Origin of the sequence: Mesorhizobium sp. WSM4887, from assembly GCF_029625865.1 — a bacterium.
GTDB lineage: Bacteria > Pseudomonadota > Alphaproteobacteria > Rhizobiales > Rhizobiaceae > Mesorhizobium.
In genome coordinates this window covers 1-221,296 of the sequence record NZ_JARTVP010000008.1, presented here as the reverse complement: position 1 = coordinate 221,296, position 221,296 = coordinate 1, and the positions used below count along the sequence as shown (strand labels likewise).

226 protein-coding genes, 2 tRNA genes and 4 pseudogenes are annotated in these 221,296 nt (G+C 64.6%); 115 read left to right on the top strand and 117 right to left on the bottom strand.

Features of this window, described 5'->3' with window-relative positions:
* Positions 1-134: 134 nt before the first annotated feature.
* A complete protein-coding gene (locus P9230_RS24805; protein WP_278120960.1) occupies positions 135-740 on the bottom strand; it encodes a DUF1236 domain-containing protein in 606 nt (201 codons plus the stop codon).
* Positions 741-804: 64 nt separating this feature from the next.
* Positions 805-1,899 carry a putative zinc-binding metallopeptidase gene (locus tag P9230_RS24800; RefSeq protein ID WP_278085938.1) on the bottom strand — a complete coding sequence of 365 codons (1,095 nt, stop codon included), beginning with the start codon at positions 1,897-1,899 and terminating at the stop codon, positions 805-807.
* Here P9230_RS24800 and P9230_RS24795 point away from each other — a divergent pair.
* Positions 1,876-2,304, top strand: a complete 429-nt coding sequence (locus tag P9230_RS24795) for a hypothetical protein (protein WP_278085939.1) — start codon at positions 1,876-1,878, stop codon at positions 2,302-2,304. The genes P9230_RS24800 and P9230_RS24795 overlap by 24 nt on opposite strands.
* 63 nt (positions 2,305-2,367) lie before the next feature.
* Positions 2,368-3,165, top strand: a complete 798-nt coding sequence (locus P9230_RS24790; RefSeq protein WP_066991813.1) for a lytic transglycosylase domain-containing protein — start codon at positions 2,368-2,370, stop codon at positions 3,163-3,165.
* Between the two features lie 558 nt (positions 3,166-3,723).
* Here the strand turns inward: P9230_RS24790 and P9230_RS24785 are convergent.
* Positions 3,724-4,947 (bottom strand): argininosuccinate synthase, encoded by a 1,224-nt coding sequence (locus P9230_RS24785; RefSeq protein WP_278120959.1) that lies wholly within the window; start codon positions 4,945-4,947, stop codon positions 3,724-3,726.
* A gap of 192 nt (positions 4,948-5,139) precedes the next feature.
* Between P9230_RS24785 and P9230_RS24780 the strand changes: the two genes are divergently transcribed.
* Positions 5,140-5,781 (top strand): LysE family translocator, encoded by a 642-nt coding sequence (locus P9230_RS24780; protein WP_095799628.1) that lies wholly within the window; start codon positions 5,140-5,142, stop codon positions 5,779-5,781.
* 14 nt (positions 5,782-5,795) lie between these two features.
* On the opposite strand, the gene P9230_RS24775 is transcribed toward P9230_RS24780, so the two are convergent.
* On the bottom strand, positions 5,796-6,263 hold the full coding sequence (locus tag P9230_RS24775) for a hypothetical protein (protein WP_278120958.1): 468 nt from the start codon (positions 6,261-6,263) through the stop codon (positions 5,796-5,798).
* Complete coding sequence (gene rlmN / locus P9230_RS24770; RefSeq protein ID WP_278120957.1) at positions 6,260-7,495, bottom strand: 23S rRNA (adenine(2503)-C(2))-methyltransferase RlmN; 1,236 nt, start codon at positions 7,493-7,495, stop codon at positions 6,260-6,262. The genes P9230_RS24775 and rlmN overlap by 4 nt, the downstream gene beginning before the upstream one ends.
* 225 nt (positions 7,496-7,720) lie before the next feature.
* On the opposite strand from rlmN, the gene P9230_RS24765 reads away from it, so the two are divergent.
* On the top strand, positions 7,721-8,020 hold the full coding sequence (locus P9230_RS24765; protein ID WP_066991794.1) for a hypothetical protein: 300 nt from the start codon (positions 7,721-7,723) through the stop codon (positions 8,018-8,020).
* Between the two features lie 181 nt (positions 8,021-8,201).
* Positions 8,202-9,548 (top strand): chloride channel protein, encoded by a 1,347-nt coding sequence (locus P9230_RS24760; protein WP_067323698.1) that lies wholly within the window; start codon positions 8,202-8,204, stop codon positions 9,546-9,548.
* A 98-nt stretch (positions 9,549-9,646) separates the two neighbouring features.
* Here the strand turns inward: P9230_RS24760 and P9230_RS24755 are convergent, their stop codons facing one another.
* The 4 genes from P9230_RS24755 to P9230_RS24740 all read right to left on the bottom strand — a co-directional run bounded on the left by P9230_RS24755 (position 9,647) and on the right by P9230_RS24740 (position 11,204).
* Positions 9,647-10,153 (bottom strand): invasion associated locus B family protein, encoded by a 507-nt coding sequence (locus P9230_RS24755; RefSeq protein ID WP_066991787.1) that lies wholly within the window; start codon positions 10,151-10,153, stop codon positions 9,647-9,649.
* 59 nt (positions 10,154-10,212) lie between these two features.
* A complete protein-coding gene (locus P9230_RS24750; RefSeq protein ID WP_278120956.1) occupies positions 10,213-10,422 on the bottom strand; it encodes a hypothetical protein in 210 nt (69 codons plus the stop codon).
* Complete coding sequence (locus tag P9230_RS24745) at positions 10,419-10,781, bottom strand: YkvA family protein (RefSeq protein ID WP_278120955.1); 363 nt, start codon at positions 10,779-10,781, stop codon at positions 10,419-10,421. Before P9230_RS24745 ends, P9230_RS24750 begins: the two co-directional genes overlap by 4 nt.
* 129 nt (positions 10,782-10,910) lie before the next feature.
* On the bottom strand, positions 10,911-11,204 hold the full coding sequence (locus P9230_RS24740; RefSeq protein WP_066991930.1) for a 4a-hydroxytetrahydrobiopterin dehydratase: 294 nt from the start codon (positions 11,202-11,204) through the stop codon (positions 10,911-10,913).
* A 49-nt stretch (positions 11,205-11,253) separates the two neighbouring features.
* Between P9230_RS24740 and P9230_RS24735 the strand changes: the two genes are divergently transcribed.
* Positions 11,254-11,772: a low molecular weight protein-tyrosine-phosphatase gene (locus P9230_RS24735; RefSeq protein WP_082980364.1), complete on the top strand. Its 519-nt coding sequence runs from the start codon at positions 11,254-11,256 to the stop codon at positions 11,770-11,772.
* On the opposite strand, the gene thpR is transcribed toward P9230_RS24735, so the two are convergent.
* Together thpR and P9230_RS24725 are read right to left on the bottom strand one after the other, a co-directional pair.
* A complete protein-coding gene (gene thpR, locus P9230_RS24730) occupies positions 11,676-12,272 on the bottom strand; it encodes an RNA 2',3'-cyclic phosphodiesterase (RefSeq protein WP_128373111.1) in 597 nt (198 codons plus the stop codon). The two genes, P9230_RS24735 and thpR, sit on opposite strands and share 97 nt — an antisense overlap.
* Before the next feature lie 121 nt (positions 12,273-12,393).
* Positions 12,394-13,035 (bottom strand): arylesterase, encoded by a 642-nt coding sequence (locus P9230_RS24725; RefSeq protein WP_095799624.1) that lies wholly within the window; start codon positions 13,033-13,035, stop codon positions 12,394-12,396.
* Between the two features lie 84 nt (positions 13,036-13,119).
* Here P9230_RS24725 and P9230_RS24720 point away from each other — a divergent pair, with 84 nt between their 5' ends.
* The 4 genes from P9230_RS24720 (at position 13,120) to P9230_RS24705 (ending at position 18,032) form a co-directional block, all read left to right on the top strand.
* Complete coding sequence (locus tag P9230_RS24720; RefSeq protein WP_278120954.1) at positions 13,120-13,818, top strand: ABC transporter ATP-binding protein; 699 nt, start codon at positions 13,120-13,122, stop codon at positions 13,816-13,818.
* On the top strand, positions 13,818-16,358 hold the full coding sequence (locus P9230_RS24715) for an ABC transporter permease (protein ID WP_278120953.1): 2,541 nt from the start codon (positions 13,818-13,820) through the stop codon (positions 16,356-16,358). Before P9230_RS24720 ends, P9230_RS24715 begins: the two co-directional genes overlap by 1 nt.
* Positions 16,359-16,602: 244 nt before the next feature.
* Positions 16,603-17,343 carry a Bax inhibitor-1/YccA family protein gene (locus P9230_RS24710; protein ID WP_095782725.1) on the top strand — a complete coding sequence of 247 codons (741 nt, stop codon included), beginning with the start codon at positions 16,603-16,605 and terminating at the stop codon, positions 17,341-17,343.
* Positions 17,344-17,456: 113 nt separating this feature from the next.
* On the top strand, positions 17,457-18,032 hold the full coding sequence (locus P9230_RS24705) for a GNAT family N-acetyltransferase (protein ID WP_278120952.1): 576 nt from the start codon (positions 17,457-17,459) through the stop codon (positions 18,030-18,032).
* Here the strand turns inward: P9230_RS24705 and P9230_RS24700 are convergent.
* The 4 genes from P9230_RS24700 to acnA all read right to left on the bottom strand — a co-directional run bounded on the left by P9230_RS24700 (position 18,029) and on the right by acnA (position 23,332).
* On the bottom strand, positions 18,029-18,415 hold the full coding sequence (locus P9230_RS24700; RefSeq protein WP_095779977.1) for a DUF2794 domain-containing protein: 387 nt from the start codon (positions 18,413-18,415) through the stop codon (positions 18,029-18,031). The two genes, P9230_RS24705 and P9230_RS24700, sit on opposite strands and share 4 nt — an antisense overlap.
* Before the next feature lie 427 nt (positions 18,416-18,842).
* Positions 18,843-19,313, bottom strand: a complete 471-nt coding sequence (locus P9230_RS24695) for a GNAT family protein (RefSeq protein ID WP_278120951.1) — start codon at positions 19,311-19,313, stop codon at positions 18,843-18,845.
* A 186-nt stretch (positions 19,314-19,499) separates the two neighbouring features.
* Positions 19,500-20,288: a thioredoxin family protein gene (locus P9230_RS24690; RefSeq protein WP_066991763.1), complete on the bottom strand. Its 789-nt coding sequence runs from the start codon at positions 20,286-20,288 to the stop codon at positions 19,500-19,502.
* A 353-nt stretch (positions 20,289-20,641) separates the two neighbouring features.
* A complete protein-coding gene (acnA, locus tag P9230_RS24685) occupies positions 20,642-23,332 on the bottom strand; it encodes an aconitate hydratase AcnA (protein ID WP_067323680.1) in 2,691 nt (896 codons plus the stop codon).
* A gap of 283 nt (positions 23,333-23,615) precedes the next feature.
* Between acnA and ccmA the strand changes: the two genes are divergently transcribed.
* From ccmA to P9230_RS24665, 4 genes are all read left to right on the top strand, one after another.
* Positions 23,616-24,218: a heme ABC exporter ATP-binding protein CcmA gene (ccmA, locus tag P9230_RS24680; protein ID WP_278085949.1), complete on the top strand. Its 603-nt coding sequence runs from the start codon at positions 23,616-23,618 to the stop codon at positions 24,216-24,218.
* Positions 24,219-24,258: 40 nt separating this feature from the next.
* Positions 24,259-24,924, top strand: coding sequence for a heme exporter protein CcmB (ccmB, locus tag P9230_RS24675; protein ID WP_095779955.1), 666 nt, complete (start codon positions 24,259-24,261; stop codon positions 24,922-24,924).
* Between the two features lie 128 nt (positions 24,925-25,052).
* Positions 25,053-25,226, top strand: coding sequence for a heme exporter protein CcmD (gene ccmD, locus P9230_RS24670; protein WP_278051806.1), 174 nt, complete (start codon positions 25,053-25,055; stop codon positions 25,224-25,226).
* On the top strand, positions 25,223-25,804 hold the full coding sequence (locus P9230_RS24665) for a DsbE family thiol:disulfide interchange protein (RefSeq protein ID WP_067323672.1): 582 nt from the start codon (positions 25,223-25,225) through the stop codon (positions 25,802-25,804). Before ccmD ends, P9230_RS24665 begins: the two co-directional genes overlap by 4 nt.
* Before the next feature lie 80 nt (positions 25,805-25,884).
* Here P9230_RS24665 and P9230_RS24660 read toward each other — a convergent pair whose 3' ends face one another.
* Positions 25,885-26,052, bottom strand: a complete 168-nt coding sequence (locus P9230_RS24660) for a hypothetical protein (RefSeq protein ID WP_082953829.1) — start codon at positions 26,050-26,052, stop codon at positions 25,885-25,887.
* 229 nt (positions 26,053-26,281) lie between these two features.
* Here P9230_RS24660 and P9230_RS24655 point away from each other — a divergent pair, with 229 nt between their 5' ends.
* A complete protein-coding gene (locus P9230_RS24655; protein WP_278120950.1) occupies positions 26,282-27,199 on the top strand; it encodes an SMP-30/gluconolactonase/LRE family protein in 918 nt (305 codons plus the stop codon).
* A 12-nt stretch (positions 27,200-27,211) separates the two neighbouring features.
* On the opposite strand, the gene P9230_RS24650 is transcribed toward P9230_RS24655, so the two are convergent.
* The 8 genes from P9230_RS24650 to P9230_RS24615 form a co-directional block, all read right to left on the bottom strand.
* Entirely contained in the window at positions 27,212-27,745 is a 534-nt protein-coding gene (locus P9230_RS24650) for an NADPH-dependent FMN reductase (RefSeq protein WP_278120949.1), read from the bottom strand.
* A 38-nt stretch (positions 27,746-27,783) separates the two neighbouring features.
* The gene (locus P9230_RS24645; RefSeq protein ID WP_278120948.1) at positions 27,784-28,404 is read right to left on the bottom strand and encodes a pyridoxamine 5'-phosphate oxidase family protein; all 621 of its coding nucleotides are present in this window, start codon (positions 28,402-28,404) and stop codon (positions 27,784-27,786) included.
* Positions 28,405-28,427: 23 nt separating this feature from the next.
* Positions 28,428-29,093 (bottom strand): septation protein A, encoded by a 666-nt coding sequence (locus P9230_RS24640; RefSeq protein WP_066991739.1) that lies wholly within the window; start codon positions 29,091-29,093, stop codon positions 28,428-28,430.
* A 42-nt stretch (positions 29,094-29,135) separates the two neighbouring features.
* Positions 29,136-31,046: a signal recognition particle-docking protein FtsY gene (gene ftsY / locus P9230_RS24635; RefSeq protein ID WP_278120947.1), complete on the bottom strand. Its 1,911-nt coding sequence runs from the start codon at positions 31,044-31,046 to the stop codon at positions 29,136-29,138.
* A gap of 13 nt (positions 31,047-31,059) precedes the next feature.
* Entirely contained in the window at positions 31,060-32,388 is a 1,329-nt protein-coding gene (gene mtaB / locus P9230_RS24630; protein ID WP_278120946.1) for a tRNA (N(6)-L-threonylcarbamoyladenosine(37)-C(2))-methylthiotransferase MtaB, read from the bottom strand.
* The gene (gene dapF, locus P9230_RS24625; RefSeq protein WP_278120945.1) at positions 32,388-33,272 is read right to left on the bottom strand and encodes a diaminopimelate epimerase; all 885 of its coding nucleotides are present in this window, start codon (positions 33,270-33,272) and stop codon (positions 32,388-32,390) included. Before dapF ends, mtaB begins: the two co-directional genes overlap by 1 nt.
* Before the next feature lie 116 nt (positions 33,273-33,388).
* A complete protein-coding gene (locus P9230_RS24620; protein ID WP_278120944.1) occupies positions 33,389-33,550 on the bottom strand; it encodes a DUF1328 family protein in 162 nt (53 codons plus the stop codon).
* Positions 33,547-34,623: an MBL fold metallo-hydrolase gene (locus tag P9230_RS24615; protein ID WP_278120943.1), complete on the bottom strand. Its 1,077-nt coding sequence runs from the start codon at positions 34,621-34,623 to the stop codon at positions 33,547-33,549. Before P9230_RS24615 ends, P9230_RS24620 begins: the two co-directional genes overlap by 4 nt.
* A 132-nt stretch (positions 34,624-34,755) precedes the next feature.
* Here P9230_RS24615 and P9230_RS24610 point away from each other — a divergent pair, with 132 nt between their 5' ends.
* The 13 genes from P9230_RS24610 to lpdA (P9230_RS24550) all read left to right on the top strand — a co-directional run bounded on the left by P9230_RS24610 (position 34,756) and on the right by lpdA (P9230_RS24550) (position 48,700).
* A complete protein-coding gene (locus tag P9230_RS24610; RefSeq protein ID WP_245322415.1) occupies positions 34,756-35,199 on the top strand; it encodes a VOC family protein in 444 nt (147 codons plus the stop codon).
* 190 nt (positions 35,200-35,389) lie between these two features.
* Positions 35,390-35,929: a protease inhibitor Inh/omp19 family protein gene (locus P9230_RS24605; protein WP_095779966.1), complete on the top strand. Its 540-nt coding sequence runs from the start codon at positions 35,390-35,392 to the stop codon at positions 35,927-35,929.
* Between the two features lie 77 nt (positions 35,930-36,006).
* On the top strand, positions 36,007-37,203 hold the full coding sequence (gene zapE / locus P9230_RS24600) for a cell division protein ZapE (protein WP_278120942.1): 1,197 nt from the start codon (positions 36,007-36,009) through the stop codon (positions 37,201-37,203).
* Positions 37,204-37,590: 387 nt separating this feature from the next.
* On the top strand, positions 37,591-38,559 hold the full coding sequence (mdh, locus tag P9230_RS24595; RefSeq protein WP_067323649.1) for a malate dehydrogenase: 969 nt from the start codon (positions 37,591-37,593) through the stop codon (positions 38,557-38,559).
* A gap of 25 nt (positions 38,560-38,584) precedes the next feature.
* Positions 38,585-39,778: an ADP-forming succinate--CoA ligase subunit beta gene (gene sucC / locus P9230_RS24590; RefSeq protein WP_127217124.1), complete on the top strand. Its 1,194-nt coding sequence runs from the start codon at positions 38,585-38,587 to the stop codon at positions 39,776-39,778.
* Positions 39,779-39,783: 5 nt separating this feature from the next.
* Positions 39,784-40,107 (top strand): cupin domain-containing protein, encoded by a 324-nt coding sequence (locus P9230_RS24585; protein ID WP_278120941.1) that lies wholly within the window; start codon positions 39,784-39,786, stop codon positions 40,105-40,107.
* 3 nt (positions 40,108-40,110) lie between these two features.
* Positions 40,111-40,608, top strand: coding sequence for a DUF1579 family protein (locus tag P9230_RS24580; RefSeq protein WP_278120940.1), 498 nt, complete (start codon positions 40,111-40,113; stop codon positions 40,606-40,608).
* 12 nt (positions 40,609-40,620) lie between these two features.
* Positions 40,621-41,523, top strand: coding sequence for a succinate--CoA ligase subunit alpha (sucD, locus tag P9230_RS24575; RefSeq protein ID WP_067323640.1), 903 nt, complete (start codon positions 40,621-40,623; stop codon positions 41,521-41,523).
* Positions 41,524-41,638: 115 nt separating this feature from the next.
* Positions 41,639-44,626, top strand: coding sequence for a 2-oxoglutarate dehydrogenase E1 component (locus tag P9230_RS24570; RefSeq protein WP_278120939.1), 2,988 nt, complete (start codon positions 41,639-41,641; stop codon positions 44,624-44,626).
* Between the two features lie 51 nt (positions 44,627-44,677).
* The gene (gene odhB / locus P9230_RS24565; RefSeq protein ID WP_067323636.1) at positions 44,678-45,970 is read left to right on the top strand and encodes a 2-oxoglutarate dehydrogenase complex dihydrolipoyllysine-residue succinyltransferase; all 1,293 of its coding nucleotides are present in this window, start codon (positions 44,678-44,680) and stop codon (positions 45,968-45,970) included.
* 124 nt (positions 45,971-46,094) lie between these two features.
* Positions 46,095-46,517, top strand: a complete 423-nt coding sequence (locus tag P9230_RS24560; RefSeq protein ID WP_245307513.1) for a hypothetical protein — start codon at positions 46,095-46,097, stop codon at positions 46,515-46,517.
* Positions 46,514-47,269, top strand: coding sequence for an SDR family oxidoreductase (locus tag P9230_RS24555; RefSeq protein WP_127247363.1), 756 nt, complete (start codon positions 46,514-46,516; stop codon positions 47,267-47,269). The genes P9230_RS24560 and P9230_RS24555 overlap by 4 nt, the downstream gene beginning before the upstream one ends.
* Before the next feature lie 24 nt (positions 47,270-47,293).
* Complete coding sequence (lpdA, locus tag P9230_RS24550; RefSeq protein ID WP_278120938.1) at positions 47,294-48,700, top strand: dihydrolipoyl dehydrogenase; 1,407 nt, start codon at positions 47,294-47,296, stop codon at positions 48,698-48,700.
* A gap of 534 nt (positions 48,701-49,234) precedes the next feature.
* On the opposite strand, the gene P9230_RS24545 is transcribed toward lpdA (P9230_RS24550), so the two are convergent.
* Positions 49,235-50,299, bottom strand: coding sequence for a TraB/GumN family protein (locus P9230_RS24545; RefSeq protein ID WP_278120937.1), 1,065 nt, complete (start codon positions 50,297-50,299; stop codon positions 49,235-49,237).
* 258 nt (positions 50,300-50,557) lie between these two features.
* Here P9230_RS24545 and P9230_RS24540 point away from each other — a divergent pair, with 258 nt between their 5' ends.
* From P9230_RS24540 to rpsP, 5 genes are all read left to right on the top strand, one after another.
* Positions 50,558-51,499, top strand: a complete 942-nt coding sequence (locus P9230_RS24540) for a CPBP family intramembrane glutamic endopeptidase (protein ID WP_095799601.1) — start codon at positions 50,558-50,560, stop codon at positions 51,497-51,499.
* Positions 51,500-51,566: 67 nt separating this feature from the next.
* Positions 51,567-52,508, top strand: coding sequence for a glycosyltransferase (locus P9230_RS24535; RefSeq protein WP_127247365.1), 942 nt, complete (start codon positions 51,567-51,569; stop codon positions 52,506-52,508).
* Positions 52,509-52,893: 385 nt separating this feature from the next.
* Positions 52,894-54,483: a signal recognition particle protein gene (ffh, locus tag P9230_RS24530; protein WP_127216091.1), complete on the top strand. Its 1,590-nt coding sequence runs from the start codon at positions 52,894-52,896 to the stop codon at positions 54,481-54,483.
* Between the two features lie 7 nt (positions 54,484-54,490).
* Positions 54,491-54,817, top strand: coding sequence for a chorismate mutase (locus P9230_RS24525; protein ID WP_066991680.1), 327 nt, complete (start codon positions 54,491-54,493; stop codon positions 54,815-54,817).
* A 107-nt stretch (positions 54,818-54,924) separates the two neighbouring features.
* Positions 54,925-55,326 carry a 30S ribosomal protein S16 gene (gene rpsP / locus P9230_RS24520; RefSeq protein ID WP_066991677.1) on the top strand — a complete coding sequence of 134 codons (402 nt, stop codon included), beginning with the start codon at positions 54,925-54,927 and terminating at the stop codon, positions 55,324-55,326.
* Positions 55,327-55,402: 76 nt separating this feature from the next.
* Here the strand turns inward: rpsP and P9230_RS24515 are convergent, their stop codons facing one another.
* Both P9230_RS24515 and P9230_RS24510 read right to left on the bottom strand, forming a co-directional pair.
* The gene (locus P9230_RS24515) at positions 55,403-55,666 is read right to left on the bottom strand and encodes a YMGG-like glycine zipper-containing protein (protein WP_066991674.1); all 264 of its coding nucleotides are present in this window, start codon (positions 55,664-55,666) and stop codon (positions 55,403-55,405) included.
* A 235-nt stretch (positions 55,667-55,901) separates the two neighbouring features.
* Positions 55,902-56,312, bottom strand: a complete 411-nt coding sequence (locus P9230_RS24510) for a DoxX family protein (RefSeq protein ID WP_067323620.1) — start codon at positions 56,310-56,312, stop codon at positions 55,902-55,904.
* Between the two features lie 141 nt (positions 56,313-56,453).
* Between P9230_RS24510 and P9230_RS24505 the strand changes: the two genes are divergently transcribed.
* Entirely contained in the window at positions 56,454-56,861 is a 408-nt protein-coding gene (locus P9230_RS24505; protein WP_278120936.1) for an ACT domain-containing protein, read from the top strand.
* 246 nt (positions 56,862-57,107) lie between these two features.
* Here the strand turns inward: P9230_RS24505 and P9230_RS24500 are convergent, their stop codons facing one another.
* Both P9230_RS24500 and P9230_RS24495 read right to left on the bottom strand, forming a co-directional pair.
* On the bottom strand, positions 57,108-58,142 hold the full coding sequence (locus tag P9230_RS24500; RefSeq protein WP_067323616.1) for an aspartate-semialdehyde dehydrogenase: 1,035 nt from the start codon (positions 58,140-58,142) through the stop codon (positions 57,108-57,110).
* Positions 58,143-58,427: 285 nt separating this feature from the next.
* Positions 58,428-59,837, bottom strand: a complete 1,410-nt coding sequence (locus P9230_RS24495) for a glycosyltransferase (protein ID WP_278120935.1) — start codon at positions 59,835-59,837, stop codon at positions 58,428-58,430.
* 147 nt (positions 59,838-59,984) lie between these two features.
* Here P9230_RS24495 and P9230_RS24490 point away from each other — a divergent pair, with 147 nt between their 5' ends.
* Positions 59,985-60,692, top strand: coding sequence for a DUF805 domain-containing protein (locus P9230_RS24490; RefSeq protein WP_127215305.1), 708 nt, complete (start codon positions 59,985-59,987; stop codon positions 60,690-60,692).
* Here the strand turns inward: P9230_RS24490 and P9230_RS24485 are convergent.
* The 6 genes from P9230_RS24485 to leuD form a co-directional block, all read right to left on the bottom strand.
* Positions 60,682-61,179, bottom strand: coding sequence for a GNAT family N-acetyltransferase (locus tag P9230_RS24485; protein WP_095782753.1), 498 nt, complete (start codon positions 61,177-61,179; stop codon positions 60,682-60,684). The genes P9230_RS24490 and P9230_RS24485 overlap by 11 nt on opposite strands.
* 5 nt (positions 61,180-61,184) lie before the next feature.
* Positions 61,185-62,288 (bottom strand): 3-isopropylmalate dehydrogenase, encoded by a 1,104-nt coding sequence (gene leuB / locus P9230_RS24480; RefSeq protein ID WP_278114022.1) that lies wholly within the window; start codon positions 62,286-62,288, stop codon positions 61,185-61,187.
* A gap of 138 nt (positions 62,289-62,426) precedes the next feature.
* Positions 62,427-62,780: a VOC family protein gene (locus P9230_RS24475; RefSeq protein WP_066991913.1), complete on the bottom strand. Its 354-nt coding sequence runs from the start codon at positions 62,778-62,780 to the stop codon at positions 62,427-62,429.
* Positions 62,781-62,841: 61 nt separating this feature from the next.
* On the bottom strand, positions 62,842-63,225 hold the full coding sequence (locus P9230_RS24470; RefSeq protein WP_067323608.1) for a RidA family protein: 384 nt from the start codon (positions 63,223-63,225) through the stop codon (positions 62,842-62,844).
* A 128-nt stretch (positions 63,226-63,353) separates the two neighbouring features.
* Complete coding sequence (locus tag P9230_RS24465; protein WP_278120934.1) at positions 63,354-64,298, bottom strand: hypothetical protein; 945 nt, start codon at positions 64,296-64,298, stop codon at positions 63,354-63,356.
* A 73-nt stretch (positions 64,299-64,371) separates the two neighbouring features.
* A complete protein-coding gene (leuD, locus tag P9230_RS24460) occupies positions 64,372-64,977 on the bottom strand; it encodes a 3-isopropylmalate dehydratase small subunit (protein WP_066991643.1) in 606 nt (201 codons plus the stop codon).
* A gap of 181 nt (positions 64,978-65,158) precedes the next feature.
* Between leuD and P9230_RS24455 the strand changes: the two genes are divergently transcribed.
* Positions 65,159-65,584: a GNAT family N-acetyltransferase gene (locus P9230_RS24455; RefSeq protein ID WP_278051879.1), complete on the top strand. Its 426-nt coding sequence runs from the start codon at positions 65,159-65,161 to the stop codon at positions 65,582-65,584.
* Positions 65,585-65,601: 17 nt separating this feature from the next.
* Here the strand turns inward: P9230_RS24455 and P9230_RS24450 are convergent, their stop codons facing one another.
* Positions 65,602-66,216 (bottom strand): hypothetical protein, encoded by a 615-nt coding sequence (locus tag P9230_RS24450; protein ID WP_278051881.1) that lies wholly within the window; start codon positions 66,214-66,216, stop codon positions 65,602-65,604.
* A 62-nt stretch (positions 66,217-66,278) separates the two neighbouring features.
* Between P9230_RS24450 and P9230_RS24445 the strand changes: the two genes are divergently transcribed.
* The 4 genes from P9230_RS24445 to P9230_RS24430 are packed head-to-tail and all read left to right on the top strand — an operon-like array spanning position 66,279 to position 68,414.
* Positions 66,279-66,593, top strand: a complete 315-nt coding sequence (locus P9230_RS24445; RefSeq protein WP_278120962.1) for a metalloregulator ArsR/SmtB family transcription factor — start codon at positions 66,279-66,281, stop codon at positions 66,591-66,593.
* Complete coding sequence (locus tag P9230_RS24440; RefSeq protein WP_095776712.1) at positions 66,590-67,039, top strand: SRPBCC family protein; 450 nt, start codon at positions 66,590-66,592, stop codon at positions 67,037-67,039. The genes P9230_RS24445 and P9230_RS24440 overlap by 4 nt, the downstream gene beginning before the upstream one ends.
* Before the next feature lie 34 nt (positions 67,040-67,073).
* Positions 67,074-67,562, top strand: coding sequence for an SRPBCC domain-containing protein (locus P9230_RS24435; RefSeq protein ID WP_278120933.1), 489 nt, complete (start codon positions 67,074-67,076; stop codon positions 67,560-67,562).
* A gap of 42 nt (positions 67,563-67,604) precedes the next feature.
* Positions 67,605-68,414, top strand: a complete 810-nt coding sequence (locus P9230_RS24430) for a DUF72 domain-containing protein (protein ID WP_278120932.1) — start codon at positions 67,605-67,607, stop codon at positions 68,412-68,414.
* Here P9230_RS24430 and P9230_RS24425 read toward each other — a convergent pair.
* From P9230_RS24425 to P9230_RS24415, 3 genes and pseudogenes are all read right to left on the bottom strand, one after another.
* Entirely contained in the window at positions 68,333-69,499 is a 1,167-nt protein-coding gene (locus P9230_RS24425) for an FAD-binding oxidoreductase (protein WP_278120931.1), read from the bottom strand. The genes P9230_RS24430 and P9230_RS24425 overlap by 82 nt on opposite strands.
* A gap of 23 nt (positions 69,500-69,522) precedes the next feature.
* Positions 69,523-71,090 (bottom strand): annotated as a pseudogene (locus P9230_RS24420) (HAMP domain-containing sensor histidine kinase).
* A complete protein-coding gene (locus P9230_RS24415) occupies positions 71,078-71,776 on the bottom strand; it encodes a response regulator transcription factor (protein ID WP_067323595.1) in 699 nt (232 codons plus the stop codon). The pseudogene P9230_RS24420 and the gene P9230_RS24415 overlap by 13 nt, the downstream one beginning before the upstream one ends.
* Before the next feature lie 637 nt (positions 71,777-72,413).
* Here P9230_RS24415 and P9230_RS24410 point away from each other — a divergent pair.
* Both P9230_RS24410 and P9230_RS24405 read left to right on the top strand, forming a co-directional pair.
* Positions 72,414-73,295 carry a CoA ester lyase gene (locus P9230_RS24410; RefSeq protein WP_176477570.1) on the top strand — a complete coding sequence of 294 codons (882 nt, stop codon included), beginning with the start codon at positions 72,414-72,416 and terminating at the stop codon, positions 73,293-73,295.
* Positions 73,296-73,351: 56 nt separating this feature from the next.
* Entirely contained in the window at positions 73,352-73,558 is a 207-nt protein-coding gene (locus tag P9230_RS24405; protein ID WP_066991619.1) for a DUF1737 domain-containing protein, read from the top strand.
* 25 nt (positions 73,559-73,583) lie between these two features.
* On the opposite strand, the gene P9230_RS24400 is transcribed toward P9230_RS24405, so the two are convergent.
* The gene (locus P9230_RS24400; protein ID WP_066991616.1) at positions 73,584-74,021 is read right to left on the bottom strand and encodes a metallopeptidase family protein; all 438 of its coding nucleotides are present in this window, start codon (positions 74,019-74,021) and stop codon (positions 73,584-73,586) included.
* Between the two features lie 277 nt (positions 74,022-74,298).
* On the opposite strand from P9230_RS24400, the gene P9230_RS24395 reads away from it, so the two are divergent.
* The gene (locus P9230_RS24395) at positions 74,299-75,102 is read left to right on the top strand and encodes a hypothetical protein (RefSeq protein WP_278120930.1); all 804 of its coding nucleotides are present in this window, start codon (positions 74,299-74,301) and stop codon (positions 75,100-75,102) included.
* Positions 75,103-75,198: 96 nt separating this feature from the next.
* On the opposite strand, the gene P9230_RS24390 is transcribed toward P9230_RS24395, so the two are convergent.
* A complete protein-coding gene (locus P9230_RS24390) occupies positions 75,199-76,143 on the bottom strand; it encodes an IS1595 family transposase (protein ID WP_278120929.1) in 945 nt (314 codons plus the stop codon).
* Between the two features lie 156 nt (positions 76,144-76,299).
* Here P9230_RS24390 and P9230_RS24385 point away from each other — a divergent pair, with 156 nt between their 5' ends.
* The 3 genes from P9230_RS24385 to P9230_RS24375 are packed head-to-tail and all read left to right on the top strand — an operon-like array spanning position 76,300 to position 82,149.
* Positions 76,300-77,400, top strand: a complete 1,101-nt coding sequence (locus P9230_RS24385) for a hypothetical protein (protein WP_067324624.1) — start codon at positions 76,300-76,302, stop codon at positions 77,398-77,400.
* The gene (locus P9230_RS24380) at positions 77,342-78,817 is read left to right on the top strand and encodes a DUF6504 family protein (RefSeq protein WP_095825139.1); all 1,476 of its coding nucleotides are present in this window, start codon (positions 77,342-77,344) and stop codon (positions 78,815-78,817) included. The genes P9230_RS24385 and P9230_RS24380 overlap by 59 nt, the downstream gene beginning before the upstream one ends.
* Positions 78,814-82,149, top strand: a complete 3,336-nt coding sequence (locus P9230_RS24375; RefSeq protein ID WP_278120928.1) for an error-prone DNA polymerase — start codon at positions 78,814-78,816, stop codon at positions 82,147-82,149. The genes P9230_RS24380 and P9230_RS24375 overlap by 4 nt, the downstream gene beginning before the upstream one ends.
* 24 nt (positions 82,150-82,173) lie before the next feature.
* Here the strand turns inward: P9230_RS24375 and P9230_RS24370 are convergent, their stop codons facing one another.
* From P9230_RS24370 to P9230_RS24355, 4 genes are all read right to left on the bottom strand, one after another.
* A complete protein-coding gene (locus P9230_RS24370) occupies positions 82,174-82,416 on the bottom strand; it encodes a Trm112 family protein (RefSeq protein WP_067323589.1) in 243 nt (80 codons plus the stop codon).
* A gap of 79 nt (positions 82,417-82,495) precedes the next feature.
* Positions 82,496-83,167, bottom strand: a complete 672-nt coding sequence (locus tag P9230_RS24365) for an LON peptidase substrate-binding domain-containing protein (protein ID WP_095777066.1) — start codon at positions 83,165-83,167, stop codon at positions 82,496-82,498.
* 196 nt (positions 83,168-83,363) lie between these two features.
* The gene (gene trxA, locus P9230_RS24360) at positions 83,364-84,356 is read right to left on the bottom strand and encodes a thioredoxin (RefSeq protein ID WP_278120927.1); all 993 of its coding nucleotides are present in this window, start codon (positions 84,354-84,356) and stop codon (positions 83,364-83,366) included.
* Positions 84,357-84,441: 85 nt separating this feature from the next.
* Positions 84,442-84,939 carry a prolyl-tRNA synthetase associated domain-containing protein gene (locus P9230_RS24355; RefSeq protein WP_067323583.1) on the bottom strand — a complete coding sequence of 166 codons (498 nt, stop codon included), beginning with the start codon at positions 84,937-84,939 and terminating at the stop codon, positions 84,442-84,444.
* 208 nt (positions 84,940-85,147) lie between these two features.
* Here P9230_RS24355 and P9230_RS24350 point away from each other — a divergent pair.
* A tRNA-Gly gene (locus tag P9230_RS24350) sits at positions 85,148-85,222 on the top strand.
* Between the two features lie 67 nt (positions 85,223-85,289).
* On the opposite strand, the gene P9230_RS24345 is transcribed toward P9230_RS24350, so the two are convergent.
* The gene (locus tag P9230_RS24345) at positions 85,290-85,583 is read right to left on the bottom strand and encodes a hypothetical protein (protein WP_278120926.1); all 294 of its coding nucleotides are present in this window, start codon (positions 85,581-85,583) and stop codon (positions 85,290-85,292) included.
* A gap of 227 nt (positions 85,584-85,810) precedes the next feature.
* The gene (locus tag P9230_RS24340) at positions 85,811-86,251 is read right to left on the bottom strand and encodes an Lrp/AsnC family transcriptional regulator (RefSeq protein ID WP_127325180.1); all 441 of its coding nucleotides are present in this window, start codon (positions 86,249-86,251) and stop codon (positions 85,811-85,813) included.
* Between the two features lie 132 nt (positions 86,252-86,383).
* Here P9230_RS24340 and rocF point away from each other — a divergent pair, with 132 nt between their 5' ends.
* A complete protein-coding gene (gene rocF / locus P9230_RS24335; protein ID WP_278085977.1) occupies positions 86,384-87,316 on the top strand; it encodes an arginase in 933 nt (310 codons plus the stop codon).
* 2 nt (positions 87,317-87,318) lie between these two features.
* Positions 87,319-88,377, top strand: a complete 1,059-nt coding sequence (locus P9230_RS24330) for an ornithine cyclodeaminase (RefSeq protein WP_067323575.1) — start codon at positions 87,319-87,321, stop codon at positions 88,375-88,377.
* A 170-nt stretch (positions 88,378-88,547) separates the two neighbouring features.
* On the opposite strand, the gene P9230_RS24325 is transcribed toward P9230_RS24330, so the two are convergent.
* The 5 genes from P9230_RS24325 to P9230_RS24305 all read right to left on the bottom strand — a co-directional run bounded on the left by P9230_RS24325 (position 88,548) and on the right by P9230_RS24305 (position 94,394).
* Complete coding sequence (locus P9230_RS24325; protein ID WP_278120925.1) at positions 88,548-89,549, bottom strand: substrate-binding domain-containing protein; 1,002 nt, start codon at positions 89,547-89,549, stop codon at positions 88,548-88,550.
* A 16-nt stretch (positions 89,550-89,565) separates the two neighbouring features.
* The gene (locus P9230_RS24320) at positions 89,566-90,582 is read right to left on the bottom strand and encodes an ABC transporter permease (RefSeq protein ID WP_067323574.1); all 1,017 of its coding nucleotides are present in this window, start codon (positions 90,580-90,582) and stop codon (positions 89,566-89,568) included.
* On the bottom strand, positions 90,579-92,081 hold the full coding sequence (locus P9230_RS24315) for a sugar ABC transporter ATP-binding protein (protein WP_278120961.1): 1,503 nt from the start codon (positions 92,079-92,081) through the stop codon (positions 90,579-90,581). Before P9230_RS24315 ends, P9230_RS24320 begins: the two co-directional genes overlap by 4 nt.
* A gap of 105 nt (positions 92,082-92,186) precedes the next feature.
* A complete protein-coding gene (locus tag P9230_RS24310; protein WP_095776731.1) occupies positions 92,187-93,158 on the bottom strand; it encodes a sugar ABC transporter substrate-binding protein in 972 nt (323 codons plus the stop codon).
* A 144-nt stretch (positions 93,159-93,302) separates the two neighbouring features.
* Entirely contained in the window at positions 93,303-94,394 is a 1,092-nt protein-coding gene (locus P9230_RS24305; RefSeq protein ID WP_066991583.1) for a helix-turn-helix domain-containing protein, read from the bottom strand.
* A gap of 192 nt (positions 94,395-94,586) precedes the next feature.
* On the opposite strand from P9230_RS24305, the gene P9230_RS24300 reads away from it, so the two are divergent.
* From P9230_RS24300 to P9230_RS24290, 3 genes are all read left to right on the top strand, one after another.
* On the top strand, positions 94,587-95,663 hold the full coding sequence (locus P9230_RS24300) for a class I SAM-dependent methyltransferase (RefSeq protein ID WP_095825130.1): 1,077 nt from the start codon (positions 94,587-94,589) through the stop codon (positions 95,661-95,663).
* Positions 95,664-95,775: 112 nt separating this feature from the next.
* Positions 95,776-96,219, top strand: a complete 444-nt coding sequence (locus tag P9230_RS24295) for a carboxymuconolactone decarboxylase family protein (protein WP_095776734.1) — start codon at positions 95,776-95,778, stop codon at positions 96,217-96,219.
* A gap of 70 nt (positions 96,220-96,289) precedes the next feature.
* On the top strand, positions 96,290-96,523 hold the full coding sequence (locus tag P9230_RS24290) for a hypothetical protein (protein ID WP_164746687.1): 234 nt from the start codon (positions 96,290-96,292) through the stop codon (positions 96,521-96,523).
* 100 nt (positions 96,524-96,623) lie between these two features.
* Here P9230_RS24290 and P9230_RS24285 read toward each other — a convergent pair whose 3' ends face one another.
* Together P9230_RS24285 and P9230_RS24280 are read right to left on the bottom strand one after the other, a co-directional pair.
* Entirely contained in the window at positions 96,624-97,643 is a 1,020-nt protein-coding gene (locus tag P9230_RS24285; RefSeq protein ID WP_095825128.1) for an LLM class flavin-dependent oxidoreductase, read from the bottom strand.
* 167 nt (positions 97,644-97,810) lie between these two features.
* The gene (locus tag P9230_RS24280; protein WP_127324328.1) at positions 97,811-99,304 is read right to left on the bottom strand and encodes an aldehyde dehydrogenase family protein; all 1,494 of its coding nucleotides are present in this window, start codon (positions 99,302-99,304) and stop codon (positions 97,811-97,813) included.
* 204 nt (positions 99,305-99,508) lie between these two features.
* Here P9230_RS24280 and P9230_RS24275 point away from each other — a divergent pair, with 204 nt between their 5' ends.
* Together P9230_RS24275 and P9230_RS24270 are read left to right on the top strand one after the other, a co-directional pair.
* Positions 99,509-100,270, top strand: a complete 762-nt coding sequence (locus tag P9230_RS24275) for a COG4280 domain-containing protein (protein ID WP_095799571.1) — start codon at positions 99,509-99,511, stop codon at positions 100,268-100,270.
* Positions 100,271-100,359: 89 nt separating this feature from the next.
* A complete protein-coding gene (locus P9230_RS24270; RefSeq protein ID WP_066991559.1) occupies positions 100,360-100,578 on the top strand; it encodes a hypothetical protein in 219 nt (72 codons plus the stop codon).
* Positions 100,579-100,621: 43 nt separating this feature from the next.
* Here the strand turns inward: P9230_RS24270 and P9230_RS24265 are convergent, their stop codons facing one another.
* Both P9230_RS24265 and P9230_RS24260 read right to left on the bottom strand, forming a co-directional pair.
* Entirely contained in the window at positions 100,622-100,807 is a 186-nt protein-coding gene (locus P9230_RS24265) for a hypothetical protein (RefSeq protein ID WP_095799570.1), read from the bottom strand.
* Positions 100,808-100,938: 131 nt separating this feature from the next.
* The gene (locus P9230_RS24260; protein WP_095825125.1) at positions 100,939-101,571 is read right to left on the bottom strand and encodes an isoprenylcysteine carboxylmethyltransferase family protein; all 633 of its coding nucleotides are present in this window, start codon (positions 101,569-101,571) and stop codon (positions 100,939-100,941) included.
* Between the two features lie 196 nt (positions 101,572-101,767).
* Here P9230_RS24260 and P9230_RS24255 point away from each other — a divergent pair, with 196 nt between their 5' ends.
* From P9230_RS24255 to P9230_RS24245, 3 genes are read left to right on the top strand one after another with little or no spacing between them, the layout of a single operon-like run.
* On the top strand, positions 101,768-102,445 hold the full coding sequence (locus tag P9230_RS24255; protein WP_066991553.1) for a winged helix-turn-helix domain-containing protein: 678 nt from the start codon (positions 101,768-101,770) through the stop codon (positions 102,443-102,445).
* 56 nt (positions 102,446-102,501) lie between these two features.
* Positions 102,502-102,882: a YkvA family protein gene (locus P9230_RS24250; RefSeq protein WP_095799568.1), complete on the top strand. Its 381-nt coding sequence runs from the start codon at positions 102,502-102,504 to the stop codon at positions 102,880-102,882.
* A gap of 4 nt (positions 102,883-102,886) precedes the next feature.
* A complete protein-coding gene (locus tag P9230_RS24245; protein WP_278051922.1) occupies positions 102,887-104,266 on the top strand; it encodes a HAMP domain-containing sensor histidine kinase in 1,380 nt (459 codons plus the stop codon).
* A 10-nt stretch (positions 104,267-104,276) separates the two neighbouring features.
* On the opposite strand, the gene P9230_RS24240 is transcribed toward P9230_RS24245, so the two are convergent.
* Positions 104,277-105,143: a helix-turn-helix domain-containing protein gene (locus tag P9230_RS24240; protein ID WP_278120924.1), complete on the bottom strand. Its 867-nt coding sequence runs from the start codon at positions 105,141-105,143 to the stop codon at positions 104,277-104,279.
* Positions 105,144-105,249: 106 nt separating this feature from the next.
* Here P9230_RS24240 and P9230_RS24235 point away from each other — a divergent pair, with 106 nt between their 5' ends.
* The 5 genes from P9230_RS24235 to P9230_RS24215 all read left to right on the top strand — a co-directional run bounded on the left by P9230_RS24235 (position 105,250) and on the right by P9230_RS24215 (position 111,660).
* Positions 105,250-106,518, top strand: a complete 1,269-nt coding sequence (locus tag P9230_RS24235; RefSeq protein WP_127214477.1) for an ABC transporter substrate-binding protein — start codon at positions 105,250-105,252, stop codon at positions 106,516-106,518.
* A 267-nt stretch (positions 106,519-106,785) separates the two neighbouring features.
* On the top strand, positions 106,786-107,646 hold the full coding sequence (locus P9230_RS24230; protein WP_127324334.1) for a sugar ABC transporter permease: 861 nt from the start codon (positions 106,786-106,788) through the stop codon (positions 107,644-107,646).
* Complete coding sequence (locus P9230_RS24225) at positions 107,643-108,479, top strand: carbohydrate ABC transporter permease (protein WP_095776742.1); 837 nt, start codon at positions 107,643-107,645, stop codon at positions 108,477-108,479. Before P9230_RS24230 ends, P9230_RS24225 begins: the two co-directional genes overlap by 4 nt.
* Positions 108,480-108,491: 12 nt before the next feature.
* A complete protein-coding gene (ugpC, locus tag P9230_RS24220) occupies positions 108,492-109,577 on the top strand; it encodes a sn-glycerol-3-phosphate ABC transporter ATP-binding protein UgpC (RefSeq protein WP_127324335.1) in 1,086 nt (361 codons plus the stop codon).
* 55 nt (positions 109,578-109,632) lie between these two features.
* Positions 109,633-111,660 carry an aldo/keto reductase gene (locus tag P9230_RS24215; protein ID WP_278120923.1) on the top strand — a complete coding sequence of 676 codons (2,028 nt, stop codon included), beginning with the start codon at positions 109,633-109,635 and terminating at the stop codon, positions 111,658-111,660.
* A 170-nt stretch (positions 111,661-111,830) separates the two neighbouring features.
* On the opposite strand, the gene P9230_RS24210 is transcribed toward P9230_RS24215, so the two are convergent.
* On the bottom strand, positions 111,831-112,259 hold the full coding sequence (locus tag P9230_RS24210; protein WP_066991894.1) for an Lrp/AsnC family transcriptional regulator: 429 nt from the start codon (positions 112,257-112,259) through the stop codon (positions 111,831-111,833).
* A 120-nt stretch (positions 112,260-112,379) separates the two neighbouring features.
* Between P9230_RS24210 and P9230_RS24205 the strand changes: the two genes are divergently transcribed.
* Positions 112,380-113,483 carry a saccharopine dehydrogenase family protein gene (locus tag P9230_RS24205; protein WP_127247386.1) on the top strand — a complete coding sequence of 368 codons (1,104 nt, stop codon included), beginning with the start codon at positions 112,380-112,382 and terminating at the stop codon, positions 113,481-113,483.
* 173 nt (positions 113,484-113,656) lie between these two features.
* Here P9230_RS24205 and lpdA (P9230_RS24200) read toward each other — a convergent pair whose 3' ends face one another.
* The 4 genes from lpdA (P9230_RS24200) to P9230_RS24185 all read right to left on the bottom strand — a co-directional run bounded on the left by lpdA (P9230_RS24200) (position 113,657) and on the right by P9230_RS24185 (position 118,907).
* On the bottom strand, positions 113,657-115,054 hold the full coding sequence (gene lpdA, locus P9230_RS24200) for a dihydrolipoyl dehydrogenase (protein ID WP_278120922.1): 1,398 nt from the start codon (positions 115,052-115,054) through the stop codon (positions 113,657-113,659).
* A 276-nt stretch (positions 115,055-115,330) separates the two neighbouring features.
* Positions 115,331-116,644, bottom strand: coding sequence for a dihydrolipoamide acetyltransferase family protein (locus P9230_RS24195; RefSeq protein WP_095827374.1), 1,314 nt, complete (start codon positions 116,642-116,644; stop codon positions 115,331-115,333).
* A 13-nt stretch (positions 116,645-116,657) separates the two neighbouring features.
* A complete protein-coding gene (locus P9230_RS24190; RefSeq protein ID WP_095809658.1) occupies positions 116,658-117,671 on the bottom strand; it encodes an alpha-ketoacid dehydrogenase subunit beta in 1,014 nt (337 codons plus the stop codon).
* A gap of 3 nt (positions 117,672-117,674) precedes the next feature.
* Positions 117,675-118,907, bottom strand: coding sequence for a 3-methyl-2-oxobutanoate dehydrogenase (2-methylpropanoyl-transferring) subunit alpha (locus tag P9230_RS24185; RefSeq protein ID WP_127324449.1), 1,233 nt, complete (start codon positions 118,905-118,907; stop codon positions 117,675-117,677).
* A 531-nt stretch (positions 118,908-119,438) separates the two neighbouring features.
* Between P9230_RS24185 and holA the strand changes: the two genes are divergently transcribed.
* Positions 119,439-120,482 (top strand): DNA polymerase III subunit delta, encoded by a 1,044-nt coding sequence (holA, locus tag P9230_RS24180; RefSeq protein ID WP_127324450.1) that lies wholly within the window; start codon positions 119,439-119,441, stop codon positions 120,480-120,482.
* A 185-nt stretch (positions 120,483-120,667) separates the two neighbouring features.
* Here the strand turns inward: holA and P9230_RS24175 are convergent, their stop codons facing one another.
* From P9230_RS24175 to mnmE, 5 genes are all read right to left on the bottom strand, one after another.
* On the bottom strand, positions 120,668-121,558 hold the full coding sequence (locus P9230_RS24175; protein WP_278120921.1) for a ParB/RepB/Spo0J family partition protein: 891 nt from the start codon (positions 121,556-121,558) through the stop codon (positions 120,668-120,670).
* 64 nt (positions 121,559-121,622) lie between these two features.
* Positions 121,623-122,420, bottom strand: coding sequence for a ParA family protein (locus P9230_RS24170; protein WP_066991504.1), 798 nt, complete (start codon positions 122,418-122,420; stop codon positions 121,623-121,625).
* Positions 122,421-122,437: 17 nt separating this feature from the next.
* Positions 122,438-123,079 carry a 16S rRNA (guanine(527)-N(7))-methyltransferase RsmG gene (gene rsmG, locus P9230_RS24165; protein WP_127240872.1) on the bottom strand — a complete coding sequence of 214 codons (642 nt, stop codon included), beginning with the start codon at positions 123,077-123,079 and terminating at the stop codon, positions 122,438-122,440.
* A complete protein-coding gene (gene mnmG / locus P9230_RS24160) occupies positions 123,076-124,950 on the bottom strand; it encodes a tRNA uridine-5-carboxymethylaminomethyl(34) synthesis enzyme MnmG (RefSeq protein WP_278120920.1) in 1,875 nt (624 codons plus the stop codon). Before mnmG ends, rsmG begins: the two co-directional genes overlap by 4 nt.
* Before the next feature lie 387 nt (positions 124,951-125,337).
* A complete protein-coding gene (gene mnmE / locus P9230_RS24155; RefSeq protein WP_278120919.1) occupies positions 125,338-126,651 on the bottom strand; it encodes a tRNA uridine-5-carboxymethylaminomethyl(34) synthesis GTPase MnmE in 1,314 nt (437 codons plus the stop codon).
* A gap of 110 nt (positions 126,652-126,761) precedes the next feature.
* On the opposite strand from mnmE, the gene P9230_RS24150 reads away from it, so the two are divergent.
* Positions 126,762-128,783: a thioredoxin domain-containing protein gene (locus tag P9230_RS24150; protein ID WP_278120918.1), complete on the top strand. Its 2,022-nt coding sequence runs from the start codon at positions 126,762-126,764 to the stop codon at positions 128,781-128,783.
* A gap of 188 nt (positions 128,784-128,971) precedes the next feature.
* Here P9230_RS24150 and rho read toward each other — a convergent pair whose 3' ends face one another.
* The 3 genes from rho to hemE all read right to left on the bottom strand — a co-directional run bounded on the left by rho (position 128,972) and on the right by hemE (position 131,966).
* Positions 128,972-130,237: a transcription termination factor Rho gene (gene rho, locus P9230_RS24145; protein ID WP_082953824.1), complete on the bottom strand. Its 1,266-nt coding sequence runs from the start codon at positions 130,235-130,237 to the stop codon at positions 128,972-128,974.
* A 167-nt stretch (positions 130,238-130,404) separates the two neighbouring features.
* On the bottom strand, positions 130,405-130,941 hold the full coding sequence (hemJ, locus tag P9230_RS24140; RefSeq protein WP_095825109.1) for a protoporphyrinogen oxidase HemJ: 537 nt from the start codon (positions 130,939-130,941) through the stop codon (positions 130,405-130,407).
* Positions 130,938-131,966, bottom strand: coding sequence for a uroporphyrinogen decarboxylase (gene hemE / locus P9230_RS24135; RefSeq protein ID WP_278120917.1), 1,029 nt, complete (start codon positions 131,964-131,966; stop codon positions 130,938-130,940). The genes hemJ and hemE overlap by 4 nt, the downstream gene beginning before the upstream one ends.
* A 402-nt stretch (positions 131,967-132,368) precedes the next feature.
* On the opposite strand from hemE, the gene P9230_RS24130 reads away from it, so the two are divergent.
* The 5 genes from P9230_RS24130 (at position 132,369) to dnaQ (ending at position 136,045) form a co-directional block, all read left to right on the top strand.
* Positions 132,369-133,190, top strand: a complete 822-nt coding sequence (locus tag P9230_RS24130) for a pyruvate, water dikinase regulatory protein (protein WP_067323508.1) — start codon at positions 132,369-132,371, stop codon at positions 133,188-133,190.
* 40 nt (positions 133,191-133,230) lie between these two features.
* Complete coding sequence (locus P9230_RS24125; RefSeq protein WP_278120916.1) at positions 133,231-133,830, top strand: Maf-like protein; 600 nt, start codon at positions 133,231-133,233, stop codon at positions 133,828-133,830.
* Positions 133,823-134,656, top strand: a complete 834-nt coding sequence (locus tag P9230_RS24120; protein ID WP_278085999.1) for a shikimate dehydrogenase — start codon at positions 133,823-133,825, stop codon at positions 134,654-134,656. The genes P9230_RS24125 and P9230_RS24120 overlap by 8 nt, the downstream gene beginning before the upstream one ends.
* Position 134,657: 1 nt before the next feature.
* Entirely contained in the window at positions 134,658-135,263 is a 606-nt protein-coding gene (gene coaE, locus P9230_RS24115; RefSeq protein ID WP_127217282.1) for a dephospho-CoA kinase, read from the top strand.
* Between the two features lie 74 nt (positions 135,264-135,337).
* Positions 135,338-136,045 (top strand): DNA polymerase III subunit epsilon, encoded by a 708-nt coding sequence (gene dnaQ / locus P9230_RS24110; protein ID WP_095825105.1) that lies wholly within the window; start codon positions 135,338-135,340, stop codon positions 136,043-136,045.
* 285 nt (positions 136,046-136,330) lie between these two features.
* Here dnaQ and secB read toward each other — a convergent pair whose 3' ends face one another.
* Complete coding sequence (gene secB, locus P9230_RS24105; protein WP_067323500.1) at positions 136,331-136,831, bottom strand: protein-export chaperone SecB; 501 nt, start codon at positions 136,829-136,831, stop codon at positions 136,331-136,333.
* Positions 136,832-136,998: 167 nt separating this feature from the next.
* The gene (locus P9230_RS24100; protein ID WP_067323499.1) at positions 136,999-137,496 is read right to left on the bottom strand and encodes an FxsA family protein; all 498 of its coding nucleotides are present in this window, start codon (positions 137,494-137,496) and stop codon (positions 136,999-137,001) included.
* A gap of 203 nt (positions 137,497-137,699) precedes the next feature.
* Between P9230_RS24100 and P9230_RS24095 the strand changes: the two genes are divergently transcribed.
* The 4 genes from P9230_RS24095 (at position 137,700) to P9230_RS24080 (ending at position 140,553) form a co-directional block, all read left to right on the top strand.
* A complete protein-coding gene (locus P9230_RS24095) occupies positions 137,700-138,407 on the top strand; it encodes a Tim44/TimA family putative adaptor protein (protein ID WP_066991466.1) in 708 nt (235 codons plus the stop codon).
* Positions 138,408-138,537: 130 nt separating this feature from the next.
* Positions 138,538-139,644 carry a murein transglycosylase A gene (locus P9230_RS24090; protein WP_278120915.1) on the top strand — a complete coding sequence of 369 codons (1,107 nt, stop codon included), beginning with the start codon at positions 138,538-138,540 and terminating at the stop codon, positions 139,642-139,644.
* Entirely contained in the window at positions 139,641-140,165 is a 525-nt protein-coding gene (locus P9230_RS24085; protein ID WP_278113938.1) for a Smr/MutS family protein, read from the top strand. Before P9230_RS24090 ends, P9230_RS24085 begins: the two co-directional genes overlap by 4 nt.
* A gap of 25 nt (positions 140,166-140,190) precedes the next feature.
* A complete protein-coding gene (locus P9230_RS24080) occupies positions 140,191-140,553 on the top strand; it encodes a helix-turn-helix transcriptional regulator (protein ID WP_278120914.1) in 363 nt (120 codons plus the stop codon).
* 10 nt (positions 140,554-140,563) lie between these two features.
* On the opposite strand, the gene P9230_RS24075 is transcribed toward P9230_RS24080, so the two are convergent.
* The 3 genes from P9230_RS24075 to P9230_RS24065 all read right to left on the bottom strand — a co-directional run bounded on the left by P9230_RS24075 (position 140,564) and on the right by P9230_RS24065 (position 143,276).
* Positions 140,564-141,181 (bottom strand): transglutaminase-like cysteine peptidase, encoded by a 618-nt coding sequence (locus tag P9230_RS24075; RefSeq protein WP_127241237.1) that lies wholly within the window; start codon positions 141,179-141,181, stop codon positions 140,564-140,566.
* Positions 141,182-141,401: 220 nt separating this feature from the next.
* A complete protein-coding gene (locus P9230_RS24070) occupies positions 141,402-142,679 on the bottom strand; it encodes a polyhydroxyalkanoate depolymerase (RefSeq protein WP_278120913.1) in 1,278 nt (425 codons plus the stop codon).
* A gap of 234 nt (positions 142,680-142,913) precedes the next feature.
* A complete protein-coding gene (locus P9230_RS24065) occupies positions 142,914-143,276 on the bottom strand; it encodes a septal ring lytic transglycosylase RlpA family protein (protein ID WP_095825103.1) in 363 nt (120 codons plus the stop codon).
* A gap of 945 nt (positions 143,277-144,221) precedes the next feature.
* Here P9230_RS24065 and P9230_RS24060 point away from each other — a divergent pair.
* From P9230_RS24060 to P9230_RS24040, 5 genes are all read left to right on the top strand, one after another.
* Positions 144,222-145,658, top strand: a complete 1,437-nt coding sequence (locus P9230_RS24060) for a pyridoxal-phosphate dependent enzyme (RefSeq protein ID WP_278120912.1) — start codon at positions 144,222-144,224, stop codon at positions 145,656-145,658.
* Positions 145,655-146,824 carry a cystathionine gamma-synthase gene (locus P9230_RS24055; RefSeq protein WP_278120911.1) on the top strand — a complete coding sequence of 390 codons (1,170 nt, stop codon included), beginning with the start codon at positions 145,655-145,657 and terminating at the stop codon, positions 146,822-146,824. Before P9230_RS24060 ends, P9230_RS24055 begins: the two co-directional genes overlap by 4 nt.
* A gap of 279 nt (positions 146,825-147,103) precedes the next feature.
* Positions 147,104-148,345 carry a D-amino acid dehydrogenase gene (locus tag P9230_RS24050; RefSeq protein WP_278086005.1) on the top strand — a complete coding sequence of 414 codons (1,242 nt, stop codon included), beginning with the start codon at positions 147,104-147,106 and terminating at the stop codon, positions 148,343-148,345.
* Positions 148,346-148,384: 39 nt separating this feature from the next.
* The gene (locus P9230_RS24045; protein WP_278120910.1) at positions 148,385-149,206 is read left to right on the top strand and encodes an aspartate/glutamate racemase family protein; all 822 of its coding nucleotides are present in this window, start codon (positions 148,385-148,387) and stop codon (positions 149,204-149,206) included.
* 102 nt (positions 149,207-149,308) lie between these two features.
* Positions 149,309-149,491, top strand: a complete 183-nt coding sequence (locus P9230_RS24040) for a hypothetical protein (RefSeq protein ID WP_164746949.1) — start codon at positions 149,309-149,311, stop codon at positions 149,489-149,491.
* Positions 149,492-149,527: 36 nt separating this feature from the next.
* On the opposite strand, the gene P9230_RS24035 is transcribed toward P9230_RS24040, so the two are convergent.
* From P9230_RS24035 to P9230_RS23980, 12 genes and pseudogenes are all read right to left on the bottom strand, one after another.
* Positions 149,528-149,833, bottom strand: coding sequence for a UBP-type zinc finger domain-containing protein (locus tag P9230_RS24035; RefSeq protein ID WP_067003235.1), 306 nt, complete (start codon positions 149,831-149,833; stop codon positions 149,528-149,530).
* Positions 149,833-151,519: pseudogene (locus tag P9230_RS24030) on the bottom strand (FAD-dependent oxidoreductase). Before P9230_RS24030 ends, P9230_RS24035 begins: the two are co-directional and overlap by 1 nt.
* A 75-nt stretch (positions 151,520-151,594) precedes the next feature.
* The gene (locus P9230_RS24025) at positions 151,595-152,326 is read right to left on the bottom strand and encodes a hypothetical protein (RefSeq protein ID WP_278120909.1); all 732 of its coding nucleotides are present in this window, start codon (positions 152,324-152,326) and stop codon (positions 151,595-151,597) included.
* 124 nt (positions 152,327-152,450) lie between these two features.
* Positions 152,451-152,535: transfer RNA gene (locus P9230_RS24020), tRNA-Leu, on the bottom strand.
* A gap of 346 nt (positions 152,536-152,881) precedes the next feature.
* Positions 152,882-153,502, bottom strand: a complete 621-nt coding sequence (locus tag P9230_RS24015) for a 2,3-bisphosphoglycerate-dependent phosphoglycerate mutase (RefSeq protein ID WP_067003230.1) — start codon at positions 153,500-153,502, stop codon at positions 152,882-152,884.
* A 98-nt stretch (positions 153,503-153,600) separates the two neighbouring features.
* The gene (dapB, locus tag P9230_RS24010) at positions 153,601-154,422 is read right to left on the bottom strand and encodes a 4-hydroxy-tetrahydrodipicolinate reductase (RefSeq protein WP_278120908.1); all 822 of its coding nucleotides are present in this window, start codon (positions 154,420-154,422) and stop codon (positions 153,601-153,603) included.
* Positions 154,419-156,284: an ABC transporter ATP-binding protein gene (locus P9230_RS24005; RefSeq protein WP_278120907.1), complete on the bottom strand. Its 1,866-nt coding sequence runs from the start codon at positions 156,282-156,284 to the stop codon at positions 154,419-154,421. Before P9230_RS24005 ends, dapB begins: the two co-directional genes overlap by 4 nt.
* A gap of 131 nt (positions 156,285-156,415) precedes the next feature.
* Positions 156,416-157,435, bottom strand: coding sequence for a glucokinase (locus P9230_RS24000; RefSeq protein WP_127247411.1), 1,020 nt, complete (start codon positions 157,433-157,435; stop codon positions 156,416-156,418).
* Positions 157,436-157,698: 263 nt separating this feature from the next.
* A complete protein-coding gene (gene mepA, locus P9230_RS23995; protein WP_067323472.1) occupies positions 157,699-158,781 on the bottom strand; it encodes a penicillin-insensitive murein endopeptidase in 1,083 nt (360 codons plus the stop codon).
* Positions 158,782-158,971: 190 nt separating this feature from the next.
* Complete coding sequence (locus P9230_RS23990) at positions 158,972-159,877, bottom strand: SDR family oxidoreductase (protein ID WP_278120906.1); 906 nt, start codon at positions 159,875-159,877, stop codon at positions 158,972-158,974.
* Between the two features lie 17 nt (positions 159,878-159,894).
* Positions 159,895-161,052: a tRNA epoxyqueuosine(34) reductase QueG gene (gene queG, locus P9230_RS23985; protein ID WP_095799535.1), complete on the bottom strand. Its 1,158-nt coding sequence runs from the start codon at positions 161,050-161,052 to the stop codon at positions 159,895-159,897.
* The gene (locus P9230_RS23980; protein WP_067003220.1) at positions 161,033-161,725 is read right to left on the bottom strand and encodes a glutathione S-transferase family protein; all 693 of its coding nucleotides are present in this window, start codon (positions 161,723-161,725) and stop codon (positions 161,033-161,035) included. The genes queG and P9230_RS23980 overlap by 20 nt, the downstream gene beginning before the upstream one ends.
* Positions 161,726-161,885: 160 nt before the next feature.
* Here P9230_RS23980 and P9230_RS23975 point away from each other — a divergent pair, with 160 nt between their 5' ends.
* Positions 161,886-162,692 (top strand): undecaprenyl-diphosphate phosphatase, encoded by an 807-nt coding sequence (locus tag P9230_RS23975; protein ID WP_095825085.1) that lies wholly within the window; start codon positions 161,886-161,888, stop codon positions 162,690-162,692.
* Between the two features lie 25 nt (positions 162,693-162,717).
* Here the strand turns inward: P9230_RS23975 and P9230_RS23970 are convergent, their stop codons facing one another.
* Together P9230_RS23970 and rsmI are read right to left on the bottom strand one after the other, a co-directional pair.
* Positions 162,718-163,095 carry a YraN family protein gene (locus tag P9230_RS23970; RefSeq protein ID WP_127241505.1) on the bottom strand — a complete coding sequence of 126 codons (378 nt, stop codon included), beginning with the start codon at positions 163,093-163,095 and terminating at the stop codon, positions 162,718-162,720.
* The gene (rsmI, locus tag P9230_RS23965; protein WP_127247415.1) at positions 163,088-163,984 is read right to left on the bottom strand and encodes a 16S rRNA (cytidine(1402)-2'-O)-methyltransferase; all 897 of its coding nucleotides are present in this window, start codon (positions 163,982-163,984) and stop codon (positions 163,088-163,090) included. Before rsmI ends, P9230_RS23970 begins: the two co-directional genes overlap by 8 nt.
* A gap of 153 nt (positions 163,985-164,137) precedes the next feature.
* On the opposite strand from rsmI, the gene P9230_RS23960 reads away from it, so the two are divergent.
* Both P9230_RS23960 and P9230_RS23955 read left to right on the top strand, forming a co-directional pair.
* Entirely contained in the window at positions 164,138-164,335 is a 198-nt protein-coding gene (locus P9230_RS23960) for a hypothetical protein (protein WP_067003211.1), read from the top strand.
* A gap of 7 nt (positions 164,336-164,342) precedes the next feature.
* The gene (locus tag P9230_RS23955; RefSeq protein ID WP_067003209.1) at positions 164,343-164,531 is read left to right on the top strand and encodes a hypothetical protein; all 189 of its coding nucleotides are present in this window, start codon (positions 164,343-164,345) and stop codon (positions 164,529-164,531) included.
* Between the two features lie 89 nt (positions 164,532-164,620).
* On the opposite strand, the gene P9230_RS23950 is transcribed toward P9230_RS23955, so the two are convergent.
* The 5 genes from P9230_RS23950 to rph all read right to left on the bottom strand — a co-directional run bounded on the left by P9230_RS23950 (position 164,621) and on the right by rph (position 168,098).
* Entirely contained in the window at positions 164,621-164,884 is a 264-nt protein-coding gene (locus P9230_RS23950) for a protein tyrosine phosphatase (RefSeq protein WP_278086013.1), read from the bottom strand.
* 56 nt (positions 164,885-164,940) lie between these two features.
* On the bottom strand, positions 164,941-166,119 hold the full coding sequence (gene hemW, locus P9230_RS23945; RefSeq protein WP_127323762.1) for a radical SAM family heme chaperone HemW: 1,179 nt from the start codon (positions 166,117-166,119) through the stop codon (positions 164,941-164,943).
* A complete protein-coding gene (gene rdgB / locus P9230_RS23940; protein ID WP_127215921.1) occupies positions 166,116-166,793 on the bottom strand; it encodes an RdgB/HAM1 family non-canonical purine NTP pyrophosphatase in 678 nt (225 codons plus the stop codon). The genes hemW and rdgB overlap by 4 nt, the downstream gene beginning before the upstream one ends.
* On the bottom strand, positions 166,793-167,203 hold the full coding sequence (locus P9230_RS23935) for a VOC family protein (RefSeq protein WP_095827352.1): 411 nt from the start codon (positions 167,201-167,203) through the stop codon (positions 166,793-166,795). Before P9230_RS23935 ends, rdgB begins: the two co-directional genes overlap by 1 nt.
* A gap of 178 nt (positions 167,204-167,381) precedes the next feature.
* Positions 167,382-168,098: a ribonuclease PH gene (gene rph / locus P9230_RS23930; RefSeq protein ID WP_067003199.1), complete on the bottom strand. Its 717-nt coding sequence runs from the start codon at positions 168,096-168,098 to the stop codon at positions 167,382-167,384.
* 182 nt (positions 168,099-168,280) lie between these two features.
* On the opposite strand from rph, the gene hrcA reads away from it, so the two are divergent.
* The 6 genes from hrcA to P9230_RS23900 all read left to right on the top strand — a co-directional run bounded on the left by hrcA (position 168,281) and on the right by P9230_RS23900 (position 174,020).
* Positions 168,281-169,363 carry a heat-inducible transcriptional repressor HrcA gene (hrcA, locus tag P9230_RS23925; protein WP_127215919.1) on the top strand — a complete coding sequence of 361 codons (1,083 nt, stop codon included), beginning with the start codon at positions 168,281-168,283 and terminating at the stop codon, positions 169,361-169,363.
* A 31-nt stretch (positions 169,364-169,394) separates the two neighbouring features.
* The gene (locus P9230_RS23920; protein ID WP_067003314.1) at positions 169,395-169,592 is read left to right on the top strand and encodes a hypothetical protein; all 198 of its coding nucleotides are present in this window, start codon (positions 169,395-169,397) and stop codon (positions 169,590-169,592) included.
* 110 nt (positions 169,593-169,702) lie between these two features.
* Entirely contained in the window at positions 169,703-171,052 is a 1,350-nt protein-coding gene (locus P9230_RS23915; protein WP_278120905.1) for a sorbosone dehydrogenase family protein, read from the top strand.
* 112 nt (positions 171,053-171,164) lie between these two features.
* On the top strand, positions 171,165-171,782 hold the full coding sequence (locus P9230_RS23910; RefSeq protein ID WP_095825076.1) for a LysE family translocator: 618 nt from the start codon (positions 171,165-171,167) through the stop codon (positions 171,780-171,782).
* Positions 171,783-171,970: 188 nt separating this feature from the next.
* Positions 171,971-172,951 (top strand): cysteine synthase A, encoded by a 981-nt coding sequence (gene cysK / locus P9230_RS23905; protein WP_095825075.1) that lies wholly within the window; start codon positions 171,971-171,973, stop codon positions 172,949-172,951.
* Between the two features lie 439 nt (positions 172,952-173,390).
* Positions 173,391-174,020: a glutathione S-transferase family protein gene (locus P9230_RS23900; protein ID WP_067323451.1), complete on the top strand. Its 630-nt coding sequence runs from the start codon at positions 173,391-173,393 to the stop codon at positions 174,018-174,020.
* 22 nt (positions 174,021-174,042) lie between these two features.
* Here the strand turns inward: P9230_RS23900 and P9230_RS23895 are convergent, their stop codons facing one another.
* Both P9230_RS23895 and P9230_RS23890 read right to left on the bottom strand, forming a co-directional pair.
* Positions 174,043-175,290, bottom strand: a complete 1,248-nt coding sequence (locus tag P9230_RS23895) for a DUF6596 domain-containing protein (protein ID WP_067323449.1) — start codon at positions 175,288-175,290, stop codon at positions 174,043-174,045.
* Positions 175,291-175,294: 4 nt separating this feature from the next.
* Entirely contained in the window at positions 175,295-175,657 is a 363-nt protein-coding gene (locus P9230_RS23890) for a YciI family protein (protein ID WP_067003312.1), read from the bottom strand.
* Between the two features lie 252 nt (positions 175,658-175,909).
* Between P9230_RS23890 and P9230_RS23885 the strand changes: the two genes are divergently transcribed.
* From P9230_RS23885 to P9230_RS23875, 3 genes are read left to right on the top strand one after another with little or no spacing between them, the layout of a single operon-like run.
* The gene (locus tag P9230_RS23885; protein ID WP_067003186.1) at positions 175,910-176,869 is read left to right on the top strand and encodes a TAXI family TRAP transporter solute-binding subunit; all 960 of its coding nucleotides are present in this window, start codon (positions 175,910-175,912) and stop codon (positions 176,867-176,869) included.
* Between the two features lie 38 nt (positions 176,870-176,907).
* The gene (locus P9230_RS23880) at positions 176,908-179,034 is read left to right on the top strand and encodes a TRAP transporter permease (protein ID WP_278120904.1); all 2,127 of its coding nucleotides are present in this window, start codon (positions 176,908-176,910) and stop codon (positions 179,032-179,034) included.
* Positions 179,031-179,408, top strand: a complete 378-nt coding sequence (locus P9230_RS23875) for a DUF1850 domain-containing protein (protein WP_278120903.1) — start codon at positions 179,031-179,033, stop codon at positions 179,406-179,408. The genes P9230_RS23880 and P9230_RS23875 overlap by 4 nt, the downstream gene beginning before the upstream one ends.
* 201 nt (positions 179,409-179,609) lie before the next feature.
* On the opposite strand, the gene P9230_RS23870 is transcribed toward P9230_RS23875, so the two are convergent.
* Both P9230_RS23870 and P9230_RS23865 read right to left on the bottom strand, forming a co-directional pair.
* Complete coding sequence (locus tag P9230_RS23870) at positions 179,610-180,062, bottom strand: DCC1-like thiol-disulfide oxidoreductase family protein (protein ID WP_278120902.1); 453 nt, start codon at positions 180,060-180,062, stop codon at positions 179,610-179,612.
* 195 nt (positions 180,063-180,257) lie between these two features.
* Complete coding sequence (locus tag P9230_RS23865; protein WP_082953820.1) at positions 180,258-180,404, bottom strand: hypothetical protein; 147 nt, start codon at positions 180,402-180,404, stop codon at positions 180,258-180,260.
* Between the two features lie 397 nt (positions 180,405-180,801).
* Here P9230_RS23865 and P9230_RS23860 point away from each other — a divergent pair, with 397 nt between their 5' ends.
* Positions 180,802-181,308 carry a ferritin-like domain-containing protein gene (locus tag P9230_RS23860; protein ID WP_067003177.1) on the top strand — a complete coding sequence of 169 codons (507 nt, stop codon included), beginning with the start codon at positions 180,802-180,804 and terminating at the stop codon, positions 181,306-181,308.
* A gap of 153 nt (positions 181,309-181,461) precedes the next feature.
* On the top strand, positions 181,462-183,975 hold the full coding sequence (gene ligD / locus P9230_RS23855) for a DNA ligase D (RefSeq protein WP_278120901.1): 2,514 nt from the start codon (positions 181,462-181,464) through the stop codon (positions 183,973-183,975).
* Positions 183,976-183,999: 24 nt separating this feature from the next.
* Here the strand turns inward: ligD and P9230_RS23850 are convergent, their stop codons facing one another.
* On the bottom strand, positions 184,000-184,674 hold the full coding sequence (locus P9230_RS23850; RefSeq protein WP_278120900.1) for a winged helix-turn-helix domain-containing protein: 675 nt from the start codon (positions 184,672-184,674) through the stop codon (positions 184,000-184,002).
* 186 nt (positions 184,675-184,860) lie between these two features.
* Here P9230_RS23850 and P9230_RS23845 point away from each other — a divergent pair, with 186 nt between their 5' ends.
* Together P9230_RS23845 and P9230_RS23840 are read left to right on the top strand one after the other, a co-directional pair.
* Positions 184,861-185,229, top strand: coding sequence for an NIPSNAP family protein (locus tag P9230_RS23845; RefSeq protein ID WP_127216013.1), 369 nt, complete (start codon positions 184,861-184,863; stop codon positions 185,227-185,229).
* The gene (locus P9230_RS23840) at positions 185,226-185,570 is read left to right on the top strand and encodes an antibiotic biosynthesis monooxygenase (protein WP_278120899.1); all 345 of its coding nucleotides are present in this window, start codon (positions 185,226-185,228) and stop codon (positions 185,568-185,570) included. The genes P9230_RS23845 and P9230_RS23840 overlap by 4 nt, the downstream gene beginning before the upstream one ends.
* A 73-nt stretch (positions 185,571-185,643) precedes the next feature.
* On the opposite strand, the gene mbfA is transcribed toward P9230_RS23840, so the two are convergent.
* Positions 185,644-186,627, bottom strand: coding sequence for an iron exporter MbfA (gene mbfA, locus P9230_RS23835; protein ID WP_067003167.1), 984 nt, complete (start codon positions 186,625-186,627; stop codon positions 185,644-185,646).
* 176 nt (positions 186,628-186,803) lie between these two features.
* Between mbfA and P9230_RS23830 the strand changes: the two genes are divergently transcribed.
* Both P9230_RS23830 and P9230_RS23825 read left to right on the top strand, forming a co-directional pair.
* Positions 186,804-187,127 (top strand): hypothetical protein, encoded by a 324-nt coding sequence (locus P9230_RS23830; RefSeq protein ID WP_067324609.1) that lies wholly within the window; start codon positions 186,804-186,806, stop codon positions 187,125-187,127.
* A 313-nt stretch (positions 187,128-187,440) separates the two neighbouring features.
* Positions 187,441-188,421: a threonine/serine dehydratase gene (locus tag P9230_RS23825; protein ID WP_278120898.1), complete on the top strand. Its 981-nt coding sequence runs from the start codon at positions 187,441-187,443 to the stop codon at positions 188,419-188,421.
* 15 nt (positions 188,422-188,436) lie between these two features.
* On the opposite strand, the gene P9230_RS23820 is transcribed toward P9230_RS23825, so the two are convergent.
* From P9230_RS23820 to P9230_RS23805, 4 genes are read right to left on the bottom strand one after another with little or no spacing between them, the layout of a single operon-like run.
* A complete protein-coding gene (locus P9230_RS23820; RefSeq protein ID WP_067003310.1) occupies positions 188,437-189,573 on the bottom strand; it encodes an ABC transporter permease in 1,137 nt (378 codons plus the stop codon).
* An 8-nt stretch (positions 189,574-189,581) separates the two neighbouring features.
* Complete coding sequence (locus P9230_RS23815) at positions 189,582-190,502, bottom strand: ABC transporter ATP-binding protein (protein WP_095825068.1); 921 nt, start codon at positions 190,500-190,502, stop codon at positions 189,582-189,584.
* Positions 190,499-191,452, bottom strand: coding sequence for an HlyD family efflux transporter periplasmic adaptor subunit (locus tag P9230_RS23810; RefSeq protein WP_095799517.1), 954 nt, complete (start codon positions 191,450-191,452; stop codon positions 190,499-190,501). Before P9230_RS23810 ends, P9230_RS23815 begins: the two co-directional genes overlap by 4 nt.
* Positions 191,449-192,153, bottom strand: coding sequence for a DUF1956 domain-containing protein (locus P9230_RS23805; protein ID WP_067323437.1), 705 nt, complete (start codon positions 192,151-192,153; stop codon positions 191,449-191,451). The genes P9230_RS23810 and P9230_RS23805 overlap by 4 nt, the downstream gene beginning before the upstream one ends.
* Before the next feature lie 90 nt (positions 192,154-192,243).
* On the opposite strand from P9230_RS23805, the gene P9230_RS23800 reads away from it, so the two are divergent.
* Both P9230_RS23800 and P9230_RS23795 read left to right on the top strand, forming a co-directional pair.
* A complete protein-coding gene (locus tag P9230_RS23800) occupies positions 192,244-192,717 on the top strand; it encodes a CYTH domain-containing protein (RefSeq protein WP_278055119.1) in 474 nt (157 codons plus the stop codon).
* Positions 192,714-193,652 (top strand): CHAD domain-containing protein, encoded by a 939-nt coding sequence (locus P9230_RS23795; protein ID WP_127324877.1) that lies wholly within the window; start codon positions 192,714-192,716, stop codon positions 193,650-193,652. Before P9230_RS23800 ends, P9230_RS23795 begins: the two co-directional genes overlap by 4 nt.
* A 3-nt stretch (positions 193,653-193,655) precedes the next feature.
* On the opposite strand, the gene P9230_RS23790 is transcribed toward P9230_RS23795, so the two are convergent.
* The gene (locus P9230_RS23790; RefSeq protein ID WP_278120897.1) at positions 193,656-194,450 is read right to left on the bottom strand and encodes a helix-turn-helix transcriptional regulator; all 795 of its coding nucleotides are present in this window, start codon (positions 194,448-194,450) and stop codon (positions 193,656-193,658) included.
* Positions 194,451-194,562: 112 nt separating this feature from the next.
* On the opposite strand from P9230_RS23790, the gene P9230_RS23785 reads away from it, so the two are divergent.
* Complete coding sequence (locus tag P9230_RS23785) at positions 194,563-195,546, top strand: ATP/GTP-binding protein (RefSeq protein ID WP_278120896.1); 984 nt, start codon at positions 194,563-194,565, stop codon at positions 195,544-195,546.
* A complete protein-coding gene (locus P9230_RS23780) occupies positions 195,531-196,460 on the top strand; it encodes a DMT family transporter (protein WP_127213834.1) in 930 nt (309 codons plus the stop codon). Before P9230_RS23785 ends, P9230_RS23780 begins: the two co-directional genes overlap by 16 nt.
* 14 nt (positions 196,461-196,474) lie before the next feature.
* On the opposite strand, the pseudogene P9230_RS23775 reads toward P9230_RS23780, so the two are convergent.
* The 4 genes and pseudogenes from P9230_RS23775 to P9230_RS23760 form a co-directional block, all read right to left on the bottom strand.
* Positions 196,475-197,045: pseudogene (locus P9230_RS23775) on the bottom strand (STAS domain-containing protein); the annotation flags it as partial.
* A gap of 16 nt (positions 197,046-197,061) precedes the next feature.
* A complete protein-coding gene (locus P9230_RS23770) occupies positions 197,062-197,331 on the bottom strand; it encodes a helix-turn-helix transcriptional regulator (RefSeq protein WP_067003144.1) in 270 nt (89 codons plus the stop codon).
* Between the two features lie 94 nt (positions 197,332-197,425).
* Positions 197,426-198,127 (bottom strand): phosphatase PAP2 family protein, encoded by a 702-nt coding sequence (locus P9230_RS23765; protein ID WP_067323413.1) that lies wholly within the window; start codon positions 198,125-198,127, stop codon positions 197,426-197,428.
* A gap of 16 nt (positions 198,128-198,143) precedes the next feature.
* A complete protein-coding gene (locus P9230_RS23760) occupies positions 198,144-198,482 on the bottom strand; it encodes a hypothetical protein (RefSeq protein WP_067003308.1) in 339 nt (112 codons plus the stop codon).
* A gap of 349 nt (positions 198,483-198,831) precedes the next feature.
* Between P9230_RS23760 and P9230_RS23755 the strand changes: the two genes are divergently transcribed.
* Positions 198,832-200,826 (top strand): PhoX family phosphatase, encoded by a 1,995-nt coding sequence (locus P9230_RS23755; protein ID WP_095825064.1) that lies wholly within the window; start codon positions 198,832-198,834, stop codon positions 200,824-200,826.
* Between the two features lie 61 nt (positions 200,827-200,887).
* Here the strand turns inward: P9230_RS23755 and P9230_RS23750 are convergent, their stop codons facing one another.
* Together P9230_RS23750 and P9230_RS23745 are read right to left on the bottom strand one after the other, a co-directional pair.
* Positions 200,888-201,568: a GNAT family N-acetyltransferase gene (locus P9230_RS23750; protein WP_095825063.1), complete on the bottom strand. Its 681-nt coding sequence runs from the start codon at positions 201,566-201,568 to the stop codon at positions 200,888-200,890.
* Positions 201,565-202,071 (bottom strand): MarR family transcriptional regulator, encoded by a 507-nt coding sequence (locus P9230_RS23745; RefSeq protein ID WP_095825062.1) that lies wholly within the window; start codon positions 202,069-202,071, stop codon positions 201,565-201,567. The genes P9230_RS23750 and P9230_RS23745 overlap by 4 nt, the downstream gene beginning before the upstream one ends.
* Before the next feature lie 235 nt (positions 202,072-202,306).
* On the opposite strand from P9230_RS23745, the gene P9230_RS23740 reads away from it, so the two are divergent.
* The gene (locus P9230_RS23740) at positions 202,307-203,344 is read left to right on the top strand and encodes a phosphatidylglycerol lysyltransferase domain-containing protein (RefSeq protein ID WP_095825061.1); all 1,038 of its coding nucleotides are present in this window, start codon (positions 202,307-202,309) and stop codon (positions 203,342-203,344) included.
* Between the two features lie 15 nt (positions 203,345-203,359).
* On the opposite strand, the gene P9230_RS23735 is transcribed toward P9230_RS23740, so the two are convergent.
* Positions 203,360-204,121 (bottom strand): ABC transporter permease, encoded by a 762-nt coding sequence (locus P9230_RS23735; protein WP_067003307.1) that lies wholly within the window; start codon positions 204,119-204,121, stop codon positions 203,360-203,362.
* 14 nt (positions 204,122-204,135) lie between these two features.
* On the bottom strand, positions 204,136-205,062 hold the full coding sequence (locus tag P9230_RS23730; RefSeq protein ID WP_127240348.1) for an ABC transporter ATP-binding protein: 927 nt from the start codon (positions 205,060-205,062) through the stop codon (positions 204,136-204,138).
* Between the two features lie 262 nt (positions 205,063-205,324).
* Between P9230_RS23730 and P9230_RS23725 the strand changes: the two genes are divergently transcribed.
* Together P9230_RS23725 and P9230_RS23720 are read left to right on the top strand one after the other, a co-directional pair.
* Positions 205,325-206,686, top strand: coding sequence for a cytochrome ubiquinol oxidase subunit I (locus P9230_RS23725; RefSeq protein ID WP_067323393.1), 1,362 nt, complete (start codon positions 205,325-205,327; stop codon positions 206,684-206,686).
* Positions 206,687-206,873: 187 nt separating this feature from the next.
* A complete protein-coding gene (locus P9230_RS23720; RefSeq protein ID WP_067323390.1) occupies positions 206,874-207,878 on the top strand; it encodes a cytochrome d ubiquinol oxidase subunit II in 1,005 nt (334 codons plus the stop codon).
* 194 nt (positions 207,879-208,072) lie between these two features.
* On the opposite strand, the gene msrA is transcribed toward P9230_RS23720, so the two are convergent.
* From msrA to P9230_RS23700, 4 genes are all read right to left on the bottom strand, one after another.
* Positions 208,073-208,801: a peptide-methionine (S)-S-oxide reductase MsrA gene (gene msrA / locus P9230_RS23715; protein WP_278120895.1), complete on the bottom strand. Its 729-nt coding sequence runs from the start codon at positions 208,799-208,801 to the stop codon at positions 208,073-208,075.
* 119 nt (positions 208,802-208,920) lie between these two features.
* Positions 208,921-209,208, bottom strand: a complete 288-nt coding sequence (locus P9230_RS23710; protein ID WP_278052087.1) for a hypothetical protein — start codon at positions 209,206-209,208, stop codon at positions 208,921-208,923.
* An 84-nt stretch (positions 209,209-209,292) separates the two neighbouring features.
* Positions 209,293-209,994: a DUF1223 domain-containing protein gene (locus P9230_RS23705; RefSeq protein ID WP_128294532.1), complete on the bottom strand. Its 702-nt coding sequence runs from the start codon at positions 209,992-209,994 to the stop codon at positions 209,293-209,295.
* 286 nt (positions 209,995-210,280) lie between these two features.
* Positions 210,281-211,345 (bottom strand): pilus assembly protein TadG-related protein, encoded by a 1,065-nt coding sequence (locus tag P9230_RS23700; protein WP_278120894.1) that lies wholly within the window; start codon positions 211,343-211,345, stop codon positions 210,281-210,283.
* 424 nt (positions 211,346-211,769) lie between these two features.
* On the opposite strand from P9230_RS23700, the gene lepA reads away from it, so the two are divergent.
* The 10 genes and pseudogenes from lepA to P9230_RS23650 form a co-directional block, all read left to right on the top strand.
* The gene (gene lepA / locus P9230_RS23695) at positions 211,770-213,575 is read left to right on the top strand and encodes a translation elongation factor 4 (RefSeq protein ID WP_127213843.1); all 1,806 of its coding nucleotides are present in this window, start codon (positions 211,770-211,772) and stop codon (positions 213,573-213,575) included.
* Between the two features lie 335 nt (positions 213,576-213,910).
* A complete protein-coding gene (locus P9230_RS23690) occupies positions 213,911-214,747 on the top strand; it encodes an RNA-directed DNA polymerase (RefSeq protein WP_278120893.1) in 837 nt (278 codons plus the stop codon).
* A 31-nt stretch (positions 214,748-214,778) separates the two neighbouring features.
* Positions 214,779-215,480, top strand: a complete 702-nt coding sequence (locus P9230_RS23685; RefSeq protein ID WP_278120892.1) for a hypothetical protein — start codon at positions 214,779-214,781, stop codon at positions 215,478-215,480.
* Positions 215,441-216,181 (top strand): hypothetical protein, encoded by a 741-nt coding sequence (locus tag P9230_RS23680; protein ID WP_278120891.1) that lies wholly within the window; start codon positions 215,441-215,443, stop codon positions 216,179-216,181. Before P9230_RS23685 ends, P9230_RS23680 begins: the two co-directional genes overlap by 40 nt.
* Before the next feature lie 161 nt (positions 216,182-216,342).
* A complete protein-coding gene (locus P9230_RS23675; RefSeq protein ID WP_278120890.1) occupies positions 216,343-216,855 on the top strand; it encodes a hypothetical protein in 513 nt (170 codons plus the stop codon).
* An 11-nt stretch (positions 216,856-216,866) separates the two neighbouring features.
* Positions 216,867-217,376 carry a hypothetical protein gene (locus P9230_RS23670; protein WP_127240368.1) on the top strand — a complete coding sequence of 170 codons (510 nt, stop codon included), beginning with the start codon at positions 216,867-216,869 and terminating at the stop codon, positions 217,374-217,376.
* Positions 217,377-217,573: 197 nt separating this feature from the next.
* On the top strand, positions 217,574-217,921 hold the full coding sequence (locus P9230_RS23665) for a hypothetical protein (protein WP_095782067.1): 348 nt from the start codon (positions 217,574-217,576) through the stop codon (positions 217,919-217,921).
* 121 nt (positions 217,922-218,042) lie between these two features.
* Positions 218,043-218,414: a DUF559 domain-containing protein gene (locus P9230_RS23660; protein WP_127247448.1), complete on the top strand. Its 372-nt coding sequence runs from the start codon at positions 218,043-218,045 to the stop codon at positions 218,412-218,414.
* Positions 218,415-218,604: 190 nt separating this feature from the next.
* Positions 218,605-220,641: a hydantoinase/oxoprolinase family protein gene (locus tag P9230_RS23655; protein WP_278120889.1), complete on the top strand. Its 2,037-nt coding sequence runs from the start codon at positions 218,605-218,607 to the stop codon at positions 220,639-220,641.
* Positions 220,642-220,891: 250 nt separating this feature from the next.
* Positions 220,892-221,296: pseudogene (locus P9230_RS23650) on the top strand (malate synthase G); the annotation flags it as partial.

Here is a 221,296-nt window from a genome sequence, read left to right as displayed (position 1 = left end):
TCAACCACCAAATCCCGCCGGCGCTGCAAATCCGGCGCGCGGCCCCCCCCCCCCCCCCCCCCGCCCCCACCCCCTAAAAAAACCCCCCCCCCCCCCCCCCGGCCCCCCGCCCCCCCCCTTTCGAATACCCTGGATCAGCGCATCACATAGACGATGCGCCGCGTGCCCGGATCAACCAGCGCCGGCTGGTTGTTCACATAGACATAGCGGTAGTTGTAATCCGGGATCTCGCGCAGCTCGACCGTGTCGGGCAGCACCGCGCCGGTCACCACTTCGCCCTCGAGATAGAGCGGTTCGACCCGGTGCGTGGTGACATAGGTGCCGACCTCGGCCGGCGGCCTGGCGATCGGCTCGATGGCATCGTCGCCGGAAACGATGGCGCCGGTGTAGGTGTCAGTGGTGTAGATATCATCGGTCGGCGGAGCCACGACGGCAATGCCGGCATCGGCCGGCCGGCGCGTCACCACAACACGGCTGCCGCCGAATTCGGCTGTCACATAGTCGGAATAAACCCAACCTTTGCCGCCGGCTTCGGCGATGGTGCACCATTTACTGCCTTCGATGCAGCCTCTGAGCGTCGCCGACTGGCCGGCAGCCAGCACGCCGATAACGGGATATTGCGGGCCAGGGCCGGCGCGGACATTCAGATCCGTCACTGCCGAGACGGGCGTGTCGGCAAGCGCCGCGCCCGACATGGCAAGCAGCGCACCGGCAAGTGCCGGAAACAATAGACTTTTCATGATTTCTCTCCGTTCTCAACGCTCCCTCGGGCTCGAAAACGAACCAGAACCTTATGCGTTCCGGCTAAAGTGCCGTCGCCTGCTCACGAATTGTTCCATTTGTTGTGGGCAAGTCGGTCAAAAGCTGGTGAACGAAGGCCAGTTTTTGCGCCGTCATCTCCGAAATGACGAAGGGATAAAGGTCGGGCAGACCCATGCAGCGGTTGATCGAATTGGAGGCCTCCGACAGCACCAGCCAGCGGGCGAGGATCCTTTCGAACGGTTCCGGCGCCGGATCGGGTTCGGCGGGCTCCCGCAGCGGATCTCCCCCTGTATCGCCAGGCGGCAGGTCGTTGGCTTCCACTGTCTCCAGCCGGCCGAGCGGAAAATTCAGCGCATGCACCATCTCCAGCGTGTCCGTGATGTGCAGGTGGTGCGCCCAGGTCTCGGCCCAGTCTTCCCAGGGGTGGGATGCCGCATAGGCCGAGATGTGGCGCTGCTCCCAGTCCGGCGGCGCGCCCTTGGCGTAGTGGGCCTTCAGCGCTTGCTCGTAGTCAACCCGCTCGTCGCCGAACAGAGCGCGAAAGCTCGAAAGTCGCTCGGGATCGTCGCGGATCAGCCGGTCCCAGTAATAATGGCCGAGCTCGTGGCGGAAGTGACCGAGCAAGGTGCGGTAGTTCTCGCCCATTTCGACGCGCCGCCGCTCGCGCTCGGCGGAATCGGCCTCGGCGACGTTGAGGGTGATCCTGCCGTTGTCGTGGCCGGTCAGGATGCGCTCGCCGCCTGGTCCGCCGCCGATCGGATCGGCGAGGAAGTCGAAAGCGAGCCCGGCCTCGTCCTGCGGTCCGGCCTTGGGCGCCACCGGGAAGCCGAAGGCAAGCAGCGAATAGACGGCGCGTTTCTTGGCCGCCTCGACGCGGATCCAGCGCCGGCGGTTGCCCTCCACCGAAAGGTCGGGGATCAATTGGTTGAGCGCGCAAGCGCGGCAGAAAATCCTGCCCGGCTCGGCCCGCCAGTTGCAGGCGCACTCGTCGGCATTTCCGCATGGAACGGCGTCGCCGCCGCAAAGCACGAAACACGCCCGCTCCGGATCGTAAAGCACCAGGCTTGAACAGTTCAGGCATTGCGCGTTCTCGAAATAGAGACGGTGGCCGCAATGAGGGCAGTCGAACAGCTTCATCGGTCATCGAACCGCGAGAAAAAGGTCAACGAAGTTGGGCAACGCCCAAACGCCCGTCGCCGGCCGTCGTTCCGTTTCTATTTCGTCGCGAGCAGGGCGACGCCCCGCCTGGCCACGCTTTCGCCTGACAATGTCGCGCCGCAACAAAGCCTGGGTGAGCGGTCCGGCGACATGCTCGCCGGCGAAGAAGATCTTCTCCGCCACCGCCTGCATCAGTGTGGCGCGCGCTTCGGAACAGCCGGGATGGGCAGCCGCATAGCCGAGCCTGCGCCAATGATCACAATATCGACGTCTTCCCTCAAGACACGCCACAATAAATCCTTGCGCCATAATTTATGCTTGATCGTGGGCAAATTCCCCGGCATTCGCCAGCTTCAAGCGCCGCGCAGCCCGCGCGGGCGGTGACAACCGGGCGCTTCACTGGCAGATTTGCAGCCGGGACGTGATTCAGGCAACCAGGAGAACGATATGGCATTTTTTGCCAAGGGAAGGATTTTCATGGCCGCCGTTGTGGCGGCTTTCGGGCTGGCAACAGGCGCGCAGGCCGCGGCCAGCTGCGGCAAGAACGGCGCCGGCTTCGACGCATGGAAACAGCAATTTGCCGCGGAAGCACAAGCCGAGGGCGTGGGCCAGAGGGGTCTGTCCGCGTTGGCCGGCGCGACTTACGCGACAAGGACGATCGCTGCCGACCGCGCGATCCACAAGGCTTTCAGCGGCTCGGTGGAAGCGTTCATGCAGCGTCGTGGCGGGGCCGCGATTATTTCCAAGGGCCGTGCGTTGAAGAAGCAGAACGCGGCGATGTTCGACAGGATCGAACAGACTTACGGCGTGCCGCCGGGCGTCCTGCTTGCGATCTGGGGCATGGAGACTGGCTTCGGCGCGTCGATGGGCAACCAGAACACGGTCTCCGCCATTCTGACGCTGGCCTATGATTGCCGCCGCCCGGACTATTTCACCCCCCATGCCATCGCCGCCCTGAAGCTGGTCGATCGCGGCGCGCTGACCGCCTCCTCGGTCGGCGCCATGCATGGCGAGATCGGCCATACGCAGTTCCTGCCCGGAAATGTTCTGAAGTATGGCGTCGGCAACGGAAATCTGCGCGACAGGAACACCGCGCTGGCTTCCACCGCCAACTTCCTCAAAGCCCATGGCTGGCAGGCCGGCGCGGGATATGAGGCGAATATGGGCGCCATCGCCGGCTGGAATTCGGCAAGCGTCTACCAGCAGGCCATCGCCCGCATCGCCGAGGCGATCGACGCCAACTGATGCAATATCTCCATTCCAACGAGAAGCCCGGCCTGCGCCGGGCTTTTTGTTACGGAGCAAGGATCAAAACCCAACCACCCGGAACGACCAGGTTCGATCTCATCACCTAACTCTCAATCGTTCGCGTAGCCGCTCAATGGACATTTCCGGGAAACGGGAATCTGGAAGGTACCGGTAGTGCCGTTGCAGGTACGGAATTTGGGGTTCCGCGGCGCTGAAGGAGCCGCCTTCGGCCTGTCCTCGATCACCGTCGGGACTCCGGCAGCTTGCGAGTAGCTGCCGCCTACGGGGCATTTCTCGGAAGCGGCAACCTCGAAGGAGCCGGTGATAACATTTGAGCAGGTACGGAATTTAGAGTTCCGCGGCGCCGTTGTGGCCGCAGCAACCGCCACTGTTGAAACCCCCCGCATCCCGCTAGCGAACTTGATTGGAGCGGCGGAAAGGTCAAACGATAATTTCTCTGAAGTGGTCTGAACTTTTCTTAGATTAGATACGCGAAATAAAACCCGGCGTCTCCGCCGGGTTTTCCCGCTTATCTCAACTTTCGACGTTCGGATATCAGCCTTCGCGGTTCCTTGCCGCCAGCGTCCGCAACCGCAGCGCGTTGAGACGGATGAAGCCGGCGGCGTCCTTCTGGTCGTAAGCGCCGCGGTCGTCCTCGAAGGTGACCAGCGCATCGGAATAGAGCGTCTTCTTCGACCTGCGGCCGGTGACGATGACATTGCCCTTGTAGAGCTTCAGCCGCACCGCGCCTTCGACGTCTTCCTGGCTCTTGTCGATCATTGCCTGCAGCATCACGCGCTCGGGCGAGAACCAGAAGCCGTTGTAGATCAGCTCGGCATAGCGCGGCATGAACTCGTCCTTGAGGTGCGCGGCACCGCGGTCGAGCGTGATCGATTCGATCGCCCGGTGGGCGGCGATCAGGATGGTGCCGCCGGGGGTCTCGTAGACGCCGCGCGACTTCATGCCGACGAAGCGGTTTTCGACAAGGTCCAGGCGGCCGATGCCGTTGTCGCGGCCGAGGTCGTTGAGCGCCGCCAGCATGGCAGCCGGCGACAGCTTCTTGCCATTGAGCGCGACCGGATCGCCCTTCAGGAACTCGATCTCGATCTCGGTGACGACGTCCGGCGCGTCCATCGGCGAGACGGTGCGCTGGTGGACGAATTCCGGCGGCTCGCTCCACGGATCCTCGAGCACCTTGCCTTCCGAGGAGGAATGCAAAAGGTTGGCGTCGACCGAGAACGGCGCATCGCCGCGCTTGTCCTTCGGCACCGGGATCTGATGCTGCTCGGCGAAGTTGATGAGATCGGTGCGCGACTTGAACGACCAGTCGCGCCACGGCGCGATGACCTTGATGTCGGGGTTCAGCGCGTAAGCCGACAATTCGAAGCGGACCTGGTCGTTGCCCTTGCCGGTGGCGCCATGGGCGATGGCGTCGGCACCTGTTTCTTTGGCGATCTCGACCAGGTGCTTGGAGATCAGCGGCCGGGCGATCGAAGTGCCGAGCAGATATGTACCCTCATAGACGGCGTTGGCGCGGAACATCGGGAAGACGAAGTCCGAAACGAATTCCTCGCGCACGTCGACGATGCGGATGTCCTTGATGCCCATCATCTCGGCCTTGCGGCGCGCCGGCTCCAGCTCGCCGCCCTGGCCGAGATCGGCGGTGAAGGTGACGACTTCGGCGCCGAGCTCGGTCTGCAGCCATTTCAAGATGATGGAGGTGTCGAGGCCGCCGGAATAGGCGAGCACGACTTTCTTGACGTCTTTGATCTTGGACATTTTGGCGGTTCCGCGGGAAAATGGCTTCGCGGGCGAGGTATCACGGCCGTTCCGGGCGGCGCAAGAGACGAAGCTGCGCCTCGCCATGGCACAGGCTGGGCCAGATGTTTGCTTCCGGCAGGGGCTGGCGAGGGAAAAAACGCCGCGCTATAGGCAGTGCGATCCAGTCCGAGGCGACCCCCAAGGCGACCCATGTCCTTCATTCCCGACACTTCGACGCTCATCCAGTTCGCCATCGCCACGGTCATCCTGGCGATCACGCCGGGACCCGACATGACGCTGTTCGTGTCGCGCACGCTGAGCCAGGGCCGCGCCACCGGCTTCGCCTCGATGGCAGGCGCGCTATGCGGCACGTTGGTCCACACCACGCTGGTGGTGGTCGGCGTCTCGGCGCTGATCGTGGCCTCTCCCATGGCTTTCTTTGCGCTGAAGATTTTCGGCGCCGGCTATCTGGTGTTTTTAGCCTGGCAGGCGGTGGCCAAAGGCTCGGCCTTTTCGCCGGAGAAGAAGACGGGACCGCAAATCTCGCTGTTCCGCAGCTGGGCGGCCGGGCTCGGGGTCAATCTCCTCAACCCGAAGATCATCCTGTTCTTCATGACGTTCCTGCCGCAATTCGTCTCCGCGCATGACCCGAACGCACCCGGCAAGCTGTTCTTCCTCGGCATCACATTCATCGTGCTGTCGATCCCGGTGACGGCGCCGATGGTGCTCGCGGCGGAGAAATTCGCGGCGGCGATGAAGGCGAGCCCGCGCGTCACGCGCGTGGTCGACTATCTGTTCGGCGGCGTGTTCTCGGCTTTCGCGCTCAAGATCCTGACGGCACAGGCGAAGTAAAGCCCGCGCCGAGCTCAGGGCTCCAGATCGGGCAGCGCCTCGCGGCGCCAGCTTCCGGCCCAGCGGCCGGCAGAGAGCCAATAGAAGATGCCGCCGACCATGCCGCTGCCGATCAGCGCGAGCCTGACATTGTTGTCGGCGACATCGAAATCGCCGTCGCCGATGTTATGCGCGAAGCCGAGGAAGACGACGGCGATGACGGCGCCGCCCAGCGCATAGAACAGCCAGTCGCGGCGGCCGAGCACTTCCGCGATCAGGATGACGATCGCTGCCGGCATGAAGCCGAAATAGGCGACGAACAGTGCCAGGAAAGGCACCGAAAAATAGAGCGCGGGCGCGATCGTCGGATTTCCGGGCTCCGGCGCATAGCCGAAATAGCCGAGGAACAGCACGTTGAGGAAAGCGCTCGCCGCCAGCGAGGCGATCACATAGCCGATCAGGATGGCGGCGAAGCGGACGAGATAGGCGATGATACGCCTCACGCCTCGCCGTGTCCCGCGATCATCATCGCTTCAAGCGCCAGCCGGTCCACCTTGCGCATGCGTTCCGATTCCGACTTGAGCTGGCCGCATGCGGCGAGAATGTCGCGGCCACGCGGCGTGCGGATCGGTGAGGCATAGCCGGCACTGTTGATGTAGTCGGCGAACTTCTCGATCGTCTCCCAGTCCGAGCACTGGTAGTTGGTGCCGGGCCAGGGGTTGAACGGGATCAGGTTGATCTTGGCCGGAATGCCCTTGAGCAGCTTGACCAGCGCCTTGGCGTCCTCGAGGGAATCGTTGACGTCCTTCAGCATCACATATTCGAAGGTGATGCGGCGGGCGTTGGAGAGACCCGGATAGGCGCGGCAGGCAGCGATCAGCTCCTTCAGCGGATACTTCTTGTTGATCGGCACCAGCAGGTCGCGCAGGTCGTCATTGGTGGCATGCAGCGAGATCGCCAGCATAACGCCGATCTCCTCGCCGGTGCGGGCAATCTCCGGCACGACCCCCGAGGTCGACAGCGTGATGCGTCTTTTCGATAGGGAAAGTCCGTCGCCGTCGGAAGCGATCAGCAGCGCCTTCTTCACCGCCTCGAAATTGTAGAGCGGCTCGCCCATGCCCATCATGACGATGTTGGATACCTTGCGGCCCTCGGCCGGCACGATGGCGCCGTCCGGCGTGTCGCGGTCGGGGAAGTCACCGAGGCGGTCGCGCGCGGTGAGCAGCTGCGCCAGGATTTCTTCCGTCGTCAGGTTGCGCACCAGCTTCTGCGTGCCGGTGTGGCAGAAGGAGCAGGTCAGCGTGCAGCCGACCTGCGAGGAGATGCAGAGCGTGCCGCGGCCTTCCTCCGGAATATAGACGGTCTCGATCTCGACCGGACGGCCGGCGCCGCGCGGCGGAAAGCGAAACAGCCATTTGCGCGTGCCGTCGGAAGAGATCTGCTCCTCGACGATGTCGGGCCGCGCAACGGTGAAGTGCTTATCGAGTTCGGCGCGCAGATCCTTGGAGATGTTGAACATATGGGCGAAGTCGGAGACCCCGCGCACATACATCCAGTGCCAGAGCTGCTGGGCGCGCATCTTCGCCTGGCGCTCCGGCACGATGCCGGCCTCAACCAGAGCGGCGCCAAGCTCGGCACGCGTCAGGCCGATCAGCGACGGCTTTTCGGCCGGCGTGGCGCGGGCGCGCAAGGCGTCGCGGGCGCCTTCGGCGGTCAGATCGAATGAAAGGGTCATGGTTGCGCCAATATAAGCGGTTTGCGGCCGATTTCAGCATCGTGCCTGAAATGAAGCGCGGCGCATAGCACAGCTTGCGGCCGGAGTCATGTCGGCGGCAGAGGCGGCCGGTGTCGCTATTCCCGCCTCGGGTGAGATCACATATTCGTGTTGGCGTAACAGCTCGAAGCGCACCCGCGAACCTGAAAGGGGCGACTATGCCCTTGCAGAAATGGAGTACGCGGAATGCATTCGATCAAGCTTGTTGCCGTCGCCGGTCTCGCAAGCCTTTTTGCCTCGCAGGCGTTCGCCGAGGATACGATGGGCACGATGACCATGATGAAGGGTGGGCAAGTGACGGCGATCATGCCCGACGGCCATATGGGCACCATGATGCCTGACGCCAAGATGAGCGCCGAAATGATGAAGATGGCGAAGCCGATCAAGCATTGCATGATGATAATCACCGACGCCAAAGGCAAAGCCTACATGATCGATACGTCGACCAAGAAGGCCCAGGCCGAATGTGAAAAGATGGCGATGTGAGAGTGGTCGGACTCGCCAACCCTGCTGCCCGCCGGCGCAGGCCGGCGGGATATCCAAACCGCGGTCCTACCCTGGCTCCTCGATCTCCGATTTTCGTCGCTCGCCTCGACCTGACCTGACCTCGCAGGCTTGATCCTCCCTCTCAGTGTGCTAGGGGCGGGTCATCACCCAGAGGACAGGCATGGCCGGCATATCGCGTAGATACCCGATGCTGCGGCGCTCGCAGGCTATGTGGGCGTCGCGCCGCGTCTGGCAGCCGCGCCTTGTGTTCTGGGCCGGCGCCATCTCGATCGGCTTGATCAGCGTGCTGTTCGCCCTGCTGGCCGACCGGGCGCAGGCGCTGTTCCACGTCGTCACCGGCGGCGATAGCGGCAGCTGGCGCTTTTATCTGCCGCTGGTCATGACGCCCGCGGGCTTCGTGATTTGCGCCTGGCTTGCCCATTCCTTCTTTCCGGGATCGCAAGGCAGCGGCATTCCGCAGGCGATCGCCGCCCGTCACCTGCGCGATGACGAGGATCGCGGCCACCTTCTTTCGCTGCGCCTGGCAGCGGGCAAGGTTGCGCTTACCGTCATCGGTCTCGCCTGCGGCGGATCGATCGGCCGCGAGGGCCCGACGGTGCAGGTCGGCGCCTCACTCATGCTTCAGGCGGCGCGCTGGGGCGGCATGGCGCAGGCGCGCGGCCTGATCCTGGCCGGCTCGGCTGCCGGCGTCGCCGCCGCCTTCAACACGCCGCTCGCCGGCATCGTCTTCGCCATCGAGGAGATGGGTCGCGCCTATGAGTCACGGACCAACGGGCTGGTGCTGACGGCGGTGATCCTCGCCGGCCTCGCCTCGCTCGGCCTGCTCGGCAACTACACCTATTTCGGCGTCGCCAGGGACACGGTGGCCTTCGCCACCGACTGGCCGCTGGTGATTGCCTGCGGCGTCATCGGCGGCGGCTTCGGCGCGCTGTTTTCGCTGTTGGCGCTGAGGATCACGCGGCGCGTCCGACGCTGGAATGGCCTGCAGCCATTGTGGCGCGCGCTGCTCGTGGCTGGCATCTGCGGCTTGGCGGTTGCCGCGATCGGTCTCGTCTCGGGCGGCCTTACCTTCGGAACCGGCTACGCTCAGGCCCGCGGCGCCGTCGAAGGCGCGCCGCTACCCGCGTTCTTCTTCCTGGAAAAATTCGCGGCCGGCGTGCTGTCGATGGTGTCGGGCATTCCGGGCGGCATCTTCGCGCCGTCGTTGGCGGTGGGCGCCGGTCTCGGCAGCACGCTTGGCCTGGCGTTCGGCGCCGGAACAGGCCTCGCCGCGCTGCTCGGCATGGCCGGTTATTTCGCCGGCGTCGTGCAGGCGCCGATGACGGCCTTCGTCATCATCCTCGAAATGACCGGCAACCACGACAACGTCATCGCGCTGATGTGCGCGGCGATGCTGGGCTACGGCACGGCGCGGCTGATCTCCAACGAGCCGCTCTATCACGCGCTGTCACGCGTGTTCATCGCCGAGGCGATCAGGCGGCGCAGGGCCGTCGAGCAGCAAGGCTGAATGGCGAGCTTGGCGCTGTCGCCTTAGTCGCTTGTCCCTGGCCGCATTTGCGGAACACGGACTTCGATATTGCTATCCTCCGCCAAGGGAGCCTCAGCCTATTTGCACTTGGCGATCGAGGCCAGCGCGGCCGAGATGCCCTTCAGCGAAAAGACGTAGGAAGTCGGGTTGCCGCGGCCGGACTTCGCCTGCACCTTCATGTCGGTGCCCGTCTTCATGGCGGCGATCAGCACCGGCTCTTCAGCGGCGTTCTCGACCCAGGCCGACTTGCCGCGGGTGAACATCGAGAAGGACTTCTTGTCGATGGTGACGGTGGCCTTGGAGCCTTCCTGGAAGTTGTAGCCGGCGATGAACTGCGGCTCATAGGACACCTGCTGCCCGGGCCGCTGGCTGACGAAGAAGAACATGTCGCCATGGTCGAGCTTCGGCGGCTGCTTGTCGGTCGGCACCGTGAGCACATAGCAGACCTTGCCGCCTGCCGACTGATAGCTGTAGGTGCCCCAGGCGTTGTGCTGGCCGATCTTGGTCGCCTGCTGCGCCAGCGCCGGCGCCGCGAAGGCGGCCGCCAGGACCAGGCTGGAAACTGTAGCAATCAATCCGCGCATCGTTCTTCCCGTATTCCGAAATGGTGCGGAGGCGGGTCGCATGGCGTCCTGCCGTCGCTTCATTTTGATTTAATCAGGGTTACCAAACGGTGAATTTTTCCCAACAAAAGGAACTCACCCCAGGAAACCGCCGCCATTCGCGCCGCCGCTTCCACGCGGCGGTCGCGATGTCCCGCCGCGAACTTGGAGGGCACGAAAGCGGCAAGAGTTTGTCTTTTCGCGCGGGCGGTTTCGCGGTTTCGTTGTGGCGAAAAGTCAGCCAGGATCAACCTTTGTCGGCGAGGGCGTCCCTGGCGGCCTGCCGGTGCGCCGGGGTGATATGGGCGCTGACGGCGGTGATTGCCGCGGTGAGCACGGCAAGGTCATCGGTGAACCCGAGACCGAGCACGAAGTCGGGGATGAAATCCACCGGCAGCACGAAATAGCCGAGCGCGGCAAGCAGGATACCCTTGGTGCGCAGCGGCGTGTCCTTGTCCATGGCACAATAGTAGGCGGCGACCACCTCTTCCATGAACGGGATCTGCCGGGCAGCCTTCTTGGCCGTGCGCCAGAACTTCTCGCGCACCTCGCCTTCGCCGGCGAGCCTGTCGCCGAAGCCAAAGAAATCGAAACGGGATTCCTGCGCCATCAATCTCTCCTCGGCCACGCGCCAGCTTGCGTTGCGGCCACCGCGGAAGATGTGGTGAAAGCGGCACCCCCCTGCAAGGTCTCCACCGTTGCCAGCCCGGCAAATCGGAATCGGACTTATCGGCAGTCGTCAGCCGAAATAGCGGTTCATCCGCTTCGCCAGTTCGATGTCGAGCGCCGTGACGCCGCCGGCGTCATGCGTGTTCAGCGTGACGTCGACGGTCTTGTAGACGTTCGACCAATCGGGGTGGTGGTCCATCTTCTCGGCGGCCAGCGCCACGCGGGTCATGAAGGCGAAGGCCTCGGAGAAGTTCTTGAAGCCGAAGCTGCGCTTGATGGAGGCGCCGTCGGCCGCCAGCGACCAGCCTTCGAGTTCCGCCAGCGCTGCGGTGATCGCTTCCTTGTTGAGTTTTTCCCTGGTCATGTCGGGTTCCCGTGCTATTCGGAGGTATTCCAACCATAGCGCCGGATCGATGAGCGCAAAGCCCATAAAATCCATTCTGTTCGTCTGCCTCGGCAACATCTGCCGCTCGCCCTTGGCCGAAGGCGTCTTCCGCGCCGTGTGGGCCGAGCGCGGGGAAGGTCGGGACATCCTGCTCGATTCGGCCGCGACCAGCGGCTGGGAGGTCGGCTCCGCGCCCGATCCGCGTTCGATCGCGGTTGCCACAAGGCACGGCATCGACATTTCCGCGCAAAAGGCGCGCAGGATAGCGCTGGACGATTTCTCGCGCTTCGACCTGATTCTCGGCATGGACCGGACAAATGTGCGCGATCTGAAGGCGTTAGCGCCGCAGGCCGCGCGCGACCGCATCCATCTCTTCCTGGAGTTTGCCAGCGGAAATGCGCGCGATGTGCCGGACCCTTACTACGAAGACCAGCAGGCCTTCGTTTCGGTCTACCGCATGATCCGCGAGGCGTCGGAGGCGCTGGCGAAGCGGCTGGAAGCGAGCGGATCGGCGCCAACCAGCGGCCAGGCTTCCTCGACGATGTAGGGGCCGCCGCCGACCGAATCGCGCGACGACATCAAGACGAAGCGGCCGACCCGGAAGGGCAGCGTGGAAAAGTTGCCGCGCGCCGACAGATATTGCGCGACGTCCGCCGGGCTCGAATTGCGCAGGCGCGCGAGCGTCACATGCGGCGAGAATTTGCGCGGATCGGCCGGCAGGCCGAGCCGCTGGCAGATGCGGTCGATCTCGCCCTGCAGCGCCACCAGGTCCGGCGAGGCGGACACGCCGGCCCATACGGCGTGCGGCTTCTTGCCGCCGAAAGCGCCCACGCCGGAGAGCGCCAGGGAGAAGGAGGGACGGTTGACGCGATCGAGCGCATTGGCGATGTCGTCGGCGATATGGCCCTCCACATCGCCGATGAAGCGCAGCGTCAGATGATAGTTTTCGACGTCGATCCAGCGGGCTCCGGGCAGGCCGCCCCGGAGCAGCGAGAGTGAAAGCGCGGCATCACGCGGAATTTCGAGGGCGGTGAAAAGACGTGGCATGGGAAGCCTCCTGTCCTCGAATCGAAACTCTCGCCCCTAGCGAATCATCGATAGCCATGCGGGGCAAGCGGTTTGTTGTCCACAAGCTTTCCCCTGGGGAAACCGTGGCGTTTTGGTCCCATCACGCGCCGCCCTTGGCGGCGATGGCTTTTTCCACAACCGGTAGAATGCCTTTGACCATGACGTCTATTCCCTTCGGGTTGGGATGAAGACCGTCCTCCAGCTGCATGGCCGGGTGGCCGGCGACCCCGTCAAGAAAAAACGGATAGAGCGGAACGGCGTATTTCGCGGCAAGCTTCGGGTAGATGGCGTCGAAGGCCTTCTGGTACTCGGCGCCCAGATTGGGCGCTGCAAGCATGCCTGCCAGGAGCACCGGGATGTTCCGCTGCTTCAACTTGGCCAACATAGCGTCGAGATTTTTCTCGGCGATCTCGGGCGACACGCCGCGCAGCATGTCGTTGGCGCCGAGCTCGAGGATGACGAGCCCGGTGCCGTCGGGCACCGACCAGTCGAGCCGCGCGAGGCCGCCGCTTGTGGTGTCGCCGGAAACGCCGGCATTGCCGACGGCGACGTCGAGGCCTTTTGCCTTCAAGGCCGCCTGCAATTTATCGGTGAAGCCCTCATCGGGACCAAGGCTGAACCCCGCCATCAGGCTGTCGCCGAAGCCGACGATCTTGAACGTATCGGCGCGCGCCGGCGAAATAGCGCCGCAAACCGCCAGGAGAAGAGTGAGGGCTGCGGCAGCTGAGTGTTTGAAAGCCATGCGGCGAGCCCCATATGACCGACACGATTCATGCAAAGGAGACATTTTTTGCCTCCTTCTTCCACCATATAGGGCGCATTCATTGTGACAGAAGCCGTCATCGCATTGAGGGATGTCTCGCTGACGCTCGGCGAGGGCGCCTCCTCCGTCCATGTGCTGAAGGGCGTCAGCCTCGATGTGGCCGCCGGCGAAGCCACCGGGATCGTCGGCCCGTCGGGCTCCGGCAAGTCCACCTTGCTGATGGTTCTGGCCGGGCTGGAAAGGGTCGATTCGGGCACGGTTCGGATCGCCGGAGAATTGCTCAACGGCAGAAGCGAGGACCAGATTGCTTCATTTCGGGGGCGAAACATCGGCATTGTCTTCCAGTCCTTCCACCTTATCCCCAACATGACGGCGCTCGAGAATGTCGCGGTGCCGCTGGAGCTCGCCGGGCACAACGACCCGTTCGGGGTGGCCGCGCAGGAGCTCGCGGCGGTCGGCTTGAGCGACCGCGTGACGCACTATCCGGGAGAGCTTTCGGGCGGCGAGCAGCAGCGCGTGGCGATCGCCAGGGCCCTGGCGCCTTCGCCGCGCATCCTCATTGCCGACGAGCCGACCGGCAACCTCGACCAGGCAACGGGAAAGCAGATCGCCGACCTCCTCTTCGCCAAGGCGGCCGAGCGCGGCATGACGCTGGTGCTGGTCACGCATGATCCGGCGCTTGCGGGCCGCTGCTCGCGCCAGGTGTCGATGCGCTCGGGACGCATCGAGGACGCGCCAAGACAGGCTAAGGTGCCGGCCTGATGCGGACTTTGAGGCTGGCCCTCCGCTTTTCGCTGCGCGAAATGCGCGGCGGCCTGTCCGGCTTCATGATCTTCCTCGCCTGCATCGCGCTTGGCGTCGCGGCGATCGGCGGCGTCAATTCGGTGGCGCAGGCGATTACCGCCGGCGTCGCCAACCAGGGCCAGACGCTGCTCGGCGGCGACTTGCGCTTCCAGATCAACCAGCGCAGCGCTTCGGACGCCGAGCTCGGCTTCATCAAGAGCCTCGGCACGGTCTCGCTGAATTCCGGCATGCGCTCGATGGCGCGGCTCGAGGACGGCTCCGACCAGGCGCTGGTCGAAGCCAAGGCGGTCGACGACGCCTATCCGCTTTACGGCACGCTGGAGACCGATCCGCCTCTGCCCAGGAATGAATTGTTCGGCGAAAGATCCGGCATCTTCGGCGCCGCCGCGCCCGCTCTCTTGTTCGATCGCCTCAATCTGCATATCGGCGACCGCTTGAAGCTTGGCGGCACAACGTTCGAGCTGAGGGCCCGATTGGTCAGCGAACCCGACGCGATTTCCGACGGTTTCGGCTTCGCGCCGCGACTGATGATTTCGCACGACGGGCTGGTCGCGTCAGGACTGGTCCAGCCCGGCAGCCTGGTCGAGAACGCCTATAAGATCCGACTGCCCGATGGCGCGAGCGAGGCGCGGATCAAAGGCATTCAAGCCGAAGCGGCGAAGGATTTTCCGCAGGCCGGCTGGTCGATCCGCACGCGCAGCAACGCAGCCCCGGCGCTTTCCGCCAACATCCAGCGCTTCTCGCAGTTCCTGACGCTGGTCGGGCTGACGGCGCTTGTGGTCGGCGGCGTCGGCGTGGCGAATGCGGTCCGCGCCTATCTCGACGGCAAGCGCGGCGTCATCGCCACCTTCAAGAGCCTCGGCGCCTCCGGGGGCTTCGTCTTCGCCATCTATCTCGTGCAGATCCTTTTGATTGCCGGCCTCGGCATCGTGCTCGGCCTGATCCTGGGTGCGGCAATGCCGTTCGTGGCGAGCGCGCTCCTGCAGTCGGTCATTCCGGTGCCGGCGCAAGGCGGCTTTTATCCCGGCGCGCTTGCGATGGCGGCACTGTTCGGCCTTTTGGTGACGCTGGCCTTCGCGCTGCTGCCGCTCGGCCGCGCCCGCGACGTGCCGGCAACGGCGCTGTTTCGCGAAATGGGGTTCGAAAGCCGCGGCCTGCCGCGCCTGCCCTATGTCGGCGCCGCGCTGACGATCGTGCTCGCGCTGGCGGCGCTCGCCATCCTTTCCGCCGACGATCGGCGCATCGCCTCGATCTTCGTCGGCGCCACCGTCTTTGCCTTCCTGGTGCTGCGGCTGGTGGCGGCGCTGGTCCAATGGCTGGCCCGGCGAAGCCCGCGGCTGCGCTCGGTCTCTCTCAGGCTGGCGCTCGGCAATATCCATCGGCCCGGCGCGCTGACGCCATCGGTGGTGCTGTCGCTCGGGCTCGGCCTGACGCTGCTGGTGACGCTGGCGCTAATCGACGGGAATCTCAGACGCCAGATCTCCGGCAGCCTGCCGGAGCGGGCGCCGAACTTCTTCTTCGTCGACATCCAGAGCAGCGATGTCGATGCCTTTGCCGGCCTGGTCGAAAAGGAAGCGCCACAAGGGATGCTGCTCAAGGTGCCGATGCTGCGCGGCCGGATCATGGCGCTCAACGGCATCGACGTCGACAAGGTGAAGGTCCCCACCGACGGCGCCTGGGTGCTGCGCGGCGACCGCGGGCTGACCTATGACGCAAAGCAGCCGGAAAACGCTACGCTGACCGAAGGCAAATGGTGGCCGCAGGACTATTCCGGCGAGCCGCTGGTGTCGTTCTCGGCCGAGGAAGGCAAAGCGATCGGGCTGAAGCTCGGCGACACCGTCACGGTCAACGTGCTCGGCCGCAACGTGACGGCAAGAATAGCCAGCTTCCGCCAGGTCGAGTGGGAAACCATGGGTATCAATTTCGTCATGATCTTCTCGCCCAATACGTTCGCCGGCGCGCCGCATGGCTGGCTGGCGACGCTGACCGACAGAAAGGCCACCACGGCCGACGACGCGCGGCTGCTCAACGCTGTCACCCGCGCCTTTCCGGCAGTGACGACGGTGAGGGTCAAGGACGCGCTCGACATCGTCAACCGGCTGGTCGCGCAGCTGGGCACTGCGATCCGCGCCGCAGCCGGCGTGGCGCTGATCGCCTCCGTGCTGGTGCTCTCCGGGGCTTTGGCCGCCGGCAACCGGGCGCGCATCCACGACGCGGTGGTGCTGAAGACGCTCGGCGCGACAAGGAGGACGCTGATTGCGGCCTTCTCGCTGGAATATGTGCTGATCGGTCTTGCGACCGCGCTGTTCGCGCTTGCCGCGGGCGGCGTCGCGGCATGGTTCGTGGTGGCCCGCATCATGACGCTGCCGTCGCACTTCATGCCGGAAGTTGCGGTGGCGACGATCCTCGTCTCGCTCGCCGTCACCGTCGGCATCGGCCTTGCCGGCACCTGGCGGGTGCTTGGCCACAAGGCGGCGCCGGTGCTGCGCGAGCTTTGATCCGGCAGCGCCCTTCGATGGCCTGTCTGCGTTAAATCTTGGTAAGAATGCCGGCGGGAAAAGGCTGAAAATCGGGCTTTTGCCTTCTCACGAAGCGTTACCGCTCGTTACCGTCTTGTTCTTGAGGTCGAGAACGCTCATATTTCGCGCTAGGCATGCTGGAGTCCCGCCAGCGGCGCCTGGTCCAAGGAGGTCGCTCCAAGGACCTGTCACCGGACGGGGCAGAAGCAATAGAGGATTTCCAATGGCTGATCCCATTCGCAACTACCAGACGTCCGCCGCCTCCGGCGCGCGCGTCGATATCGATCAGGGCCTGCGGGCCTATATGATCAAAGTCTATAATCTGATGGGGCTTGGCCTGCTCATCACAGGCCTTGCCGCCTGGGGCGCATTCCAGCTTGCCGTCACCGGCGACGGCCAGCTCACCGCCTTCGGCCAGCTCATCTATGCTAGCGCGTTCCGCTGGGTCGTTATCCTGGCGCCTCTCGCTGCCGTGATGTTCCTGTCCTTCAGGATCCAATCGATGAGCGTGGCTGCGGCGCAGACCACATTCTGGGTTTATGCCGGCCTTGTCGGCCTGTCGCTGTCGACGATCTTCCTCGTCTACACCGGCACCAGCATCACCCAGACCTTCTTCGCCACGGCCGCGGCCTTCGGCGGGCTGTCGCTCTACGGCTACACGACCAGGCGCGACCTGAGCGCGTTCGGCTCGTTCCTGATCATGGGCGTGATCGGGCTGCTGATCGCGATGGTCATCAACATCTTCCTGGCGTCGTCGGCGCTGGCCTTCGCCATCTCGGCGATCGGCGTGCTGGTGTTCGCGGGTCTGACCGCCTACGACACGCAGCGCATCAAGGAGATGTATTTCGAGGGTGACGTCGCGGATGTCGCCGGCCGCAAGGCGATCATGGGCGCGCTGCAGCTCTATCTCGACTTCATCAACCTGTTCATGTTCCTGCTGCAGTTCATGGGCGACCGCCGCTAAACGGTAGCCGTCCGGCTGGACCATAGACTTCGGAAAGGGCGACCCAACGGCCGCCCTTTCCTTTTGTGCGCTCCTCTGCTGATATTGAGGCAACAGGAAGAACTGCACAAATTATGAGCAACCTGGCGATCAGAGCCGCTACTGCGGCCGACCTCGACCGAATAACCGAAATCTATGCGGACGCGGTCACGCACGGTACCGCAAGCTACGAACTGGAGCCGCCCAGCCGCGCCGAAATGGGCGATCGATTCGACAGTTTGGCACGAGGCGGCTTTCCCTATCTTGTGGCTGAAAGGGACGGCGTCGTGCTCGACTACGCCTATGCCGGACCGTTCCGGCCCCGGCCCGCCTATCGCTTCACCGTCGAGGACTCGGTCTATGTGGCGCCCGAGGCCAAGGGCCAGGGCATCGGTCGCCTGCTGATGCTGGCGCTCATCGAGGCGGCGCGCCTGGCCGGCTTTCGCCAGATCGTCGCGGTGATCGGCGACGGCCATGCCGACAGCGCCTCGGTGCGCCTGCATGAGAAGCTCGGCTTTCGTCACTCCGGGCGCCTGGAAGGCTCGGGCTACAAGCATGGGCGCTGGCTGGACACCGTGTTCATGCAGCTGCCGCTCAATGGCGGCGCGGAAGTGCCGCCGGATCCGGAGTCACTGCCGGAGCGGAGATTTCGCGGCAAATTGGACAGTTAAGCTTCGACCAGCTTCAGCTTGGGATCGAAGACGCCGAGCACGCGGCCGAGTTCCTGGCCGCGCTTGAGGATGCGCCCGCCGGCGGCGATGACGGCGAAGGCGCCCTGTCGGCGCGCCAGTTTCGGGTCCTTGACGATCTGGAACAGCGGCACTTCGCTGGCGCGGCGGAAGACCGAAAAGACAGCGCGATCGGAAAGATGGTCGATCGCATAGTCGCGCCATTCATTGGCCGCCACCATGCGTCCGTAAAGCCTTAGGATCTGGTCGAGCTCGCGCCGGTCGAAGCGCACCGGCTGGTCGAGGCGTGCGCTGCGCGCCTCATGCAGCGGGATCAGTATTCCGGATGCTTCCCCATCCTCCGTCCCGCTGCTGTGATCAGTCATGCCGCGATCCTTCGATTGAATCTTGCGCCGGCCAAGGTTCGCGCTTTCGCGGCGGAATTGCAAGGGCCGGCGAAGCAGGCTTGCGGTCCGCCGTTTCCGAAAGGTCCAGTCACGTTTGCAAAACGCGTGTTGGAATTGGTGATGCTCTGCCACATTGTCGCCACAAATTATCCGCGCTCATGCCCCAATGTCCGACGAGTTTACCCGCGTTGCCTGAGACGGTTCGGTCCGGCACCGGCTCGTAAACCCCAAGCCCCCCGCCCACGGGTCAGCGTCGGATCGAACCAACCTCGGTTTTTCCTTGGAAAAATCAGGTGCGACGATCCCAAAACCTGAATAACCGGCGTCAGAAGCAAGCTGACGCCGGTTTTTTCATGCCTGTCCGCTCTGGCCCGCCGGCCCCTGTCTCGCGGCCCGGCGGGCGTCATCACAATGCACGATCAGGGAAGAGAGCTGGAACCGCTGCGCTGGATGAGCGACCAGTCCTAAGGAGCGCATACAGGATCTCATCGCGCCAGATGCCGCCGACACGCAGATGATCACGCAGTAGGCCTTCGCGCCCGAATCCGAGTTTCTCGACCAATTTGCGCGACGGGGTGTTGTTGGGATCGATGAACGCCTGCAGACGGTGCAGGCCGAGATGGTCGAAACAGAAGTCGAGCATCGCCGAGACAGCCTCGGTGGCCATGCCCCGGCTCTGATATGCGGGGTTGATGAAATAGCCGATGGCCGCACGCTTGTTGCGGATGTGGCCATCGTGATAGCTGACGAGGCCGAGGCAGCGGTCAGTCTCAATGTCGGCGACCGCCAGTGCCGATGGTAGGACGGGGTGCAGGCGACATATCTGAGCAGGGTGCGCTCGGTCTCGGTCCGCTTGGTGTGGACTGGTGCGTTCCAAAACCGCATCGCCTCCGGGTCGGCAAAGCATTCGTGCATCGCATCCGTGTCCTCAGCCCTGAACTGACGCAGGCGTAGCCGCGTCGTCAGGAGAATCGGGTGCGGCTCGGGTCGCTTTGCCTTGGATGCTCTGCTTCGTGGGCCCCGGCCGGCTTTCGTCGGCGATCAGGTTTTGTCAGCGGAGCCGTCAGAGCCGGTCAGGCTTGCGGATGAGCGCGGCGCCGAGAATCGGTCCCGGGACGCCGTCTTTGCCGACGGACTGCAGCAGCACGGCACAGCCGCCCTTCTTCGCAATCTCCGTCATCGGCAGCTCGTAACGCTGCGCCTTGCCGTTCCACATGCCGGCGATCTGGATGTCGGAAACGGCGTTCCAATAGGTCATGTTGCGGCCGCTGTTTTCGCCCTGGCCGATCTTCACCATCTGCGGCGGATCGAAATAGACGATCACCACATGGGCGTCGGTCGGCCCATTGCCGGCATCGCCGGCGTCAATCATGACCCGATCGCTGGTGCGGCTCACCTTGATGCCGACCCGCATGCCCTCGCCGGTCCTGTCCATGCGGGCCAGCGCGCCGTCTATCTCCTTGCGATTGGCGCCGTTGACATGGCTGCGGCCGTTGATGACGGCTTGCGGGGTATAGACCGAACGGCTGCCAAAGGCGCGCATATAGTCATACTGCCGCTCGGTGTTCTCTTTGTTGCTCAGCGTGTCCTGCCAGCCCAGATAGTCCCAGTAATTGACGTGATATGCGAGCGCGACGACATTTTCCTTCGCCGCCAGCTCGGCGAAGAATTCATCGGCCGGCGGACAGGAGCTGCAGCCCTGGCTGGTGAACAACTCGACGACGCCCAAAGGCTTTTCAGTCTGCGGCTTGCCGGTCGCGACTTTCTCAAGCTCGGCTGCTGAGGCCACGCGGCTCAACGCCGTGAGGACCAGCGCAACTGCCGTAAGCCGCAATGGTCCTCGCAATGCCATGACCGTTCCAATTCCCGCCGGTCACGCCGGCCTTGTTCTGGTTGCTAAAATATGTGGCAGAACGGACAGTCAACGGGAAGTCACGTTGCGGTGAAATTTTGTCGCCGCGACCGTAGGTAAGGCGGCGACAGGAGGGGCCACTGCATTCTTCGAACCGGTTCGATTTTCGGGACCGCATCGCCGCGAAGGGGTAAGTTTGCTGCTGCCGGAGGATTTCTATTGCGCGCCAATCGGACTTGGACTTTGAGCCGGGCGGAGAATGCTTGGCCTGCCGCAGTTTAACTAGGACGTCAGTAGGCACCAGGCAGTGGGAAAATCTCCCCCTGCCTATGCCTACCGCCTATTCCCTGTCGCTACGCAGCCAAATCGCGCAGCACGTATTGCAGGATGCCGCCGTTCTTGAAGTAGTCGAGTTCGTCCAGCGTATCGATGCGACAGATGATCGGCACGTTCTTCAGCGTACCGTCGCCATAGGTGACCTTGGCCGTCATCTTCTGGCGCGGCTTGATGGCATCCAGGCCGTCGATCTCGACCAGCTCGTCGCCCTTGAGGTTGAGGGAAGCCCATGAGGTGCCGTCCTCGAAGACGAAGGGGATGACCCCCATGCCGACCAGGTTCGAGCGGTGGATGCGCTCGAAGGACTGGGCGATGACGGCGCGGACACCAAGGAGGTTGGTTCCCTTGGCTGCCCAGTCGCGCGAGGAGCCGTTGCCATATTCGACGCCGGCGAAGATGACTAGCGGCACGCCTTCCTTCTTGTATTCCATGGCCGCGTCGTAGATCGACATCTCCTCCTTCGAAGGATAGTGGATCGTGTAGCCGCCTTCGCGGCCGTTCTCGCCCAGCATGTGGTTGCGGATGCGGATGTTGGCGAAGGTGCCGCGCATCATCACCTCATGGTTGCCGCGCCGCGTGCCGTACTGGTTGAAGTCGGCGACGCCGACGCCGTGCTCGGTGAGGTACTTGCCTGCCGGCGAAGCCGCCTTGATCGAGCCGGCCGGCGAGATGTGGTCGGTGGTGATCTTGTCGCCGAAGAGACCAAGCACGCGCGCGCCCTTGATGTCGCCGACCTTGCCGAAGGCGCGGCCCATGCCGGCGAAATAAGGCGGGTTCTGCACATAGGTCGAATGATCGTCCCAGGCATAGGTCTGGCCTTCCGGCGCCTTCACCTTCTGCCAATATTCGTCGCCCTTGAAGACGTCGGCATATTTGCGGGCGAAAAGCTCGCGCGTGACGTTCTTCTCGATGAACTCCTGGATCTCGGCCGAGGTCGGCCAGATGTCCTTGAGATAGACCGGCTTGCCGTCGCTGCCCTCGCCGAGCGGCTCGGTGGTGAGGTCCTTGGTGACGGTGCCGGCCAGCGCATGCGCCACCACCAGCGGCGGCGAGGCGAGATAGTTCGCCTGGACGTCCGGAGAAACCCGGCCTTCGAAGTTGCGGTTGCCGGACAACACCGCGGCAGCAATCAGGCCTTTGTCGTTGATGGTCTTGGAGATCGGCGCCGGCAGCGGGCCGGAATTGCCGATGCATGTGGTGCAGCCGAAGCCGACCAGGTTGAAGCCGATCTGGTCGAGTTCCTTCTGCAGGCCGGATTTCTCGAGATATTCGGCGACCACCTGGCTTCCGGGCGCCAGCGAGGTCTTCACCCACGGCTTCTGCTTCAGGCCGCGCCGGTTGGCATTGCGAGCCAACAGGCCGGCGCCGATCAAGACGCTTGGGTTAGAGGTGTTGGTGCACGAAGTGATGGCGGCGATCACGACGTCGCCATGGCCGAGATCGTGAGCGGTGCCTTCGACGGCGTAACGCTTCGAGATCTCGACGGCCTTTTTGTACTCGGTCTCCATCGCCTTGGCGAAGCCGGCGGGAATATCCTGCAGCGCGACGCGGCCTTCCGGGCGCTTCGGGCCGGCCATCGACGGCACGACGTCGCCGAGATCGAGCTCGAGCAGATCGGTAAAGACCGGATCGGCCGAGCCGGCGTCGCGCCACATGCCCTGCGCCTTAGAATAGGCCTCGACCAGCGCGATGCGGCTTTCCTCGCGGCCGGACATTGTCAGATAGCGGATGGTCTCGCTATCGACCGGGAAAAAGCCGCAGGTGGCGCCATATTCCGGCGCCATGTTGCCGATGGTGGCGCGGTCGGCCAGCGTCATGTTGGACAGGCCTGGGCCGAAGAACTCGACGAACTTGCCGACGACGCCCTTCTTGCGCAGCATCTGGGTGACGGTGAGCACGAGGTCGGTGGCGGTGACGCCTTCCTTGAGCCTGCCGGTGAGGCGGAAGCCGATCACCTCCGGCAGAAGCATGGAGACCGGCTGGCCAAGCATCGCGGCCTCGGCCTCGATGCCGCCGACGCCCCAGCCGAGCACGCCCAGGCCGTTGATCATGGTGGTGTGCGAATCGGTGCCGACACAGGTGTCGGGATAGGCTGTGGTCTCGCCCTCTTCCGCGTTGGTCCACACCACCTGTCCCAGATATTCGAGATTGACCTGGTGGCAGATGCCGGTGCCCGGCGGCACGACGCGGAAGTTGCGGAAGGCCTGCTGGCCCCACTTCAGGAACTTGTAGCGCTCCTCGTTGCGCTCATATTCGAGCTCGACATTGCGGGCGAAGGCCATCGGCGTGCCGAATTCGTCGACGATGACGGAGTGGTCGATGACGAGATCCACAGGCACCAACGGGTTGATCTTTTCCGGATCGCCGCCGAGCGCCCTGATGCCGTCGCGCATGGCCGCGAGATCGACAACGGCCGGAACGCCGGTGAAATCCTGCATCAGCACGCGCGCCGGGCGGTAGGCGATCTCGACGCCGGCAGTGCCCTTGTCGGTGAGCCATGCCGCGACCGCCTGGATGCTTTCCTTGGTGACCGAGCGGCCGTCTTCGTTGCGCAGCAGGTTCTCCAGCAGCACCTTCATCGAATAGGGCAGCTGGGCAATGCCGCCAAGGCCGTTTTTCTCCGCCTCTGCGAGGTCGAAATAGACATAGTCCGCGCCACCCACGGTCAGGGTGCGGCGGCAGTTGAAACTATCGAGGGATTTCGTCACGGCGATCCGTCCTTGTCTGTTCAGCCTGAAAGGGAACGGACGCCGTTGGCATGCAATCACGCGCAAAGGTGCGGGTACGGCCATTTCCGCTGTCCGCTCCCGAGCAACCCGAGCCGTTGAAGGCGGCGCGTGCGCTGGTTCGGCGCTAATTCTGTTCCCGCGCCGACCGCTGGCACGGATGAACCGCATATAGAGAATTTTCTGGAATAGTTCTAGACAGTCGAAAAGCAAATTTGTGCGATGCGGCGGCGGCCGCGAAACGGTGCTTTCGGGACGGGCAAGGATGCGGCTGATCGCCGAAAATCTGGGCGGCGAGCGCGGCGGCGAGACGGTTTTTTCCGGCATCGAATTCGCCCTCGAAAGGGGCGAGGCGCTCGTCGTCACCGGGCCGAACGGCGCCGGCAAATCGACGCTTTTGCGGGTCATCGCCGGCTTGCTGCCGCCGGCCGAAGGCAAGGTGAAGGTCGAGGGCGGCGGCGACGAGTTTCCATCGGTCGCTTCGGCCTCGCACTATCTCGGCCATCTCAATGCGATGAAGACGGCATTGAGCGTCGAAGAAGACCTGGGCTTCTGGCGCGCCTTCCAGGGCGAGGCTGGTTTGAGCGTGGGGCAGGCGCTGGAGACGGTCGGATTGGATGGGCTCGGGCACCTGCCGTTCGGCTACCTTTCGACCGGGCAAAAGCGGCGCGCGTCGATCGCGAAGCTCCTGGTCAGCCGCCGGCCGGTCTGGCTGCTCGACGAACCGACCGCTGGGCTGGACAAGGCTTCGGAGGAACGATTCGCGGGATTGATGAGAGGGCATTGCCGAGAGGGAGGCATCATCGTGGCGGCCACGCATTTGCCGCTCGGGCTCGAGGGAGCAAAGACGTTGAGGATGGGTGACTGATGTCGGCGCGAGGCACCCCTGGGCGAAGGCATATCAAGTCATGCTAGCCCTTTTCCTCCGCGATATCCGCCTCTCCATCCGCGCCGGCGGCGGCGCGCTGATCGGCGTCATCTTCTTCCTGGCGGTGATTGCCACGATCCCGTTCGGCGTCGGGCCCGACCTCAACCTGTTGTCGCGCATCGGTCCGGCGATCCTGTGGATCGCCGCCCTGCTCGCCTGCCTGCTTGGGCTCGATCGCCTCTTCCAGGCCGATCGGGAGGACGGCTCGCTCGATCTTCTGGTGCTCAACAGCGACCGTCACATGCTGGCGTTGACGGTGCTGACCAAGTGTCTGGCGCATTGGGCGGGCAGCGTGCTGCCGCTGGTGATCGCGGCACCTTTGCTCGGCCTGTTCATGAACATGGAGCCGCTCGGTATCGGCGCGACGGCATTTACGCTTCTTGTCGGCACGCCGGCCATAACCTTCATCGGCGCCGCCGGAGCGGCTGTGGCTGTGGCGCTGCCGCGCGGCGGGCTCTTGATCTCCGTGCTGGTGCTGCCGCTCACCATTCCGGTGCTGATCTTCGGCGTCTCGGCGAGCTATGGCGCGGTGGCCGATCCCGCGCCGTTCCTGCAGCCCTTCCTCATTCTTGCCGCGCTGACGCTGTTTCTTGCCGTGGTCGGACCGCTGGCCGCGGCGCTGGCGTTGAGGCACGGGACGGATTGAGGCGCTGGGGCGTTTCTCAACTGCGGCGCCGCGCCTGATTGCGCGGCATGTGCCGCAGAGTTAAGGGAAGGCATGGTCGAACGGATTGGCATGGCAGGCGCGGAAGGTGCGCAGATGGAGCGGCTGATATGAGCGCGCATGCTCTCTATGTCGCCGCCGCCTATGCCATCAGCGCGATCGTGCTCGTCGGGCTGATCGCCTGGATCCTGCTCGACCAGCGGGCGCGCAAGCGTGAGCTCGCGGCGCTCGACGCGGCCGGCGTGCGGCGGCGCTCCGACAAGGCCGGGACGGCGAAGCCGTGAGCGCGGAAACCGGAGCCCCGGCATCGCCCCGTCGCCGCCTGTTCGTGCTGCTTCCGCTGCTGGTATTCCTGGGCTTGGCGGGGTTGTTCCTGTCGCAGCTTTTGTCCGGCCGCGACGAGTCTGAAATTCCCTCGGCTCTGATCGGCCTGCCGGCGCCGCAGACGAACCTGCCGCCGCTCGGAGGCTCGAACCTGCCGGGGCTGGACTCAAGATCCTTCGCCGGCAAAGTGACGCTGGTCAACGTCTTCGCATCTTGGTGCGCGCCGTGTCGGGAAGAGCATCCGGTGCTTCTGGCGTTGTCGCAGGACAAGCGGTTCACGCTTGCCGCGCTGAACTACAAGGACGAGCCGGCAAACGCCCGTCGCTTCCTTGGCGATCTCGGCAATCCCTACCAGGCGATCGGCGTCGATCCGGCCGGGCGCGCGGCGATCGACTGGGGCGTCTACGGCGTGCCGGAGACCTTCGTCATCGGCAAGGACGGCAAGATTGCCTACAAGCATGTCGGGCCGCTGACGCCGGAATCGGCGAAGGATTTGCTGTTGCCGCAGATCGAGAAGGCCCTGGCGGTTTCGGGTTAGGCGCCCCTTGCGTCGTCATTCCAGTGCGAGGCAAGGAGCGAAGCGACGCGGCGCAAAGGCCGGCTCGACAGGCCTCGGACTCAACCGTAAATCTGCTTGTGGATCTGGTAGAGCATCTCGGAGCGGTCGGCACGCAGATCGGCGAGATCGCGGCTCGACAGGTTCTCGATTTCTGCGACGAGACGATTGTAGTGGCGGCGCTTGGCGAGGTTGGTGCGAGCGCGGGTGACGAGGTTATCGAAGATCATGACGAGGTTCCTTCTGAGTTATTCCTCCCTGATCGATTGCGAGAATGACATAGGAATGGTGCATTGCAAAAGAAAGATGTTGCAATGCACCATTGCAAGCAGCGCATAGCCGGTTAATGGCGTCTTAGCCCCTCCACGCGTCAACATGCCGTGAGAGGCATCCGCGATCTTGCCTTCTCCGCTCTGTGCTGGCTTGATCGCGCGTCTTTTGATTGCCGGGAGGGAAAGCATGACGGCCGCTGACTATGAACTTCTCGATCCGCGTTTCTCGCGGCTGTTCAACGCCAATGAGCGGGTTGAGAAGCTGTTCACCGGGTGCCGGTGGGCGGAAGGCCCGGCCTGGTTCGCCGCCGGCCGCTACCTCGTCTGGTCCGACATCCCCAACAACCGCATGCTGCGCTACGACGAGACCGATGGCAGCGTCAGCGTCTTCCGCCAGCCGTCCGGCAATTCCAACGGCAATACCGTCGACCGGCAGGGCCGGCTGATCACCTGCGAGCATTCGGGCCGCCGCGTCAGCCGCACCGAGCATGACGGTTCGGTCACCACCATCGCCGACAAATGGCGCGGCAAGCGGCTCAACTCGCCCAACGACGTCGTCGTCCGTTCCGACGGCTCGATCTGGTTCACCGATCCCGCCTACGGCATCGACAGCGATTATGAAGGCGACCACGCCGAGAGCGAGGTCGGCGCCTGCAATGTCTACTGCGTCGACCCCGGCACGGGCGAGATCGATGCCGTCATCACCGACATGGTCAGGCCCAATGGGCTCGCCTTCTCGCTCGATGAAAGCCTGCTCTATGTCGCCGACACGGGCCGCACCCATGGCGCCAAGAACCCCGCGCATATCCGCGTCTTCAATGTCGGCAAGGCCGGCAAGAAGGTCTCGGGCGGCAAGGTCTTCGCCGACTGCACGGCCGGCCTGTTCGACGGCTTCCGGCTGGACGAAAGCGGGCGCATCTGGACGAGCGCCGCCGACGGCATCCATTGCTACGATCCGGACGGCACGCTGATCGGCAAGATCAAAGTGCCGGAAGTCGTCGCCAATTGCGTCTTCGGCGGCGCCAAGCGCAACCGCCTCTACATCTGCGGCACCACCTCGCTCTATGTGGTCTGGCTGATGGTGAATGGGGCCAAGACCTATTGACCGGCAACGGCGTCAGCGGCCGCGGATAAAGCCGGCGAAAGCCCGAACCGCGTCGCGCATCGCCTGCCGACTGGTCGGCTCAGCCAGGATTTCTTCCACCTCCGGCGGCTTCTTGCCGAGCAGCGCGATCTCCAGCGCGCTCTCTTCGTAAAGCGCGAAGGACATCGTGCGCATGATCTCGGCAAGGGCGGCGCGGGCAAAGAGCGACCGCGGCGAGGCGTGCACCAGCAACGCCGGCTTGCCGACGGCGGCGTCGCGCGACACCAGCCAGTCGAGCCCGTTCTTCATGCCGCCCGGCACGCCATGGGCGTATTCGGGACAGGAGACGATGACGCCATCGGCGCGGGTGACGGCCTCGATCAGGTATCTTGCCTCACACGGCGTGCGCTCGCCCTCTTCATCCGGGTTGAAGATCGGCAAGCGGCCGAGCCCGTCATAGACGGTGACGCGGCAATCCGCGGGCACGTTGGCGGCAAGCGCCGCGACAAGGGCCGAATTGGTCGAGGCGGCGCGCAGGCTGCCGGATATGGCGAGGAGGTTCAGCAAGGGTGACGGGGCGGTTCGGACGAATCGTGCCCGGGAGCCTACCACATGGTCTGCCGGTAATCGTCGTCCAGTTCGCGGTCGATCTCGCCGGCGCTCTCTGTAAGCGCCAGCTGGTCGCGGATGATCTGGCCGAGCGTCGGCAGGCTCGCGCGGTCATACCAGGTCTCCGGCTCCCACAGCTCGGAGCGCATAAAGGCCTTGGCGCAGTGCATGTAAGCGGCCTTGACCGTCACCACGATGACGCTCAGCGGCTCCTTGCCGTCGACGGCCAGGCGGGCGCGCAGTCCGGCGTCGATGGTTATGTGGGCTTCGCCGTTGACGCGCAGCGTCTCGTTCATGCCGGGAATGAGGAAGAGCAACCCTACCGACTGGTAACGAACGATGTTTTCCAGCGTGTCCAGCCGGTTGTTGCCTGGACGGTCAGGGATGGCGATGGTGGAACTGTCGAGGATGGCGGTGAAGCCGGGCTTGTCGCCCTTCGGGGTCACGTCGGCATTGCCGGCGCCGTCGGAGGAGCCGATCAGCACGAATGGGCTCTTGCCGATGAAGGAACGGCAGTGGCCATCGAGCGCCTTGAGTTCCTTGCGGATCGACCCGTCGGTCGGCCGCGGCGTCTTGTAGATCGTCCTCAACTCATCGCGCGTGGTGAGGAATTCCATGCCGCCCCCTCCCGGAACCTGCTCTATTTACTCGCCTGCTCTTCCTTGGTTTTTTCCTCCAGCGAGTGGCGCATGATCAGCGGCATCTGGCTGAAGGTGAAGAGAAGCGTGATCGGCATGATGCCCCAGACCTTGAAGGTAACCCAGGCATCCGTTGAAAAATTCCGCCACACGACTTCATTGACGAGGGCCAGGAAGAGGAAGAACAGGCCCCAGCGGAAGGTGAGCTTGCGCCAGCCTTCGGCATCGAGGCTGAAAGCCGAGTCGAAGACATAGCCAAGCAGCGACTTGCCGAAGAAAAGGCCGCCGAGCAGCACGCCGCCGAACAGCGTGTTGACGATGGTCGGCTTCATCTTGATGAAGACGTCGTCCTGCAAATAGAGCGTCAGCGCGCCGAAGATAAGGACGACGACGCCCGACACCAGCGGCATGATCGGCAAGGTGCGGGTGAGCAGCCACGAGGCGATCAGCGCCAACGCGGTGGCGGCCATGAACAGGCCGGTGGCGACGAAGATCGGGCCGCCGAGCTCGGCCAAGGCCGGAAATTTCTGCGCCAGCCATTCGCCGCGCGCATTGGCGAAGAAGAAGACCAGCAGCGGCCCGAGCTCGAGCACCAGCTTGAGCGGGGGGTTGATGCCCTCCTTCTTCTGTTTCTGCGGGTCGGACGGGTCGCGTTCGAGGATGTTCATGGAAGTCCTTGTTGTCCCGAAAGTCGGCGCTTTTGGGATCGTTCAAGCAACGCCGGCGATCGCTCTGGCGAATTCGCTGGCCGAGAAGGGTTCGAGGTCGTCGACCTGCTCGCCGACGCCGATAAAATAGACCGGCAATCTATGCTTGGCGGCGATCGCCACCAGAATACCGCCGCGCGCCGTGCCGTCCAGCTTGGTCATCACGAGGCCGTTGACGCCGGCGACGTTGCGGAAGATCTCGACTTGGCTGAGCGCATTCTGACCGGTGGTGGCGTCGACGGTCTGCAGCACGGTGTGCGGCGCCTCCGGATCGAGCTTGCCCAGCACGCGCACGATCTTTTCCAGCTCCGCCATCAGCTCGGTCTTGTTCTGCAGGCGGCCGGCCGTGTCGATGATCAGCACGTCGGAGCCTGCCTCCTTCGCCTTCTCGAAGGCATCGTAGGCGAGGCCGGCGGCGTCAGCGCCAAGCTTGGTGGCGATGACCGGCGACTTCGTGCGTTCGCCCCAGATCTTCAGCTGCTCGATGGCGGCCGCGCGGAACGTGTCGCCGGCCGCCAGCATGACCGAAAGCCCGCCTTCGGTCAGCTTGGCCGCCAGCTTGCCGATGGTCGTGGTCTTGCCGGTGCCATTGACGCCGACGACCAGGATGACATGCGGCTTGTGGCTGAGATCGAGCTCGAGCGGCTTGGCGACCGGGGTCAGGACTTTTTCGACTTCCGCCGCCATCACGGCGCGGACCTCCGAGTCGGAAACGTCCTTGCCGTATCGGCTTGAGGCGAGAGAATCGGTGACGCGCAGCGCCGTCTCGACGCCAAGATCGGCGCGGATCAGCACATCCTCCAGATCCTGCAGCGTGTCTTCGTCCAGCTTGCGCTTGGTGAAGACGCCGGCGATGTTGCCGGTGAGCTCGCGCGAGGAACGGGCAAGCCCGTCGCGCATGCGCTGGAACCAGGACCGCCGCTGCGCCGGCTCCGGTGCCTTCTGCGGCTCGGCCTTCTGCTCGACCTTTTTGGCGACCGTCACCTTGCCGGCAGAGGGGGTCGGCGGCGGCGCGGGAATGGCTTCCGGCTCGGGCGCAATCTCGGCAAGGATCCGCCCCGGCTCGACCGGCGCAGCCTGGCGAATGGGAGGCAGGGCTTCCGCCGGCGGAGCCGGCTCCGGTGGCGGCAAATCCTCCGCAGGCTGACGCTGCGCCTCACCCTCATCCTCTCCCCGTGAAGAACGCGGAGAAGGGGGCGTCGGCGTTGGCGCTTCTTCCTTCTGCCCGTCACTATACGGGGAGAAGGTGCCGGCAGGCGGATGAGACGCGGCGCCGACCTCTAAAGATGGCTCGATAGAAGGTGCCTCGCCCGGTGGAACTTCGATCGGCGCTGGCGCCTCGGCCGGGACTTCGCTGGGCGTCGTCGGCACTTCGACAGGCCCTGGCACCGGCTGCGGCTCCGGACGCGAAGGCTCGATCTCCGGCTCGGCCGGCGCGGGTGCAGGCACCTCCTGCGGTGCCGGCGCGGGCACCGGCTCAGGTGCAGGTTCGGGCGGAGCAGGCACTTCCTCGGGTGCAGGCGGCTGCGGCTGCTCCGGGGCGGGCCGCGGCTCTTCTTCCGGCTGGGGCTGCGGCAGCGGCTCCGGCTCGGATGGAACAACCGGCTCCGGTGCCGGCGGGATGACGGGTTCCGGCGCCGGCGGAATGTCCGGTGGGGGTTCGGTCTTCGGCTCCTCGGGAACCGGTTGTGGCGCAGGTCCTGCCTCCCCCTCGATGGGGGAGGTGCCGAGCGCAGCTCGAGGGTGATTGGCGCCGGCGTCGGCGCTGCGGGACGCAGGCTCCTGCTCGGTTTCCGGTTTCAGCGCCTCGAGCGCGTCCCATTTGATCGGCGGCAGGGGCGCGGTCTCGTCGACGCGCTCCTCGACGACTTCCTTCTTGCCGAACGAAAATATCTTCTTGAAGAAACCAGCCATACGTCTTGCAGTCTCAGGCGGCTTGCGCGGCGAGCGGCGCCGCGATCAGCCGGGCGCCGTCATGGCCGGTGACAACCGCCTCGACGATCTCACCCGGCTGTCCAACGCCAATCGCGGCAAGCGTGAAACCTTCGGTGCGGCCGAGCCCGTCGCGCTCGATCAGGATCGACTGCCGCGTGCCTGCAAGGGCGGCCAGATGGCGGCGATAGGCGGCCTCGCCGGCGGCGCGCAGCCGTGCGGCGCGCTCTTTCACCACCTCGCGGCGCGGCTGCGGCATGCGCGCGGCGGGCGTGCCCTCGCGCGGGCTGAACGGGAAGACGTGAAGATGCGTCAGGCCGCATTCCTCGACGATTTTCTCCGAGTTTTTGAACATCGCCTCGGTCTCGGTCGGGAAGCCGGCGATGATGTCGGCTCCGAAGACGATGCCGGGACGGAGCTTCCGCACGTCCTCGCAGAAGCGGATCGACTGATCGCGCAAATGCCGCCGCTTCATGCGCTTCAGGATCATGTCGTCGCCCGATTGCAGCGACAGGTGCAAATGCGGCATCAGCCGAGGCTCGGTGGCAATCGCGTCGAGCAGCTCGTCGTCGGCTTCTATGGAATCGATCGACGACAGCCTCAGCCGCTTCACCTCGGGCACCTGGCGCAGGATCGTCTTCACCAGCTTCCCAAGTTTCGGGCTGCCCGGCAGGTCGGCGCCGAAGCTGGTCATGTCGACGCCGGTGAGCACGATCTCGGCATAGCCATTGGCTGCGAGACGCTTGACCTGCTCGACCACGGCGCCCATCGGCACCGAGCGCGAATTGCCGCGGCCGTAAGGAATGATGCAGAAGGTGCAGCGATGGTCGCAGCCATTCTGCACCTGCACGAAAGCGCGCGCCCGGCCCTCGATGGCGTCGACCATGTGGCTCGCCGTCTCGCGCACCGAGAAGATATCGTTGACGCGCGCCTTCTCGGTATCGTTGACGCCGAAGTCCGGCAGCGCGCGGTAGGAGTTCGCCTTGAGCTTCTCCTCATTGCCGAGCACCAGGTCTACCTCGTCCATGGCGACGAAATTCTGCGGCTCGGTCTGCGCGGCGCAGCCGGTGACGATGATGCGCGCTTCAGGGTTCTCGCGACGGGCCTTGCGGATCGCCTGCTTGGCCTGGCGCACGGCTTCGGCGGTGACGGCGCAGGTGTTGAAGATGACGGCGCCGCCTTCCAGCGCGCCGAGGCCGGCGCTCTCGGCCTCGCGGCGCATCACCTCCGATTCATAGGTGTTGAGGCGGCAGCCGAACGTGACGACGTCGATACCGTTGCCGATAGGCCCTTCGGGCGCCGGGCCCTTCTGAAGAGCGGACATCAGGCGGCGCTTTCGGTGTCGCGGGCCCAGGCGCCGGTCGACGGGTCGAAGCTGCCGGAAAACTCCCATTCGGCCGCGCCGGTCAAAATGACGTGATCGTCGTCGCGCCACTCGACATTGAGCTCGCCGCCGCCGGGCGTGATCAGCGACACGCTGCGGCCGGTGCGCTTGGTGCGGGCGGCAGCCACCACGGCGGCGCAGGCCGCGGAGCCGCAGGCCTTGGTGAGACCCGCGCCGCGCTCCCAGGTGCGGATGATCATCATCTCGGGCGAGGTGACCTGGGCGATGGTGATGTTGGCGCGCTCGGGAAAGATCGGATGGTTCTCGAGCAGCGGACCGAATCGGTCGAGCTCGTAGGACCAGACGTCGCGATCAACCCAGAAGATCGCGTGCGGATTGCCCATCGAGACGACCGAAGGCGAATGCAGCACCGGCGCATCGATCGGGCCGATCTGCAGTTCGATCATGCGAGTGTCGCGGAACTCCTCGGCAAGCGGGATCTCCTGCCAGCCGAAACGCGGCTTGCCCAGGTCGACCGAGATCGAGCCGTCGGCATGTTCCTGAGCATTGAGAATGCCGGCGCGGGTTTCGAAGGTGAAGGTCTTTTGGCCGGTCTCGGCCGCAAGCGCCTGCACGACGCAGCGCATGCCATTGCCGCAGGCCTGCGCACCGGTGCCGTCCGAATTCAAGATGTCAACGTAATAAGCAGTGCCGGTCGTGCGCGGATCATGGATCGCCATGATCTGATCGAACTTGGTCGCCGCGTCGGCATTGAGGGCAATCGCCGCGGCTGCCGTCACCTTGTCGGCACGGCCGCGCATATCGGCGACGATGATCTCGTTGCCGATGCCGTTCATCTTGGCGAATGGGGCAGTGCCTGCCATCTAACCGGTCGTTCCAATTCCGTTTGGCGCTATATGGCGGAAACGGGCGGGAATTACCAGTGCAACGCGACTCCCGGCCAGGACGCGGCTCTGGCCTGCCGCGGCGAATATGCGGGCTAAGTCACGGCGAAGACGCCGAGCACGATCAGCAGGAAGATGATCAGCACAATACCGATCAGGATGCGGGCACCTGTGGCGGCGGCGCCGACCAGCGCGGGCATGCCAAGCAGGCTTGCCGCAGCGGCAACGATAAGAAGGATGATGATCCATTTGATCATGGAAGGCTCCGAGGCGGATTTGCGTTGTGCAACCAACGCGTTTGCCCGGGCTGGGTTCCTTGGCCAGGCGGCGGCACATCCCATGCTTCGCCCGGGCGCATGGCGCGAAAACGCTCCGGCGAAATGCCTTCGGCCGCCAATGCCTCGGCGAGCTTTTGCGCAGGCTCCTCGATCGGTTCGTCGGTGAGCTGAAAGGTGCCCCAGTGGCAGCCGGCAGCATGGACGGCGCCGCACAGCCTCATGCCCTGGACGGCTTCCGCCGGATTCTGGTGCTGCGGGGCCATGAACCAGCGCGGCTCATAGGCGCCGATCGGCAGGATGGCCAGCCGAAACCAGCCATGCTTTTCCGCCATTCGGCGGTAGTTGGTGCCGCCGTGGAAGCCCGTGTCGCCGGCGAAATAGACCTTGCCGCCCGCCGTATCGATGACGAATCCCGCCCAAAGCGCCATGCGGCGGTCGCGCCCGCCACGCGCCGACCAGTGATGCACCGGCTCGATGTGGATGATGCCGTCGCTGGCGACTTCGACGCTGTCGCCCCAATCATGTGCCGACACGCGCATGCCGGGCACGGCAGTGCCGATGATCGCATCGTTGCCGAGCGGCGTGATCACCATCGGGTCGTGGCTTTGCTTCAGCCGCTTGAGGGTCGCGAGGTCGAGATGGTCGTAGTGGTTGTGACTGAGCAGCACCAGGTCGATCGGCGGCAAGTCGCAAAAGGCGATGCCCGGCGCGTTGACCCGCTTCGGTCCGGCGGAGCCGAAAGGCGAGGCACGCTCGGACCAAACCGGGTCGGTCAGGATATTCAGGCCGGCTGTCTGGATGAGCAGCGAGGCGTGACCCACCATGGTGAGCCGAAGCGCAGCGCCTTCGATCCGTTGTTCGGGCTTCGCCTGGGGATATGGGCTCGGCCAGGCCGCCGGCCATTTCGAGCGCCCACCGCTCAATTGCCACTTCAGCAAATCGGTGAAGCGCGCCGGCGGCCTGCCCTCGGGATTGAAAAAGAGGCTACCGTCGAAATGATCGCTGAGTGGGCCGCTATAGTAGCGGTTGGCTGCTCTTGTTCTTGCGGCCATCGTTTCTCCGCCCACTCCCTGTCGCTTGTCCTGAAATAAGAACGCCGCCGCCTGGCGCAAGCATTTTGCTGGGGAATGCCAAGGGCCAACGGTCTGCTTCGACTAGGATCGACGATGTGGAGGAACAACACCGTGGCGAAGAAGCGGACCGGGACACCGTGGATGAAGGCCGAGGATTTCGGCCGCTCGCTGCCGCATGGGCTGGGCGTCAACTTGCTTGTCACCGACATGGCGGCGATGGAGGCTTTCTGCCGCGATGTGCTAGGCGCGCGCATCATCTATGCCGACGAGGATTTCGCGGCCATCGAGCTGCTGGGCTCGATCTTCATGCTGCATGCCGACCATTCCTATCTCGACAATCCGATGACCGGCGTCTTTGCCGGAGCCGAAACGCGTGGCGCCGGCATCGAGCTGCGCCTCTATGGCGCCGATCCGGATGCGGTCGAAAAAAAGGCGGCAGCACTCGGCCACATCGTGTTGGCCGGTTCGATCGACAAGCCGCATGGCTTGCGCGAATGCTATATCGTTGGTCCGGACGGGTATCTCTTCGTGCCCAGCGCGCCGCTGCAAGCCTGAAATTTCAAGACGTTACGGTCCAATTTCTCGACTGGCGCCCCGGTAAGGAAGGCCGTCGCGACAAATTTGCAACACCAGCTCCGAAAACCCTATTTTAACCATATCGGGTTGAAATTCTGCCACCTTCGCCATCTTGGTGAAGCGAGTGTTTACGCGGACGGCGCCCCCACCGGATCCGACGGAGGTTGGAATGACTTTTTCGAAGACTGGCCTTTTGGCCGTATCGCTGGCCGCGCTCGTTGCGAGCGGCTGCTCGACCTCGCGCTTCTCATCGATGGACGATCAGCAGCCGGCGCCGCTCACGCCGGCGCCCTCCGGCACGGTGACGCAGAACCAGCTGCCGCCGCCGGCTGCTCCGGGCACCACCGACCCGTCGCAATTCCCCACCGCGCCGAAGAACAGTCAGATGGCTTCGCTGCCGCCGGACGGTTCGGCGCCCACGGGCGCCGCGGACCTGACCGCGGCCAGCGTCGCCGGCGTCTGGAATGTCAGTGTCTCCGGCCAGAGCTGCAAAGTGGCGACGCCGCAGACCAAGTTCGGCGCCGGCTACCGCGCCGGTCCGCTGCATTGCCCGGCTCCGATCGACGGCATCAAGTCGTGGAATGTCGCCGGCAAGCAGCTGACGCTCTACGACGAAAACGGCGGCACGCTGGCCAGGCTCTATTCCTCCGGCGGCGAAAAGTTCGACGGCCAGACTTCCAACGGCCAGCCGATCTCGCTTACAAGGTAGGGCGGACCCTCCCCTATTGTTTCACGCAGTTTCGGACGGCAAGCCGCTTTCCGAATTGCCCGAGAACGACGTGACCTATGCACCTGCGTGACGGCCTTCAGACGCATGCGACCGTCAGGCAGCGCTACGACCATCTGGTGGAAACCGGCGTGGTCGAACGCGATCCTGCGCAGGAGCGCGTCGTCGCTGCGCTCGACCGGCTGACCGACGAGATCTCCGCAAAAAGGCTGGCGCAGAAATCGAGCGCGCTGGGCTGGCTGTTTGCGCGCAGCAACAAGCCGCGCGAGGCTGTCAAGGGCCTTTACATCCATGGCGGCGTCGGGCGCGGCAAGACGATGCTGATGGACATGTTCTTCGATCTCCTGCCGGTCAGGCGAAAGCGCCGCGTCCATTTCAGCGATTTCATGGCCGACGTGCAGGACCGCATCCAAAAACACCGGGCGGCGCGCAAGAACGGCGATGTCAAGGAAGACGATCCGATCCCGCCGGTGGCGCGGGCGCTGGCCGAGGAGGCCTGGGTGCTGTGCTTCGACGAGTTTTCGGTCACCGACATTGCCGATGCCATGATCCTGTCGCGCCTGTTCTCGGCGCTGTTTTCCAAAGGCGTCGTGCTGGTCGCCACCTCCAACGTCGCGCCTCATGACCTTTATCGAGACGGCCTCAACCGGCAGCTTTTCCTGCCCTTCATCGGCCTGCTCGAACGTCATGCGCATGTGCTGACGCTGGATGCCGAAAAGGACTACCGGCAGGAAAAGCTCAACCGCTTGCCGATCTATGTCACGCCCGCCGACGCCGCGGCCGACCGCGCGCTCGACGACGCTTGGAAGACGATGACACATGGCAGGCCGACCGCGGCGATGACGCTGACGCTGAAAGGGCGTCAGCTCGTGGTGCCGCGCGCTGCCGGCGATGCCGCCCGTTTCTCCTTCGCCGATCTCTGCGAAAAGCCGCTCGGCGCGCGCGACTATCTGGCCATCGCCGACCGCTTCTCGACCGTCTTCATCGACCATGTGCCGGTGCTCGGCGAAGGCAAGCGCAACGAAGCCAAGCGTTTTATTCTGCTCATCGACACGCTTTACGACCACCACATGCGGCTGGTGATGAGCGCCGCCGCGCCCCCCGAGGGGCTCTACACCGCCAGGCGCGGCACGGAAGTCTTCGAATTCGAGCGCACTGCCTCGCGACTGATCGAAATGCAGAGCCGCGACTGGCTGGAAGGCTGGGCGGAGAGGCGGCAAGTCGGGGCAGAGCCCGCGGAGGCGCGGCAGGCGTGAACGTAGCCGCCTGGAGTCGTCATCCTTAGACAGAGCGGCGCGAAGCGATAAGCGCTTCGTCGCTTGAATGCGCACCTCCCAAACCGCTCGGCCGCCCCACTTGCCTGTCCGCCCGTCCTAAAATCACAACGGCGTCATCGCCGGGATGAAGGCCTTCTGATTTCATCGTTTATTGTATAAATTCTGTTCAGTTACCTTCGAAAATTTTGACGTTTACGTAATTCCCAATGCATCTAACCGATTGAAAACACTGGGTGCAAAATAACCGTTTGAATTTTCTCCATGCCGGAGCTATTGGGTTCGGCGAAATCCCGCGGTTTCCCGCATTCCTTCCGGCCCCCGGCCCCCGTCACGGCACCGTCACAGACAAAGGGAAAACATCCTGACATGGCACGCAACAAGATAGCGCTCATCGGCTCGGGCATGATCGGCGGCACGCTCGCCCATATGATCGGCCTGAAGGATCTCGGCGACGTGGTGCTATTCGACATCGCCGAGGGCATTCCGCAGGGCAAGGGTCTCGACATCGCCCAGTCCTCGCCGGTCGACGGATTCGACTCCAGACTGACAGGCGTCAACGACTATGCCGGCATCGAGGGCGCGGATGTCTGCATCGTCACCGCCGGCGTGCCGCGCAAGCCCGGCATGAGCCGCGACGATCTTCTCGGCATCAATCTCAAGGTCATGGAACAGGTCGGCGCGGGTCTCAAGAAATACGCGCCGAAGGCGTTCGTCATCTGCATCACCAACCCGCTCGATGCCATGGTCTGGGCGCTGCAGAAGTTTTCGGGCCTGCCGACCAGCCATGTCATCGGCATGGCCGGCGTGCTGGACAGCGCCCGCTTCCGCTACTTCCTGGCGGAAGAGTTCAAGGTCTCGGTCGAGGACGTCACCGCCTTCGTGCTCGGCGGCCATGGCGATTCGATGGTACCGATGATCCGCTATTCGACCGTGTCGGGCATCCCGCTGCCCGACCTCGTCAAGATGGGCTGGACCTCCAAGGAGAAGCTCGACCAGATCGTGCAGCGCACTCGCGACGGCGGCGCCGAGATCGTCGGCCTCTTGAAGACCGGCTCAGCCTATTACGCGCCGGCCGCCTCGGCCATCGCCATGGCCGAATCGTACCTGAAAGACAAGAAGCGCGTGCTGCCCTGCGCGGCGCACCTGTCCGGCCAGTACGGCGTCAAGGGGACCTATGTCGGCGTCCCCGTGGTGATCGGCGCCGGCGGTGTCGAGCGCGTCATCGAGATCGACCTCTCCAAGGCCGAGCAGAAGATGTTCGACAATTCGGTGGCGGCCGTGCAGGGCCTCACCGAGGCCTGCACCAAGATCGCCCCGCATCTCGCCGGCAAGTAATCGTCCCTCTCCGGAGACCAAGCGCATGAACATCCATGAATATCAGGCCAAGGCGCTGCTGAAGTCGTTCGGCGCGCCCGTCGCAAGCGGCGTTCCGGTGTTCAAGGCGAGCGAGGCGGAAGCCGCCGCCAAGACGCTGCCCGGCCCGCTCTATGTGGTGAAGAGCCAGATCCATGCCGGCGGCCGCGGCAAGGGCAAGTTCAAGGAACTCGGCCCCGACGCCAAGGGCGGCGTGCGGCTGGCGAAGTCGGCGGCCGAAGTGGTCGCCAACGCCAACGAGATGCTCGGCCAAACGCTGGTCACCAAGCAGACCGGACCGGCCGGCAAGCAGGTCAATCGCCTCTATATCGAGGACGGCGCCGATATCGACCGCGAGCTCTATCTGTCGATCCTGGTCGACCGTTCCGTCGGGCGCATCGCCTTCGTCGTCTCGACCGAGGGCGGCATGGATATCGAGGCGGTCGCGCATGACACGCCGGAAAAGATCCTCACCGTCGCCATCGATCCGGAAAAGGGCGTGACGGCCGATGATGTGAAGAAGCTCAACGCCGCGCTGCAGCTCGACGGCGATGCGGCGCAAGACGGCGGCACGCTGTTCCCGCTGCTCTACAGGGCCTTCGTCGAGAAGGACATGAGCCTGCTCGAGGTCAATCCGCTGATCGTCATGAAGAACGGCCGGCTGCGCGTGCTGGACGCCAAGGTGTCGTTCGACAACAACGCTCTCTTCCGCCATCCCGACGTGATGGAGCTGCGCGACACCACCGAAGAGGATGAGAAGGAGATCGAGGCGTCGAAATACGACCTCGCCTATGTCGCGCTCGAGGGCAATATCGGCTGCATGGTCAACGGCGCCGGCCTCGCGATGGCGACGATGGATATCATCAAGCTCTACGGCGCCGAGCCGGCCAACTTCCTCGATGTCGGCGGCGGAGCCTCGAAGGAGAAAGTGACGGCGGCCTTCAAGATCATCACCAAGGATCCGGCGGTCGAAGGCATCCTGATCAACATCTTCGGCGGCATCATGAAGTGCGATGTCATCGCCGAGGGCGTGATCGCCGCGGTCAAGGAAGTCGGGCTGAAGGTGCCGCTGGTCGTGCGGCTGGAAGGCACCAATGCCGAGCTCGGCAAGAAGATCATCAATGACAGCGGCTTGAACGTCGTCTCGGCAGACGACCTCGACGACGCGGCCAAGAAGATCGTCAAGGCGGTGAAGGGCTAAAGCGGATGCCTCCGCGCAAGATAAATCTGATCGAGGCGGCGGATGCGAAGATCGCCAAGGTCGCCAAGTTCGGCGAGGTTTTCGACTGGCACGCGCATGATGACGAGGACGAGGCCTTCCTCGTGCTGCGCGGCAAGATCGCCATCGATTTCCGCGACGGGCCGGTCGAGCTCGGCGAGGGCGATTTCATTGTCGTGCCGCGCGGCGTCGAGCATCGGCCGCGTTCGCTGACTGTCGAGCCCGTGGTGCTTATGTTCGAGCCGGCGACCACCCTCAACACCGGCAATGCCCAAAGCGACCTCACCGTCACCGATCTGAAGCGGCTCTGAGCCATGAACGCGACGCCTTTCTCATCCCTCTCGGCCGATCACCAGCGCCTGCAGGCGCTGGTCGGCGCGTGGCGTGGCGAGGAAGATGTCGCGGCGACGCAATGGACCGATGCCGGCGCCGCGACTTCGGAAGTGCTTGCGGAAACGCAGTTCGGCGGCCAGTTCGTGGTCCAGCGCTACCGCCAGCGCCGCGACGGCACGATCTCGTTCGGCGCGCATAATGTGTTCGGCTTCGATCAGCCGAACGACGTCGTCACCATGCATCAGTTCGACTCGATGGGTTTCGTGCCGGCCTCACCGGCTACGGGCACATGGAACGGCAACGAGCTTGTGCTGGAACGGTCGTCGCCGCGCGGCTCGGCTCGCGTGACTTACAGCTTTGACGGCACTGATACTTACCGCATGCGATTGCACTTCAAGCCCGCCGGCAGCGACGCCTGGCAAGACATGGTGAGCGGCCTCTACCGGCGCGTTTCGCCTTCCTCGATCAACGGTTTTTAGAAAAGGGGCGCGATGTCCATTCTCGTCGACAAGAATACCAAGGTGCTGGTGCAGGGCCTGACCGGCAAGACCGGCACCTTCCATACCGAGCAGGCGCTGGCCTATCACGCCACCAAGATGGTTGGCGGCGTCCATCCGAAGAAGGGCGGCGAGACCTGGACCGGCGCGAAGGGAGAGACCCTGCCGATCTTCGCCACCGTCGCCGAGGGCAAGGAGAAGACCGGCGCCACCGCCTCCGTCATCTATGTGCCGCCGGCAGGCGCGGGCGAAGCGATCATCGAGGCGATCGAGGCCGAGATCCCGCTGATCGTCTGCATCACCGAGGGCATCCCGGTTATGGACATGGTCAAGGTCAAGGCGCGGCTCGACCGCTCCTCCTCGCGGCTGATCGGCCCGAACTGCCCGGGAGTTTTGACCCCCGACGAATGCAAGATCGGCATCATGCCCGGCAACATCTTCCGCAAGGGCTCGGTCGGCGTTGTTTCCCGCTCGGGAACGCTTACCTATGAAGCGGTCTTCCAGACCAGCAATGTCGGCCTCGGCCAGACCACTGCTGTCGGCATCGGCGGCGACCCGGTCAAGGGCACCGAGTTCATCGACGTGCTCGAGATGTTCCTCGCCGACGACGAGACCAAGTCGATCATCATGATCGGCGAGATCGGCGGCTCGGCCGAGGAAGACGCCGCGCAGTTCTTGAAGGACGAGGCAAAGCGCGGCCGCAAGAAACCGATGGCGGGCTTCATTGCCGGGCGCACGGCGCCCGCCGGCCGCACCATGGGCCATGCGGGCGCGGTGATCTCCGGCGGCAAGGGCGGCGCGGAAGACAAGATCGCGGCGATGGAATCGGCCGGCATCAAGGTTTCGCCGTCACCGGCGCGGCTCGGCACGACGCTGGTCGAGGCGATCAAAGGTTAAGGGCGCGAATAGGGCAGCAGGGAAAGATCAGCGGCAAAAATGCCCTACTCCCCTACTGCCTTACTCCCCTACTCCCTTCCATAAAAGGAGACGGAGCCAGGCTCCGCAGACGAAAATGGCAAGACAAGATCAGGCCAACGACCAATTCTCGCTCACCTCGTTCCTTTATGGCGGCAATGCCGACTATATCGACGCGCTCTATGCCGCCTATGAGGACAACCCCGGCTCCGTCGATCCGGAATGGCAGGACTTCTTCGCCGCGCTGAAGGACGATGCGGGCGACGTGCGCAAGAACGCCAAGGGCGCCTCCTGGGCGAAGCCGTCCTGGCCGATGACGGCCAATGCCGAGCTGGTTTCGGCGCTCGACGGCAATTGGGGCCTGGTCGAAAAGCACATCGAAAAGAAGGTGAAGGAAAAGGCGGTCGTCAACGGCGCGGCCCTTTCCGATGCGGACGTTCACCAGGCGACGCGCGATTCCGTGCGCGCCATCATGATGATCCGCGCTTTTCGCATGCGCGGCCACCTGCACGCCAATCTCGACCCGCTGGGCATCGCCAAGCCGCTCGAGGACTATAACGAGCTGTCGCCGGAGAATTACGGCTTCACCGAAGCCGACTACGACCGGCCGATCTTCCTCGACAATGTGCTGGGGCTCGAGTTCGGCACCATCCGGCAGATGCTGGATATCCTCACCCGCACCTATTGCTCGACGCTCGGCGTCGAGTTCATGCACATCTCCGACCCCGAGGAGAAGGCCTGGATCCAGGCGCGCATCGAGGGCGCCGACAAGGAGATCACCTTCACCGCCACCGGCAAGAAGGCGATCCTGTCGAAGCTGGTCGAGGCCGAAGGCTTCGAGCAATTTATCGACGTCAAGTACAAGGGCACCAAGCGCTTCGGCCTCGACGGCGGCGAGTCGCTGATCCCGGCGCTGGAGCAGATCATCAAGCGCGGCGGCCAGCTCGGCCTCAAGGAGGCCGTGCTCGGCATGGCCCATCGCGGCCGTCTCAACGTGCTTTCGCAGGTCATGGCCAAGCCGCACCGCGCCATCTTCCACGAGTTCAAGGGCGGCTCGGCCGCTCCCGACGACGTCGAGGGCTCGGGCGACGTGAAGTACCATCTCGGCGCCTCCTCGGACCGCGAGTTCGACGGCAACAAGGTGCACCTGTCGCTGACGGCCAACCCCTCGCACCTGGAAATCGTCGACCCGGTCGTGATGGGCAAGGCGCGCGCCAAGCAGGACCAGCTCGCTGGCCGCGAGCGCGGCGAGATCGTGCCGCTGTCCGAGCGCGCCAAGGTAATGCCGCTGCTGCTGCATGGCGACGCGGCGTTTGCCGGCCAGGGCGTGATCGCGGAGATGTTCGGGCTCTCCGGCCTGCGCGGCCACCGCGTCGCCGGCACGCTGCACTTCATCATCAACAACCAGATCGGCTTCACCACCAATCCGCGCTTCTCGCGTTCCTCGCCCTATCCGTCGGATGTGGCGAAGATGATCGAAGCGCCGATCTTCCACGTCAACGGCGACGATCCGGAAGCGGTGGTGCATGCCGCGAAGGTGGCGACGGAATTCCGCATGAAGTTCCACAAACCGGTGGTGGTGGACATGTTCTGCTACCGCCGCTTCGGCCACAATGAAGGCGACGAGCCGTCCTTCACGCAGCCAATCATGTACCGCAACATCCGCAGCCATAAGACGGTTGTGCAGGTCTATGCCGACCGGCTGATCGCCGAGGGTCACATCACCCAGGCCGAGGTCGACAAGATGCGGGCCGACTGGCGCGCGCATCTGGAACAGGAGTGGGAAGTCGGCCAGTCCTACAAGCCGAACAAGGCCGACTGGCTTGACGGCGCCTGGTCCGGCCTGCGCACGGCCGACAACCAGGACGAACAGCGGCGCGGCAAGACCGCGGTGCCGGTCCGCACGCTGAAGGAAATCGGCAAGAAGCTGACCGAGGTGCCGAAGGATTTCGAGGCGCACAAGACGATCCTGCGCTTCCTCGAGAACCGCCGCCAGGCGATCGAATCCGGCGACGGCATCGACTGGTCGACCGCCGAGGCGCTGGCCTTCGGCGCCATCCTGCTCGACGGCAATCCGATCCGGCTCTCCGGCCAGGATTCGGAGCGCGGCACCTTCTCGCAGCGCCATTCCGTGCTCTACGACCAGCGCGACGAAACCCGCTACATTCCGCTCAACAATCTGTCTGCGGCGCAGGCCGGCTACGAAGTCATCAACTCGATGCTCTCGGAAGAGGCGGTGCTCGGCTTCGAATATGGCTACAGCCTCGCCGAGCCCAAGGCGCTGACGCTTTGGGAAGCGCAGTTCGGCGATTTCGCCAACGGCGCCCAGGTGGTGTTCGACCAGTTCATCTCGTCCGGTGAGCGCAAGTGGCTGAGAATGTCGGGCCTCGTCTGCCTCCTGCCGCACGGCTATGAAGGCCAGGGGCCGGAACATTCCTCGGCCCGCCTCGAACGCTTCCTGCAGCTCTGCGCCGAGGACAACATGCAGGTGGCGAACGTCACGACGCCGGCTAACTATTTCCACATCCTGCGCCGGCAGTTGAAGCGCGACTTCCGCAAGCCGCTGATCCTGATGACGCCGAAGTCGCTGCTGCGCCACAAGCGGGCGGTGTCGACGCTGTCGGAGATGGCGGGCGAAAGCTCGTTCCACCGACTGTTGTGGGACGATGCGCAGCTCTTGGCCGACCAGCCGATCAAGCTCGTGAAGGATTCCAAGATCCGCCGTGTCGTGCTCTGCTCCGGCAAGGTCTATTACGACCTCTACGAGGAGCGCGAGAAGCGCGGCATCACCGACATCTACCTGTTGCGCGTCGAGCAGCTCTACCCGTTCCCGGCCAAGGCGCTGATCACCGAGCTGTCGCGTTTCCGCAACGCCGAGATGGTGTGGTGCCAGGAGGAGCCCAAGAATATGGGCGCCTGGTCGTTCATCGATCCTTATCTCGAATGGGTGCTGGCGCATATCGACGCCAAGCATCAGCGGGTGCGCTATACCGGCCGGCCGGCCTCGGCCTCGCCGGCCACCGGACTGATGTCGAAGCATCTCAGCCAGCTTTCCGCCCTGCTCGACGACGCGCTGGGCGAGTAAGCAGACCCGGACCAAACAGACCTCAAGAAGACAAGAGAACGGACAGGCACAATGGCTACCGAAATCCGCGTCCCCACTCTCGGCGAATCCGTCACCGAGGCGACCGTCGGCAAGTGGTTCAAGAAGGTCGGCGACGCGATCGCCGCCGATGAGCCGCTGGTCGAGCTCGAAACCGACAAGGTGACGGTGGAGGTGCCCGCCGCGGGCGCCGGGACGCTCTCCGAGATCACCGTCAAGGAAGGCGAGACGGTCAATGTCGGGGCGCTGCTCGGCTCGATTTCGGCCGGCGGCGCAGCCGCCGCTCCCGCCACCAAGCCGCAGGCGGTGGCGCAGGCGTCCAGTCCGGACGCCGCATCCACGACGAAGCAGGCCGCCGCCGAAACCGCCAAGATGGCCGGCGACGCCGGCCCGGTCGAGCCGCGCACCATGCCGCCGGCGCCGGCTGCGGCCAAACTGATCGCCGAGCACAATCTCTCGGTCGAGCAACTGACGGGCTCCGGCAAGCGCGGCCAAGTGCTGAAGGGCGACGTCCTCGATGCCATCGCTAAGGGCGCGCCATCGCAGCCGGCCGAGACGCCGAAAGCGGCTCCTGCTCCTGCTCCCGCACCGGTCGCGGCCCGCGCGCCGTCGACGGCCGACGATGCTTCGCGCGAGGAGCGCGTGCGCATGACCAAGCTGCGCCAGACGATCGCGCGCCGGCTCAAGGAGGCGCAGTCGACCGCCGCCATGCTCACCACCTTCAACGAGGTGGATATGAGCGCGGTGATGGCGCTGAGGGCCAAGTATAAGGACGTGTTCGAGAAGAAGCATGGCGTGAAGCTCGGCTTCATGGGCTTCTTCACCAAGGCCGTCACCCATGCGCTGAAGGAGATCCCGGCGGTCAATGCCGAGATCGACGGCGCCGACATCATCTACAAGAACTTTGCGCATGTCGGCGTCGCCGTCGGCACCGACAAGGGCCTGGTGGTCCCGGTCGTGCGCGATGCCGACCAGATGTCCATCGCCGAGATCGAGAAGGAGATCGGCCGGCTGGGCCTCGCCGCGCGCGACGGCAAGCTTTCGGTTGCCGACATGCAGGGCGGCACCTTTACGATCTCCAACGGCGGCGTCTACGGATCGCTGATGTCGACGCCGATCCTCAATGCGCCGCAGTCCGGTATCCTCGGCATGCACAAGATCCAGGAGCGGCCGGTGGTGGTCGGCGGCCAGATCGTCATCCGCCCGATGATGTATCTGGCGCTCAGCTACGACCACCGCATCGTCGACGGCAAGGAAGCGGTGACCTTCCTCGTCCGCGTCAAGGAAAGCCTGGAGGATCCCGAGCGGCTGGTGCTCGATCTCTGAGGTGGAGCATGAAGGCTCGCGGGCGGGGCGGCGAGTGAAGGCCCGTTGGCTCAGCACCGCGAGGCCGGTCGCGCTTGCCGCCGGTGCGGCTCTCGTAGCAGCCGATGCCCAGGCCGCTTGCCCGATCCAGCTTGCCGCCTATGGCGAGGCGAAAAGCGGCGCCGAGATCGATTTCAGCCCGACGGGTACCTCGGCGACGATCGCCAACACATTCCGCATGATACTCGACAACAATACCGTGCTCGATGGCATCGCCATGTGGACCGAGGGCTCCGCCGGGCGGCCGCACGGCTCGCTGATGTACAAATGCCCGACCGGCGACGTCACCGGCGAGGAGCTCGCCGCCTGCACGGTCTGGGAAGGCGTGATCTATAGCGCCGATGAGAAGGGCGTCGTGGGTCTGCTGCCGGCCGAGGGCGCGGATGCGCCGAAGAGCCTGATCTTTCCCGATCTCGGACCGTCGCTCGAAATGTCAGCCGCTTATGGTCCGGCGGGCTTCTCAAAAGTACCGTGGGACGTCTTTGCCCTGAAAGGCTGCCAGGAATGAATGCCGACAAGAAGACGCTGCTGGTCACCGGCGGCAGCCGCGGCATCGGCGCCGCGATCTGCCGGCAGGCCAGTCGGGCCGGCTATCGGGTGGCGATCAACTATGTCTCCAACCGGGCCGCCGCCGATGCGCTCGTCGCCGAGCTCGAAGCCGCGGGCGGCGAGGCCTTCGCGGTCAGGGGCGATGTCGGCAACGAGGCCGACGACATCGCGATGTTCGAAACGGTGGACCGGGCTTTCGGCCGGCTCGACGCCTTCGTCAACAATGCCGGCATCGTCGACATCAAGGCGCGTGTCGACGAGATGAGCGCCGAGCGGGTCGAGCGCATGATGCGCATCAACGTCGTCGGCTCCTTCCTCTGCGCCCGCGAGGCTGTCAAGCGCATGTCGACCCGTCACGGCGGCAAGGGCGGCGCCATCGTCAATCTGTCCTCGGCGGCGGCAAGACTGGGCTCGCCCGGCGAATATGTCGACTACGCCGCTTCCAAGGGCGCGATCGACACGCTGACCGTTGGTCTGGCGCGCGAGGTGGCGCTGGAAGGCATCCGCGTCAATGCCGTCAGTCCAGGCATCACCGAAACCGACATCCATGCCTCCGGCGGCCAGCCGGAGCGCGTGGCGCGGATGCAGGATCTGCTGCCGCTGAAGCGCGCGGGCACGGCCGACGAGGTCGCGAGCGCGGTTCTCTACCTTTTGTCGGACGCGGCCTCCTATATAACGGGCGCGATCCTGAATGTGAGCGGCGGCCGCTGAAGGCCAGACCAGAAGGACACCATCATGGCTTATGACGTCGTAATCATCGGATCGGGACCGGGCGGCTATGTCTGCGCCATCAAGGCGGCACAGCTCGGCCTGAAGACAGCGGTGGTCGAGAAGAACGCCACCTTCGGCGGCACCTGCCTCAATATCGGCTGCATCCCGTCGAAAGCCCTGCTCCACGCCTCCGAGATGTTCGCCGAAGCCGGTCATGCCTTCGATATGCTCGGCATCGAGGTCGGCGCGCCAAAACTCAATCTGAAGAAGATGCTGGCGCACAAGGATGCGACCGTGGCCTCCAACGTCAACGGCGTCGCTTTTCTCTTCAAGAAGAACAAGATCGACTCGTTCCGCGGCACCGGCAAGGTGATCGGCGCCGGCAAGGTGTCGGTCACCGGCGAGGGCGGCAAGGTCGAGGAGATCGAGACCAAGAACATCGTCATCGCCACCGGTTCCGACGTCGCCGGCATTCCGGGTGTCAAGGTCGACTTCGACGAGAAGGTGATCGTGTCCTCGACCGGCGCGCTGTCGCTGGCCAAGGTGCCGGGCAGTCTTGTGGTGGTCGGCGGCGGCGTCATCGGGCTCGAGCTCGGCTCGGTCTGGGCCAGGCTCGGCGCCAAGGTCACGGTTGTCGAGTTCCTCGACACCATCCTCGGCGGCATGGATGGCGAGGTCTCGAAGCAATTCCAGCGGCTGCTGTCCAAGCAGGGCTTCGAGTTCAAGCTCGGCGCCAAGGTCACCGGCGTCGCCAAATCCAAGAAGGGCGCCAGCGTGACGTTCGAGCCGGTCAAGGGCGGCGCGGCGGAAACGATCGAGGCCGATGTCGTGCTGGTCGCGACCGGACGCCGCCCCTATGCCGACAGCCTTGGATTGAAAGAAGCCGGCATCGAGATGGACGAGCGCGGCCGGGTCAAGTCCGACGGGCATCTGAGGACCAACTTGCCCGGCATCTATGCCATCGGCGACGTCATTGCCGGGCCGATGCTGGCGCACAAGGCCGAGGACGAGGGCGTGGCGGTAGCCGAGACGATCGCCGGCCAGGCCGGTCATGTGAACTACGACGTTATCCCGAGCGTCGTCTACACCAGTCCCGAAATCGCCTCGGTCGGCAAGACCGAAGAGGAGCTGAAAAAGGCCGGCATCGACTACAAGGTCGGCAAGTTCCCTTTCAGCGCCAATGGCCGCGCGCGGGCCATGCTGCACACCGACGGCTTCGTGAAGATCCTCGCCGACAAGGCGAGCGACCGCGTGCTCGGCGTTCATATCGTCGGCTTCGGCGCCGGCGAGATGATCCACGAGGCGGCGGTGCTGATGGAGTTCGGCGGCTCCTCGGAAGACCTCGCCCGCACCTGCCATGCCCACCCGACCATGTCGGAGGCGGTCAAGGAAGCGGCGCTGGCCACGTTCTTCAAGCCGATCCATATTTAGGTGCTCGTCACGGCCGGCGCCGAACGCCCGAGGATGGCAAAGGTGTAGTTAAACAAAAACGGCCCGCCTTTCGGCGGGCCGTTCGTCGTGGAGCTATAGCCTGATCACGGAGACGGCGCAGGTGCCGGAGCCGGGGCAGGCGTCGGAGTGGGCGCGGGTGCCGGGGCTGGCGTCGGAGCTGGAGCAGGCGTTGCGGGCGCAGGTTCAGGCGTTGCAGGCGCCGGGGCCGGCGTCGTCGCGGCCGGCGGCTCGGAAGTCGCGGGGGCGTGCTCGCCACCGGTTCTGCCAAAAACATAATACGCAACAATGGCCAGGATAATGACAACTAGGGCGATCAGCCACCCGCTGCCGCCACCACCGCCCCTCGAGGGCGGCGTGCTCGACGGGGTGTAGGGGTCGTTAGGGTTCGCCATGAAACGTGTCCTCCTTGGAATGAAAGGCATCAAATAGCAGCCATCAACGCGCGGATCCCCTAATGGGTTTCACGCAGGCGGACGGAAAGCGCTGAAAAACCGGCATTTTCCGCCAGACGACTCAGTTGACGGCGGTAACACTATACCCCGCTTTGCGGAAATCTTCGACCAGTCCGTCAGGGCCGGGCAGATGCAGCGCGCCGACCGCCATGAAGGCATTGCCCCTGGCCAGAATCGGCATGGCATGCGCGACCATGACCTTGTTGCGGCTGGTGATCATGGTCTGCTCAAAGGCGGCATAGCCGGCCTGGTCGTCCGCCGTGTCGGGCAGCACGGTGCGAAACAGCGGCCAGAACATGCCGACCTCGCCGCGTTGGTAGAGCACGATCATGGTTTCGTTGACGTCGTTCACCTTGTCGCCGAGCTTCAGCGTCTCGACCAACCCCTTCATGTGGTAGGCGAGCGGCAGCGAAGCCATGGCGCGCAGTTGGTCGACGGCGGTTTCCAACCCCTCGACGTCCTTGCCGGCCGCTTTGGCGTCGGCGGCCAGCTTGACGTCCAGCACCGGCGCGCCGGCGCTCTGGCGCGCCACCTCGCAGGCCGGCAGCGCCACCATGGCCGACAGGATCCACGGCTTCATCTTGGCCACCGTCAGAGGCGGAATGCCGCGTGCATCGAGCCCCTTGTTCAGTACTGCCGCATCCTCGGGCGACAGCAGCGAGGACAGCGTCGTGTTGTCCGTGAACATCATCAGGCCAGGCTCGGCGGCCATGGCGGCCATCATCTTGGCCTTGTCGAGGGCGTCGGTGGTTTCGATGATGATGGTGTCGGCGCCTTCATAGGCTTTTTGGGCCGCGGCAGGCAGCGTGGTGACGCGCGCGTCCGTCATGTGCATGGTGCCGAAGAGATAGGACGGCTCCTCGCCTGGTTTCTCGAGCTTCCACAACAGCCCCCGGCCGTTTGGAACGGCGTCGGCTTCGGTCTCGACCTTCTTGAAGGCGGCGGGATCGCTCTTTGCAAGACCCGCCAGCAGGTCGCTGCCGCCGCAGGCGGGCGCTTCGGCATGCGCGCGGCCGGCCAGCAGCAGCACGAGCAGGAACGAAAGGAAAAACAGCAGGTTGAGCGCTGCGAGCAGCTTCAACGAGACGAGGGCCGCGCGGTCGGCGATGGCGATAACGCGTTTCATGGCAAGCTTCTTAAGGGCAAAAAGCGGCAAAACGGTTAATCGAGAGCCGAAATTGTTGTCGACCGGCTCGGATTCCCGGCGGCAGCGTTAGACGGGTGGCCCGGCGCCGATGGAAGGCCGTGGCTGATCTGCCGCCAGTTTCGATGATCCCCGCGGTCGAGCGGCCCAACTGGTTGCTGGATCTGACGGGAGAGATTGCGCCGAAAACGCCGATCCCCTAGATCATGCGACCGTAAAGCGCCCGGCAGGGGACCCCGTGTGATCATCGACAACGCCGCCTTCGAGCGCTACCGGCGCTCGCCGAACGAGAAAACCACCCTGCTCCGGCTCCTGCTCGGAACGGCGATCGTCGTTCTCTTCTGGCTCGCCGTGACGCTGGTCGTGCTCGTCGCCGGCACCGCCGCCTTCATCGTCTTGCGCCTCCCGGGCCCGGCGACCGGACAGCCGATCCAGGATTTCCTTGCCTCTCCCGCCGGCATCCTCACCGCGCTGGCGTCCTTTGCCGGCATCTGGATCGGTCTTTGGGCCGCGATGCGTTTCGTTCATGGCGAGCCGCTCTCGGCGCTGATCGGCCCAGACCGCCGCATCTCGCGCGGCGGGTTTCTCAAAGGCCTGGTCGCGGTTCTGACAACCTCCTTGTTCTCCGAGGTGCTGCTTTATTGGCTGCAGCCGGAGATCGTCCGCGGATCGATCGCGTTCTCGTCCTGGCTGCTCTTGCTTCTCGCGATCGTGCCGCTCGCCTTTCTGCAGACCTCATCGGAGGAGGCTCTGTTCCGTGGCTATCTGCTGCGTGGCCTCGCCAGCCGCTTTGGCAGCCCGCTGATCTGGGCCGCGCTGCCGGGGCTTCTGTTCACCGCGTTGCATTGGAGCCCGGCCTCGACGCTTGCCATCAATGCCAGCGTGCTGGTCTCGATCGCCGCCTTCGCGCTGCTGCTGACGCTGCTGGTCTATGTGACCGGCAATCTCGGCGCTGCATTCGGCGCCCATCTCGGCAACAATCTGATCGGCTTCCTGCTGATCTCGCACCAGCAGAGCTACAATTCCTTCGCCCTGTTCAACGCCAAGCCGCTGGAAGGCCCCGGCTGGACCAATTGGGACGCCGTTCTCATCGCCGCGATCGGCATCGTAAGCACGCTGCTGACGATGCTCCTGCTTCTGCATCGCCGCTCCCCCCTGAAGGTCGGGCCGGACGAGCCATGATCCAAAAAAGCGGAAACCGGTTTCTTGATCAAACCGTGGTCAACCAGAAAACCGATGGGCTCGCCTGATGCGCATCACGCTGGTGGCGGAACGCACCATTCCCTGCAAAGGCTATGGCGGCACTGAGCGGCAGGTCGACTGGCTGGCAACAGAGCTTTCGCGTCTCGGCCACAAGGTGGTCCTGATCGCCGCTCGCGGCTCGAGCCATCCGCTGTGCGAAGTGCGGCAGGCCTCTTCGGCCGCTGAATGCCGCGCTGCGATCCCGGCCGACACCGACATCGTGCATTTCAATGGCTGGTACATCGAGATTTCGCGACCGGCGCTCTATACGATGCACGGCTTCGACCCGGAATTCACGCAAAACAGGCCAAACTGGAACTTCGTCAGCGCCAGCCATGCGCGCAACCATGGGCGGGAAACCTTCGTCCACAACGGCTTTCCGGTCGACGCCTATCGGCTGTCCGCCCGCAAGACGGGCAGGCTCCTGTTTCTGGCCGGCATCGCCCGCGCCGGCAAGAACCTCAACCGGGCTGTCGATCTCGCCCGTGCCTTCGATTTCCAGCTCGATATCGCCGGCGGCTCGCGCTGGCAGCTCCTGCAGCGCACCAAGGTTCGACGCCAGGGTGTCTTCTTCAAGAGCCTCGGCCGCCGCTTCCGCTACCACGGGGTCGTCGACGGCGACGAGAAGCTGCGCCTGCTGGGAGAAGCCAGAGCTTTTCTCAACCCGATCGCCTGGGAAGAGCCGTTCGGCATGGCGCCGGTCGAAGCGATGCTCTGCGGCACGCCGGTGTTGACGACACGGCGCGGCGCGCTGCCCGAAATCGTCGACGGCGCCACCGGTCGCCTCTTCGACACCGATGCCGAGTTCGCCAAGGCCTTGGCCGACATCGCCGGCTTGTCCCCTGAGCAGTGCCGTGCATCCGCCGCCGCGCGATTTCCCATCGCCAAGACGGCAAACGGCTATCTCGATCTCTATACGCGCATCCTGGACGGCGAAAAGCTGCCCTGAACCCCCTTTGGGCGCGGTGTCTTGCTCTTCAAAACGACCCCAGCCTTGACTCCGCCGCCGATTTCCTGTCTAGACGCGCACGAATTCCGCGACGAGACCCTCTCCGCGAAAGCCGACCAGGACGCCGAAGCCTCTTTGAGGCGAGAGCTGTAAACCGATCCTGGAGGCCAACACCCGGCAGCGCGATGCGCCCCCGGGTGCTTTTTGGCTTTGCGCTTTGGCTTGGCGACCCGGCGCGAACGCACTACCTCTCGGGTCGAATGAACCGAGATCGAAGGAAGCAAGATGTTTGAATCACTGCAGGAGCGCACAAGAGGCGTGGAGGGCCGCAGGCCCGACAGCGATCGGCATGAATCCAAGGCGCTCTCGCACGGCGGTCTGATCAATGTTTGAGTCCCTGCAAGAGCGCCTTGGCTCCATCCTGAACGGCCTGACCGGCCGCGGTGCGCTGTCGGAGGCGGACGTCTCTGCGGCGTTGCGCGAGGTGCGCCGGGCACTGCTTGAGGCCGATGTGGCGCTCGAGGTGGTTCGCTCTTTCACCGACAAGGTGCGCGAGAAGGCGGTCGGCGCCGCGGTGCTGAAGTCGATCAAGCCCGGACAGATGGTCGTCAAGATCGTCCATGACGAGCTGGTCGATATGCTCGGTGCCGAGGGCGTCGCTATCGACCTCAACGCGCCCGCGCCCGTCGTCGTCATGATGGTCGGCCTGCAGGGTTCCGGCAAGACGACGACCTCGGCCAAAATTGCCAAGCGGCTGACCGAGCGTCAGAACAAGAAAATCCTGATGGCCTCGCTCGACACGCGGCGTCCGGCCGCGCAGGAGCAGCTGCGCCAGCTTGGCGAGCAGACCAAGGTCGCCACGCTGCCGATCATCGCCGGCCAAAGCCCGGTCGATATCGCCAAGCGCGCCGTGCAGGCGGCAAAGCTCGGCGGCCACGACGTCGTCATCCTCGACACGGCCGGCCGCACGCATATCGACGAGCCGCTGATGGTCGAGATGGCCGACATCAAGAAGGTGTCGTCGCCGCACGAAATCCTGCTGGTCGCCGACTCACTGACCGGCCAGGACGCGGTCAACCTGGCGAAAAGCTTCGACGAGCGCGTCGGCATCACCGGCCTGGTGCTGACCCGCATGGACGGCGACGGCCGCGGCGGCGCCGCGCTTTCGATGCGCGCCGTCACCGGCAAGCCGATCAAGCTGATCGGCACCGGCGAAAAGATGGACGGGCTGGAGGAATTCCACCCCAAGCGCATCGCCGACCGCATCCTCGGCATGGGCGACATCGTCAGCCTAGTCGAGAAGGCCGCCGAGACCATCGACGCCGAGCAGGCGGCGGCGATGGCCAAGAAGATGCAGTCAGGCAAGTTCGACCTGAACGACCTTGCCGCGCAGCTTCAGCAGATGTCGAAAATGGGCGGCATGGGCGGCATCATGGGCATGATGCCCGGCATGGGCAAGATGAAGGACCAGCTCGCCGCGGCCGGCTTCGACGACAAGATGTTCCGCCGGCAGCTCGCCATCATCTCCTCGATGACCAAGGCCGAGCGCGCCAACCCCGATATCTTGAAGCACTCGCGCAAGAAGCGCATCGCCGCCGGCTCCGGCACCGACGCGGCCGAGATCAACAAGCTCTTGAAGATGCATCGCGGCATGGCCGACATGATGAAGGCGATGGGCGGCAAGGGCAAAGGCGGCGGCATGATGCGCGGCATGATGGGAGGCCTGGCTTCGAAGATGGGCCTTGGCGGCATGATGCCCGGCGGCGGCATGCCCGACCTTTCCAAGATGGACCCGAAGCAGCTGGAGGCCTTGCAGAAGCAGGCCCAGGCTGCCGGTCTCGGCAAAGGCCTGCCGGGTGGACTGCCCGGCGGACTTCCCGGCGGCGGGTTGCCGGGCCTGCCCGGCGGCATGAAACTGCCGGGCCTTCCCGGTCTCGGCGGCGGCGGGCTGCCTGGCCTTGGCAAGAAGAAGTGAGGGGGCGATGAACGAGGAGAAGGATATGGCCGAGGCACGCGCCGTTCTGGCGGGCTACCGCGCTTCGATCGACAACATCGACGCCGCCCTCATTCATATGCTGGCCGAGCGCTTCCGCTGCACCAAGGCGGTCGGCGTGCTGAAGGCCGAGCATGGCCTGCCGCCAGCCGACCCGGCGCGCGAGCAGCAGCAGATCGCCCGCCTGCGCCAACTGGCGAAGGATGCGCATCTCGATCCGGATTTTGCGGAGAAATTTCTGAACTTCGTCATCCGCGAAGTCATCCGGCATCACGAACAGATCGCCGCTAACAACGGCGTGACGAAAACCGGCTGAAGCTGGTGTATGTCGCCCAAACTGCGCAGCGGTCTTGGGATTACGACTTGCACAAGGCCAAAGCCGCAACCCAATCAACCAACACAGAGCTTGTTAGGAGATAAAGAATGGCACTGAAGATCAGACTGGCCCGTGCGGGCTCGAAGAAGCGTCCCTATTACCACGTCGTCGTCGCCGACGCCCGTTCGCCGCGCGACGGCCGTTTCATCGAGGCGCTCGGGTCGTGGAACCCGCTGCTGCCGAAGGACGGCGAACGCGTGAAGGTCGATGCCGACCGCGTCAAGCACTGGCTCTCGCACGGCGCCCAGCCGACCGACCGCGTGCTGCGCTTCCTGGACGAGGCCGGCATCGCCAAGCGTCCGGCCCGCTCCAACCCGAACAAGGCCCTGCCCGGCAAGAAGGCGCAGGAGCGCGCAGCCCTGCTGAAGAAGGCCCAGGAAGACGCCGCCGCTGCCGTTGCGGCCGCGTCCGCAGCACCCGCCGAGGCGGAAGCCGCGACCGCCGAGTAATCTCGGCCTCGGTCAAAACAGGTCAAAAGAACGGCGGGCCAACCCCGCCGTTCTTTTGGTCAGGCCCGTCGATATCTCAATATCCCGACGGGCAACGAGCAATATAAACGCGCCCGTAGCGGTCCCGATAACGGCACTTGCCGCTTTCGCTGGCACGGCCGATCAACGCGCCGGCCACGGCGCCGACAGCGCCACCGACCACTGCGCCCTCGACCGGGTCATTGGCGACGGCCGCTCCGACCGCAGCACCGCCCAAGCCGCCGATCGCCGCTCCTTTTTCCGTCTGCGAACAGGCGCCCAGCGCCACCGTCAGCACCAGAATGGTAATCGCTTTCTTCATTTCAGTTCCTCTCTCACGGGATCGCCGTCCTCGCCGCCAAGCTTTAACTCGCAAACGGCTAATTTGATCCCGAAGGGAACGAATATTGCTGTTTCGAAGGCAGGCGCGGGTTGCGCCAACCGGCCTCGACAGCATTGAGAGTGCTCACGAATTAGCGTTCGGTAACGCAGCTTGGCAACCCGGCTTCGAAGCCTTGCGGTCGCCGCAGCCGGTGGAATCACCAGAGCGAACCGGCTCAGCGGCTGAACGGGATCAGCGCGCGCACTCTGGGGTCGCGCAGATAGAGCCCGCCCCACAGGACAACAGCGAGATAGACGCCGAACAGCGTGTGCGAGAGCAGCGGGTTGCCGATGCGCACATGCGTGGAAATGGCGCCGCCCATATAGGCGGTGAGCAGGATGGCGCCGAGCACGGACGTGCGCGGCAGCGCATAAAGCACAGTCGAGATCAGGCCGACGATGCCGAGCAGCCGCGCGGTGTTTGGGTCCTCCGGCCAGCCGAGCTGCGCCATCGTCTCGGTGACGATCTGCAACGGCGGCAGCTTGATGACGCCGTCGAAGATCATGAAAAGGATGACAATGGCGCTAAGCGCGCGCCCGGTCCACAAGGCGCCGTTCGAGACGGGAGCGGTTTCTGAAATGCTCATTGGTGTTCCCTCCTTGGTTGGAGCCTGGCTGTTTTGCCAGCTTCGAGCCAAGGACGGCGGGCAGGGCGGCGATCCGACAAGGGCCGGTGCGCTTTTTTCGAACGCATGATTGAGTGAGAATGCATGACCGAAGGAGAGAGAATGACCGGCGAGACCAATCTCCAAAGACTACTGGCGTCGATGACGCCGAAACTGCTCCCCGATGTCCATGTTTTCGCGACGCTGGCGCCGGGTGTGGCCGTGCCGCACGGTCTTGATCCGGTCATGCAGTTTCGCGAGCGGGAAGGTCTGACGCTGATCGTGTCGGAGGACCAAGCGAAGGTAGCCGGCCTCGCCGGCACGTTCCGCTGCCGGATGATCACGCTCGACATCCATTCGTCGCTCGACGCCGTGGGCTTTCTGGCCGCGATCACGACGCGGCTCGCCGCTGCCGGCATGGGCGTCAATCCGGTTTCGGCCTTTTACCATGACCATCTGTTCGTCCCGGCGGAGCGGGCGGACGAGGCGCTCGGCCTCCTGCGGCAGCTGGCTGCGGAGAGCAGTGGCTAGCGCCTCAGCACATGGAAGCAGCGGGCATCGCTCGTCACACCCATTGCGGCGCCACCCTCATCCTCCTGCCGCGACCTTTCCCGTGAACGGGAAAAAGAGAGCTATCGGCGGAAGGCCGCCCGCGACGCGCGGCCCGTGAGCGAAAACAAAACGGCCGAAGGCCGAGCCCGCGACCGCGGGCCGCCGGTCGTCCGGCGCCCTCGCGGAGGGCCAGCCGCGAAGCGGCGGTGCGGCCCGTGAGCGGAACTAAGCCGCCTTCTTCTTCGGCTGGATCAGGCCCCGCTCGACCAACAACTCGGCGATCTGGACGGCGTTGAGCGCCGCGCCCTTGCGCAGATTGTCGGAGACGACCCACATCGACAGGCCGTTATCGACGGTCGAATCCTCGCGGATGCGCGAGATGAAGGTGGCGTCCTCGCCGGCCGACTCGAGCGGCGTGATGTAGCCGCCGTTCTCGCGTTTGTCCAAGACCTGGCAGCCGGGAGCCTCGCGCAGGATCTCGCGCGCCTCGTCGGCGGTGATCGGCTTCTCGAACTCGATGTTGACGGCTTCCGAGTGGCCGATGAACACCGGCACGCGCACGCAGGTCGCCGTCAGCTTGATCTTAGGATCGAGCATCTTCTTGGTCTCGGCGACCATCTTCCACTCTTCTTTGGTGAAGCCGTCGTCGAGGAAGACGTCGATATGCGGGATGACGTTGAAGGCGATGCGCTTGGTGAACTTCTTGACGTCGACCTGGTCGGCGACGAAGACCGCGCGGGTCTGCGTGAACAGCTCGTCCATGCCTTCCTTGCCGGCGCCGGAGACCGACTGGTAGGTGGCGACGACGACGCGCTTGATGGTGGCGACATCGTGCAGCGGCTTCAGCGCCACGACGAGCTGCGCCGTCGAGCAGTTCGGATTGGCGATGATGTTCTTGCGCGAGAAGAGTTCGACCGCGTCCGGATTCACCTCCGGCACGATCAGCGGCACGTCAGGGTCGTAACGGAAGGCCGAGGAATTATCGATGACGACGCAGCCCTGCTTGCCGATCTTGGGCGACCACTCCTTGGAGACATTGCCGCCGGCCGACATGACGCAGATGTCGGTGTCGGAAAAATCGTAGGTGTCGAGCGCCTTGACCTTCAGCGTGCGGTCGCCGAAGGACACTTCGGTGCCCTGGCTGCGGCGCGAGGCCAATGCCACCACTTCGCTCGCCGGGAAGCCGCGCTCGTCCAGAATGTTGAGCATTTCGCGGCCCACATTGCCCGTGGCGCCGACTACCGCAACCTTGAAACTCATCGAAATCTCCTGTCCCTCCCCGCTTGGTTGTTGGAGAAAACCCGCCGGCCTCATGCGGGTTCTGTCCCCCAGGCCGAACCCGGGAGAGGGTGGTTAGGCCAAGGGAATCACACCGTTTTGGTGGTGGTTTTGGCCGTAGTTTTGCGAGAACGGACGGACGCGTCGAAACGCCCGGCCCGATGCTGTGCATCGTGGCTGGGGGCATCGAATGCCAGAAGAGCCAAATGGCCGCGCATTGAAGACGATCCCGTTCGCTGCCGGCTTTTACGCGCTTTGCGTAAAGAGTCAATTGGCGCAGACTGCTGCCGCCTTGAGCCCGGCCTTTATCGCCGCCCAGCTTTCGGCAGGCGATGTCGGCCTGTGCTCTTCGGCGATACGGCCGGCCAGCAAATCGCGCCAGGCACCGTCGTCTGTCATCCGTCGGATTGCGCCATACCAGCCGATCTGGTCGGTCGAACCGACAGCGGGCATCAGGCCGCCGGTCGCTTCGATCAGCGACGGCGTGGTCGAGACGATGACCGGGACTCCGAAATCCAGACACTCCGAAGCGGCATAGCCCCAGCCCTCGATATGCGAGGGAAAAACGCCGAAGCTGGCACTTCGATAATAGCCGATAAGCTCCTCGTCGCTGACCGGACCCGCGAAGACGATCTTTTCTTTCAGCCCCGGATGAGCCTTGAGATAGGCGCTGAGCTCCTCGACCATCCAGCCCCAGCGGCCGACGCAGACGAGCTTCGGCAGCCGAACGCCTTCGTCGAGCGCCTGCTGCCAGATGCGGGCGAGCATGATGTGGTTCTTCCGGATCTCTATGGTCGAGCAATAAAGGATGTAGGGCTCGCCAGCCTCGAGCCGCGACGTCATCCTCAGCCGCGCGGCCCTCTCATGCAGCAGCGACGGCATTGGGAAGCGATGGACGACCGGCAGATCTATTCCGGCCTTGCGCATGTGATCGCCTAGCATCGTCGCCGCGGTCTCGGAGGTGCAGAAGGCCGCCGCGCCGGACCGCACCAGCCGTTCGAGATTGGGCCCGAAGGCGGCCTGCCATCTGTTCTTTGCGACAAGGTCGGGCCGCATGGTCGGGATCATGTCGTGGCAAAGAAAGGCTATGTTGTCGGGGCCGGCGCAAACCGCCGCTAACTTTTCGCCGACCAGCAGCTGATTGCTGATCAGCACCGTTCGACGATCGACATTCTTCGTCGGCTGCGCCGCATCGCCCCGAAGCAAACCCGCCCGGAGACCGGCTCGCCTAGAGAAGCGATAGGCCCGCAGCAACAGCTTCGACACCGTGAAGGTGAAGCCGGGACGGCCGTTCGTCACCATTCCCGCAAGCTGGCGATCGGCTTCACTCTTGGCCATTGGATGGCGCCTCACCGATTGGAACCCCTGCCGCAACGCGGCAGCGGCTTGCGGTCGCGGCCGCTGCCGGAACGGCGCGATCTCGCTGACACCCAACTGCTCCATCTCGAATTTTTCGAGCGCCCGGAAACGATGGCTGGAGAGATCGAGCGTCACCACCTCGACATCCGGGTCGGGATCGGCGAGCGCTGCCCTGACCATGAAGTCTTCCAGCCGCTGGATGCCGGCCAGCGCGCCGCGCCAGGCGAGCAGGCCGGTGGCGTCGATGCAGATTTTCCGTCTTTGGCCGCGGGGAGCGTCGGCCGCTTCTGGCAGCAGTGTCGAGTCCTTCTGGGCCATTGCTTCGCGGTCTATTAGGCGACTTGCGGCTTCTATCCCGATTTGCCGCCTCTGCGATAGCCGGCTGAACGCCATCGCTCTTGCCCGCCGGCCGGCGCTCATGTCAAATCGAGCAAAGGGAAAGAATTCGACACTCGGGGGGATCTGATGCGGGGCGAAGTTCTTCACTATGACGAGCACCAGGGCTTCGGCTTCATCAGCGGCGCCGACGGCAGGCGCTACAGTTTCGCGCGCGAGGACCTGCGTCGCGAGACAACGCTTGCCAGGGGAGCCCAGGTCGAGTTCCAGCCGAACGGCGAACGTGCCGGCAATGTCTTCTCGGTCCGCGGCCGGATGATCGATCCGGTTGACAACGCCGTTCCAGTTCCTGCCCGTCCGCTGCCGGGCAGCTCGCCTGCGGGGCAGCCGCATTTCGGCCGCAACGCCGAGGCCGAAACGGTGGAATCGACCGGCCTCTGGAGCTATTTCTGGCGTGGCGTGACGACGAACTACGTCAACTTCTCCGGCCGCGCCCGGCGCAAGGAGCTCTGGGGCTTTTGCCTGTTCTGGACGATCGGTCTTGTCGTCGCCATCGGCGTCGGCTTCTCCGCAGACCTGTCGCGCGGCAACGTCGAGGGCGGCGGCGATGAGCCGGTCGTCATGTTCGGCCTTCTCGGTCTTTACGTCCTGCTCACGTTCCTGCCGTGGGTCGCGCTCGTCGTGCGCCGCTTGCATGATCTCGGCCTGACCGGCTGGCTCGCCATCCTCTGCTTCGTGCCTTATGTCGGCTGGCTCGCCACCCTGGTGTTCGGCCTGATCCCGACCCAGGCCGGCGACAACAAGTGGGGGCCGGTGCCGAGCGGAGTCAGATTCTAGCGGCCGCCGTCCTTAGTGCCTCGCCCGACAGCCTGAGGAAGATCTTCTGGCCGTGGCGTTCGGCGCCGAGCCGCTCGTAGAAGCGCAGCGCACCCTCGTTCCAGTCCTCGGCGGTGAGGTCGATGCGGCCAATGCGCTTGTCGAGGCAATAGCCGGCGAGAAAGCCGATCAGTGCCTCACCCACTCCCGCGTTTCGAGCCTCTTGGCGTACGAACAGGTCTTTCAAGAACATCAGCCGGTCGAGATCGATGCCCGGATGCGCGATCGCGACCGAGGCCAGGCCGGCCACCTCGCCACCGGCGAAGGCCAGCGCGAAATGCGGATAGGCCGGGCTTTCCTCGCCGAGCCACTGCTTTGCCGTGGCCGTCGCCCGGGCATGGTCGAGCGGTGACTGCCGATAATGCGCCGCCATTGCGCAAAGCACGGTGGCGAGCGCCTCGGCGTCTTCGGTCGTCGCCCAGCGGACGTCGACCGCCGCCTCTGCCATGGGGATCAGCCCTGGAACTTGGCGATGATGGCGTCGCCCATCTCGGTGGTGCCGACCTCGGTCATGCCCTCGGACATGATGTCCTTGGTGCGCAGGCCGTCGTCGAGCACGGCGGCGATCGCCGCTTCGAGCTTGTCGGCTTCCACCGTCATGCCGAAGGAATAGCGCAGGCACATGGCGAAGGAGGCGATCATGGCGATCGGATTGGCGACGCCCTTGCCGGCGATGTCGGGCGCCGAGCCGTGCACCGGCTCGTAGAGCGCCTTGCGCTTCTTGGTCTTGACGTCCGGCGCGCCGAGCGAGGCCGACGGCAGCATGCCGATCGAGCCGGTGAGCATGGCGGCGATGTCCGAGAGCATGTCGCCGAACAGATTGTCGGTGACGATGACGTCGAACTGTTTTGGCCAGCGCACCAGCTGCATGCCGCCGGCATCGGCCAGCATGTGGTCGAGCTTGACGTCGGCATATTTCGCCTGATGCGTCTGGGTGACCACCTCGTTCCACAGCACGCCCGACTTCATGACGTTGCGCTTTTCCATCGAGGTGACATGGTTCTTGCGCGTGCGTGCCAGCTCGAAAGCGACGCCGGAGATACGCTCGATCTCGAACGTGTCGTAGACCTGGGTGTCGATGCCGCGCTTCTGGCCGTTGCCGAGGTCGATGATCTGCTTCGGCTCGCCGAAATAGACGCCGCCGGTGAGCTCGCGCACGATCAAGATGTCGAGGCCCTCGACCACCTCCTGCTTGAGCGAGGAGGAGGCGGCCAGAGCCGGATAGCAGATAGCCGGACGCAGGTTGGCGAACAGCTCCATGTCCTTGCGCAGGCGCAGCAGGCCGGCCTCGGGGCGCACCTCGTAGGGCACCTTGTCCCATTTCGGCCCGCCGACGGCGCCGAACAGCACGGCATCCGCAGCAACAGCCTTTTCCATGTCGGCATCGGAGATCGCCGCGCCATGCGCGTCGTAAGCGCATCCGCCGACCAGCCCCTCGTCGGTGGCAAAGCCGCTGCCGAGCTTCGCGTTCATGGCCGCGATCAACTTCTTCACTTCGGCCATGGCCTCGGGGCCGATGCCGTCGCCGGCGAGCAGGAAGAGATTTTTCGAAGCCATGGAGAACCGTCCTGGGGAGAGAATTGAACCGCGGCCTTGCTAAACGCCGGGCGGGCTGTGCGCAAGGGGACGAGCCTCGAGATCCTTCACACCCCCTCTGCCCTGCCAGCATCTCGCAAGAGGCCGGTAGGCGCGCCATCACCGATGCGACAGGATATTCACCAGCCGCCCGAACGGATCGCGCACATAGAAGCGCCGCACGCCCCAGGGCTCGTCGGCCGGGCCGTATTCGACGGCAAAGCCAGCCTTGCGCATGCGGTCCAGCGCATCATCGACATCGTCGACCTCGATCGAGAGGTCCGGCACCGGCGTGCCCGACCCGCCTTGCGACATGAAGCTGATCTGGACGGCCATGGTCTGCTGGGAGCCGTACGTGGCGATCCAGCCCATATCCATGAGCTGATCGAGGCCAAGCACGCCCTGATAGAAGCGCTTTGCCGCCGCAATGTCGGGCGTTTCGATATTGGCGACGATGCGTCTGACCTTGACCATGGCCGCTCCTCGCTCCACGCCGTCGTTGTGCCCAGCCGCTTCGCAGCCTAGGCGACAGGCATCAGACAGTGCGCCTGAGCGCCGTCACCTCGATCTCGATCTTCATCTCCGGCTTGTTGAGCTGGCAGACGATCATCGTCGCCGCCGGGCGGATGTCCCCGAACGCCTCGCCGAGGATCGGGAAGACCACGTCAACATAGGCCTGGTCGGTAATATAGTAATGCGCCCGCACCACATCGGCCATGTCGAAGCCGCCGTCGGCAAGGGCCTTGGCGATGGTGGCAAGACAATTGCGCGTCTGCGCCTCGACCGTGTCGGGCATCGTCATCGTGGCATAGTCGTAGCCGGTCGTTCCGGAGACGAAACACCAGTCGCCCTGCACCACCGCGCGCGAATAGCCGGCGGTTTTCTCGAAGGGGGAACCGGTGGAGATCAGCTTGCGCATGGGGGCCCTCGCAGGATTTGTTCGGTCATTCTGAAACGCATCCACAGCCCAGTCGTGAGCCAGACAACGCGATGCTGGCGGGACAGCGGGGGGCGCGAAGGAACGCAAGCTGGCAATTGACGCTCGGGCTAATTCCCCTGCGTGTCGTCATACGCCTTCTTGATATCCGCCGGCCAGTCCTTCACCGGCGGCCAGGCATTCGGCTCGCCATTGTCGCCGCGGCGGGCGAAATAGACCTTGTGCTTGACCGGGTCGACCGCCATGAAGCCGTCATTGCCGCCGCAGTCATGCGGCACGCAGCCGGTGGCATAGAAGGCGCCGGAAGCGGTCTTTTCGGTGCCGCCGCCGACCAGCAGACTGGTCGCCATGTCGGGCATATCGTCGCCCAGCAGCGCCCGCGCCGCCTTGTAGACCGCTTCGTTATGGAACGCGTCGATGATGTTGTCGTATTTCGACGCATCGACGTCCTTCCAGTCGGTGCCGGGTTCCGGCGTGTAGGTCAGGTTTCCGGAGGTCGTCAGCCCCTCAGTCGGCGACCATTGCAAGGCCGGCTTGGTTGCTCCGGGCAGCAGGAAAGGCACAAAATAGATGGCGTCGTCGGAAATCGCGGCCGGCGGCGCGCCGCATTCGTCCTGCTCGACCGTCGTGGTCCGGATTTCGCCGTCCTTCGGTTTCCAGACGATGACCTTGGCCGGGCCGCACTGGTTGCCGCCGTCGCCGACATCGACCAGCGCCACGTTGATGTCACCGATCTTGACGATCCTGTCGAAGGAGACGTCGTAGTTGCTGGCCAGCTGCTTGCCGTCATAGGCCAGCACCTTCTCGCCGTCCTGCTCCGGCTGCGTGATGGTGAGCTGGCCGCCTTCGAACGGGATCGGCGCCTGTTTGTCAGCGTCGGCGGGAGCGGCGTCGGAAGTGCTCGATGCGCCTTGATCGGCCGCCCCTTGATTGGCGGCGGGCTGGTCGGAAGGCGCGGGCGCCTGCGGCGCCGTCTGGCTCTGCGCGGTCGCCCCGGACACCGCCAGAAGGATCGCCGCCAAGGCGCAGGCGCCGGCCAGAAGCGGGCGTGTCATGACTGTCCCTCCGTTCAGCCGCCACGGACCCGGCCGCTTGCGGCCGGGCTATCTATCACCGTGCCTCAGCCGTTCAGGCCCAGGGGCGCAGCTCGGCGTTCTTCTTCTCGAAGGACGCGATGGCGCCGGCCTTCTCCATGGTCAGTCCGATGTCGTCGAGGCCGTTCAAGAGGCAATGGCGCTTGAAGTCGTCGAGATCGAACTTGACCACGCCGCCATCCGGGCCGCGGATCTCCTTGGCTTCGAGGTCGATCGACAGCGTGGCGTTGGAACCGCGCGAGGCGTCGTCCATCAGCTTGTCCAGGTCTTCCGGGCTGACCGTGATCGGCAGGATGCCGTTCTTGAAGCAGTTGTTGTAGAAAATATCGGCGAACGACGTCGAGATGACGCAGCGAATGCCGAAATCGAGCAGCGCCCAGGGCGCGTGCTCGCGGCTCGAGCCGCAGCCGAAATTGTCGCCGGCGACCAGGATCTGCGCCTTGCGATAGGCCGGCTTGTTGAGCACGAAATCCGGGTTCTCCGAGCCGTCGTCCTTGTAGCGCATCTCGGCGAACAGGCCGGTGCCAAGCCCGGTGCGCTTGATCGTCTTCAGATAATCCTTCGGGATGATCATGTCGGTATCGACGTTGACGATCGGCATGGGCGCCGCGACGCCGGTGAGCTTGGTGAATTTGTCCATGGTACCTGCCCGTCTTCTTGGCTTGCGGGGAATTTTGCGGGACGGTTTACACAAAGCCGGCGGCAAATGAAAGGCAACTGTTCGTGCACTGCCCTTGGGCCAAAGGCGGGCAGGGTGGACGGAACTGGAACACCTCAAAAAACGGCTTCGAAATTCTGTGCAGCCGGTGCAGTCTGCGACCATGGCCCGTCCTTCCAAAGTCCTCTACGCCAGCGAGCCCGCCCTCAATGTCGCCGAATTCCGCCGCGTGCTGGTCGAATCCGGCCTCGGCGAAACGCGCCCGATCGATGACGAGGCGCGCCTGAAGACGATGCTCAGTAACGCCAACCTGGTGCTGACGGCGCGTCTCGACAGCGAGGGCAAGCCGCTTGTCGGCGTCGCGCGCGGGGTGACTGACTTCTCCTGGGTCTGCTATATCTCCGAGCTGGCCGTGTCCGCCTCGGCGCAAGGGCTCGGCATCGGCAAAGGCCTGATGGACGAGGCGCGCCGCCAGCTCGGCCCTTCGGTCGCCATCAGCCTGATCTCGATGCCCGATGCCGTCGGCTTCTACGAGCGCATCGGCATGACACGCATGACCGACGCCTTCTGGTTCTCCCGCAAGCGCTGACGCGCTGATGTCAACCGCTATTGACGCCAGCGCCCGAAAATCGAACGCAACGATATTCTCGGCGCAGGAGCCGGCGTAGGTCTCGCTGTCTGTGTCGGCGGCGTCGGCCGCCCCCCAGCAGTGCGGCCTACTACGTCACTGATCATCGCATCCAAGGCCTGGCTGACGTCAAACGGTTCGGTGACCCGGGCCGCCCTGACTTGCTGCTCAACCCAATTTGAGCACCGAATCTTGCCCCTTTCGTCCACCAATTCTCCCTTAGTGATCGATTTGCAGAACATGTGAAGCTTGAAGACGGCCATCTTGACCGTTCGGTCATCCCAATTGGCGCTGATGCTCTGTGCGGCATGTTCGAGCAGAGTCTTTTTGATGAACTCGGCTTTATCGCGGGTCGAATCGGATTCGCCTTCGAACAGCAGGATGCCGAAATCCGACTTCAAAACGGCCGCCTTGACAGTGTCCGGCGCCGCCCAAAGTGCGGCAACCGTAACCGGATCGCGAAACAGCGCGACGTAATTACCCTTAATGTTGTGAGCAATGCCGGCCCGCGCCAAGAGTCGCTGGCACGTGTCGTCCTTGTATACAGCTAAAGGGAAAATGGACTGAAAGTCATAGTCGTAAATGAGAGGCATCCGATCCAACCTTTCATTGCAAGAACCGTACCGTCTATTATTCAGATATTAAAGCCATGAGCATGGATGCCGTCTTTCGCGCTTTGGCCGACCCGACCCGCCGGCAATTGCTGGACAGTCTCCATGCCAGGAACGGGCAGACGCTGAACGCGCTCTGCGAGCACATGGACATGACGCGCCAGGCGGTGACCAAACACCTGGCAATGCTCGAGGAGGCGAACCTTGTCGCCACCGTTCGCCGCGGCCGCGAGAAGGAGCATTACCTCAACCCCGTGCCGATCAACGAGATCGCCGAGCGCTGGATCGGCAAGTTCGAGCGCCATCGGCTGGATGCCTTGAGCGACCTGAAGAAACGACTTGAAAGGGAAGAGCCGTGAGCGACAACACTTTCGTCTACGTCACCTACATCCGCACCACGCCCGAAAAGCTTTGGACGGCGCTGACCGATCCGGAGTTCAACCGGCAGTTCTTCCTCTGCTCCTACCAGGAGAGTGACTGGAAGGTGGGTTCGAGCTGGAAGCTGATCTTCCCGGACGGCCGCGTGGCCGACTCGGGCGAGATCCTCGAGATCGATCCGCCCAGGCGTCTGGTCATCAAATGGCGCAACGAATGGCTGCCCGAGGTGAAGGAAGACGGCTACACGCGCTGTACCTTCACAATCGAAAAGGACGGCGAGCTGATGAAGCTTGCCGTCACCCACGAGGCCGACGGCCCGCACCGGCTGATCCCGAACGTGTCCAAGGGCTGGCCGCTGGTGCTGGCGAGCCTCAAGAGCCTGCTGGAGACCGGCAAGGGTTTCGAGCGCCCGCCATCGAAGGGCTGAACGACGCATTGAACGGCCGCGGAGGAGGTTGGCAATGATACTGCCGCATAGCTGGCCGCGCGCCATGGCGAACACCGAGACGGTCATGGCTTCGGCGGAACTTCCCGCTTCGCCGCAACAAGTCGTCACCGCGCTTCTCACCAGCGACGTCGAGCGCTGGTGGGGCTCGGCCGAGACCTACCGGATGATCGGCTGGGCCGCCGATCTGCGCGTCGGCGGATCGTGGCGCGTCATCGTGAGGACGGCCGACGGCAGGACCCTGCCCGCCAGCGGCAGCTTCCTCGAGATCGAGACGGGGCGCAGGGTCGTGCAGACGAGGCGCTACGATTGGGATCACCCGACGCTCGGCCGTCAGGAAACGACGGTTGCCTATCTGCTGGAACCGACCTCTGCCGGCACGCGGCTCACCGTCTGCCATGGCGGCTTCGCCGGCTTCCCGGACGCCGCGGCGGAGCACGCCGAAGGCTGGGCGCGCGTGCTCGACTGGCTACAGGCACATCTGGGCTGCCGCCTCGCCGCCTGAGCCCCACCTTGACCTGCAGGCGCGCCTGTCCAGATTGTGGACATGGCACAAAACAAATCTTTTGTCGGAACAGCCGGATGGACCATACCGGCAGCGCACAGGTCCTCTGTTCCGGCGACGGGCTCGCAATTGGAGCGTTACGCTTCGCGTCTTCCTGTCGTGGAGATCAACTCCTCCTTCTACAAACCGCATCAGCGCGAAACCTATGAGCGCTGGGCGTGCTCGGTCCCGGATCATTTTCGGTTCTCCGTTAAAGTGCCCAAAGCCGCGACTCATGAGCGCCGCCTCATACATTGCCATGATTTTCTGGATGCTTTCATGGGCGAGGTCGGAGGTCTCGGTGAGAAGCTGTCCGCCCTCTTGGTCCAGCTGCCACCCAGTCTGCAATTCGACAGGCAGATAGCCAAAAAGTTCTTCGCTTTGTTGCACGACAAGATCGACTGCCGCTTGGTCTGCGAACCGCGTCACGCCAGTTGGTTCGAGCCGGGGGCGGATGCTTTGCTGAGCCGCCTCCATGTCGGGCGCGTGGCGGCCGACCCCGCCCCAGTTGCCGCCGCTTCCGCGCCCGGTGGCTGGCATGAGCTCGCCTATTTCCGCTTTCACGGCGCGCCGCATGTCTATTTTTCGGACTACGACGCCGGCCGGCTGCTGGAAATCAGCGCCCAGCTCGCCGACGCGGGCGCCTCAGCCACCGAGGTGTGGTGCATTTTCGACAATACGGCGCGCGGGCATGCGCTCGGCAACGCGCTGGCGGTCGATGCGATTATGCGTCAGATGACGTTCAATTCCCTGAACGCCCGCCCCGCCGCGACGCGCTCATATCCGAACGCCGTGCAATCGATCGTCCGATAGCCGCCATGCACGATGAGTTCCGAGAGCGCCTTGCCCACCGCCGGCGCCTGCTGCAGGCCATGGCCGGAGAAGCCGTTGGCGAAGAGGAAGTTTTCCACCTCCGGATGCGGCCCGATCACCGCGTTCTGGTCGAGCGTGTTGTAATCATAATGCCCGACCCAAGCGCGCGTCGGCTTGATCGCCTCGAAGGCTGGGACGCGGGTGGCTAAAGTCGGCCAGATCACGTCCTCGAACAGCGGCCACTCGACCTCGAAATCGTTTGGATCGGGTGCATGGTCGCCTTCCTCCGGCTCGGCGCCGCCGGTGAGATAGACCGAGCCTTCCGGCCGCACATAGATGCCGGAGGGATCGACCAGCAGCGGCATGTCGGCATATTTTTCCCGTGCCTCGAAGACGAAGACGTTGCGCTTGCGCGGCTCGACCGGCAGCGCGAGCCCCGCAAGGGCGGCCACCTTGCCGGCGTTCGGACCGGCGGCATTGACGATGATGCCCGCCTCCAGCGTCTCGCCATTGTCGAGGGCGACGCCGGTGACGCGACTGCCCTGGCGCGCGATACCGGTGACCGACGCGGTGATAAAGTCGATCCTCCTCTCGCGCAGCGCCTTACGGAACAGCATCAGCAGCGCATGCGCGTCGAACCAGCCCTCGCCGCCGCGGCCATAGGCGCCCGCGGAAATGCCTTCGGTTGAAAGCCAGGAGAAGCGGCGGGCGAGCTGGCCTGCATCCTCCAGCACGATATCGGCGCCTTCGGCGATCTGCGCCTCGTGATTGGCCTTGAGGATCGGCAGCCCCGCCTCGCCGGCGAGGATCAGATAACCGCCCTCGCGAAAGCCGATATCGGCATCGGCGCCGAAAGTCTCTTTCAGCTGCCGGAACAGCTGCAGCGTGAATTGCGACAGGCGGATGTTTTCGGGAATGGAAAATTGCTGGCGGATCGAGGCCAGGGACAGCGTCGTCGCCGCTTGCGAGAATTGCGGATCGCGCTCGATCAGCGCGATGGAGCCGGTAAAACCTTCCTCGCGCAGATAGTAGGCGACCGAGGACCCGACGATGGCGCCGCCGATGATGACGATGTCGTAACGCACTTTGTTCTCCGATTCACCGGTCCTCACGCGACCGGCAAATTGATCTCGAAGCGCGCGCCGCGTTCGGAGTCAACCAGCGTTATCGTGCCATCATGCGCTTTCAGGAGGGCCAGCACGATGCCGAGGCCCATGCCGGTGCCGCCGGCCTCGCGTCTTGTGGTGAAGAACGGCTCGAATATTCTTGCGCGATTGGCCGCCGAAATGCCGCCGCCGTCGTCGCCGACATGGAGGGCCACCCTTTCGCCCGCCTTTTCGGCGCCGACCGTCACCTGCTTCGCGCCGTGCCGTGCGGAATTGTCGATGAGATTGGCGAGCACGATCGCGAGATTCTCGCCCGAGATGCCGAGGCCGATATCGCTGCCCGATTCGACGCGTACCTCCAGCCTGGCGTCGACCGGCAGCAGCGCCAGCGCCGCGCCGATTGTCGTGCTTTCGCCGCTCGGCGCCAGGTTTTCCGCGCGCGCCAGTTCGAGCAGCCGGCGTACCAACAGATTGAGCCGTCCGGCATCGGTGACGATGTTATTGGAAAAACGCCGTCGCTCGGTCTCGTCCATCGTCCCGCCGGAATCCCTGAGCAGCTCGGCCGCGCCCTGGATCGCCGTCAGCGGCGATTTCAGCTCGTGCGAGACATGGGTGGCGAAGGTCTGGATGCTGTCGGAGCGCGCCTGGAGTTTTTGCGCCATGTCGAGAAAGGCGGCCGACAGGGCCGCCATCTCGTGCCGTGATGGGCGAGTGGCCGCATTGCCTCGCGGTCGCCGGCGGCGATGCGTTTGGTGCGCTCGATCAGCGCGTAGATCGGCCGGCTGACGGTGCGGATGAACACCAGCGCGATCAGCAGCGTGCCGCCGAGAATCGCGATCGCCGCGAGCGTGACCTTGCCGCGCTCGCCATAGAGATGTTTCACGATGTTGTTCGGCGTTCGCGACATATAGACCACGCCGGCGACCCTGCCGTCGAGCTCGACCGGCAAGGCGACGAAGACGCGCACCTTGGTGCCGCGACTCACCGAATAGAGCGGCGGCGGCGGCTGGTCGGGGATCCGCAGGCGAAGCTCGCTTGCATAGGCGCCTGCGAGCGCCTGCCGCACCTCCTCGACCGCAACGAAAGACTGTCCGACCTCACCGCCGCCGGCAATCACCACGCCATGCGGATCGAGCAGCCGGAAGCCGGCAAGCGTTGTCTTCTGCGCCTCGTCCAGAATGCCGTCGAGCTTTGCGCCTATGGCCGCGAAGTCCGGATCGGCGGTGGCGGGAACGGCCGCCGGTCGCGACGGCATGACATTGTCGGAGGCAAGGTCGAGCTGCGGCTCGATCGGCTGATAGGGGTAATTATTGTCCCTTGCCGGATCCGCCGAGATCGGCGTTCCCAACCGTTCCGGTGCAATGCCGGCCGCGCGCACCGCATCGGCATAGACGGCGGCAATCACCGCGCCCTGTGCGATGAGCTCGCCCTCGGTCTGGCGGATCAGCTGGTTTTCATAGAGCCGGAAGAAGAACAGGCCGACCAGCGGCAGCGCCATCACCACGATTAGGATGGCGACGACCACGGTGGCGAGCCTGGGCCGCCATTTCTCCTTGCTCAGCCACCGCATCGGCCGAGCCGGAAGCCGACGCCATGCACGGTCGCGATCGCATCCGAACAGCCGACCGCCGCCAACTTGGCGCGGATGTTGCGGATATGGCTGTCGACCGTGCGTTCCGAGACATGGATGTTGGATTGGTAGGCATTGGCCATCACCGCATCGCGGCCAAGCACATGCTGCGGGCGGCCAAGAAAACCTTTCAGAATCGCGAACTCGATCGCTGTTAGGGTGAGCGGCTTGCCTTCAAAGCTCGCAGCATGACTTGCCGGAACCAGCACGAGCTTGCCATGCGCGAACTGACGGTCGTCGGCGTCTTCCTCCACCACCGCCGGGCGCGCCCGCCGCAGGATGACGTTGACGCGGGCAACCAGCTCGCGTGGGCTGAACGGTTTCGTCACATAGTCGTCGCCGCCCATTTCAAGGCCGAGGATACGGTCGATTTCTTCATCGCGGGCCGACAGGAACAGCACCGGCACGTCGGAGCGCTGCCGCAGCCTGCGGCAGACCTCCAGCCCGTCCATCTCCGGCATGCCGATGTCGAGCACGATGAGGTCGGGCGCGCGGCGCTCGACCGCTTGCAGCGCGGCGGCGCCGTCGGCGACGGCGGCCGTCTTCATGCCGGCCTTTTCCAGCGCGAAGCAAATGATCTCGCGGATATGCGGATCGTCGTCGGCGACGAGGATGTTGTGCGGCATGGAATCGGCAGCTCGCTGAATACGGTTTCGTCATGACAGGATTAGCAAGCGGGCCGTGCTTGTCGAGAGCGCGCAAAGGCCGCCAGTCGTGAAAGCTGGCGTCAAGACCGAACCGTCCCGAGCGCCGCCGCTCGCATGGCATGCCGCAGCCGTGATCTTGGGATGAAAGGAAGCATGACCGCCGTGATGCGCGGCCTCTGCGGCTCGACCAACCACCAGCCTTCGTTGCGGAGGCGCCGGGGCAGGGACCAGCGGATCTGTGATGTGTTCGCATGCCGCCTGTTTCGCCGGCGGCTGCGGAAAGCGCGCGGCGGATTGGAGGAGGTTTTCCGCAAGGATTTGCAGATTTCGTGCAGGAGCAAAGTCGTTTCAGGCTGGCGCCGCCTCTCACCTGCCTGCCGGCATCCTCTCCCCGTATAGTGACGGGGAGAGGGGCGCTGCCATCGCCGGCTTCGCCAATCGCCAGCATTGCAGGAGCCGACATCGCGGCCAGGCCCTTTCTCCCCGTCACTATACGGGGAGAAATGCCCGGCAGGGCAATGAGGGGCGGCGCCGGCTTCGACAATTAGCCAGAACGCAAATGAGTTCTATGGTGCCGCGCCTTGCCTCGCCCGCTGCAAGCCGGCATAGATCGGCCATGACCTCTGACACCTACCGCCCGCGCCGCTCGGTGCTCTACGTGCCCGCCTCAAACGACAAGGCGCTGGCCAAGATCGCCTCGCTCGCCTGCGATACCGTCATCATCGACCTCGAGGATGGCGTGGCACTGGCCGACAAGCTTTCCGCCCGCGACAAGCTGACCGGCATCCTCGCCGCGCGGCCGGCGCGCCGCTGCGAGATGGTGGTGCGCATCAATCCGCTCGGCAGTGAATGGGGCATCGACGACCTGTTGACCGTCGCCAAAGCAGAGCCCGACGGCATTCTTTTGCCCAAGATCGGAACGCCGCGCGACATCCTCGAGGCCGGCGACCTGCTCGACGACAATTTCGCGCCGGATATCGTGAAACTGTGGGCAATGATCGAGACGCCCAAGGCGCTGCTCAACGTCGGCGCCATCGCCGAGCTTGGCCGCGATCCCTCTTCCCGCCTCGCTTGTTTCGTCGCCGGAACGAACGATCTGGTGAAAGCAACCGGCATTCTGGCGACGCCCGACCGGCGCTATCTCACGCCCTGGCTGCTGCAGCTTGTGCTCGCCGCCCGCGCCAGCGGCCTCGACGTGATCGACGGCGTCGCCAACGACTTTCGCGACCTCGACGCCCTCGCGCGGGAATGCGCCGACGCGGCCGCCATGGGTTTCGACGGCAAATCGCTGATCCACCCCGCCCAGATCGAGCCCGCGAACCGCGCCTTTGCGCCGGCGCCGGAGGCCCTGGCCAGGGCGCGGGCGATCAGGGAGGCGTTCTCACGGCCCGAAAATGCCGGCAAAAGCGTCATTGCGCTGGACGGCCGCATGGTCGAGCGGCTGCATCTGGCGGAAGCCGAGAAACTTCTGGCGAAGGCCGCAATCATCGGCGCATGATGCGCTCGAGCGATTCCAGGAAAGATAGACAAGCATTGGTCACGACAGGGTCGAAAATGAAACTCTACCGCTTTCTGTCCGGTCCGGACGATTCCACTTTCTGCCATAAGGTGACTTCGGCCCTGAACAAAGGCTGGCACCTGTTCGGCTCGCCGACCTATGCCTATGACAAGACGACCAAGTCGATGCGCTGCGGCCAGGCCGTGGTGAAGGATATCGAGGGCCAGGAATATACGCCTGACACCAAGCTCAGCGATTGGTAGGAAAGGGCGGCAGCCCTCTCATTCGTCACCCCGCCGCTGCCTGCTCCGCCGCTTCCTCGATCCGCTCCATGTCGTCGTCCGACAGGCCGAAATGGTGGCCGATTTCGTGGATCAGCACGTGAGTGACGATGTCGCCCAGCGTCTCCTCGTTCTCGGCCCAATAGTCGAGAATGGCGCGGCGATAGAGCGTGATGCGGTTCGGCCCCTCGCCGGTCTGCGGGTTCCAGCGCTCGGCGATGCCGCGCCCCTCGAACAGGCCAAGCAGGTCGAAGGGCGTCTCCAGCGACAGGTCGTCCATGATCTCGTCGGTCGGAAAATCGGCGATCTGGATGATGATCTCGCCGGTGAGCTTGCGGAACTCCTCCGGCAGATGGGCGTAGGCCTCCAGCGCCAGAAGTTCCATCTCGTCCATCGATGGCGAGAGTTGGTCGTGCCAGATGCGGGTCTTGTAGATGCGGGCCATGAGGTTTCCTTTGACCTCGGCATATAGGCTTTCGCGCCTGTCGAGGCAAATGGGCCCGGCTGGCTGGGTCTTGGAAGCTGAAAGCCGAAGGAATAAATTCCGCATATTGTACTTCCCGTACCCATCCGCTACCGTTCCGAGCGGAACTCGGTGAGTCGCTATGACTCGTCGAGATAACGGGAGCGCGGTGCCATACGGGCTACTGCGGCTGAGCGACTTGATCAATTGCAGCATGGTAGCGTTTGGAAGCTTCTGCTCCCAACTCATGAATGAGCTAATGCAGGTCGCACTACATTTGCGCGACACTGGAGATTATCAGGAGCTGGTGCCTGATGATAAGGCAGAGAAGGTTCAGAAGTGGCTTAGGCTCTGGCGACTAAGTTCCGTGGAGTTCGAACTAGATCACGTAACCAACTCAATTGACCGGCTAAGTAAGCGCCTTAATAATGGCGCTATGTATAGAGATTTAGAATACGGGTTCAACGCAATCAAAGATGCGCTAGATGATGGATTAGAAGGCCACTTCATATACCGGTATCCGGCTCATCGTGCGCGCATACTATCTGAATGGAAGAACGATTGGAGAGCGGTTTATACTCGGTTCCCGGAAAGTGTAAATGATATTCGTGTTGGGGTCGATCTGTGGGCGCTACAACATCATACTGCTTCTGTTTTTCACATGATGCGGGTTTTGGAGATTGGTCTGCGCGCACTTGCCCATGATTTGCAGTTGAGTTTTACGATAGAGAACTGGCAAAACATCGTAGACAGAATAGAGGCCGCAATTAAGCAGCAGCAAAAAAGTCTGCCGCGCGGTGAGGAAAGGAACAGCCGTCTACAATTCTTGGGAGAAGCCGCGAAGGAATTTTCATATTTTAAGGATGGCTGGCGGAACTACGTATCGCACAACAAGACCGACTATGACGAACATCAATCGCGTAGCGTGATGGAGCACGTTAGTCACTTCATGGCTATTCTTGCGAAGGGCTTGACGGTTTCGCAGGCCGAAGCAACCGGTCAAGGGCTTGATCAAACTTCTTCCGATCCTCTCCAGCACCAAGCTCCCGAGCGGTCTCAATGAACCGCTCGGATTGCTCTTTCTGACTAAGTGGCTTTGCCTTTTTGCCGCTTGGCTTTCGGGCGGTATTTCGACGGTCGCCAGACGCCATAAGGTGCCTCACCTCGCAGAAGTTGTTTGATAAGTCAGGCGCTTGCCCACGACGCCATCGAGGATGCGGTCGGCGCGCGCCTCGTCGTTCACGCCAAGTGCTACACGCTGATTGTGGCGGAAGTCGAATTCCGCAAGGTATCGGTGTAGGTGCTTTTCAGCGCAGTGCTGATAAGTGCCCTTCATGCCGCGCTTGAACACGCTGAAATAGCCTTCGATGGTGTTAGTGTGGACGCCGCCGCGCACATACTCGCCAGCCGAATGCTTGACGGTCATGTGGCTAAGGAAGGAAGCGCCGACAGCCGGATAAAGGCGGCTCTCGTCGGTGAACAGCATGCTTTCGTGCGCGATGTTGTCGGAAACCAGAGTGGCGATGTTCTCCTTGGTGGCTTGTGCGACATGGAAGGTGCGCACGTTGCCGCCGCGTTCGATCAAGCCAAGGATGGCGCGCTTCTCAGCCGCCTTACCCTGCTTGATGTAGGGACGGCCACGACGATGCTTAGACGGCTCTGGGTTGGCCTTCTTACCCCAATAGGTTTCGTCAGCCTCGACAATCAGACCGTTGCCACCAAGCGGGCCAAGGGTGCCGTCGCGCATGGCCTCACGAATGCGATGCGACATGAACCAAGCGGTTTTCAGGGTCACGCCAAGAGTGCGGTGAAGCTGGTTGCTTGAAATGCCCTTCTTTGACGAGGCGATCAGGAAAATCGCCTGCAACCAGAAATGCAGCGGAACGTGGCTGGCTTCGAAGATGGTGCCGACCTTGACCGTAAAGGGCTTGCGGCACTGGTAGCACTTGTAGGTGCCGATCCGGGTGCTCTTGCCTTCCATCTTCGAGATACGCTCGAAGCCGCCGCAATGCGGGCAGACGGGACCATTCGGCCAAATCCTGGCTTCGACAACCTTGTAGGCTTCTGCCTCATCGTGGAAATAGCGGTCTGAAAGAACGGACATCGGTCTAACTCCTTATGGAATCAACCTAATCCGGAATTTTGGGTACGTCAAGTATAATATGAGGAATAAATTCCTTGCGACTCCGCTTGACTCTTCCAGGCCCCTCTGGAATCTATAAGAACATAACAGGAACAAGTGCTGCCGAAAGTGAACGTCATGGCGATAAGCGCCGTGGCGCGGGAAACTGTTTTTGCCCTGCGCCGCCAGATCGCAAAGATCGAGGGAACGCTGCCCGAGCGCCTGGAAGCGCCGGCTTCCGGCGCGCCAAAAGCGATTCCAGGAACAGTGCGAAGCGGTTTTTCGTCCGGACTTGCAAAAAAACAAATAGCTGGCGATGCCGCGGGATCGGATGTCACCCCCGAAATCACCATCGTCCGGCGCGGCCTCGCTGTGGCCTCGCCGGATGCCTTCCTGCATACCGGCGTAGAACGCCTCGACACCGCCCTCGGCGGCGGCCTGCCCAAGGCGGCGCTCAGTGAAATCCATGGGCTGGAGACCCGCGATGCCGGCGCCGTGGCCGGCTTTGCGCTGTCGCTCGCCAGCCTGATCCTCCAACAGAAGCAGGGCCTGCCGGTCCTCTGGATCGGAACGGCGGAGATTTTCCGCGAGGCCGGCTTTCCCTATGCCAGGGGCCTCCACGCCTTCTTCGGCATCGAGCCCGAACAATTGCTGTTTTCCGAAGCGCCGAAACTGCTCGACGCGCTGTGGATCGCCGAGGAGGCCGCCCGCATGACGGCCTTCGCCGCCGTCCTCCTCGAGATCCGCGGCAGCCCGCGGCTTCTCGACCTTACCGCGACGCGGCGGCTGCACGCCCGCGCCCAGAGCGCCGGCCGGCCGGTATTTTTGCTGCGTCAGGCCGGCCAGGCCGAGCCCACCGCGGCGCCCGTGCGCCTCATTGTTTCGGCAGCGCCCGCGGCGAGCCGCGAAACGCTCGCCGGCGCGCTGGCCGGCTCGATCGGCCGCCCCGCCTTCACCGTCGATATCGGCAAGAGCCGCACGGCCCTGCCCGGACAATTCACACTGGAGTGGAACCCCGATGAGCACGCTTTTGCCGAAAGAAGGCCCGAGGAAGAGCGGGCAGCGAATTCTGTCGCTGTGGTTCCCCTATCTTTGCGCGGAGCGGATCCTGCGCCAGCGTCTGGGGCGGTCCTGGCGTTCCCGGCCCTCGCATCACCTGCCCCCATCTTGCCCACCGCTTGTGATCAGCCATCGCGACAGCAACGCCCAGCGCATCGCAGCCCTCGACGAGCGGGCTGAGGCGCTGAAGCTGAAGCGCGGCATGGGCATTGCCGACGCGCGCGCCATGCATCCGTCGATCGATGTGGTGGAGGCCGACCCGGAGGCCGACCGCCGCCTGCTCGAAGGCCTCGCCGACTGGTGCGACCGCTACACGCCGCTGGTGGCGATCGACGGCGAGGACGGGCTGTTTCTCGACGTCACCGGCTGCACGCACCTGTTTGGTGGCGAGCGGGCCATGCAGGACGAGATCCTCACCCGTTTCTTCCAGCAGGGTTTCGATGTTCGCGCCGGCCTCGCCTCGACGCCGGGCGCCGCCTGGGCGGCGGCGCGCTTCCACGGCGACCGCATCGTTGCCGGCGGCGAGGAGGCGGCGCTGCTTTCGCCCCTGCCGCTTTCGGCGCTGCGCATCGCGCCGGAAACCCGCGCCAGCCTGGAAAGCGTCGGCCTGCGCACGGCGGGGGCGGTGATGGCCGCACCCCGCGCGCCGCTCGCCCGCCGCTTCGGCGCCACCTTGCTTCTGCGCCTCGACCAGGCGCTCGGCCGGCTCGACGAGGCGGTGTCGCCGCGCCTTCCCGTGGCGCCGCTCTCGGTCGAGCGCCATCTTGCCGAGCCGATCGTGCTCACCGACGACATCGAGCGGCTGGTGAGCCGGCTTGCCGTTGCCTTGAAGGCCGACCTCGAGCGCCGCGGCGAAGGCGCGCGGGCGCTCGCCCTTCTCCTCTTCCGCGTCGACGGCGCCGTCAGCCGCATCGCGGTCGGCACCTCGCGGCCCATGCGCGAGCCGCAGCTGATCCGAAAGCTGTTTCACGAACGGCTGACCGCGCTGGAACAGACCATCGATGCCGGCTTCGGCTTCGACCTCGTGCGGCTGTCGGTGCTTTCGGTCGCCGCCTTCGACATGCTGCAGGCCGACCTTGCCGGCGAGACAAGCGACGATGACGCCGACATCGCTTTATTCGCCGACCGCGTGCGTGCCCGTCTCGGCGAAGCCGCCGTGCTGAAGCCGGTCGTCGTCGATAGCCACCTGCCGGAGCGCGCCGTTACCACGGTTCCTTTCGCGGAGGCGCCGCAAAGGCGCAGGCCGCCGAAGCCCGACCGGACAGCACCGCCGATGACCATCTTCCCGCCGGAGCGGCCGGTACGGCTGTTCCGCTCGCCCGAGCCGATCGAGGTGCCGGCGACCGAGATCCCCGAGGGCCCGCCGATGAATTTCCGCTGGCGGCGCGCGCTTTATCGCGTCGCCCGCGCCGAAGGGCCGGAGCGCATCGCCGCCGAATGGTGGCGGCAGCTGCCCGGTGAGGAAGAGGCGCCGACGCGCGACTATTACCGCATCGAGGACAGCGAAGGGCGCCGCTACTGGCTCTACCGCCAGGGCCTCTACAGCAGCGCCTCGCATGCCGCGCCGCGCTGGTTCATGCACGGCGTCTTCGCATGAACGCGCTGACCGCCATCCCCTATGCCGAGTTCGGCATCCAGTCGAACTTTTCCTTCCTGCGCGGCGCCTCCAAGCCCGAGGAGCTGGTGGTCACGGCGAAATTCCACGGCTTTTCCTCGATCGGCCTTGCCGACCGCAACACGGTCGCCGGCGTCGTGCGGGCCTGGCAGCAGGCCAGGGTCGAGAAGCTGCCCTATCATCCCGGTTGCCGCCTGGTTTTTTGCGACGGCACGCCGGACATTCTGGCTTACCCCCGCGACCGCAAGGGCTGGGGACATCTCTGCCGCATGCTGACGCAGGCCAATCTGCGCGACGAGAACGAGAAGGGCGCGACGCTGCTCGAACTCAACGACCTTCTCGAATGGGGCGATCTGATGTCGCTGGCGATCCTGCCCAACCTGTCGGGAGGCGCGGAAGACAATCTGACGCTCATTAGCCGGCTTAAGGATCGTTTCGGCGCCGCGCTTCGGCTTGCCGTGGCGCCTGATTACGGCGGCAACGACCGCTTCCGTATCGAGCAGGCGGCGGCGATGGCCCAACATCTGCACATCCCGCTGATGGCGACCAACGACGTGCTCTATCATGCCGCCGACCGCCGCCCGCTGCAGGACGTGCTGACCGCGATCCGCCTCAACACGCCGGTTTCCGAGGTCGGGCTGGAGCTGACGGCAAATGCCGAGCGTCATCTGAAGACGCCGCTGGAGATGGCGCGGCTTTTCCGCCGACACCCTGAAGCGCTGGCGGAGACGCTGCGCTTCGCCGACGAGCTCACCTTCTCGCTCAGCGACCTCGAATACAATTATCCGGACGAGCCGACGGAATCCGGGCTCGGACCGCAGGCCGAGCTCGAACGCCTGGCGCGGGAAGGAGCGGCCGTGCGCTATCCGGCCGGAATCCCGGAAGAAGTGCTGCGGCGCATCGGCAGCGAGCTCGCTTTGATCGAGCGGCTGAACTATGCGCGCTATTTCCTGACCGTCCACGACATCGTGAAATTCGCCCGCAGCAAGGGCATCCTTTGCCAGGGGCGCGGCTCGGCCGCCAATTCGGTCATTTGCTTCTGCATCGGCATCACCGAGGTCGGCCCTGACCGGATCGATGCCCTCTTCGAGCGCTTCATCTCCGAGAAACGTAACGAGCCTCCCGACATCGACGTCGACTTCGAGCATGAACGGCGCGACGAGGTCATCGCTTATATTTACGAGAAATACAGCGCCAAGCGCACGGCGCTGGCCGCCGCCGTCATCAGCTATCGCGGCCGCTCCGCCCTGCGCGAGGTGGCGAAGGCCATGGGCTTGTCCGAAGACGTCCGGAGCGCCCTGTCGAGCACCATCTGGGGCTGGTCGACCTCGGAGCTCGGCGAAAGGGAAGCCAATGCCGGCGGCCTCGACCGCGCCGATCCGCTGTCGCGGCAGGTGCTGGAACGCGCCAACGAGATCATCGGCTTCCCCCGCCATCTCTCCCAGCATGTCGGCGGCTTCGTCATCACCCGCGACCGGCTCGACGAGGTCGTGCCCATCGTCAAGACGGCGATGGAAGAGCGCAAGATGGTCGAGTGGGACAAGGACGATCTCGACGCGGTGAAGATCCTCAAGGTGGATGTGCTGGCGCTCGGCATGCTGACCTGCCTGAAGCGAGCCCTGACCTTGCTCACGCATCATTATCCGCAGGCGCGTGACAAATACGGCCGGCCGCATCAGTTGAGCTCGCTGCCGCCGGAGGACCCTCGCGTCTACGACATGATCTGCCGGGCCGACACGCTGGGCGTCTTCCAGATCGAATCGCGCGCCCAGATGTCGATGCTGCCGCGGCTTCAACCGCGTGAGTTCTACGATCTCGTCATCGAGGTGGCGATCGTGCGGCCCGGCCCGATCCAGGGCGACATGGTGCACCCCTATCTGCGTAGACGGCAGGGCAAGGAGCAAGCCGAATACCCGAAGCCGGAACTGAAGGAGATTCTCGGCAAGACGCTGGGCGTGCCGCTGTTCCAGGAGCAGGCGATGAAGATCGCCATCGTTGCCGGCGGCTTCCAGCCGGGCGAGGCCGATGAGCTGCGGCGCGCAATGGCCACCTTCAAGCGCACCGGCACAATCGGCAACTACCGCCAGCGCATGATCGACGGCATGGTCGACAAGGGCTACCAAAAGGAATTCGCCGAGCGTTGCTTCAAGCAGATCGAAGGCTTTGGCGAATATGGCTTTCCGGAAAGCCATGCCGCCTCCTTCGCGCTGCTGGTCTATGCCTCCTGCTGGTTCAAGACCTTCTATCCCGACGTGTTCTGCGCCGCGATTTTGAACTCGCAGCCGATGGGGTTCTATCAGCCGGCCCAGCTCGTTCGCGACGCGCGCGACCATGGCGTGGAGGTGCGCGAGGTCGATATCAACCATTCCGTCTGGGATTGCAGGCTGGAGGAGGCCGGTTTCGATCCTTCGCGCATCCTCGAACGCCATGCCTCGATGCGCGGCGTCATCGAGACGGCTCATGCGGTGCGGCTTGGCTTCCGTCAGATCAAGGGGCTTTCGGAGGAAGGGATGGAGGCCGCCGTCGCCCGGCGCGGCGACGGCTATCGATCGGTCAGGGATGTCTGGCTGCGTTCGGGCCTCGATGTTGGCGAGATCGAAAGGCTGGCCCAGGCAGACGTCTTCCGCTCGCTCGGCCTCGACCGCCGCGCGGCGCTCTGGGAGGTGCGCGCGCTGGACGGCAGGAGCGCAGCCGAGAAACTGCCGCTGTTCGACCAGCCCACGCTCCGCTTGCGCGAGCTGGAGCCCGAGACGAAGCTGCCGAAAATGCCGCTCGGCGAGCATGTCGTCCACGACTATCGCTCGCTCGGCCTGTCGCTGAAGGAACATCCCGTCGCCTTCCTGCGCGAGCGGCTTGACCGCGCCGGCATCACCCCTAATGTCCGCCTGCCGTCGGTGCGCGACGGCCGCCGCGTCACCGTCGCCGGCCTGGTGCTGGTGCGCCAGCGCCCCGGCAAGGGCAATGCGATCTTCCTAACGCTGGAGGACGAAAAGGCGATCGCCAATGTCATCATCTGGCCGCGCGTCTTCGACCGCTTCCGCTCTATCGTGATGGGCGCACGCTTCATCCGCGTCACCGGCAAGCTGCAGCAGGAATCGGATGTCATCCACATCGTCGCCGACAGGATCGAGGATTTGACGCCCTGGCTGAGCGTCCTCCTGCAGGAGCCGCCCACCATCGAGCATCAGCCCGCCGGGTCATCGAATGGACCGGAGCGCTCCGCGAACCGCAGCCTGCCGGTCGAGCGGCAGGATGTCGACGCCCTGTCGGGCGCGGCGCAACGGGTCATGCCCAAGGGGCGCAATTTCCAGTAGCGGCAACCGGCCCGCCGGCGCGATTCACGACGGACCGCCGAGCCGCGGCGGCGGCTTGAGCGCGTCTTCGGCCGAGATCGTGCGCGCTTCCGAAGGCAGCATGATCGGGATGCCGTCACGCACCGGATAGGCAAGCTTCGCCACGCGCGAGATCAGTTCGCTGCGCTCGGCGTCCCAGGTCAACGGTCCTTTGGTCAGCGGGCAGGCGAGCAGTTCCAGCAATTTCGGGTCGACCGTGGCTTTGCGCCCGTCACGTCCGTCCGCCATCTCGCTTTTCCATTGTCCAACTGCCGCCGGCCTAAGTGTTGAGATTCAGGTCAGGCCGATTTCACCTGAATCATTGCGCTTACTGCAGGCTCGAGCCAAAATCCTCATCCTCGCGCGCCAGCGTAATTTCGGTGATGGCGATCAGCGTCTCGGCGCGCGTCTTCAGGTCCGCCGCCTCGAGCAGGGCCTGCTTCTCGGCCGGCCCATAGGGCGCCATCATCGACAGCGCGTTGACCAGCATGGCGTTCTCCGCGCGGCTCACGCTTTCCCAGTCGGCCTCGAGGTCGTTGGCCTGCAGATAGGCGCGGAACGCCTTGAGCAGGGCAGGGCGGTCGACCTCGGCACCGGCCGGATCCTCCTCGAGATCGGCGAGGAAGGGTGCCATCCGGCATTGCCGGAACGGCGTCTTGACCGCCAGCTCATCCGTGACGCGGAAGCGGCACACGCCTTGCAGCGAGATCAGGTAGCGCCCGTCGCCGGTCTCGGCAAGCGAGATGATGCGCCCGGCACAGCCGACGCTGCAAAGCTCGGGCTCGCCGTCGTCGCGCAGCGCGCCGTCGAGGCTGGGCTGGATCATGCCGATCAACCGCGGCCCGGCCATCGCCTCATCGATCATCTCCAGGTAGCGCGGCTCGAAAATGTTGAGCGGCATGCGGCCGCCGGGCAGCAGCAGCGCCCCGGCGAGCGGAAACACCGGGATCCTCGACGGCAGATCCCTGGCGAGCCGGTAGCGGGCGTTTCCGACCTGCACCTCAACCCTCCGCCTGCACTTCAACTCTCGAAAGCGTCGCCGGGCAGCGCATCAATCTGCGATCTCCTCTTACGCAACCCAAGCCCGTTTAAACCCTCAACCGGCAGGGGCAAGCCGCTGCCGCCTATCTGGCGCAGTTGGCGCCTTGCGCAAGACCTCCTGGCAAAAGGGGCCGGCAGCCAAGCCGGCAAAACGCTCAGGAGAACAACAGCGACGACAGCTTGCGCCGCGCCGACAGCGTCGCCTCGTCGGTCATCCCCCATGCCTCGAAGAACTTCAAGAGCTGCGCACGCGCGCCATCGTCGTTCCACGTCCGGTCGGCCCTGACGATCGCCAGCAGGTTGTCGGCGGCCTGCATCCGCTCGCCGCGCGCATTCTGCACCATCGCCAGGTCGAACCGCGCCTGGTGATCGTTTGGATTGGCGGCGAGCCGGCGTTCGAACTCGGCCGGATTGCCGAGCGCGGCGGCTTCCGCCGCGAGCGTCATCTTGGCGCGCAGAGCGGCAAGCGCCGGCGCATCCTTCTTGTCCTCCGGCGCCTTGGCAAGCACCGCCTCGGCGCCTTGGCTGTCGCCGGCCTCGAAAAGGATCTCGCCGAGCCCGGCGATGGCCTCGATGGTTTCGGGCGACTGCTCGAGGATCGCATCATAGATGTCGGCCGCGGTCTGGGTGTCGCCTGCCTCGCGCGCCTCGGCGGCCGCGGCCAGCGCTTCGGTGATCTGCGGCGCGCCGCCGCCCTTGCCGCCGACCTTCTGGATGAACTGCGTGATCTGGCTTTCCGGAATGGCGCCCATGAAGCCGTCGACCGGCTGGCCGTCCTTGAAGGCGATGACCGCGGGAATCGACTGGATGCCGAGCTGGCCGGCGACCGAGGGATGGTCGTCGATGTTCATCTTGACCAGCCTGACCTTGCCGCCGGCAGCCTTGACCGCCTTTTCGAGCTGCGGCGTCAGCTGCTTGCACGGGCCGCACCAAGGCGCCCAGAAGTCGACCAGCACCGGCTGGCGGCGCGATTCCTGGATGACGTCGGCCGCGAACGTCGCGGTCGTCGTGTCCTTGACGAGATCCGTGGCCGCAGGCGCCTCGCCGAGCGAGACCTTGCCGCGGTCCGCCCCGCCATATTGCACGGATTGGGCGTACTGGCCGGCATTGCCGCCAAATGAGCCGCTGAACGGATTGTTGTCACTCATGTCGTCGCCCTTTCGGTCGCGTCGTCGCCGGCTTCGGGGTGCGGCGCGTTATTATCGGATTTCGGTTTCGCCATCCATGTGGCGATCAGCCCGAGACTTTCAAGATAACAGGATCGTGGCCCGTTGCCTCGACGAATTTGACGAGATCGGCAGCGGCGATGGCCGTCGTCGCCTCATTGGTCAGCGGATGGCCGTTGATGACGTCGTGGCTCATCAATTCCTGGTCCAGAACCACCTTGATCCGCCCGGCCGTGTCGTTGATCAGGCCGAAGATGGTAACCGCGCCGGGAATGACGCCGAGCAGCTCCATCAGCATTTCCGGCTTGCCGAAGGAGACGCGGCTGGCGGCGCCGATCAGATGGTGGATCTGCTTGAGGTCCACCACGGCCTCCTCGCCGACGGTGACGAGAAAGTAATTGTCCTTCTTGTCCTTGAGGAAGAGGTTCTTGGTGTGGCCGCCCGGGATCTCTCCGCGCAGCGCCTGCGAATCGGCGACCGTGAACAAGGGCGGGTGGCGCACCGTCGAGACGGAAATGCCGAGATCGGCAAGAAATGCGTAAAGCTCGGCTTCGGTCTTCGGCATCGGTCCTCGCATCATCGGGAAAGCTTGTGCCGTTTACGGCCAACGATGCCCTTGGGGCAAGATCGCCCGGCTGGGCCAACGCAATCCGCCGGCTCGAAACCAACCTTCCCTATAGGAAGAGCTAGCTCCAAAAAGACCGTCATTTCCCTGTTGCAATCGCCGCGCTCTTCGGCCATATAGGCGCGGCTTGCGGCCCAAGGCCGCGCGAGCGGGTGTAGCTCAGGGGTAGAGCACAACCTTGCCAAGGTTGGGGTCGGGCGTTCGAATCGCCTCACCCGCTCCAGTTTCCTTCAGGGAATCAAGCAAACGAAAAGCCGCGGTTCGCCGCGGCTTTTTCGCGTTTGTAGCCTTCAGAACAAGATTCCGTTGCGCGCCGTCCCCCATACTGTGGCGACGCAGTGAACGATCCCGATCGGCAGCGCCAGCAACGGCTTGGAGCGGATCAGAAGGATATAGATCGTGAATTGGGCGCATGCCGCGAGCAGCCCAGGCAAAGCGCCAGCGCCCGCCATCATCAGCAGCATCATCCAGGGGACCACGACGAAACCGGGAACGTTCGTTCCGTGCCCTGCGCCCATCGTGAAAAGCGCGATGAGGAACCCGACAAGGCCCACGCCGACGCCGGCCGCGATTGTCTTCAGCATGACGCTGCTCTCCGCGATCTGTGGCTCGGCCCATGCTGGCCGGGCAAAATAGAGGAACGTCGCGACGGAAAGGAAGCGCCCTGCCGCCCACTCCTGACGGTTTGGCGCCTTTGCTGGAACAATTCCAGGAAAGTCCCTAACGGCTCGCCGCTCTCGCCGAAGCCTTCAGTCCGGAATTGCGCAAAAAAGGAAGTCGAGCGGTTCGGCGTTTCATAAAACGAACCGCTCTACCCAAGCCTCGCCCTCGTCGTCCTCGGCGTCGCCAACAGCAGGCTCGTCTCGCTGCCGGTGATCCCGGGGATCAGCCGGATGCGACGCAGCACGGCGTCGAAGTCCGTGAGTGAGGCGGTGCCGAGCTCGACCACCAGGTCCCAGCGGCCGTTGGTGGTGTGGATGGTCGACACCTCGGGAAAACCGCCGAGCGCCCTGATGACGCGATCCGCGGCATGGCCCTCGATCTCGATCATCATGACGCCGCGTATCTTCTGGTCGACCGCGTCGGCGCGTAACACCACCGTGTAGCCGATGATCTCCCCGGATTTCTCCAGCCGCTCCATGCGCCCCCTGACCGTCGCGCGCGAGACGCCGAGATCGAGCGCGAGATCGGAGACGCTGCGCCGCGCATCGTGCCTCAGAAGCGTCACCAGTCTCTCGTCGAGCGCGTCCATGTTGACCATTTCGAACAGCCGATATGCCCACTATGATAGATCGGCCTTTTCGAAATGCCAATTTACCCTATTCAAACCGCCAGGCAGCGGTGGTTCACTCCGGCAAATCAAACGCAAAAGCGGAAAGAAGTGATGCGCTGCAGGATCGTTGGCGCGCCGGTGCAGGACGGCGCGGGCCGGATGGGATGCGAAATGGGGCCGAGCGCGCTGCGCACAGCGGGGCTTGTCGCGGTGCTGTCGGAGCTCGGCCATGAGGTCGAGGACTGGGGCGCGGTTGAGAAGGCGGCGGCGCGCCCTGTCGCTCATGGCAATCTCGCCCTGAAGGCGCTGCCCGAAATCTCCGCCTGGACGGCGGCGATTTCCGAGACCGCCTACGCGGCTTCGAGGGATGCCATGCCGATCTTCCTCGGCGGCGACCACTCGATCTCCGCCGGCACCGTCTCCGGCGTGGCGCGCCGCGCCGCCGAACGCGGCCGGCCGCTCTTCGTGCTGTGGCTCGACGCCCACCCGGACTTCCACACGCTCGACACCACCACCAGCGGCAATCTGCACGGCGTGCCGCTCGCCTATGCCAGCGGCCGCCCCGGCTTCAACGGCTATTTCCCCGACCTGCCCGCCGCAGTCGACCCGGCCCGCGTCTGCACCATGGGCCTGCGCAGCGTCGATCCGGCCGAGCGCCGCGCGCTGAAGGACGCGGGCGTGACCGTGCATGACATGCGCGCCATCGACGAGCACGGCATCGCCCCGCTGCTGCGCGCTTTCCTGGCCAGGATCGAAGAGGCAAACGGGCTGCTGCATGTCAGCCTTGACGTCGACTTCCTCGACCCCTCGATCGCGCCGGCCGTCGGCACCACCGTGCCGGGCGGCGCCACCTTCCGCGAGGCGCATCTGGTGATGGAGATGCTCTCCGACGGCGGCCTGGTCTCCAGCCTCGACCTGGTCGAACTGAACCCGTTCCTCGACGAACGCGGCCGTACCGCGACCCTGATGGTCGACCTTACCGCCAGCCTGATGGGCCGCCGCATCATGGACCGCCCGACCCGCAGCCATTCCGGAAGCCTCTGATCATGACCCAGCCGTCCCGCCTTGCCATCGTCCCCTTCGTCAGCGTCGACCGCATGATGAAGCTTGTGCTCGCCATCGGCCTCGAGCGCTTCCTCACCGAGCTTGCCGGCTATATCGAGGAGGATTTCCGCCGCTGGGAGCTGTTCGACAAGACGCCGCGCGTCGCCTCGCACAGCCATGACGGCGTCATCGAGCTGATGCCGACCAGCGACGGCCGCCTCTACGGCTTCAAATATGTCAACGGCCACCCGAAGAACATGCGCGAAGGCCGCCAGACCGTCACCGCCTTCGGCGTGCTCGCCGATGTCGGCTCCGGCTATCCGATGCTCTTGACCGAGATGACGATCCTGACGGCGCTGCGCACCGCCGCGACCTCGGCGGTTGCCGCCAAATATCTGGCACCGAAAGGGTCGCGCGCCATGGCCATCATCGGCAACGGCGCCCAGTCCGAGTTCCAGGCCGTCGCGTTCAAGGCGCTGCTCGGCATCGACCGGCTGCGGCTCTACGACATCGACCGCTCTGCTTCCGAAAAATGCGCCCGCAACCTCGCCGGCAAGGGCTTCGACATCACCATCTGTTCGACCGGGCAGGACGCGGTGGAAGGCGTCGACATCATCACCACGGTGACCGCCGACAAGCAGTACGCCACCATCCTCACCGACAACATGGTCGGTTCCGGAGTCCACATCAACGCCGTCGGCGGCGACTGTCCCGGCAAGACCGAGCTGCACCGCGATATCCTTTTGCGCTCCGACATCTTCGTCGAGTTTCCGCCGCAGACGCGCATCGAGGGCGAGATCCAGCAGCTCGACGCCGATCATCCGGTCACCGAGCTGTGGCAGGTCATGACCGGCCAGGCCGAGGGCCGCAAGACGAAGGAGCAGATCACGCTGTTCGATTCCGTCGGCTTCGCAACGGAGGATTTTTCCGCGCTGCGCTATGTCCGCGACCAGCTCCAGGCGACCGGCCTCTACGAGGAGCTCGACCTGCTCGCCGACCCCGACGAGCCGCGCGACCTGTTCGGCATGCTACTGAGGGCCGCCATGCAACCTGCCGCGTGAGGGAATGAGCGCGTGATCTCCCCCTTGCGGGGGGAGATGGCCGGCAGGCCAGAGGGGGTCGCCTCGCGTGGAGCGCCAACCTCCATCTGCCACAGCAGGCCGAGCCCAGTCGGACCGACCCCCTCTGTCGCCTTCGGCGACATCTCCCCCTCAAGGGGGGAGATTACACGCTACTTCTGCACCGCCGCGCAGCTTTCCCTCTCCACCAGCACTGGCGCCAGCACCTCGCGGCGCGACGGCGCCTCGGGCTCGCCGACGCGCTCGAGCAGCAGGCTGACCGCCCGCGTTCCGATCTTTTCGACCGGCTGCGCGATCGTCGTCAGCGGCGGCCATGTGGTGACCGCATAGGGGATGTCGTCGAAACCGATCAGCGACATGTCGTCGGGCACCCGCAAGCCGCGCGTGCGCAGCGCGGTGATGGCGCCCATGGCCATCAAATCGTTGCAGGCGAACACCGCCGTGATCTCCGGCGCCTGCGCCATCAGCCGCTCCATCGCCAGGCGGCCGCCGGCGAAATGATAGTCGGAATCGACCACCGACGAGGCAGGCAGGTCGAGACCTGCCTCCGCGAGTGCCCGGGTAAAACCGCGCAGGCGGGCCGGGCTGGAGCTCGAATCGCGCGGACCGCCGATGACGCCGATTTTGCTGTGGCCGAGCCCGACCAGTTGGCGCCCGGCGAGATAGCCGCCGTGATCGTGGTCGACCAGCACGGAATCGACATGGACAGAATGGATCTCGCGGTCGAGCAGCACCGCCGGCAGGGCGGCGGACAGGTGCGAGAACACCCGCGCATGGTCTGACGAACCGGCGAAGATCAGCCCGTCGATCTGCTTTGCCATCAACACCGACAGATAGCGCTCTTCCTTCTCGGCGCTGCCATCCGAGTTGCACAGGATCACCGTATAGCCGGCCACGAAGCCGGCATCCTCGATCTGGCGCGCCACGCTGGCGAAGAACGGGTTGGAATTGTCCGGGAGCAGCAGGCCGATGGTCTTGGTCTCCCCGCGCCTCAGACTCCGCGCCAGCGAGTTCGGGCTGTAGCGCAGGGCGGTGATCGCGGCGCGCACGCGCTCGGCCGTCTCCGGCTCGACATGGCGCGTGCGGTTCATCACATGCGAGACCGTTGCGACGGACACCCCCGCATAGCGCGCGACATCGGCAATTGTGGTCATGGTTCCCTCTGACCCTCTAGCGGATCCTCCGCAACAGCCTCTCCCGATAAGCGTCTAGGATGACGGCGAGCACGATGACAAGGCCAATCACGATCGGTTTGAAATTGTCGCCGACGCCGAGCAACTGCAGCCCGGTGCTGAGCACCTGCAGGATGCAGGCGCCGACCAGCGTGCCGATGATCGAGCCCTTGCCGCCGCTGAGGCTGGTGCCGCCGATGATGACGGCGGCGATTGCATTGAGCTCGTAGCCGACGCCTGCGATCGGGCTGCCGATGTTCAAGCGCAGCAGATAGACCATGGCCGCGATGCCGGCCGTCAGGCCGCCGATGGTGAAGGCCGCGACCTTGTAGAAATCCGGATTGTGGCCGGAGAGGCGCACCGCCTCGTCATTGGTGCCGACCGCGAAGATCATGCGGCCGAACACGGTGAAGCGCAGCACGAACCAGCCGGCCGCGATCACCAGCACCGCGACCAGAAAGATCGACGGCAGGAAGCCGCCGATGATCAGATTGCCGAAATCGACGAAACTCTGCGGCAGGCCGGTGATGGTCGAATTGTCGCTGACCACGCGCGCGGCGCCCGCCGCCATGTTGAGCATGCCGAGCGTGACGATGAAGGACGGGATCTTCCAGCGCGTCGAGATCCAGCCGTTGAGGAAGCCGCAGGCAGCACCGGTCGCCATGCAGGCGAGCAGCGCCAAAGTGATCGCGACGGCCGGCGACAGGCTTTCGTCGATCATGACGGTGGCGCCGACCACGGTGCAGAGCGCCAGCACCGAGCCGACCGAAAGGTCGATGCCGCCGGTGAGAATGACGAAGGTCATGCCGGCGGCGAGCACCGTGTTGATGGCGATCTGCACGAAGATCTTCAGCGCATTGCCGGGCGTGGCGAAGTAAGGCGCTGTGAGCGAGAAGAACAGCGTGATCAGCACCAGCGCCAGAAGCACGCCGGCGTCGCGGATCAGGAAGCGCAGGAACTTCGCCCTGCCGGGAGAAACAGGCGCCGACACGAGGGTTTCGGACGTCTCGCTCATGGTCGCACATACTCCTGGTAGGCGAGCGACAGGATGCGCTCCTGGTCGAATTCGGCTCGCGGCACCTCGCCGACGATTTTGTTCTTGGAAAAGACGATGATGCGGTGGCACATGCCCATCAGCTCCGGCAGGTCGGAAGACACCATGATGATGCCTTTTTGAGCCGCCGCTAGCATCCACAGAAGCTGGTAGATCTCGCGCCGCGCGCCGATGTCGACGCCGCGCGTCGGCTCGTCGAGGATCAGTGTCGAGGTGCCGCGGAACAGCCACTTGGCCAGTACCACCTTCTGCTGGTTGCCGCCCGAGAGGTTGCGCACCGCCTGCTCGATCGAGCTTGCCTTGACGCGCAGCTGGCCGATGAGATCGTTCGCTGCCGCAGCTTCGGCCCGGCGGTTGACCAGCCCGTGGCGCGACACCTTGCCGAGATCGGTGATGGTGATGTTCTTGTCCACGGCCAGATCGAGCAGCAGGCCCTGGCCTTTGCGATCCTCGGTAAGCAGGCTGAGCCCATGCCGCACGGCATCCTTGGGCGCCGTGATCGCCACCGGCTTGCCGTCGATCTCGACGACGCCGTCGAGCCTCGGATCGGCGCCGAACAGGGCCCGCATGGCTTCGGTCCGGCCGCTGCCGACCAGACCGGCCACGCCCAAGATCTCGCAGTGGCGGACGTTGAAGGAAATTTCGGGCGTCACGCCGCTGCGCTTCAGATTGGTCACGCTGAGCGCGACCTTGCCCGGCACGATCGAGGCGTCGAAGCCGAATTCGTCGGCGATGTCGCGGCCGATCATCATGCGCACGACATCCGGCACGCTGAGGCCGTGGAGGTCGCGGGTCGCGACCAGCCTGCCGTTGCGCAAGATTGTCACCCGGTCGCCGATCTCGAACACTTCGTGCAGCCGGTGCGAGATGTAGATGATGGTGACGCCCCTGGCCTTCAGCCGCTTGATGATAGCGAACAGCCGCCCGATCTCCGGCGGCGTCAGCGTCGCCGTCGGCTCGTCGAGCACCAGCAGCTTGCTGTCGTAGCTCAGCGCCTTGGCGATCTCGACCAGCTGCATCTGCGCGACGCCAAGCGCTTCGACCCGCGTCCTCGGATCGACATCGAGCCCGACTTCCTTGAGCAGCGCGACGGCGCGCCGGTTGAGCGCCTTGCGGTCGACGATGCCGAAGGCGCGGCGCGGCAGGTTTTCCAGCATCAGGTTCTCGGCGATGCTGAGATAGGGCAGTAGGTTCAGCTCCTGGTGCACGATGCGGATGCCGCTTAGCTGCGCGTCATGCGGCGTCTTCGGCTGATAGGGCTGGCCGTTGAAGGCGATCGTCCCGCTGTCCGGCTGGTAAATGCCGGCCAAGAGCTTGATCAGCGTCGATTTGCCGGCGCCGTTCTCGCCGAGGACGATATGCGTCTCGCCGCGCGCGATCGACAGCGAGACGTCGCTCAGCGCGACCACGCCGGGAAAGATTTTTCCTACCCCTTCAAGGGAAAGAACCACATCGTCCATGCAGCAATCCTGAATGGCGCTCATCGCCGCCGGCTGCTTGCCGGCGGCGATGATGAGACAAGCCAATGGATGGCGCCAGAGGGAGTCCCGGCGCCTGTGCTCGCCTCAGGCGGTGATCAGCTTGACGTCGGTCTTGACCCAGCCCGAGAACTTCTCGCCGGCAAGCTCGCGCAGGCCGTAGTCGATGCCCATGGCCGCCATCTGCGCGCCATACTGCTCGACCGTGGCGAGCATCTTGCCTTCCTTGAGCAGCGGGCCGACGGCCGGAATGTTGTCGAAGCCGACCACCTTGATCTGACCCGACTTGCCGGCCGCGTCGATCGCCTTGACCACGCCGAGCGCCATCGAGTCGTTTGCCGCCATCACGCCCTGGATGTCCGGGTGCTGCGTCAGGAAGTTGGTCATCAGCGTGTTGGCTTCCTCGGTCTCCCAATGCGCGGTCTTGGAATCGAGCAGGTCGAGGCCGTGCTCCTTCACCGAATCGTCGAAGCCGAGCTTGCGCTGCTTGGCGTTGTCGGCTTCCGGATTGCCTTCGAGGATGACGACCTTGCCACCCTTGCCCAGCGCCTTGCCGAGCGCGTCGCCGGCGAGCTTGGCGCCGGCTCGGTTGTCCGGCCCGAAGAAGGCAAGGTCGATGCCGGCCTTCTTCTTGGCCTCATCGTCGAGCGCGACGTCGATGTTGATGACCTTGATGCCGGCCTTCAGCGCCTTGGCGATCGGCGTGACCATCGCCTTCGAATCGGCCGGCGCCACGACGATGATGTTGTAGTTCTGGGTGATGAAGTTCTCGATCGCATCGACTTGCGCGGCGAAATCGCGCTCGTCCTTCATGCCGACGGCGGCGAAATCGAACTTGTCCTTGTTCTTGGCCGCATAGTCCTCCGCGCCGGCCTGCATCTGCTTGAAGAACTCGTTGGCCAAAGACTTCATGACCAGGCCTACCTTCGGCTTGTCGGCCGCAAACGCCGGACCGAACGGCAGCGCAAGCGCGCCGGCCGCCAGCGCGCTTGTCTTGAGGAACCGACGACGCGAAAACGATCCCAGGTCGAGCCCGCGGGTATTTGAAACCTTGCTCATGCTTTCCTCCTCCTGAATGGGCGTAATCGGTTACGTAACCGATTACGCCAAAAACTACTGCTTGTCTTCGTCGGATGTCAACATGCTCGCGGAGGAAGCGTACCCGAGCAGCCTGCCGGGCGGATATCGCAGCGTCGGCCCGGCTTAGGTCTGCCGCTGGCTATTTCCCAGCCGGAGTTCGACGCTCTCGTCGGGCAAATGCCTTTGCGCATAGGCGGGGATCTTGAACCGCTTGCGGTATGCGCCGGGCGCCAGCCCCGTCACACGTTTGAACAAGCGACGGAAGAACGCAGGCTCTTCGTACCCGACCTGCCAGCTGACGTCGTCGATTGACGCGTCGGTGCGCTCCAGTCGGCGCTTGGCGTCCTCGATCCTCAAGCGCTGTACATAGGCGATCGGGCTCAGGCCGGTCGCACTCGTGAAACGGCGTTTGAAGGTGCGCTCCGTGAGCTGGGCGCAGCGGATCATCTCTTCTATGGGATTGGCGACCGAAAATCGGGTGGCGATCAAGTCCTGCGCCGCCTGAACGGCAAGATCGCCATGATCCTTGCGACCCTCAAAGATGATGTAGGGCGCAAGACCGTCCTGATGCCACTGCAGCGCGAATGAGCGCGCCACGGCCTGGGCTGCGGTCGCGCCGGCGTGTCGGGCGATCAGGTACAACACCAGATCATGCCAAGTCATGGAAGCACCCGAGGAGATGAGCTCCTCTCGCTTGCCCGACACCACCAGCACACGATCCGGGTGGATAGGCACTTGTGGAAACGTCCGGCCGAAGTCGCCGGCGTAGCCATAATGCACGGTCGCGTCCACGCCATCGAACAGACCGGTTTCGGCAAGCAGGAAGATGCCTGAGCACGCCGAGCACAAGAGCGCGCCGCGGCCATGCATGGCGCGGAACCACTCGATCAGTTCCGGATGCAGGTCCTTTCGCCAGCCGTTCGGCCCAAGCAGGATCGAAGGAACAATGACGATGTCGGTCATATCCACCTCCGCCACACTTCGCTGAACCATGACCGGCACGCGGCTGGCCAGTTCCAGAGCGCCCGTTTCTAGGCCGACGATCTCAATCTCGAAGGGCGGAGCCTGGCGCGGCTCGCTGCCCGGCAGCGGCATTATTTTGAAGGCATTCATCACGTCGAAGATGCCCGACAACGTGGACACCACGGCCTCTGGAATGGCCACCAGACTCACGTGAAGCGGCTCGGATGCGGCAGTGGTGAAGTGACGATGCATGTCGGCTAATCCATGTCGCAGGTGCCGCAACCATAGCGCCCGGCGCGCGCGGCCGCCAGTTTCTCTCCTGACGACGGGCCAGTGGCACAAATGGCCCGATTCTGGAGAGTCGCGCTCTCCCGTTTCTTCCCTGTTCCTGCGATTCAGCCGCTGCCTCGGGATTGCCCGAGCGCTTGGACAGGAGACTTGGACATGGAGCATACCCACAACCATAAGATCGATCCGGCAAAACTCGATGCGCTCGTCGCGCGAGCGATCGGTGATATTTCGGCCGGCTACGGCGGAGTCATGATCAGCCTCGGCCACCGTCTCGGTCTTTACAAGGCCATGGCGGGCCTCGGACCCCTCAGTGCCCGCGCGCTCGCGGGGCGGGCCGGCTGTGCCGAACGTTACGTACGCGAATGGCTCAATTCCCAAGTGGCGGGCGGCTATATCGTCTACCACCCGGTCAGCGACACCTACGAGTTGACACCCGAACAGGAAGTCGTGCTCGCCGACGAGGACAGCGCCGTCTTCATTCCCAACGCTTGGGCGGTGCCCGCTTCGATGTGGGCCGACGAAGAGAAGGCCGTAGAGGCTTTCCGCACCGGCAAGGGCATCGCCTGGGGAGATCATGACGGACGCCTGGCCTGCGGCGTGGCCGCCTTTTACCGGAACGGCTACAAGGCCAGTCTCGTGAGCGAATGGCTGCCATCCCTGGAGGGCGTCGTCGAGAAGCTCAGGACTGGTGCGCTTGTCGCCGACATCGGGTGCGGTCACGGCCATTCGACGGCGCTCATGGCAAAGGCCTTTCCGGCTTCCCGCTTCCATGGCTTCGACAATCACGAAGACTCGCTGGTGGAGGCCCGTCGCGGCGCCGCCAAGCAGAGCTTGGAAGGGCGCGTGGCGTTCGAAAAGGCGCGGGCCGACGACTACCCAGGCAGCGGCTACGATCTGATCTGCTTCTTTGATGCTCTGCATGACATGGGCGATCCTGTCGCCGCGGCAGTGCATGCATCAAAGGCGCTGGCGCCGGACGGGACGGTGATGCTGGTCGAGCCTTTCGCCAATGACCGGGTCGAGGACAACATCTCGCCGGTGGCGAGAATGTATTACGCGGCCTCCACCACCATCTGCTGCGCCCACGCTATTTCGGACGGCGGCCGCCTCGTGCTGGGCGCCCAGGCCGGCGAGGCACGGCTGGCGGAAGTGTTCCGCAAGGCCGGGTTCACCCGTTTCCGTCGTGCCTTCGAGACGCCGTTCAACTTGGTCCTCGAGGCCCGGCTCTGACCTTCGAAAGCTAACACCGGTCGGTCGCAGCGGACGACTTCCGGCCTCGCGGCGCAAAGGGGGCGCGGGGCGGGCGGCAATCCCTTCGATCCCAACAAACAGGAGACTGATCATGAAAAACATTCTCACAGGCATAGGCTTCGCCATCGCTACCGTACTTGCCGCACCGCTCGCCGTTGCGCAGGAACTGCCGGCGGCCGAGCAGACCTACAAGGAAATCGAGGCGACGCTCGGCATCGTGCCGAGCCATATCAAGGCCTATCCAAAGTCGGCAGTCGCCGGCGCTTGGGCGATGTTCAAGGGTCTCGAGCTTCAACCCAAGAACAACGCTCTCGAACCGAAGGTAAAGTCGCTCATCAACGTCGCGGTGGCGGCGCAGATTCCGTGCCGTTACTGCATCTGGCTGGAAACCAAGATGGCCAAGGACCGCGGCGCCACCGACGAGGAGGTCGCCGAAGCCGTGGCCCATGCCGGCTACGTCCGGCACTGGAGCGCCGTGCTGAATGGCCTGCAGATCGACTTCGAAACCTTCAAGACCGAATTTGGCGGCGACTGACGGCAGGCGGTGCCCGGCGTTTCAACCGGGCACCGCCCCTTCCTGCACGCCCCACCACATGGGAACTCTCATGGAACTGCTCATCAACGCGGCGAACATTCTTTACGTGATTGCCTACTTCACAATGGACATGCTGCGCCTGCGAATGCTCACCCTGACGGCGGCAACCTGCCTGGCAGTATACTTCTACTGCCAGCCCGTCCCGATGTTGAACGTCGTGGCATGGAACGTCTTCTTCATCGGCCTGAACGTGGTCCACATCACCCGGATCGTGCGCGAGCGGTACACTGGCGCAGCGAGCTGATTGCCGGTGGCAGTGCCTCAAAGCATCGGGTGCGCCGATTCGATCATGGCCCCGAAATCGAGTTTGGTCTCGCCTCGCGGCCGTCGAATCGCTCGATTGATCACCGCCAGCCGAGTGCCGGCGCGACGTGCTTCAGGATCGCCTCGATGACATGGGCGTTGTAGTCGACGCCGAGCTGGTTGGGCACGGTGAGAAGCAGCGTGTCGGCCTCGGCGATCGCCTCGTCTTGCCTGAGCTGCTCAACCAGCAGATCCGGCTCGGCGGCGTAGGTACGGCCGAAAACGGCGCGCTTTTCCGGCTCGATATAGCCAAAATGATCCTCGCCCTCGCTGCCGCCGAAATAGGCGCGGTCCATGTCGTTGACCAAGGCGAAGATGCTGCGGCTCACCGACACGCGCGGCTCGCGCGCATGGCCGGCTTCCTTCCAGGCTGCGCGGAAGGCTCTTATCTGCTCAGCCTGCTGGATGTGCAGCGGCTGGCCGCCCTCGTCGAATTTCAGCGTCGAGCTCTGCAGGTTCATGCCGAGCTTGGCCGCCCATTCGGCGGTGGCGTTGGTGGCCGCGCCCCACCAGATGCGTTCGCGCAGGCCGGCCGAGAACGGCTCGAGCCTGAGCAGCCCAGGGGGATTGGGAAACATCGGCCGCGGATTGGGCTGGGCGAAGCCTTCGCCGCGCAACAGATCGAGGAGGATCTCGGCGTGGCGGCGCGCCATGTCGGCATCGGTCTTGCCCTCTTCCGGCACGTAGCCGAAATAGCGCCAGCCATCGATCACCTGCTCGGGCGAGCCGCGGCTGATACCGAGCTGCAGCCGGCCGCCGGCGATGAGGTCGGCCGCACCCGCATCTTCGGCCATGTAGAGCGGGTTCTCGTAGCGCATGTCGATGACGGCGGTGCCGAGCTCGATACGCTTGGTCTTCGCGCCGGCCGCGGCAAGCAGCGGAAACGGCGAGGCGAGCTGGCGGGCGAAATGGTGGACGCGGAAATAGGCGCCGTCGGCGCCGAGCTCCTCGGCCGCGACTGCAAGGTCGATCGACTGCAGCAACGCGTCGGCGCCCGAGCGCGTGCCCGATTGCGGGGCGGGCGACCAGTGCCCGAACGACAGAAATCCGATCTTCTTCATGCGCTCCGTTCCGCGTCGGGCGGCCCGCTGAACCGCTCGTGTTCTTGTGTTGCTCTAGCGCAATACCAGGAAAACGTGCGACGGCGTTCCGCCGCGGAATTGCGCAATGCAACGCAAATAGTTGAAGCCGTGCGGCTATTCAACGAAACGCGACCGGATACAGACCGTCAATCGATCCGGATCCAGACGCCCTTGGTGTTGAGATATTCGTCGAGATGCTCGGCGCCGCCCTCGCGGCCGTAACCGCTCATCTTGTAGCCTCCGAACGGCACGGCCGGGTCGATCGCGTGATAGGTGTTGACCCAGACCGAGCCGGCGCGCAGCCGGTTGGCGAGCTGGTGCGCCTTGCCGACATCCTTGGTGAACACGCCGGCGCCGAGACCGTAGGGCGTGTCGTTGCCGCGCCGCACCGCTTCGTCCAGCGTGTCGAAGGGCAGCGCCGAGATGATCGGCCCGAAGATTTCCTCGCGCGCGATGCGCATGCCGTCGGTGACGCCGGAAAACACGCCGGGCGTCATGAAATTGCCTGCGGCCAGCGCGCCCTTGGTGATGCGCTCACCACCTGTCACCAGCCGCGCGCCCTCGCGCGCGCCGTCCGCGATGAAGCCCGTCACGCGCTCGAGCTGTCTTGGCGAGATCAGCGGTCCGATCTCGGTCTCGGGGTCGGCGCCGTCGCCGATCCGCAGCTTTGCCGCGAAGGCCGCGACGCGTTCGACGAATTCGTCATAGATCGGCCGTTCGACGAAGAGCCGGGAGCCGGCGATGCAGACCTGGCCGGAATTCGCGAAGACCGACATGGCCGCCACCGGCACGGCGCGCTCGATGTCGGCATCGGCGAGCACGATCACCGGCGATTTGCCGCCTAGCTCCAGCGACACGCGCTTCATGTTGGCGGCCGAGGCGCGCAGAATCGCCTGGCCGGTGGCGGTCGAGCCGGTGAAGACCACCTTGTCGACATCCATATGCGCCGCGAGCGGCGCACCGGCTTCCGCGCCCGTGCCGGTCACGACGTTGACGACGCCCGGCGGCACGCCGGCCTCCTGCATCAGGTCGGCGATCAGAAGCGGCGTCAGCGGTGCCTCTTCCGACGGTTTCAGCACGATGGTGCAGCCGGTGGCCAGGGCTGGGCCGATCTTCCAGATCGAGGCGGCGGTGGGCGCATTCCACGGAATGATCGCGCCGACCACGCCGACCGGCTCCTTGCGCGTGTAGGAGACGATCTCGCCGGGCAGCGAATTGCCGATCGTCTGGCCGTGGATCGACGTCGCCATGCCGGCATAGAAGCGCAGCATGCCGAGCACGCGGTTGCGGTTGGCCAAAGTGCGGGTGATCGGCATGCCCATGTCGGTGGTGTCGGAAAGCGCCAACTCTTCCCAATGCCGTTCCATGAGATCGGCGATCTTCAACAGCAGCAGCTGGCGCTCATAGGGCTTGAGGCGGCTCCACGGTCCCTCGAAGGCGCGCCGCGCGGCGGCCACTGCCAGGTCGACGTCCTTGGAATCCGCAAGCGGCACGGTGCCCAGCACCGCGCCGGTGGCGGGGTTGCGCGTCTCGAAAGTCCGGCCGCTCACCGCATCGCGCCACTCACCGTCGATCATCATCTGCCGGTGCCGGCCGTCGATCGGCGTGCGCAGGGGAAGGTCTCTCACCGATAACGTCATCTGAAGCCGCTTCCTCTGATGAGCATGGCCTTATGCCACCGGCCTGCGCACGGGCGCAAGTTCGCCGCCGCGGTCGAGAATGTGCAGCCGGCGACGGCTGATTTGTCCATCCGCCATACTTTGTGCGTCATCGCCTGTTGAACAAGGCTGAACCGGCCCCGCCTTCCGAAAAGGGCGGCGAAACACGGACCTCGGTAGCCATTCATGCATGACCTGACGCCCGTTCTCTCCACCGTGGCCGCTTCGTTCCTGGCGTCCTTTGTCGAGGTGGTCGAAGCCTTCACCATCGTGCTGGCCGTCGGCGTGACGCGCGGCTGGCGGCCGGCGCTGACAGGCGCCGTCTCGGCGCTCGCCGTGCTGGCGGCGCTGGTGCTGGCTTTCGGACCGCTGCTGCAGCTGATCCCGATCACGCTCCTGCAATTCGTGGTCGGCGTGCTTCTTATCCTGTTCGGCATGCGCTGGCTGCGCAAGGCGATCCTGCGCAGCGCCGGGATCATCGCGCTCCGCGACGAAGAGGCAGCCTTTTCCAGGGAAACCGACGCGCTGACCCGCTACGCCAACGATCGTCGCGCCGGCTATCTGGCCGGCGTGGCGGCCTTCAAGGCGGTGCTGCTCGAAGGAGTCGAGGTGGTGTTCATCGTTATTGCGGTCGGGACCGCGCATGGCCAGACGCTCTATGCCGGTCTCGGAGCGCTGGCCGCATTCGTGCTTGTGATGCTGATCGGCCTCGCCATGCACCGGCCGCTGGCGCGGGTGCCGGAAAATGCGCTCAAATTCGTGGTCGGCCTGATGCTGACCAGTTTCGGCGTGTTCTGGACAGGCGAAGGCCTCGGCGCCGAATGGCCGGGCGACGATTTTGCGCTGCTTGCCATCTTCGTCGTCATCGCCGCGGCATCCTTCGCCATGGTGCGCTGGCTGCGCAACGCCCACGTGGCTGCTGCCAAAGCAATTCCAGGAAAAGTGTGAAACGGTTTCCGTCCGGAATTGCGGTCAAAAAGAAACAGAGCGGCTTGCCGTTTCCGTGAAATGGTGAACCGCTCGAAGGGAATTGCCCGATGAAAATCGTCCGCCTCGTCCTGAAGGAGCTCGTCGGCATGTTCGTCGACGACGGCAGCCTTGCGCTTCTGGCACTGCTTCTGATCGCTTTGGTCGCCGGCGCCGTGAAGCTTCTGGCGCTGCCGCCGCTCCTCGGCGCTGTCCTGATCCTGATCGGCTGCCTGGCGATCCTTTTGGAAAGCACGAGGCGCGGCGCGCGCGGCGGAGGCAAAGGCTAAGCCGGCCTGATGGGTGGCGCGGGCCAATTCGACGCGACGCGCTTTAGGCTCGGAGGGCGCGACTTTCCTCGCCGATCGCGCGTTTGACGAAAAGCTCGGCGTGCTCGGCCCACTGGATTTCTGTGACGTTGTTCTCGCGAACCGATCGCTTGAAAGCTTCCCGCAACGCGTCGAGTTCAAACACCGACAACCGTCCGAGCGTATCGTGTTTCGACGTGCGAATTTCCATCACGCAGCCCAACAGCCCAAGTCATAAAGAGGTATATGCTTCGCCAGCTCGGACTCAAGGCATTGCCCCTGACTTCTTTTGGGTGCAATCGCTGGGCTTTTTAGCTCGGGCAGCGAAACGCCCAATCGCAATCAGTAGATTGTGAACAAGGTCGGCAGCATGCCGATCATACGAAAATGCTCGACCGCCTCGATAAGCGGAAAGAAGGCCAGAAAATATAGGCCGTCCCGGAACGTGCTTTTCAGCGCGCTGGTGGAAAAGACCCAGTGGTCCTCGTCGCGGTAGAGCATCGGATTCGGCCAGAAACGCGGCGTCCGCTCGGCATAGGCCGTGTAGGCGGCGCCGAACTTGCCGGACAGGAACTCGGCCTCCCGGCCGGCGGTGAACCGGAAGACGAGGAAGCTTGCAAGCCCAAGCATCGCCGCGGCCAGCACCGATCCGAACATCAGCCCGATACCCACCGCTCCGATGATCGAGAAGAAATAGAGCGGATTGCGGCTCATCGAGAACGGACCGGAGACGACCAGCTCGTCGTTCTTCCTGCCGCCGACATAAAGAATGCTCCACAGCCGGCCGAGAAAGCAGACGAGCACGAAGCCGAAGCCGGCCGTCTCCATCAGCTCGTGTCCGCTCGAGCCCTCGCTGAGGAACGGCTTGGCAAACAGCAGCAAGACGATGGCCGTCACTGCGGCGACCTGGACGACGATCAGGCGCTTGTGCTGGTCGAAGGCCTTTGGCGCTGACTTGAGCGATGTGTAAGCCATTCGATTTGAGTCACTCCGGCCGGGCCAGCGCTCCCCTAACCTTTCTCGCGCCCGGCGGCGAGGTCTTCCCATTATTTTCGATCATTCTTACGAATTTGTAAGGACCCGGACAGGCCTGCGTAAGTCCGGCTTGTGGGAATGGGGCCTCGCCGATGCTACCGTGCCGCTTGAACTCGACACCGGACGATAGGCCAAGATGCGACTGCTGCTGGTTGAGGATGACCCAAGGACTGCCGACTACATCGTCAGGGGACTGAGCGAGGCCGGGCACGCCTGCGATCTCCTGCGCAATGGCCACGAAGCGCTCGCCGCGGCAACCCGCAATGCCTATGACGTCATCGTTGCCGACCGTATGGTCCCCGGTCTCGACGGCCTGTCGATGATCAAGGCGGTGCGAGCGGCGGGCATCAAGACGCCGGCGATATTCCTGACCTCGATCGGCGGCGTCGACGACCGGGTGGAAGGGCTGGAGGCCGGCGGCGACGACTATCTGGTCAAGCCCTTCGCCTTTTCCGAACTGCTTGCCCGCATCAACGCGCTCGGCCGGAGGCCGGCGGCGCAGGAGCAGAAGACCAGCCTTCGTGTTGCCGACCTCGAAATGGACCTGATCATGCGGCGCGTGACCAGGCAGGGCAGGACCATCGACCTGCAGCCCCGGGAGTTCAGCCTGCTCGAAGTGCTGATGCGCGGCGAGGGCCGGGTGATTACCCGCACCATGCTTCTGGAGCGCGTCTGGGACTTCCATTTCGACCCCAAGACCAGCGTCGTCGAAACCCATATCAGCCGGCTCAGGGCCAAGGTCGACAGGCCGTTCGACGTGCCGCTCATCCATACCGTGCGCAACACCGGCTACAGCCTGCACGCGCAGGGTTGACGATCCATGCCTGATCGCATCTCGCGCCTCCGGCCGGCTGTCCGTATATAAGCGACATGGCGATGCTGGACTCCACAAGGCAATGGGCGCTTCGCATGAAGCGCGACGTCGTGGCGCTCTGGCTTGCCGCCCGCGATCCACGCGTCCCCTGGTACGCAAAGGTCGTGGCCGGCGCGGTCGCGGCCTATGCGCTGAGCCCTGTCGACCTCATTCCGGATTTCATTCCGATCATCGGCTATCTGGACGATCTTGTAATCGTTCCGCTCGGCATCCTGCTTGCGGTAAAGCTGGTTCCGGCCGGGCTCATGCGGGAATTCCGCGACACCGCCACGCGCAGCACCCGGCCGGTCAGCCTGACCGGTCTGATCTTCATGATTGCCGTCTGGATCGTGGCGGCCCTGGCCCTGCTATGGCTGTTCTGGCCGAGCCCCGCCTGAAACGATGAAGGAAGCACGCCCCAGCCTGCTGCGCAGCACGCCGTTCCGCCTGGCGCTTACCTTTGCCTTCCTGTTCGTGCTCGCCTTCATCCTGTCCGGCGCGGTCGTCTATCAGTTGATGAGCGCCGATCTGGCGAGACGGCTCGATAAGTCCATCAAGGAAACCTATTCGGTCGTTGCCCTGACCTATGCCGCCAACGACAAGGAAGATCTTGTCGCCTCGGTCAACAACAACGCCGACCTCAGCCCCGACAAGGACCAGCTTTTCTCGCTGACCGACCGCGCCGGCAACCGTCTGGCGGGCAATTTCACCGCCTCCGGCCTGCCCGACGGTTTCTCGATGTTCGCCGCCAGATTGCCGGGTGTGCCGCCCGACACGATGTACCGCGCCTATACCGGCGAGGTCGGCGGCAACAATCTGACGGTCGCCTTCTCGCTCGCCGAGACGGACGAGCTGAAGACCATCGTGCTGATGAGCTTCGGCTGGGGCACGCTGGTCATCACCGGGCTCGCCATTGCCGGCGGCGCCCTGCTCGCCTCGCGCGTCCAGCGGCGGCTCGACGGCATTGCCGCCACCATGGTCGACGTCTCGCACGGACGGCTCGACGCGCGCATCCCGTTGACCGGCAATGGCGACGACATCGACGCCGTTTCCATCCAGGTGAACGCAGCCCTCGACCGCTTGTCGGGCCTGGTCGACGGCATGCGGGAGGTGAGCGCCAACATAGCGCACGACCTGAAGACGCCGCTCAACCGCCTGCAGATGATCCTGGAGCAGGCCGCCGACAAGACCGCCTCCGGCGAGACCGTTTCGGCCGAGCTGGCCGATGCGCGCAGCGAAAGCCGGCAGATCAACGACACCTTCGATGCGCTGCTGCGCATCGCCCAGATCGAGGCCGGCGCGCGCAGGGCGCGCTTCGTCGATCTCGACGTCGGCAGTGTCGTCGACACCATCGGCGAGGTCTATGCCGACGTCGCCGAGGATGACGGGAAGTCCTTGTCGACAGACCTCGTTCCGGAGACGAAATGGTACGTCCACGGTGACCGCGACCTGCTGATGCAGATGCTCGCCAACCTGGTCGAGAACGCGCTCAGGCATTGTCCACCGCGCACAGCGATCGAGCTGTCGGTGACAACGCAGGGCGACCGTGTCCTCGTCCATGTCCGCGACGATGGACCCGGCATTCCGGCCGGCGAGCGCGAAAAGGTCTTTCAGCGGCTTTACCGGCTGGATTCCAGCCGCACGACGCCGGGCAGCGGCCTTGGCTTGAGCCTCGTCAAGGCGGTCGCCGACCTGCATGGCGCGTCAATCACGCTGGAGGACAATCATCCAGGGCTCGCCGTCATCGTCGACTTCCCCGCGGTGAGGGAGCCCGCCGCCTGACGGGCAGGCTTCAGCGCACGGCCGCCCTGCGGAAATCGGAGGGCGACATGCCGGCAAGCTTGCGGAACGACTTGTTGAAGGCGCTGAGCGAGCCGAAGCCCGAGTCCATGGCGACCTTCAGCACATTGGCGCCCTCATGCATCAAAAGCGCCTGGGCATAGCTCAGCCGCAGCAGATTGACATATTCGTTGAGCGTCATGCCGGTCGATTTCTTGAACAGGCTCATGGCGTATTTCGGATGGATGTCGGCCGCCGCCGCGATGTTCACGCAGTCGATGTCGTAGAGGAAATTCTCGGCGATGAAATCGCACATGCGCCCGACATTGCGCGAGGACTGCTGGTCGAAGGCGCTGCCGGCCCCGTGTCCGGACGCTGTTGCCGGCACCAGCCGGTACGGCTCGAAGCGCACCCGCTCCAACCGCAAGAGCAGCTCGTTGACGGCGTGTTCGGCCTTGGCCGCATCGCCCGAGCGCGCATACTCGTTCCAGCGCTTGAAATTGTCGTTGTCGGACTGGTCGGTGGCATTCGTCACCAGCGTCGCACCCGTCATCAGCCGGTGCCGGACATCGGCCGGCAGATGCAGCCTGAAGAAATGCACCAGCGGCAGATGCGCGCCGGCATAGATCGCGTCATCGGTGAGATCATCCATCTGGTGCGGCAGCCCGCCCCAGAACAGGCACATGTCGCCGGCCGAGAGCGCGATCTCATGCTCGGCCATGCGGTAGTGCACGCTGCCGCGCACGATGAAGTTGACCTCGACCTGGGCGTGCCAATGCGGCTTCAGCATCACCAACGGCTGGTTGTGGAACATCTGCAAGGCCAGCGGCAGACCTTCGACGCTGCTCGCGCCTGGCTGGTAGAACGGACGCTCCGGCATCTTACTTTCCGCCAATTTCTTATTCCCTTTGTCGGGGACAAGCCTTCCGCGCCGCATAATCTAGCCAGGCTCACGGTGAGAGAGCAAACGAAATGGGAGGATTTCAATGCGCACCACACTGACCTGCGCCGCGCTTTTGCTTGCCCTGGGCTCCGGCCCCGCTTTGGCGCAATCGGGCGAACTGACGATCTGGAGCTGGAACATCGCCGCTTCGTCGCTGAAGGCCACCGTCGAGGGCTTCAACAAGAAGTACCCCGACATCAAGGTCACCGTTCAGGACCTCGGCAACCAGCCGACCTATGACAAGTCGATCGCCGGCTGCGCCGCCGGTGGCGTCGGCCTGCCCGACATCGTCTCGATCGAGAACGGCGAGGCCGAGAACTATTGGAGCCAGTTCCCGGACTGCTTCGTCGACCTGCACACGCTGGGTTACAGCGCGGAAGACCAGAAGAAATTCCCCGATTTCAAGCGCACCGAGCTCGAAGTCGGCGACAAGGCCTATGCCATGCCCTGGGATTCCGGCCCGGTCGCCGTCTTCTACCGACGCGACTTCTACGAGAAGGCCGGCGTCGACCCCGCATCGATCAAGACCTGGGATGATTTCATCGCCGCCGGCAAGAAGATCCAGGCCGCCAACCCCGGCGTCACAATGACCAACGCCGACTTCAACGGCGATACCGAATTCTTCCGCATGATCTCCAACGAGCAGGGCTGCGCCTATTTCGCCGAGGACGGCCAGTCGATCACGGTCAACCAGCCGAAATGCGTCGACGCCATGACCAAGGTCAAGGAAATGAAGGACGCCGGCATCGTTTCTTCCGCCGACTGGTCGACCAAGATCACCAACAACACCGCCGGCACGGTCGCCACCCAGGTCTATGGCGGCTGGTATGAGGGCACCATCCGCACCGAATCGCCGAAGGAGAGCGGCAAATGGGGCGTCTACCTGATGCCGAGCCTGACCGCCGACGGCCCGCGCGCCGCCAATCTCGGCGGCTCCTCTTTGGCCATCACCTCGGCCAGCAAGAACAAGGAAGCGGCCTACGCCTATCTGAAATACACGCTGGAGACCAATGAAGGCCAGATCACCATGCTGAAGGATTTCGGCCTGGTGCCGTCGCTGATTTCCGCGCTCGACGATCCTTACGTCGCGCAGGGCCAGCCCTATTGGGGCGGCCAGGCGGTCTGGAAGGATATCCTCGCCACGCTGCCGAAGGTCGTGCCGAGCCGCGGCACGCAGTTCCAGAGCGATGCCGAGATCATCGTGCGGGCCGTGCAGACCAAGTATCTTGCCGGCGGCTATCCCGATGCCAAGGCCGCGCTCGACGACGCCGCAAGCCAGATCGCCTCTGCGACCGGCCTGCCGGTCAAGTGAGCGTCGCTTTTCCTTCTCCCCTTGTGGGAGAAGGTGGATTGGCGCCTAGCGCCAAGACGGATGAGGGGTGTTGGACGGATTGCCGTCGTTGCCAAGCTGGAACACCCCTCATCCGGCCGCTTCGCGGCCACCTTCTCCCACAAGGGGAGAAGGCAAGACAGGGCAGCGCCTGCATCGACCATTGGCACTGCTCCAGCAATTCAACACATGATCAAGACCGCGCCCGCTAGGAAGGCGCGACCCGAAACTGGAAGGAGGAGGAACACGATGCGCTACCGCAACGCCACCGCCTATCGCTTCCTCACGCCTTATCTCCTGATCTTCGCCATCTTTTGGATCTGGCCGATCATCAGCTCCTTCCTGATCTCCTTCCAGGCGACCCGCACCGTGCCGTGGCGCTTCGCGCCGACCTTCAACTGGGGCCGCCTGATCGGCGATCCCGCCTTCTTCAACGCGCTGAAGAACACGCTGCTTATCCTCGTCATCCAGGTTCCGGTGATGATCTCGCTGGCGGTCGTGATGGCGGTGCTTTTGAATTCGCCGCTGCTCAAGGCGCGCGGCCTCTACCGCTTTGCGTTCTTCGCCCCCGTCGTGGTCGGCGAGGTCGCCTATTCGGCGGTGTTCCGGCTGATGTTCAGCCTCGATTTCGGCATCGTCAACAAGCTGTTGAGCAGCGTCGGCCTGGAGAAGATCGACTGGTTCTCCAACGTCACGCCGGCCATGGCGCTGATCATGATCGCGGTGACCTGGCGCTGGGCCGGCTACAACGCCATCATCATTCTTGCCGGCCTGCAATCCATTCCCGATGACGTCTACGAGGCCGCCACGCTCGACCGCGTCAGCAAGCTGAAGCAGTTCTTTTACATCACCCTGCCGCTGTTGAAGCCGGTCATCGTCTTTTGCGCCGTGCTGTCGATCATCGGCACCATGCAGCTCTTCACCGAGCCCTTCCTGATCACCGAACGCGGCGGGCCGGGCGGCGGCACCGAAACCCTTGGCCTCCTGCTTTACCGCCAGGGCTTCCGCTCGCTCAATTTCGGCTATGCCTCGGCGATCGCCTACACCATGGCGGGCCTCGCCATCGCCATCACTTTGGTGCAGCTCTGGCTGACGAGGGAGCCGAAATGACCTCGCGCTCGCAAAGGCGGCTTGGACGCAGCATCCTGCTGCATCTCGTCCTGACGCCGCTGGCGCTGATCTGGCTGTTCCCGCTGTGGATGATGGTGGTGTTCTCCACCATGCCCGACAACGGCATCTTCAGCCCCGGCATCGAGCTTCTGCCGCATGACAGCTTCCTCGACAATTTCAACAATCTGCAGCGCGACACCAATTTCGTCGGCGCGATCGGCATCTCGGTCTCGGTGGCGGTGACCTACACCTTTCTCTCGGTGCTGCTGACCTCGATGGCCGGCTGGGCGCTGGCGCGCTACGACTTCCTCGGCAAGGGCGTGGTGGTGGCGATCATCTTCGGCACCATCACGCTTCCCTACGCCGTGGTGCTGATCCCGCAATTCATCATGGTGGCGCGCGACTTCCAGCTCGCCAACACCTGGATCGCGCTGATCGTGCCGCCGCTGTTCAATTCGCTCGGCGTGCTCTTCATGCGCCAGGCCTTTTCGATGATGCCGGCCGAGCTGTTCGACGCGGCGAGGGTCGAAGGCGTGAAGGAATGGCGCATCTTCCTGTTCGTGGCGCTGCCCTTGGCGCGGCCGATGCTGGCGGCCCTCGCCATCATCCTCTTCCTCGCCTCGTGGAACAACTATCTCTGGCCGCTTTTGATCAACAGCCAACCCGGCGCGATGACGGCGCCGGTGGCGCTCGGCACCCTGATCGGCCTGACCAAGGTGTCCTGGGGCGGCATCATGGCCGGCGCCGTCATGCTGACCGTGCCGATGCTGATCGTCTTCGTGCTGCTGCAGCGCCATTTCATCGCCGGCATCGCCGCCGGCGCGGTCAAATAGGATAGGAACGAGATGGCGGCCGTCACCCTCACCAATGTCGTCAAGCGTTTCGGCACCTTCGAGGTCGTCCATGGCGCCAATATCGACATTGCCGACGGGGAGTTCGTCGTCTTCGTCGGCCCGTCGGGATGCGGCAAGTCCACGCTTCTTCGCATGGTCGCCGGGCTGGAGGACATCAGCGGCGGCGAGATCGCCATCGGCGGCAAGGTGGTCAACGATGTCGAGCCGGCCGACCGCGGCATCGCCATGGTGTTCCAGTCTTACGCGCTCTATCCGCACATGACGGTGGAGCAGAATCTGAGCTTCGGCCTGCGCATGAACGGCAATCCGAAGGCCGACACCGAACGGCGGGTCAAGCGCGCCGCCGAAATTCTTTGCATAGACGAGCTGATGCAGCGTCGGCCGAAGCAATTGTCCGGCGGCCAGCGCCAGCGCGTCGCCATCGGCCGCGCCATCGTGCGCGAGCCGAAGGTCTTCCTGTTCGACGAGCCGCTTTCGAATCTCGACGCCGAGCTGCGGGTGCAGATGCGGGTCGAGATCTCGCGCCTGCACAAGGAGCTCGGCGTCACCATGATCTATGTGACGCACGACCAGACCGAGGCGATGACGCTGGCCGACCGCATCGTCGTGCTCAAGGCCGGCAATGTCGAGCAGATCGGCGCCCCGCTCGACCTTTACGACGATCCGGCTAACCGTTTCGTCGCCGGTTTCATCGGTTCCCCGAAGATGAATTTCATCGCGGCGAAGGTCGTCGATTTGTCCAACAGCGCCGCGACCGTCGAGCTCGTCAATCATGGCGGCGCTAGGCTGCGCAAGCCGCTCTGCGGCCCCTTGCCGGCGCCCGGCGCGGAGGTCGTGCTCGGCGTCAGGCCGGAGCATTTCTTCGAGGCCGGCGAGGGCGACTGCGACATTCCGGTGAAGGCTGACGTCGCCGAGCATCTGGGCTCGGTCAGCTATGTCTACGCCGATGCCGGGCCGGAGGAGCTGATCATCGAGCGCGAGGCCAGGCGCCAGCGCGCCGGCAGCGACCACTTCACCGTCTCGATCAAGGCCGAGCGCTCGCTGCTCTTCGACAAGACAGGCGCCAGGATTCGCTGACTTTCCTTTCTGCCCGATCGCGAAGGCGTGGCGGCGACCGCATGGAGAATTCGACATGACATCCGGAAAAATTCGCTGGGGCATTCTCGGACCCGGCAGCATCGCCAAATCCTTTGCCGGCGGCCTGGCGCAGTCGCGCACCGGCGAACTGGTCGCGCTCGGCGCTCGCAATCCCGGCAAGCCGGGCCTTGCCGAGACGTTTCCGGGCGCGCGCATCCTCGACGGCTATGACGCGCTGCTTGCCGACGAGGACGTCGATGCGGTCTATATTTCGATCCCGCATCTAGGCCATGCCGAATGGGCGATCAAGGCGGCAGAAGCCGGCAAGCATGTGCTGTGCGAAAAGCCGCTGGCGCTCACCGCCTTCGAGGCCGACGCCATGATGCATGCGGCGCGAATAGCGGGCACCTTCCTGGGCGAAGCGTTCATGTACCGGCTGCATCCGCAGACGCTGCAGCTGGTCGAGCTGATCAAATCGGGCGCCATCGGCGAGGTCCGCATGATCAAGTCGAGCTTCGGCTTCGCTATGCCGGGCTTCATGCCGGAGCACCGGCTCTACGCCAACGAGCTGGCCGGCGGCGGCATCCTCGACGTCGGCGGCTACCCGGTCTCGATGGCGCGGCTGATTGCCGGCGCCGCGGCGGGAAAGCCTTTCCTCGAGCCGGACAAGGTCGTCGGTGCGGCCCATCTCGGCCAGTCCGGCGTCGATGAATGGGCCTCGGCGCTGCTCCATTTCCCCGGCGGCATCGTCGCCGAGGTCTCGTGCAGCATCTCGCTCAACCAGGACAATGTCCTGCGCATTTTCGGCACCAACGGCCAAATCGAGGTGCCGGACTTCTGGTTCGCCGGTGGCAACCGCGACGTCGGACCGGGCCGGATCGAGGTGATCCGGTCCGGCGGCACGCGCGAGGTGATCAGTGTCAACGAGACCCGCCACCTCTATTCCTTCGAGGTTGACGCCGCCGGCGAGGCGATCCTGGCCGGCCGCCAGGAATTCGCCTGGCCGGGCATGGGCTGGGCCGACAGCCTGGGCACGCTGCGCGTTCTCGACAAATGGCGCGCCGCCGTCGGGCTGGAGTACGAGATCGAAAAGCCGGCTAAGCGCGTCAACACCATCTCCGGCCGGCCGCTCGGCGCCAACGGCACCGCCATCGGCAAACGCGCGATTCCCGGCCTGCCGAAGCCCGTCTCGCGGCTGGCGCTCGGCTTCGAGGATTTCCGCACCTTCTCCTCGGGCTCGATCCTGCTCGACGCCTATTTCGAAGCCGGCGGCAACCTGTTCGACACCGGCTTCGTCTATGGCGCCGGCTACACCGAGACGCTGCTCGGGCAATGGCTGAGCAATCGCGGCGTGCGCCAGCAGTCGGTCATCATCGCCAAGGGCGCGCACACGCCGCTCTGCTATCCCGATGTGATCGGCAAGCAGCTTGCCCAGTCGCTCGACCGGCTGCAGACCGACCATGTCGACATTTATTTCATGCATCGCGACAATCCGGACGTGCCGGTCGGCGAGTTCGTCGATGCCATGGACCGCGAGGTCAAGGCCGGCCGCATCCGCGGCCTGTTCGGCGGCTCCAACTGGACGATGGAGCGTATGGACGCGGCGATCGCCTATGCCGAACGCACCGGCAAGCAGAAGCCGGGCGCGCTTTCCAACAATTTTTCGCTGGCCGAGATGCTGGAGCCGATCTGGGCCGGCTGCATCACCTCTTCCACCGACGATTGGAAAGCTTGGCTGACGGCGCGGCAGATGCCCAACTTCGCCTGGTCGAGCCAGGGCCGCGGCTTCTTCACCGACCGCGCCGGCCGCGACCGCACCGACAATGAAGAGCTGGTGCGGGTCTGGTATTCGGAAAAGAACTTCGGCCGCCGCGACCGCGCCATCGAACTTGCAAGCAGGCTCGGCAAAAGCCCGATCCATGTCGCGCTCGCCTATGTCCTGGCGCAGCCTTTCCCGTCCGTTCCGCTGATCGGCCCGCGCACGCTGGATGAGCTGGAGGACAGCCTCAAGGCGCTGGATATTGCGCTGTCGCCGGACGATCTGGAGTGGCTGGACAACGGGCCGGAGAGACGGAGGGCGTAGCGCCAATCTCCCCCCTCGAGGGGGAGATGGCCGCAAAGCGGCCAGAGGGGGTCGGTCCGACTGGGCTCGGCCTGCTGCGGCAGATGGAGTTGGCGCTCCACGCGAGGCGACCTCCTCTGGCCTGCCGGCCATCTCCCTCACTTGGGGGGAGATTGGCAGTTTCGCTGCCCTCACCGATCAACCCGCGTCGACAAGATGATCGACGACGACGTCCGCTCTACTCCCTCCATTGCCCCGATCTGATCGAGCAGCGCGTCGAGATCGCGGATCGACGGCGCGTCGACGATGACGATCATGTCGAAATTGCCGCTCACCGAATGCACCGTCCGGACCGGCGGCATCGCCTCCAGGCTACGCACCACCTTGTCGGCGAGTTTCGGCGTGACGGTGAGCAGCACATGCGCCTTGACCAGACCCTGCTCATAGTCGGGCGACAGCCTGACGCCGTAGCCGGCGATGATGCCGCGCTGCTCCAGCCGCTCGATCCGGCTCTGCACCGTGGTGCGCGACACGCCGAGCTTTCTCGCCAGCTCGGCGGTGGAGGCGCGCGCGTTGGCGCGCAGCAGCGTCAGCAGGGCCTGTTCAGCTTCACTGATCATTTCGACGAAACCCTTCGGCAAATTGCGCTATGTTCAGCTTCACTTTGCCAGATTCCGAGCTTCCTTTCGACAGGCAAGCTGCGATGATTCCTGCCAATTCGAACTGGCAGGGGTATCGTCATGAAAAACATTGTTGTCGTCGGCGCCGGCAAGATCGGCTCGACCATCGCTGAAATGCTTACCACCACGGGAGACTACCGCGTCACGGTGGTCGACCGCTCGGCGGCCCAGCTCGCCGCAGCCGAATTGCCGGCCGGCGTCGAGAGCAAGGAGCTCGACATCGCCGTGCCCGGCGCGCTTGAGGCAGCGCTTGCCGGCAAATTCGCCGTGCTGAGCGCCGCGCCCTTCCACCTCACCACCCGCATCGCCGAGGCTGCGGCGAAGGCGGGCGTGCATTATCTCGACCTCACCGAGGACGTCGCCAGCACCCGTCGGGTCAAGGAGCTGGCGCGCGAGGGCAAGAGCGCCTTCATCCCGCAATGCGGCCTAGCGCCGGGCTTCATTTCGATCGTCGCCAACGATCTGGCCAGCCGCTTCGACACGCTGGAAAGCGTGCGCATGCGCGTCGGCGCGCTGCCGCAATATCCGTCGAACGCTTTGAACTACAACCTCACCTGGAGCACCGACGGCGTCATCAACGAATATTGCGAGCCTTGCGAGGCGATCGTCGAGGGCGAGCTGGTCGAGGTGCCCCCGCTGGAGGAGCGCGAGGAATTCTCGCTCGACGGCGTCACCTACGAGGCCTTCAACACCTCCGGCGGACTCGGCACTCTGGCCGAGACGCTGAAAGGCAAGGTGCGGACGCTGAACTACCGCACCATCCGCTATCCCGGTCATGCCGCCATCATGAAGGCGCTGCTCAACGACCTCGGGCTGCGCCACCGCCGCGACGTGCTGAAGGACATTTTCGAGAGCGCCCTACCGGCGACGCTGCAGGATGTCGTCATCGTCTTCGTCACCGTCTCGGGCCGCCGCAACGGCCGCCTGCTGCAGGAGACCTACGCCAACAAGATCTATTCGCACCGCGTCGGCAACGTCGTGCGCAGCGCCATCCAGATCACCACCGCCTCCGGCATCTGCGCCGTGCTCGACATGCTGGCCGACGGCACGCTGCCGGCGAAAGGTTTCGTCCGGCAGGAAGACATCGCGCTCGACGCATTTCTGGCCAACCGCTTCGGCCGCGCCTACGCCCAGCACGAGACGGCGAGCCGCCTGGCGGGCTGAGCTTTGTGATCTCCCCCCTTGAGGGGGAGATGTCGCCAAAGGCGACAGAGGGGGGTCCTCTCAACCAGTGCAGCGCATGTGAAAGCCAGAGACGGAAGTCGGCGCTTCACGCGCGGCGACCCCCTCTGGCCTGCCGGCCATCTCCCCCTCAAGGGGGGGAGATCCCGCTCCCTCTAAACATGCAGCGCGTGCCCGAGCGCCTTCAGCGCCGCTTCCTGGAAGCCCTCGCCCTGGGTCGGATGCGCATGAATGGTGCCTGCTATATCCTCCAGCCGCGCGCCCATTTCGAGCGCAAGGCCAAAGGCCGCGGCCAATTCCGAAACGCCCTGCCCGACCGCCTGGATGCCCAGCACCAGATGGTTGTCCGCGCGGGCGACGATGCGCACGAACCCGTCCTCGCCTTGCCTGGTCATGGCGCGGCCGTTGGCTGCGAACGGAAAATGTCCGATCTTGATCTCGCCGGCGAGCGCCTTCGCCTCGTCCGGCGACAGGCCGGCGGTGACCAGCTCGGGATCGGTGAAGCAGATCGCCGGGATCGCGCGCTTGTCCCAGCCTCGTTTGTGGCCGGCGACGATCTCGGCCACCATCTCGCCCTGCGCCATCGCCCGGTGCGCCAGCATCGGCTCTCCGGTGACATCGCCGATAGCGTAGATGCCCCGCATCGAGGTGCGGCACTGGTCGTCGATGCGGATGAATTTTCCGACCATGTCGAGGTCGATCTGCTCCAGCCCCCAGCCCTCGGTGAGCGGCTTGCGCCCCACCGTGACCAGGACCCTGTCGGCGGCGATCTTGGCGTTCTTGCCATCTGCCGTCTCGACCATAAGCGCATCGCCCTTGGTCGACAGCCCCTTGGCCTTGGCACCCAGCATCACCTCGATGCCGAGCTCGCCGAGCCGCTTCAGCACCGGCCGCGTCAGCTCGGCATCATATTGCGCAAGCACGCGCGGCAGGGCTTCGACCACGGCGACCTTGGCGCCCATCTTGGCGAAGGCCATGCCGAGCTCGAGCCCGATATAGCCGCCGCCGACGACGGCGAGCTTGTCCGGCACCTCGCTCAGCGCCAGCGCTTCGGTCGACGAGATGACCGGGCCGCCGAAGGGCAGGAACGGCAGTTCGGCCGGCACCGAGCCGCTGGCGATCACCACCGCCTCGGCGCGGATCACCTGGCTTCCCGTCTCGGTCTCGACCTCGACGGTCTTGCCGTCGCGGAACGTCGCCCAGCCCTGCACGGTCTTGACCTTGGCTTTCTTCAGCAGGCCAGCGACGCCGCTGTTCAGCCGGCTAACGACGCCGTCCTTCCATGCGACCGTCTTGGTCAGGTCGAGCGTCGGCGGGGCGACCGCGATGCCGAGCGGCCCCTTGCCGCCGGCCATGTGCGCGATCTTCTCGAACTCTTCCGCCGCATGGATCAGCGCCTTGGACGGGATGCAGCCGACATTGAGGCAGGTGCCGCCCGGCTTGCCGAACTCGACGATCACCGTGTCGACGCCGAGCTGCCCGGCGCGGATGGCGCAGACATAGCCGCCCGGACCGGCGCCGATGACGAGCAGCTTGCAGGAGATCTCTTTCATGGGCTTCTCGTTGCTGAGCACGGGGATTTTGGCAGAGGGTTAGGGCCTGGCGAACGCAGACCGTGGCGATTGGCCGATATCCGTGGAATCTCGTGATCCTGGGGCGGAGCAAGGAGCGTAGTGACGCGCGTAGACCCCAGGATCCATGCCGTGACGTGAAGGCGTTGCAACGCTCCAGAATTCTGGTCCGCCGCGCCCTTCGGGCGAGGTCGCGGCATCGATCCTCGGGTCAAGCCCGAGGATGACGAGGGGGCAACGTCGTCCGTATCCATACGACTATTCCACGAAGATCAGCGCCGGCGTCTCAAGCAACGCCTTGATCCGCTGCACGAAAACCGCGGCGTCCCAGCCGTCGATGACCCGATGGTCGAAGCTGGACGACAGATTCATCATCTTGCGCGGAAGGAACTGCGCGCCGTCCCATACCGGCCGAACCATGATCTTGTTGACGCCGACGATCGCCACTTCCGGATAATTGATGACCGGCGTGGTCGCCACGCCGCCCATCGCCCCGAGCGAGGTGATGGTGATGGTCGAGCCGGAAAGCTCATCGCGCGTCGCCGTGCCGGACTTGGCCGCGTCGGCAAGCCGGTTGATCTCGGCGGCGCTTTCCCAGAGGTCGCGCGCCTCGGCATGCTTGACCACCGGCACGACGAGCCCGGTCGGCGTCTGGGCGGCGATGCCGACATGGATGCCCGCGTGTTGGTGAATAACGCCGGCCTCGTCGTCGAACAGCGCGTTGAGGTTCGGCTGATCGGCGATCGCCTTGACCATTGCCCGCATCAGGAACGGCAGCAGCGTCAGCTTCGGCCGGTCTTGCCGCTTCTCTTTGTTGAGCGCGGCGCGCAGTTCTTCCAGCGCCGTGACGTCGATCTCCTCGACATAGGTGATATGGGGAATGTGCGACTTTGCCAGCGCCATCTTCTCGGCGATCTTGCGCCGCAGCCCGACGACCTTGATGTCCTCGATGCCCTCCTTGCGGGCAAGGCCGGTGGCGCGGGCAAGCTGCGGGCCGCGCGCCAGGAAGGCCTCGATGTCCTCATGGCTGATGCGCCCGGCCGGACCGCTGCCTGCAACCTGGCGCAGATCGATGCCGGCTTCCTTGGCGCGCAGTCGGACGGCAGGAGAAGCCAGCGGCTTTTCGCCTTCCGCGCGCGGCGCGCCGATGACGGACGCCGGGCGCCCAGCCTTCGGTGCCGCGACGGAAGGCTGGGCCGGGATCTGTGCCGGTTTCGGCGCCGCTTTCGAGGCGTCCGACAGCGGTTGGGACTTTGCCTCCACGGGCTCGGCCGGCGCTTCTGCCTTCGGCGCGGCCTTGGCACCGCTGCCTGCTTTCACATTGCCTTCGCCGGCTATTTTAAGCCGCACGATCGGCGAGCCGATCGCCACCGTGTCGCCGATCTCGGCGCCAAGCCAGAGGATCTCGCCATCGACCGGCGAGGGGATCTCGACCGTCGCCTTGTCGGTCATGACGGCCGCCAGCACCGCATCCTCGCGCACCAGGTCGCCGATCTTGACATGCCATTCGACAAGCTCGGCCTCGGCGACGCCTTCGCCGACATCGGGAAGCTTGATGACATATTCGCCCATCGTCCGGCCCCCCTCAGGCTTCCATGGTCTCGACGAGCGCGCGCCCGACCCGCGCGGGGCCGGGGAAATACTCCCACTCCTGCGCATGCGGATAGGGCGTGTCCCAGCCGGCGACCCGCGCCACCGGCGCCTCCAGATGGTAGAAGCAGTTCTCCTGCACCAGCGCCGCGAGCTCGGCGCCGAAGCCGGAGGTCAGCGTCGCCTCATGCACGACGACGCAGCGCCCGGTCTTCTTCACCGAGGCGACGATCGTGTCGAGGTCGAGCGGCAGGAGCGTCCTGAGGTCGATGATTTCGGCATCGATGCCGGTTTCCGCGGCCGCGGCCTGCGCGACATAGACCATGGTGCCATAGGCGAGCACGGTGACCGCCGAGCCTTGCCGGCGGATCGCCGCCTTGCCGAGCGGTATGGTGTAATGGCCATCCGCCACCTCGCCGAGCTCGTGCTTCGACCAAGGCGTCACCGGGTTGTCGTGATGGCCGTCGAAGGGGCCGTTGTAGAGCCGCTTCGGTTCCAGGAAGATGACCGGGTCCGGATCCTCAATCGCGGCGATCAATAGCCCCTTGGCGTCATGCGGGTTGGACGGCACCACCGTCTTGAGGCCGGAGACATGCGTGAACAGCGCTTCCGGGCTCTGGCTGTGCGTCTGGCCGCCGAAGATGCCACCGCCGGTCGGCATCCTGACGACGATCGGGCAGGTGAAATCGTTGTTGGAGCGATAGCGCAGCCGCGCCGCCTCCGAGACGATCTGGTCGTAAGCCGGATAGACATAGTCGGCGAACTGCACCTCGACGCAGGGCCTCAGCCCATAGGCGGCCATGCCGATCGCCGAGCCGACAATGCCGGATTCGCTGATCGGCGCATCGAAGCAGCGGTTCTTGCCGTATTTGGCCTGCAGGCCCTGCGTGCAGCGGAACACGCCGCCGAAAAAGCCGACATCCTCGCCATAGACGATGACGCGCTCGTCGCGAGCCATCGAGACATCCATGGCGTCGCGGATCGCCTCGATCATGGTGCGTCTGGGCATCGATCAGACCCCTGCCTGCTGGCGTTGGCGCCTGAGATGCGGCGGCGTCTCGGCATAGACGCCTTCGAACATGTCGCGCGTCGACGGCTTGCCGCCGGCATGCAGCGTGCCGTGGCTTTCGGCTTCCTTCTGCGCCGCGATCACGGTTTCGAGGATCTCGGCTTCCGCCTGGATGTGGCGCTGTTCCGTCCAGACTTGCTTGTGGATGAGATGGTTCTTCAGCCGGATGATCGGGTCGCCGAGCGGCCAGGCGTCCGATTCCGCCTTCGGCCGGTAGGCCGACGGATCGTCCGAGCTCGAATGCGCGCCGACGCGATAGGTGACATATTCGACCAGGGTCGGCCCGAGATTGCGACGCGCCCGCTCGATCGCCCATTTGGCTACCGCATGGACGGCGAGATAGTCGTTGCCGTCGACCCGCAGCGACGGGATGCCGAAACCGAGACCGCGCGCGGCGAAAGTGCCCGAGCCGCCGCGGGCAATGCCCTGGAAGGTGGAGATGGCCCACTGGTTGTTGACGACATTGAGCACGACCGGGGCCTTGTAGGTCGAGGCGAAGACCAGCGCCGCATGGAAATCGGACTCCGCGGTCGAGCCGTCGCCGATCCAGGCCGCGGCGATGCGGGAATCGTTGGAGATCGCCGAGGCCATCGCCCAGCCGACCGCCTGGATGTACTGCGTCGCCAGATTGCCGGAGATCGAGAAGAAGCCGTGCTCCTTCGAGGAGTACATGATCGGCAGCTGCCGGCCCTTCAGCGGATCGGCCTCGTTGGAATAGATCTGGTTCATCATCGCAACCATCGGATAGCCGTCGGCGATGAGCAGGCCAGCTTGCCGATAGGTCGGGAAATTCATGTCGCCAGGCTTGAGTGCCTTGCGGAAAGCGCAGCTCACCGCCTCTTCACCCAGATGCTGCATGTAGAAGGAAGTCTTGCCCTGGCGCTGCGCCATCTGCATGCGCGCATCGAAGGTCCTGAGCGTCATCATATGGCGCAGGCCTTCGAGCAGATCCTCGTCGGTGAGCAGCCCGGCCCATGGCCCGGCGGCTTCGCCGGCGCGGTTAAGCACGCGGATGATGGAGAAGGCCATCTCGCGGATGGTGCGCGGATCGACATCGACCTCCGGCCGCGGCACCGAACCGGCCTTGGGAATGGTCACATTCGAGAAGTCGGGCGTGCCGCCCGGCCGAACCTCGGGCTCGGGGACATGAAAGCGCAACATTCCAGCATCGGCCATGACCTTCGTCCTCCAATGTTGCCGGTGCGATACTTGCACATCCGCGCCGCCATTTCATCGGGCGAGATGGCGGCCGTCCTCCCGGTCATCAGCCTCGTCGAGCCGATGCGGCACATGGCCGACAAGATGCAGATATGGCGCCGAAATTTCTTGTCGATGTTTGCAAGCGTCGCGCAATTTGGCGGAAGTTTGCGGAGCGTTTGCCGCCACAAAAGACAATCAAGGCATGCGCGCCGGCCGACGCAGCTAATCTCCACCCTCGTGGGGAGTTGCTCGGCAGGGCAGAGGGGCGTGACAGACTCTGCTTCAGGGTCGTCATTCCAGGGCGGAGCAAGGAGCGGAGCGACGCGCGCAGACCCTGGAATCCATGCCGCGACGTTGACGTGTTGCGGCGGTTGGAGAATATTCTGCACCCCGGCGCTCCCCGGCAAAAGTCACGGCATGGATCCTCGGGTCAAGCCCGAGGATGACGAAGAGAGGCCGGCCGCTTCTCCGTTCACTCCGTCTCCGCCTCATGCTAACTCACCCCGCATGGCACAGAAGAAGGGATACGAGGTCGATTCGTGGCTGGCGCGGCCGGACCTGGCCATGGCCATCGTCCTGCTTTACGGCCCCGATCGCGGCCTGGTCGCCGAGCGGGCCAAGACCTTCGCGTTGAAGACCGGGCTGCCGCTCGACGATCCTTTCTCCGTGGTTAAGCTGGATGGCGCGGAAGTCGATCGCGACGAAGGCCGTCTGCTCGACGAGGCGCGCACCGTGCCGATGTTTTCCGACCGGCGGCTGCTTTGGGTCCGCAACGCCAGCGGCCAGAAGGCGCTGGCCGACGACATCAAGGCGCTGACGGCGGAGCCGGCGCCGGATGCTCTCATCCTCATCGAGGCGGGCGACCTGAAGAAGGGCACTGGCCTGCGGGCCATCGTCGAGGCAGCCGGCAACGCCATCGCCTTGCCCTGCTACGCCGACGAGGCCCGCGATCTCGACTCGGTGATCGACGACGAGCTGCGCAAGGCCGGCATGTCGATGACGCTCGACGCCCGCCAGGCGCTGCGCCGCAATCTCGGCGGCGACCGTCTGGCCTCGCGCGGCGAGATCGACAAGCTGGTGCTCTACGCCCATGGCAAGAAGGAGATCGACCTCGACGACGTCAACGCCTTGTCCGGCGATGTCTCCGGCGCCTCCTTCGACGGTGCGGTCGACGCCATGCTCGACGGCAAGGTCGGAGATTTCGACATTGCCTTCACCCGGCATTGTGCGTCCGGCGGCCATCCTTTCCTGGTGCTGTCCTCGGCGATGCGGCAATTGCAGGCGATCCAGGTCATGCGCGGCCAGATGGAATCCGGCGGCCGCAACGCCGCCTCTGTCGTAGCGGGAGCGCGTCCACCGGTCTTCTTCTCGCGCCGCAAGCTGGTGGAAAAGACGCTCGAGCGCTGGAACAGCGAAGCCCTCGGCCGCGCGCTGATCCGGCTGCAGGCAGCTGTGCTGCAAACGCGCAAGCGGCCCGACCTGTCGGAGGCGCTAGCCCGTCAGGCGCTGCTCGGCATCGCGGTGGAAAGCGCGAGATTGGCGCAGAGGTAGGCGATCAGCCCTCCCCCTGTGAGGCGATTGGCCGGCGCCTCGGCTTTCGCCTATCGCGGGCGCCGCAAAAAAGAAGAGGCCAACGCAGCGGCCGGCCCTTGTTGTGCCTATCACCAATATATCAGCCTAGATCTAATCTTAAGCCAGAACTTTATTAGTCGGCTAATTTCATGTAATTCAGCTACTTATCGGTCGTCCTTCAGCCGCCGGCACAACTCATCGAGCTGATCCAGCGACCGGTAGTCGACCCGCAGCGTGCCGCCCTTGGCCTTATGCTCGATCGAGACAATCATGCCGATCGTGTCGGTCATCAGCTTTTCCAAGGCCAGCGTGTCGGGATCCTTTTCCGGCGCGCTCGGCGCGGACCTTACTTTGGCGGGTGTCGGTCCCGCGGGCATTTGCGCCAACGCCTCGGCCTGGCGCACCGAAAGCCCCTCCTCGACGATGCGCTTGGCGAGCCCCGCCGGATCGCCGGCTGTGACCAGCGTGCGGGCATGGCCGGCCGACAACGCGCCGTCGACCAGCATGTCGCGGATGACGTCAGGCAGCTTCAGGAGCCTCAGCGTGTTGGCGACATGACTGCGGCTCTTGCCGATCACCTGGCCGAGATCGGCCTGCGTGTAGCCATGCTCGTCGATCAGCTGCTGATAGCCCTGCGCTTCTTCGACCGGATTGAGATCGGCGCGCTGCACGTTCTCGATGATTGCGAGCTCCAGCGCGGTGCGGTCGTTGACGTCGCGCACGATGAGCGCGATTTCGGTCAGCCCTGCGCGCTGCGCGGCGCGCCAGCGCCGCTCGCCGGCGATGATCTCGTAGCGGCCGGGCTGCGACGGCGAGGGCCGCGCCACCACCGGCTGCACCACGCCATGCTCTCGGATCGACTGGGCGAGGTCGGTGAGTTCGGCGTCGCCGAAATGCCGGCGCGGGTTCTTCGGGTTCGGACTGACGAACTCGATCGGCACCTTGCCATCCGCCGCGACCGCGCTCGGCTTTTCGGGCGCGACGGGACGATCGATCTCGCCGATCAGCGCCGCGAGGCCGCGGCCCAGTCTTTTTCTCGATTGGTCTTCGCTCATTATTCCGTCCAGATCGTTTCGGAGTCGAATCGGCTACTGATTAGTGAAATTCGGCCTGCGCTATTCAGGCGGCGCGCAGCTTGCGCTCGCGGCGGATCACTTCCGAGGCAAGCTGCAGATAGGCCTGGCTGCCGGAACATTTGAGATCGTAAAGGATTGCCGGCTTGCCGTAGGACGGCGCTTCGGAAACGCGCACGTTGCGCGGGATGATCGTCTCGTAGACCTTGTCGCCCATATGCGCGCGCACATCCTGCACCACCTGGTTGGCGAGGTTGTTGCGGCCATCGAACATGGTGAGCACGATGCCCTGGATGGTGAGGTCCGGATTTATCGTGCCGCGCACCTGCTCGACCGTTTCGAGCAATTGGCTAAGGCCTTCCAGCGCGAAGAACTCGCATTGCAGCGGCACCAGAACGGAATCGGCCGCCGCCATTGAATTCAAAGTCAAAAGATTGAGCGACGGCGGGCAGTCGATCAGCACATAGCCGAACGGCGCCGCGCGCGCGGCTGCCGCACGCAGCGCATTGCGCAGGCGCAGCACCCGGTCTGGCGCCGAGGCGATCTCCATTTCGATGCCGAGCAGATCGAGGGTTGAGGGCACGATGGACAAGCCCGGCACCGCCGTCGGCACCGCGGCCGCCTCCAGCTCGAGTTCGCCGGTCAGCACGTCATAGGACGAGACGGTGCGATCCTTGCGTTCGATGCCGAGCCCGGTGCTGGCATTGCCCTGCGGATCGAGGTCGACGATCAGCACGCGCTCCCCGATCGCGGCCAGCGCCGTCGCCAGATTGATCGCCGTGGTCGTCTTGCCGACGCCGCCCTTCTGGTTGGCAACGGTGATGATACGCGGTCCAGTTTTCATGGGTCGATGCCAGTGATTCATTGCGGGGTCGCCGGGTGCAGATCGGTGATTTCCAGAATGACGCCATGAGCGTCCGTCATGCTTGGATGTTCTACCAGATCGAAGGTCCAGCGGTGAGCGCTTTCTTCCACTTCGGCCCGGTAATCCCGGCCTTTGTGAAAAAGCGAACGCGCGCCCTTGGTCAGCCAGGGTGCGGCAAGATCGAGCAGGTCCGGAAGCGCCGTCAATGCCCGCGCGGTAACGACTTCCGGTGCAGAAACAAGTGGATAGCTGTCATCGATGCGTCGCGCCAGCACGCGCGCCGGTAGGCCGAATTGGCCGACGACCGATTGCAGGAACGACGCCTTCTTGCGGTTGCTTTCAACCAGATCGATCGTGGCGCCCGGCCGCTCTGCAAGCAGAAAACCGAGTACCAATCCGGGAAAGCCGCCGCCCGAGCCGAGGTCGACCCAGCGCATTGCGGTCGGCGCGATTCGCGCAAGCTGGGCGCTGTCCAGGATGTGGCGGCGCCAGACGTCGTCTAGCGTCGATGGCGCCGCCAGATTGATGCTGCGGTTCCATTTTTGAAAATGCCGCTCGAAGGCCTGCAGCCGCTCGAATGTTTCACGTGAAACCGGACCCGCTGCCTTCTGCAGGTCCGCCCAGGCATCGCCACTCACGCGACCGACCTTCGTGCAGCCAGCTCGGCATTGCGAACATGCGCGACAATGATCGCCAGAGCCGCTGGCGTCATGCCTTCCATGCGCTGCGCGTCGGCAATCGAGCGCGGCCGGCGTGCCTTCATCTTCTGCTTCAGCTCATTGGAAAGGCCTGGCACGTCGGCGAAGTCGATGGTCTCCGGAATGAGCCGCGATTCCTCGTGCCTGATCTGCGCCACGTCAGCCTGTTGGCGCTCGAGATAGACGGAATATTTCGCCTCGATCTCAAGCCGCTCTGCCGTGTTGGGGTCGAGTTCGCCAAACCGTGGCTCGATCCGCGTCAGCCAGACCATGTCGACGCCGGGATAGGCGAGAAGGTCGTAGGCGGAACGCCGAACGCCGTCCCGGTTGATCTCCAGTCCATGCCGCGCGGCTTCATTGGGCGTGAAGGCGATCGACTTTGCCAGCGCGCGCGCAGCGTCGAGCTTCACACTGATCGCGCCGAAACGTTGCATCCGCTCGGAGGAGACGATCCCCAAGCGGTCGGCCAGCGGCGTCAGCCGCTCGTCGGCATTGTCGGCGCGCAGCGAAAGCCGGAACTCCGCCCGCGAAGTGAACATGCGATAGGGTTCGGCGATGCCGCGGCTGGTGAGGTCGTCGATCATCACGCCGACATAGGCTTCGGTGCGGCTGAGCACGAACGGCTCGCCTGACGATGCCCTGCGCGCGGCGTTGATGCCGGCAAGCAGGCCTTGCGCGCCGGCCTCCTCGTAGCCGGTGGTGCCGTTGATCTGCCCCGCCAAAAAAAGCCCGGCGACGCGTTTCGTCTCCAGCGTCGGCTTGAGCTCGCGCGGGTCAACATGGTCATATTCGATGGCGTATCCCGGCTGCAGCATCGTCGCCCGTTCCAGGCCGGGGATCGTCTTCAACATGTCGAGTTGCACCTCTTCCGGCAGCGAGGTCGAGATGCCGTTCGGATAGACGGTGTCGTCGTCGAGGCCCTCCGGCTCGAGGAAGATCTGGTGACCCTCGCGGTCGCCGAACTTGACGATCTTGTCCTCGATAGAGGGACAGTAGCGCGGCCCAACGCCTTCGATCGAGCCGGAATACATCGCCGAACGCTTCAAATTGAGGCGAATCAACTCATGTGTCGCCTGCGTAGTGCGTGTGATACCGCAGTTGATCTGCGGGTTCGCGATGCGGTCTGTCATCAGCGAGAACGGCACCGGCTGATCGTCTGCGGCCTGGCGTTCCAGCGAGGCCCAATCGATGGTGCGGCCGTCGAGGCGAGGGGGCGTCCCGGTCTTCAGCCGCCCGAGCTTGAAACCGGCCCGCGCCATCGTCGCCGAGAGCCCATGGCTCGCCTGCTCGTTCATCCGGCCGGCGACGATCTTCTTCTCTCCTATATGGATCAGCCCGCGCAGGAACGTGCCGGTCGTCAGCACCACGGCGCCGCAGGCGAACCGCCTGTCACCGGAGACCAGCACGGCCGCAACCCGACCGTCCTCGATCTCGAAGTCCAGGACTTCGCCTTCCACCACGTCGAGATTGGCCTGCTCGCGGATCGCCGCCTGCATGGCAAGACGATAGAGCTTGCGGTCGGCCTGGGTCCGCGGCCCACGCACCGCTGGGCCCTTGCGGCGGTTCAGCAGGCGGAATTGGATGCCGGCGGCGTCCGCGATGCGGGCCATCAACCCGTCCATGGCGTCGATCTCGCGCACGAGATGACCCTTGCCGAGGCCACCGATGGCCGGATTGCAGGACATGACGCCGATCGTCTCGAAGCGCAGCGTCACCAGCGCCGTCCTGGCGCCAGCGCGCGCAGCCGCGCCCGCCGCTTCGCATCCGGCATGGCCGCCGCCCACCACCACCACGTCATAGTGATTGGTCATTGCAAGAATCCGTTTCAGAGATGCTTCGACACATGTCCCCGCCAGCCTCCGCTGTCAAGGATGCAGTCCGTTGCGGAGGTGATCGCCGGGGATGGGGCTGCGTGCCAGTGGTCTGCCTGTCCGACTTCGTCCGCATAGAAGGGAGGCGCCTATCCCACGGACGATTTTTCACTTCTCAAGCGCTGCGAATCAGCGCTGTTGCTTTAGTGGCCAGCCGTCCTTGCCTTCTACGAGGCAGGCAGTGAGGAGCAGCGCCGTTTGGCCCTTGATCTATTGGCACGCCACGCGTCTGGAGCCGGACTCGTTTCACGTGAAACACCATCCGCCACATCCTGTCGCTGTTTCACGTGAATCATCCGCCCGCAACCGCCCCGCGTTTCACGTGAATCACTTGCCGATGCAGAACTGCGAAAAGATGACGTCGAGCATATCCTCGACATCGACGGCGCCGATAATACGCCCAAGCCGGTCCGTGGCCACCCGCAACTCTTCCGCGCGCAGCTCCAGGCTTTGCCCCGACAGCGCCGCCGAGAGAAAATCCTTCGCCTCCTTCAGCAGCTCGACATGGCGGAGCCTCGACGGCAAGATCTCACCGGCCCCTCCGACTGCGGCAGCGGCGCGACCCGCAATCTCGTCCAGCAGTTCCGAAATTCCGGTACCTTCCTTGGAAGAGATGGCCAAATCATAGGCCCCTCTGCGCGCTCCCATGAGATCGGTTTTGGTCCCGATGCTCAGGAGCGGAACACCTGTCGGAACCGCGCCGACGGGCTGTGGATGGACCATATCCTCCAGCAGCAAAACCAGGTCGGCGCCACCGGCCTTGGCACGCGCTCGTTCGATGCCGATCGTCTCCACCTTGCCGGCGGCCTCGCGCAGGCCTGCCGTATCGACGACCCGAACTCTCATCCCGTGGAGGTCCAGCACCACCTCCAGCAGGTCGCGCGTGGTGCCCGGCTCGTCGGTGACGATTGCCGCCTCGCGTTGGGCCAGGGCGTTGAACAGACTGGACTTGCCGGCATTCGGCGCGCCGAGGATGACGACCTCGAAGCCATCGCGAATGATCTCGGCCGCCTTGAACCCCTGAATGTGGCGTTCGATCTCGTCGGCCATCGCCGCCACATCGGTCCAGACCGCCTTCGAGACCGAACCCGGCACATCCTCCTCGTCGGCGAAGTCGATTTCCGCCTCGATCATTGCCCGGGCATGGATCAACCGCCGGCGCCACCCCGAATAGAGCTCGCTCTGCGCGCCCTCGGCGTTACGCACGGCAAAGCGCCGCTGCGCCTCCGTCTCGGCATTGACGAGGTCCGCCAGCGCTTCGGTCTCGACCAGATCGAGCTTGCCGTTGAGAAAGGCGCGCCGCGTGAATTCGCCAGGCTCGGCATGTCTGACGCCGGCAAAGCCGGTGAGCGTTTCCAGCATTTTTGCCGCAACGGCGCGGCTGCCGTGAACATGGAACTCCCCAACGTCCTCGCCGGTGAAGCTGCTAGGTCCAGGAAAGAACACGACAAGCCCGTGATCGATGACCGAACCGTCCGCTGCCATCAGCTTGCGCAACGTGGTAAAGCGATCCCTAATACCGCCGCCGGCAATCGTTTCGATCACGAATCGAGTCTTGGGACCGGAGATGCGGATTACGGCGATGCCGGCGGGCAGGCGACCGCTCGACAGCGCTGCGATAGAATCCTTCGAGGTTGCCATTTGCCCGACCTGCCGAACCACCCTAGGTATCTTCTTTCAGGCGCCGTTCCGGACGTCAGCCGTAGCTTTCCCGGAATTGCCTGCTCATCAACCAAGCCGAGCCGCTCATTGTGACCTTGCCCGCGCGAAACCTGCTTGCCGAAGAGGCCAGCCCCTATCTGAAGCAGCACAGCGACAATCCCGTGCATTGGCGGGGCTGGTCGCCGGACGCCCTTGCCGAGGCGAAGGAACTCGGACGGCCGATCCTGCTGTCCATCGGCTATGCCGCCTGCCACTGGTGCCATGTCATGGCCCATGAAAGCTTCGAGAACGATGCCGTCGCCGCCGTCATGAACCGCCTCTTCGTCAATATCAAGGTCGATCGCGAGGAGCGCCCGGATATCGACCAGATCTACATGGCGGCACTCCATGCCATGGGCGAGCAGGGCGGCTGGCCGCTGACCATGTTCCTTACGCCCGATGGTAAGCCTTTCTGGGGCGGCACCTATTTTCCGCGCGAGGCGCGCTATGGACGGCCGGGCTTTGTCCAGGTGCTGGAGGCGGTCGACAAGGCCTGGCGCGAGAAGCAAGAGAGCCTCGGCCAAAGCGCCGACGCGCTGACCACCCATGTCGAGCAGCGGCTGGCCGGCGCGAAGGGAAAGGCGGTGCTCGACCGCGGCACGCTTGCCGATCTCGCCGGTCGCATCGAGGGCATGGTCGACGGCGATCTCGGCGGCTTGCGCGGCGCGCCGAAATTCCCCAACGCGCCCTTCATGCACAGTCTGTGGCTGTCCTGGCTGCGCGAGGGCCAGACCGCCCATCGCGACGCCGTGCTCATCAGCCTGGAAAAAATGCTCGCCGGCGGCATCTACGACCATGTCGGCGGCGGTCTCAGCCGTTACTCGACCGATGCCGAATGGCTGGTCCCGCATTTCGAGAAGATGCTTTACGACAACGCCCAGCTCATCCGCATGTGCAATTGGGCCTTCGCGGCAACGGGCAATGAGTTGTTTCGGAAGCGAATCGAGGAAACCGTGGCCTGGCTGCTGCGGGAAATGCGCGTCGAGGGCGGCGCTTTTGCGGCCAGCCTCGATGCCGACAGCGAAGGCGAGGAGGGGTTGTTCTACACCTGGAGCGGGGAAGAGGTTGAAGCCGCACTCGGTGCTGATTCCGCTCGCTTCTTCCAATATTTCGAGTTCGCCGCTCCGCATGGCTGGGAAGGCAAGCCCATCATCCGCCAGAGCGAGGCACAGCAGCGCCAGGGGATCAGCGAGGACGCTCAGCTCGCAGCGCTGAAGGCGAAATTGCTAGCTGCCAGAGAAAATCGCGTCAGGCCCGGCCGCGACGCCAAGGCGCTTACCGATTGGAACGGATTGATGATTGCGGCCCTCGCGGAAGCGGGCCGCTCCTTCGGGCGAGCCGACTGGGTGGACGCCGCCGTCAAGGCCTTCGCCCACATCGTCGAAGCCAGCAAGGACGGCCGCCTGCCGCATTCGATGCTCGGCGACAAGAAGCTTTTCCCGGCGCTGTCGAGCGACTATGCCGCCATGACCAACGCGGCGATCGCGCTGTTCGAGGCAACCGGCAGTTCTGCCTATATGGACCATGCCCGGCAGTTCATCGATCGGCTCGACCGCTGGCATCAGGATCCTGAAAAGACCGGCTATTATCTGACGGCGTCCGACAGCGTCGATGTGCCGATCCGTATCCGCGGCGATGTCGATGAGGCAATCCCCTCCGCCACCGGCCAGATCGTCGAGGCGCTGGTCCGGCTCTCGTCCCTTACCGGCGATCACGATCTTTGGGCAAAGGCATGGACGACAGCCGAACACGCCATGGGTCGCGCCGCGCAGCAAGCCTACGGCCAGGCCGGCATCATCAACGCGTGCGCGCTGGCGCTCGAACCGCTGAAGCTCGTCATCATAGACAAGCTTGATTCCTCAAGCCTTCTTGTTCCGGTGGCGAATCGAAGTTCCGATCCACGCCGGGTCGATGTCGTACTGCCCATCGGTACGGAAGCGAATCAACCGCTTTTGCCGGGCGGCGTGCTGCCGCCGACGGACAAGCCGGGAGCCTGGTTCTGCAGCGGACAGACATGCCTGCCGGCGGTTACGGATGCGGGCGAGTTGGAGAGGCTGTTGCGGCGGGAATAAACAGCTTCGTCTCCTCGGTTTGACCCAGGATCTATGTCGCGGCGCTTCCGACGAATGCGGCGGTGCGGAATTCTGCACCGCCGCAAAGCTCAAAAAACAACGGCATGGACTTAGAGTTCTGCACAGCGTCGCCTCGCTCCTTGCTCCGCCTTGTATGCCGAAGAAAGGACCGGTCCCTCGGCGCCCGATCAGGTATTCATCGAATCGAAGAAATCCGCGTTGGTCTTGGTCTGCTTGAGCTTGTCGATGAGGAATTCGATCGCATCGGTGGTTCCCATCGGCGCAAGGATCCGGCGCAGCACGAAGATCTTCTGCAGATCCGAACGCGGCACCAGAAGGTCCTCCTTGCGGGTCCCGGACTTGAGGATGTCGATCGCCGGGTAGATGCGTTTGTCGGCCACCTTGCGGTCGAGCTGGATTTCACAGTTACCGGTGCCCTTGAACTCTTCGAAAATGACTTCGTCCATGCGGCTGCCGGTGTCGATCAGCGCGGTGGCGATGATGGTCAGCGACCCGCCTTCCTCAATGTTGCGGGCGGCGCCGAAGAAGCGCTTCGGACGCTGCAGCGCGTTGGCGTCGACACCGCCGGTCAACACCTTGCCGGATGACGGCACCACGGTGTTGTAGGCGCGGCCGAGGCGGGTGATCGAATCGAGCAGGATGACGACATCGCGCCCATGCTCGACCAGGCGCTTGGCCTTCTCGATCACCATTTCGGCGACCTGCACATGGCGCGCTGCCGGTTCGTCGAAGGTCGAGGAAATGACTTCGCCCTTGACCGAGCGCTGCATGTCGGTGACTTCCTCCGGACGCTCGTCGATCAGAAGAACGATCAGGTAGCATTCCGGATGATTGGCGGTGATCGAGTGCGCGATGTTCTGCAACAGCACCGTCTTACCGGTGCGCGGCTGAGCGTTGATCAGCGCGCGCTGGCCCTTGCCGATCGGCGCCACCAGGTCGATCACACGCGGCGAGATGTCCTTGGTCGGGGGATTGTCGACCTCCATCTTCAGCCGCGAGGTCGGGTAGAGCGGCGTCAGATTGTCGAAGTGGATCTTGTGCCGGATCTTCTCCGGATCATCGAAATTGATCGTGTTGACCTTGAGCAGCGCGAAATAACGCTCGCCTTCCTTCGGGCTGCGGATCGGCCCTTCGACCGTGTCGCCGGTCTTCAGCGAAAAGCGCCTGATCTGCGACGGTGAAATATAGATATCGTCGGGACCTGGCAGGTAATTGGCGTTGGCCGAGCGCAGGAAGCCGAAACCGTCCTGCAGTACCTCGACCACGCCTTCACCGATGATCTCGACATCCTGGATGGCGAGCTTCTTCAGGATCGCGAACATCAGCTCCTGCTTGCGCATGACGCTGGCGTTCTCCACCTCGAGCGATTCGGCGTAAGCGATCAGCTCCGGCGGCTTCTTATTCTTGAACTCTGCGAGTTTCATTTCTTGCATTAGATGGACTCTGGGTAGGCTTTGGGGAGAAAAAATCGGCTGGATGCGACAAATGCCGGGCGCGGCCGAAAGCGAGAAAGGGGCGGCGCATGACGGGAAGGAAGACCCGTCTTTTATCGTCGGTCGCCTGAAAGAGCAAGCCGCCTTTTGCCGGGTGTGGGGAAGCCTCAGAACGGCTTCACGATGACCAGGATGACGATGACGATCATCAGCAATGTGGGGAGTTCATTGACGATCCGCCAGTGCCTCGCCGGCTTTTCGTTCTTGTCCTCGGCAAATTTTCTCACCGCGCCGGCGAGATAGCCGTGCAGACCCGAAAGCAGCAGCACGGCGAGGATCTTGGCGTGCAGCCAGCCGCCCTGGAAACCGAAGCCCTTCCAGGCGAGCCAAAGCCCGAACACCCAGGTCACGGTCATCGCCGGGTTGATGATGGCGCGCAGCAGCCGGCGCTCCATCACCTTGAAGGTCTCGGACTGCACGGAGCCTTTCTCGGCGTCGACATGATAGACGAAAAGCCGAGGCAGATAGAGCATCCCGGCCATCCAGGCGATGACGGCAATCACATGGATTGCCTTCGCCCAGGGATAGAAGCTGTCCGGCGCCACAAGGAAGAGCAGGGCGGTCAGGACGACCAGCAGGACGATGCCGATCAACATGCGCTTCATCGCCTGGCCGGCGCTGTTCTCGTTGATCGTCTCTGTCATCGATGGCTCCGCACCATTTTCACCATGGCCTCGACATGTGCCACAGGCGTTTCCGGCGTGATGCCGTGGCCGAGATTGAAGATCAGCGGCCCGTTGCCCAGCGTGCGAAGGATGGCGTCGACGCCGTCGGCCAGCGCCCTGCCGCCGGCAACCAGGCGAAGCGGATCGAGATTGCCCTGCACCGCGCCTTCGCTTTGCAATTCCTTTGCCATCGACAGCGGCACGGTCCAGTCGAGCCCGAGCCCGGTGATCCCGGTCTTCTTCCTGTAATCGCGATAGCGCTCGCCGGCGCCCTTGGGAAATCCGATCACCGGAACATCCGGACGCGCGGCCTCCACTTGCCGGACAATCTCGGCAACGGGCTCGACACAAAACGCCTCAAAGGACGCTTCATCGAGAACGCCCGACCAGGAGTCGAAAATCTGCACCACATCGGCGCCGGCGTCGATCTGGCGGATGAGATAGGCGGCCGAATGGTCGGCCAGTATCTTCAGGAGCCGTGCAAGGGCCTCCGGCTCGCGATAGGCGAAAAGCCTGGCCGGTCCCTGGTCCGGCGTGCCATGGCCGGCAATCATATAGGTCGCCACCGTCCAGGGCGCGCCGCAGAAGCCGATCAAGGTCGTTTCCACCGGAAGCTTCGCACGCAGACGGCGGACGGTTTCGTAGACCGGTTCGAGATTCACGTGAAACGTTTCGCCGTCCAGGCCCTCGATTTCGGCCACCGCAATCGGCTTGAGGATCGGCCCGTGTCCCTCTTCGAAGCGGACATCTCTTCCCAGCGCATCGGGCACAACCAGGATGTCGGAGAACAGGATCGAAGCATCGAAGCCGAAGCGCTCGATCGGCTGCAGCGTCACCTCGACGGCAAGATCCGGGTCATAGCAGAGATCGAGGAAAGAACCGGCCCGCTTCCGGGTCTCGCGATACTCCGGCAGATAACGCCCTGCCTGACGCATCATCCAGAGCGGCGGCGGTGAAACCGTCTCGCCCTTGAGGACGTCCAGCACGATCCGTTTCCCAGCCATCCAGTGCTCGCCCTCTCCAGGTCTCTTAAATCAAATATCTATTTTAAAAGAGTCTTCTGATTCTAAGAGTCTGTTGGTTGTGGTGGTTGTGACCTGTCCCGCCTGCCGCTCGAAAAGGCCAGTCAGCATATTGTCGCGCAGCCGCTTTCTCAATTTGGAGCGATCTGGGGACGAACTGGATTCAGGCTTTCGAGTCAGCGCCTTGGCTCTTCTGCTGCGGACCTCGAGCTGTGGATGATATCGGCCAAGAAAAGTTGGTCCCCGGTTTTGTCCCCAGCGCCCCGACAAAGCCTACAGCGGGGCGAATTGTGGACAAGGTGGCATCTGATACAGTCGCCTTCGACGTCACGACCTTTCTGTCCAACCTTGTCCACATCTGCCCACAGTCTGGAACCAACTCTTGTGAACAAACCCCAGAGCTTCTTCCATCTGCATCTGATTTCCGACGCCACCGGCGAGACGCTGCTGGCGGCAGGCCGCGCCGCCTCCGCGCAATATAAGGACGCGCGCGCCATCGAGCACATCTATCCGCTGATCCGCACGGAAAAGCAGGTCGCCAAGGTGTTCGAGGATATCGAGGAGGAGCCCGGCATCATTCTCTACACCGTCGTCGACCAGAAGCTCGCGCGCAGCATCGACGAGCGCTGCGCCGCCATGGGCCTGCCCTGCGTCTCGGTGCTGGAGCCCGTGCTCAGCGTCTTCCAGTCCTATCTCGGCACGCCGGCCGGCCGGCGCGTCGGCGCCCAGCATGTGCTCGACGCCGAATATTTCCGCCGCATCGATGCGCTGAACTTCACCATGGAGCATGACGACGGCCAGTTGCCGGCCAACATGGACGATGCCGATGTCGTGCTGATCGGCATCTCGCGCACCTCCAAGACGCCGACGAGCATCTATCTCGCCAATCGCGGAATCAAGACCGCCAACATTCCGATCGTGCTCGGCGTGCCGCTGCCGGAAAGCCTGATCAACGCCAGGACGCCGCTGATCGTCGGCCTCGTCGCCACGGCCGAGCGCATCTCGCATGTCCGCCAGAACCGCATCCTCGGCAACAGCAACAACTACGTGCCGACCGACTATGTCGACCGCGCCGCCATCGCCGAGGAGCTCGCCTATGCGCGTCAGCTCTGCACCAGGCATGGCTGGCCGATGATCGACGTCAGCCGGCGCTCGATCGAGGAAACCGCGGCGGCGATCGTTGCCCTGCGGGGCAAGACGCGCTAGGGCAGGCGATATAAGTGATCGCAACCGTTGGTGAACCAGTATGGCCGGCAAAATCGTCCTCGCTTCGGGCAGCCCGTTCCGCAAGGCAATGCTTATCAATGCCGGGCTCGACATCGAGGCGGTGCCGGCAGACGTCGACGAGCGCGCGCTCGAGGCGCCCTTGCAGGACAGCGGCGTGTCTCCCGAGGATGTCGCTTCGATCCTTGCCGAAGCCAAGGCGACCGAGGTCTGCGAGCGCCGGCCGGGCGCGCTGGTGCTCGGTTGCGACCAGACGCTGTCGCTTGGCGACGAAATCTTCCACAAGCCGGCCGATATGGAAGGGGCGCGGAGGCATCTCCTGGCCTTGTCGGGCAAGACCCATCAGCTGAACAGCGCCGCCGTGCTCTGCCGCGATGGCGAAGTGCTGTGGCGCCATGTCGGCATCGCCAGCCTCACCATGCGCAAGCTCGATCCCGCCTTCATCGGCCGCCACCTGGCGCGCGTCGGCGCCAAGGCGCTGGCGAGTGTCGGCGCCTACCAGATCGAGGCCGAGGGCATCCAGCTCTTCGAAAGGATCGAGGGCGACTATTTCACCATCGTCGGCCTGCCGCTGTTGCCGGTGCTGAAGGAGCTGCGCGCATTGGGAGCGATCGATGGTTGAGAAGCGGGCCTTCGTCACCGGCCACCCGATCGCGCATTCGCGCTCGCCCAAGATCCACCGCCACTGGCTGGAGGAATACGGCATCGACGGCAGCTACCAGGCTATCGACGTTCGGCCGGAGGATTTCGCAGCATTCCTGAAATCGCTGGACGAGAATGGCTATTGCGGCGGCAATGTCACCATCCCGCACAAGGAAGCAGCCTACGCCTTGGTCGAACGCCGCGACGAGGCCGCCGAAGCCATCGGCGCGGTCAACACGCTGTGGCTGGAAGACGGCGTGCTGTGGGGCGGCAATACCGACGCTCTCGGCTTTGCCGGCAATCTCGATGAACACGCCCCCGGCTGGGCGGCGAATGGTCCGGCCGTGGTGCTGGGCGCGGGCGGTGCCTCCCGCGCCGTCATCTACGCCCTGAAGGACCGAGGTCTCAACGACATCCGCATCGTCAACCGTACGCTGGCAAGGGCTGAGGAACTCGCCGACCGGTTCGGCGCCGGGGTTTCGGCGCATGGCGCCGGCGCGGTCGGCGAATTGCTTTCCGACGCCGGCCTGCTCATCAACACCACCGCGCTCGGCATGCATGGCAACGAGACCCTCGCCGCCGATCCGGCCGGTCTGCCCGGCCATGCCATCGTCACCGACATCGTCTATGTACCGCTGGAGACGCCGCTGCTTGCTGCCGCCAGGGCGCGCGGCCTGAAGACGGTCGATGGCCTCGGCATGCTGCTGCACCAGGCCGTGCCCGGCTTCGAGCGCTGGTTCGGCAAGCGGCCGCAGGTGACGCCGCAATTGCGGCGCATGATCGTCGCCGACATCGAAGCGCATTGACATGATCGTGCTCGGCCTCACCGGATCGATCGGGATGGGCAAGTCGACCACGGCAAAGATGTTCGCCGAGGCCGGCGTTCCGGTGCATGATTCCGACGAGACCGTGCATCGCCTCTATGCCGGCAAGGCAGCACCCCTGGTCGAACGAGCCTTTCCCGGCACGACAAAAGCGGGCGTGGTCGATCGCGCAAGGCTGGCCGAGACAGTGCTGGGCGATCCCGCCGCGCTGAAAAAGCTGGAGGCGATCATCCATCCGCTGGTACGGGCCGACGCCGATGCATTTTTGGCTCGGCATCGTGCGGCCGGGGCGCCGATTGCGGTGCTCGACATTCCGCTGCTGTTCGAGACCGGCGGCCGCAATCGCGTCGACAAGGTCGTGGTCGTCACCGCGCCGGCCGAGATCCAGCGCGCCCGCGTGCTCGCCAGGCCCGGGATGAGCGAAGATAAATTCGCTTCCATCCTCGCCAAGCAGGTGCCTGACGCCGAGAAACGCCGTCAGGCGGATTTCATCGTCGACACCGGCCAGGGTTTTGATGCCGCACGTGCGGCGGTGGCAGCCATCGTCAGCGAATTGACCGGGGATAAGTCCGGCAAAAACGCTTCCTGACGGCCGCTGTCAGCAGTCCCCATTGCCATTTTGTTCCGGTTTGTGATTCTGCTCTTTAGAGCGGATTGATTCGAATGCGTGAGATCATCTTCGATACCGAAACCACCGGCCTCGATTTGCGCGACGACCGCATCATCGAGCTCGGCGGCGTCGAGCTGGTCAACCGTTTCCCGACCGGCCGCACCTTCCACAAGTTCATCAATCCGCAAGGCCGCGCCATTCACGCCGAGGCGCAGGCCGTGCATGGCATCAGCGCGGCGGATCTGGCCGGCAAGCCGACCTTCGCCGAAATCGCCGAGGAATGGCTGGCCTTCACCGACGGCGCCAAGCTGATCGCCCACAACGCCACTTTCGACCTTGGCTTCCTGAACCTCGAATACAGCCGGCTCGGTCATCCGGCCATCGATCCCGGCCGCATCGTCGACACGCTGGCGATCGCGCGCCGCAAGCATCCGATGGGTCCGAACTCGCTGGACGCGCTTTGCCGCCGCTACGGCATCGACAACACCCGCCGCACCAAGCACGGGGCGCTTCTCGACTCCGAATTGCTGGCCGAGGTCTATATCGAGCTCATCGGCGGCAAGCAGGCGGCACTGGTCCTGGAAACCGTGGCCGTGCAGGTGAACGGCAGCGGCGAAGTCGCCGATATCGACATTTCGATCGGCGCAAGGCCGATCGCGCTGCCGCCGCGCCTCACCGAGGCGGATCGGGCGGCGCATGCCGGGCTGGTCGGCACGCTCGGCGAAAAGGCGTTGTGGCTGAAGGTGGTGGCCGCAGGGTGAGCGGGGCGCTCCGGCGCCAACCGACGCGATTGGCCGAACCGCCATCCCTTCATCATACCCGGGCTTGACCCGAGTATCCATGCCGTGACCCTTGCCGCGGAGCGCAACGGTGCAGAATTCTGTAATCGCAGCAGCGCCTTAGCGTCACGGCATATGTTCTAACGTCGCTCCGCTCCTTGCTCGGCCCCAGAATGACGACCTAACGAATGTCGTCGCTAATCCAGACGTCTCAAGAAAAAGCCCGGCGCGAAGCCGGGCTCTCGATACGATGGGTGGCGAGCCTCCTCAGCTCACCTGGACCTTGCTGGCGGCCTGGTCCTCGGCGATGCGCTGCTGGAACATCTGCGCGAAATCGATCGGGTCGAGCATCAGCGGCGGGAAGCCGCCGTTGCGGGTGGCGTCCGCGATGATCTGGCGCGCGAAGGGGAAGAGCAGCCGCGGGCATTCGATGAACAGGATCGGCAGCATGTGCTCCTGCGGGAAGCCGCTGATGGCGAAGACGCCGCCATAGACCAGTTCGACGTTGAACAGCACTTCCTGGTCGAAGGAGGCCTTGGCATTCAATGTCAGATTGACGTCGAACTGCTTGTCCGAAAGCGGGTTGGCGTTGACGTTGACATTGATGGCGATGCCCGGGGCCTTGTCGCGGCCGCGCAGCGAATTCGGCGCGCCGGGGCTTTCGAAGGACAGGTCCTTCACATATTGCGCAAGCACGTTGAGCGAGGGCTGTTCCTGTTTGCCGTTGCCATTGGCGGCGGCTGCCGCGGCATCATCATTGCTGGCCATTAGCCTTTGTCCTTTTGCCTGGGCAGCATTGCTGACCGGATTGAAATCGGGGGTTCGCTATCATGCTCGGCAGGACAAGACAAGTTTTGCGCGCCGCCTGAAACTGCGCAGCCGTTTCGGGGCGACGGCGCGCATGAGACAGCTATTCGAGCGGACCCTGAAGAGAGCTAGTCGTCTTTCAGCCGCCGCCAAGGGGAATTGTGATCCGGCCCGCGCTTGTAGTCGTCCTGGCGCGAAAAGTCGCTGTCATCGAGATCGATGACCCTGTCGCGGCGGCGGGCCGAAAAGCCGCTGCTGAAGCTGGTCGCCATCACGATGCGGTTCTTGAGCAGGCGCCAGGCAAGATCGCGCACCGGCGGCAGGAGCAGCAGGATGGCGACAATGTCGGTGATGAAGCCCGGAATGATGAGCAGGAGTGCCGCCAGCACGATCATCGCGCCATGCGCGAGTTGGCGGCTTGGATCGCGCCCGGCATCCATTTCCGTCCGCACCCGCGCCATCACGCCGAATCCCTGGTGCCGAAGCAGGAGGCTGCCGGCAATGGTGGAGAGGATGACGAGCCCGATCGTCGCCAAAGCGCCGACTTCACGGCCGACGATGACGAAGCCGGCGATCTCCAGAAGCGGCAGCAGGAGCAGGAACAGGGGAATGAACGAAATGCGCAAATTGAGACCGGTCGCTTTCTTCTTTTGCGGGCCTCGCGGGAAATCGCCGCTGGCACTGGGACCTTTAGATAGGTATGGCTGGCTTTGATTTGAATGATTGCGCCCGCCGTTCTATATGCTTTGGGTAATGAACGCTATGCGACCGCCGCCATTCTAGGGGCTCTGGTGGTCCGGCCTGGACAGGGATCGAATTGGCGGAAGATATGGGTTTCTTCGACTTCGGCACGATTTTCTTTTTGATTGCGGCGGTTGTGATCTTCTTCCAGCTTCGCAACGTGCTGGGCCGTCGCACCGGAAACGAACGCCCGCCCTTCGATCCTTATTCGGCAAGCCGCACGCGCGAGCAGGATGCGGCGCAGAAGTCCGAGAATGTGGTGTCGCTGCCGCGCAAGCGCATGCCGGGGGAACCGGCGGCGGAGACCTATGCCGCGATCGACGCTTTCGCCAAGCCGGACAGCGATCTCAACAAAGGCCTGCGCGCGATCAAGGACAACGATCCGTCCTTCGATCCCAAGACCTTTATCGACGGCGCCAAGATGGCCTACGAGATGATCGTCATGGCCTTTGCCGACGGCGACCGCAAAACGCTGAAGAACCTGTTGTCGCGCGAGGTCTATGACAGCTTCGTCGCCGCGATCGGCGAGCGCGAGGCGAAAGCGGAAAAGATCCAGTCTTCCTTCGTCGGCATCGACAAGGTCGATGTCGTCGCCGCCGAGATGAAGGGCACCGAGGCGCATATCACGCTGCGCATCGTCAGCGAGCTGATCTCGGCGACCCGCGACAAGGTCGGCGCCGTCATCGACGGCGATCCGGAAAAAGTCGCCGAGGTCAAGGACGTCTGGACCTTCTTCCGCGATACCCGGTCGCGCGATCCGAACTGGAAGCTGGTCGCCACGGAAGAAGAAGATTGACCTAGAGCATGATGCCGAAAAGTGTGGAGCGGTTTTCGGACGCCATCATGCTCCATCTCTTTAATTTGGAGCCGGATTCAGATTTCAGGTCGATCCGGCCTGAAATCATCCGGCTCTAGTGGCGGCTGTCATGTCGCTGTCTTCGGCATTCAAGGAAAAATCCTTCGGCGACCTGCCCGGCTGGGACGAGGATGATCACCTCGCCGCCTTCGCGGCGTTCAAACGTTCGGCTTTCCACGTCCTGACCAAGCCTTATCGAACCGGCTCGCTCGGCGTCGCGTTCGCCGCTTTCGCCGAGGCCTATACTGAGGCGCGCTCCGTTTCGCCGGCGAATCGGTCGGAGGCGCGGTCCTTCTTCGAGCGCTATTTCGCTCCGGCTTTGGTGGCGGCCGAAAGCGGCGGCGCCGGCCTCGTCACCGGCTTCTACGAGCCCGAGGTCGAGGCCTCGCCGGTGAGGACGGAGCGGTTCACGGTGCCGCTGCTCTCCCGTCCCGCCGATCTGGTCGACATCGACGATAAAAATCGGCCCCTCGGGATGGATCCCTATCTCGCCTTCGCGCGCGCGACGACGACAGGTCCGGTCGAATATTTCGATCGCGGCGCCATCGAGCGCGGCGCGCTGTCCGGGCGGAGCCTCGAGATTGCCTGGCTCGCCGACAAGGTCGATGCCTTCTTCATCCATGTGCAGGGAGCGGCGCGGCTGAAGATTACCGATGGTCGGCTCTGCCGCGTCACCTATGCCGCAAAATCCGGCCAGCGCTTCACCGGGCCGGGCAAGATCTTGAGTGAGACCGGCGAAATCCCGCTGGAAAAAGTGACGATGCAGTCGATCCGCGCCTGGTTCAAGGCGCATCCTCAGCGGGTCGACGAGATCCTCTGGCAGAACCGCTCCTACATCTTCTTTCGTGAGGCGCCGGTCGACGACCCGGAGCTCGGTCCCATTGCCGCCGCCAAGGTGCCGCTGACGCCCGGCCGCTCGGTCGCCGTCGACCGGCTGCTGCACACCTTCGGCACGCCCTTCTATATTGTTGCGCCGACGCTCACCGCTTTCGGCGGAAAACCGTTCCGGCGGCTGATGATCGCGCAGGACACCGGCTCGGCCATCACCGGAGCGGCGCGAGGCGATCTCTTCGCCGGCTCGGGCGATGCCGCGGGCGAGATCGCCGGCGTCGTGCGCAACGTCGCCGACTTTTATGCGCTGGTCCCGCGCGGGCTGTTCGATAGGGGGCACGCGTGAACCGCCGCCACGACACGCTGAACGACGACGATCGCATCCTCTGGAACCTGGTGGCACGTACGACGCGGCCCCTCAAAGGCAAGGCCGCGGTCGAGATTCCCGATATTGTCGAGCCGACGCCGGCGCCGGCGCCTACGCCGGCCAACGGCGTTCCCACCGCTGCCGCCAAGCCGAAGCCGCAGCACGTCGCGCATTCGCTTGACGACCAGACGCACGAGAAACTGAAAAAAGGCCGGCTGCCGATCGAGGGCAGAGTCGATCTGCACGGCATGACGCAGGACGAGGCCTATTCGCTGCTCCTCACCTTCCTGCACCGCGCCCATGCCGGCGGCATCCGCTATGTGCTGGTCATCACCGGCAAGGGCTCATCGTCCGGCGGCGACGGCATCCTACGCCGCTCGGTGCCGCACTGGCTGTCGACCCCGGCTTTCCGGCACCTGGTCTCGAGCCACGATCACGCCGCCCGCAACCATGGCGGCTCGGGCGCGCTCTATGTGCGGCTCAGGCGGACGCGCGCATGAGGACGCCGGCCATGAGGACGCAACTGTGACCCCGTTCGGCGAAAGGCTGAGGGCGCTGCGCGCCGAGCGCGGCGTCAGCCAGAAGGCGATGGCGCAGGCCATCGGCGTCAGCGCCGCCTATCTGTCGGCGCTCGAGCATGGCCGCCGCGGCGCGCCGACCTGGACGCTGATCCAGAAGATCATCGGCTATTTCAACATCATCTGGGACGACGCCGAGGACCTTGCCCGCCTCGCCGAAACCTCGCATCCACGGGTCAGGATCGATACGTCGGGCCTGTCGCCGGCCGCGACCGAACTGGCCAATCTTCTGGCCGAGAGCATCGAGAAGCTGGACGAGGCGGAGCTGCGCCGCCTCAGCGCGTCGATTCGTGCGGCGCTGAGAAGCTAGGTCCCGAGATCTACTGCACCGAGCCGACCAGCAGCTGCTGGCCATCGCGGATCGACACCCAGCGGCCGGTGTTGTCGATCGCCTGGCGCTTGAGATAACGGTAGCCGGTCTCGTCCCAGGCTTGGACCTTGTCGGTCAAATTGTCGAGGATGTAGTCACCCTTGTCGGTGCGCACCGTCAGCACGGAATGGCCTTCGCCGTCGGGCTTGCGCACGACGGTGATCAAGAGATCCGCAAGCGAGATGCCCATGCGGTAGAGCTGGCGCCGCTTCTCCAGCACATAGTCCTCGCAGTCGCCAAAGCCGTTGTCCGGATAGGTCCAGACCTCGTCCTTGCCGTAATTGTCGAGATCGCTCATCGGCTTGACGGCGGCGTTGACCTTGGCGGTCACGTTGATCAGCTTGCGCCACAGAGCATCGGTCAGCTTGGCCGGCGCGAGATTGGCCGGGCGAATGTTGCATTCGCTCGGATGCGTCTTGCAGAAATCATAATGTCCGATCGGCTGCGAGGTCAGGCCGCCGGTGGTCATAGCGCCGGCAGCCCATGCCGGAACCGCCCAGTGGGCCGAGATCGCCAGCCCTGCGACTGCACACAAACGCAGCATCCGCGCCATCGGTGAGGAAGTCATTGTCCCCCGGGGTCCGCCCTTGTTTATTAACGAAACGTTAAGGGGGATTTACAGTCCGTGTCAATTGAAGACAACGGCTAGTTTGGTGGCATGGTTACCCGCCAGGCCCGCATAGCGGCAGTTTGGCAACAGCGGCGTCGGGACGCCGGTCAGCCCTGAACATTGGTTCCACGGAAAGGTCACGCGCTTTGAGCGGCGCCGAGCCGCGTCCGCTTCCCGCTCAGCTCTTGGCGGAACGGACCAGCTTCGGCTTCGCCGCCAGGCGGGTCTGGCGGCCGTAGCTGGAGATGAAGTCCAGAATGCGCGGCACGATCTCCGACCGGAATCGCGAGCCGTTGAAGACGCCGTAATGGCCGACGGCCGGCTGCATGTAGTGGGCCTGCCGGTCGGCCGGGATGTTCACGCAAAGCTCATGCGCGGCCTGGGTCTGGCCGAGCCCGGATATGTCGTCGTTCTCGCCCTCGACGGTGAACAGCGCGACGTTGCGGATCGCCCGGGGATCGACGGCCTCGCCGCGATGCGTCATCTCGCCCTTCGGCAAGGCGTGGCGGACGAACACCGTATCGACCGTCTGCAGGTAGAACTCCGCCGTCAGGTCCATCACCGCCAGATATTCGTCATAGAAGTCACGGTGCTTCTCGGCGCTGTCGCCGTCGTTTTTCACAAGGTGCATGAAGAAGTCCTTGTGGGCGATGATGTGGCGATCGAGATTCATGCTCATGAAGCCCGAAAGCTGCAGGAAGCCGGGATAGACATCGCGGCCGAATCCGGGCACCGGCCAGGGCGCCTGCATGATGACGTTCTCGCGAAACCAGTCGGTGCCCTTTTCCCCGGCGAGCAGATTGACCGCGGTCGGATTGCGGCGGGTATCGATCGGCCCGCCCATCAGCGTCATGGTTGACGGCACGAAGGGGTCGCCGCGCTTTTCCATCAGCGCCACCGCCGCCAGCACCGGCACCGAGGGCTGGCAGACTGCCATCACATGGGTATCGGGACCCAGCGCATGGAACATCTCGATGACATAGTCGATATAGTCGTCGAGATCGAAGCTGCCCTGCGACAGCGGCACCATGCGGGCGTCGACCCAGTCGGTGATGTGCACGTCGGCGTGAGGAAGCATCGCCTCGACCGTGCCGCGCAGCAGCGTCGCATAATGGCCGGACATCGGCGCCACGATCAGTAGCTTCGGATCGGGCTTGCGGCCCGCGGGAAGCTGGCGCTCGAAGCGGACGAGGTTGCAGAACGGCTTCGACCACACGGTTCGTTCGGTGACGTCGACGCTCTTCCAGTCGACCACCGCCTTGGTCAGGCCGAATTCAGGCTTGCCGTAGCGGCGCGTCGTGCGCTCGAAGAGTTCCGCGGCTGCCGCGACCGAGCGTCCGAGCGCCGTATGCGAAACCGGATTGAGCGGGTTGGAATAGAAGAACCGCACCGCATCTGCGTAAAGGCGGGCGGGCTGCAGCGCCGCATGGTTCAGTTCGTAGAGCTGGTAGAACATCAAGAACCCCGCTGCTGCCTGACGACCAAAGGGCCGACGAGCAGCGCCGAGCCTTGAATGTCTCGCAGTGAGGTTAACAAGATATTGTTGCGATGCAATACGTCAATTGCCGTGACGAATGCTGCTTTGGTCCAAACTGTTGAAAACTCGTCACGTATGGCGGAGCCGGCTCACTGTGCGCTGCCGCAATGTGTAGGAAATATGTCCGGCTCCCTCTTGCCGGACATCGACATCTTAAACGCGCGCCATGCAGACTGCGGTGTGGCCCGAGCCGATGAAGCCGAGCTGGGTGGCGGCGCCGCGGGAGAGGTCGAGCACGCGGCCCCGGACGAACGGGCCGCGATCGTTGATGCGCACGACGACGCTGCGGCCATTGTTCTTGTTGGTGACCCTGAGCTTGGTGCCGAACGGCAAGCTGCGGTGCGCTGCAGTCAGCGCGGCGGGGTTCATGCGCTCGCCGGAGGCGGTTCTGGAATGCAGCGCGTACCAGGAAGCGCGGCCGCATTGTGCGGCGGCTGAAGAGGCGGAAGAGGCGCCAGCCATCAGGCCAGTCGCGATCGTTGCCGCGACAAGCGCGGTGCGGTTGGTTTTATTCATCTTTTAGGGGTGGGCTCCGTTATAGACAACCCGCCGTAAGTGCCGAATGAGGCATGAAATGCGGCAAGCGTCTGGCGGTTCCATGGCAAAGGCACACGTTTGGAGTCGCCGCGAAACAGTTTGTCATGACATCTCCCGCGAGCGCCAGCGTATTCTTCATGGAGACCGACCCGGTTTTGCAGGAAGTCCCGAGTAGGAGGGGCCCTCGGGGCGCAAGTAAAAGAGGAAACGATTGCTTCGCTTCCTTCTGCTCCTTTACTGCGCGCGCGTTCCGGTGAAGGATCGACTTCGCGCGGGGATCTCGCCGATGCGACTGATCAGGAATTTACTGGCGCTGATCGGCCTCCGTTGGGCAAACCGCCCGCGCGTTTGATCCGACCGGCAAGACGGCGCCGCGCGTCCGGTTGGACGGTCGAAGCGACGCGCGCAGACTCCCGCCGTCGGACCGCTGACGCCGGGCACCTCTTCGAGATCGACGCCATCCCTACATCCGCGCGCAACGCGCGAAGCTCAGCAAGCAGTTGCTGGGGTGAAATTTCTGCTGAGGTCGGCGCTCTACGGCGCCCCCTCTGGCCTGCCGGCCATCTCCCCCACAGGTGGGGAGATCAGATGTCGCGTCGGCTTTCGCCAATCGCCAACATTTGCAAGCAAGGGCGCCAAGGGTCGAGCTCCAATCTCCCCCCTTGTGGGGGAGATGTCCGGCAGGACAGAGGGGGGCGCTGTCCCGCCGGCTTTCAACATTTAGAGGCGGTGTGCTGCGCCGCCCGTGAAATTCCATTCCGCCACTCGTCGCCGGAATGGCACGATCTATCTTCTTTCCGGATGGAAAGGGCTGGAAAAGACAACAGCGTGTGATCTGCGAACCCGGCATGGAGTTCGGCAGCCATCATGCGCAGACTGGTGACGGCCGATCCCGTCGGAACTGCTTCCCATGGAGGGTCCGAGATGAGCGTGCACAGGAAAGCGGCGCCGGACGGCGCGGAAAGCGCTTTGTCGCGGTTGCGTCCGCCTTACGCCTCCGTGCTCGACCTGATCGGCCAGACACCGGTGGTCGAGCTCACCAAATTCGATACCGGCAAGTGCCGGCTGTTCATCAAGCTCGAGAGCCAGAACCCCGGTGGCTCGATCAAGGACCGCATCGCGCTGTCGATGATCGCGGCCGCCGAGAAGGATGGCAGGCTGAAGCGCGGCGGCACCATCGTCGAGGCCACCGCCGGCAACACCGGCCTCGGCCTCGCCCAGGTCGGCATTCCCAAGGGCTACCGCATCATCCTCGTCGTGCCCGACAAGATGTCGCGCGAGAAGATCCAGCATCTGCGCGCTTTGGGCGCCGAGGTGCGCATGACCCGCTCCGATGTCGGCAAGGGCCATCCCGAATATTACCAGGACATGGCCGAGAAGATCGCCGCCGAAATTCCCGGCGCCTTCTATGCCAACCAGTTCGCCAATCCCGCCAATCCGCTGGCGCACGAAAGCACCACCGGCCCGGAAATCTTTTCGCAACTCGAAGGCGATGTCGACGCGGTGGTGGTCGGCGTCGGTTCCGGCGGCACGCTCACCGGTGTCGGCCGCTTTTTCGCGAAGCATTCGCCGAAGACCGAGATGGTGCTTGCCGATCCGGTCGGCTCGGTGCTGGCGCCGTTGATCAAGACCGGCAAGATGACAGAGGCCGGCAGCTGGACCGTCGAAGGCATCGGCGAGGATTTCGTGCCGCCCAATGCCGATCTGTCGCTGGTCAAGATAGCCTATTCCATCCCCGACAAGCAGAGCATGCTGGCGGTGCGCGACCTGCTGTCCAAGGAAGGCATCCTGGCCGGCTCGTCCTCCGGCACGCTTCTGTCGGCGGCACTGCGCTACTGCCGCGATCAGACGACGGCCAAACGCGTGGTCACCCTCGTCTGCGACAGCGGCAACAAATATCTGTCGAAGGTCTTCGACGACATCTGGCTCGCCGAGCAGGGCTTGGCCGACCAAGAGCAGCACGGCGACCTGCGCGACCTCGTCATGCGCTCGCCGCGCACTGGTGACATCGTGACCGTTGGCCCCGAGGAAACCCTGCTCAACGCCTATGGCCGCATGCGCCGCTCCGATGTCTCGCAGCTACCGGTGCTGGATGACGGCAAGCTCGTCGGCATCGTCGACGAGAGCGATATCCTGGCCAAGGTCGACGGCCCCTATGACGGCCGCTGGGATCGCTTCAACGCCCCGGTGCGCACGGCCATGACCTCGAACCTGCACACGCTGCAGGCCAGCCAGACGCTCGACGCGCTGCTCCCCGTCTTCGACCGCAACGAGGTCGCCATCGTCTTCGAGGGCGACGAATTCATCGGCCTGATCACCCGTATCGACCTGATCAACCATCTGAGGCGTCGCGCAAAATGACTTCGAACGGCAAGAACCGCCTGGCCTTTTCCACTCGCACCATCCATGGCGGCCAGAGCCACGATCCACTGACCGGCGCGGTGATGGTGCCGATCTACGCCACCTCCACCTATGGCCAGCAGTCACCCGGCGTGCACAAGGGTTTTGAGTATGCTCGCAGCCAGAACCCGACGCGCTTCGCCTTCGAACGGGCCGTCGCCGACCTCGAAAGCGGCACCGCGGCCTTCGCCTTCGCCTCAGGCCTGGCCGCGATAGCCACGGTGCTGGAGCTTTTCGACGCCGGCGTCCATGTGGTGGCCACCGACGACATCTATGGCGGCTCGTTCCGGCTCATGGAGCGGGTGCGCAAGCGTTCCGCCGGCCTGCAGGTTAGCTTCGCCGACTTCACCGATCTCGCCGCCGTCGAGAGTGCGATCCGCTCTGAGACAAAGCTGCTCTGGGTCGAGACGCCGACCAACCCGCTGCTGCGCGTCGTCGACCTCGAAGGCCTGGCGGCGCTGGCCAAGCGCAAAGGCCTGCTGACTGTCGCCGACAACACTTTTGCCAGCCCCTACATCCAGCGGCCGCTGGAGCTCGGCATCGACATCGTCGTCCACTCGACGACGAAATACTTGAACGGACATTCCGACATGGTCGGCGGCGTGGCGGTCGTCGGCGACGACAAGGATTTGGCCGATCGGCTGAAATTCCTGCAGAACGCCATCGGCGCCATTTCCGGCCCGTTCGACAGTTTTCTGGCGCTGCGCGGCATCAAGACGCTGGCGCTTCGGATGGAGCGCCATTCCGCCAACGGCCTGAAGATCGCGCAGTGGCTGGAAGCCCGCAAGGACGTGCGCCGCGTCATCTACCCCGGGCTGGCGAGCCACCCGCAGCACGAGATCGCCAAGCGCCAGATGCACGCCTTCGGCGGCATGATCTCGGTCGACCTCGACCGCGACCTCACCGGCACCAAACGCTTCCTCGAACGCACGCAGCTTTTCACGCTCGCCGAAAGCCTCGGCGGCGTCGAAAGCCTGATCGAGCATCCGGCGCTGATGACGCACGGCTCGATCCCCGCGGAGAAGCGCGGTGAGATAGGTATCTCGGATTCGCTGGTGCGCCTGTCCTGCGGGATCGAGGATGGCGATGATCTGATCGCGGATCTGGAGCAGGCGTTGCGGGGGTGAGTGCCTTCGAGGATCAATCGTTGTGATCCTTCGCGCCCCCCTCTGTCCTGCCGGACATCTCCCCCACGAGGGGGGAGATTGGCTGTTTCATCGCCTCACCCTTGCTGCAACGCCGGTAATTTGCGAAAGCCGCCGTGACATCTGATCTGCCCCCTTGAGGGGGAGATGGCCGACAGGCCAGAGAGGGGCGCTGTCCCGCCGACATCTCGGTGCCTGTGCCATTGCAGACCGCAATCCACCGACTAAACTGCCTGCCAACATGCGATCTCCGGAGGCGTGATGCGCGTGATCGTGTTGGGTGGCGGCGTTGTCGGCGTCACCACCGCCTATCAGCTGCAGAAGGACGGGCACGAGGTGGTCGTCCTCGAGCGCCAGAGCCAAGTCGCCGCCGAGACCAGCTGGGGCAATGCCGGCATGATCGCGCCGGGACATTCCTTCGTCTGGTCGTCGCCCAGGGCGCCATTAATCCTGTTGAAATCGCTGGTGCTGAAGGACCAGGCGCTGCGCTTCAAGCTGTCGGCCGATCCGAGGCTTTACAGCTGGTCATGGCTGTTCCTGATGGAATGCACGGCCGAGAAGGCCAGGCGCAACACGCTGCTCAAGCATCGGCTTGCCGTCTATTCGCAGAGCGTGCTGCACGAGGTGATTGCCGACGAGCAGATCGACTACGACCGCAACGGTCGCGGCATTCTCTATTTCTATCGCAGCCAGCAGGCGCTCGATAAAGGCGTCGAGCACATGCGGCTGCTGGAATCAGACGGCCAGCTGATCAAGGTGCTTGACCGCGACGCCATCGTCGCGCTCGACCCGTCGCTGGCTTCCGCGCGGGAAAAGATCGCCGGCGGCATCCATTGCCCGACCGACGAAACCGGCGACCCGGCGAAGTTCACCCGGGCGCTTGCCGCGAAGGTCGCCGAGCGCGGCGGCGAGATCCGTACCGGCACGACCATCACCGGCATCGAGACCTCGGGCGATCGCGTCGCACAGGTGCTGACCGACAAGGGCAGCGTCAAGGGCGACGCCTATGTGCTGGCGCTCGGCTCCTACAGCCCGCTGATCGCGAAGACGGTCGGGATCAACCTGCCGATCTACCCGATCAAGGGTTATTCGCTGACCATTCCGATCGGCAACCAGCCTCGGCCGCCGACCATCGCGGCGATAGACGAGCACAATCTGGTCGCCGTGTCGCGCTTCGGCGACCGGCTGCGCGTCACCGCGACGGCGGAATTCGCCGGCTACGACACCAGCCACAAGCCGGCCGATTTCGCCTTCATGAAGGGCGTGACGCAGGAGCTTTATCCCGAGGGCGCCGACTATGACCGCGCCGAGATGTGGGCGGGCTTGAGGCCGATGACGCCGAACAATCTGCCCGAGTTCGGGCGCCGCCGCCTCGGCAACCTCTATCTCAACACCGGGCACGGCCATATCGGCTGGACCATGTCGCATGGCTCGGCGCGCATCACCGCTGACCTGATCGCCGGCCGCAAGCCGGCCATCTCGATGGACGGTCTTTTGAATTGAGAGCATGATCCCGGGGGATCGGGCAAGAAAGGGAATGCCATGTCCATCAGCGCGGCTGCTACCCGCCCTCAATCTTCGGGACCGGTCGATCCCAAGCCGGTCGATCTGGGCGTGCTTCCGTCCGAACTCGACGGCGGCCTTGCCTCGCGCGCGGCGATCGGGCTTGCGATCCTGGCCACCGACCAGACGCTGGAGCATGAGTTCCGCGCGTTGGTGCGCATTCCGGGCGTCGCCTTCTACGAGGCCCGCCTGTTCAACGACAACGACATCACCCCCGACACGCTGCGCGCCATCGGCCCGCGCATCGCGCCCACCGTCGACCTCATCCTGCCCAGCATCCCGCTCGACGTCGTCGGCTTCGGCTGCACCTCGGCCACCATGACGCTCGGCGAGGAAGCCGTCTTCGCCGAGATCAGGAAGGCGCGGCCGGGCGTCGCCTGCACCACGCCGGTGACGGGCGCCCTTGCCGCCTTCAAGGCGCTCGGCGCCAAGGGCATCGGCCTGCTGACGCCTTATGCCCCCGAGATCAACCTGGGCCTCGTCACCTATTTCACCGGACGCGGCCTCGACATTGCCGCCGTCGCCACTTTCGACCGGCGCGACGACCGCGAGGCGGCCCGCATCTCGCTCGCCTCGATCGAGGCCGCGGCCGAGCGCATGGCGGCGGCGCCCGGCGTGGACGCGATCTTCATCTCCTGCACCAGCCTGCGCGTCGCCGAGGCGGTGGCGGATCTCGAACGGCGCATCGGCATTCCCGTCACCTCGTCCAACCACGCCATGGCCTGGCACTGCCTGCGGCTCGCCGGCATCGACGACGTCGTGCCTTCCGGCGGCCGGCTGTTCGCGTTGCCGATTGCCTGATCCGATTGGCAGATTGGCCTGTTCGAAATCCGCCGGTTAACGTTTGCGGAAAAGGTTGCTTAACGCTTCGCTACTATGTCCCGCTTCGGGAGGCAGGACAGAGTGAGCGCGATGAACGACAGCCCCGAAAAGCGCAATGAATGGCGCGCCATCTTCTACGTGCAGGCGCGTGTGGCGATCCTGTTCGTCCCGATCATCGTCAGCCTGCTGATCATCGGCGCGCTTGCCGGCAACGACCGCGATCACGTCGTCATCGACCGGACCGTCACCAGCTCGGTGAAGTAGGCGACCCGGCAAGAGGCTCGCGGTATTCCGTGCACGCTAGACAAAGCGCGGGATCGGGCCGTTCTGCGCCGTCGTGCGGTCGCCGAGGTCGATGAACACCTCGTCGACATAGCACCAGCCCCAGCCTTCGGGCGGATCGTAGCCTTCGATGACCGGATGCTGAGTGGCGTGGAAATGCTTGGTGGCGTGGCGGTTGGGCGAGTCGTCGCAGCAGCCGACATGGCCGCAGGTGCGGCAGAGTCTGAGATGCACCCACCAGGAGCCGCTCTTCAGGCATTCCTCGCAGCCGAGGGCGCTCGGCACCACATCCTTTATGTCGTCCGTATGCCTGCATTCGTCCATCAGGGTCTCCTTTCGGGCTGAGCAGCACGCCCGCCGTTGCGCGCAAGATAGGCATGCAGCGCCGCCACCACCTGAGCGCCTTCGCCGACGGCGGCCGCGACACGCTTGGTCGAGCCGCAGCGCACATCGCCGATGGCGAACACGCCGCTGCGGCTCGTCTCCATCGGGCCGTGTCCCGGCGCCACATCCGGTCCGGTGCGCACGAAGCCCTTAGCGTCGAGCGCCACGTCGCAGCGCGCCAGCCAGTCGGTGTTCGGGTCGGCGCCGATGAACAGGAAGAGGTGGTGGATGGTCCGCGTCGTCGCCACGCCGGTGACCCGGTTGCGCCAGCACAGCTGGTCGAGGTTGCCGTCATGGCCGTCGAGCGCCTCGACCTCGGTTTCCGTCAGCACCTCGATGTTCGGCTGCGCCACGATCCGCTCGACCAGATAGCGCGACATGGTGGCGTCAAGGCTGTCGCGCCGCGCCAACAGCGTCACCTTGCGCACCTGGCTGGCGAGAAAGACGGCCGCCTGGCCGGCCGAGTTGCCGGCGCCGACCAGCGCCACTTCCTGGTCCCGGCAGAGCCGTGCTTCGATCGGCGAGGCCCAGTAATGCACGGACGTGCCCTCGAACTGCGCGATATTGGCGATGTCGAGGCGACGGTAGCGCGCGCCGCTGGCGATCACCACGGTGCGCGCGCGCAGGGTCTCGCCGTCGCCAACGTCCAGCCGGTAGCCGGCCATGTTGTCGGCGGCGCCTAGCAATTTGGCTTCATCGGGGATCACCATCTCGACCCCGAACTTCTGCGCCTGGTTGTAGGCGCGCGCCATCAGCGCCATGCCCGTAATGCCGGTCGGAAAGCCGAGATAGTTCTCGATGCGCGAGGATGCCCCCGCCTGCCCGCCGAAGGCGCGGCAGTCGAGCACGATGGTCGACAGCCCCTCGGAGGCCGCATAGACCGCGGCCGCCAATCCCGCCGGCCCGGCGCCGACGATGGCAACGTCGTAGATCTTACCGGCGTCGAGCGGCCGCAGCAGCCCGACGCAGCGGGCGAGATCGCTTTCGCCGGGATTGTGCAGCAGCTTGCCGTTGGGACAGAGCACGATCGGCAGATGGTGCGGATCGACATGAAAACGCTCGATCAGCGTCTTGGCGCAGGGATCGGTGTCGGAATCGAGCGCGCGGTGCGGCAGGCCGCTGCGGGTGAGGAAACCCTGCAGCCGCAGCACATCGCCATTGCTGGGACGGCCGATGACGATCGGCCCGCTGGTGCCGCTCTCGAGCAGGCCGACACGGCGCAGGATCAGCGCGCGCATGACGCGCTCGCCGAGATTCGCCTCCTGCACCATCAGATCGCGCAGCCGCTGCGAGGGGATGACGATGGTTTCGACCGGCTCGGTCGCCTCGGCATTGACGAGCGACGGCCGGCTCGAAAGCTGCGCCAGCTCGCCGATGAAATTGCCCGGACCATAGGTGATGATCGCCTCGCGCGGGCCAAGACCGCTGGCCTGCGTGATGTCGACCTTGCCCGACAGGATGACGACCAGTCCGGGCGAGACCGTGCCGGCCGTCACGATATGCTCGCCGGCGCCGTAGGCTCTTGGCACGTGCGAAGCGGCGCATGCGCTCGATGTCCGCATCGGCGAGCACGGGGAACATCTGGTCGCGGCGGGCGGCGATGGTCGGGCTGACGGAGGGGGCCATGACCGGACCGTAGCGCCCGGGGCAGCGGGTTTGAAGCGGTTTGTTCGGGGACTGGCTGGAAGGGCAGGTTGGCCGCTACGCTTTCATCGATCCGAGCGACCTCGCCAGCTTGCGCAGCGCCCCCTGCGGATCATCGGTGATGACGGAGCCATGCGAGACAAGGATGCGCTTGAGCGCCGGCAGGTCCGCCCATCGTCTCAATTGCGCTGCGAGTGCCGCCTTGTTGCCGACCATCGTCAGCTTGACCGGCCAGGGTATACGCGGCTCATCACCGGCAAATCCCATCATGCGCAATGCCCAGCCGGCAAAGCCGGACGCGTCGCGGATGTTGCCGACGATATCATTGAGAACCAGCGTCGTGCCGTTCGGTCCGTCAATTTGCAACGCCGCCTCGCGATCACGGGTTCCGGGGACGGTGACGAGCTTGACGTCGGGATCGCCAAAGTCGCCGCGTGCCGCATCGACATGCACCGCCTTCTCGACGCTGTTGCGCGCGCCCGCCGGTGCAATCACCTGCAGGGTGGGATAGCGATCTTTCCATGGCTTTGCATCGAGCCGGTGATGATCGTTAGGGACGATCAGGAAGGCCGGCTCCCCAAAGGCCTCGATCGCGCGCATCTGTTCGTCATCGAGCGCGATGGCGCTGAAGATGACGAGCCGTCCGTCGCGCAATCGCACCACGGTCATGCGCCGTTTCAGGTTGCCGACCGGCATCGGTATGTCGCCCGTCACCGTCAGAATATCGTCGTCGACAGGAGAGAGCCTGCCATGCGGCAGAACCTTCCACTCCTTGAACGGCGCGGGCATCACGGAACCTCGGCTTAACAGACAAGATAGGAACGGTTTAATCCGAGACGAGTTGCAGGCACAAAAAAGCCCGGAAAATCCGGGCTTTTTGCTCATCGCGTCAGATCGTCTGAAACGGGAATTTTGGTGCCCAGAAGAGGACTCGAACCTCCACTCCTTGCGGAACACGGACCTGAACCGTGCGCGTCTACCAATTCCGCCATCTGGGCTGGTGGGCGCTCATGTAAGCGGGCAAACGAAGCGTGTCAACGCGGTTTTTTCGAGGAGCTCAAGACTGACCAGAGGGCAGCTGGGGTTCATTTCAGGCACGGACGGCAATTGTCGGCGTCGGCCCCGCCCTGGCCGCGGCGTTGGCGTCCTCTTGAGACGCTGGCGATTGGCGAAATCGGCGGCCGGAGCTTCCCTCTCCCCGTCACTATACGGGGAGAGGATGCCGGCAGGCAGGTGAGGGGCGGCGCCGACGCTGGTCAGTTAACGGCGAGACGGAATTCCAGCCTGAAGCGGTTGTCCCGAGACGGCCACCCGTTCCGAGCGGGGCCGGAACAATGGAATCCCTCACCCCTCCAGCACTTCCTTCTTTGCGACGGTGGAATCGGCGTTGAGCTTGTAGATCACCGGCACGCCGGTGCCGAGCTCCAGCTTGACGATCTCTTCGCCCGACTTGCCGTCCAGCGCCATGATCAGCGCCCGCAGCGAATTGCCGTGCGCGGCGACCAGCACCGTCTCGCCGCGCAGCACATGCGGCTGCACGTCGTGCAGGTAATAGGGCCAGACACGCGCGCCGGTGTCCTTCAGGCTTTCGCCGCCGGGAGGCGATACGTCGTAGGAGCGGCGCCAGATGTGCACCTGCTCCTCGCCCCACTTCTTGCGCGCGTCATCCTTGTTGAGGCCGGAGAGATCGCCATAGTCGCGTTCGTTGAGCGCCTGGTCGCGGACGGTCTCGAGCTTGCTTTGGCCGACCACGTCGAGAATGTGCTGGCAGGTCTTCTGCGCCCGCTTCAGCGCCGAGGTGTAAGCGATGTCGAATTTCAGCCCGCGCGCCTTGAGCTTCTCGCCGGCGGCAAGCGCCTCCGCATTGCCCTGGTCGGTGAGGTCGACATCGCGCCAGCCGGTGAACAGGTTCTTCAGGTTCCATTCGCTCTGGCCGTGGCGCACGAGCACGAGAGTTCCCGACATGTTTGCTCCTGATACGTGGTTGGATTTGAGCAATTCCAGGAAAAGTGTGTAGCGGTTTTCAGCCCGGAATTGCGGAAGAAACGCAGAAAAAAACCGCCTCAGCCCAGGCCGAGGACGTCCCGCATGGAATAGAGGCCCGGCTTCTTGCCTCGGCCCCAGAGCGCCGCCTTGACCGCGCCGCGGGCAAAGATCGCCCGGTCCTCGGCCTGGTGGGCGAGCGTGATGCGCTCGCCGGTGCCGGCCAGGATCACGCTGTGCTCGCCGACCACCGACCCGCCGCGCAAGCTGGCGAAGCCGATCGTGCCGGCCTTGCGGACGCCGGTATGGCCGTCGCGCACACGCACGCTGTTGTCCGCGAGCGCGATCTCTCGTCCTTTGGCCGCCGCTTCGCCGAGCAGCAGCGCCGTGCCGGACGGCGCGTCGACCTTGTGCCTGTGGTGCATCTCCAGGATCTCGATGTCGAAATCCTGCGGATCGAGCGCGCGCGCCGCCTGCTCCACCAGCACCGCCAAAAGATTGACGCCGAGGCTCATATTGCCGGATTTGACGATGGTCGCGTGGCGCGCCGCCGCGGCGATCTTCGCATCGTCACCGGCCGAACAGCCGGTCGTGCCGATGACATGGACGATCCGCGCCTGCGCCGCATAGCCGGCGAATTCGACGCTTGCGCCCGGGGCCGTGAAATCGAGCACGCCGTCGGCCTTGGCGAAGGCCGGCAGCGGGTCGTCGGCGATCGGCACATTGATGCAGCCGATGCCGGCGAGCTCTCCGGCATCCTTGCCGAGATGCGGCGAGTCCGGCCGCTCGACGGCACCGGCAACGCGCGCGCCGGGAATGGAGTGGATGGCGCGGATCAGCGTCTGACCCATCCGGCCGGCGGCGCCCACCACCACCAGGCCCATATCGCCCGTATCGCTCATGCGCTTCTCCCGACGGTTTTCTTGGCGCGGCTGCGCGGCGCCGGGGCCGAAGTCTGGCTTGTCTTGGCGTCATCGACAAGCCCCAGCCCCTTCTTGCCCTGCACCCGGTGGAAGCGGGCATAGACGCTGTGCGGGTCGGCCATCAGCGAGGCGTGTGTGCCTTCCTCAACCAGCCGTCCCTCTTCCAGCACGATGATGCGGTCGGCATTGACCACGGTCGACAGCCGATGCGCGATGACGATGGTGGTGCGGCCTTCCATGACATGGGTGAGCGCTTCCTGGACGCGCGCTTCGGCCTCGTTGTCGAGCGCCGACGTAGCCTCGTCGAGCAGCAGGATCGGCGCCTGGCGCACGATGGCGCGGGCGATCGAGACGCGCTGGCGCTGACCGCCGGAAAGCGTCGAGCCGCCTTCGCCGACCGGCGTGTCGTAGCCTTGCGGCTGCTGGCGGATGAACTCGTCGGCGGCGGCCTGTTTCGCCGCCTGCTCGATCTCCGCGTCGGTCGCTGACAGCCGGCCGTAGCGAATGTTGTCGCGGATCGTGCCTTCGAAGAGATACGGCGCCTGCGAGACATAGGCGATCGATTGGCGCAGCGACCGCTTCGTCACCTTCGAGATGTCCTGGCCGTCCACCTCGATGCTGCCCTCGTCGACGTCATAGAAGCGCTGCAAGAGCGCCACCAGCGTCGACTTGCCGGCGCCCGAAGCGCCGACGATCGCCGTCACCTTGCCGGCGGCGGCGGTAAAGCTCAGATCCCTCAGCACCGGCATGTCGGCGCTATAGCCGAACGTCACATTGTTGAAGGTCACTTCGCCGGAAATGATCTTCGCTTCGGCGGCGTCGGGCGCGTCGCTTTGTTTCGGCTCGAGGTCGAGCAATTCATAGATCATGCGCGCGTTGACCAGCGCGCGTTCCATCGCCACCTGCATGCGCGCCAGCCGCCTCGCCGGGTCATAGGCCAGGATCAGCGCGGTGATGAAGGAAAAGACCGCGCCCGGCGGCTGACCGAGATACAATGCCCGATAGCCGGAATAAGCGATGACGGCGGTAACGGCGAGGCCGGCCAGCATGTCCGAAATCGGCGACAGCCGCTCGGAGACGCGGGCGATCTTGTTGCTGCGCTGCTCGGCCGTATCGGCCATGCTGCCGATGCGGCGCTTAAGCTCGTCCTCCAGGGTGAAGGCCTTGACGATGGCGATGCCTTGGGTGGCCTCCTGCACCGACCCGCTCAGCCGAGAATTGATCAGCACGGATTCCCGATTGATCTTGCGCACCCGGCGCGTGATGTAGACGACGGCCCAGATCAGCGGCGGCCCGATCAGCAGCGAGCTCAGCGACAACACCGGATCCTGGTAGACCATGAGGCCGACCAGGCCCACGAGCGTCACTGCGTCGCGAGTGATCGAAATCAATGTCAGCGACAGCAGGTCGCGGATGCCGCCGATATTCTCGTCCAGCTGCGCCGCCAATCGGCCCGAGCGTGTGTCGTTGAAGAAATTGACGCCGAGCTTCATCAGTTGGTCGAAGCTGCGCTTCTGGTAGCGGGCGACCAGATTGTTGCCGATCGTGGCCAGCATCACCGCCTGGCCGTAGCCGGCGAAGCCGCGCACGAGGAAGGCGCCCATGAAGCCGGCGCAAATCCACCAGACGGCGTCGCTGCTCCGCTCGTAGAATATCTGATTGACCATCGGCGCCATGACCCAGGCCGAGAAGGCGGTCGCGCCGGAAACCAATAACGAGCAGACGATGACGATCGCGTAGGACCAGCGATGGTCATAGCCGTTCTCGGCGATGATACGGCGCAGTACCGCCGTGACCTCGCCGGGCCGGGCCTTTAGCTTGTTTGGATTTTGAAATGTCAAATCGGCAGCGCTTCGTGGGTTCTCGTCAAAGGTCGGGGAGCATGTCGGCACCCTCTTAGCGCCCCGGCTACGGCTTGCCTATGGCGAAACTTCGTCGCGGTGGCCTATTGCCATCCCGCACCCGGGCGCGCTCATGCCCGCCAGTGCCGTCCGGCGGTCTGAACGCCGAACAGCGACGGGGTTCTGGCATAGGCGGCCAGCCCGAGAAGCGCCGCCAGCGGGTGGGTGATGACGTAGACCGGCATCGTGCGCATCAGCGCGCTGTGCGGCGCCTTGTCCTCGAATGCGGCGCGGAAATTGCCGGCTTTCAATGCCGGCACGATTTTTTGCGCGATGCCGCCGGTCAGGAACACGCCGCCACGACTCATGAACACCAGCGCGAGATCGCCCGCGGTGCGGCCGAGGCAGGTGACGAACAGTTCCAGCGCTTCCTGTGCCACCGGATCGGATTTGGCGAGCGCGGCCGCGGTAACTGCCGCCGGCGTCGTGAAAGGCGTCGGCTTTTCGTCGGCCCTGGCCACCGCGCGATAGACATTGACCAGACCGCGGCCGCACAGGATCTGCTCGCCGGAGATGCGACCTTCGAGCTTTTCGATATGCGGAAACACTTCGAAGTCGCGTGGCGTGCGCGGGCCGATATCCATATGCCCGCCCTCGCCCGGCACCGGTATCCAGCGGCGCAGCGCGTAGATCAGCCCCGCGACGCCGAGCCCCGTCCCCGGGCCGAGCACGACCCGGCCGGCATTCGGCTCCGGTGTCCCGCCGCCGATCTTTTCCATATGCTCTTCGCCCAGCGCCACCACCGCCAACGCCTGCGCCTCGAAATCGTTGAGCACGACGATCTCGCTCAAGCCCAGATTGGCAAACATCTGGTGCGGCTTGACCACCCAGGGGCAGTTGGTCAGCCGGATCTCGTCGCCGTCGACCGGCCCGGCCACCGCCAGCACCGCCGAATGCGGCTGGATCGACGAGCGGTCGAGCACCGCCGCCTGGATCGCCTCGTCGATGGTCTTGAAATTGGCCGTCTGGACGATTTGCGGCTCAGTCGCTTCCGAATTGGCGTCGAGCACGATCGAGAAACGCGCATTGGTGCCGCCGATATCACCGATCAGGACCGGAAACCGCAGCGCTGTATCGTCTTCGCCAACCATGCTTTTTGTCCCGTTCGTTCCCGCTCCGTCGCTGACTAGCGCATGGTCCTGCAAAGGGAAAGCGGCTTTGGTGCCTATCTCGAGCGTCGGGGCCGCCCCTCACCTGCCTGTCGGAATCCTCTCCCCGTCAGTGACGGGGAGAGGGGCACTGTCGCCAATGGTTTCGCCAATCGCCAGCTTCGCAAGAAGAAAGCCCGCATTGCGGCAGCCAGGCGGATGTGGGGCGCCGCCGGCCTCGACCATCTGGACGCCGTGGCGTGGCCTCAGTTCCCCGGCCTTGGCCGGGGCACTGGAATGCCGATTTTGGGCGTCGGCGCAAAGGAGCTCGCCGCCGCCGGCAGCGTCGCCGCATCGCTGGAGATCGTCTCCGCCGGCTCGGTCGCTTTCGATTTGGCCGCCGCCACCGCTGCCGCGCCGTCGCCCTGATAGGTGACCGCTTCCAGAGAAGGCGCGTCCGGCGCTGCAAGCACCGCCTGGCACTCCTTCGGCAAATTGGCCATGGTCATCAGATCGCGCGCTTTCGGCGCATCCGGGTTCTTGTTGGGCCGCCACGGCTCCTCGGTGAACCACCAGGCAAGCGGTTTGCCGCAGCCGTCATCGGCCGGCGTCGCCTCCTGCGCCTTGCAGCCAGGCGAGCCCGCCTGGCAGCCGATACGCATGTGGAAATGATAGTCATGGCCCCAGAACGGCCGGATCTTGCGCAGCCAGGAGCGATCGCCGGTGACCGTGTCGCAAAGTTTCTTCTTGATGCCCGGATTGACCAGGATGCGCTCGACCTCAGGGTAGCTCGCCGCACGCTTCAAAAGCCGCGTATGGGACGGCGTCCACAGCGCGTCCTTCACCAGATGCGTCTTCTCGTCGACCATCAGCGTCGCGCTCATGCTCTCGCGCTGCGCCATGGTCAGCGGCCGCCGCGGCATCGGCGTCAGCCAGATGTCGGCATCGAGGCCGATCTGGTGCGAGGCATGGCCGGTCGTCATCGGGCCGCCGCGCGGCTGCGAGACATCGCCGACCAGCAGCCCCGGCCAGCCATCCGCCTGGGCGTCTCGAGCGAGCTTCTCGATCAGCGCAATCATCGCCGGATGGCCCCAGCGGCGGTTTCGCGAGGGGCGCATCACCTCCCAGCTCGGCCCGTCCACCGGCAAGGCGACGCCGCCGGTGAAGCAGCCTCTTGAGTAAAAGCCGAACGATTGCGCGTGCGCCACCGCCGGCAGCTTCTTGGCGCCGAACAGGTCTTTTGCGCGCGGTTCGGCCGAGATCGCGGCCGCCGCCAGCCCGGCTAAGGTCACCAGGGCAAGCGCGGCGGTCAGGAACGGCTTCCTGTCGGGCAGCGGTCGCAACGTCATCAGGTCGGGTCCCCTCTCCAGTGGCGCGACGCAATCTCAGGCGGCATGCTAAAACATGTCTCCCGAAAGTGGGACCCGGTTTCGGGATAAAGACATGCATAAAATCAAAACTGGAGCGCATGGAGCGAAGCTGAAAGATTCGCGACGCAGTTCAGGCGCGAATCATATCACGCCATGCACGTCGCTTCGCTCACGAGCGTTTCATCGGACTGCGCGGCTGTCCGTCTCGCCAGTTGCCGTCGGCCCACATCCGCTCCAGCGCCACCCGGTAATTCGGCAAACGAAAGCTGTAGCCTGCCGCTTTGATCGCCGCGTTGGCGACGCGCTTGTTTTCGCCGTAGAAGGACCGCGCCATGGGCGAAAGTTGCGCGGTTTCGAAGGGGATTTCCGGCGGCGCCTCCACGCCCATCACCCCGGCGGCGTAGGCGACGACATCCTGCGGCGGCGCCGGCTCGTCGTCGGTGACATTGAAGATGCCGCCGCGATTGCTATCGGCCAGGTGCCACAGGGCGCCGGCGATGTCGTCGCAATGGATGCGGTTGAAGACCTGGCCGGGCTTGACCAGCCGCCTCGCGGTGCCGTCCTCGAGATTGGCCAGAGCGTTGCGGCCCGGGCCGTAAATACCGGAAAGCCGCAGGATCGCTACCGGCTTTCCGATTTCCCGCCCAAGAGCCAGCCATTCCTGTTCGGCCGCCACCCGCATTACCGAGCGCTTCGAAACCGGCCTGCACTCGGCGCTCTCGTCGACCCAGGCGCCGCCATGGTCGCCGTAGACGCCGACGGTGGAAAGATAGCCGATCCATTGGAGCGCCGGCATCTTGGCCCGGATCGCCTCGCCTGCCGCGTTGAGCACCGGATCGCCCGCTTCGTCCGGAGCGACCGAGACGATGAGATGTGTTGTGTGCCGAAGCGCATCGCTGATTTCCGCCGTCAACGAACCGTCGAAGCTTAACGGATTGATGCCTGCCTGCCGCAACACCTCGAATTTTTCCGGCGATCGCGTCGTCCCAAGGATCGGCGCGCCATCTTCATTGGCTCTCGCAAAAGCCTTGCCGGAATAGCCGGCGCCGAAAATGAAGAAGCGTCTCTCGCCCATCAATTAAATCCTCTTCTTCAATGGTCCTTTGCGGGAACCGGCAGCGCTGACAGCCATTCCTCGCGCACCGTTGCATCGCCTTCGGCCTGCAAGGCCGATGCGGCGAGCTCCGCAAAATCGCGCCGCTCCATCAGTCGCGATAGCGCCCATACTGCCGCACCCCGCACCAGCGGCGAGCCGTCGTCGATTAGGCCGCGCGCGACCGGCGTCAGCGAGGCATCGTCCGAATTGCCGGCGGCGATCAGCGCGTTGCGGATGAAACGGTCGCGGCCGATGCGCTTGATCGGCGAGCCCGAGAAAAAGGAGCGGAACGTCGCATCGTCGAGCAACAGCAGCTCCGACAGCCGCGGCTCGCGCAGATTTTCGCGAGCGGCAAGCTTGGCCTCGGCGGCGACGCTGGCGAATTTGTTCCACGGACACACGGCGAGGCAGTCGTCGCAGCCATAGATGCGGTTGCCGATCGCCTCGCGAAATTCGCGCGGGATCGGTCCCTTGTTCTCGATTGTGAGGTAGGAGATGCAACGCCGCGCATCGAGCCGGTAGGGCGCCGGGAAGGCATCGGTTGGGCAGATGTCGAGGCAGGCGCGGCAGGAGCCGCAATGGTCGATCTCGGCTTTGTCCGGCTCAAGCTCGGCCGTGGTGAAGATGGTGCCGAGGAACAGCCATGAGCCATGCTCGCGGCTCACCAGGTTGGTGTGCTTGCCCTGCCAGCCCAGCCCCGCGGCTTCGGCAAGCGGCTTTTCCATCACCGGCGCGGTGTCGACGAAGACCTTCACGTCGCCGCCGGCCCGCGCGACGATCTTGCCCGCGATTTCCTTCAGCCGACCTTTCATCACGTCGTGATAGTCGCGATTGTGCGCGTAGACCGAGATCGCGCCGCGATCGTGTTTGTCGAGGACATCGCGCGGATCCCGGTCCGGACCGTAGTTCATGGCGAGCACGATGATCGAACGCACTTCCGGCCACAGCGTCGAAGGCTCGGCGCGCCGCCCGATCGTCTCGGCGATCCAGTCCATCGAGCCGTGAAATCCCTCGGCGACAAACTCGGCCAGGCGCGCGGGAGCCAGCGGGATCGCGTCCGGCCGGGTGACGGCAACGGCGTCGAAGCCGGCGCGGCGCGCCTCCGCGTCGATCAGCGCGCGCAGCTTCGTCGTGTCAGAAATCGAGGTCCGCATAATGCGATACCGGCGACAGGCCGCGCACGCGATCGGTGAGCAGCGGCCGGAACGACGGCCGTGATTTCACGCGAGTATACCATTCGCGCGCCGCCGCGTGCTCGCGCCAGTCGATCTCGCCGAGATAGTCGAGCACGGAAAGCGTCGCGGCCGCGGCGAGGTCGGCATAGGTCACCTTGTTGCCGGCCAGCCAATGACGCGTGCCCGCCAGCCAGTTGGTGTATTTCATGTGCTGGCGGATGTTGGCGCGCGCGGCGCGGATTGCGCCCGAATCGGGTGAGCCGCCGCCCGCCGTCTCCGGCATCACCGGCTTCAGCACCCGCTCGCGCACCAGATGGCGGGTGACCTCGCTTTCGGCCTTGCTGAGATACCAGTCGGTCAGTCGCCGGATTTCGGCGCGCTGCATCGGGTCCTCGGCAAACAGCCGCCTGTCGCGCTTCAGCACCCCGCGTGTCTCGTCAAGATATTCGGCAATGACCATGGCGCCGACGATTGGCACATCGCCTTCGGCCAGCAGGATCGGCAGCGTGCCGGCCGGATTGAGCGCCAGAAACTCCTTGCGCCGGGTCCAGGGTTTCTCCTCGATCAAAGCCAGCTCCTCGCCATACTCGCCGAAGGCGAGGCGGACGAACCGGCAGGTGGCGAACATCGGGTGGTGAAAAAGCGTCAGCATGGTTCCGCGATGATAGGGCGCACTGGCAAATTGGTGTGAGCGCCGGTAAGTCTTGGCGGCCCGATTCCAGGGACTGTCATGTGTTGCGACCTATAGGGGCACTTCCGCGCCATGACAAGCAAGCCCTTCCCCTTAGCCGTCACTCGAAGCAGAGGTTGCCATGGAAAGCCAGACCATCGTCGAAGCACTGCTGCTTGGGCTGATCGAGGGCCTGACCGAATTCATCCCGGTCTCGTCGACCGGTCACATCCTGCTCGCCGGCCATTTCCTCGGCTTCCATTCGACCGGCAAGGCCTTTGAGATCCTGATCCAGCTCGGCGCGATTCTTGCGATCTTGAGCGTCTATTTCCGCCGCCTCTGGAAGATGCTGCTCGAACTGCCGCATGACCGGCTGACAAGGCATTTCGCCATCGGCATCCTCATCGCCTTCCTGCCGGCGGCGGTCATCGGCGCGCTGGCGCATGACTTTATCAAGACCTTCCTGTTCGAATCGCCGCGCCTGATCTGCATCATGCTGGTCATCGGCGGCGTGGTGCTGCTCGCCGTCGACCGCATGAACCTGAAGCCCGTCTACCGCGATGTCGAGCGCTTCCCGACCAGGCTTTATCTGCAGATCGGCCTGTTCCAGTGTCTGTCGCTGATACCCGGCACCTCGCGCTCCGGCTCGACCATCGTCGGCGCGCTGCTCTTGGGCGTCGACAAGCGCGCGGCGGCGGAGTTTTCCTTCTTCCTCGCCATGCCGACCATGGTCGGCGCCTTCGCCTTCGATCTGTTCAAGAACCGCAACGTGCTGACCTCGGCCGACCTGCCGATCATCGCCGTCGGCTTCATCGCCGCCTTCGTCACCGCGCTTTTCGTGGTGCGCTTCCTGCTCGATTACGTCTCGCGCAAGGGCTATTCGCTGTTCGGCTGGTGGCGGCTGGTGGTTGGCGGGCTCGGACTGGCGGCGCTGATGATCTGGGGGTGAGCTTATCGTTGGGAGGGTAAGCCCCTCAATTCCGCCCGTAAAATGCATTCTCGACATGCACTGGCCAGCGCCAGGGCATCACCGCCACCATGTCGAAGCGCACCGACAGCCGGCCATAGTCCGGCTGGCGCGACAGCCAGAGGTCGGCGGCACCCTCGATGCGCCGTTCCGAGGCGTGGGCGATCGCTTCCATCGCCTCCATCAGCGTGCGCCGCGCCTTGACCTCGACGAACAGCACCAGGTCGCCGCGCCTGGCGATCAGGTCGATCTCGCCGAGCTTTGTGCGATGGCGGCGCGCAAGGATGCGATAGCCCTTCAGCATCAGCGCCAACGCCGCCAGCCATTCGCCGCGATGGCCGCGCCGATAGGCTTTTCGCCGATGACCGACGGTGCGCTCAGCCACCGCCGTCCGCCTTCAGCTCTATCAGCCGGCGATAGAGCGCCTGTTTCTGGCCGCCGGTCATCTTCGCCGCTTCCGCCGCCGCCTTGGAGGCCGGCATTTCGGCGGCTAAAGACAACAGCAGCCGGTCGATGTCGGCCGGCTGGTCCTCGGCCGCCTCCGGCGGGCCGACGCAGACCACGATTTCGCCCTTGGGCGTCTCGGCCGCCGCGTGGTGATCGGCGAGCTCTCCGAGCGTTCCCGTTCGCATCTCCTCGAACGCCTTGGTGAGCTCGCGGCCAATCGCCGCTTTGCGCGCTCCGCCAAGCGCTTGCGCCATCGCAGCAAGCGTCTCGGCCAGCCGGCGCGGCGATTCATAGAAGATGAGCGTCGCCGGCACCTGCCTGAAGCTTTCGAGCTTGGTGAGCCTCTGGCCCGCCTTGGCCGGCAAGAAGCCGGCGAACAGAAAGGTGTCGGAAGGCAGGCCGGAAGCGGTCAGCGCGGCAAGCGCCGCCGACGGTCCGGGCACCGGAATAACGCGGATGCCGCGCTCCAGCGCCTCGCCGACCAGCCGGTAGCCGGGATCGGAAACCAGCGGCGTGCCGGCATCCGAGATCAGCGCCACGCTTTGTCCGGCAGCGAGCGACTCGATCAGCTTCGGCCCGGCCTCGGCTGCATTGTGCTCGTGATAGGCCGTGGTGCGCCGGCGAATGCCGTAGCGTTCGAGCAGCACGCGCGAGACGCGGGTGTCCTCGCAGGCAACGATGTCGGCGCCGGCCAGCGTCTCCAGCGCACGCAGCGTGACATCGGCGAGATTGCCAATCGGCGTCGCCACCAGATAGAGCGCCGGCTCCAGCGGCCGCGCCGCAATTTCGGTCTGCCCGATTACATAGCTGCGTTTGTCGCCGGTCAATTGAGGCCCTCCCCACGCGCCACTGTTTGCCACGGCTGATCTGCGGTTGCAAAACGTGATGGCGATGCAAGGGAATCGCCATGCCTTTGCCACGATGCGGAACCAAACCGCATAAGGCGGATTTTACCCCTGATTCCCGAGGAGGAGGACAGGATGGACAGCCTGATCATTCAAGACGCTTTCACGCCCTATTATTCGGGCTGCAAGCGCTTTGCCGGATCGGAGAAGGTTGCCGGTTCGGAGGATCGGGAACCCTCCGCCAGGACAAAGGACAAGGAAGCGATGAAGCCGCTTCCAAGCCCCGCGGTTCAAGACGCCTCGACCGAAACCGAAAGCACGACGGAGCACTGACCGGACGATGCCCAATCGCTTCGACATTTTCATCACACGACTCGAAAGCAAGACCGCCCGCGAGGGCATTCCTTCCCATCCGATCGCCGCCCAGCACGGGAACCGCCGCGACAAGACCGATCTGAAGCAGGGCCGTTCCGGCGACGCGCATGCGGAAAAGGATCGCGGGAAGCAGCGCCAGAAGCACGACGCCTAGAGCTGCTGCGACCCTTCGCGATCTCTCGCCTCGTTATCCCAGGCGGAGCGAGGAGCGAAGCGCCGTGCTTGGCCGTTCAACCACGCCATTCAGCCCAGATATTTAGTGACCTTGGCCTCCAGAAGTCGCACCAGCTCCGGGTCCATGAAGGCGTAATTGTCCGGAATGTCGAGGGAGATCACTCTGGCGGCCTTCAGGCTCGACCGGAACTTCTTTTGCAGCTTGGCCCGATGGGCCTTCTCCATGACGAAGCTGATGTCGGCCCACGCGACGAGCTCCTGCGTGAGCGGGTTGTCCGCGTCGTGATTGGTGCCGGCCGATTCGACCTCGAGGTCGCGGCGCCTGGAAAACACCTACTCGGCGGTGGGGCTGCGCAGGCGGTTCTGGCTGCAGACGAAGAGAACCTTTTTCACCGCGCGAGGTCTGCCACCACCGCATCGAGCACGATCATGCCGGCGGTCGTGGCGCGGAGGCGGGCGTTGCCGACCGGCGCCACCAGCCCCTCTTCCTGCAGCACCGACAATCGGTCGCTCGCCAGACTACGCCCGGCAAGCGTCTCGTAGCGCTGGAGGTCGATGCCTTCGGCCAGCCGCAGCCCCATCAATAGGAACTCGTCGGCTTCTTCGGCGCGCGTCAGCACCTCGCCGCCGGTGACGCCATGGCCCCTGGCTTCGACCAGGTTGGCCCAGGTCTCAGGCATCTTTTCCGCGACCGTCACGGTGCGGCGGCCGTTCTCGACGAAGCGGCCATGCGCGCCGGGTCCGACGCCGACATATTCGCCGTAGCGCCAATAAGTCAGGTTGTGCCGGCTTTCCGCGCCCGGCCGCGCGTGGTTGGAGATTTCGTAGGCCGGAAGCCCGTGCGCCGCGGTCACCTCCTGCGTCAGCGCGTAGAGGTCGGCGGCATGGTCGTTGTCGGGCAGGACGAATTTTCGCGCTGAGTGGAGTGCATGGAACGGCGTGCCCTCCTCGATCGTGAGCTGATAGAGCGACAGGTGGTCGGCGGCGTGCCCGATCGCTTCCTCAAGCTCTAAAGCCCAAGCCTCCGGCGTCTGGCCGGGCCGCGCATAGATCAGGTCGAAGGAGAGCCGCGGAAAGATTTCCCGCGCCAGCCCGATGGCGTGCAGCGCCTCCTCGACATTGTGCAGCCGGCCGAGGAAGCGCACGTCCTTGTCGTTCAGCGCCTGCACGCCGAGCGAGACACGGTTGACGCCGGCCGCCCGATAACCGCGGAAGCGCTCCGCCTCGACCGAGGACGGGTTGGCCTCCAGCGTCACCTCGATCCCGGCAGGCACCGTCCAGTTCTTCGCTACGGCTTCCAGAACCGCTGACACCGTTTCCGGCTTCATCAGCGACGGCGTGCCGCCGCCGAGGAAGATGCTGGTCACCTCGCGCGGCCCGGTGCGGGCGCGCATCGTCTTGAGCTCCGTCTCGAAGGCCCGCGCAAAACGCTCCTGGTCGACCGGCTGGTGGCGAACGTGGCTGTTGAAGTCGCAGTAAGGGCATTTGGCCGCGCAGAACGGCCAATGGATATAGACGCCGAAGCCGGGGCTGCGGTCGAGCGGCATGGTCTGGCCTGTTCCGATCATTTTGACCTGAGCCGCGCCAGATCCAGCCGCGCCAAATCCAAGCGGGCCTGGGCAAACTTCTGGAAGGCGCGGGCGCGGTGCGACAGGGCTGTTGCCTGGCCGGGCTTCCAGCCATGCTTTTGCTCGGCGCTCATCTCGCCAAAAGTCTTGGCGAAGCCGTTGGGCAGGAACACTGGATCGTAGCCGAAGCCGAGCGTGCCGCGCGGCGGCCAGACCAGCGTGCCTTCGGCCTCGCCGCGGTAATATTCGGCCTCGCCATCGGGAAAGGCGAGGCAGATGACGGCGACAAAACGGCCGGTGCGCTGCGCCGGCTCGGTCGCGCCGACCTCCTGCAGCGCCACTTCGGTGCGCTGCATGGCCATGCCGAAATCGCGTGTGCCGTCCGCCGTCTCGGCCCAGTTGGCGGTGTAGACGCCGGGCGCCCCGTCGAGCGCATCGACGCAGAGCCCCGAATCGTCCGACAGCGCCGGCAGGCCGGTGGCCTTGGCCGCGGCATAGGCCTTGATATAGGCATTCTCCTCGAAGGTCGTGCCGGTCTCGTCCGGTTCCGGCAGGCCGTACTCCTTGGCCGACTTCGCCTCGAAGCCGAACGGGGCCATCAAGTCGGCGAATTCGCGCAGCTTGCCTTCATTGTGGCTGGCGACGACGATCTTTTGTTCGTTCAAAGAATGCATCAGAGACCCCAGATCCTTGGTTCGGCGAACTCGATCGAATTGCCCGAAGGGTCGCGGATATAGATCGAATGTCCGCCTTGCGGCCATTCGAAATCACTTTCGATGGCGATGTTCTTGGCCGCCAGATGCTTGCGCCATTCGGCGATCTCGGCCGCAGTCGCGGTGAAGCAAAGATGCCCTTCGCCGACGGTGCCGTGCGGCGGCACCTTCAGCTTGGCGTCGGGCGCCGGCGGAATTTTCGTCGCCTCGGCATTGAAGATGAGCAGCACGCCGTTGCCGCAGCGGAAGAAGACGTGGCGACCTTCGACCTTGCCCAGCGGATCCAGGCCGAGGATGTCGCGGTAGAAGGCTTCGGCAGCGGTTAGATCTGTGACGTAGAGCGCTGATTCCAGAATCGCGGAGGGAGTCACGAAGCACCCCCCTCTGCCCTGCCGGGCATCTCCCCCTCAAGGGAGGAGATTGGCAGCTCCACCGACAGTGTCTCGACGGCGAAGATTGGCGAAGGCCGAGGTGAGGTCCGATCTCCCCCCTTGAGGGGGAGATGGCCGGCAGGCCAGAGGGGGGTGCCTAGGCTCGGCATTCGAAAACCTACGCCACCGCCATCTGCTGCAGGCTCACCAGCCGCGAAATACCCTTCTTGGCCAGCCCCATCAGCGCCGAGAACTGCTCTTCGGAGAAGGGCTCGCCTTCCGCCGTGCCCTGGATCTCGACGATGCCGCCCTTGCCGGTCATGACGAAATTGGCGTCGGTGCCGGCCGAGGAATCCTCGAGATAATCGAGATCGATGACCGGCTGTCCGTCATGGATGCCGCAGGAGATCGCCGCGACATGGTCCTTGAGCACCTTGGAAACGCTGGCCATCTGGCGCGCTTCCATCCAGCGCAGGCAATCGTATAGCGCCACCCAGCCGCCGGTGATCGAGGCGGTGCGGGTGCCGCCGTCGGCCTGGATGACGTCGCAATCGACGGTGATCTGCTGTTCGCCTAGCGCCTGCAGGTCGACAACGGCGCGCAACGAACGACCGATCAGCCGCTGGATCTCGAGCGTGCGGCCGCCCTGCTTGCCGGCGGAGGCCTCGCGGCGCATGCGCTCGCCCGTCGAGCGCGGCAGCATGCCGTATTCGGCCGTAACCCAGCCCTTGCCGGAATTGCGCATCCAGGCCGGCACCTTTTCCTCTAGGCTCGCCGTGCACAGCACATGCGTGTCGCCGAACTTCACCAGGCACGAGCCTTCGGCATGCTTGGAGACGCCGCGCTCGAAGGAGATGGCGCGCATTTCGTCGGGCTGGCGTTTGGAGGGGCGCATTCGGCCTTCTTTCCTATGGTTTTGGATTCGTCGGCGGCTTGTAGACGCATGCGGCGGATGGCGCAAAGGAAAAGGGCGCCAAGGAAACGGGGCGCCAAGAAAACGGCGCAAGCGAAAATGCCCCCGGGTTGCGCCAGGGAGGCTTAAGTCTATATCTTTCGATAGGAGGTTTTTTCGCTGGAATGAACAAGGCAGTCGATCCCACATCGCAGCCGCCCGTGCTTCAGTCGCTCGACATGCGCTCGCGCGACATCTTCCGGCGGATTGTCGATTCCTATCTGCGCGACGGCGAGCCGGTCGGGTCGCGCAGCCTGTCGCGCATCCTGCCGTCGTCGCTGTCGCCGGCCACCATCCGCAACGTGATGAGCGACCTCGAGCATCTGGGGCTGATCTACGCGCCGCACATCTCGGCCGGCCGCCTGCCTACCCAGACCGGCCTGCGCTTCTTCGTCGATGCCTTCATGGAGCTGGGCGATCTGTCGGACGACGAGCGTCGCGTCATCGAGGCGCAGGTGCGTGCCTCGGGCTCGGGCGCCACGCTGGAGCATATGCTGACCGAGGCCAGCCAGATGCTCTCCGGCATGTCGCGCGGCGCCGGCCTGGTGCTCGCCGCCAAGAACGAGGTGGCTCTGAAGCACATCGAGTTCATCCAGTTGGAACCCACCAAGGCGCTCGCCGTCCTGGTGTCGCAGAGCGGCGATGTCGAGAACCGCGTTGTCGACCTGCCGGCCGGTATCACCGTCTCGCAGCTGCACGAGGCCTCGAACTTCCTCAACGCCCATATCCGCGGCCGCACGCTGGCCGAGGCCCGGGTCGAGATCGCGCGCATCAAGGACGAGACCAGGGCGGCTCTCGACACGCTGTCGCAGGAACTGGTCGAGAAGGGCCTCGCGGTCTGGGCCGGTGCCGAAAGCGGCCTGCCGGCGCGGCTCATCGTGCGCGGCCGCGCCAATCTTCTGGAAAACGTCACCGCCCAGGCCGATCTCGAATTGCTGCGCCATCTGTTCGAGGATCTGGAAACGCAGGACGGACTGCTGCAGCTCCTCGACCTCGCCGAGGAAGGTCCGGGCGTGCGCATCTTCATCGGCTCGGAGAACAAGTTGTTTTCGCTGTCCGGTTCGTCGCTCGTGGTCGCGCCCTATCGCGACAAGGATGCGCGCGTCGTCGGCGCGCTCGGCGTCATCGGCCCGACGCGATTGAACTATGCCCGCATCGTCCCGATGGTCGACTATACGGCCCAGTTGATTTCGCGCATGCTGAGATAGGCAAGCGGGAAACGTCGCAAGGAGGGTGGAAATGGCGCTGGAATCGTTCAAGGCCCAGATCAGCCTGCTGCTCGAGGAGATGGTGAACCAACCGGAAGACGATCACGAGATCCAGGAGCTACTGCGCGAGAAGCTCAGGGAAATGCGCGCCATGGGCCTGCCGCTGCCGGCCGATCTGGTCGCGCTGGAAAAGCAGCTCGACGACGATCTGGATATCGAAGAGAGCTGAACTGCCGGCGCTTTCCGTCAAAATCCGCATGCCCGGCTTCTCTTTTGGAAAGCCTGCCCGATATTCGCTGTCTGGTTGCTGATGCACGTTGGCGAATAACGGAGAACAGCATGATACGGATTGCCGGCCTTGCCGCCCTCGCTTTGTTCCTGGCCTCCGGCGCCGTCGCGCAGCAGGCCGATCAGCCCTTGCTCACCGGCAAAAACGCCTTCGGTGACTGGAGGGCCGACCGGCCCGGCGTGCGGCGCCTCATCAGGCCCGACGATCTCCCGAAGCCGAATGTCGCCGAATCCGCCTCGAACGGCGGCGGTGTCACCGATCGCCCCGAGGATGCCACGCCAGCCCTTCCACCCGGCTTTTCGGCCGAACTGGTGGCTTCGGGCATCAGCAGCCCGCGTGTCGTGCGCACGGCGCCGAACGGCGATCTCTTCGTCGCCGACAGCAGGGCGAGCCAGGTCCGCGTCTATCGACTGGCCGAAGGCAGCGCCAAGCCCGCCGAGAAGTCGGTCTTTGCCAAAGGCCTGACCCGGCCCTACGGCATCGCCTTCTATCCGCCGGGCGACAAGCCGCAATGGGTCTATGTCGCCAACAGCAACAGCGTCGTCCGCTTTGCCTATCGCGACGGCGACCTCAAAGCTTCCGGCGAGCCCGAAACGATCGTCTCGGACATCCCGTCGAGCCATCACTGGACGCGCGACATCGCTTTTTCGCCCGACGGCAAAACGCTCTATCTCTCGGTCGGCTCGGGCTCGAATACCGCGGAGGGCATGGGAGCGAGGCCGAAGGGCGGCGTCGAAGAATGGGCGAGATCGGCACCGCTCGGCGCTACCTGGGGCGCGGAGGAAGGCCGAGCGGATGTGCTCGCTTTCGATCCTGACGGCAAGAACCGCAGGATGGTCGCCACCGGCCTGCGCAACTGCTCGGGCATGACGGTGCAGCCGGCTACGGGCGCGCTCTGGTGCGTCGTCAACGAACGCGACGAGCTAGGCGACAACGTGCCTTTCGAATATGCGACCGCCGTCAAGGAGGGAGCCTTCTATGGCTGGCCCTGGTACTATATCGGCGACAACGAAGATCCGCGCCACAAAGGCGCGCGGCCCGATCTCGCCGGCAAGGTCACGGTGCCGGACGTGCTGATCCAGGCACATTCGGCGCCGCTCAACATCGCCTTTTACGAGGGCGGCAACTTCCCGGCCGACTACAAGGGCGACGCCTTCGTCACCCTGCACGGCTCGTGGAACCGCAATGTCCGCACCGGCTACAAGGTGGTGCGGCTGAAGTTCAAGGACGGCAAGCCGACCGGCGAATATGAGGATTTCGCCACCGGCTTCGTCATTGCCGACGATGCGGTCTGGGGCCGGCCGGTCGGTGTCGCGGTGGCGAACGATGGTTCGCTGATCCTGACCGAGGACGGCAACGGCACGATATGGCGCGTCACCTACGGCGACGGCCGGTCCTGAAGCGGCGCTGGTGCAACCGAATCCGGCCGCAAGGCAATTAACGCCGCCCCGGCACCGTGGTAAGAGGCTGCCGCTCTGGATCCCGATCCCGGGATAGCGCTGGGTTGAAACCATGACACTGACAGGATTTCTCGCCTACAGCGCCGCCCTCGGCGTCGCCGCCGCCATTCCGGGTCCCGGCGTGACGGCGCTTGTTGCCCGCGCGCTCGGCTCCGGCTTCCGTCCGTCGCTCGCTATGTCGTTCGGTCTCATGCTCGGCGACATTACCTACCTCACCGCCGTCGTGCTCGGCCTCGCCTTCGTCGCCCAGACCTTCGGCATGGTGTTTCTCGCCATCAAATGGGCGGGCGTCGCTTATCTCGCCTTCCTTGCCTGGCGCTTCTGGACCAGCGGCATCTCGCCCGAGACGGTCGAGGCGCGCAAGGGCAGAAGCGGCCTGGCGTCGAGCTTCATCGCCGGGCTGACGGTGACGCTCGGCAACCCGAAGACGATGATCTTCTATCTCGCCATCACGCCGACCATCGTCGACCTGAAGACGATCACGCCGGCCGACTACGGCATCCTTGTCGCGCTGACCGTTGTCGTCCTGTTCGTGGTGCTGGTCCCCTATCTGGCGCTGGCTGCCAAGGCGCGCTGGTTCCTGAGATCGCCGCGCGCGCTCAAGGTGCTGAACCGCACCGCCGCCAGCTTCATGATGGGAGCGGCAGCCGCCATCGCGGCCCGTCAATAGGCCGCATTCTCAACCGGCCCCCGTTTCCGGGAAAGCATCCCTGAAACGGGCCGATCCGGAAAATGCATTTCCGGCGCGGGGAGGTTTTCAGCAGCCGCCCCACTCGGATATTTTCGGCGGGCAGCCTATCTTGCGCGGCTGAAAGCCTTATTCTGTTTGCCTATGCCTTTGCCTTGGGAGCGAAACCAATGAACAAGCCCGTCACCTCCGCGCGTGTCCCCGGCCGCGGCCGCATCTTCAACTCGATCACCGAGACGATTGGGGACACGCCGCTGGTGCGGCTGGATAAGTTCGCCAAGGAGAAGGGCATCGTCGCCAACGTGCTGGCCAAGCTCGAATTCTTCAACCCGATCGCCTCGGTCAAGGACCGCATCGGTGTCTCGATGATCGAGGCGCTGGAGGAGGCCGGCAAGATCGCGCCGGGCAAGACCACGCTGATCGAGCCGACCTCCGGCAACACCGGCATCGCGCTGGCCTTCGCCGCCGCCGCCAAGGGTTACAAGCTGATCCTCACCATGCCGGAGACAATGTCGGTCGAACGTCGCAAGATGCTGGCGCTGCTCGGTGCCGAATTGGTGCTCACCGAAGGCCCGAAAGGCATGAAGGGCGCCATCGCCAAGGCCGACGAGCTTGCCGCGACGCTGCCCAACGCCATCATCCCGCAGCAGTTCGAGAACCCGGCCAATCCGGAAATCCACCGCCGCACCACGGCGGAGGAGGTCTGGAACGACACCAATGGCGAGGTCGACATCTTCGTGGCCGGCATCGGCACCGGCGGCACCATCACCGGCGTCGGCCAGGTGCTGAAGAAGCGCAAGCCTTCGCTGCATGTGGTGGCAGTCGAGCCGGAAGCCTCGCCGGTGCTCTCCGGCGGCCAGCCCGGCCCGCACAAGATTCAAGGCATCGGCGCCGGCTTCGCGCCCAAGATCCTCGACACGACGATCTATGATGAGATCGTCAGGGTCTCGAACGAGGATTCGGTCGCCAATGCGCGCCTCGTCGCCCGCCTCGAAGGCGTGCCGGTCGGCATATCGTCGGGTGCCGCGCTGCAGGCGGCGATCGTCGTCGGCTCGCGGCCGGAAAACAAGGACAAGAACCTCGTCGTCGTCATTCCGTCCTTCGCCGAGCGCTATCTCTCGACGATCCTGTTCGACGGGCTGGGGGCCTAGGCGCTCATCCCTCGAGGAATGGCTTCAGCCCCTCACGGTCGTAGTCCCAGGGCGAAGCAGGAGCGAAACTCCGTCGCGTCGATCCTGGGATCCACGCCGTGACCGTGGCCAGGAAATGCCACGGTCCAGAATGGATACCACCTGTCTTATCCGAGATTAACGGAGCCGCTGTTCCTCCGCAGAAAGACCTGCAAAGCTTGTGACGTGGGGACGTCACGGGATTGATCCTCGGGTTTGCGCGCGTCGCTTCGCTCCTTGCTCCGCCCGTGGATGACGAAGTCGGGAGCGCCACTCCTAGCTTGCAGACAAGCGGCACTCCCGGGATGATGCAAGCTGGATCGCTCAAAAAGCGTCTGTGGCAAGCGGAGCCCGGCTTGAGGAAGGCGCCGCTTCCGGTTCAAATCGCCGCCGGCCTCGAATCGGCCGGCGGGAGGATTTTATGTACAAGCTTTACACGCGTCCCGGCAGCGGCGGATTCGTCGTCGAGGCGGCCTTGGCTATGGCCGGCGCGCCTTTCCGGCAGATCGACGTGCCGAAGAAGGATCCGCCCGATCCGGCTTTCCTCGCCATCAGCCCGTTGAACCAGGTGCCGGCGCTGACGTTGCCCGACGGCCGGTCGATGACGGAATCGGCGGCGATCTGCATCCTGCTCGCCGAGCGTCATCCAGAAGCGCATCTGGCGCCGCAAGCGGGCTCGCCGGCCCGCGCCGATTTCCTGCGCTGGATGGCCTTCATGTCGTCGGCGCTCTATCCCGCGATCCTGAGGCTCTATTACCCCTACCGCTACACGGCCGACGCCGATAGCGTGCAGGTGGTCAAGGAGGCGGCTATCGCGGAAATGGATCGCGGCTTTGCCATTCTCGATAGCGCGCTCGCCGGCCGTGAGTGGCTGGCCGGTGAGGAACTTTCGCTGGTCGACATCTATCTCGTGATGCTGGTGGCCTGGCATCCCGACACCAAGAGCGCTCGCGTAGCCTGGCCGAACATCGAACGGCTGTGGGGCAAGTTGCGCCAGCATGCGATCATGCGGAAACTGAACCTTTCTCATGAGATGTGGCCGCAGGACTAGTTGCTGGAACCGCCGTCTCGCCTCAGTTGCGGACCAGCTTCCCCCGCTCGGCCTGCAGGAAATGGCGCAAGGCCGGATCGCGCTCGAGGCCGATCGCCCGGTCGTAAGCCTCGGCGGCCTCGGCCGTCCTGCCGAGCCTGGCTAAGAGCTCGGCCCGCGCCGCCCAATAGGGCTGGTATTCGGCAAGCCGCTTATCGCCGCCGATCTCGTCGAGCGCGGCAAGACCCTCGGCTGCGCCCTCGGCTTCGGCGATCGCGACAGCGCGGTTGATCGCCACCACCGGCGAGCCGGCAATCGCCATCAGCGCGTCGTAAAGCTGGCGGATCGCGGTCCAGTCGGTGCGGCCGCTCCGCCGCCTTGCCGTGTGCGCCGACTGGACCGCAGCCTCCAATTGGTAGCGGCCGATGGTTCCCCTGATCGCGGCGCGCCTGAGCAGCGCTTCCGCCTCGTCGATCAGCTTGTCGTCCCAAAGCGCCACGTCCTGCTCAGCCAGCGGCACGAAGTCGCCGTCGGGACTGCGCCGCGCCGTGCGCCGCGCGTCGGCGAAAAGCATCAGCGCCAGGAGCCCGAGCGTTTCCGGCTCATCCGGGATCAGCGACGCGACCAGCCGGCCGAGCCAGATGCCTTCCGTAGCCAGGTTGCGTCGGCGCGTCTCGGTGCCGGCCGGATCCGACCAGCCCTCGGCGAATGTGGCGTAAATCGCTTCCAGCACCGCATCGAGCCGCTCGCCGAGCTCGGCCCGCTCCGGTACCCGGAAGGGGATGGCGGCCTCGCGGATGCGGCTCTTGGCGCGCACCAGGCGCTGGCCCATCGTCGTCGGCGAGACCAGAAAGGCCGAGGCGATGGTTGCGGCGTCGAAGCCAAGCACGGTCTGCAGGATCAGCGGCGCGCGTACGCTGGCCTCGATCGCCGGATGTGCGCAGGCAAACATCAGCCTCAGCCGCTCGTCGGGCAAATCCTCGTGCGTCATGCGCGCCTCCGCCTCTTCGGCAATCAGCTGCAGGTGGCCGCGGGCCGCCTCGCCGGTCAGCCGCCGCCGCACGGCGTCGACGTCGCGGCGGCGCGCCACCGCCAGCAGCCAGGCCTCCGGCTTTTCGGGCACGCCGCTCTTCGGCCAGCGCTCCAGTGCGGCGGCGAACGCGTCGGCCAGCGCGTCCTCGGCGCCGGCAACGTCGCGCATGCGAGCAGCGAGATAGGCAACCAGCTTGCCGTAGCTCTGCCGGGCGGCCGCCTCGGCCGCCGCCCGCGCCGTCTCCGGGCGCTTGTCCATATTGCTAGGACCGGTAGTCGGTCATTTCCCAGATCGGCCGCACCTCGACCGTGCCGGTGCTGGCTGCCGGGCAGCGCGCGCCCCATTCCATAGCGGTGTCGATGTCGGTCGCTTCGATCATGTAGAAGCCGGCAAGCTGTTCCTTTGTGTCGGCATAGGGACCGTCGAGCACATTGGTCTTGCCGTCGGCGAGCCGTATCGAAGTGGCCGCCTGGGTCGGACGCAGCCTTTCGCCGGCGAGGTACGCGCCGGACTTCTTCAAGGCTTCGGTATAGGCACCGTAGGCGGCAAGCGTCTGTTCGGTCTTGTCGCGCGGCGCATTCGCCATTGCCGCTTCGTCATTGTAGATCAAAAGCATGTATCGCATGGTCTTCTCCGTTTTCTCGAAGGCCGCGTCGTCGCGGGCCGACCTATGTCGTGCGGCCACGGCCGATTTCGACAGGCGCCGCGAAAATCTTTCGCCTCCAAAGCAATCGAGCGCAAGCCGGCGCTTTCGCCACCCCTCGATCGTTCGTCTAATGGCTGCAATTGCGGGTTGGCATTTGGCGTCTCCTGTCTAAACTCCCAGCTTCGCGCCGGCAGAGGCGGCGCGGCGCGACCATCAGGAGGAGGAAACAAAATGCTCGATTTCAGGACGAAATTTGTTGCCGCCGGCGCTTTGGCATTGTCGCTCGGCCTCGGCGCCATGTCGGCCGGGGCACAGGAATTCATCACCGTGCTGACCGGCGGCACGTCGGGCGTCTACTATCCCCTCGGCGTCGCGCTGTCGGAAATCTACGGCAAGGGCATCGAAGGCGCCCGCACCCAGGTGCAGGCAACCAAGGCATCGGTCGAGAACCTCAACCTGCTGCAGCAGGGCAAGGGCGAGATCGCCTTCGCGCTCGGCGATTCCGTCAAGCTCGCCGCCGAAGGCAACACCGAAGCCGGCTTCCCCGGCAAGCTCGACAAGCTGCGCGGCATCGCCGCCATCTATCCGAACTATATTCAGATCGTCGCCAGCAAGGAGTCCGGCATCAAGACCCTCGCCGACCTCAAGGGCAAGAGCCTGTCGGTCGGCGCGCCCGCCTCCGGCACCGAGCTCAACGCCCGCGCCATCTTCGCCGCCGCCGGGCTGAAGTATGAGGATCTTGGACGGGTCGAGTACCTGCCATTCGCCGAGTCGGTCGAGTTGATCAAGAACCGGCAGCTCGACGCCACGCTGCAATCGGCGGGCCTGGGCGTCGCCTCGATCCGCGATCTCGCAACTTCGGTGCCGATCAACGTCGTCGCCGTGCCGGCCGAGGACGTCGCCAAGATCGGCTCGCCCTATCTTTCGGTGATCATTCCCAAGGGCACCTATGAGGGCCAGACCGAGGATGTCGCCACCGCCGCGGTCGGCAATTTCCTTGTCACCCGGGCCGATGTTTCCGACGAGACCGCCTATCAGATGACCAAGCTGATGTTCGAGCATCTCGACCAGCTCGCCGCCGCCCATGCCGCCGCCAAGGCGATCGATCCGGCCAAGGCGCTGGACGGCATGCCGGTGCCGCTGCATCCCGGCGCGGAGAAATATTACAAGGAAAAAGGGCTGATCAAGTAAGCGAGGATGGCGCGGCAGTCTGCTATGGAGCGCGTCGGATGAGCAAAGCAACGTCTGGAACAACGACCGACGGCAATTCGACCACTTTTCATCTCCCTGTCGCCGAAGAACAGGTCGAAGGCCTGCCGCCGGGCTTCGGCGGCGGCATCGCCGGCAAGGCGGCCTTCCTGATTGCCGTCGCCTTCTCCGTTTTCCAGATCTACATCGCCGCCTATGGCAGCCTGCCCAGCCAGGTGGTGCGCGCCATGCATGTCGGCTTCCTGCTGCTGCTCGGCTTCGGCCTGATCGCCAACCTGCGCGCCACCGGCGTAGCGGCGAAGGCCGCGTTCTGGACGCTCGGCGCGCTCGGCTTCGGCACCGGCCTCTACAACTGGGTCTTCTACGCCGACCTCATCCGCCGCTCCGGCTTCCTCACCACGCCGGACCTGATCGTCGGCACGCTGCTGGTGGTGCTCGTCTTCGAAGCGGCAAGGCGGCTGATGGGGCTGCCGCTCGCGGTGATCGCCTTCATCTTCCTCGCCTATTGCTTCGTCGGCAATCACCTGCCGCCGCCCTTCATCCATCGCGGCTACGATTTCGCCCAGCTCGTCGACACCTTCGCCTTCGGCACCGAAGGCATATACGGCACGCCGGTCTATGTCTCGGCGGCTTACATCTTCATCTTCGTCGTCTTCGCCGCCTTCCTCGAACGCGCCGGCATGATCGCGCTGTTCAACGATTTCGCGCTTGGCCTGGTCGGCTCCTGGCGCGGCGGTCCGGCCCAGGTCTGCGTGCTCTCCTCGGCGCTGATGGGCACCATCTCCGGTTCGGGCGTCGCCAATGTCGTGGCGAGCGGCCAGTTCACCATTCCGCTGATGAAGCGCTTCGGCTTCCGCTCGGCCTTCGCCGGCGCCGTCGAGGCAACGTCCTCGATGGGCGGCCAGATCATGCCGCCGGTGATGGGCGCGGTCGCCTTCATCATGGCCGAGACGCTGAACGTCCCCTACGCCGAGGTGGTGAAGGCGGCGATCATTCCGGCGCTGCTCTATTTCGGCGCCTGTTTCTGGCAGGTGCATCTGGAGGCGGGCAAGGCCGGCCTGCACGGCATGGCCAAGGCTGAGCTGCCCAATCCCTGGGATGCGGTGCGGCAGCACTGGCCGCTGGTGCTGCCGCTTGCCGTGCTGGTTTACCTGCTCTTCGCCGGCTATACGCCGATCTTCGCCGGCACCATGGGCCTGGCGCTGACCATCGTGCTGATCCTCGGCACGCCGCTGGCGGCGCTGATCGGACCGTTCGCCTTCCGCGTCGTCTTCTGGCTGGCGCTCGGCCTTGCCGCCGCCTCCTTCATGCGCTTCGGCGTCAACATCCTCGGCCTCGTCATCGCGGCGCTCGTTGTCGCCTGCGTCACTTTCAAGGGCGGTCGCGAGACGCTGCGCATCTGCGTCGAATCGCTTGCCGAAGGGGCGAAGAACGCGCTGCCGGTCGGCATCGCCTGCGCCATCGTCGGCATCGTCATCGGCACGCTGACGCTGACCGGCATCGCTTCGACCTTCATCGGCTGGATCATCTCCATCGGCGAGAACAATCTGTTCCTGTCGCTGCTGCTCACCATGCTCACCTGCCTGGTGCTCGGCATGGGCATCCCCACCATCCCCAACTACATCATCACCTCCTCGCTCGCCGGCCCGGCGCTGCTGTCGCTCGGCGTGCCGCTCATCGTCAGCCACATGTTCGTCTTCTATTTCGGCATCATGGCTGATCTCACCCCACCGGTGGCGCTCGCCGCTTTCGCCGCGGCGCCCATGGCCAGGGAAAGCGGGCTGAAGATCGGCATTCAGGCGACCAAGCTCGCCATCGCCGGCTTCGTCGTGCCGTTCATGGCCGTCTACACGCCGGCGCTGATGCTGCAGGATGCAGGCCCGATCGCGGCTTCGTTCGGCTATCCGGTCGAGGTCGCCTACGTCGTCGCCAAAGCCTGCATGGGCATCGTGCTCTGGGGCGCCGCCGCCGTCGGCTTCCTCGCTCGCCGCATGGCCTGGTGGGAGCGCTTGGTCGCCTTCGCCGCCGGCGTGCTGCTGGTGGCGGCGCTGCCGCTCACCGACGAAACCGGCTGGGCGCTGGCGCTGCTCTGGATCGGCTGGCACTGCTGGCGCGCGCGCCAGGCATCCGCGGCCGGCCCTGCATGAGCCTGTGCATCCTCGCAGCCGGCAAGGCGGTGACGCTTGCCGTTGCCGCCTTTACCTTGTCCTGGACGCATTCGGTGGAACGGACGCGCTGGCAAGAGGATTGGAAGGTGACGCCGGCAGGTCTGCGCGTCGTCGAAGCGCGCGTCAAGGGCTCCGGCGCCGGCATGGAGCCGCCGGAAGGCTCGGTGCTGCGGGACGGATGGTGGGTCTATGCGCCACGGATCGGGCCACAGCCGCGGCTGGTGCTCGCGGCCTCCGGCGCAACCGGGGGAGGCTGGACCTTGTGCACGGCCAAGGGCTGTCGCGAGCTTGGCGGGACGGCCGGGGATACGGTCGCGCTCGAAGCCTGCGCCGGTTCGAGCCAGCCGCGATAAAATCCGCGTCGCGATCGAAAATCACCGGCACGAGCCTGGCCTTGGTACCGCCTCGTCCTTTGCAATAGGCCTCGGCCTTGGCGAGCGAGCGGCCGGCGACGAGCAAGGTCAGACGCGGCTCGCTCTCCAGCAACTGCACGATGCGTCCGCCGAAGGTGCCGTAACCGCGGGCAATCAGAAGCTTCATCCGACCCTCCGATCTCAACTGATCAGCCGCTGTCGCAGCTCGGCGGAGGGGATCTCGCAGCTGTGTTTGCGGCCGAACAGCGCACAGCGGTTCTTGGCGATGCGGTCGTACAGCCAGTCGCGCAGCGGCCGCGGCAGGACGAGCAGCAATCTCGCGGCGCGCCACGGCCAGCCGAGCGCCGCCATGACGGCGACGAAACTGTCGAGCTTCGTGAAGGCGGCGCCGTCGATGATGGCGAGGTTGCTGTCGTAATCCTCGGTCGGCAGGCCGTGCTCACGAAACAGCGCCTCGCCGAGCGGCGATTGCGCGGTGGCGAAGCGGAAGCGTTTGTTCCGGTCGATCTTGAGGACGATCTGGACGAAGCCCGAGCAGAACACACAGACGCCGTCGAACACGAGCAGCGGCTGGCGGGCATCGTAAGCTTGGCCTGGGAGGAGGGGACGTTTCTGTTCGGACAGGTCGGTCATGTCGGCCCCGGCTGCTTGTGCCCCTAGGCACTAAGCTAGGGGGACACTAAGCCAGCCGGCGGCGGCGTCAAAGTCGCGGCGTTGTCGCACGCCTGCCGTCGATGACGGCGGGGCGCTCGTCACGATAGGTCGTGGCGCGGGTGTCGGCGACCGGCTTGCAGATCCGGCTGTTGTGGCGGCTGTCGAGCATCGTGGTCAGTGCGTGCCGATGCCGAGCTGGTTGCCGCGGCGTGCGCAGGCCGGGCCCGGGCCGCGCATGTAATAGCGCTCGGGCCGATAGGTCGGCGCGACGAATTCGCGGATGGCGGCGGCATAGCCGGCGATGTGGTTCCAGAAGTTCATTTTCCCTGTCCCTGTCCCGTTTTCGGATGTCCCTTCCGAATTGCGGGGATCATAGCCTCGAGGCGTGAATAGTCGGTGAACGCCCTGTTAATTTCTGGTCCGAAACGCGTTGCATCGTGGCCGGAATGCGGCTGATTCGCGGTGTTTCCACGCCTTTTGTCGCGTTTCCGGCTCGTGTGACTTTTGCATCACATATGTTTCGTCTCTATGTCGCTTGGGCGCGCTTCTGTTTCACGCATCGAAGGTGGCTTGAAATTTCCGTGCGGCGTCGTCCGCCGGCAGGAACCTGCCCTGCGCGGTGACGTTGATCGATCAAGGCCGGGGCCGAACCCGGCCGCGTTGGCGGCGGACCGGCCGCGCAACTTCCAGACAACACCAGACATGGAAGGCAACCGCCATGGGTTTCTTTTCGAAGGACATCAAGACGCTGGACGACCTCTTCGTCCACACGCTGCGCGACATCTATTATGCCGAAAAACAGATCGAGAAATCGCTGCCGAAGATGATCGACAAGGCGACGGATTCGCAATTGAAAGCCGGTTTCGAGAAGCATCTCGCGCAGACCAAGGGCCACATCGAACGGGTCGAGCAGGTATTCGAGCTGCATGGCGTCAAGGCCAAGACCGTCAACTGCCCCGCCATCGACGGCATCCTCGAGGAGGCTGACGACGTGAGCGGCGACGTGGAGGACAAGGAGGTCCTCGATGCCGCGCTGATCGCCTCGGCTCAGGCCGTCGAGCATTACGAGATAACGCGCTACGGCACGCTGATCGCCTGGGCCAAGCAGCTCGGCCGTAGCGACTGCGCCAATGTGCTGGCCAAGAACCTCAAGGAAGAAGAGGCGACCGATCGCAAGCTCACCGAGATCGCGGAAAGCAAGGTCAACCTGCAGGCTGCCGAATAGCTAGTTGTGAGCCCGAAAGGCCGGCGGACAGCCGCCGGCTTTCGCCTGCCCAGAACCGAAGCGGAGCCTTGGCCGTTGCGATGGCACCCGCCTGCCAGGGAGGTCGCCGTGGCGTCTACGTCCAGGCGCAGATCCGCATAGGAGCACGATGTCATGGCCGGCCTCGAGCAATACCACGCCAAGCGCGATTTCCGGAAAACCTCGGAGCCGGCCGGCCAGCTCGCGCCCAGCAAGAAGACCGACGCCGGCGGCATCTTCGTTGTCCAGAAGCATGCCGCGACGCGGCTCCACTATGACTTTCGGCTCGAGCATGATGGCGTGTTGTGGAGCTGGGCGGTCACGCGCGGACCGAGTCTCGACCCGCACGAGAGGCGGCTGGCGGTGCATGTCGAGGACCACCCGATCGACTATGCGTCTTTCGAGGGCACCATTCCGAAGGGCGAATATGGCGGCGGTTCCGTCCTCGTCTGGGACGAAGGCCGGTGGATCCCCGACGGCGACCCGGCCAAGGGCATGAAGAAGGGCCATATCGACTTCGAGCTCGAAGGCCAGAAGCTCAACGGTCGCTGGCATCTGGTCAGGCTGAAGCCGCGCCCGCGCGAAAAGCGCGACAACTGGCTGCTGATCAAATCCAATGACGCCGCCGCCCGCCCTGGTGAAGACATACTTGGAGAGGCGCCGCAATCGGTAAAGTCGGGCTTGACCATCGAGGAGATCGGCGAAGGCAAGACGGCCAAGGGCGCCAAACCAAGGGTCTGGCATTCCAACAAGCCGGCTGCAGGCAAGGCAAAATCCCCACGCCTCGAATTCGTCGAGCCGCAGCTGGCGACGCTCGAAAAGAATGCGCCTTCCGGCGAGGAATGGGTGCATGAGGTGAAGTTCGACGGCTACCGCATGCAGGCGCAGATCGCCGGCAGCGATGTCCGGCTGCTGACCCGCACCGGCCTTGACTGGACGAAGAAGTTCGAAGGTCCGGTCGTGGCCGAGCTTGCCGGACTGAAATGCCGCGACGCCATCATCGACGGCGAGATCGTCGTGTTGGCCGACAGCGGCGTGTCCTCCTTCGCCATGCTGCAGGCGGATCTCTCGGCCGGCCGCACCGACCGCTTCATCTACTACGTCTTCGACCTGATGCGGCTCAATGGCGAGGACCTTCGCCGCGAGCCGCTGGTCGAGCGCAAGCAGGCGCTGGCCGAACTGCTCGGCGAGCGGTCGGAGCAATCCGCCGTCCGCTTCAGCGATCATTTTGCGGAACCAGGCAGCGTCATGCTGCAGCATGTCTGCCGCATGGGTCTCGAAGGCGTGGTGTCGAAACGTGCCGACGCGCCCTATCGCAGCGGCCGCGGCCTCACCTGGATCAAGTCGAAGTGCACGCTGCGCCAGGAATTCGTCATCGGCGGCTACTTGCCCTCGGACAAGACCGGGCGCGGCCTGCGCTCGCTGCTGGTCGGCTATCATGAAGGCGGCAAGCTCAACTATGCCGGCCGCGTCGGCACTGGCTTTTCCGGCAAGGTGGCTGCGGACCTTAAGAAAAAACTCGACAGCCTCAAGACGACGAAGTCGCCTTTTTCTGCCGCCGTGCCGAAGGGCAAGGGCCTCGTCTGGGTCAAGCCCGAGCTTGTCGGCGAAGTGGAGTTCCGCAGCTGGACATCCGACCATATAATCCGCCACGCCTCGTTCCAGGGGCTGCGCGAGGACAAGCCGGCGGAGGACGTGGTGCAGGAAAAGCCGAAGCAAGCCGACGGCAAGACAAAAAGCGGAGCAAAGGCGAGCAGCGGCAGGACCGAGACAAAAACCTCGGCCGGAACGGCGAAGACCTCGGTGAAGCTGTCGCATCCCGACAAGCTGCTGTGGCCCGACGAAAAGGTCTCCAAGCAGGATCTCCTCGATCACTACGCCCTGGTCTGGCCGCGAATTGAGTCATTCGTCGTCAACCGGCCGCTCAGCCTTGTGCGGGCGCCCGACGGCATCCATGGCCAGCGCTTCTTCCAAAAACATGCCTCACCGGGCATGAGCGACAAGATCGCCAGGATGAACGATCCGACCGACGGCGAGGAGATCTTGTTCATCAGGGATTTCGACGGGCTTGCAGCCCTTGTTCAATACGGCGTCGTCGAGGTTCATATCTGGGGCTCGACCGTCGACGAACTGGAAAAGCCGGACCAGATCATCTTCGACCTCGATCCGGACGAGGGCATCGGGGTCGAGGCGGTGCGTGCCGCCGCCCTCGATATCCGAGCCAAGCTGAACGACCTGTCGCTGCCGACGCTGGTCAAGACGTCTGGCGGCAAGGGCTATCACGTGCTGGTGCCGCTCAAGCCCTCCGCCGAATGGGACGAGGTGAAGGACTTCGCCCATGATTTCGCCCGCGCCCTGGAGCAGGCCGCGCCCGACCGCTACACGGCGACGCTGTCGAAGAAGGCGCGCACCGGCAAGATCTTCGTCGACTATCTGCGCAACGGCCGCGGCGCGACCACGGTCGCGCCCTATTCCTCGCGCGCCAAGAAGGGCGCGACGGTGTCGATGCCGGTGACCTGGCCGGAGATCGAGAAGGGCCTGCCGCCCAATGCGTTTCCGCTCGGCGACGCCACGACGCTAAAGCAGCTGAAGAAGGCCGATCCGTGGGCGGATTTCTTCAAGCTGGGCAAACCGCTCAAGCGGGCTTAGCCAACAGCCGAGCCGGCCAGTCCGTCACGCCAGAAATACCCTCTCGAACTCCTGCTTGCCCTTCGGCGAGAACACCACGGCGCAGCTGTCCTTGTCGCGCCGCGCCCATTTTTTGACGATGACCTTGTCGAGGATGGCGGCGCCCAGCGCGCCGGCCAGATGCGAGCGCCGCACGCTCCAGTCGAGGCAGGCGCGGCAGATCGGCCGCTTCGCTTTGCTGTCGATCTCGATGCCGAGCGCGGCGAAATGCGAAATGGCTGACGGCGACAGCCTGATCTCGTTCTCCTGGCGCAGCACCAGCTTCCGGTCGACCAGACGGTCGAGCATCGCCACCGCCTGCTCGCCGGCAAGATGGTCGTAGCACACCCGCGCCACGCGCATGGCCGCGTCGCGCGGGCCGGGCCGCACCCGCTTCGGGCCGACCGCCTCGGCGACGCCGATGATCGCCTCGAGCATGCCCGCCACCTGCGGGCCGGCAAGGCCGTAGTAGCGATGCCGGCCCTGGCTCGCCAGCGTCAGCAACCCGCCGTCCATCAGCTTGGACAGATGCGAGGACGCGGTGGGCAGCGACACGCCGGCTTCAAGCGCCAGCTCCGACGCGGTCAGCGCCGTGCCGCCCATCAGCGCGTTGAGCATGTTGGCGCGGGCCGGGTCGCCGACCAGGCTGGCGATGCGGGCGATATCGGGTCCTTCACGCATAGTTCGATCCTCATCGAAGCATTCCCGTGAGGGAAGCACTATTCTCAGGCGAGCTCAAGGAGCTCGGCAAACGCTGCTGACACCAGAACGTCTAGCACAGCCGGTGAAGCGATGTTTCGACCGTGGTCGAACCGTCGCCGCCAGCAAGCCCACCGACCCAGTAAGCCAATCGACGAGGAGACCGAAATGACCGTCACCTGCTTCATCCGCTACGAGATCGACCCTTTCGGCAAGGCCGCGTTCGAGCAATATGCGCGCGCCTGGGGTCAGGCCATTCCGCGCAGCGGCGCCGAGCTGATCGGCTATTTCGCGCCGCATGAGGGTTCGGCCACCACGGCTTACGCGGCCTACAACATCGAGAACCTCGCGGCCTACGAAGCCTATCGCGCGCGGCTTGCCGCCGACCCGGCCGGCAAGGCAAACTATGAGTTCGCGCGGCGCGAGAAATTCATTCTCAAGGAAGACCGGATCTTCCTGAAACTGGTCTCGGCACCGCATGGCCCGAGGCAGGTCTTTCGCACCGACGTAACGGTCAAAGAAGGGATAGAGGCATGATCGCCGTCATCTTCGAAGTCGAGCCGGCGGAGAGAAAACGTGACGCCTATCTTGGCATCGCCGTCGAGCTCAAGCCCCTGCTCGACGGCATCGATGGCTTCATCTCGGTCGAGCGCTTCCAGAGCCTGACCGATCCGAGGCGCGTGCTCTCGCTGTCCTTCTGGCGCGACGAGGAAGCCGTCAAGGCCTGGCGCAACACCGAGGAGCACCGGCAGGCGCAGAAGGCCGGCCGTGGCGGCATCTTTGCCGGCTATCGTCTGCGCATCGCCCATGTGGTGCGCGATTACGGGCTAAATGAAAGGGCTGAAGCGCCCGAAGACAGCCGCATGGTGAATGGGTGAAACGCGGCTCTCCCTTCTCCCCTTGTGGGCCTGATGCGTAATTGGCCCGCAAGGGGAGAAGGAGGGTCGGCCCTCACGCATTGCCGATCAGCACACCCGCTCCGAACACCAGCGCGCCGCCCAGCACCACCTGGAAGGCGGCGCGCCAGAACGGCGTCTGCATGTAGCGGTTCTGGATGAAGGCGATCGCCCACAGTTCGAAAAACACGACGATCGCGGCAACGATCGTTGCCGTCCAGAAATAGGGAATGAGATAGGGCAGCGCGTGGCCGAGTCCCCCCAGCGTCGTCATGATGCCGACGGTGAGCCCCCGCTTCACCGGCGAGCCGCGCCCCGAAAGTTTGCCGTCGTCGGAAGCCACCTCGGTGAAGCCCATCGAGATGCCGGCGCCGATCGAGGCGGCGAGGCCGACGAGGAAGGTCTGGAAGGTTGCATGGGTGGCGAAGGCGGCGGCGAAGATCGGCGCCAGGGTCGACACCGACCCGTCCATCAGCCCGGCCAGCCCCGGCTGCACATAGGTGAGGATGAACTGGCGCTGCTCGGTTGTCGCTTCCTCCTCCTTCACCTCGCCCGGGACGTGCTCCTGTTCGAGTTCATGCGCGGAGTTCTCGTGGCCGAGTTCCGCCGCCGCCAGCTCGTCGAGCAGCTTCCGGGTCGACGCATCGGTGGTGCGCTTGGCCGCCTCGACATAGAAGCGATAAGCCTGCCGCTCCATGTCCTCGGCCTGACGGCGCACATGCTCGATGCCGAGCGGCCGCACCAGCCAGTCGGGCTTGCGTTCGTAGTAGCCTCGCACATGCTCGCGCCGGATCAGCGGGATGCGCTCGCCGAAGCGCTTGCGGTGAAGCTCGATGAGGGAATCGCGGTGGCCGTCTTCCTCCTCCGCCATGGCCTCGAACACCTTGGCCGATTGTGGAAACTCTTGTGCCAGCCCGTCGGCATAGGCCCGGTAAATGCGTCCGTCGTCCTCCTCCGACGAAATCGCCAGCGCCAGGATTTCCTGCTCCGACAGCGAATCGAAGGAGCGGCGGCCAAAGCCGAAAACACGGGAAAGCATGAGAAAATCACCCTAGTTTAGAACGATTCTAAACTAGGGAATCGTTTGCCGAGGGTCAATCGCGAACGCCGCGGGACAGGCAGAATTCGTCGATCCAGCTTTCCGCTCGCACCCTTCATTATTGCCGAATGTTCACCTATATGGAACGCATTAGCCAAAAACGAAGGAAACACGGGATGACGGACAAGAAGCCCCCGCACGCATTCGATCCAAAGCCGGTTCTCGATCTCATCGCCAGCATCGAGGCCGACCTGGAGCGGCTCAAAGGCCTGGTCGAGCAGCAGGCCGAAAAATTCGACCCCGCCAATCCGCACAACAAGACGCTGGACGGCAAGCTGACCGAGGAAGGCGTCGAATGCTGCTACCGCATGTTCGACGACGGCAAGTCGCGCTACACGGTCGCCCAGCAGATGAAGATCTCTTTTGCTGCCGCCACGCATCGTTTCAACAGCTGGCGCAAGCTCGGCGGCAAGAAGCGGACGCGCGCGCTGCTGGGGTGAGCAGCGGCCGCCCTTCGCTTCGTCATCCTCGGGCTTGACCCGAGGATCATGCCGCGAGCGCTATCACGGAATGCAGAAGCGAGAGCGCGCTCTGGAGGACCCTGCGAAGAGTGTCCGTTCTGCTTCGGCTGCCCGCATCGCGAAGGTGCCGACATGGATTCCCGCGTCGCTTCGCTCCTTGCTCCGCCTGAGACTGACGAAGGTGACGGCCGTCGACGCTATCATCGCCAATATTGTCTCCATCACATTTTTTCGTTGGCGCGCCGCGGCGTTTTCCGTGCAGCATATGTGCATCATTCTCACGAGGCCCACCATGACCGCCCTCCCCGGCATCTCCGACATCCACGCCGCTGCCGCCAGGCTTTCCGGGCTGATCGTCGAAACGCCGCTGATCGAATCGCCGGAGCTCAACAAGCGCTATGGCGGCCGCATCCTGTTCAAGCCGGAGACGCTGCAGCGCACCGGTTCCTTCAAGATCCGCGGCGCCTACAACAAATTGTCGTGCTTAAGCGAAGAAGAGCGCAGCCGCGGCGTCGTCGCCTTTTCGTCCGGCAATCACGCGCAGGGTGTCGCCGCTTCGGCCGCCATGTTCGGCGTCAGGGCGGTCATTGCCATGCCCGCGGACGCGCCGGCGCTCAAGGTCGGCAATGTGCGCAAGATGGGCGCCGAGGTGGTGCCGTTCGACCGCTTCAAGGACGACCGCATGACCATCGTTCGCCCCTATATCGAGAAGGGCATGGCGCTGGTGCCGCCTTTCGACGATCCGGCCATCATTGCCGGCCAGGGCACCATCGGGCTGGAGCTGGTGCGCCAAGCGAAGGCGCTGGGCGTCAGCCTGGACGCAGTTGTCGTGCCCTGCGGCGGCGGGGGTCTGTCGAGCGGCATTTCCGTCGCGGTGAAGGACGCCTCGGCACAGACGCAAGTCTGGGCGGTCGAGCCGGAGCATTTCGACGACACGCGCCGCTCGCTCGCCAAGGGTGACCGGGTCTCGAATGAGCCCGGCCACACCTCTATTTGCGATGCGATCCTGACCGCCGAGCCCGGTGCCATCACCTTTGAGATCAACCGCAAAAACCTCGCCGGCGCCATCGCCGTCTCGGACAAGGCCACGGCGCAAGCCATGCGCGACGCCATGGCGTACTTGAAGCTGGTGGTCGAGCCCGGCGGCTGCGTTGCGCTCGCGGCGCTCGCGTCCGGCGAGATCGATCTCGCCGGCAAATGCGTGGCGGTGGTGCTTTCCGGCGGCAATGTCGATTTCGGCACCTACGCGGAGATCATGGCGGCGGCGGCCTGATCGGTCAGTCGCCGCTCAATCCAGCGTCCGCCGGAACCGCACCAGCGCAACGCCGGCAAACAACGCCACGAACACCACCAGCCAGCCGATCTCGGTCGCCACAGCCGGCAGTTCCGCGCTCTTCAGCATGACGGCGCGGGTGATGCGCAAGAAATGCGTCAGCGGAAAGATCTCGCCAAGGATCTGCGCCCAGCCCGGCATGCCGCGATAGGGGAACATGAAGCCCGACAGCATGATCGAGGGCAGGAAGAAGAAGAAGGTGAGCTGCAGCGCCTGCATCTGCGTGCGCGCGATCGTCGAAATCGTGTAGCCAAGCAGCACCAGCGCCAGCACGAACACCAGCACCGCCGAGAGCAGGAGCGACAGCGATCCCATGAAGGGAATGGAAAACAGGAGCTTCGCCGCTGCCAGCACCACCACCACCTGCACCGCGCCGACCACCAGGTAAGGCAGCACCTTGCCCAGCATGATCTCAAGCGGGCTGGACGGCATGGCCAAAAGATTTTCCATCGTGCCGCGCTCGGTCTCGCGCGTCAGCGCGATCGAGGTCATCATCACCATGGTCATCTGCAGGATGACGCCGAGCAGGCCGGGAACGATGTTGTATTGCGAGATGCCTTCCGGATTGTAGCGCCGGTGCACGACGACATCGAGCTGGCCGCGCGCCGCCTCCTTCGCCGCTTCCTGCATGCCTTGCGCTCTCAGCAGCGCCTGGCCGGCGACGGTGCTCAGCGTCGAGATGGCACCGCTCGCCACCGCCGGATCGGTGGCGTCCGCCTCGATCAGGATCTGCGGATTGTCGCCGCGCTCCACCCGTCGCGCGAAATCGGCCGGGATGGTGACGACGAAGGCGACGTCGCCGCGCGACATCAGGAACTCGGCTTGCGACGCACTTTGCGCCACATGGTCGAAGCGATAGTAGCCGGTGGTCTGCAGCGCCGAGACCATCGCCCGCGTGTAGGGATCGCTGCTGGTCGCGACGAGTGCTGCCGGCAGGCTCTTCGGGTCGTTGTTGATGGCATAGCCGAACAGCACCAGCTGTATCAGCGGCACGCCCAGCATCATGGCGAAGGTGATGCGGTCGCGCCGCATCTGGATGAATTCCTTGATCAGCAGCGCGCCGAGTCTCGAGAAGGAAAAGATCGCTCTCACGCCATCTCTCATGCCATGTTGTCCTTCGAGCCGGACATGAACTGGATGAAGACATCTTCCAGGCTGGTCTCGCCCGGCGCCACCGTCACCCCTTTGTGCTCCTTCTCGACATCGGCGAGCGCCTTTTCGAGGGCTGCCTTGTCGGAGCCGACGACATGCAGCGTGGCGCCGAACGGCGCCACCTGGTCGACGCCCGGACGCCCCTGCAGCGCCTCGGCCACGCGGTCGAGCCGCGGTCCCTGCAGCACGAAGGTGGTAAGGCCGGCATTCCTCACCACCTCGTCCACGGTGCCGGTGGCCAGCATCTTGCCGTAGGAGATGTAGCTGATGCGGTGGCAGCGCTCGGCCTCGTCCATGTAATGGGTGGAGACCAGCACGGTGAGCCCGCCGCTGGCCAGGCGGTGGATCTCGTCCCAGAACTCGCGCCGTGCCTTCGGGTCGACGCCAGCCGTCGGCTCGTCGAGCAGCAGCAGCTTCGGCTTGTGCATGATGCAGGCAGCGAGTGCCAGCCGCTGCTTCCAGCCGCCGGAAAGCGTGCCGGCGAGCTGGTTGCGGCGCGTCGTCAGGCCGAGTTCCTGCAGCGTTTGCGAGACATACTCCTCGACCGGCTTCAGCTGGTAGAGCCGCGCCACGAATTCGAGATTCTCGCCGATCGTCAGATCCTCGTAGAACGAGAATTTCTGCGTCATGTACCCGACTTCGCGTTTGATCTTGAGCGCGTCGGTAAGGATGTCGAAGCCGAGCACCGTGCCCTCGCCCGCATCCGGCGTCAAAAGCCCGCACATGATGCGGATGGTCGTCGTCTTGCCCGAGCCGTTCGGCCCGAGGAAACCGACGATCTCGCCCTCGGCGACCGCCATCGTGACATGGTCGACGACGGTCTTGTCGCCGAAGCGCTTGACCAACCCACGGACGTCGATGACGTTCATCTGTCAATATCCGCCAGGTCGACATCGACGATCTGGCCGGGCTGCAGCGGATGGGCATCGCCCTCCGGCCGCGCCTCGACGAGATAGACCAGCTTCTGCCGGTTCTCGAGCGAGTAGATCACCGGCGGGGTGAACTCGGGATCGGGCGACACATAGCTGACGCGTGCCTTCAAATCCGGCCCGCAGCCGTCGCAACGGACGCTGAGCAGGGTGCCGACCTTGACCGAGGAGAAGGCCGTCTCCGGCACATAGACGCTGAGTTTTACCGCGCCGTCGGGCAGCATCGAGATCACCGGCGCGGTCGGTCCGGCCGTATCGCCGGGATTGCGGATCACGTCGTCGATGCGGCCGGGCGAAGGCGCCGCCAGCACGCGCTTGGACAGGCGCCACTCGGCCTGCCCCAATTCCGATTGCGCCTGCTTGACCTGGTTCTCGGCAGCTCTGATCGTTTCGGCCCGCGCCGGCAGGCCGCCGACGGCAAGGTTCGCCTCCGCCTGGCCGACCTGCGCGTTGGCGGTCTCCAGCGAAGCCGAGGCCGTGTCATAATCGGCCTGGGTGCCGGTGCCGCGCTTGTAGAGATCGCTGGCGCGGTCATATTTGCGTTTGGCGTCGGCAGCCTGCGCCTTCGCCATGTCCACCTGCGCCTTGAGCACGGCGATCTCTTCCGGCCGCTTGCCCACCTTGAGGTCGGCAAGCTGCGCCTGCGCTTGGGCGAGCGCGGCCTGGGCTTGCGCCACGGCGATCTTGGCATCGGCGCTTTCCAGCGTCACCACCGGCGCGCCCGACTCGACACGGTCGCCGCGCTTGACCGTCACGGTCTCGACCTGCGCGACTTCGATCGGCGCCAGCAGCACATATTCGCCTTCGACATAGCCGACGGCAAGCGGGGCGGCCGGCGCGCAGGCGCCGAACAGCTGGGCCGCGAGCGGCAGCGAACAGAGTAAGCTCATGATTTGACCTTCCTGCCGGCGGCTGCGTCGCGCGCCGCAAGCATTGCCCTGAGGTTGTCGGTCGCGACCGCCACGACCTTGGCGGCCTCCTTGTCGCCGATCTCGCGCCAGCCCATCCTGCGCATCACCGCCTCGCGTCCGATGCGGAAATAGATGACCTGCCCGATGATGGTGAACACGGTGAGCCTGGTGGCCTCGCTCTCGGCCGGTTCGCCGGTCGCCTGCTCCCAGATCTGGCACAGCCGGCGATGCGTCGGTTCGAACACGCCGGCATAAATGCGGTCGAGCGCCGCCGTCGGGTGTGAGAGCTCGCGCAGTACGAATTGTACGATCTCGCCGGCCTGGGGACTTGCCACGACAAAGCCGACCATCCGCGCCAGCGCGGCAAAGAGCTGCGCCCGGGCGGCTTCCGGGCTCGAAGGGGCCGCCGGCTGGGGTGCGCCGAGCGCCTGGCCGGCGATCCCTTGGATGGTCTCGACGATGAAGTCGGCGGCGGCGGCGCGCAGCCCCTCCTTGCCGCCGAAATGATAGGCGATCGAGCCGATATTGGCCTTGGCCTCGGCCGCGATCTCGCGCGTCGAGGTGCCGTCGAAGCCCTGCCGGCCGAACAGCTTCAGCGCGGCCTGCACCAGCGCCGCGCGCGTTTGATCGGCGGGAGAGGCTTCGCGTTGCGGCCCTTTGGCGTTCGTTTGTTTGCTCATTGCACCCATTTAATCAATCGATTGATTAAAGTCAAATTGAATTCCAACGCGGCTTGCCATCTTCCTGCGGGCGGGCTTTAGTGCGCGGCCATGGGCAAGGAAGTCGAGCGCAAGTTCCTGGTCGCTGATCCCGCCTGGCGCAGCCTGGTCGAGGCGCATATCCGCATTCGTCAGTTCTACGTCGCCGCGCAGCCTGGACGCACGGTTCGCGTACGCATCAGCGACGGAGGCTCCGCCGCGCTGACGCTGAAGTTCGGCAGCAAGGCGCGCGAGCGCGACGAATTCGAATATCCGATCCCGCTCGCCGAGGCCGAGGAATTGATGGCCTTCGCGATCGGGCGTGTCATCGAGAAGACACGTCACCATGTTAGGCACCGCGGCTATCTCTATGAAGTCGATGTGTTCGGCGGAGTGCTCTCGGGGCTGGTGGTCGCGGAGTTGGAGACGCCGGAGGACGTGCCTGACGAAATGCTGCCCGACTGGCTCGGTCGCGAGGTCACCGGTGAGTCGAGGTTTTACAACGCGTCGCTGGCCCTCGGCGGGATTCCGGAGATAGCCGCATGAGCTTTCGCATCGATCCGCGCTTGCCGCTGACCGGCGAGGTCAGGCGCATATTGGCTGACGAGATCGGCAAGGCGCTTGGCCAACTCGAGACGGCGCGCGACAAGCCGGAGCAGGGACTGCACAAGTGCCGTAAGCGGCTTAAGGGCGTGCGCGCCTTGTTGCGCCTGGTTCGTTCCGGAGACGAACCGTTCTGCCAGACCGAGAACGAATGCTACAAGCAGGTGTCGGCGCTGCTTGCCGGCCCGCGCGAGGCGACCGCTCTCATCGAGACCATCGACCGTCTGGGCTCCGCTTTTCCGGATGAAACCGCGGCCGGCGAGCTCGATCCCATCCGCGAGCGGCTGGTGCTGCGCCAGCACGAGCTCCATGCCGGCCCCGGTCTCGACGCTGCCATAAACGCCGCGGTCGCTGCCTGCCGGGAAGGGCTGGAGCGCATCGACAGGCTGTCGCTCCCCGATCAGCCCGAGCAGGCGGCCGACATACTGGCCGAAGGCGCCCGCGCCGCCTTGCGGCGGGCGAAAAAGGCGCTGGATAAGGCGAGCTCGCGCGGCGAGGCCGATGACTTTCACGACCTGCGCAAGGCGTGCAAGACGCATTCGATGCATCTGTCGCTGCTCGGCCGCCTGTGGCCGGCGCCGATCAAGGCGCGCCGCAAGGCGGTTGACAAGCTTGGCGAACGGCTGGGCGAGCTGCATGACGTCTTCGTCATGCGCGCGCTGCTCGTCGCCGCTGGCGAGCCGCTCGGTCCGCCCGAAGACACCAGGCTTCTGCGCAAGCTGCTGAAGCGTGCGGAAAAAAGCCTCAGCAAGACCTGTCTTGCCGATGCCGCCGAATTGTTCGGCGACAGCCCCAAGCGGTCGGCCAGAAAGCTCGCGCGCAAGGCTCGCGACGACCTCGCGCCGCCGCATGAGGAAGCCGGCCCGGTCGCGGCCTGACGCCTATGCCGGCAGCGGCCGCCTTGCTTTCGCCCCGGCATCCGTCCGAGCGCCGGCATCGCGCGGATGCGGTCCGATCGGCATGATCGCCGGAAACGGCGTCGCGCCGAAGGCGAAGGTCCATTTGTAGCCGATGAGCCGCTCTTCCGGCGTGGTGTGCTGGTCGTGATGGGCAAGCAGCCTGGCGCGCTCCGCCAGCTCCTCCGCCTCGCGCCGCACCATCTCCGCCGTTTCCGGCCGCATGCGCCGCGAGAAGCTGACGAAGGTCGCTTCGCGTTCCAGATGGGTTATCGCCCAGCCGACAAAATTCTTGTTGGTCGTCTCGAAATGCGGCCGCAGCGGACCCTCGAAATCCCACTGGATCGGTGTCTCGACCAGCAATCTTGCCGACAGGCCGCGCCCGAGCGCCACCAGCCCAAGCTCTTCCAGGTCGCGCAGGTAGAGGAACATAGATGCTTCGCTGAGACCCTGTGAGCGCATGATGCCTTCGGGCGTGAATTTTTCGGACAGCATGATGAAGACGAAGAGCAGCGCCGGCCGCGCGGCGAGCTTGCGCTCGATCTCCGGCGCGACCTGGTTGGCCGGTCCCGGTCCCCGGTTCATCGAGCCCAGCACATTCTCCAGTTCCACGTCCGCAGCGGCGCAGATTTGTATCAGCCGATCGAGCTTGCAGTTGCGCTCATGGAAGATGCGCTTCACTGTCGGCTCGGAAACGCCCATGCGCTCGGCCAGCGCCCGGTAGGTCAGGCCCTTGGCCTTCAATGTCCGTTTCAGCGCCTCGAAGATCGGCCCGTTCATGGAATGCACCTCGTTTGCGCGAATTCGTATCGCTCCTCGATACTACGCTCGAACTGGCTTCCGGAAAAGTATCGAAAAACCTAGCTCTTGGCCGTCAACACAGGAGAGCATCATGAAAAACCTCATCGCTTCGACCTTTCTCGCCATCGCCGGCATCGCAACGGCTGCCACCGCCGAGGCCGGCGAGATCTGGCGCGCCGGCGGCTTCGAGCAGCCGGAATCGGCGCTGGTCGATGCCGCCAACAAGCGCATCGTCGTCTCCAACATCGTCGGCAATCCGGGCGAAGCTGATGGCAACGGCTATTTGTCGCTGCTGTCGCTGGACGGCAAGGTCATCAGCCGCCATTGGGTGGACGGCATGGACGCGCCCAAGGGCATGGCGATTGCCGGCGGCAAGCTCTACGCCGCCGACATCACCAAGGTGCGCGTCGTCGACCTCGCCAGCGGCAAGCTGGTCTCTACCATCGATGTGCCCGGCGCCGTCTTCCTGAACGACATGACCGCCGATGCCTCGGGCAAGGTCTATTTTACGGATATGCTCGCCGACACGATCTACCGTATCGACGGCGACAAACCGGAGCTGTTCATCAAGGATGCGCTGCTCGCCTCGCCCAATGGCGTCTTCGCCGATGGCGACCGGCTGATCGTCGCGTCCTGGGGCAGGGGCATCAAGCCCGATTTCAGCACGGCGGCGCCGGGCGGCCTGCTGGCCGTCGACCTCGCCAGCAAGAAGGTGACGCCGCTGCCGGGCGCGCAAAACTTTGCCGACCTCGACGGCGTCATCGCCATCGGCGACACGATCTATGCCACCGCCTACATGACCGGCACGCTCTATCGCTACAAAGGGCGGCGGCGCGCCGGAAGCGATCGCCACTTTCAAGCCGGGCAGCGCCGATATCGGCACCGACGGCAACTCGACCATCTATGTTCCGCTGATGAACGAAGGCGCGGTCGCGGCGCTGAAGCTCGACTGAGGACGATTGCGGCGGGAACGAGGTCGATCGGGGCTGGACCGCCATATCGACGGGGCTGCCATCTGGTTCAGCCGCTCGCTCCGGGATATCCGGCAGCAACCGTCACATGGGCCAAGCCGTGAAGAGATCCAGCCTGACCGGCGCCGCCGTGTCGCCAATGATCCCGGTGCTCGTATGCGCACTGGCGATCTTCCTTTTGTCCGGGATGGACGCGGCGATGAAGTCCCTGGTCATCGCGGTCGGTGTGTACAACACCGTGCTGTGGCGCAGCCTGGTCTCGACCTTGATCGCGGGCGCCGCCTGGTCGGCGGGGCCGCGCTCGAAGCCGGCTCTTCCGGTGCTGGGGCTGCATGCGCTGCGCGCCGCGGTCGTCGGCATCGTCCTGGTTTCGTTCTTTTGGGGTCTCGCCAGATTGCCGCTCGCCGAGGCGATCGGGCTCAGCTTTGTCGCGCCCCTGTTTGCGCTTTTTCTCGCAGCCTTGTTGCTGGGCGAGAGAATCCGGCGCCAGGCGGTGTGGGCGTCGCTGGCCGGCATCGCCGGCGTCGCGATCATTCTGGCCGGCCAGTTCGGGCAGGCCGGCCACTCGCAGGATGCGCTCCTGGGCACGGCCGCGGTGCTCGTATCAACGGTGTTCTATGGCTACAATCTGATCCTCGCGCGGCGGCAGGCGCTGTTGGCCAAGCCGGTCGAGATCATGCTGTTCCAGAACCTCTGCATCGCGGTCATCCTTGGTCTCGCCGCGCCGTGGCTCGCCGTCGCGCTGCCGAGTGACCTGTGGCTTCACCTGGTCGGGGTGGCGATGCTGTCGCTTGCCGGCCAATTCCTGATGAGTTGGGCCTACGCCCGCGCCGAAGCGCAATATCTCATCCCGACGGAATACTCGGCCTTCATCTGGGCGATCGCGCTCGGCTGGTTCTTCTTCGGCGAGGAGGTGGCCTGGACCACGCTGACCGGGGCTTGCCTGATCGTCGCCGGCTGCCTGATCGCGGCGCGCGCCAACCCGAAACTTGCCGAGCCGATCGAAGCGGCAGTTTGACAGAACATGTCGCTCTACGCGGACTGCGATTGTGCTTTCAGCTGCGCCCGCGCGTCGCGAATCGAGGCGGCATAGGTGACCAGCGGCCGCTTGAGGCCCTGGTTGATCAGCATGCGCCGTGTCTGCGGCGCGGCGCCCGCGATGATGAAGCGCACGCCGGCGCGTCCGGCCTTGTGCGCGGCACCCCCGATGACGTTTGCCGCCGTCGAGTCGAGGAACGGCACCGCCGAGCAATCGAGGATGAAATTCTTGCGCTGGTCTGCGATTCGGTCGAGCACGGCGCCGACGGTCGAGGCGGCACCGAAGAAGAAGGCCCCGGAGATTCGATAGATGACGGTATCGGCGTCTGCCGCCTGGCTTGAATCATAAGTGGCGGCGCGATCGGCGACGTCCTCCGGCACCAGCGGCAGATCGGCCTCGACGGCGATGGACTTGGCCATGCGATCGATGAACAGGATCGACCCGAGCGCGAAGCCCGACGACGATGCCTTCCGTCAGATCGCGCAAGATGACGATCAGGAACGTCGCCATCAGCACCAGCGCGTCGCCACGCGAGGCTCTGAGGAGCGTGAGGAAAGCCCGTCGCGACTTCTTGTGCGGCTCAGCCTTGGGAGTTCTGCGGCGTGGCAGGCTTGAGACGCACGCCCCTGCCGCCGCGCTCGCTGGCCTGGTTCTCGCCGATCAGCTCCACCCCGGCCTCGTCGAGTGCCTGGATGACCTTCATCAGCGTATCGACCACGCCTCTGACGACACCTTCACTCGCTTCCATGCGTTGGATGGTCGGAAGCGAAACCCCGGCGCGCTCGGCGAGCGTTTTCTGGTCGATACCGGCCAACGCCCTCGCGGCGCGCATCTGCGCGGCAGTGATCATCGGCCAGAACCCCGTCTGAGTCTGCAGTATCAATGGATAATCCAAAGATCATGATGTTTCAAGCATCATTAACAAACAGTTGAAACATGAGTACTCATTCGCTGTCCGCCACCACTTTGCGCCGCTGCAGCAGGCGCGCTGCAAGCCAGCACAACATGGCCCAGGCAAAGCCGGCGCACCAGCCGGCAAGCACGTCGGACGGCCAATGCACGCCGAGATAGACGCGGCTGGTTCCGACCAGCACCGTGGTGAGCACGGCGAGGCCGAGCACGAAGATCTTCGTCCTGCGGTTCGGTAGGAAACGCGCGGCGAGCGAGCCCAGCGTGAGATAGGTCACCGCCGACAGCATCGCATGGCCGCTCGGAAAGGAGAGCGAGGTCTCGTTGACGAGATGCGAGACGAGATCGGGGCGGGGCCGGTCGACCTCGAACTTGAGCAGGCTGGACGCCGCCTGACCGCCCGCCACCGAAACGAACACGAACAGTGCGGTCGCCGGTCGGCGCATCAGCAGAAAATAGACGATCACCGCAGTCGTGATCAGCACCAGCACGCTGGTGCTGCCGAGCGCGGTGATATCGCGCACCGCGCCTTGCAGCCAAAGCGGACCGATCGGGCTGTCCGGCTGCCCGGCATGGCGGAAGGCGAGCAGGATTTCCGTGTCCAACGCATGCGGAGTCGTGGCGCGCGCCACGCCCATGAGTTCCACCAGGCCCCATAGCCCGCAGGCGATGGCCAGCCCGGCCGCAAGCACCGGGAATTCTATTCTGTTGAGCAGCGCCTTGGCGGTCGATTTCATGCCGGGCCTGCTCCAATTACAGCCGCTGCATATAGGGTCCGAGCGTGATCAGCGCGACGGCCGCGATCGCCAGCACGACGCCTGTCGCTTGGAAAGTGTTGAGGCGCTCTCCAAAGAAGACCAGCGCGACGACATTGACTGAGACCAGCTGGATCACTGCCGACAGGCTGAACGACACCGACATGCCGAATTCGCGGATCAGCCTGAGCATGATCAGATTGCCGGCGGAATAGAGCGCCAGCGTCAGCACGATCTTGCCGAGACTCGGCGCCAATCCCCATTGTTTGGCCGCCATCGCGGCCAGGAGGAAAATCACAGTCGAAACGCCAAGCTGCGCCAGTCCCCAGAGACTCACGTTCATCCCTCCCGAAGCGGCCTTCGCCGCGCCGCTCGCCGCTTTTGTTTCCGAAGCGCGCGAAGCCGTCAAGCTGATGGCGTCGGGCAAGCTACGCTGCGACGGGATCGAAGGCGGAATCTCGCAAGGCAAGCCCCGCAGCCATGGTTGGCGTCCTTGCGCCGAGCGCGCTCGGGAGCCTGCTCGCCGTGTGTTGTGGGCCTCGTGTGGCGCCAATGCGTGGGCGAACAGTCATCAGCCGGCAAATTGGCATTGCTCAATGGGGCTGATGTCACGAAAATGTGATCGGGCGCCTATAGGGATCGACCGGTTACACGTTCCAGCCACCTCAAGAGCCAGAGGACAGCCCATGACCCAACCTGAGATTCGCTTCCGTACCAGCCAGCTTGAGGAGAATGACGGCCCGCCCGTCAATCCTACCGACAACCGCACGATGGGCGAGATCATCGCCGCGCGCTTCTCGCGCCGCGACTTCCTCAGGGGTTCGCTGGCTGTCTCGGCCATCGCCGCCACCGTGAGCCCGCTGGCGCTCGTCGCGGCAGACGAGGCGCGCGCCGCCGAGGTCTCGGCCTTCAAATTCGACGAGCTCGAGGCCGGCATCGACGACAAGCACCACGTCGCGCCGGGCTACGATGCCGACGTGCTCTTGCGCTGGGGCGACCCGCTCTTTACCGATTCGCCGGAATTCGACCCGGCAAAACAAACGGCCGGAGCCCAGGCAAGACAGTTCGGCTACAACAACGACTATATCGGTTATATCCCGATCGAGGGCTCGGACGAGCATGGCCTGCTGGTCGTCAACCACGAATACACCAACCCGCATCTGATGTTCCCCGGCATCGTCAAGATCGTCGACAAGGACGGCAAGAAGGCCGCCGAGGTGGCGCCGCTCAGCAAGGAGCAGGTCGATGTCGAAATGGCGGCGCACGGCGGCAGCATCGTCGAGATCCGCAAGGAGGGCGGCAAATGGCAGGTGGTGCGTGACGGCAAGCTCAACCGCCGCATCATGTCCACCACCGAAATGGCGCTGTCCGGTCCGGTAGCCGGCCATGATCGCGTCAAGACCAATGCCGACCCGTCTGGCACCAAGGTCTTCGGCACCCTCAACAACTGTGCCGGCGGCGTCACGCCCTGGGGCACCTATGTGATGGCCGAGGAGAACATCCACGGCTATTTCTCGGGCGAGTTGCCGGAAGGCCACAAGGAGGCCGCCAACTACAAGCGCCTCGGCATTCCGGAGGGCGCCTATGAATGGGGCGCGCATTACGATCGCTTCAACCTCGCGAAGGAACCGAACGAGCCCAACCGCTTCGGCTGGGTCGTCGAGGTCGACGTCAACGACCCGAATTCGGTGCCGAGGAAGCGAACCGCCATGGGTCGCTTCAAGCATGAGGGCGCCGAATCGATCGTCACCAAGGATGGCCGCGTCGCCTTCTATCTCGGCGACGACGAACGCTTCGACTATGTCTACAAATTCGTCACCAAAGGTACGTTCAATCCGAACGACCGCGCCGCCAACATGAACCTGCTCGACGAGGGCACGCTGCATGTTGCCAAATTCGCCGAGGACGGCTCGGTCGAATGGATGCCGATCGTGTTCGGCGAAGGTCCGCTGACGGCGGAAAACGGTTTCGCCAGCCAGGCCGACGTTCTGATCGAGACGCGTCGCGCCGCCGACCTGCTCGGCGCCACCAAGATGGATCGGCCGGAAGACATTCAGCCCAATGCCGGCAACGGCAAGGTCTATGTCATGCTGACCAACAATTTTAAGCGCAAGGCCGACCAGGTCGACGCCGCCAATCCGCGCGCGGCGAACGCCTTCGGCCACATCATCGAGATCGTCGAGGACGGCGGCGACTTCGCCGCCACCAAGGGCAAGTGGGAAGTGCTGCTGAAGTGCGGCGATCCTTCGGTGGCCGATGTCGGCGCCACCTTCTCGACTGCCACCACCGCCAATGGCTGGTTCGGCATGCCGGACAATTGTGCCGTCGACTCGGCCGGCCGCCTGTGGGTCGCGACCGACGGCCAGGGCCCGAAGGCCACCGGCCGTACCGACGGCCTGTGGGCGGTCGACACCGAGGGCGCGGCGCGGGCGACCTCAAAGCTGTTCTTCCGCGTGCCGATCGGCGCCGAGATGTGCGGCCCGCTATTCGCGCCGGACGACCAGACCGCCTTCGTCGCCGTCCAGCATCCGGGCGATGGCGGCGAGGACTGGGAAGCTTTTGGCCGCCCCTCCTATTACGAGGATCCATCGACCCGGTGGCCGGACTTCAAGCCGGACATGCCGGTGCGTCCGGCGGTCGTTGCCATCACCAAGCAGGGCGGCGGCAAGATCGCGGTCTGATTGGCGACTCGCTTAAGCAGGGGAAGGGTTGCGGTGATCCGCGACCCTCCTCACCTTGCGATTACTCCACGCCTCGGACCACGGCCATGTTCAGGGTGGTTCTCAACCGGAAGCCGATAGCCTCGTAGAGGCCGATGGCCGGAGCATTGCTGTCATAGGCGTGCAGGTATGGAACCTCGCCCCGCGCCATGATCCGGTTCGCCACGAACAGCGACAGCAGCCTGGCAAGGCCGCCGCCGCGGAAATCCGGATGCGTGCACACGCCGCTGAGCTCGGAGTAGCCGGGCTGCTTCATGCGCTCGCCGGCCATCGCCGCGAGCCTGCCGTCGATCTTCACGCCCCAGAACTCGCCGAGGCTCAAGGCTTCGAGCGTGAACGGGCCGGGCTTGGTGAGCGATGCCAGAGCGAGCATCTCGGCCGCATCGTCCGGCGTCAGTCGCTGTACGCGCTCGTCGGAGACCGCCTCAAGCCGCTGCTCGGCAACCATCTGCACCAGGGACGCGGTCGAAACCGCGGCAAGTTCCGAAGGCAGAGCGATCGGGTCCGTCTGAACCAGGATGGCGCTTTCAAGCGGCGGGAGCAGCTTGCCCAGAGATTGCAGGCTTTCCGCATCGTCCGCGGCTGTGGCGGCGAAGGGAACGATCGAAGGCCGGTACCGCTTGGCGAGGGTATCGCCTTCCGCAAAGGCCTGGTGGCGCGTCGCCAACGCGCTCCAGATCGGACGGTCGAGAACATGTTTCATTGTGCGACGGCCTTGGGCGCGACTGCCTTGGCCTTGTCCGCCCGGCGGTCGAGCGGGGTCGCGGCCAATCGATCCTCGATGGCGGCGAGCTGGCCAAGCAGCGGCCCGGAGAGGTCCGCGCACAATTCCGCGACCGCGCCCTCGATGCGCGGCCAGACGTCGTGCTTCGCGGCATCGACCAGCCGCTGGCCGTCCGCGGAGAGGGAAACGATCCGGCGCCGCTGGTCGTCATCCGATTGTGCGACCTCGACCAGGCCGAGCTCGGTGAGCAGCGACACGGCCCGCGTCACGCCCGGCTGCGCGATGCCGAGCGACTGCGCCAGTTCGCCGACCGGCAGCGGCCCCAGCCTGTCGAGCGCGGCGAGCAGCGGATACTGACTCGACTGGATCCGCACATCCAGGCGATCGAGCACGCGCTGCGTGTCGGCCTGCAACTGCTCGCCAATGCGCTTCAGCCTGCTGCCGAGGCAGAGAAAGCCGAGGGACCTCAGAACATCTTCCATCGTCGAACTGCCGGAACGAAAAGGATAACATGATATATAACCTTGCATGGAAATTGGCAATATGGTTTCACGATGCAGCCGGAGCGCCGGCTTTGGCCGGTAGACATTCCCTCTTCATTCGCCGCCGATAGCATCCTATATGGCGCTGGCGCGACATGACCGATCCGTCGCGCCAAGGCGACTGATTCGAGGCCCGTGGGCTCCGGGTCTTTCTTCATCGGCATGCGGACGCTTGATGCCATCCCTGCGCATCCATATCGACAGGTTTCTTGACGGCGCGGCGCCCAAGGTGCCGCGGCGCGAGCTGACGCATCTCGAGCGCCTGGAGCTGGTGCGGCGCCATGGCGACTTCTCGCTCGCCTATTCCACCGCCGTGCAGCAGAAGCTGTCCTACTTCAGCGAAGGCGATGGCTACATCGCATTCGGCACCAAGATGAAGCACCATTTCGCGCTGGGCGATCCGGTCGTCGATCCGCCGGACCGGCCGGGCTACATCAAGCGCTTCGTCGAGGCCGCCGGCGGCCCCTGGTTCGTTCAGATAAGCGCCGCCACGGCAAAGGTGCTGGCCGGGTTCGGCTATCAGATCAATCGGCTGGGCGTCGACACAAGGCTGCAGCTGCCGGCGCATGATTTCTCCGGCAAGCGCAACGAGACCGTGCGCTATTCGGAGCGCTGGCTGGCGAAGAAGGGCTTCACCTTCGCCGAGGACAGGGCCAACATGCTGCTCGACGAGGTTTCCCGGCTGTCCGAGAATTGGCGCGGCGAGCGCATCGTCAAACGCTGGGAGATGGGCTTCCTCAACCGCCCTTTCGCCGACCATCTCGGCGCCGACATGCGCCGCTTCGTCCTTCACGGCCCGCAGGGTGAGCTCGTCGCCATCCTCGATTTCGATCCGCTGTTCAGCAATGGCGAGGTCATCGGCTATACCACCGCCTTCAAGCGCAAGCAGGTCGACGCCACGCCGCATGCCGAGATCGGCCTGACCAAATTCGCCGTCGATCGCTTTCGCGAGGAGGGCGTTTCGGTGGTCACGCTTGGCCTGTCGCCGCTGCTCGACGTCGAGCCGAGCGGCTTTGCCGAATCGAGCTTCTGGCGCAGCACCTTCCGGCGCGCCTACGAGTCGCCGTGGGTCAACCGCTCGCGCTTCAACCTGCAGGGCCAGGCCGCCTTCAAGCGCCGCTTCCACGGGCTGGAGGAGCCGACCTACATTGCCTTCCGCAAGGGAACGCTGATGGAGATGCTTGGACTGCTGCGGCTGATCAAGGCGATTTGAAGCAAGCCCTGTTCGTCAATTCCTCAGCCGATACCCGGTCCTGAAAATCCACGCCACGATTGCGATGCAGGCGGCCAGGAACACCAGCGTCATGCCGAGGCTGACGCCGACCGAGACGTCCGCTTTGCCGTAGAAACTCCAGCGGAACCCGCTGATCAGGTAGACGACCGGGTTGAACAGCGTGATCGTCTTCCAGATGCCGGGCAGCATATGGATCGAGTAGAAGCTGCCGCCAAGGAAGGTGAGCGGCGTGACGATCAGCAGCGGCACCAGCTGCAGCTGCTCGAAGGTCTTGGCCCAGATGCCGATGATGAAGCCGAACAGGCTGAAGGTCACCGCCGTCAGCACCAGGAAGGCGATCATCCAGAACGGGTGCTCGATCCTGAGCGGCACGAACAGCGCCGCGGTCGCCAAGATGATCAGCCCGAGCATGATCGATTTGGTCGCCGCGCCCCCGACATAGGCGATGATGATCTCGAGATAGGAGACCGGCGCCGACAAGAGCTCGTAGATCGAGCCGACGAATTTCGGGAAATAGATCGCGAACGACGCGTTCGAGATCGACTGCGTCAAAAGCGAAAGCATCATCAGCCCCGGCACGATAAAAGCGCCGTAGCTGATGCCGTCGATCTCGGTGATGCGCGAGCCGATCGCCGAGCCGAAGACGACGAAATAGAGCGATGTCGAGATCACCGGCGAGACAATGCTCTGCAGCACCGTGCGGAACGCACGCGCCATCTCCATCCGGTAGATCGCCCACACTGCACGAAGGTTCATGGCCGCGTGGCGGTTCATGGCTCTTGCCTCAGCAGATTGACGAAGATCTCTTCGAGCGTGCTGTTCTTGGTGTCGAGGTCGTGAAACTGAATGCCTGCGGCCTCGAGATCGCGGATCAGCGAGGCGACGCCCGGCCGGTCGCTCTGGCTGTCATAGGTGTAGGTGAGTTCGTTGCCGTCCGCCGACAGCTCCAGCGCATAGCGCGACAGGCCCTCGGGCAACGCGTCGAGCGGCGCGCGCAGCTCCAGCGTCATCTGCTTGCGGCCGAGCTTGCGCATCAACTCGGCCTTGCCTTCGACCAGGATGATCTCGCCGCGGTTGATGACGCCGACCCGGTCGGCCATCGCTTCGGCCTCCTCGATGTAATGCGTGGTCAGAATGATGGTGACGCCGTCCTCGCGCAGCCGCCTGACCATCGCCCACATGTCCTGGCGCAGCTCGACGTCGACGCCCGCCGTCGGCTCGTCGAGGAACAGCACGCGCGGTTCGTGCGACAGCGCCTTGGCAATCATCAGCCGGCGCTTCATGCCACCCGAAAGCGTGATGGCCTTGGCGTCCTTCTTGTCCCAAAGCGAGAGATCGCGCAGCACCTTCTCGACGAAAGCCTTGTCGGGCGCCTTGCCGAACAGGCCGCGGCTGTAGTTCACCGTCGCCCAGACCGTCTCGAAGGCGTCGATGGTGAGCTCCTGCGGCACCAGCCCGATCAGGCTGCGCGCCGCGCGGTAGTCCCTGCCGATGTCGTGACCGTCGACGGTGACGCTGCCCGACGAGCGGTTGACGATGCCGCAGACGATCGAGATCAGCGTCGTCTTGCCGGCGCCGTTCGGCCCGAGCAGGGCGAAGATCTCGCCGCGCTCGATGTCGAGGTTGATTTCCTTAAGCGCCTTGAAACCGGTGGCATAGGTTTTCGTGACGCCGGAGATGGAGATGATGGGTGACATGCTGAAATATGGCCGGCTGGAAAACGTGACCTGATATAGGTCGGATGTCGTTTTATGCAAATCGGCAATCGACCGCGCTCCTGACAGTTCTCGACAGTCGCCGCCGCTCGCGGCCTCCCACGGCGCCGGCAAGCTGTCACGCGATGCGTGTGTCCATAACCGCCCGGCGCTGCGACAACGCGCCTCGCGTGACGCCGCGCCGCTTTGACCGATGCGTTTTCGAAGCCTATCTTTCAAGCCTGAATTGCAGCCGGAGCCCAGCATGGACCCGCTCATCCTGTCGCGCATCCAGTTCGGCGCGAATATCTCGTTCCATATTCTGTTTCCGGCGATCACCATTGCACTTGGCTGGGTGCTTCTCTTCTTCAAGCTCCGCTACAACGCGACCGGCGACTCGGCCTGGATGCGCGCGTATTTCACCTGGGTGAAGGTGTTCGCGCTGTCCTTCGCCATGGGCGTGGTGTCGGGCGTCACCATGAGCTTCCAGTTCGGCACCAACTGGCCGGGCTATATGGAAACGGTCGGCAACATCGCCGGGCCGCTGCTTGCCTATGAGGTGCTGACCGCCTTCTTTCTCGAGGCGGCCTTCCTCGGCATCATGCTGTTCGGCTTCCGCCGCGTCTCCAACCGCATTCACACCCTGGCGACCGTGCTGGTGGCGGGCGGCACCACGGTTTCCGCCTTCTGGATCATCGCGCTGAACTCCTGGATGCAGACACCGGCCGGCTTCGAGATGATCGACGGCAAGGCGCATGCCCTCGACTGGTGGGCGGTCATCTTCAATCCGTCCATGCCCTACCGCCTGGTCCACATGCTGCTCGCCTCCGGGCTCACGGTCTCCTTCCTGATCGCCGGCTGCTCGGCGCTGCGCTACCTTTATGGCGACCGCTCGGAATCGATGTGGAAGGCGCTGCGCACCGGCGTCTTCGCCGCCGCCATCCTGATTCCCATCCAGATCTTTGCCGGCGACCAGCACGGCTTGAACACGCTCGAGCACCAGCCGCAGAAAATCGCCGCCATGGAAGCGAACTGGAACACCGGCGCCCACGTGCCGCTGGTGCTGTTCGCGCTGCCCGACGAGGCGGCCAAGGAAAACAGGTTTGAGCTCGCCATTCCCGACGGCGCCAGCCTGATCCTGCGCCACAGCACAAGCGGCGTCGTACCCGGCCTCAACGACTATCCGGGCAACCACCCGCCGGTCTTCCCGGTGTTCTGGGGTTTCCGCGTCATGGTCGGCACCGGCATCCTGATGCTCATCGTCTCCTGGTCGGCGGCCTTCTTCCTCAAGCGTCGCCGCAACCTGCCTAAGCCGCTGGCCCTGATCATGGTGCCGATGGCGCTCTCCGGCTGGCTGGCGACGCTGGCCGGCTGGTACACGACCGAGATCGGCCGCCAGCCCTGGCTGGTCACCGGGATATTGAAGACAGCCGATGCCGTCGGCCCGGTCGCCGGCAGCCATGTCGCGCTGACCCTGGCCGTCTATCTCATCCTCTATGTGCTGCTCTTGATCGCCTATCTCGGCGTGCTGGTGCATCTCGCGCTGAAGGCGGCCAAGGAAGGCGACACCTCGCCGTTGCCCGGCGTCATGAACGCCGCGATGTCGCAGCCGGCCGCCGGAGAGTGAACATGACGGAGCAAGACAAGCGGCGCGGTCGGTTCGATGCGGGGCTTTCTTCTGAGGTCGGCGCTGTCCCTCGCGTTGCGGCCGGCAGGGCGATGAGGGGCGGCGCCAACCTTCGCAATCGATCGGAAACGGTTGCTTCGAACAGTATCGCCGTCTGTCGGACCAATCTCGGTTGGAGGAAAGAAAGATGACCTTCGACTGGCCCACCGCGCTTCCGCTGATCTTCGCCGGCCTGATGGGCCTCGCCATCCTGATCTACGTCATTCTCGACGGTTTCGATCTCGGCATCGGCATCCTGTTCGCAGGCGCCGAAGATGCCGAGCAGGACACGATGATCGCCGCGATCGGCCCGTTCTGGGACGCCAACGAGACCTGGCTGGTGCTGGCGGTCGGGCTCTTGCTGGTCGCCTTCCCGATGGCGCACGGCACCATCCTCACCGCGCTCTATATCCCGGTGTTCCTGCTGCTGGTCGGCTTGATCCTGCGCGGCGTTGCCTTCGATTTCCGCGCCAAGGTGCCGGCCGGCAAGAAGCACCGCTGGAACCGCATCTTCTTTCTCGGCTCCACCATGGCCTCGCTGGCGCAGGGCTATATGCTCGGCGTCTATGTACTCGGCCTCGATGTCGGCATTGGCGGCATGGCCTTCGGCGCGCTGGTCGCGCTCTGCCTGTCGGCGGCCTACGCCGCCATGGGCTCGGCCTGGCTGATCTACAAGACCGAGGGCGACCTGCAAGGAAAGGCGGTGCGCTGGCTGCGCGTCACGCTGGTGCTGACGGCGCTCGGCATGGTCGCGGTCTCTTTGGCGACGCCCTTCGCCAGCCCGCGCATCTTCGACAGATGGTTCCTCTGGCCGGAGATCCTCTATCTGTCGCCGCTGCCGATCGTATCGGCGCTCTTGTTCCTGTGGCTGTGGCGGCAGACGTTTCATCTGCCCAAGCCCGACGACCGGCATGCGCTGCGGCCCTTCCTGACCCTGGCCGCCATCTTCGCGCTCGGCTTCGCCGGGCTTGCCTGGTCGTTCTATCCCTATGTCGTGCCCGACAAGCTGACGATCTGGCAGGCCGCCTCGGCGCCGGAGAGCCTGGCCTTCATCCTGGTCGGCACCGTCGTCGTGCTGCCCATCATCATTTTCTATTCGTTCTACGCCTATCGCGTGTTCGGCGGCAAGGCGACGGATCTGACCTACGATTGAGGAGAGGCGTTGGTGACGGCGTCTTTCTCCCCGTCACCATACGGGGAGAAATGCCCGGCAGGGCAATGAGGGGCAGCGCAAACCTGTCAAGCAGAGCGGCGGCCCGTTCCTGCAAATGCCGGCGCCGCCCCTCATCCGCCTGCCGGCACCTTCTCCCCGTATGGTGACGGGGAGAAGGCCTAAGATGGTCATCCTCAGCTTTTGCTACTTGCCAGCACCAGCACCGGCTTCTCGCTGTAGAGCGCGGGAAACAGCGCTTTCAAATTCTCGATCTTCGGCAGGTCGTTGTAGACGATATAGGGGTAGGTCGGGTTCAGCGTCAGGAAATCCTGATGGTAATCCTCGGCCGGATAGAAGGCCTTGCCCGTCTCAAGCGTCGTCACGATCGGCTTCGAAAACACCTTGGCCTTGTCGAGCTGGGCGATGTAGCTCTCGGCGATCTTCTTCTGCTCGTCGTTCTCGGCGAAGATCGTCGAGCGGTACTGCGTGCCCTGGTCCGGCCCCTGGTAGTTGAGCTGCGTCGGGTTGTGCGCGACCGAGAAATAGACCTGCAGCAATTGGCCATAGGTGACCTTCGACGGATCGTAGGTGATCTCGACCGATTCCGCGTGTCCGGTGCGGCCGGTGCCGACGACCTCGTAGACGGCGTGCTCGGCGCTGCCGCCGGCGTAGCCGGAGACGGCCTTGCTGACGCCCTTGACGTGCTGGAACACGCCCTGCACGCCCCAGAAGCAGCCGCCGGCGAAGATGGCTTTCTCCGTGCCGCTGGCGGCCTTTTCATCCATGGCCGGCGGCGGGATCACCACCGCGTCCTCGGCCGAACGCGCCGGCGTCTGCCAGAAGGCGGCCGCGGCCGCTGTCAGCACCAGCGCTGCAAGCGGGGCCAGCGAGCGTCGCGCCGCCTTTTTGTCGATGCCGTTCATGTCGGATCTCCTTGTTCGTTGTTCCACTATATACGAAGCAAGCCGCCGCTGGTTTCTCACTTTGCCGTGCGGCGGCTTATGGCCGATGGCGATTGTTGCCAAGAGACCGGGCCGCTGACTTATTGCGCCGGCGCCATCGCGTCGGCAGGCTTCATCGCATCCGCGGGCTTCATGGCATCCGTGGCGGGTTTCATCGCCTGGGTCGCCATCGCATCGGGCTTCATTTTATCCGCGGGCTTCATCGCGCCGGTCGGCATCATAGCATCGGTCGCCGGCTTCATCCTTTCCGTCGCCATCGCATTGGCTGGCTTCATCGCGTCGGTCGTGTCGTCGGCACGGGCGCCGGCAACGAACGCGGCAGCGGCAAGCGCGAAAGCCAGCGTCGGCAGCGTGAGGAATCTGGTCATGCTAGTTCTCCTTGGGTTTGGCGCGCAGATGCGGGCCTTTGGTTAAGCGTTGCCGCTCTGATGCGGCCCGCGCGAAAAGAAAAATCAGTTTGCCGCGGCGGCCAGGATCGGCCCGCCGTCCGGCGTCTGCACCAGCACTGCCGTGCTCAAGCCCCCGGGTGCCGTAGGCAGCGGCAGCGTCGTCGCCTCGCCGTTCCAGCGGCCGAGCCTCTGCAGCGAATGCACGACATTGGCATGCGGCAGCGTGCGTCCGGTGTTCTCGCCGCGCGCCACCGGCACCTCGACGACGCCGCGTGCGTAGCGCACCAGCCAGACATCGGCCGCGCCACCGGGCGCCGTGCCGGCGCCGATGCTCACCTTGCCGTCGCCGAGCGAGAGCGCCGGACCCTTGGCGTGCGGGGTTGTCGAGATCAGCCGCTCGATCTCGCCGGGCGCCGCACCGACGGCGTCGGCGCTGCCGTTCACCACCACCTGCGGCGTGAACGGCCCGTCATGGCCGAGCGGCGGCTCGTAGGCGACCTGGCGCTGGGTGAATTCCTGCCGGCCGAAAATGTCCTTCCAGCCGAGATAGTCCCAGTAGGTGACGTTGAAGGACAGCGCCAGCACGCCCGGACGGTCCTTGACCTTGATCAGATTGGCATTGGCCGGCGGGCAGGACGAGCAGCCCTGGCTGGTGAACAGCTCGACCACGGTAAGCGGCTCAGCGGAAGCGGCATCGAGCGTGGCGGCAAGCGCAGCAAATGCCGCGCCGGCAAGCAGGCCGATCCTTGTCTTCAATCCGGTCATGGAAGCAGTCTCCGTAGCGGGGCAATGCTCCCATTTCGCCGCCGCGGAGGACTTCGTTACAGCTTCACCGGTTTGTGATTGAGAGGCGCCTTCCCCTTCTCCCCTTGTGGGAGAAGGCGGATCGGCGCGCAGCGCCGAGACGGATGAGGGGCGCTCCAGCGGAGTGAGACGCTCGCGAGCGCGTATGCTAGATTCTTGTCTAGACTTAAGGCGCCACCAACCTGGAGCACCCCTCATCCGTCGCCTTCGGCGACACCTTCTCCCACAAGGGGAGAAGGGGAGGGCGCTACTGCGTCAGCACCGTCTCGGACGGCCGCTGGTTGAAGGCGCATTTGCCGGTCACATTGTAGAAGAAATCGGCATTGGAAACCGGCGCCGGCACAGGGTTGCCGCCGTCTTCCCAGGCCTGGTAACCGGTCTGGCCGCAGGGCACCGAGGTGAAGATGTCGACCTTCTGGCCGGTCGCGACCTCGGGCATATCGGTGGCGCTGGTGCCGATATAGAGCCGGTTCGAGGTGTTGGGATCGTTCGACTTCAGCACCTTCGGGTTGCCCGAGGGAACGTCCATTTGCAGATAGAGCTGGTCCATCTGGCTGACATCGATCACCGCGCCGGCGCCATTGGCCGGATAGAAGGTATCGGCGCAGGTCGTGACGTACTTGTTGCTGCCGCTGGTCTGGGTGATCGCCCCGCTCGGCAGATTGTTGAAATTGTCGACCGTCGAGGTCGTGCAGACCTGTTTCTGCACCACGGTCGTCGTCGACCCGTTGATGGTGCTCACCGTGGTTGTGCCGTAGCCCTTCGGGTCGCCATAGCCGTTGTAGTTATAGCTGATCGTCATCAGCGGCTTGGCCTTGGTCTGGCCGAACTGGGTGCCGTAGAGGGTCATCGTCTTGTTCCAGTAGCCCGACACCTTCGTCACCTTGAAGGTGGACTGCACCAGCGCCGGCGCCTTGCGCACCGAGGAGCCGACGCCGACATCGACCGAATTGATCCTCGCGATCTGCATGAAACTGGTCGGCATCGGATAGGCCGCCGTGGCGCTGAACGTCGCCGTGCCGTCGGCGGCGACGTTGACGGCGGTGAGCGTCGCGTCGCCCAGCCCGCTATTGGCGACATAGGCTTGCTGCAGCGCCGTCTGGCGGTCGGCCTTCGAGGTGGTGGTCGGCAGCGTGGTGATCGACAGGATCGCGGCGTCAAGCGCCTGCTGCATGTTGCTCCTGGTCGTCACCGCCGAGGTGTAGTCGACGGAAAAGCCGACCGCGAGCAGCAGCGGGATCGCCAACAGCGCCATCATCGGCAGCATCGAGCCGCCTTGCGATCGAACGAAATCTCTTGCCGACGAGAACATGCCCCAACCCCATACACACCGGCAATGCAACCTGCCTGCCACCGGAGGTGGAGATTTGCCCAAAATGAGTGCATGAAAGTTTAAGTGGATTTGAATTTTTGCGCGGAGGCGCCCTAACCTTCAAACGCTTGCGCTGCCCCTCACCTGCCTGCCGGCATCCTCTCCCCGTATGGTAACGGGGAGAGGGGCGCCCCCATCGACGATTTCGCCAATTTGGAACGCTGCAAGAAAGGTACCGAGGCGGCGGCCAGTCCCTTCTCCCCGTCACTTACGGGGAGAAGTGCCCGGCAGGGCGATGAGGGGCAGCGCCGGCCTCCGATCATTGGCCGTGTTCAGACATTGGCGAGCGTGTTTGCCTGCTCTGCTCCGATCTCCCCGGGCCCACCGCTTGCCCCTTAAACCCGCCCCTGCTAAAGCGCGCCGCATGACGACGCCCCTCGACCACATCCGCAATTTCTCCATCGTCGCCCATATCGACCATGGCAAATCCACGCTTGCCGACCGGCTGATCCAGCTCACCGGCGCGCTGGAAGAGCGCGACATGAAGGAGCAGGTGCTGGACTCCATGGACATCGAGCGCGAGCGCGGCATCACCATCAAGGCCCAGACCGTTCGGCTCAACTACCGCGCCAAGAACGGCGAAGATTATGTGTTGAACCTCATCGACACGCCCGGCCATGTCGACTTCGCCTATGAAGTTTCGCGCTCTTTGGCCGCCTGCGAGGGCTCGCTGCTGGTGGTGGACGCCAGCCAAGGCGTCGAGGCGCAGACGCTCGCCAATGTCTACCAGGCGATCGACAACAACCACGAGATCGTCGTGGTGCTGAACAAGGTCGACCTGCCGGCGGCCGAGCCCGAGCGCATCCGCGAGCAGGTCGAGGAGGTGATCGGCCTCGACGCCTCCAACGCGGTGCTGATCTCGGCCAAGACCGGCCTTGGCGTGCCGGACGTGCTGGAGGCGATCGTCCACCAGCTGCCGCCGCCGCGCGAGGGCGACATTTCGGCACCCCTGAAAGCCATGCTGGTCGACAGCTGGTACGACGCCTATCTCGGCGTCATCGTGCTGGTCCGCGTCATCGACGGCGTGATGAAGAAGGGCCAGACCATCCGCATGATGGGCACGGGCGCAAAATATCTCGTCGAGCGCACCGGCGTCTTCAAGCCGGCCCGCGTCAATGTCGACGAACTCGGCCCCGGCGAGTTCGGCTTCTTCACCGGCTCGATCAAGGAAGTGGCCGACACCCGCGTCGGCGACACCATCACCGAGGACCGCCGCCCGACGCAAAAGGCCCTGCCCGGCTTCAAGCCGGCGCAGCCGGTGGTGTTCTGCGGCCTGTTCCCGGTCGACGCCGCCGATTTCGAGGACCTGCGCGCCGCCGTCGGCAAGCTGCGCCTCAACGACGCCTCCTTCTCCTACGAAATGGAGACGTCGGCCGCGCTCGGCTTCGGCTTCCGCTGCGGCTTCCTCGGGCTGTTGCATCTGGAGATCATCCAGGAGCGGCTGGAGCGCGAGTTCAACCTCGACCTCATCGCCACCGCGCCCAGCGTCGTCTACCGCATGAACCTCATCGACGGCACGGTGAAGGAGCTGCACAACCCGGCCGACATGCCCGACGTGGTCAAGATCGCCTCGATCGAGGAGCCGTGGATCCGCGCCACCATCCTCACCCCTGACGACTATCTCGGCGGCATCCTCAAGCTTTGTCAGGACAGGCGCGGCATCCAGGCCGATCTCTCCTATGTCGGCAAGCGCGCCATGCTGACTTACGATTTGCCGCTCAATGAGGTGGTGTTCGACTTCTACGACCGGCTGAAGTCGATCTCCAAGGGCTACGCCTCCTTCGACTATCACCTGACCAACTATCGCGAGGGCGACCTGGTGAAGATGTCGATCCTGGTCAATGACGAGCCGGTCGACGCTTTGTCCATGCTGGTGCACCGGTCGGCGGCGGAAAAGCGCGGCCGCGCCATGTGCGAGAAGCTGAAGGAACTGATCCCGCAGCACCTGTTCAAGATCCCGATCCAGGCCGCCATCGGCGGCCGCATCATCGCCCGCGAGACCGTCTCGGCGCTCAGGAAGGACGTCACCGCCAAATGCTACGGCGGCGACGTGACCCGCAAGCGCAAGCTGCTCGACAAGCAGAAAGAGGGCAAGAAGCGGATGAGGCAGTTCGGCAAGGTAGATATTCCGCAGGAAGCATTTATCCAGGCCTTGAAGATGGGGGATTGAGAAGCCGGTTGGCGCGCAGCGCGCCAAGCCATCGATCCAGTGAATCGATGGCAGGCTTCGAAAGCGGGGGAGCTGCCGGCAGGCGGGTCCCCGCCAGCGTGGCGCTGAAGTTGCGCGGTGGAGATTAGCGCTGGCGACTAAGAGTTCTTGGTGTCCCGACCGTCCGGTTCTTTTGCCACGCCCTTGAACGGTCCTTCCGAGGACTTGCGCTCCATGAAATGTCCAGTTCGCTCGTGCTGAAGATGGGGGCTTGAAAATACTGTCCCGCGCAGCTTGATCTCGCGATATTCGTAGATAGGCTGCGGCCTTCGCGAGACGTACGGTTGGCGGTCTTTATGAAGAAGTTTTTCTACGCGGCCATTGACAACATCTACAAGCATGGCGACACCGACATATTTCCGTTTCCGATTGAGAACAGAATAATAAGTGACAAGAGAGATGAGGTCGTTGACCTACTACTGAAAAGGCACTCTGAGTTCGATAAATCGTTTGTGCAGGAGCCACCAGATGACATCCGTTCGCTCGTGGCCGTACATCATTCCGGGTTCAGATGGGCGTCGCAACTAGACCCGCTGTGGAACGCCTTTCTCCTTGGGAACGTGCTCTCAATTGCTGAGGCCATAGAGGCCGCCAGACTTGGACATGAGCGGATCTTTTCCTACCGATTGAACAAGAATAGCTACCTTTCCGGAGACCTATTTCGCCGTGACATCTCCTGGAAGGACTTCATTAGTAAGTCCATCGCCGAATGTGACAATAACGGCTATGTGGTCACATGCGATATAGCGGACTGTTATTCCAGAATAAGCCATCACAAGCTTGACAATGCGCTTCGCATGCTTGGCGCGCAGCCGGGTGTTCGAAAAATAATCCTTGAGTATATGAAGCACCTTACGGGGACGAGGTCGGCGGGCCTTCCAATCGGCGGTCCGGCTGCTCGAATTCTTGCAGAGCTAGCTCTTGCAAATTCCGACCAATATTTATTCAGCTCTGGCGTCAACTTCCTCCGCTACGCGGATGACTACCATGTCTTTTGCAGTAGCAAAAAGGAAGCCCACGAGATCATTGTCAAGATATACAAAGCAGGGGTTATCGCTCCAGAAATCGAAGACGCGGATACTAACGGCATCCGAATTCAAGCATGTTTTATCACAGATACGAGGGGGCGATGACAGGGAAACCCGCTCGCCGATACAGCGTCTCATGTCCCTTACGCTAAGGTTCGATCCGTACGCCGCCAACGCGGCGGAGCAGTATGACGAACTCAAAGGTGAGCTCGAAGAGATAGATGTGGTAGCGCTCTTAAATGAGCAACTGTCGCAAACTCGAGTGCATATTCCGACCACGCGAAAAATTGTCGAGGCGTTGAAGCTAGTCGGCACCAATGCAAAGTATGGGGCGGTGCTGTCAATGCTAGATAATATGGATGCTCTTTATCCCATCGCACCAACGGTATTCCAAACGGCATATCAGGTTTTCGAGGATCTTGGGGAAAAAGAAAAGGAAGGAATTTCCAGCAGGATAATAGAGCTATACGACAGTGGCCATGAGGTAATGGCGCTAGACATGCATGTCGCATATGCCAACCGTATTATTGGTAGGTATAGCTCTATATCAAATAGAAATTACCTTCATCGATGCTTTGAGAAGGAGGTATCAGAATTGATAAGGCGGGACATAATCCTGATTTTCTCAAATTGGGGAAATTTCTCATGGCTGTCCATGTTCAAGGCAAATTTCGGCGCAGTGTCAGGCTGGCAACGAAGAGCCCTTATCCTGGCGTCGTACTCGATGGTTGACGAGGGGTCGCACTGGCGCGACCATACCAAAAGTAGGTTTGACACCTTTGAAATGATTGTTCGAGATTGGAGATCAGAGAAGCCAAACGTGCCGCTGGCGATATGATAAGCGAAAGGCTATTTGCATCACAGTTCTCGGGCTTCTGGCGGAGTGCACTTCCGAACCTGGAAGCTGTTACGCGATCGGCGAATCTGGCCTACGACCGGGTAAGTGGGCTGACTCGCCCTACGACCAGTCCTTCGCGGCGGGACTTAATCAGTGAAGCCGGCTATTTTCTTTTCTTTGAGTCCGTTCGCCATCCGACCGAACCGGCAGAGGTCTTGCGATCGAGAGCAGTGGCAAGCGCACTTGAGTTTCTCAATGCCAATATCCTGGAGTTTAAGACAGAAAGGGACGAGTTAAGCGCACCTGAAGCTGACGAAGTCGATAGATTGGCTCGGTGGCTTCGCCATTATTTTGGTGGACGGGGTGTTTCGTTGGAGCGGGTGAGTGTGCCATCTTACAGGGGACACGGCATTATTCAAAGCTGTAAGGGTGATTTTGAATGTTCTGACACTCTGGTGGAGATGAAATACGTTGACAGGCAATTTCGTAGCCACGATTTGCGACAAGTGATTGTCTATTCAGCTTTGCGTTACTATGAAGGTAAGCAGAATTACAAAACCATTACGATAGTGAATCCGTTACTTGGCATCGAGTTTACTACGAACATCGACGAACTAATCTATAGCGCATCAGGCTCGGATGTTCCGGAGTTTTTCCAGAAACTTTCTTATACAATTTCCAACGGAGAGGTATCCCACTGATGTCATGACGAGAGGCGGCTGCCATCGTCATGACAAGAAGGCCGTCACTCTTGCTCACGGTGGTGCGTGGAGCAGCCAGTTGGGTACATCCCTGGCTCTAATATTAGCTTCCAGAAATCCTTTATCTTGGCGTATCCTCTCCCCGGCGTGGGAGACATCGCATGCGCTCCACCTTGGACACCATCGCCGCGATCGGCCTCGCCGTCGGCGGCGCGCTGGGCTTGGCGGGCACCTTCGTTGCCAGCGACGCGCTGCGCGAGACGCTGTGGACCATCGATGGCGTGGGGGTCGTCGTCGCGGCGGCGCTGCTCACCATGAAATACCAGCGGCTCGCCAATGATCTCGTCGCGGCCGGCTTCCTCACCTACCTCGCCGGCGAAAGCCTGCTTCTGGCCGGCAATGCGGCGGGCCTTGAGGCGAGCGTGCCTTCCTATGTCGGCGGCATTTGCCTCTGGGCGGCGGGGCTGGTCATGGTCAGCGCGCCAAAAACCTTCGCGCTGTGGATGCGGCTCACCGCTTTCGTCGCGGCCGTGCTCTTCGTCGTCTCGGCGGCGATGATCCTGTGGGGCGCGCCGCTTTTGCCCACATCGGCGCCTTTGCCCGCCGCCGGCTATCCGTTCCTGGTCCTCACCTTCATCGGGTGGATCTGGACGCTGCTGAAACCGGAACGGTGAGCGGCCGAAAAATGGCCGCGCCGCTTGAAATCCGCAACAGCGCCTCCGGCAAGATCCTGCCGGCGGTGGGACCGTTCCTGATCGGCGGTATCTTTGGCTTCGGGGCGCTGCAGGGCGTCGCCTCGGGGACCTCCGGCGGCCATGTGCTGTGGATCGCGCTGCTCGGCGTCGCCTTCCTGGCGCTCGGCGTCTTCATTTCGCGCGGCGCCTTCGACAATTCGGTCAAGGTCACCCTCGATCAGCGCGGCTTCCGCGATGCTCGCGCCGGCGATGTGCTGGTGCCGTGGCAGAAGGTGAAGAGCGTGCGCCTCGCCTCCGGCGGCAAGGGTGCGGCGATGCTCAATTTCGAGCTCACCGAGGAGCCGCCCGACGCGATCAAATACGCCGCCGCCAATGCCTTCGGCCTGATGCCCTTCGGCAAGACCACCGTGCACATGGAGATCTCCTCGCTCGACATCCACGACCAGGACTTGATCGAGGCGGTGAAGACATTCGCGCCGCACGTGGTGGTGAGGCGCTGATCTCCCCCCTCGAGGGGGAGATGTCGTCTAAGGCGACAGAGGGGGTCGCCGCGCGTGGAGCGCCGACGTCGTGCGGCACGAGATGAGGTCGGCGTTCTACGCGCAAGGACCCCCTCTGACCGCTTCGCGGCCATCTCCCCCTGGAGGGGGGAGATTACCGGTGCTTCCCGTGCTCTACTCCCATCGGGGACCTCGCCATGATTCGCGCTCTGCTTGCCGCTCTTCTCCTCACCGCGCCGGCCTTCGCCGCCGACATGTCGGTCTTTGTCCGCAACCAGCGCTCCGACGGCGTCGCGCTGGAGCTGTTCAGCCGCGACAGCGAAAAGGTCTGGCCGGGCGGCGACAAGGTTTTCCTCATCCGCCCGCAGGCGCGAAAATCCGTGCCGATCTCCTGCGAGCCCGGCGAGCACATCTGCTGGGGCGCCTGGGTGGTCGGCAACGATTCCGTCACCGCCGGCGTCGGCCCCGACAACGACCAGCCGTGCGACACCTGCTGCTTCATCTGCACTGACCACTCGACGGAGACGGTGGATCTGGCGGAGTAGGGCACCTCCCTTCTCCCCTTGTGGGAGAAGGTGGCTCGGCGCGCAGCGCCGAGACGGATGAGGGGTGTTGGACGGAGTGCGATGTTGGAGAATTGGACGAAATGAGGCCTAGTCTTCCGCCATGCCGCATCAGCCTGTAGCTCCAACCAAACGGGATTTCGCTCGTCGGATGCGGCGCGAGTCGACAGAAGCGGAGGGTCGTCTGTGGCAGGAGTTGCGCGGCCGCCGTCTCGACAAGATCAAGTTCCGCCGGCAGGTGCCAGTGGGTAGATTCGTCGCCGACTTCGTTTGCGCCGAGGCTCGGCTTATCATCGAAATCGATGGCAGTCAGCATGCGGACTCGCCCCACGACCAGGAGCGCGACGCCGAATTGAAGGCGAAGGGATTTCGCGTGTTGAGGTTCTGGAATGACGACGTTCTGAAGGACCTCGATGCTGTCTGCGATACCATCATTGCCTATGTGCGGGACGAAGATCTGCAGCCTTGGCGATGATGCCGATGGGCGTATTTGCCAAGCTGGAGCACCCCTCATCCGTCTCGGCGCTGCGCGCCGATCCACCTTCTCCCACAGGGGGAGAAGGGAGCTTGCCCCTCCCTTGGCCCATCGCTCCCGCCTTTATCCGCCGGCCCGTATCGGCTAAGGGGCAGGCACCAAACCTCTTGCCCGGACTTGCCACCGCCAAATGACCGCCAAGCCAAAACCGCTCTTCCTCGGCATCGACACCGGCGGCACCTATACCGATGCCGTGCTGTGGTCGGAGGAGGGCGGGCCCCTGGACAACCCGAGCAAGGGCAAGGTGCTGGCCAAGGCCAAGGCGCTGACCACGCGCCACGACCTCGCCGTCGGCATTTCCGGCGCGGTCGACGCGGTGCTGGAAAAATCCGCCACCGACCCGGCCGCGATCAAGCTGGTGTCGATGTCGACCACGCTTGCCACCAACGCGCTGGTCGAGGGCCAGGGCGGGCGCGTGGCGCTGGTGATGATCGGCTTTGCCGAGGCCGACCTTGCCCGCGACGGGCTGAAGACGGCTCTCGGCAGCGATCCGGTGGTGTTCTGCCCCGGCGGCCACGACGTGCACGGCAATGCCGCCAAGCTCGATCTTTCCGGCCTCGAGGCGGCGTTGCCGGAGCTTGGGGGTTCGGTGTCGGGCTTCGCCGTCTGCGCCTATTTCGCCACCCGCAATCCGGCGCATGAGCTCGCCGCGCGCGACCTGATCCGCGAAAAAACCGGCCTGCCGGTCACCGCCAGCCACGAGCTTTCGGCCAAGCTCGGCGGCCCGCGCCGCGCGCTCACCACGCTGCTCAACGCCCGGCTGATCTCGATGATCGACCGGCTGGTCGCGGCGACCGAAGGCTTTCTTGGCCGTCGCGGCATCGCCGCACCTTTAATGGTGGTGCGCGGCGACGGCGCGCTGGTGTCGGCGGCCTTCGCCCGCCAGCGGCCGATCGAGACCATCCTCTCCGGCCCGGCCGCCAGCCTGGTCGGCGCCCGCCACATGACCGGGCTGGACGACGCCATGGTCTCCGACATCGGCGGCACCACCACCGACGTTGCGGTGCTCGATAGCGGCCGGCCGCGGCTCGATCCGGAAGGCGCCACCGTCGGCGGCTTCCGCACCATGGTCGAAGCCGTCGCCATGCGCACCTTCGGCCTCGGCGGCGACTCCGAAGTGGCGCTGGAGGACGGCGCGCTCGACCCCAAGATCCTGCTCGGGCCGCGCCGCCTGGTGCCGCTGGCGCTGGCCGGCCTGGCGCATGGCGAGGCGGTCACCGCCGAGCTGGAGCGGCAGCTGCGCGCGCCGAATCCCGGCCGCATGGATGGGCGCTTTGCCGTGCGCACCGGCGTGCCGGATCGCCTCGCCGCCGGCCTCACCGCGCCGGAAGCGAAACTCTACGAGGCGATCGGCGCCACCCCGCTGGCGCTCGACCGGCTGCTCAGCTCCAACGCCCAGAACGCCACGCTGAACCGGCTGGTGGCGCGCGGCCTGGTGCACATTTGCGGCTTCACGCCGTCCGACGCCGCCCATGTGCTCGGCAAGCAGTCGAACTGGGATCCCGCCGCCGCGCGTCTCGGCGCCGAGCTGTTTTCCCGCCGCCGCGACGGCCGCGGCCAGGCGATCGCCGCGACGCCGGAAGCGCTCGCCCAGCGCGTGCTCGTCACGCTGACGCGCTGGTCGGCCGAATACATCCTCGAAACCGCCTTCGCCGAGGACGGGCTGGACGGCGCCGCCACCGTCGCGCACGCGCTGGTGCAGCGCGCCGTCGATGCGCATCCCGGCATCGCCCGCTTCAGCGTCGCGCTCGACCGGCCGGTGATCGGCCTCGGCGCCTCGGCGCCGCTGCATTACGCCGGCCTGCCGCCGCTGATCGGCAATGGCTGCATCGTGCCGGAGGACACCGACGTCGCCAACGCGCTCGGCGCCGTCGTCGGCCAGGTGCGGGTCTCGGCCGAAGCCCGCGTCAGCCAGCCCAGGGAAGGGCTTTTCCGGCTCGCCTCGGGGCAGACGGTGCGCGACTTCACCGAGGAGGAGAAGGCGATCGCCGCGGCGGAAGCCGACGTGCGGGCGATCGTTGCCGAACGCGCGAAAAATGCCGGCACCGACAGCGCCGAAATCGACGTTTCCACCGAATTCAAGGTCTCGACGGTCGAGAACCAGCGCATGTTCATCGAGGCGCATGTGGTGGCGGTGGCCTCAGGGCGCCCAAGGATTGCGGTGTGAGCGCGCCTTCCCCCTTCTCCCCTTGTGGGAGAAGGTGTCGCCGGAGGCGACGGATGAGGGGTGCTCCAGGGAACACCAGCGCCGCATTCCGCTGGAACACCCCTCATCCGTCTCGGCGCTTGCGCGCCGATCCACCTTCTCCCACAAGGGGAGAAGGGAAACCGCGCCGCACCTTCACCCTAAGCCGAATTGACCCCCGCCCCCCAACATGCCAAAGGCCCGGCAAAGCCTGATGTCTGGAGACGTGCTGATGACCGACCGCATCGAGATCGCCGGGTTGCAGATTGCCCGGGAGCTCCATGACTTCGTCGCCGAGGAGGCAGCAGTCGGCACCGGCATCGATCCGGAAAAGTTCTGGGAAGGCTTTTCCGCCATCGTCCACGACCTCGCGCCGAAGAACCGCGCGCTGCTCGCCAAGCGCGACGCCATGCAGGAGAAGCTGGACGACTGGTACCGCGCCAACGGCGCGCCGGTCGACATGGAGGTGTACAGAACTTTCCTCGAGGAGATCGGCTATCTGGTGCCGGAAGGCTCGGCCTTCAGCGTCTCGACCGAAAATGTCGATCCGGAGATCGCGGTCGTCGCCGGGCCGCAGCTGGTCGTGCCGGTGATGAACGCGCGCTATGCGCTCAATGCCGCCAATGCGCGCTGGGGC

What these genes read in the sequence shown, in the direction of transcription:
- P9230_RS24805 (WP_278120960.1), bottom strand. Translation starts at nt 740, where the DNA reads ATGAAAAGTCTATTGTTTCCGGCACTTGCCGGTGCGCTGCTTGCCATG.
- P9230_RS24795 (WP_278085939.1), top strand. Translation starts at nt 1,876, where the DNA reads ATGAGGGCAGTCGAACAGCTTCATCGGTCATCGAACCGCGAGAAAAAG.
- P9230_RS24800 (WP_278085938.1), bottom strand. Translation starts at nt 1,899, where the DNA reads ATGAAGCTGTTCGACTGCCCTCATTGCGGCCACCGTCTCTATTTCGAG.
- P9230_RS24790 (WP_066991813.1), top strand. Translation starts at nt 2,368, where the DNA reads ATGGCATTTTTTGCCAAGGGAAGGATTTTCATGGCCGCCGTTGTGGCG.
- P9230_RS24785 (WP_278120959.1), bottom strand. Translation starts at nt 4,947, where the DNA reads ATGTCCAAGATCAAAGACGTCAAGAAAGTCGTGCTCGCCTATTCCGGC.
- P9230_RS24780 (WP_095799628.1), top strand. Translation starts at nt 5,140, where the DNA reads ATGTCCTTCATTCCCGACACTTCGACGCTCATCCAGTTCGCCATCGCC.
- rlmN (WP_278120957.1), bottom strand. Translation starts at nt 7,495, where the DNA reads ATGACCCTTTCATTCGATCTGACCGCCGAAGGCGCCCGCGACGCCTTG.
- P9230_RS24765 (WP_066991794.1), top strand. Translation starts at nt 7,721, where the DNA reads ATGCATTCGATCAAGCTTGTTGCCGTCGCCGGTCTCGCAAGCCTTTTT.
- P9230_RS24760 (WP_067323698.1), top strand. Translation starts at nt 8,202, where the DNA reads ATGGCCGGCATATCGCGTAGATACCCGATGCTGCGGCGCTCGCAGGCT.
- P9230_RS24755 (WP_066991787.1), bottom strand. Translation starts at nt 10,153, where the DNA reads ATGCGCGGATTGATTGCTACAGTTTCCAGCCTGGTCCTGGCGGCCGCC.
- P9230_RS24745 (WP_278120955.1), bottom strand. Translation starts at nt 10,781, where the DNA reads ATGGCGCAGGAATCCCGTTTCGATTTCTTTGGCTTCGGCGACAGGCTC.
- P9230_RS24740 (WP_066991930.1), bottom strand. Translation starts at nt 11,204, where the DNA reads ATGACCAGGGAAAAACTCAACAAGGAAGCGATCACCGCAGCGCTGGCG.
- P9230_RS24735 (WP_082980364.1), top strand. Translation starts at nt 11,254, where the DNA reads ATGAGCGCAAAGCCCATAAAATCCATTCTGTTCGTCTGCCTCGGCAAC.
- thpR (WP_128373111.1), bottom strand. Translation starts at nt 12,272, where the DNA reads ATGCCACGTCTTTTCACCGCCCTCGAAATTCCGCGTGATGCCGCGCTT.
- P9230_RS24725 (WP_095799624.1), bottom strand. Translation starts at nt 13,035, where the DNA reads ATGGCTTTCAAACACTCAGCTGCCGCAGCCCTCACTCTTCTCCTGGCG.
- P9230_RS24715 (WP_278120953.1), top strand. Translation starts at nt 13,818, where the DNA reads ATGCGGACTTTGAGGCTGGCCCTCCGCTTTTCGCTGCGCGAAATGCGC.
- P9230_RS24710 (WP_095782725.1), top strand. Translation starts at nt 16,603, where the DNA reads ATGGCTGATCCCATTCGCAACTACCAGACGTCCGCCGCCTCCGGCGCG.
- P9230_RS24705 (WP_278120952.1), top strand. Translation starts at nt 17,457, where the DNA reads ATGAGCAACCTGGCGATCAGAGCCGCTACTGCGGCCGACCTCGACCGA.
- P9230_RS24700 (WP_095779977.1), bottom strand. Translation starts at nt 18,415, where the DNA reads ATGACTGATCACAGCAGCGGGACGGAGGATGGGGAAGCATCCGGAATA.
- P9230_RS24690 (WP_066991763.1), bottom strand. Translation starts at nt 20,288, where the DNA reads ATGGCATTGCGAGGACCATTGCGGCTTACGGCAGTTGCGCTGGTCCTC.
- ccmA (WP_278085949.1), top strand. Translation starts at nt 23,616, where the DNA reads ATGCGGCTGATCGCCGAAAATCTGGGCGGCGAGCGCGGCGGCGAGACG.
- ccmB (WP_095779955.1), top strand. Translation starts at nt 24,259, where the DNA reads ATGCTAGCCCTTTTCCTCCGCGATATCCGCCTCTCCATCCGCGCCGGC.
- ccmD (WP_278051806.1), top strand. Translation starts at nt 25,053, where the DNA reads ATGAGCGCGCATGCTCTCTATGTCGCCGCCGCCTATGCCATCAGCGCG.
- P9230_RS24660 (WP_082953829.1), bottom strand. Translation starts at nt 26,052, where the DNA reads ATGATCTTCGATAACCTCGTCACCCGCGCTCGCACCAACCTCGCCAAG.
- P9230_RS24655 (WP_278120950.1), top strand. Translation starts at nt 26,282, where the DNA reads ATGACGGCCGCTGACTATGAACTTCTCGATCCGCGTTTCTCGCGGCTG.
- P9230_RS24645 (WP_278120948.1), bottom strand. Translation starts at nt 28,404, where the DNA reads ATGGAATTCCTCACCACGCGCGATGAGTTGAGGACGATCTACAAGACG.
- P9230_RS24640 (WP_066991739.1), bottom strand. Translation starts at nt 29,093, where the DNA reads ATGAACATCCTCGAACGCGACCCGTCCGACCCGCAGAAACAGAAGAAG.
- ftsY (WP_278120947.1), bottom strand. Translation starts at nt 31,046, where the DNA reads ATGGCTGGTTTCTTCAAGAAGATATTTTCGTTCGGCAAGAAGGAAGTC.
- mtaB (WP_278120946.1), bottom strand. Translation starts at nt 32,388, where the DNA reads ATGTCCGCTCTTCAGAAGGGCCCGGCGCCCGAAGGGCCTATCGGCAAC.
- dapF (WP_278120945.1), bottom strand. Translation starts at nt 33,272, where the DNA reads ATGGCAGGCACTGCCCCATTCGCCAAGATGAACGGCATCGGCAACGAG.
- P9230_RS24620 (WP_278120944.1), bottom strand. Translation starts at nt 33,550, where the DNA reads ATGATCAAATGGATCATCATCCTTCTTATCGTTGCCGCTGCGGCAAGC.
- P9230_RS24615 (WP_278120943.1), bottom strand. Translation starts at nt 34,623, where the DNA reads ATGGCCGCAAGAACAAGAGCAGCCAACCGCTACTATAGCGGCCCACTC.
- P9230_RS24605 (WP_095779966.1), top strand. Translation starts at nt 35,390, where the DNA reads ATGACTTTTTCGAAGACTGGCCTTTTGGCCGTATCGCTGGCCGCGCTC.
- zapE (WP_278120942.1), top strand. Translation starts at nt 36,007, where the DNA reads ATGCACCTGCGTGACGGCCTTCAGACGCATGCGACCGTCAGGCAGCGC.
- mdh (WP_067323649.1), top strand. Translation starts at nt 37,591, where the DNA reads ATGGCACGCAACAAGATAGCGCTCATCGGCTCGGGCATGATCGGCGGC.
- sucC (WP_127217124.1), top strand. Translation starts at nt 38,585, where the DNA reads ATGAACATCCATGAATATCAGGCCAAGGCGCTGCTGAAGTCGTTCGGC.
- P9230_RS24585 (WP_278120941.1), top strand. Translation starts at nt 39,784, where the DNA reads ATGCCTCCGCGCAAGATAAATCTGATCGAGGCGGCGGATGCGAAGATC.
- P9230_RS24580 (WP_278120940.1), top strand. Translation starts at nt 40,111, where the DNA reads ATGAACGCGACGCCTTTCTCATCCCTCTCGGCCGATCACCAGCGCCTG.
- sucD (WP_067323640.1), top strand. Translation starts at nt 40,621, where the DNA reads ATGTCCATTCTCGTCGACAAGAATACCAAGGTGCTGGTGCAGGGCCTG.
- P9230_RS24570 (WP_278120939.1), top strand. Translation starts at nt 41,639, where the DNA reads ATGGCAAGACAAGATCAGGCCAACGACCAATTCTCGCTCACCTCGTTC.
- odhB (WP_067323636.1), top strand. Translation starts at nt 44,678, where the DNA reads ATGGCTACCGAAATCCGCGTCCCCACTCTCGGCGAATCCGTCACCGAG.
- P9230_RS24555 (WP_127247363.1), top strand. Translation starts at nt 46,514, where the DNA reads ATGAATGCCGACAAGAAGACGCTGCTGGTCACCGGCGGCAGCCGCGGC.
- lpdA (WP_278120938.1), top strand. Translation starts at nt 47,294, where the DNA reads ATGGCTTATGACGTCGTAATCATCGGATCGGGACCGGGCGGCTATGTC.
- P9230_RS24545 (WP_278120937.1), bottom strand. Translation starts at nt 50,299, where the DNA reads ATGAAACGCGTTATCGCCATCGCCGACCGCGCGGCCCTCGTCTCGTTG.
- P9230_RS24535 (WP_127247365.1), top strand. Translation starts at nt 51,567, where the DNA reads ATGCGCATCACGCTGGTGGCGGAACGCACCATTCCCTGCAAAGGCTAT.
- ffh (WP_127216091.1), top strand. Translation starts at nt 52,894, where the DNA reads ATGTTTGAGTCCCTGCAAGAGCGCCTTGGCTCCATCCTGAACGGCCTG.
- P9230_RS24525 (WP_066991680.1), top strand. Translation starts at nt 54,491, where the DNA reads ATGAACGAGGAGAAGGATATGGCCGAGGCACGCGCCGTTCTGGCGGGC.
- rpsP (WP_066991677.1), top strand. Translation starts at nt 54,925, where the DNA reads ATGGCACTGAAGATCAGACTGGCCCGTGCGGGCTCGAAGAAGCGTCCC.
- P9230_RS24515 (WP_066991674.1), bottom strand. Translation starts at nt 55,666, where the DNA reads ATGAAGAAAGCGATTACCATTCTGGTGCTGACGGTGGCGCTGGGCGCC.
- P9230_RS24510 (WP_067323620.1), bottom strand. Translation starts at nt 56,312, where the DNA reads ATGAGCATTTCAGAAACCGCTCCCGTCTCGAACGGCGCCTTGTGGACC.
- P9230_RS24505 (WP_278120936.1), top strand. Translation starts at nt 56,454, where the DNA reads ATGACCGGCGAGACCAATCTCCAAAGACTACTGGCGTCGATGACGCCG.
- P9230_RS24500 (WP_067323616.1), bottom strand. Translation starts at nt 58,142, where the DNA reads ATGAGTTTCAAGGTTGCGGTAGTCGGCGCCACGGGCAATGTGGGCCGC.
- P9230_RS24495 (WP_278120935.1), bottom strand. Translation starts at nt 59,837, where the DNA reads ATGGCCCAGAAGGACTCGACACTGCTGCCAGAAGCGGCCGACGCTCCC.
- P9230_RS24490 (WP_127215305.1), top strand. Translation starts at nt 59,985, where the DNA reads ATGCGGGGCGAAGTTCTTCACTATGACGAGCACCAGGGCTTCGGCTTC.
- P9230_RS24485 (WP_095782753.1), bottom strand. Translation starts at nt 61,179, where the DNA reads ATGGCAGAGGCGGCGGTCGACGTCCGCTGGGCGACGACCGAAGACGCC.
- leuB (WP_278114022.1), bottom strand. Translation starts at nt 62,288, where the DNA reads ATGGCTTCGAAAAATCTCTTCCTGCTCGCCGGCGACGGCATCGGCCCC.
- P9230_RS24475 (WP_066991913.1), bottom strand. Translation starts at nt 62,780, where the DNA reads ATGGTCAAGGTCAGACGCATCGTCGCCAATATCGAAACGCCCGACATT.
- P9230_RS24470 (WP_067323608.1), bottom strand. Translation starts at nt 63,225, where the DNA reads ATGCGCAAGCTGATCTCCACCGGTTCCCCCTTCGAGAAAACCGCCGGC.
- P9230_RS24465 (WP_278120934.1), bottom strand. Translation starts at nt 64,298, where the DNA reads ATGACACGCCCGCTTCTGGCCGGCGCCTGCGCCTTGGCGGCGATCCTT.
- leuD (WP_066991643.1), bottom strand. Translation starts at nt 64,977, where the DNA reads ATGGACAAATTCACCAAGCTCACCGGCGTCGCGGCGCCCATGCCGATC.
- P9230_RS24455 (WP_278051879.1), top strand. Translation starts at nt 65,159, where the DNA reads ATGGCCCGTCCTTCCAAAGTCCTCTACGCCAGCGAGCCCGCCCTCAAT.
- P9230_RS24450 (WP_278051881.1), bottom strand. Translation starts at nt 66,216, where the DNA reads ATGCCTCTCATTTACGACTATGACTTTCAGTCCATTTTCCCTTTAGCT.
- P9230_RS24445 (WP_278120962.1), top strand. Translation starts at nt 66,279, where the DNA reads ATGGATGCCGTCTTTCGCGCTTTGGCCGACCCGACCCGCCGGCAATTG.
- P9230_RS24435 (WP_278120933.1), top strand. Translation starts at nt 67,074, where the DNA reads ATGATACTGCCGCATAGCTGGCCGCGCGCCATGGCGAACACCGAGACG.
- P9230_RS24430 (WP_278120932.1), top strand. Translation starts at nt 67,605, where the DNA reads ATGGCACAAAACAAATCTTTTGTCGGAACAGCCGGATGGACCATACCG.
- P9230_RS24415 (WP_067323595.1), bottom strand. Translation starts at nt 71,776, where the DNA reads ATGCCGCACAACATCCTCGTCGCCGACGACGATCCGCATATCCGCGAG.
- P9230_RS24410 (WP_176477570.1), top strand. Translation starts at nt 72,414, where the DNA reads ATGACCTCTGACACCTACCGCCCGCGCCGCTCGGTGCTCTACGTGCCC.
- P9230_RS24405 (WP_066991619.1), top strand. Translation starts at nt 73,352, where the DNA reads ATGAAACTCTACCGCTTTCTGTCCGGTCCGGACGATTCCACTTTCTGC.
- P9230_RS24400 (WP_066991616.1), bottom strand. Translation starts at nt 74,021, where the DNA reads ATGGCCCGCATCTACAAGACCCGCATCTGGCACGACCAACTCTCGCCA.
- P9230_RS24395 (WP_278120930.1), top strand. Translation starts at nt 74,299, where the DNA reads ATGCAGGTCGCACTACATTTGCGCGACACTGGAGATTATCAGGAGCTG.
- P9230_RS24390 (WP_278120929.1), bottom strand. Translation starts at nt 76,143, where the DNA reads ATGTCCGTTCTTTCAGACCGCTATTTCCACGATGAGGCAGAAGCCTAC.
- P9230_RS24385 (WP_067324624.1), top strand. Translation starts at nt 76,300, where the DNA reads ATGGCGATAAGCGCCGTGGCGCGGGAAACTGTTTTTGCCCTGCGCCGC.
- P9230_RS24375 (WP_278120928.1), top strand. Translation starts at nt 78,814, where the DNA reads ATGAACGCGCTGACCGCCATCCCCTATGCCGAGTTCGGCATCCAGTCG.
- P9230_RS24370 (WP_067323589.1), bottom strand. Translation starts at nt 82,416, where the DNA reads ATGGCGGACGGACGTGACGGGCGCAAAGCCACGGTCGACCCGAAATTG.
- trxA (WP_278120927.1), bottom strand. Translation starts at nt 84,356, where the DNA reads ATGAGTGACAACAATCCGTTCAGCGGCTCATTTGGCGGCAATGCCGGC.
- P9230_RS24355 (WP_067323583.1), bottom strand. Translation starts at nt 84,939, where the DNA reads ATGCCGAAGACCGAAGCCGAGCTTTACGCATTTCTTGCCGATCTCGGC.
- P9230_RS24345 (WP_278120926.1), bottom strand. Translation starts at nt 85,583, where the DNA reads ATGCTGAAGACAATCGCGGCCGGCGTCGGCGTGGGCCTTGTCGGGTTC.
- P9230_RS24340 (WP_127325180.1), bottom strand. Translation starts at nt 86,251, where the DNA reads ATGGACGCGCTCGACGAGAGACTGGTGACGCTTCTGAGGCACGATGCG.
- rocF (WP_278085977.1), top strand. Translation starts at nt 86,384, where the DNA reads ATGCGCTGCAGGATCGTTGGCGCGCCGGTGCAGGACGGCGCGGGCCGG.
- P9230_RS24330 (WP_067323575.1), top strand. Translation starts at nt 87,319, where the DNA reads ATGACCCAGCCGTCCCGCCTTGCCATCGTCCCCTTCGTCAGCGTCGAC.
- P9230_RS24325 (WP_278120925.1), bottom strand. Translation starts at nt 89,549, where the DNA reads ATGACCACAATTGCCGATGTCGCGCGCTATGCGGGGGTGTCCGTCGCA.
- P9230_RS24320 (WP_067323574.1), bottom strand. Translation starts at nt 90,582, where the DNA reads ATGAGCGAGACGTCCGAAACCCTCGTGTCGGCGCCTGTTTCTCCCGGC.
- P9230_RS24315 (WP_278120961.1), bottom strand. Translation starts at nt 92,081, where the DNA reads ATGGACGATGTGGTTCTTTCCCTTGAAGGGGTAGGAAAAATCTTTCCC.
- P9230_RS24310 (WP_095776731.1), bottom strand. Translation starts at nt 93,158, where the DNA reads ATGAGCAAGGTTTCAAATACCCGCGGGCTCGACCTGGGATCGTTTTCG.
- P9230_RS24305 (WP_066991583.1), bottom strand. Translation starts at nt 94,394, where the DNA reads ATGCATCGTCACTTCACCACTGCCGCATCCGAGCCGCTTCACGTGAGT.
- P9230_RS24300 (WP_095825130.1), top strand. Translation starts at nt 94,587, where the DNA reads ATGGAGCATACCCACAACCATAAGATCGATCCGGCAAAACTCGATGCG.
- P9230_RS24295 (WP_095776734.1), top strand. Translation starts at nt 95,776, where the DNA reads ATGAAAAACATTCTCACAGGCATAGGCTTCGCCATCGCTACCGTACTT.
- P9230_RS24290 (WP_164746687.1), top strand. Translation starts at nt 96,290, where the DNA reads ATGGAACTGCTCATCAACGCGGCGAACATTCTTTACGTGATTGCCTAC.
- P9230_RS24285 (WP_095825128.1), bottom strand. Translation starts at nt 97,643, where the DNA reads ATGAAGAAGATCGGATTTCTGTCGTTCGGGCACTGGTCGCCCGCCCCG.
- P9230_RS24280 (WP_127324328.1), bottom strand. Translation starts at nt 99,304, where the DNA reads ATGACGTTATCGGTGAGAGACCTTCCCCTGCGCACGCCGATCGACGGC.
- P9230_RS24275 (WP_095799571.1), top strand. Translation starts at nt 99,509, where the DNA reads ATGCATGACCTGACGCCCGTTCTCTCCACCGTGGCCGCTTCGTTCCTG.
- P9230_RS24270 (WP_066991559.1), top strand. Translation starts at nt 100,360, where the DNA reads ATGAAAATCGTCCGCCTCGTCCTGAAGGAGCTCGTCGGCATGTTCGTC.
- P9230_RS24265 (WP_095799570.1), bottom strand. Translation starts at nt 100,807, where the DNA reads ATGGAAATTCGCACGTCGAAACACGATACGCTCGGACGGTTGTCGGTG.
- P9230_RS24260 (WP_095825125.1), bottom strand. Translation starts at nt 101,571, where the DNA reads ATGGCTTACACATCGCTCAAGTCAGCGCCAAAGGCCTTCGACCAGCAC.
- P9230_RS24255 (WP_066991553.1), top strand. Translation starts at nt 101,768, where the DNA reads ATGCGACTGCTGCTGGTTGAGGATGACCCAAGGACTGCCGACTACATC.
- P9230_RS24250 (WP_095799568.1), top strand. Translation starts at nt 102,502, where the DNA reads ATGGCGATGCTGGACTCCACAAGGCAATGGGCGCTTCGCATGAAGCGC.
- P9230_RS24245 (WP_278051922.1), top strand. Translation starts at nt 102,887, where the DNA reads ATGAAGGAAGCACGCCCCAGCCTGCTGCGCAGCACGCCGTTCCGCCTG.
- P9230_RS24240 (WP_278120924.1), bottom strand. Translation starts at nt 105,143, where the DNA reads ATGCCGGAGCGTCCGTTCTACCAGCCAGGCGCGAGCAGCGTCGAAGGT.
- P9230_RS24235 (WP_127214477.1), top strand. Translation starts at nt 105,250, where the DNA reads ATGCGCACCACACTGACCTGCGCCGCGCTTTTGCTTGCCCTGGGCTCC.
- P9230_RS24230 (WP_127324334.1), top strand. Translation starts at nt 106,786, where the DNA reads ATGCGCTACCGCAACGCCACCGCCTATCGCTTCCTCACGCCTTATCTC.
- P9230_RS24225 (WP_095776742.1), top strand. Translation starts at nt 107,643, where the DNA reads ATGACCTCGCGCTCGCAAAGGCGGCTTGGACGCAGCATCCTGCTGCAT.
- ugpC (WP_127324335.1), top strand. Translation starts at nt 108,492, where the DNA reads ATGGCGGCCGTCACCCTCACCAATGTCGTCAAGCGTTTCGGCACCTTC.
- P9230_RS24215 (WP_278120923.1), top strand. Translation starts at nt 109,633, where the DNA reads ATGACATCCGGAAAAATTCGCTGGGGCATTCTCGGACCCGGCAGCATC.
- P9230_RS24210 (WP_066991894.1), bottom strand. Translation starts at nt 112,259, where the DNA reads ATGATCAGTGAAGCTGAACAGGCCCTGCTGACGCTGCTGCGCGCCAAC.
- P9230_RS24205 (WP_127247386.1), top strand. Translation starts at nt 112,380, where the DNA reads ATGAAAAACATTGTTGTCGTCGGCGCCGGCAAGATCGGCTCGACCATC.
- lpdA (WP_278120922.1), bottom strand. Translation starts at nt 115,054, where the DNA reads ATGAAAGAGATCTCCTGCAAGCTGCTCGTCATCGGCGCCGGTCCGGGC.
- P9230_RS24195 (WP_095827374.1), bottom strand. Translation starts at nt 116,644, where the DNA reads ATGGGCGAATATGTCATCAAGCTTCCCGATGTCGGCGAAGGCGTCGCC.
- P9230_RS24190 (WP_095809658.1), bottom strand. Translation starts at nt 117,671, where the DNA reads ATGCCCAGACGCACCATGATCGAGGCGATCCGCGACGCCATGGATGTC.
- P9230_RS24185 (WP_127324449.1), bottom strand. Translation starts at nt 118,907, where the DNA reads ATGGCCGATGCTGGAATGTTGCGCTTTCATGTCCCCGAGCCCGAGGTT.
- holA (WP_127324450.1), top strand. Translation starts at nt 119,439, where the DNA reads ATGGCACAGAAGAAGGGATACGAGGTCGATTCGTGGCTGGCGCGGCCG.
- P9230_RS24175 (WP_278120921.1), bottom strand. Translation starts at nt 121,558, where the DNA reads ATGAGCGAAGACCAATCGAGAAAAAGACTGGGCCGCGGCCTCGCGGCG.
- P9230_RS24170 (WP_066991504.1), bottom strand. Translation starts at nt 122,420, where the DNA reads ATGAAAACTGGACCGCGTATCATCACCGTTGCCAACCAGAAGGGCGGC.
- mnmG (WP_278120920.1), bottom strand. Translation starts at nt 124,950, where the DNA reads ATGACCAATCACTATGACGTGGTGGTGGTGGGCGGCGGCCATGCCGGA.
- mnmE (WP_278120919.1), bottom strand. Translation starts at nt 126,651, where the DNA reads ATGGCAACCTCGAAGGATTCTATCGCAGCGCTGTCGAGCGGTCGCCTG.
- rho (WP_082953824.1), bottom strand. Translation starts at nt 130,237, where the DNA reads ATGCAAGAAATGAAACTCGCAGAGTTCAAGAATAAGAAGCCGCCGGAG.
- hemJ (WP_095825109.1), bottom strand. Translation starts at nt 130,941, where the DNA reads ATGACAGAGACGATCAACGAGAACAGCGCCGGCCAGGCGATGAAGCGC.
- hemE (WP_278120917.1), bottom strand. Translation starts at nt 131,966, where the DNA reads ATGGCTGGGAAACGGATCGTGCTGGACGTCCTCAAGGGCGAGACGGTT.
- P9230_RS24125 (WP_278120916.1), top strand. Translation starts at nt 133,231, where the DNA reads ATGGCCGGCAAAATCGTCCTCGCTTCGGGCAGCCCGTTCCGCAAGGCA.
- P9230_RS24120 (WP_278085999.1), top strand. Translation starts at nt 133,823, where the DNA reads ATGGTTGAGAAGCGGGCCTTCGTCACCGGCCACCCGATCGCGCATTCG.
- coaE (WP_127217282.1), top strand. Translation starts at nt 134,658, where the DNA reads ATGATCGTGCTCGGCCTCACCGGATCGATCGGGATGGGCAAGTCGACC.
- dnaQ (WP_095825105.1), top strand. Translation starts at nt 135,338, where the DNA reads ATGCGTGAGATCATCTTCGATACCGAAACCACCGGCCTCGATTTGCGC.
- secB (WP_067323500.1), bottom strand. Translation starts at nt 136,831, where the DNA reads ATGGCCAGCAATGATGATGCCGCGGCAGCCGCCGCCAATGGCAACGGC.
- P9230_RS24095 (WP_066991466.1), top strand. Translation starts at nt 137,700, where the DNA reads ATGGGTTTCTTCGACTTCGGCACGATTTTCTTTTTGATTGCGGCGGTT.
- P9230_RS24090 (WP_278120915.1), top strand. Translation starts at nt 138,538, where the DNA reads ATGTCGCTGTCTTCGGCATTCAAGGAAAAATCCTTCGGCGACCTGCCC.
- P9230_RS24075 (WP_127241237.1), bottom strand. Translation starts at nt 141,181, where the DNA reads ATGACTTCCTCACCGATGGCGCGGATGCTGCGTTTGTGTGCAGTCGCA.
- P9230_RS24070 (WP_278120913.1), bottom strand. Translation starts at nt 142,679, where the DNA reads ATGTTCTACCAGCTCTACGAACTGAACCATGCGGCGCTGCAGCCCGCC.
- P9230_RS24065 (WP_095825103.1), bottom strand. Translation starts at nt 143,276, where the DNA reads ATGAATAAAACCAACCGCACCGCGCTTGTCGCGGCAACGATCGCGACT.
- P9230_RS24060 (WP_278120912.1), top strand. Translation starts at nt 144,222, where the DNA reads ATGAGCGTGCACAGGAAAGCGGCGCCGGACGGCGCGGAAAGCGCTTTG.
- P9230_RS24055 (WP_278120911.1), top strand. Translation starts at nt 145,655, where the DNA reads ATGACTTCGAACGGCAAGAACCGCCTGGCCTTTTCCACTCGCACCATC.
- P9230_RS24050 (WP_278086005.1), top strand. Translation starts at nt 147,104, where the DNA reads ATGCGCGTGATCGTGTTGGGTGGCGGCGTTGTCGGCGTCACCACCGCC.
- P9230_RS24045 (WP_278120910.1), top strand. Translation starts at nt 148,385, where the DNA reads ATGTCCATCAGCGCGGCTGCTACCCGCCCTCAATCTTCGGGACCGGTC.
- P9230_RS24035 (WP_067003235.1), bottom strand. Translation starts at nt 149,833, where the DNA reads ATGGACGAATGCAGGCATACGGACGACATAAAGGATGTGGTGCCGAGC.
- P9230_RS24025 (WP_278120909.1), bottom strand. Translation starts at nt 152,326, where the DNA reads ATGCCCGCGCCGTTCAAGGAGTGGAAGGTTCTGCCGCATGGCAGGCTC.
- P9230_RS24015 (WP_067003230.1), bottom strand. Translation starts at nt 153,502, where the DNA reads ATGTCGGGAACTCTCGTGCTCGTGCGCCACGGCCAGAGCGAATGGAAC.
- dapB (WP_278120908.1), bottom strand. Translation starts at nt 154,422, where the DNA reads ATGAGCGATACGGGCGATATGGGCCTGGTGGTGGTGGGCGCCGCCGGC.
- P9230_RS24000 (WP_127247411.1), bottom strand. Translation starts at nt 157,435, where the DNA reads ATGGTTGGCGAAGACGATACAGCGCTGCGGTTTCCGGTCCTGATCGGT.
- mepA (WP_067323472.1), bottom strand. Translation starts at nt 158,781, where the DNA reads ATGACGTTGCGACCGCTGCCCGACAGGAAGCCGTTCCTGACCGCCGCG.
- P9230_RS23990 (WP_278120906.1), bottom strand. Translation starts at nt 159,877, where the DNA reads ATGGGCGAGAGACGCTTCTTCATTTTCGGCGCCGGCTATTCCGGCAAG.
- queG (WP_095799535.1), bottom strand. Translation starts at nt 161,052, where the DNA reads ATGCGGACCTCGATTTCTGACACGACGAAGCTGCGCGCGCTGATCGAC.
- P9230_RS23980 (WP_067003220.1), bottom strand. Translation starts at nt 161,725, where the DNA reads ATGCTGACGCTTTTTCACCACCCGATGTTCGCCACCTGCCGGTTCGTC.
- P9230_RS23975 (WP_095825085.1), top strand. Translation starts at nt 161,886, where the DNA reads ATGGAAAGCCAGACCATCGTCGAAGCACTGCTGCTTGGGCTGATCGAG.
- P9230_RS23960 (WP_067003211.1), top strand. Translation starts at nt 164,138, where the DNA reads ATGGACAGCCTGATCATTCAAGACGCTTTCACGCCCTATTATTCGGGC.
- P9230_RS23955 (WP_067003209.1), top strand. Translation starts at nt 164,343, where the DNA reads ATGCCCAATCGCTTCGACATTTTCATCACACGACTCGAAAGCAAGACC.
- hemW (WP_127323762.1), bottom strand. Translation starts at nt 166,119, where the DNA reads ATGATCGGAACAGGCCAGACCATGCCGCTCGACCGCAGCCCCGGCTTC.
- rdgB (WP_127215921.1), bottom strand. Translation starts at nt 166,793, where the DNA reads ATGCATTCTTTGAACGAACAAAAGATCGTCGTCGCCAGCCACAATGAA.
- rph (WP_067003199.1), bottom strand. Translation starts at nt 168,098, where the DNA reads ATGCGCCCCTCCAAACGCCAGCCCGACGAAATGCGCGCCATCTCCTTC.
- hrcA (WP_127215919.1), top strand. Translation starts at nt 168,281, where the DNA reads ATGAACAAGGCAGTCGATCCCACATCGCAGCCGCCCGTGCTTCAGTCG.
- P9230_RS23920 (WP_067003314.1), top strand. Translation starts at nt 169,395, where the DNA reads ATGGCGCTGGAATCGTTCAAGGCCCAGATCAGCCTGCTGCTCGAGGAG.
- P9230_RS23915 (WP_278120905.1), top strand. Translation starts at nt 169,703, where the DNA reads ATGATACGGATTGCCGGCCTTGCCGCCCTCGCTTTGTTCCTGGCCTCC.
- P9230_RS23910 (WP_095825076.1), top strand. Translation starts at nt 171,165, where the DNA reads ATGACACTGACAGGATTTCTCGCCTACAGCGCCGCCCTCGGCGTCGCC.
- cysK (WP_095825075.1), top strand. Translation starts at nt 171,971, where the DNA reads ATGAACAAGCCCGTCACCTCCGCGCGTGTCCCCGGCCGCGGCCGCATC.
- P9230_RS23900 (WP_067323451.1), top strand. Translation starts at nt 173,391, where the DNA reads ATGTACAAGCTTTACACGCGTCCCGGCAGCGGCGGATTCGTCGTCGAG.
- P9230_RS23895 (WP_067323449.1), bottom strand. Translation starts at nt 175,290, where the DNA reads ATGGACAAGCGCCCGGAGACGGCGCGGGCGGCGGCCGAGGCGGCCGCC.
- P9230_RS23890 (WP_067003312.1), bottom strand. Translation starts at nt 175,657, where the DNA reads ATGCGATACATGCTTTTGATCTACAATGACGAAGCGGCAATGGCGAAT.
- P9230_RS23885 (WP_067003186.1), top strand. Translation starts at nt 175,910, where the DNA reads ATGCTCGATTTCAGGACGAAATTTGTTGCCGCCGGCGCTTTGGCATTG.
- P9230_RS23880 (WP_278120904.1), top strand. Translation starts at nt 176,908, where the DNA reads ATGAGCAAAGCAACGTCTGGAACAACGACCGACGGCAATTCGACCACT.
- P9230_RS23875 (WP_278120903.1), top strand. Translation starts at nt 179,031, where the DNA reads ATGAGCCTGTGCATCCTCGCAGCCGGCAAGGCGGTGACGCTTGCCGTT.
- P9230_RS23870 (WP_278120902.1), bottom strand. Translation starts at nt 180,062, where the DNA reads ATGACCGACCTGTCCGAACAGAAACGTCCCCTCCTCCCAGGCCAAGCT.
- P9230_RS23865 (WP_082953820.1), bottom strand. Translation starts at nt 180,404, where the DNA reads ATGAACTTCTGGAACCACATCGCCGGCTATGCCGCCGCCATCCGCGAA.
- P9230_RS23860 (WP_067003177.1), top strand. Translation starts at nt 180,802, where the DNA reads ATGGGTTTCTTTTCGAAGGACATCAAGACGCTGGACGACCTCTTCGTC.
- ligD (WP_278120901.1), top strand. Translation starts at nt 181,462, where the DNA reads ATGGCCGGCCTCGAGCAATACCACGCCAAGCGCGATTTCCGGAAAACC.
- P9230_RS23850 (WP_278120900.1), bottom strand. Translation starts at nt 184,674, where the DNA reads ATGCGTGAAGGACCCGATATCGCCCGCATCGCCAGCCTGGTCGGCGAC.
- P9230_RS23845 (WP_127216013.1), top strand. Translation starts at nt 184,861, where the DNA reads ATGACCGTCACCTGCTTCATCCGCTACGAGATCGACCCTTTCGGCAAG.
- P9230_RS23840 (WP_278120899.1), top strand. Translation starts at nt 185,226, where the DNA reads ATGATCGCCGTCATCTTCGAAGTCGAGCCGGCGGAGAGAAAACGTGAC.
- mbfA (WP_067003167.1), bottom strand. Translation starts at nt 186,627, where the DNA reads ATGCTTTCCCGTGTTTTCGGCTTTGGCCGCCGCTCCTTCGATTCGCTG.
- P9230_RS23830 (WP_067324609.1), top strand. Translation starts at nt 186,804, where the DNA reads ATGACGGACAAGAAGCCCCCGCACGCATTCGATCCAAAGCCGGTTCTC.
- P9230_RS23825 (WP_278120898.1), top strand. Translation starts at nt 187,441, where the DNA reads ATGACCGCCCTCCCCGGCATCTCCGACATCCACGCCGCTGCCGCCAGG.
- P9230_RS23815 (WP_095825068.1), bottom strand. Translation starts at nt 190,502, where the DNA reads ATGAACGTCATCGACGTCCGTGGGTTGGTCAAGCGCTTCGGCGACAAG.
- P9230_RS23810 (WP_095799517.1), bottom strand. Translation starts at nt 191,452, where the DNA reads ATGAGCTTACTCTGTTCGCTGCCGCTCGCGGCCCAGCTGTTCGGCGCC.
- P9230_RS23805 (WP_067323437.1), bottom strand. Translation starts at nt 192,153, where the DNA reads ATGAGCAAACAAACGAACGCCAAAGGGCCGCAACGCGAAGCCTCTCCC.
- P9230_RS23800 (WP_278055119.1), top strand. Translation starts at nt 192,244, where the DNA reads ATGGGCAAGGAAGTCGAGCGCAAGTTCCTGGTCGCTGATCCCGCCTGG.
- P9230_RS23795 (WP_127324877.1), top strand. Translation starts at nt 192,714, where the DNA reads ATGAGCTTTCGCATCGATCCGCGCTTGCCGCTGACCGGCGAGGTCAGG.
- P9230_RS23790 (WP_278120897.1), bottom strand. Translation starts at nt 194,450, where the DNA reads ATGAACGGGCCGATCTTCGAGGCGCTGAAACGGACATTGAAGGCCAAG.
- P9230_RS23785 (WP_278120896.1), top strand. Translation starts at nt 194,563, where the DNA reads ATGAAAAACCTCATCGCTTCGACCTTTCTCGCCATCGCCGGCATCGCA.
- P9230_RS23780 (WP_127213834.1), top strand. Translation starts at nt 195,531, where the DNA reads ATGGGCCAAGCCGTGAAGAGATCCAGCCTGACCGGCGCCGCCGTGTCG.
- P9230_RS23770 (WP_067003144.1), bottom strand. Translation starts at nt 197,331, where the DNA reads ATGATCACTGCCGCGCAGATGCGCGCCGCGAGGGCGTTGGCCGGTATC.
- P9230_RS23765 (WP_067323413.1), bottom strand. Translation starts at nt 198,127, where the DNA reads ATGAAATCGACCGCCAAGGCGCTGCTCAACAGAATAGAATTCCCGGTG.
- P9230_RS23755 (WP_095825064.1), top strand. Translation starts at nt 198,832, where the DNA reads ATGACCCAACCTGAGATTCGCTTCCGTACCAGCCAGCTTGAGGAGAAT.
- P9230_RS23750 (WP_095825063.1), bottom strand. Translation starts at nt 201,568, where the DNA reads ATGAAACATGTTCTCGACCGTCCGATCTGGAGCGCGTTGGCGACGCGC.
- P9230_RS23745 (WP_095825062.1), bottom strand. Translation starts at nt 202,071, where the DNA reads ATGGAAGATGTTCTGAGGTCCCTCGGCTTTCTCTGCCTCGGCAGCAGG.
- P9230_RS23740 (WP_095825061.1), top strand. Translation starts at nt 202,307, where the DNA reads ATGCCATCCCTGCGCATCCATATCGACAGGTTTCTTGACGGCGCGGCG.
- P9230_RS23735 (WP_067003307.1), bottom strand. Translation starts at nt 204,121, where the DNA reads ATGAACCTTCGTGCAGTGTGGGCGATCTACCGGATGGAGATGGCGCGT.
- P9230_RS23730 (WP_127240348.1), bottom strand. Translation starts at nt 205,062, where the DNA reads ATGTCACCCATCATCTCCATCTCCGGCGTCACGAAAACCTATGCCACC.
- P9230_RS23725 (WP_067323393.1), top strand. Translation starts at nt 205,325, where the DNA reads ATGGACCCGCTCATCCTGTCGCGCATCCAGTTCGGCGCGAATATCTCG.
- P9230_RS23720 (WP_067323390.1), top strand. Translation starts at nt 206,874, where the DNA reads ATGACCTTCGACTGGCCCACCGCGCTTCCGCTGATCTTCGCCGGCCTG.
- msrA (WP_278120895.1), bottom strand. Translation starts at nt 208,801, where the DNA reads ATGAACGGCATCGACAAAAAGGCGGCGCGACGCTCGCTGGCCCCGCTT.
- P9230_RS23710 (WP_278052087.1), bottom strand. Translation starts at nt 209,208, where the DNA reads ATGACCAGATTCCTCACGCTGCCGACGCTGGCTTTCGCGCTTGCCGCT.
- P9230_RS23705 (WP_128294532.1), bottom strand. Translation starts at nt 209,994, where the DNA reads ATGACCGGATTGAAGACAAGGATCGGCCTGCTTGCCGGCGCGGCATTT.
- P9230_RS23700 (WP_278120894.1), bottom strand. Translation starts at nt 211,345, where the DNA reads ATGTTCTCGTCGGCAAGAGATTTCGTTCGATCGCAAGGCGGCTCGATG.
- lepA (WP_127213843.1), top strand. Translation starts at nt 211,770, where the DNA reads ATGACGACGCCCCTCGACCACATCCGCAATTTCTCCATCGTCGCCCAT.
- P9230_RS23690 (WP_278120893.1), top strand. Translation starts at nt 213,911, where the DNA reads ATGAAGAAGTTTTTCTACGCGGCCATTGACAACATCTACAAGCATGGC.
- P9230_RS23685 (WP_278120892.1), top strand. Translation starts at nt 214,779, where the DNA reads ATGTCCCTTACGCTAAGGTTCGATCCGTACGCCGCCAACGCGGCGGAG.
- P9230_RS23675 (WP_278120890.1), top strand. Translation starts at nt 216,343, where the DNA reads ATGCGCTCCACCTTGGACACCATCGCCGCGATCGGCCTCGCCGTCGGC.
- P9230_RS23670 (WP_127240368.1), top strand. Translation starts at nt 216,867, where the DNA reads ATGGCCGCGCCGCTTGAAATCCGCAACAGCGCCTCCGGCAAGATCCTG.
- P9230_RS23665 (WP_095782067.1), top strand. Translation starts at nt 217,574, where the DNA reads ATGATTCGCGCTCTGCTTGCCGCTCTTCTCCTCACCGCGCCGGCCTTC.
- P9230_RS23660 (WP_127247448.1), top strand. Translation starts at nt 218,043, where the DNA reads ATGCCGCATCAGCCTGTAGCTCCAACCAAACGGGATTTCGCTCGTCGG.
- P9230_RS23655 (WP_278120889.1), top strand. Translation starts at nt 218,605, where the DNA reads ATGACCGCCAAGCCAAAACCGCTCTTCCTCGGCATCGACACCGGCGGC.